Here is a 230,686-nt window from a genome sequence, read left to right on the forward strand (position 1 = left end):
TATAGATCAGTGTTTTGTTGGTATCGCCAAGAATAATGAAGGTTATTTAGAACTGAACAATTTTCTTTCGGAACACTTGCATGAAGTAAAAGAACTACCTCTTATTGCTCCGAAATTCAAACGTGCGTATGTCGTTTACCCTTTCGAGAAAGTGCTGCAGAACGATCAGTATGAATTTGCCGAATATGAATTTATCGGAATTTCTATTGCCGATTTACGAAAGTTGCCTTTTTCAAGATTGTCAAAGTTAAAAGACAAACTGGTTGTACAGCAACCGGTTACCTTTCGAAATAAAGCCGACTTCAATGCACATCGGTTGTTACGCGCCATCGATAATAACATCTTGTTGAGCATGTTGGAGAAGACCGAGGAAGCTAACGAGAACGAAAAAATGTTTCCCGTAGAAAACTTAGCAGCGGCTTTTTCCGAATATCCATTTATCTTGGAAAATACCGAACGTTTGCTGAACTCTTGTTCCATTCATTTTGATTTTTCAAAAAAGCGAGAGCCACAGAATTTAAGAACCTATACAGGTAGTCAAGAAGAGGATGAGAAAATGATCGAGAGACTTTGCCAGGAAGGATTGCCTTATCGTTATGAGGATCCTCAAAAAGAGATTTACGATCGATTGGAAAAAGAGCTGCAACTAATTAAGAAGAAGGGCTTTGTCTCTTACTTCTTGATCAATTGGGACATTGTTACCGAGGCCAGTAGAAGAGGGTTTTTTTATGTAGGTCGGGGTAGCGGAGCCAACAGCATTGTGGCATACTTACTTCGAATTACAGATGTGGACCCTATAGATTTGGATCTTTATTTTGAACGATTCATCAATCTGTACCGTGCCAATCCGCCTGATTTTGATATCGATTTTTCGCATCGTGATAGGCCCGAAATGACCCAATATATTTTTGAACGCTTTGAGCATGTAGCGCTTTTGGGCACTTATGTAATTTTTAAAGATAGAGGGGTCATTCGCGAATTGGGCAAGGTATTCGGACTCCCAAAAAGTGAGATCGATTTTCTATCGGAAGGCAGATTTGATATTTCAAAACTTGATGAGGTCTCGCTTCTAGTCTTAAAATATGGGCAATTGATCAAAGGTATGCCGAATTATTTGAGCATTCATGCCGGAGGTATTTTGATCAGCGAAAAACCGTTACATTGGTTTTCAGCTACGAATCTGCCTCCAAAGGGTTTCCCCACTACACAATATGATATGGTCATCGCTGAAGATGTAGGGCTTTATAAGTTCGATATTCTTGGTCAACGGGGATTGGCAAAAATCAAGGAGTCTTTAGAAATCATTGCATACAATCAATCTGATGAATCAAGTAGCTTCGATATTCATGATGTCAAGAAATTTTTTAAAGACCCAGTAATCAATGACCTTGTTAAAACGGCACAATGCATGGGTTGTTTCTATGTGGAGTCGCCCGCCATGCGCATGTTGCTTAAAAAATTGGAGGTCGATAACTATCTCGGACTGGTGGCAGCAAGTTCCATTATTCGGCCAGGAGTGGCGAAAAGCGGAATGATGCGTGAATATATTTTACGGCATCGAAATCCTGGAAGGGATAAAGAAAGAGCCCACCCTGTAATGCTGGAGATTATGCCAGATACTTACGGAGTAATGGTTTATCAAGAAGATGTAATCAAGGTAGCCCATCACTTTGCCGACCTTGATCTCGGCGAGGCAGATGTCTTGCGCAGGGGTATGAGCGGCAAGTTTCGGTCGCGGGAAGAGTTTGAAAAAGTCAGGCAAAAGTTCATCGATAATTGCCGAAAAAAAGGAGAGGACGACAAAATTATTTTTGAGGTTTGGGAACAGATCGCCAGCTTCGCCGGCTATGCCTTTGCCAAGGGGCACTCCGCTTCATATGCCGTAGAGAGCTATCAAACACTTTTCTTGCGAGCTTATTATCCGTTGGAATATATGGTAGCCGTGCTGAATAACGGGGGCGGATTTTACCGCTCTGAATTCTATGTACATGAAGCGCGTATGATGGGCGCTACGATTCATCCGCCTTGCATAAACCAAAGTCAAAATAATAATATTATCTATGGGAAGGATATTTTTTTAGGATTTGGATATCTGAAAGAATTGGAAAACCGAGTATCCGAACGCATCCTAAAAGAAAGACTGCTTAATGGAAATTTTACTTCTCTGGAAGATTTTTTAGACCGTGTTTTTATAACGGTCGATCAAGTAAGCATTCTGATTCGGATCGATGCCTTCCGGTTTACGAGCGTGAATAAACATCAATTGCTATGGAAGGCCCATCTCTTCCTAAATAAAAATGTAAAGATCGACCACCCGAAATTGTTTCCGCCTAAACATCAGGATTTCAAGATCCCCCAATTACATACCACCGACCTCGAAATGGCCTTTACCCAACTTGAACTTTTAGGTTTCTGTTTGTGCAGCCCCTTCGAACTATTGGTAGAACCTCCAAAAAATAATCGGTGTGCCAAAGACTTGGAAAAGTACTTGAACCATCACATCGATATCTACGGTTATTTGGTTACTGTAAAGAACACCAGTACCCATAATGGAAGGCAAATGCACTTTGCCACCATGATCGATCAGCAAGGCAAAGTTTTCGATACGGTACTTTTTCCGCCTGTGGCGGCGCAATACTATTTTAGGGGCAAAGGTATTTATCGTTTTTATGGTAAGGTGGTCAGCGAATTCGGATTTCTAAGTATTGAGGTCATTAAAATGGAAAAACAAAGCTATGTTCCCGACCCGAGATATGCAGATATGAAAACAAGTGTGAAAGTTTTTCAGCAAAAGAAGAAAGATAACGTTGTGGCCAAAGTTGAGGGTATAACGCAAAAAAAGTCCATTGGTACATAAATTCAATCCAATCGTACACAAAGACTTTTTTCTAGATAGAAAGAACCTTATTTTTAAAGAATTATCCTACATCTTTGTAGACACTTAACAAAACCCATTTGTCATGGCAACCCTTTATATCAACAAAAAAACAGCAAAACTTTATACCGATAGCACAGCAGGTGGCTACGAACAAATACTGATATATAGCGAGGAAGTAAAGACCAGTGGCCAAGCCCAAAACGGAAGAATCAAGGCCCTATACAGAAGCAAGTATGAAGGGTTTGTCAAAACCGATGAACTGATGACAAAGGGTGAACTTGAAATCTATTTCATCGATGTGGGTCAGGGCGATGCAGCCCTGGTGGTCACTCCGAACCGAAAGAAAATATTGATAGACGGCGGCGCCAATGGTCAGGCCAAAGGATTTTTACAATGGAAATATCAATTGGCCGACTTGACTTCACCCAATTTGGTAATCGATCTTTTGGTATTGAGTCATGCCGACGGAGATCACCTAAAAGGATTGATCGATATTCTAGAACATCCAAAAATCGAAGTCCGTCAAATCATACATAACGGCATTGGGCTTTTTACGGGAATGGATCAAAAGTCGGGAAACTTGAGTGCCGATGGAAAATACTTGGAAACCTACCATTCACAAGTAACAGATCTTCAAAACCTGAATTTGCGCAATACCTTTGATGACTGGATCGCCTTGATCGACCAAAAGAGTATTCAATATAGCGCCGTGAGCCATGAAACCGGTTTTTTTGATACGGGAGACCCAAAGGTCAAAATGGAAATTCTGGGGCCTGTTTTTGAAAGAAGCCCCACTGGGGATCCACGATTCAAATGGTTCAAGAACCATCCACATACCATTAATGGACATTCAGTAGTTTTCAGCATACAATATGAAGATGTACGAATATTGTTTTCGGGGGATGTAAATATAGAAGGTAGTAAATACCTTTTGGAACATCCAGGTACCGCTCAAAAGTTAAGGGCCCATGTTTTGAAAACTCCCCACCATGGAAGCCATGAATATCATGCTCCCTTTCTAGAGGCCGTTCGCCCACAGATTTCAGTGGTGTCCTCTGGAGATTCGCCCGACCATGGGCATCCCAGGGCCAATTTTATCGGAGCTATTGGTTTGGCCTCCCGATCTAGATCACCATTGGTTTTTTCTACGGAGATCGCCAGTACGTTTACTGATGTCAATGAAATCGATTTAAGGGAAGTCGTCCCCGACGGATCATTAAGTGTGAATGATATTATCGGTGCCCGACTGTTTAAAAAACGCTTGAACGGTATGATCAATGTGCGTACCGATGGTCAAGACCTTTATGCCATGAGGCGGGTTACGGCCTGGTATTGGTGGGAGTCATATGGCCCAATTGCAGCGGAAGATTATCCGACTATTTTTTAACTTGAAAAATTTACAACTTCTTCAGCATAATATTCCGATACTCCACTTTCATGGGTGGGCCTACATGCACTTGCATGCCCAATTTACCAGATGCTTTTCGATTGATTGAATCGTTATCGATGACCTCGCTCATTAAAATTCCATTAACGTAATGTTGCATTCGGTTGCCTTTGACGATTAAATGGATTTTGTTCCAGTCACTGGAATTAATTTTGGTTTTTAAGGAATCCATATGGCCAAGAGATTCCAAAACCTCACGATTTTTCCAAGCATTACGCTCTACATTGGCTTCCAAAGAACCGGGTACATCAGGGTTTTCCGGCGAAGCGATTTCGGCCTTTTCTCCGCGATAGGCCAAAGTGGTACGTTTTCGTTCTTCATAATTTTGCCCGGTATAGCGATGGTTACCATCAATATCGGCCTGATAGCCGCGCAGCGCGAACGGAATGGTATCCAACTGTTCGCTACGATAGTTGATGCCGCTATTGCCATCTTTAGAAATTCGGAACTCGGCCTTCAATTCAAAATCCGCAGGTTCATCACTTTCATAAATAATAAAAGTATTGTTTTCTAAAAGGGTTTCTGGAGTGATTTCCCCTACCAAAACATCATTTTCGGCTCGCCAATAGGTGGTATCGCCATTCCAATTTTCAAGGGAGTTTCCATCAAATATGGAAGCAAAACCATCGTTCGACTGAATCTCTTCTTCAATTGTTTCCGAAGTTTTTTCGTCAATTTTTTCACGGCAAGATGCTATGACACAAATTAGACAACCTAATACTAAAATCTTCCATGGTTTATTTTTCATAGTGCTCTTCTATTTGGCATGACCTCGATTAAAATAAATATACAATCCGTCTTTCCCTGCGACCACAATATCCGATAGGCCCGAGGCGTTCAAGTCCGTAACAACAAAATGGATCCCGGTTCCTTTTCCTGAACCAAAAACCCCATAGTCGATAATTTGCTTGACAAAATTCTCTCCATTGAATTTATAGTAGTAGAGGCCATAAGGGTCGTTACTCCCTGGGTCGTTTCCGCTGTGGGCACGGTATCTTTTTCCCGTGATTAATTCGTTATTGCCGTCACCATCGAGATCTGCCCATTGCATGGTATGAAATTGTGAATTATAAGGGTCGATGTCATGCTTTGCCCAACTCAAAATGCCCTTTTTGTCCTGTTTTTGCTCGTACCAGTGCAATCCATAGTCGTGTGCCTGCCCTACGATGATATCGTTACGTCCATCTTTGTTTACGTCCACTACGATTATGGGTATACTTGCCTTGTCAAAGTCAAAATCGGAATGAAAAAGCCACTTGCCTTCAAAAGGTTTTTCAGGGGCTTCCAACCACCCTTTGCTTGTTATCAAGTCGCCTCTTCCATCACCGTTGACATCTCCAAAACCAAGTCCGTGGTCATGTTTTCCGGTAATCGGAAAAGCTTCGAACTCGCCTATGTTTTTTCCTTGCGCATCCTTTTTTAGTCGATACACAATCAAAGAATCGTTAGGTGTATTCGGAACGATCTCAGATATTCCATCACCATCGATATCCCATATTCTAGTGGCTTCAATATTTCCGGCATCTGCGATCAGATGTTCTGTCCAAGCGTTGTTATCTCCGGGGTTTTCCATCCATACCAATCGTTTTGCGAACCAACCTCCGGTAATATAATCCATCAGACCATCACCGTTCACATCGAGCGGCAAGGTTGAAAAATCATCGTAGTACTGATCGTAACGCTTGAAATCGGTGATGAAATGTCTTTCTAGATAATCGGGTCCTTCGTACCAGTATGATCCCGAAATCAGATCGGGTATTTTGTCTCCGTTTACATCAAGCACTCCTACCGATTCGAAACTTTCGGAAGCAATTTTCTTCTTTTCAAATTGTAAGGGAGGATTGATTTTCGAATCAACAGAAACCTCTTGCGATCGGGCGGAAAGACCAAGCATAAAAAATATGGAAAAAGAAAAAGTAACGACTTTCATTTGTGAATAGAATGATTCTAGTAAATATATCAATGATTTTTAAGACAGGTGATTATTCATTGGCGATTTTATGCGACAACGTAAAATAATAGCATGGGAAATCTATTTTTAATCTGCCCTTCAAAAGATAGGATTTTAAAATAAGTCCTAACTTTAGGCATGGCCGAAAATTTCAAAAGAAAGGTGTCGATTACAGGCACTCAAGAATTCACAGGAATTGAACTCAAAGAACCTATGCGTATTGCCGCGGGGGTACTTGGGGTAAAAGAAGCACTTCGCCATGGGTTCAAGGAAATGGGTATTCTTCGTTCGATGCAAGGGCTATTGAAGATGAACCAAAAAGACGGTTTCGATTGCCCGAGCTGTGCATGGCCAGACCCCGAAAAACCTTCTAAAATAGCTGAGTACTGTGAAAACGGAGCCAAAGCATTGGCCGATGAAGCGACTACATCGAAAATTAATGCAGATTTTTTTGCCAAGCATTCGGTGGAAGAACTATCCCTACTTTCCGATTATGAGTTGAACCATTTTGGCAGGCTGGTAGAACCTTTGGTTTTGAAACCGGGAAAAGTACATTACGAGCGTATCGCATGGCAAGAAGCCTTTGATTTGATATCCGAAGAACTGCATCAATTGGATTCTCCTGACGAAGCCATTTTTTATACATCAGGAAGGTCGAGTAACGAGGCCGCTTTTTTATACGGTATGTTCGCCCGTGCCTATGGAACCAACAATATGCCCGACTGCTCGAATATGTGCCACGAATCGAGTGGGGTGGCCTTAGGGGAAACCTTAGGTATCGGGAAGGGGTCCGTGAAGTTAGAAGATTTTTACAACGCTGAAGTGATTATTGTCGCAGGGCAGAACCCGGGCACGAATCATCCGCGAATGCTTTCTGCCCTTGAGAAATGTAAAAAAAATGGTGGAAAGATCATCAGTATCAATCCACTTGAAGAAACCGGACTCGTAAATTTCAAAAACCCCCAAAGTGTTTCAGGAATGTTGGGTGGTGGTGAGAACCTTGCCGATCTACATCTTGCGATAAACATCAACCAAGATATTCCGTTGGTCAAATTGTTGCTGAAAAAGTTGGCCGAGTTAGATGCCATCGACAAATCGGTATTCGACCACGATTTTATCGAAACCCATACCGATGGCTATAAAAAACTCATTGCCGACCTTGATAAATATGATGTGGACGAACTGTTTCACTTGACTGGTGTCAATCTGGAAAGAATTGAGGAAGCGGTATCAATTCTAGCCAAGAAATCAAAAATAATCATTTGTTGGGCGATGGGTCTGACTCAGCATAAGAACGGAGTCGAGAACATTCGCGAATATGTAAATCTTTTATTGCTAAAAGGAGCTATCGGAAAACCGAATGCCGGGACCTGTCCGGTACGTGGACACAGCAACGTGCAGGGCGATCGAAGTGTGGGTATCATGCACTTTGTGGATGAAAAACTGAACAAAAGAATCGAAAAACACCTAGGTTTCAAACCTCCTGCCGAAGAAGGGGTAGATACTGTTGGGGCAATGCAGGCTATGCATGAAGGAAAAGCTAAAGTCTTTATGTGTCTAGGGGGTAATTTTTTGATGGCTGCCTCGGATACGAAATACACGGCAGAAGCTTTGCAAAGATGCCACCTGACCGTTCAGGTAAGTACCAAGTTGAACCGAACCCATTTGGTTACCGGTAAGATGGCACTAATCTTGCCAACTATAGGTCGCTCAGAAAAGGATGTAAAAAACGGTCAACAAAGATATTTCACTTTCGAGAACAGTATGGGTCGGGTTACACAATCAAAAGGAATACTAAAACCTGCCTCTGAAAATATTATGAGCGAACCCGAACTTATCGCCCAACTGGCACATACGTATTTCAAAGGAAATCATGTAGTGGATTGGAAAGCTCTCGGCGAGGACTATGAGTTGATCCGAGAATATATCGATAAGGTTGCCAAAGGATTTGAGAAAACCACTGAACGTTCAAAAGGCTCCGGATATTATTTGCCCAACAATGTTCGTGAGCTTGATTTCAGCAATCTTCCCAACGGAAAGGCCCAGATTACGATTAACAAGCTGCCCGATCATGATTTGAAGCAAAATGAATTCATGCTGATGACCATTCGGTCGCACGATCAATTCAATACGACTATTTATGGATTGAACGATCGCTACCGAGGGGTCTACAACGAACGCAGGGTACTATTCATGAATGCCGAGGACCTACGATCGTTGCATCTAAAAAAGTTGGATGTGGTGAACATCCATAGCAATTATAATAGCCAGATTCGCACGGCGAAAAAGTTTTTGATTATTCCTTATCCTATCCCAAAAGGTAATCTTGCCGCCTATTTTCCCGAGACCAATGTTTTGGTGCCCTACAATCATTTTGCGGAAAGAAGTAAGACCCCGATCAGTAAATCGATAAAGGTGACTTTGGAGAAAGTATCGATTAAGAGTTGAAAAGTCTCACACGGAAAGGGAATGACAATTACATTTTCAAACAAAAAGATTCCGCCCTTCGGTGGAATTCGTTCAACCAAATATTTTGATTCAATGCTTTGCATCTTCCAAAACGGGGTTTCACGAACTAAAAAGAGCCCGATCAACTTAGACCGGACTCTTTTACGAGAACACTATATGAAAATGAAAAAATTTACTTCTGAAACAATTACATGGTAAACTTACTGCACAGGGTCGATGATGGCAATTAAATGATGTGAACCCCTCCATTTTTGTGGTGAGATAAGGCAAAACTGTTCTGTGTCCGATAAAAAACAGGGCAAGTAGTATACTGAAGTAGTAGATTTTAACGTTGTTTCTAGTAAGAACCTATCTTAAGGGACGACCAATCATACAATGAAAAGAATAACCACCATACTATTGCTAGCGCTATTCTTGGCTTCTTGTACCAAGGACCATGATGATGTTATCAATGTTGAGCTTGAAGGAAAATGGGTGCTTACCGATGTTTCCTGTTTTTGTGGCTTTGGCGAGGGATATGATTTTAGTGGTCACAAAATAATTTTTAAAGCAAGTGATCTTAGCATAGAAAATTCTGGTGAATACGAATTTCTGAACAATGCATCGGGATCTTATACCGTGGATGGAAACCTCATTACTCTGAATAACGGTAAACAATATACCTATGTAATTGAAGGTACTACCCTTAAATTGACCTATGTTGATGATCCTGGCATCGCCGACGATGAGGTTTTGATGGTCTATGTTCGTTCGTAGTTAAGGCTCACTGAAAAGCTGGAATCCCTGTAATATCTGCTCCTGTAATCAACAAGTGAATATCATGTGTTCCTTCATAGGTAATAACACTTTCGAGGTTCATCATGTGGCGCATGATGCTGTATTCTCCGGTAATACCCATGCCACCTAAAATCTGTCTTGCTTCACGGGCGATCTTTATCGCCATATCGACATTATTTCGTTTTGCCATAGAGATTTGCGCAGTAGTCGCTTTACCATCGTTTTTCAGCTGCCCTAATCGAAAGGCCAATAATTGTGCCTTGGTGATTTCGGTTATCATCTCTGCTAATTTCTTTTGCTGTAACTGAAAACCTGCGATGGGTTTTCCGAATTGAATGCGTTCTTTAGCATATCGTAACGCCGTGTCGTAACAATCCATGGCGGCACCGATGGCACCCCAAGCAATTCCATATCGGGCCGAATCCAAACAACCCAATGGTGCTCCCAGCCCATTTTTACCAGGCAGTAAATTTTCTTTGGGAACTTTTACATTGTCAAAAATCAATTCTCCTGTGGCCGAAGCGCGTAATGACCATTTGTTATGCGTTTCGGGAGTAGAAAACCCCTCCAGGCCACGCTCTACTATGAGCCCATGAATTCTTCCTTCTTCGTTCTTGGCCCATACAACAGCTATATCTGCAAAGGGCGAATTGGAAATCCAAAGTTTGGCACCGTTCAATAGATAGTGGTCGCCCATATCCTTGAACTTGGTTTCCATTCCTCCGGGATTCGATCCATGATTGGGTTCGGTCAACCCGAAGCAGCCCATCCATTCTCCAGTGGCCAGTTTGGGTAGGTATTTTTTACGTTGTTCTTCATTTCCGTACGTGTAAATGGGGTACATGACCAAAGAAGATTGTACTGATGCGGTAGACCTCACACCGCTGTCGCCCCGCTCGATTTCTTGCATAATTAGGCCGTAACTAATTTGATCCAATCCTGCGCCACCATATTCTTCGGGAATATAAGGTCCGAACGCACCGATTTCTGCCAAACCTCCAATGATTTGTTTAGGGAATTCCGCTTTCTGGGCATACTCCTCAATAATGGGCGAAATGTCGCGCTTCACCCATTGGCGGGCCGCATCGCGCACCAGTTTATGTTCTTCGGAAAGGAGGTCGTCAAGATTATAATAATCGGGTGCTTCGAACAAATCAGGTCTCATACGTGAAAATTTTATCAAAGGTATAAATGAAATATAACATGTTGTTCTACTCTTGTTATATTTTTAAGAAGAACGTCTGAAAATCTATGATGTTATTCGCGATTAAGGAAAGTAGCCAAAAGTCTATGAAAATGATGTACGCCTTTTTCACGAGTGGGTGAAAATCTTCCGGCTTTGTAGAACTGCGAACGTACTCCTTTTTGTACGCCCTCAACTACGGCTTCATCTTCCATTTCTACCTTGTCTAAAACGGATCCTGCACCTTCATCCAGTTTAGACTTGTCCCAAACATAACTCATGAAAGAGACTTTGGTCTGGTCAATACTTAAAGGCTGTACTATATTTATGGAAAGGCCCCAAGGATAAAAATTGAACATCATATTCGGGAATACCCAATAGTAATAGGCCGCGATATTCTTTCCAAAATCGATGTGTCCTTCCGGAAGATTAAAAGTGTGTTCCGAGCCTTCTGCATATCCGATTTGCAAATTCATATGTTGGTGGAGAATGGTTTCGTAATTACCATAGTCCAATACGGCATCAAGGTCTTCATGCACGAACGGAATATGGAATCCCTCCAAATAATTGTCGCAGTACAGTGCCCAATGGGCGTTGATGAAATAGTCTTTACCGCGAGTTTCATCCACCTTGAAATCTTCCAACGGAAGAAAACCGACCCGTTCGTTCATGCCATCGATTACGATCTGAAAATCAAAAGAAGGATTAAGTCCGGCAAAAGAAAGGGTCCCCATTTTCGTAACGGAAATCGGTGTAAATCGTCACAAGGTCTCGGAAATTCAATGGCTTCCTTAAATTCGGGCATGTGTTCGAAGCTACCATCCAAACCAAATCGCCTCCCATGATATCCGCAGATCAGTTTTTTGTTCCTTCCCGATTTGTCCACAACTAAATTTCCACGATGCGTACATACATTGGTCAAGCAATGTATTTTTTCTGAAGTTTCCTTTGTCAGAAGCATAGGCTCGGTCAAGAATCCATCCAACAATATAAAAGGGTGGGTTCTCTGCGCAGATGCTACCGAATTTTCATGACCTATCCATTGCCAAGTTTTATAAAAAACATCTTGTTTTAATGCTTCAAAGATTTCAGGATCTCGATAAAAGGAAGCTGGTAACGTCTCCGCTTTGGTGATATCCACATCAATTTTAAAGTTATAATCCATCAGCATTTTAATTTGTACTTTGGCATGTAGCTTCTCAAAAGTAAGTAATAAACCAAGAAATTTTCAAAGTCCAATAGAGAATGAATACCGATAACAAAAAAAAGATGGGACTTTGGATGAGCACTTCGCTCGTTATCGGAAACATGATAGGCGCTGGTATTTTTTTAATGCCTTCGGCACTTGCCGCTTATGGGGGCATAAGTATAATCGGATGGATTTTTTCAGCGGCCGGAGCCATACTTTTGGCAAAAATTTTCAGCAACCTTAGTGTTTTGGTGCCCAATAAAAGCGGTGGGCCTTACATATATTCAAAAATCGGTTTTGGCGATTTTGCGGCCTTTCTGGTGGCATGGGGCTACTGGATTTCGATATGGGTGGCAAACGCGGCAATAGCTATTGCTTTTGTCGGTGCCCTAAGTGTTTTTCTTCCAATTTTGGAGGAAAATAAAGTATGGGCCGTTGTGGTCGGGTTGGGTGCCATTTGGTTTTTGACATGGATCAATTCAAGGGGTGTGCGAGCGTCGGGCAAGATGCAACTTATAACAACAACTTTAAAATTGGTGCCTTTGGTCTTGATAATCATTGGCGGGTTCTTCTTTTTTAACTGGGATCATTTTTCACCGTTCAACCTAAGTGGGGCGAGTACATTTTCAGCAATTTCAATAACCGCTGCAATGACATTGTATGCGTATATGGGGGTTGAAAGTGCTACGATTCCGGCGGTAAGTATAGAAAATCCCGAAAAAAATATTCCGAAGGCGACCATGATCGGCACCATCATTACGGCGATGGTCTATATTCTGAGTACGGTGATGATTATGGGAATGATACCTCCCGATGCGCTTTCGAAATCTCCTGCTCCATTTGCCGATGCCATGGAAATAATAAGTGGGGAATGGGGAAAAGATATGGTGGCCTTCGGGGCGGCCATTGCAGCTTTTGGAGCCCTAAATGGATGGATTTTGGTACAAGGCCAAATCGCAATGTCTATAGCCAAGGACAACCTTTTTCCCACCTTATTTAAAAAAGAAAATAAAAATGGGGTGCCGATAATGGGTTTAGTGGTAGGCAGTATTTTGACCTCTATCGTTATGTTGATGAACTATACCGATGGCCTGGTCGACCAGTTCAAATTCCTTATTTTATTGACGGCACTTTGTGTTTTGATTCCGTATCTATTTTCCAGTGCGGCCTATGTGCTTATTAAAATGCAACGAAAAAACGGGGCTACAAAATGGATACCTATTATCGCTTTGGGCGGACTCGCTTTTGCCTATTCGCTCTGGGCAGTCTATGGGGCGGGTGAGAAGGCAGTGTTCTGGGGATTTTTACTGCTTTTGGCCGGAATACCCTTGTACGTTTGGATGAAAAGAAGATAGTTACATCTTCAGATAAAAATCTTGGGTCAGTTTGATATATTCATCGGTGTATTCATGCCTTCCCTTTTCGATAATCAGTTCATCGTATTTAGTTTTCATTTGACTAAAACTTAATTCAATAAGACTTCGCTTTATTTCTGAGGATGGATTTCCTCTTACATGTGTGATCCGAATAGGATAAAGACCTACATGCGATGCGAGGGCCAATAACTCCACCTTTTCCTTAAAAGGAATTATTGTAGAGAAAGTGCCCCTTTGGGAAAGCAAAATTGAAACCGAAGATAAAAGTTCATCAAAAGGAAGCGATTGGTTTTGTCTGGCAATATCCCTAGAACTATTTCCACTAGAAACATCTTCGGAATAAAAAGGCGGATTGGACACGATCAAATCGTATTTTTCATCTACCTCTTCCAAGAATTCATCCAACCCGGCATGATAACAAAAGAGCCTATCGGCCCAAGTTGAAGACTCAAAATTCTCCACGCATTGTTCGTAGGCATCTTCATCGATTTCAATGGCATCGATGATTTCGGCAATAGTTCTTTGGGCCAGCATTAGGGCAATAATTCCTGTTCCCGCCCCGATATCCAAAATGGAATCTGGTTCATTTTTCAGGGAAGACCATGCACCCAATAAAACCCCATCGGTACCTATTTTCATGGCGCAACGGTCTTGGTGGATGGTAAATTGTTTGAATTTGAAAGGCTTCTTCATTCTATCATTCCCGCTTCACGGGTTTCGGCACCCTCTAAACCCAATAAAGAGTCTCCCAGTCTATGGCGCATATCGTTCGCCAATACTTTTATTTTTGCCACTACGTCTGGATTTTCTTCTGCTACATTTTTGGTTTCGCTTTCATCATTTTCCAGGTTATAAAGTTCGATGTCCTCCAAATCGACCATTCGATACTCACCGGGTAGCCCATCTTTCCCGAGTTCTTGTCCGTTCATGGTTCGGTACGTATGCGGAAAGTACAATTTCCATTTGCCATAGCGAACCGCAAAAAGTTCATTGACACGATAATAGAAAAAATAGGCTCTTTGAGGACTTTCCACAGATTCGCCGGTTAGAACTTTCCAAGCACTTTTACCGTCGATTGTTTTGATGGGAAGTTGTGAATCGGTAATCTCGGCAATTGTTGGAAGCATATCGATAGCCATGATAGGCACATCTATCACTTTACCGGCTTCTAATTTTGCTGGATATTTAACGATAAAAGGCTCACGTTGGCCACCCTCCCAGGCGGTGCCTTTTCCTTCTCGAAAGGGTATAGCGCTACCGGCATGATTTCCGTAAGCGAGCCATGGGCCATTATCCGAGGTAAAAATGACCATGGTGTTTCCTTCTAGTCCATTCTTTTTTAATGACTCTAAAATCTGTCCTACCGACCAATCGATTTCCATTATGACATCCCCATACAAACCACGATTCGATTTTCCCTTGAACTTAGCTGAAACGAAAAGCGGTACATGCGGCTGCGGATGCGGTACGTATAAAAAGAAAGGCTTTTCTTTATTCCTATTAATAAAATCAACACTTCTTTCGGTAATCTGAGTTGTAAGATTCGTCTGATCGGTCAGCGTATCGATTACGGTTTCATTTTCAAACAAGGGAAGCGGACCGAAATCGAATATGGGTCCTTGTTGCGGATGCAACGGCCACATGTCATTGGAATAGGGAATTCCGAAATACTCATCGAAACCATGTTTGGTCGGTAAGAAATCAGGGTGGTCACCTAAGTGCCATTTTCCAAAGATGCCAGTTTTGTATCCGTTATTCTTTAGCATTTCGGCAAGTGTGGTTTCCGAAGGATGAAGCCCTTTTTTGCTATTCGGCATCATGGCGTTGTGAATACCGATACGATTGGGATAGCATCCTGTCAAAATTCCTGCCCTTGATGCCGAACAGACCGCCTGGGCTGCATAATAATTGGTCAATCGAATGCCGTCGGCCGCCATTTGGTCCAAATTCGGGGTCGCAATATCATCGGCACCGAAGACCCCCACATCGCGATACCCCTGATCATCCGTAAAAATGAGAACGATATTGGGCCGAGCGGCGTTTTCTTTTACCTCTTTTATTGGTTTATCCTTGCAGCCCACCAACAGGATTGAAATTATCAGAAGTGAACTAATAGTCTGAATTATTTTGCTGGCCATAGAAAGTGCTTGTAAATTGGGATGAATATACTTAATTTTCAACCATCCGGTTTCAAAAAATCATGCATGTTGTATCTTGAATATCTTACCAAAAAAATGAACGGGTTCGTTCGTTTTATGAAATTGGTTCTTATAAGTTTGATCGTTTTCCTAACTAGTTGCTCGTCAAAGGAAAAAGAACCACATCCGGTTGACAAGGTAATAGGCTCAATGTCGGATACCTTGCCCAGACTTTCACTTCCGGAGGGTGCTGATCCCGAACATGAAGATTGGAAGGGGGTCGATCTGGAACCAAAGGAACCTGTACTTCCCCTTTATCCTGAAGAAGAAGCGAAGAAATTCATTTTGCCCGAAGGGTATCACATAGAACCGATACTTACCGAGCCACAAATAGAACAACCGGGGGCGATCGCTTTCGATGGCAACGGACGCATGTTCGTTCTGGAGCTTCGTACCTATATGTTGAACGTCGATTCAGAGGGCACCCTAGAGCCAGAGAGCAGAATTTCGCGCTGGTCCGATAACGATAATGACGGAATCTATGAAACAGGAACCGTATTTGTAGATAGCTTGATCTTTCCCAGATTTGTATTGCCCTATGGAAAAGATGCGGTATTGACCATGAACTCCGATGAGGACAATGTGTATAAGTTCACCGATACCGATGGAGACGGGAAGGCCGATAAAAAAGAATTTTTCACCAATAAATATGGCCGCTCGGGCAATGTAGAACATCAACAAGCCTTTATGTATTATAATATGGATAATTGGCTTTACAGTACCTACAACGCCTTTCGAATAAGGGAAACCCCGAGGGGAATCATTCGGGAAGATACCGGGTACAACCGTGCACAGTGGGGCGTAACCCACGATGATGATGGTAAGCTTTGGTTTTTAGGCGGGGCAAGTGGCCTACCCTCTCAGTTTCAATTTCCGGTGCATTATGGCAATTTTAAATATGAGAACAACTATGCCGAAGGTTTCGAAGAGCCTTGGGGTGCTGCGATACTGGTCGGGGATCTTCAAGAAGGTATGGATCGGGTACGTGAGAACCATGGAGGGCCAAGGCGCGTGACCGGTGCCGCAGGTAACGATATCTACCGGGGGATCGTTTGCCAAAAGAGCTATACGGCCAATTGTTCTACGGAGAACCTGTTGCGCGGATCGTGCGTCAGGTCGATCCTATCGTTACCGAGGGTTTGACCACGTTACACAACCCATATCAAGATCAAAATTCGGAATTTTTGAAATCGACAGATCCTCTATTTCGGCCAGTGGATATGGCAACCGCGCCCGATGGCACGTTATATATTGCAGATATGTACCATGGTATCATACAGGAGGGCAATTGGGCACAAGAAGGGACATATTTGCGAGCTAAAATTAAACAGTATCAATTGGACAAGGTCGTCCAGTTGGGTCGAATTTGGCGAATTACGCATGATAGTAAGGAGCGGGACAAGACCAAGCCAAACATGTTCGATGAATCACCTTCAGAGCTTATCAAGCATTTGGAACACCCCAACGGATGGTGGCGCGACCAAGCGCAGCAGTTGATTGTATTGGCGCAAGATAAAAGCGTCGTCCCCCAATTGGAAACCATGGTCAAGGGTAATAAAAATCTTTTGACCCGTTTTCATGCCCTTTGGTGTTTAGAGGGGTTGGGAAAACTTACACCCGAATTGACGCAACAGTTGTTCAATGACCCGAGCCCGAGAATGCGTATTCAAGCGCTACGGGCCAGTGAGAGTTTATATAAGGCTGGGAATAAATCGTTATCCGATGAATATTTTCGATTATTGAAGGATGAAGATACTAATGTCGCGATACAGGCTATACTCACCGCCAATGTCTTAAAGGTTCCAGGGCTAGAACTCCATTTGAAAAATCTACTCAAAACAAACAAGACAAAGGGAGTACAGACCATAGGTAGCCAAGTATTGAATCCGCCTGAAGTAAGAAATTGGTGGGAAATACCCGGTTCTAAGATTTCAGAGGCCCAAAAATCGACCTTGGAGCAAGGCAAGGTAATTTTCAACGAACTTTGTGTACAATGCCATGGCAATGATGGTAACGGAACTCCCGTAGGGGAAGGGTCGGTCATGGCCCCGCCACTGACCGGTTCAGCTAGGGTGCAGTCGAATCCAGAATATATTATCAAAACGGTCATGCATGGTATGGAAGGTCCCTTGGACGGCAAAACGTATCCTGCGGGAATCATGGTGGGTAATAAAGAACAAACAGATGAATGGATTGCCGCGATTACCTCCTACATTCGAACGAATCTCTCGAATGATGCGACCATGATAACCGCTGAAGATGTTGCTCAACTACGGTCAAAGACCAAAGATCAAGAAGGACCCTATAAATATGAGGAACTTATGAAATCCGTTCCCCAAATTCTTTTGCCTGCGGACGATTGGAAGATTACGGCAAGCCATTCCGTTCCAACCCGGATCGGTGGTAGGGCTTCGCCTGCCAGTGCGTTTAATTTTGAAGGTTGGAGCACGGGAGGGAACCAGAAAAAAGGCATGTGGTTTCAAATCGAATTTCCAGAACAAATGAATATTTCCGAGCTCCATTTTAATGCCACTCCGATATCGAGGGGATGGCGCCCCGATGCGCCACCACCCCTGCAAACATTTCCCCGTGGTTATGTATTGGAAGCCTCTATGGATGGCAATACATGGAAGGAAATTGATAAAAATAAAGGGAATCATGCCGATATTTCCATAGTATTCGATTCCGTTAACGCAAAATTTTTGCGGATTACCTTACTGGAAGATTTTGGTCCGCAGGAAGATTTTGAAATCCCATGGTCAATACGGCAAATGAAGATTTATGGTGCGAATAATGAAAAAAATCTCTAGAAAAACACGAATCAAAACAATCATATTATGAAATCGGATAAAAAATCAAACAGTAGAAGGAAGTTCATGCGTAATACAGCTACAATGGCTGTAGGTTCAGCCCTTGTTGGCCCATCACTTTTCGGTGCACCCTCGATGTTGAAAAACTATAACAAACCCAATTCGTTAATCAATGGTGTTCAAATAGGGGTCATTACCTATTCCTTTCGCAGTATGCCTGATCAAAGTGCAGAGGCTACTTTAAAATATGTGCTTGATTGTGGTATAAATGCCATTGAACTGATGGGCGACCCGGTCGAAACTTTTGCAGGTCGACCCGAGAGTCCTTTTGAAAGAGGTGCGCTATGGGGCCTAATGAGAGCTAAAAGGGAGGGGACTATTTCAGAGGCCGAGGAAAAAAAGTTGGCCGAGATGCGAAAAACTATGGAAGCATACAACAAAGAGGTTGCCGAATGGCGCTCAAGGGTTTCCATGGATAAATTCGTTGAACTTAAAAAAATGTACAATGATGCCGGGGTACGAATTTATGCCTTCAAGCCAAATGCTTTTGGAAAAAATAATACCAATGCTGAAATCAATTGGGGCATGAAAGCGGCAAAAGCTTTAGGAGCATCGCATATTACCTTAGAACACCCTAGTGATGATGCCCATACCCTAAAACTGGGCGCCATGGGGGCAAAGCATGGTATATATGTGGGATATCATGGTCACGAGCAACAAACACCGACCTTTTGGGATACGGCTTTGGAACAATCCGAACATAATGCATTGAATTTAGATTTGGGCCATTACGTTGCGGCGGGTAACGCCGAGCCCTTGGAAATAATAAAAACCAAGCATGCAAATATCATGAGCATGCATACAAAAGATCGGACAACTCCTGAGAATGGCAAAGGAAACGTGGTTTGGGGAACTGGAGATACCCCAATTGCCGAGGCTTTACAATTGATTCGTGACAACGGCTACAAATTTCCGGCCACCATTGAATTGGAATATGAGATACCCGAAGGTTCCGATGCCGTACAGGAGGTAAAAAAGTGTTTGGAATTCTGTAGAACTGCCTTAGGCTAGTCCCAAAATGAATCTCGGCTTATTCAAGATAAAGCTCTACTAACCCGTCCGGAGTTACGACTTCGATGACTTTGTTCGTTCTATCGACTTTGGTGATAATTTCATCGTTGATGGGAATCAATAGTTGTTTGTCTGCTTTTTGGACCTCGAAGAGTGCTTGGGCGGTCGTGGCATTGACACTTACTACTTTGCCGATATCTCCATGAACAGAATCTAGAAGCGTAAAACCGATAACCTCATGAAAGTAGAACTTGTTACCTTCCAATTTTGGTAAGAATGTCAAAGGAAGATATAATTCAGAACCCATAATACGGTCGGCATCGGCTTCTTCGTTAACTTCCTCAAAATCGATTCGTAGGAGATTTGATTTATGTAGCCGACATCGTGCAATAAAAAATGGAACCAGATTGTCACCTGAAAGGCGGACAAAGACTGATTCCAAATCATCGTATAATTCTGGTTCGTCGGTATCGATTTTTACGAGTACCTCGCCCTTATAACTATATTTTGAAACGATTTTGCCGAGATAGAAACACTCTTCTTTGCGCATCGTTTATAATGCTTATTCTTCCTCAGCGGATGGAGCAGGCTTTACTTCCTCATCGCTTTCGGCGATAACCTCTTCAACGCTAGGTGCTTTCTCCATATCGTCATTGGCCTCAACTACCTTTTCCTCAACCACTGGGGCAACAGGAGTATGGTCGGCATTATCGGCATCGGGCTGGGGGACTTCCGGGGTTTCTACCACTTCTTCAACAGCAGGAGCTTCAGCTGTTTCCGAAGCTGTCTCGACTGCGGCTTCCGCCTCAGGCGATTCCGCTACTGCCTCGACCTCTGCTTCGGCACTTTCTCCTTCGGGGGTTTCGGGCAACTCGGCTTCAACGGCTGCCAATGCACGTTTTTCACTCACTTCTTTCTCGGCCGCCAATGCTTTTTTCCTGGCTTCGGCTTTCACTTTGTCCAATCCTTCGATTTTGGCACCGACCGATTTTTCTTTTTCCTCCAACCAAGCGTTGAATTTTTCTTCCAATTGTTCTTCGGTCAACGCGCCTTTACGAACACCGCCCCAAAGATGATGTTTTAGCATAGCGCCTTTATAAGAAAGTATGGCCCTGGCAGTGTCGGTAGGCTGTGCTCCGTTCTGTAACCATTGTACCGAATTATCAATGTTGAGTTCGATGGTAGCAGGGTTGGTATTTGGGTTGTAGATTCCCAATTTCTCCAAAAATTTACCATCTCTTTTCGCACGACTATCGGCTGCTACAATCCAATAGAAAGGTTTTCCTTTTTTACCGTGTCTCTGTAATCTGATTTTTACTGGCATTTCACATTAATTTGTAGGGTTCCCGACCCTGATTATTAATTCAATCTAAATTTATTTTTCATTCCCGCGAAGGCGGGAATCTTTTAACCGCTTTTATTTAAGCGGATGCAAATATAGGATTTCTATTTTAGGTAATCATCAAATTATTTCGAGAAAAATACACGGTTTTGTTAAAAGCCCTTAACACAACGGTACCTATTCCGTTAAATCTATGCTAAACCCCCGTAAATACTTGACTTTGGGGATGTTTTCCTTTATATTATATATGGAGTTATTGAGAGGCAATAACCATTAGGAACTTTTAAATGATAAGAGATAAAATGAAATATACAGAAAAAATTTCAAACAAGCTAAACGATTTATTGGAGAAAACATACGATGCCGAGAAAGGCTACAAATTGGCCCAAGAAAAGATCGACAATCCATCGGTCAAAAGATTTTTGGGCGACAAGGTGCAACAGCGCTATAATTTTGGGCACGAACTGAAATCCGAGATTATGAAATTCGGTCAGTTACCTGAAAAGGGTGGAAGCTTTAAAGGTGATTTACACAGAACATGGATGAAGTTAACTTCGACTTTGTCAAGTGACGACACAGAACGTATCTTGGAAGAAGTTGAACGAGGGGAAAAAGCAAGTCTTAAGGAATATGACGAAATTTTGACAGATTCCGATATGGCACTGCCGCCATCGACTAAGACTTTGCTCATCAAACAAAGAAATGCTATCGAATCGGCATTGAATACATCAAATGCGTATGAGGAAATGGTATCCTTATCGTTTTAAGTTCCAAATCAATAGAAAATCCGGGCGTGGGGACGCCCGGATTTTTTTATGCAAATCTATTCCCTATCTACGAGCATATCCTTGCCTTTTACAAGTTTAGATTCATGTTCCTCGACCAACAACTTTATCTTATCGATTATTTCGGTATGGTCATTAGCGACGTCGAATTTTTCCCCAGGGTCGTGGCTCAAATTGTAAAGCAACGGAGGGTCATGCTCTTGTCTTTCTCCGAATTCACCATAGGCTCCTTGGGTTATAAAATGGGCCTTGTAGTCGCCAAGCCGCACCGCATACAGTTCGGTGCCTCGGTAATAGAACATATCTTCACGCGGACTCACTTTTCCTTCAAACAAGGTGGCGCTCAAATCGACACCATCGATGATGCGGTCGTCGGGCAATTTTGCTCCGGCAATTTTGCTGAACGTAGTAAAAAGGTCCATGGTGGAGCCGATGTCATCTATGACTCCTTGACTAATATGAACTGGCCCCCAAAAGATGGTCGGTTCGCGCATGCCTCCCTCCCAGGTTGTTCCTTTTCCGGCCCTCAAAAGTCCGGCACTGCCACCGTTGAGTTTAAAGGGTAGCCAAGGGCCGTTATCCGAGGTAAAAACAACAATGGTGTTCTCGGCCAGACCTTCTTCTTTTAATGTCGCCAAAATTTTTCCGACTCCGTTATCTATTTCCTCAAGCACGTCTCCATATAATCCTCTTTTGCTCTTGCCCTTAAATTTGTCGGACACGAAAAGTGGAATGTGGGGCAGATTGTGCGCCAAATACACAAAAAAGGGCTTGTTTTTATTCTGTTTTATATAGGAAATGGCCTCATCTGAATATCGGGTGGAAATTGTATGTTGATTTGCAGGCCTTTCGATAATTTCAGTGTTGCGCAGCAATGGCACATTAAAGTGTTCGGTTTTTATGCTGTCGTTTGGTCGTTTCCAGTAGTCGTCATACTTCACGCCCTGAAGTCTATCCATATCATTGGAATAGGGGATTCCGAAATAATAATCGAATCCGTTGTTGGTGGGAAGGAATTGTTCTTGGTGCCCCAAATGCCATTTGCCGATTGCTGCAGTTTTATAGCCGACCGTTTTTAACTGCTCGGCCAACGTAATTTCAGAGGCGGGTAGTCCATTTTTGGAGTCGGGAAACAGCACGCGATGTTTATTGCTGGCCATACCGCTTCAAACCGGCAATCTGCCTGTCAGCAAAGCTGCTCTGCTGGGAGTACAAACGCTTGCGCCAGCATAGAAGTTCGTCCATTTTTGGCCTTCTGCCGCCATACGGTCGAGATGGGGCGTTTTAATGGTAGGGTGGCCGAACACTCCTAAATCGCCATAGCCGAGATCATCGGCGAAGATGATGATAAAGTTTGGGGGTCTTTCTTCATTTTTCTGGCTCCATCCAAAAAGAGAGATGAGTAAAGCTATGGCCAATGCCGATAAACTATTTTTCATTTTAAAGTATTTTCTGAGTCTTCAATATAGTCATTACAGTATAGATGGAAAAGAAGAAAACAATTTCATGACGTTGATAACTCATAACAACTCACTTTTAGTAAAGCAATACTTTTTAGTATTTTTAGCGGTACTTTTTTGTTCAAATAAATACCCTGCATGTACCTGATTTTTGACACCGAAACCACCGGCCTCCCTAAAAAATGGAATGCCCCTATTACCGACACCGACAATTGGCCACGCTGTATTCAAATTGCATGGCAGTTGCACGATGCGATGGGCAACTTAGTGGATCAGCAAGACTATTTGGTAAGGCCCGAAGGTTTCAATATTCCTTATGATGCGGAAAAGATTCATGGTATTTCTACCGCTTTGGCCGAAAAAAATGGGGTTCCCTTATCCGAAGTTTTGGAGAAGTTCAACGAAGCCATGGCGAAGACAAAATTTATCGTCGGGCAGAACGTGGGCTTTGACTTGAACATTATGGGGGCGGAATTCCACCGAATGGGCGTTGAAAATCCGTTGCAGGAACTTCCCGTTTTGGACACCTGCACCGAAGAAACGGCATTGCTTTGTCAAATTCCCGGTGGTCGGGGTGGCAAGTTCAAGCTTCCCACCTTAACGGAATTGCATGAATACCTCTTCAACGAACCTTTTTCCGAAGCGCACAATGCCACCGCCGATGTCGAGGCGACGACCCGATGTTTTTTGGAGCTTATCCGAAGAAAGCATTATCCCACTGAAAAACTCGATGTACAGCCCGATTATTTTGAGAATTTCTCGGAGGCGAACCCACAGGAGATCCGGCTCATCGGCTTAAAACATATCAACCTAAAAAAAACTTCCAAAAAAATAGCGGATGCCCTTTGGGAAAAAGATACGGGCGGAGTTTCCCAAGAAGAAATCAAAGAAAATATTAAAACCCTTGAAGATGCACAATTTGTTCATCTTCACAATCACTCGCAATTTTCAGTCTTACAGTCAACAATCAATATCAAGGATTTAATCCGTTCCACGGCTGAAAATAAAATGCCTGCGGTAGCCCTGACCGATCATGCGAATATGATGGGGGCCTTTCATTTTGTCAAAGAAGTAAAGGCCCATAACAAAAGTATTGAAGAGAAAAATGCAATTGCGGTAGCGCATGGCGAGGAACCTACGGGACAAGAAATCAAGCCAATTATCGGTTGCGAATTCTTTGTCTGCGAAAACCATGCGAACAAGAATGTCAAGGACTATGGTTATCAGATCGTGCTGTTGGCCAAGAACAAAAAAGGCTATCAAAACTTGTGCAAAATGTCTTCCATTGCCTATACCGATGGATTTTACTACGTGCCGAGAATTGACAAGGAGGTCATTAAGAAGTACAAGGAGGATATTATCGTCTTGACCGGAAACCTCTACGGTGAAGTGCCCGGAAAAATATTGAACGTTGGCGAAAACCAAGCCGAGGAGGCCTTGCTTTGGTGGAAACAAGAATTTGGTGATGACCTCTATATCGAGATGATGCGCCACGGACAAGAAGATGAAGACCGGGTAAACCAAGTGCTTTTGGAATTTGCCAAAAAACACGACGTAAAATTGGTCGCTTCGAACAATACCTATTATTGCGCCAAGGCTGATGCCGATGCCCATGATATTCTTTTATGTGTGAAGGATGGAGAAAAACAGGCCACTCCAATAGGCCGAGGCCGAGGCTATCGTTACGGACTGCCCAATCAGGAGTACTATTTTAAGTCCGCCGACGAGATGAAAGAACTGTTCAAGGATGTGCCCGAGGCCATTTTGAACGTTCAAGAAATCGTGGACAAGATTGAAGCCTTTGATCTGGCGCGCGATGTGCTCTTGCCCAAGTTCGATATTCCTGAAGAATTCAAAGTTGCCGAAGATGAGGTAGATGCTGGAAAACGTGGCGAGAATGCCTATTTGCATCATATTACCTATGAGGGTGCCAAGCAGCGGTATGCCGAAATCACTCCAGAAATCGAGGAACGCATCGATTTTGAACTGCAGACCATCGAGAATTCTGGATATCCAGGATACTTTTTGATCGTCGAGGATTTTATCCGTGAAGCGAGAAATATGGATGTTTCCGTCGGCCCGGGTCGAGGTTCGGCCGCGGGATCCGTGGTGGCCTACTGTTTAAAGATTACCAATATCGACCCGCTAAAATACGATCTGCTTTTTGAGCGTTTTTTGAATCCGGACCGTATATCGATGCCCGATATTGATATCGATTTTGATGATGAGGGCCGAGGTCGTGTGATGGATTATGTCATTAAAAAATATGGGGCCAATCAGGTGGCGCAGATTATAACCTATGGTACCATGGCCGCAAAATCCTCGATTCGCGATACGGCTCGGGTTTTGGACCTTCCTTTAGGTGATGCCGACCGTATCGCCAAATTGGTTCCCACCATGTCGAAACTTGCCAAGATTTTCGGAGTGGAGGAATCCGAACTTAAAAAGAGGTTCCGTTCTGAGGAATTGGAAAAGGTCAACCAACTTTTGAACATTGCAGAGGGCGATGACCTAGAGGCGCAGACCTTGAAAATGGCCCGGGTACTTGAGGGGTCGCTCAGAAATACTGGTATTCATGCCTGTGGAGTTATCATTACTCCCAGTGATATAACCAATTTCGTTCCCGTGGCCACGGCCAAGGATTCCGATTTGTATGTTACCCAGTTCGACAACTCCGTCGTAGAAAGTGCGGGACTTTTAAAAATGGATTTCTTGGGATTAAAGACCCTGACACTTATTAAGGACACGGTCAAAATCGTAAGGGCCAAACATGGTATCGAATTGGTTCCGGATGATTTTCCACTGGATGATGAGAAGACATACGAGCTTTTTCAAAGAGGGGATACGGTAGGGATTTTCCAGTACGAATCCCCTGGAATGCAGAAGCACATGAAAAATCTTAGACCGACGGTCTTCGATGATTTGATTGCTATGAACGCTTTGTACCGACCGGGGCCGATGGAATATATTCCCGATTTCATTACGCGTAAAAACGGAATGGCGGAGATTACCTATGACCTTCCGGATATGGAAGAGTTTCTTAAGGAAACCTATGGTATTACGGTCTATCAAGAGCAGGTCATGCTACTTTCCCAAAAACTGGCAGGTTTTTCGAAAGGCGAGGCCGATGTTTTAAGGAAGGCAATGGGGAAAAAGATTTTCTCCGTCCTGCAAAAGATGAAACCTAAGTTTCTGGAAGGGGGTGCGGCCAATGGACATCCTGAGGGCGTCCTTGAAAAAATATGGAAAGACTGGGAAGCCTTTGCATCCTATGCCTTCAATAAAAGCCACTCCACTTGTTATGCCTACATCGCGTACCAGACGGCCTACTTAAAAGCGCATTACCCGGCCGAATATATGGCGGCGGTGTTGAGCAACAACATGAACGACATCAAACAAGTTACGTTCTTTATGGAAGAATGTAAGCGTATGGGCCTCGACGTGCTCGGCCCCGATGTCAACGAATCGTATTATAAATTTGCCGTTAACAAAGATGGCGCCGTACGTTTCGGTATGGGTGCCGTTAAAGGTGTTGGTCGTTCGGCGGTGGAAACTATCGTCGAGAACCGAAAGAAAGATGGCCCGTACAAATCGGTCTTCGATATGGCCAAACGTATTGATTTGCGTGCGTCTAATAAAAAGGCCTTTGAAAATTTGGCCGTTGCTGGCGGATTCGATTCCTTCGGAACCACGCATCGCGCCCAATATTTTCATGATGACGGTGACGGAATTACCTTTTTGGAGAAGGTCATTAAGTATGGTGCAAAATTTCAGGAAAACGAAAACTCGTCACAGGTAAGTCTGTTTGGTGATGCGAGTGAAGTACAAATTCCCGAGCCGACCGTTCCCCCTTGTGAAGAATGGGGCACAATGGAAAAGCTCCGACGAGAAAAAGAAGTGGTGGGCATTTATATTTCAGGACATCCGTTGGATGATTTTAAGACCGAGATCAATGCCTTTTGCAATGCCAGTGTTTCCTGTGCCAGTGAATTGGAGAATTATGTAAACCGGGAGTTGTCTTTCGCCGGAGTGATTACCGATGTGCAACATCGTATCTCGAAAAACGGAAAAGGTTGGGCGCTGTTTACTGTTGAGGACTACACCGATACTTTCGAGTTCCGAATTTTTGGGGAAGAGTACCTTAAATACCGACATTTTTTGATGATCAATTCCTTCGTGTACGTCAAAGTATTCGTCCGTGAGGGATGGATGAATCGAGATACTGGCAAAAAGGAGACCCTCGATTGCAATTCAATAGCTTCATGTTATTGCAAGAGGTCATGGAAACTTATGCAAAAAAATTGACGATCAAATTGAACATCGATGAACTAAAGGAGAAAGGTATTTCGGAGTTAAAGGACACACTTATTTCCCATAAAGGAGACCATGCCTTGAACTTCGTCGTTTACGAGATGGAAGAACAGATCAAGGTCAATTTATTGAGCAGAAAGCAAAAAGTGCAGATTTCAAGTGAACTCTTGACCGAATTAACAGAAAAAGAAGTGCATTATAAGTTGAATTAATCCGTCTTCGTGAGTGGAGTTCGCCAAAGACAATACAGGACAATCTGTTTATTTTAAACGCGGGTGCTGATCTTTCCGAATTGTTTTATGTGTTCGATGGATTACCTCGGCGCTTCCCACTTCGTGCTCGTGGCTCGCAATGACGGGCTAACCCATAAATTCCGTAAATATCGTTATAGTCAAAACGAATATCTTTCGAGTAAGAAAACACAAGAATATTTGACTAAATTTGTGCAATCCAATAAAATAGATAACATGGCATTAGAAATAACAGACGCTACTTTTGACGAAGTAGTATTAAAAAGTGATAAACCCGTAGTAGTAGACTTTTGGGCAGCTTGGTGTGGACCTTGTAGAATGGTCGGCCCGATCATCGATGAAGTGAGTCAAGAATACGAAGGAAAAGCAGTAGTCGGTAAAGTCGATGTGGATGCGAACCAAGAATTCGCTGCGAAATACGGCGTACGAAATATACCTACCGTTTTGGTTTTTAAAGATGGCGAAATCGTAAATAGACAAGTAGGGGTTTCCCCGAAGAAAGTCTATACTGATGCTATCGACGCGGTGTTATAAAAAAGAAATCCAATAATCTTTTAAAAAGGCCTAACGAAAGTTGGGTCTTTTTTTGTTCTATCTTAGTAGCATGAACCTCCAATCCGAATTAAATAAGGCGACACTATTCCAAAATTTGGAACTTCTTGCCAATCAAGTCGTCGAAGGATTTATTAGCGGAATACATAAAAGTCCGTTTCATGGTTTTTCCGCGGAATTCGCAGAGCATAAGATTTATAATACCGGTGAGAGCACAAAGCACATTGATTGGAAACTTTTTGGCAAAACCGATAAGCTTTATACCAAGCAGTACGAGGAAGAGACCAATCTGAGGTGCCACATGATCTTGGACAATTCCGCCTCGATGTACTACCCTGAAGTGAAAGATTTGAATATAGGCAATCTGAACAAAATAGGCTTTGGAGTCTTGGCGATTGCGGCTTTGATGAACATTCTTAAAAAACAGCGGGATGCCGTCGGGTTGAGTGTTTACTCCGATAGTTATCAGTTTTATTATCCCGAAAAAGGTAGTGAACGGCATCATCAGATGTTGTTGGCAAAATTATCCGAAATAAGTCTCGATACGAAACCGGCAAAGCAGACGGAGACGTATACCTATTTGCATTTGATTGCCGAAAAATTAAAGCGAAGAAGCCTGGTCTTTCTCTTTACCGATATGTTTCAGACCGCGACCGAAGATGAAAAACTATTCGATGCGTTACGGCATTTAAAATACAACAAACATGAGGTCGTGTTATTCCATTTGTTGGATACCTCGACCGAACTGCATTTTGATTTCGAAAATACGCCCAAACGTTTTTTTGATGTAGAGACCGGTGAACATATCGATTTGTATTCAGATACTGTAAAAGAGGGGTATGAAAAGTATATGAACACCTATTTTGAAGAACTAAAACTAAAATGTGCCCAGTATAAAATTAAATATGTCGGTGTCGATGTCAAATCTAATTTTTCGAAGGTTCTGAATACATTGATGGTGGAACGACAAAAATTTCTTTAGGCCATTTATTTTTAAGTGAAATTGTTTGTGCAATTGAAATAGCGATGTATATTTGCACACGCTAAACGCCACGGTTCGGTAGTTCAGTTGGTTAGAATACCTGCCTGTCACGCAGGGGGTCGCGGGTTCGAGTCCCGTCCGGACCGCTAAAAGCCTTTGAGAAATCAAAGGCTTTTTCATTTTAATCTATCTTGATTTCATTAATTGTTTTCTTTAACCTGTTTATCAATTCATGAATTTCTTCTTCGTCATAGGCTGCGAAACCAATTCTTATATAATTGTGTTTTAATTTAGCAGTATCATAACGCTGCCAATCTCCAATTTCTAGTTTATGCTTTCTAGCTACTTCAGAAATAGTTGCCCACGAATAATTTGCATTCAACTTGGTCCAGACCGCCATTCCTCCTTTAGGAGTTTCAAACTGAAAAAAACCGCCTAATTCATCTTTTAAAAGTTTACAGAACAAATCACGTCGCTGTTTGTAAATTTTCATCACTTTACGAATATGTCTATCTAAATCGCCCGATTTTATAAAATCAGCAAATGTTAATTCTAATAAGGCATCTCCTTGCCGATCTACAATGCCCCTTAATTTAGCTACTTCATCTACAAATTCTTTCGAAGCAATTAAATAACCAATTCTAAAAACCGGAGCAACCGTTTTACAAACAGAACCGATATAGATTACGTTTCCGTTAGTATCGTGACTGGCCAAAGGCAAAATTGGAGCGTGATTGTAATTGAAATCGTAATCGTAATCATCTTCAATAATCGCAAAATTATATTGTCTGGCAAGGTTTAAAAGATGAATTCTTCTTTGAGCGCAAAGTGTTACCGTTGTTGGATGATGATGATGCGATGTTAGGTATACAGCTTTAATTTGTTGTTGTTTACATAGATTTTCAATTTCGTCGGTTACAATTCCGTGCTTGTCTACCAAAACGCGTATAAGCCTTGCTTGTTGATTTAAAAAAGTGGCATCAGCTGAATCGTAATTAGTATTTCCAACGACAACAACATCATTTTTTTTAAGCAATAACTGCGACGACAACCAAATGCCCATTTGACTGCCACGTGTAATCAATACATTTTCTTTGGCGATATGCAAGCCTCTAGTTGCATTCAGATAATCAACTAAAACTTCTCGTAGCGCAGTATTGCCATAGGTAGAACCGTAAGACAAATGTTCGAACACCTTTTTTTGGCGCAAACCCTTCTATATGTTCTTGCGATTTCATCTATAGGTGTTAATCTTGCGTCTGAAATTCCATCATTCAAATACATCAAACCTTCTTTCTTTTCCGCAAGATTTTCAGGTAAAATACTGTTCTTGTAAAAAGAAAAACTTGTACTTTTTTTAAAATCCAAAACTACAGGATCACCCAATTTTTGATGATGTAAAACAGGTAGATTACGAAGCACAAAAGTTCCCTTTTTAGGAACACTCTCTACCCAACCTTGTAACAATAGCTCTTCATAACAAGCAACGATTGTTTTTCTATGAACTTTTAACTGTTCTGCTAAAGTTCTGCTGCCGGGAAGTTTTGTGTTGGGCGCTAAAGTTTGGTTTTTAATAAACTGAATAATTTGATTTGATAGTTGAAGATATAAAGATTGGTTGCTTTTTCTATCAAATTGAATACTGGTTTTATATGGAAACATCTGGACTACTTATTATAATTATTCTGGACGATTATAGGGGTCCATAAATATAATAGTTTTGAACTGTAAAAGCAGAAAAAAATGATGGGATTCAAACCACACAGTATTGATTTTGCCAAAGAATTTGCTGAAATGAAGAATGTTCCTGAAATCCTTGATAACGGGTATGATAAAACACCAAACCCATACACCGAAAAAGATGCTATTGAATTTATAAAGAAAGAAATTGAAAAAAAACCAGCAGAGCGATTTCTTATTTATTGGAATAATGAGGTAGCGGGAGAAATAGGCATTACGGTAAAAGATGATGTTTTTCGCCTAAATGCTGAAATCGGGTATTTTATTTCTAAAAAGTTCTGGGGTAAGGGCTTGGCTACTCAAGCAGTAAAAAAAATGACAGCCTATACATTTGAACATTTTGATGTCATAAGAATAGTTGCTGGAGTTTTTGAATTTAATAAATCTTCAATGAAAGTATTGGAGAAGAACGGATATTACTTAGAAAGTGTTCGAAAAAAAGCTGTCTTAAAAAATGGAAAAATAATCGACGATTACATATGGGTAAAATTAAACCCGAATTATGCATTAAAACTTCGTAATGAGGTTTAAAGATGCAATAAAAACAAGTATAACAATATTTATATGCTAGAAATAAGACCCAATTGCGAGCATTGTAATAAAGATTTGCCGAACACATCAACCGATGCAATGATCTGTTCTTTTGAATGTACCTATTGCAGAGCATGTGCTCTTGAAATCTTTGAAAATGTATGCCCAAGTTGTACTGGAGATTTTGTGGAACGCCCCATTCGCCCACAAAAAGAGATTGAGAAATACCCAGCTTCTTCCAAACCTGTTTTTAAGCCAAAAGATTTAGAAAAAGCTAAAATAAATTCAGATAAATTCAAAAGTATTCCTCCTGAAAACAGATAAAATATGAATGCTCTTTTAATTGATAGTATTGGTTATGTTGCTTTAGCAATCAACTTATATTCAATGTCTACAAAAGGGGAATATAAGCTAAGGTTGATTTCGCTGATCGCCAATGTAGGTTACATTTTTTATGGCGCATTAATAAGTGCTACTCCAGTAGTCATAGGCTGTGCCATTGCTGTATTTCTTCATGGGTACCACATCAGAAGATTACGAATAAATAATGATTAAAATAAAAACAGCTAAGGAAGCAGACACAGAAGTTTTAGCGCTATTAGGACGACTAACATACGCTGAATCCCATGGAGATTTTATTGACAATAAAAACGATTTATCAAAATATATCAACGCTGCTTTTTCAGTTTCTAAAACGAAAGAAGACATAAACAATCCGAAGAACCTTTTCTATATTATGTATGCAGATGATTTACCAGTGGGTTATGCAAAATTAGTCTTAAACGCAATACACGAAAGTGTTGCCTCACAAAACAATTGCCGATTAGAAAAGATCTACATCTTGAATGATTTCATACCCTTGAAAATAGGACAACAACTTCTAACTTTTGTTGAAGAGAAAGCCAAAGCGCTACAATTGGATACGATGTGGCTTTCCGTTTACATAAAAAACAATAGAGCCATAAGATTCTATAAAAGAAATGAATTTAAAAACGTTGGGGAACTAAACTTTATAGTGAACGGAAAAGGATATGAAAATATAGTGTTCTCTAAAAAAATAAAAGCATGGGGGAGTATTCAAAATCGAAATTAAACAGGGTAAATCGCGGGAAAATAAGAGCTACTTATGATGTTGAAAAAATCAATGCCATTTTAGATGCTGGTTTTATCGGGTATGTAAGTTATGTCTATGAAGGAAGAGCGATTTCATTGCCGATGGCTTATGGAAGAAAAGACAACAAAGTTTATTTACATGGTTCACAAGCTAACAGAATGTTGCTTGCTCTAATAGCTGCTAAAAAAGTGAGCATGACGGTTATGCATTTAGATGCGTTGGTTTTAGCGCGCTCTGGCTTGCATCACTCTGTAAATTATCGCTCTGCTACGGTATTTGGGTCGGTTAAAAATATTGAAGATCCTAAAGAAAAAGACGCAGCTCTTTTTTGTTTTATGGAACATATGATGAAAGGACGTTGGCACGGCATTAGACCAATGCATACTGAAGAGTTGGACAGAACAATGGTGGTGGAAATGACTATTGAAACCGCTTCTGCTAAAATAAGGGATGTTGGTGTTGCTGACGAACCAGAAGATTACAAATTAGATGTTTGGGCTGGTTTAGTCCCTTTAAAACAAGTCGCAGAATACCCAATTCCTGATAAGGATTTACCACACAAAATGGAAATTCCGAAGCATGTTTTAGATTATTATCAATCAAACAAAAAATAAATGAAATTTCCCATAAATGATATAGTTACACTTTTAGATGAACGATTAGAATTTAATCTCGCTGAAAGCACAAACAAGGATTTAATTCTTAATGAAATTTGGGATGATGAGTTTTCAAAGGAATTAAAAAATCTAAAACTCGAATACGGAACTTCAAAAGGAAATAAAAAGTTGCGGGAAAAAATAGGGGAAAAACTAAATGTAGATAAAAATCAAATAGTAATCACAAATGGTGCTGTCTTTGGTATTTTCTTATCTATGCTTTGTTTGTGTGAGAATGGTGATGAAGTAATTACAGTACAGCCTAACTTTCCACCTTCTATGGATCTAATTGAGGGATTAGGGTTTAAAAGAGTATTAATCAAGCTCTCATTCGAAGAGGAATATCAAATAGACATAAATAAGTTATTCAGCTTGATAACAAATAAAACAAGATTGATTATTTTGGTTTCTCCTTTAAATCCAACGGGAACAATTCATAGCAAAGAGGAAATATTAGAAATTTCAGAGCGATTAAATAATCAATATCCAAATTGTAAATTAATCATTGATGAAACATATCGTGAAGCCACATATGGAGATAATGATGTAATTAAAACCTACGCTGGTTTAAGAGAGAATATTATCACCATTTCGTCTTTGTCCAAATCTTATGGAACGCCAGGATTAAGAATTGGCTGGCTTCAATCGAGTGATCAGAAATTTGTTGAACAAGTTGGGGTCGCTAAAACAAATACAGTAATTTCAAATTCTGTTTTGGATGAATTTGTAGCATTGAAAGTGCTTAACAAAGAATTTGAAATTTTAGAAAATCGAAGAATCCATTCGATAACAGGATTAGAATTAACCAAAAATTGGGTTGAACAAAATAATGAATTAGTCAATTGGACGGAGCCTAAAGCTGGCGCACTGTGCTGCATAAAGTTAAATGAGAAACGATTTGCCAAAGATAATATTGAAGAATTTTATTCTTTATCCAAAGCAATAGGAATTCAAATCGCAAATGGAGAATGGTTTGGCGAGCCTAAAAGGTATTTTCGACTAGGTTTTGGTTATTTAGATACAGAAAAGTTAGATTTCACTTTAAATAAACTGAGTGAAATTTTAATAAAGGCGACTACCAACAAAGTTAACAGTTTTGAACTATAGCCATTTAAGTACGTAACATTATAAAACAATCCATGAAATACATTTTAATACTTTTTCTGTTTTCAAATTCTTTTACTTCCTGTGCACAGAAATCTGAAACGGAATTGACCCTTAATAAGATAATCGAACATGCAGAGAATAATTCGCTGTACAGAAAAACTGTTGATTGGAGTTCGCTAAAAAAAGAGATGTACTCACTTGCAAAAGATGCAGATTCCGTATCGCAATTAAAACCAGCGCTCGATTTAATGCTGAAAGAATTGAATGATACGCATGGTCGTGTTTTTCACAACAATCAATATCTATCATACTATACCGGGGAGAAGAAAGAGCACCGAAAAAATATGAGTTCAGAAATTTATAATGAAATCCAGTCTATACAAGTTTATGAATTCAAGGCGCTCAATCTAGAAGATGATATAGGATATGTTAGAATTGTTGGGCTACCCGTGGGAGACAATCAAAAAATGTCAGCCGATATTCAAAATGCAGTTTGCCAAGTAATCGAAAAGGGCGCAAAAAAATGGATTATTGATTTACGCTATAATGGTGGCGGAAATATGTTTCCTATGGTTGAGGGAATAACAAATATTATAGGAGATGGTATTGTTGGTGGAACAAAAGGAGTTACGGAAGAAGAAAGCTCTGTTTGGCAAATTAAAAATGGAGACTTCTTCTATGATGAACAGAATGTGGCAATAGAAAACAAATGCCCAATCTCCGAAGTTCAAAAAATTGCAGTCTTGACAAGCTTTTATACTGCAAGTTCAGGAGAAGCGTTGGCCGTGATTTTAAAAAAACGACCGAAAACAAAATTTTTCGGAAACAAAACGATGGGTCTGGTTACCGCGACCGATTATAAACAAATTGATAGTTTAACAGCGATGTCTATTTCCGTTAGTTATTATAAAGACCGAGAATCAAAGGTATACGACAATTTTGTAGATGTTGATGAAATGATTGAGTTTGAGCCAAAAATAGAACTAGACAAAGACAAAGCAATAAATAGAGCAATTGAATGGCTAAATGAAAAGAAATAACCGTAGATAACACATGATGCTATCCGATAGTTATTTGCAAGCTAAAAAAATGAAATTAACGACAGAAATTAAGGAATATATAAACAGAAGTGTTCTCTGTTGGCTTGCGTCAGTATCGACCGAAAATGTACCGAATGTTTCGCCAAAAGAAATTTTCAACTATTATGGAACGGACAAAATAATTATAGCGAATATCGCTTCGCCGCAAACAATTCGAAACATCAGGCAAAACGAAAATGTTTGTTTGAGTTTTATTGACATTCTAGTGCAGAAAGGGTTTCAATTGAAAGGGAAAGCAAGAATCATTGGAAAAACGGATTCTGAATTCTTGGAAATGGAAAAAATACTGACTGAAATGACAGGTGGAAATTTTCCTTTTGCAACGATAACAGAAATCACCTTGGTACAAGTTAAGCCAATTATCGCACCAAAATATATGTTCTATCCAGAAACAACGGAAGCAGAACAGATTGAAAGTGCGAAAAAGCGTATGGAGTTTAAAACGAATAAAGCCTAGGCCGAACAACATTAAAGCTGAAAATATAATCTCAAACAAATGATTGCAAGAATTTGGAAAGGAAAAACAAAAATTGAGCATTTAGATGAATATACTGATTTTATGAAAGTCAAAGCAATTCCCGACTATTCTCAAGTTGATGGATTTATAAGATTGACTTTTTTAAAACGAACCGATACTGATTATGCCTATTTCGATTTAATCACTTTTTGGGAAAATATGGAGGTAATCAAGGGGTTTGCAGGGAATGATTTTGAAAAAGCCAAATATTACCCAGAAGACAAAAACTATTTGATTGATTTCCCTGAAAAAGTTACTCACTTTGAGATATTCGCCGAATACACCGCTTTTACATAGATGCCGAGTCAAAACCAACGCTCAAACTTAGGATAAGATTAACGCTATGATATAAGGTTTTAAAAAACTATCATAACATACACATATAAACCAGTTGGAAGTAATGTATGAGCCGAAATGACAGGAATAATTTTCGACATAGATGGAACATTAACAAACACAACAAAAGTTGACGATAAATGTTTTATTAATGCTTTTAAGATTGTTTTTGGAATTGATATTTCTTATCAAAATTGGTCTGAATTGACCAATGTAACTGATTGGGGAATTACGGAAGAAATTATTATAAAAAACTGGAATAGAATTCCGACTGAAATTGAGTATGAAAAAATGATTTCGGAATTTGTCGCACAATTACATTCTGAATCAAAAGTAAACGAAAAGCAGTTCCAAGAAATAGAAGGTGCTTTAAATTTCATTACTTTTTTAAGTAAAAAGTCAAATATATCAATTGGAATTGCAACTGGTGGTTGGGAACAATCAGCAAATCTCAAACTGAAATCTATTGGAATTGACGCTGCTGAATTTGCTGTCGGAAATAGTAATCATTTTAAAACAAGAGAAGGTATATTATCAAAAGTAATACAAGAATTAAGCGATAATCGGAAAAATAAAATTGATAGAATAATTTACTTTGGAGATGGAACTTGGGATTTTTTAACGTGTAAAAAACTAAACATAGAATTTATCGGAATTGATAACTCTAAAAACAATAAACTAAAAAAATTGGGGCAAAAACTGTATTTAGCGACTTTAAACAATACGAATTGATTTATAAAAACCTGGGAATAAAAGAAAACACTACTGGCAACACCTTGTATAATTAATTGGCTAGTACTCGTCTACTTAAGAAGCCCGAAGCGTCGAGGCTCGCGGATTTTCTATTCGAGATTTATTTGCTAAGTTTTAGTGTTTAAACCACGCCACTAATCATAATCAAAACCGTTGCCATTACTACCGAAATGAAGAAATCAAAAGAAAATAGTGAATATTACAATTGGGGAAATAAGTGTAGTGGATGGCATCTTGTGAAATCAGAAAATTTAAGCGTAATAGAAGAATTAATGCCTGCCAATACATCTGAGCAAAAACATTATCATAATTTTTCCGAACAATATTTTTACATATTGAATGGTGTTGCAACTTTTGAATTGAAAAATGAAATTTTAGAAGTAAATAAAGGCGAGGGAATTCATATTTATCCACAAGTTGTTCACCAAATTAAAAATGAAAAATCTACTGATTTAGAATTTATAGTCATCTCCCAACCTACAACAAGAGGAGACAGAATTAACGAACCTTTTGAAAAGAAGGAATTGAATTTAAACGGCAAAAATTTTAAATCAATTTCCAGTTCAAACAATGGGGAGGTAAGTTCAAGCACTTTGTTTGAATATCGACAAAAAGGAAATGTGATTTGGGCAACCTATCATGGTGGAGAAATTTTATTTGGAACGCTTTCTGGTCGTATAGCGAATGAGAATCTTTTTTTTACATATCAACATCAAAATAAAAATGGAGATTTTAAAACTGGAAAGTGCGAATCATTTATTGAATTGAATGGTGAAAAATTAATTTTAAACGAGAAATGGGAATGGACTTGTGATGATTATTCTAAAGGGGAATCGACACTTGAGGAAATAAAGTACTAATGGCGGCAATCAAAAAAAGAGAAAATGAAATTCCCGGTTAACGACATAATTAATCTATTGGATGACCGGCTTGAACTAAATTTAGCGGAAAGCACCAATAAAGATTTAATATTAGAAGAGATTTGGGATGAAGCATTTAGTCAAGGCTTAAAAAAACTAAAATTAGAATATGGTACATCTCAGGGAAACGAGGAATTACGAGAATTAGTTAGTCAGAAATTAGAAGTAGATAAAAAGAATATAGTAATAACAAATGGCTCAGCATTTGGAAACTTTTTATCTATGCTATGTTTATGTGATACAGGAGATGAAGTCATAACTGTTCAACCAAATTTCCCGCCAATGATGGATTTAATAGAAGGTTTGGGGTTCAAAAAGAAATTACTAAAACTGTCTTTTGAAGAAAAATACCAATTGAATGAAGAAGAATTATTTAAAACTATTACTGAAAAAACTAAGTTAATAATCTTAGTCTCACCCTTAAACCCAACAGGAACAACACTTAGCAGAGCAGAAGTTGAAAAAATATCCATTCGTTTAAATGATGAGTATCCAAACTGTAGATTATTGATTGATGAAACATATCGAGAAGCTACTTATGGAAATAATGAAGTAATACCAACATTTGCTGGGTTAAAGAATAACATAATAACAGTTTCATCCTTATCAAAATGTCATGGCACACCAGGATTAAGAATTGGATGGTTATATTCAAGTGATGCCAATTTTATAAAAGAAGTAAGTATTGCAAAAGTGAATACAGTAATAACAAATTCTGTTCTAGATGAATACGTTGCGACTCAAGTTCTAAAAAAGGAAACTGAAATATTTCAAGCAAGAAGAATACAATCAGCAAAAGGATTAGAACTAACAAAAAAATGGGTTGAACTGAATGAACAATTCATAAAGTGGAATGAACCAAGCGCAGGAGCTCTTTGCTGTATAAAATTGAAAGAAACGATATTCGGTCAAGAACAAATAGAACAATTTTATTCTTTGTCAAAACACGCTGGAATTCAAATAGCAAGTGGAGAATGGTTTGGAGAAACAAATAGGTGTTTTAGATTAGGATTTGGTTATATGGAAATTAAACAGTTAATAAAAACCCTAGAAAAACTAACTGAAATAATAAAAGTGACAGTTACCAACAAAGAACTCCTATGAAAAGCCTAAGTTAGGTTATCTAAAGTTCAAATAAAGGATAGAATTTATTAAAACCTATGTCAATTTAAGGTTTTGCTCTGACTAGAAGTTGAACTTAGGTTAAAAGGCGAGCATCGCGGTAATCCTAAAAAACCCCTTGACAGGTCTTTGATATAGGGCATTTATGAGAAAAGTTCGAGTCCCGTCCGGACCGCAAAAAGCTCTCAATGAAAGTTGGGGGCTTTTTCGTTTTACCTAATAGGGGTTACATATTTTTATTCTATACCCAGCACTGCGTCTGCCTCCAAAAGGTTTGAAAATGCCTTTTTCCACCAAGCCTTGTAAATCTCTTGTAGTTTTTGCTTTTGATGTTGTTGTTAGCGATACATATTTTCGTTCCCCTTGAAAGTATATTCAATTGTAGTAGTACTGCTATGATTTTTTGGTTATCCAAACCACCCAATCCTTATCTCTTTCTTTTGGAGGATTTCCCAAGGACTGCTTGCCCGGGCCATTTAGACTTTTAATTTTGCCTTGTAGGAGTTCCCCGCCCTTTCTAGGGTTGTACCAATGGATATTATATTCGTTATCGGAATCCCCAAAATCCAAAATGGATGACCCTCCATTTTTGAGATAGACGACATAGCTTTCTCCAGTTTTTGCCAAGACGTAATCACCTTCGGAAGAAATGAGGGAATCATAGGATTCCATGTCCCAAACCGGAATTTTGTTATTCTTGAAAAACTCCAAACAGATTCTACCCTGATCCCAAAACAAATCCCGCGAGCGATAGTCTTGACAGCTCAAATCGGAATGAGGATGCTCATAGCCAAAATACCATTCCGTACCCCAGGCACCGGCCATCATTGCACCCCAAAGTCCATTTTTACGGGCATTGTCATGTTCGGGATCTTCTGCATCAGGAATTAGGGAATGCCGATGATCACCAGGTTCATCACAGGCAACGGCCCATACTTTTCCGGCAGCTTTCGCCTCTTGTAAAACTTTCAATGTCCACGGATGCACATTGCTGAAATCTTCTTGATTGGTCTGTAGGGAAGCACCGGAGAATTTAGTGTTAGGCCCATAAATTTCATCGTACCAAGCCCCATTGTGGATGACCAAATGATGATTGTAAGGGTCGACAGAAGATATATATTCAGCTAAACGAATTCGCTCCACGGCATCCAAAGGAAAAGTCGGTGGCGTTTCTGTCCAATCACCGGTTTCTTCTGCCAGATTCCAGTTGAGTGCCAGATGATGTCCGAACCGTGCGATTAATTCTCTGTAATATAACTTAGTATAAAGTCCCGTTCCACCGTTGTCGAGCAAACCTTGATTTTCGAATTCCAACGTTTTGAAATGCAAGAACATTCCGAGTTCATCCGCATGTTCAAAAATAATTTCCCATTGGTCTAGTTTAGAAACATCAAAGCGGTCGTAAGTATCATAATCCACATAGGGGAAAACATTTTGGTCATCTCCGGCAATATTCATGGTCAAAAATGAAAAAGCATTCATTCCCTTGGATGCCAAATAGTTGATCGCCCCGATGATTTCTTTTCCTTTTCCGTTCTGCCATGTGGGGTCGCCTTCCTTCCAATCCTTTAAATGTGGCTCCCAAGTCTTTACCAAATCGTCTTTATGGCCATCATTTTGGAATGTACCATCGAATTTATCATAGGCCAGAAAGTTTTCTGGAGCATCCGAACCACATTTTAGAAAATATTCTCCAGTTTCCGCAAATTTCAGGTACCGTTCTCCCACATATTGCAATCGGCCTTTGCCCCTAAAATCTCGACCAGTTTTATCCGATTCGGCGATAGCGAATTTTCCGGTAAGACTATCACCCTCAACGCTCTTTAATTCTTCTGATGTTCTAACGGCTGCCCATTTTCCTTTTTTGAAATTGACCTTGTAATTCCAATTTCCTGTTTCATCGGGAGCAAAGTGCACTTTCCAAATTTTTCCTGAATCGGCACTGGTATTTCTTGCGTTACCGTCCGCTGCATAATACCCGGGCACGATATAGGATTTTCCACTAGCGGAGTGTTCAAAGGTTACGTTGAGCCGATAATTCAAAAAAGGATTATCATCAGCTTGTTCTGAAGTTTCAGGGCCTTCAAAATTTAAAGTAACCTTGTGCCATTTTTTGAGTTCTCCGTTTATTTCTTGCCCACAAAGAATAGTATTTCCAAAAAATAACAGAAGCACTCCAACTGCTAAACCTGATTTTTTCATTTCCCTTTTGGTTTTAAATTATTTAAAACAACTTTTGGTATATAATCCCAATGCCCTATTAAAACAAGTTCCGAGAACCATATTAAAACCTTTGACGAAACTTATCAAAGCGATAATCGACACAACTAACCGGGTCTGAAAAAGAATGAACCCATGTATTTTCGTAATTAAAATCTTTTATGAATTTTTCGGAAAAGGCATAAAGACCTAACATCAATCCCGCGAAAATGACTAATAATATTCCTGTAATCATCTTGGTTCAGTCTATAATTTTATCTCGAACGACTTTAATTTTCCCCAATCAAACGCTATCCCAACTCCTGAGGTATCTGGTGCAATCGCCCTATAATTTTCTACGACTAAAGGTCGCATTGTATATTCATCTATCGGAAAACTATGCACCTCAAGCCAACCAGAATTCGGCTGTGCGGAAACCAAACTTACATGTAGCTCTTGCATTCCATGGGAACAAGCGGGAACGTTATGTTTCGCAGCCAATCTTGCTGCTTTTAACCATCCTGTAATTCCCCCGCAATTGGAAGCATCGGGTTGTATGAATGACAATTTTGATTGTGCCATCGCGTATTCAAATTCATGGATGGTATGTAGGTTTTCGCCCATGGCTAGGGGAAATCCCGTAGCATCGACGATTTCTGCGTAGCCTAAATAGTTATCGGGAATGATAGGTTCTTCGAACCACGTAATGTCATATTTTCGAAATCCTTCAATGGCTTTTATCGCTTTTTTAACATCCATGGAATAATTGGCATCGACCATTAAGGTTACATCGGTACCTATAAATTTTCGTACTGCTTTGATTCGTTCCAAATCTTCCTTTAAATTTTCACGGCCTATTTTAATCTTTACTGCATTGAATCCCTTTGCCAAATAGCCTTTCATATTCTTTAACAACTTTTCTACAGGGAACTGCAAATCGATTCCGCCGCAATAGGCTTTGCAGGAGTTTCCAGCGCCTCCGGCCATTTTCCATAAGGGTTGCTCGGCTTTTTTGCACTTAATGTCCCAAAGGGCAATATCGATGGTGGAAATCGCGAAAGAAGCTATTCCGCCACGGCCTACGTAATGGATGTGCCACTCCATCATATCATAAAGACCGTCAATATCGGTACCGTCTTTATCAATTAGGGCAGGGACAAGGTCTTGCTCGACCATAGCCTTTATCGCATGACCGCCTTTACCTCCGGTATAGGTGTAACCTGTTCCTTCGCTTCCATCTTCTAATGTGATGGTCGTAGTGACCAGTTCGAAATGAGTATGGTCGCCATGCTTGGCATCGTTCATTATCTCGGGCAAAGGGACTTTAAAAAGTCGACACACCACTTTCTTGATCGTCGTATCCATCTATGCTTTGAATTTCACGTATTATTTTTTTTGTCAAGATGTTGGGATGTCGTCGGTTTTTTGTCTGGAGTTTTCAACTCAATCATCTCCCCATCCAACCCCCGTCGACCAACATCGTACCACCGTTCATATAAGCGGATGCTTCCGAACAAAGGAAAACTATAGGTCCCTTGAAATCTTCGGGTTGGCCCCATCTACCGGCAGGAATTCTCGCAATGATAGAATTCGACCGCTCTGGATCGTTTTGTAATGCTTCCGTATTATCGGTTCTGATGTAACCTGGCGCGATGGCGTTTACGTTCACACCGTTGCCCGCCCATTCATTGGCGAATGCCATGGTCATTTGTCCGATTGCACCTTTACTTGCGGCATAGCCGGGAACGGTAATTCCCCCTTGAAAAGTAAGTAGTGACGCCGTGAAAACTATTTTCCCCTCACCACTTTTGACCATTTCCTTTCCTATTTCTCGCGTCAAAATGAATTGTGCCGTTTGGTTGACTTCGATAACCTTGTCCCAATATTCATCGGAGTGCTCAACGGCGGGTGCCCTTAGAATAGTACCTGCATTATTGACCAGAATATCAATTTTAGGGAAATCATCTTTTACCAGTTTAATGAATTCGTACAGGGATTCCCGATTACTGAAATCGCAGGCATAGCCTTTGAATTTTCTTCCAAGCCCTTCGACTTCTTGTTCGATCATGCTACCATGCTTTTCCAAGGATGCACTGACGCCGATAATGTCGGCTCCCGCTTCGGCCAAACTTATGGCCATTGCCTTTCCGATGCCTCTTTTACATCCTGTAACCAAGGCAGTTTTTCCTTTTAGGCTGAATTTATTTAGTATGCTCATTTAAAATTAAATTTATTGTCATTCCCGCGAAGGCGGGAATCTATTTAAAATATTGTTTGGGGTTTGTTGATATTCTTTTTGGTGTTTAGTAGTATATGTTTTCGTTTCAAAGGTTGTTTCTTGATCGTATGGCTTGGGCTTTCAACCCCTCCGTCTTTCTCGCCGAAAAAGGGGCGAGAGTCCATCTCCTCACGTCTGAGGGCAGGAGCCTTCTATATTTCTTTTCAAGGTGCTTGAACATTATTGCTGACAATCCATCAAAATCTTCATCCCATCGGGATTATTATCGATATTATCAAAAACCTGTTGAATGTTACTCAACGGTTGTACATCGGTAATCATATCTTCAAAAGGAAGTTCATTAGCCGTAATCAATTCGATGGCGCGTTCATAATCTTCCTTTTCGTACACCCGTGCGCCAATCAGTTTCAATTCCTTCCAAAAAAACTTGAAGAGGTCAACTTCCCTTTTTTGTCCGTGAATGGCGACCATTAAAATTCTTCCTCGTATTCCGGCCACTTCGGTCATGATATCTAGGGCGGGTTGCACTCCTGCTACTTCGAAAACGACATCGGCACGGCGGCCTTCGGTATGTTCTTTTACACAGTCCACCAAATCGATTTTAGTGGGATTTACCGCGTTCAAACCTAACTGTTTTGCCTTGTCTATCCTATTTTCATTGACTTCTGACACGATTACCTCAGCTCCTGTTTCTTTTGCGACCAGGGCTACGAGCAGGCCGATCGGGCCACCGCCCAAAACGACTGCGGTTTCTCCTTTGACCAATCCGCTTAAACGTACATCATGAACTGCAACCGATAACGGCTCTATCAATGCGGCCAGTTTTAAATCGGTCTCTTCCTTTAATTTATGAAGCGTGAAGGCAGGCACGTTCCAATACTGCTGCATGGATCCGGGACTATCGATACCGATGAATTTCAAATCTTCACAGATATGGTTGAAACCTTTATCGGAAGGTTTTATGCCTCTATCATCCAAAGGGCGAACTACAACTTTATCCCCGATTTCATAACCATTTACATCTTCTCCAATGGCATCGATGGTTCCGGACATTTCATGACCAATGGTTACGGGAATACTGACCCGTTTGTCCATCATACCATGATAAATGTGTACATCGGTACCGCAAACGCCTGAATAGGCTACTTTAATCCGTACTTCACCCTCGACAGGCTGCTCCATATCTTTCTCAATGACCGAGAAGGTTTTGTTTCCTTGGTATAATGTTGCTTTCATTTCCAGCTTTTTAAAAACCATAAAGGTCTCCGATATGTTTACTTCGCTTTCTCTCCTTTTGCTGTGTGCGATGTTCTTCTTTTAGAAGTGAATCGCATAATACTATTGTAATCGCTACTGTTGTACACATGTGACAATCCCCAACGAAGGATTTCGGTAGGTTCTTTTTCAAGGTCGGCGCTTCGGTTGAGTCCGATAGCGTGTGGTGCGTCCTTTATGGAAGCGACGATATCAAAATTTATTCCGTCGGGAGACCATTGAATGGTATTTTTTTCAGGGCCATCCGTAGTGATCAGAGAAGCGATTCCACCGTTGTACGGCCAGACACAGATTTCATGTCCGCTGTTGCTGATGGGGTTATACGGTGACTTTTCATAAGGCCCTTCTGGTTTATCGGCGATGGCAACACCATGACGAATCTGTCGCCCACCAAAGGTAATTTCCTCGCCCATTTGCTCTCCTTTATAATACAAGTAAAACTTTCCTTTGTATGGAAGAATGCAGGGGTCGTGTACTTTATGGCTATCGAAATCGCCTTTTTTCTCGACCATAAAACGGTTTTGTTCCTCGCCTTTCCAAATGCCGTTATCTGCGGTTTTTAATATCGGCTCTTTGCTTTTCGTCCATGGGCCATCGGGAGAATCTGCCCATGCAAGACCGATGGTATTTTTTACCCGAACGGTGTAAGGCGATTTTACGGCTTGGTAGCAGAGGTAATATTTATCTTCATATTTCATGATTTCTGTGGTAAAAACGGAGCGGTCGTCGTACGAACCTTTTTCTCCCCGTGGTACGGCGATGCCCTCTTCTTTCCAAGTGATCCCATCTTCCGAAGTGGCATACCAAATATCGCAACGGTCCCACGGCCAGACCTTATCATTTTCAACATCACCACCAAAACCCTGTGACGGTCCCACGCTTCTGGAATACCATACATAGTATTTTCCGTTTTCCTTGATCATGGCACTCGGATCCCTCCGCACAACGCCTTCCTCATAGGCCAAGTCACCTTTCAAGGGCTCTAGTTTACTGAACTCGATGAACCACTCATTGCCCAAGTCGGCGGGCCATTGTAATGCCCGTTTTGTAGCTGCGCTGAGGTATTCTTTATTGGCAATACCCAATTTGTCGAGTTGCTCATCGGTTATCTCGACAACTTCTTTCTCAAGTGCTTTTTCTGAAGATGCTACATTTTCTTTGCAAGCTGCCAATAGTATTGTCGATAAGATGATTAGTAATGGTAAACTTTGATTTTTCATTGCAGTACAATTTTTCCGGTTGTTGGAAGAGAGGAATTTGATTTTTAAGCTTTTAATTACAAAAGGGATGAATACAATAATAAAAAGAAATCACCAATTAATAGGGTTAAAAATCCATAGTTAAGCCATGGATATGTTTTATTGAAATCATAAAATGATTTTTCTTTAGTAATCGATTACATATCGACTTCCCACAAGGAAATAACATGCTTGTCGTACTAAAATGTATCCCAGAAAAAATGCGAATTAAAATTGACGGAGTCTCTTTTGATATTATAGTAGAGTGTAACATTACATTTTCATCCCTACTGAAAACCTTATCTTAATCAATGAAAATATCTTTTACTTCTTCCTTTATGGCCAAGAAGTGACTTTTTAGACCCTCATAATCGGAACGTTTTATAAGATCATTATCTAGTAATGAACTGCCCATGCCAACCCCGAAAGCACCCGCTTCGAAAAACGATTTAATAGTATCCTTTGATACACCACCAGTTGGAATTAATTTGATTTCGTTCAACGGAGCCAGTACATCTTTTATATATTTCGGACCTAATTGTGTAGCCGGAAATACTTTGACGGCAGCCGCACCTAATGACCATGCGCGATATATCTCGCTGGGCGTGAATGCCCCTGGGAAAATAGGAATATTTAGAGCTACAGCCCTTTTGATAACGTTCTCGTCGATAATCGGGGTAACGATAAATTGAGATTCCGCATTGAGCGCGGCCTCTAGGTCTTTCATTGTACAAACGGTACCTGCCCCGATGTTCATTTCCGGAAATTCGTTCCGTAGTTTCGAAATTATGGTTTCCGCTCCGACGGTATTCATGGTAATCTCCATGGTATACAATCCCGCATCCAAATAGGTTTTGGTGATTTTTTGAACTGTATCTAGATTCAGTCCTCTGAGGATTCCTATAATGGGAGCCTTTTTGAATCGCTCCCATGAAAATGAGGTATTATGTTGCATGTTGTTCCAGTATTTTTCTTTGGCCGATGAGTAGGGCCCGTTCGAGAATATTCTCGTTCAGTACTATCAACTTCGAGGGGTCGATAAAAGTTTCAAGACCTGTTCGATATAGTTCGATCATTGTTTTGGGCGCAGTTAGAAAAACGTTTTCAGCGGTATTTTTCAAATAGGACAGTTCATCGCCTATCAATAGGCCGCTCAGCATAAAATGATTTTCTTTTTTACTCTTGTTTTCAACTACATGTCTAGCACGGATTCGCAGTAAATTGGGAGTCAACCCTGCTGTTAAACCGAGATGGAATCCTTCAAGAAATTCCTTTTTATGATTGGCATCCCACTCGCTTTTTTCAATGGAATTCGCTAGTATACTTTTGTTTCCCAAAACCTCGAAAAGTTCCCCGGTCATAAAATTTTTCAAGGCATAAAAGCTTCCTTGTCGATAGGAAATATGCTTGCAGTGCGTTCCGGGCAACAAAAGAACCCCTCTTTCGTATGGAATTAGATATTCTTCCAACCCCAAGGCCTGAACCTCTTCTCCTCGCATCATGCCCGTTTCACTTTTAATTCCTGAAATTAGCAATAGCTCCTGTTCTTCGCCCAATGAAATTTTTCGATGAACAAATGTCTCACCACTTTTGTCAAAAGGAAGCGCAGCATAGGGCAGCTCCAACAAGCCAATATTCGAGGTACTCATTCCCGAAGAAATTACCAAGTGATGTCGATACTTTGCCGGAAGCTCCTGAATCTGATTCCTAAGATAATTAAGGTAATACGTCTTTTGGTCGAATTCATTTTGCTCTGAAAATTTTTGATAAAGGGTTTTAACGCCTTGATCCGTTTTATGTTCAGAGATAACTTTTAACGAATCAGTTTCTACCAACCGCAACCTAAAATTGGTCGTGCCCCAATCGCAACTGATAAAATGGGAGGGTAGACTCATAAAATTCTCAAAGTTCTAGAATGTATTTTGATTTTAATAACCATGTATAGCAAAGGTAGAATAATCTACCTCGATTCAATAGTTCGTAAAACCAATCTCAGGGTTATTCCATAAACAGATTTGGAAGAAATAGCGAAATACTCGGAAAAAGCGTTACCAAAACCAGTACCACTATACTGACCAACAAAAATGGAAAACCTGCCCTACTCACTTTTCCGATGGAGACTTTTCCAATGCTTGAGGCGACAAAAAGACAGACGCCGACGGGAGGGGTGGTCAGCCCTATAATTAGATTCAATACGGCAATGACCGCAAAATGGATGGGGTCGACATCTACTGCCAAAGCAACTTTCAACAATATGGGAAAAAGGATTAGCAGGGCCGCAATGGTTTCCATGAAAGTACCGACCACGATCAACAAAAGATTGATGAGCAACAATACAACATATTTGTTGTCACTGAAACCTAAAATCTCGCTCGATATGGTTTGTGGAATTTGTTCGGTAATCAAAATCCAACCGAAGAGGTTGGCAAAACCTACCAAAATCATCAATGATGCTGAGGTCTTCATGGAATCGAGCACTACGATCTGAACATTTTTAAAATTCAATTTTCCATATACAAAACGACCTATGACCAGTGCATATATCACTGCGATTACCGATGCTTCCGTTGGGGTAAAGATTCCACCGATGATACCGAAAAGAATGATAAAGGTCATCAAGAGCGACCAAAAGGTATCTATAAAACCCCGGGCTATTTGACCGAAACTGCTTCTAGGGTGCTTCGGATAGTTTTTACGTTTTGCAATAATATAGGCGACCAGCATGAGCCCAACGCCCAACAAGAGTCCTGGAATAGCCCCTGCCAAAAATAGCTTGCCCACAGATAGGCCGCTCAAGGTGGCCGCAATTATCATCGGTACGCTAGGAGGAATGATCGGACCCACGGTAGAGGATGCTGCCGTGATGGCACACGAAAAATCAACATCATATCCCTCCTTTTTCATAGCGGGAATCATTACAGAGCCCAGACTTGCTGTATCGGAAATGGCCGTACCGGATATGCCCGCAAATAGCATAGATGCCCCTATATTGACCAATGAAAGTCCGCCTCTGATATGGCCCAATAGATGATTGCAGAATGTTATGATCTTTTCGGTAAGTCCGCCTTGGTTCATCAGGTTACCTGCCAAAATAAACCCCGGAATACTAAGCAGCACAAAAACATCGATACCGGAGTACATTTTTGCCGGTATTATAATTAGCGGTATTCCTTTAAGCAGCAAATAGGCGAGACACGAAATACCTAAGGCAAAAGCGATGGGATATCGCAATACCAGGCAGACTACGAATATGATGACAAGGGCCCAGATCATCGATTTCTATTTTTTAAAAGGGATGTTACTTTTTTATAGGAATAATAACAAATTGAAGTCACCATAATTAGGATACTAAAAAAAGCCACTGCCATGGGAAATTTCAAACTAGGCGATTTTTCATCCAGCCCTAATACAATTAACGGTATGGTGTAAACTGCGATGATTGCAAAAAGCAGGAATATGGATATGGGAATGCCCCAATTCAATATCCTTTTAAATCTATGATCGAAAATATTATAAAAAGTGTCGAGGGCAACATAGTAATTACTTTTTAATGCCAAACCCGCAGCAAAGGAAATGGCGTAAATAAAAAACAGACGGGAAGCTTCCTCCGTCCAAGAAGGCGCACTTTCAAGAAAGAAACGGGCAAAGATTTGGAGCAATACCGCAGCCAAAAAACCGAAAGTTCCCAAAAGGGTGCCTATTTTTAAAAACCTTCCTATTGCTTTTTGTGCCCTCATTGCAGTTCCGCTTTAATTTGATGGTAGACCTCCTGCATTTCCGGGGATAGACTATTATAAATGCCCTTTTCCGATTTTTCTATGAAGGCTTTTTTATCAACTTTTATAAACTGCATTCCCTGTGCTTTCAATTCTTCTTGTACTTTTTTTTCGTTTTCAAGAAAGAGGTTGTGCTCATATCGTATCATGTCATCTGCGGCTTCCAAAAAAATCTTCTGCAGGTCGGGTGGTAGTTTTTGAAACTGCTTTTCCCCGATGACGGGATATACCCAACTCACGACATGGCCCGTAAGGTTCAGATATTCTTGCACTTCGGCAAACCCCATGTTCTTTATCATTGCGAACGGATTTTCTTGTGCTTCTATCGTGCCTTGCTGCAGTGAGGTAAACACTTCCGATAGTGCCATTGGTGTGGGTTTGGCCCCCAGAACGCTCCATGCGGTCACGAAAGAGGGAACATTCGGCACCCGAATGATAAGTCCGTTTAAATCATCGGGCGTCTTTATTGGCCGGCTCGAAGTCAGGTGGCGGTCGCCCCTCAGAAAATACCCCAATGGTCGCAGTCCTGCTATTTGGATCATGTCTTCTTCGATACGTTTCCCCAGAAATCCGTGTATCACTTTTTTCATTTCGGTACTATCCTTGAACAAAAAGGGAGTTCGCAAAAGACCATAATCTCCGTCCAGTTGCTCAAGGTAGACCCTGTGGTGGTCATGTCGATGACCTCGGTCTTGATAAGGCGAATGGCTTCCATTTCCTTGGCCAGTTGTTCGGAGGGGTATACTTCGACTTTGATTCTTCCTTTCGAACGTTCTTCCAAAATTTCACCCAAGTGCACAAAGGCTTTGGTCCAAGTATGATCTTCGTTCGGAATCATGGCGGCACGGAACAGAAATTCAGGTTCTCTTGAATTCTTACATCCTATAATGCAAAAAAGGACTATAACCGATAAAAAGCTTGGCCTTAAAAAAAAAGAAAGAGTGGTTCTGGTTTCTGGCATTTGGTCGGTATCGCTCAGTATAACGGTAAATATCAACAGTTAGGGAAAGTTACATAAAAAATAAACGGCACACTTGAAAACTGTCTCCATACCTGAGTAGTATGAAATCAAGATACGTGCACGCTACCTTTGATCAGGTAATATAACCATGGATATGAACAAAATTGTTTAATTTAAACAAAAAGTTCAACTCTATATTTATGACTCGAACCTTTACATCAAAATGGACTCTATTGTTTTTGATTTTCACGGTACTTTCGTGCAAGGACACGAAAAAGAATACTACCGTTACCCTAAATGCTACACCGACCAAACCCAATGTCATTATCGTACTTACCGATGATCAAGGCTATGGTGATCTGGGCTATCACGGTAACCCGATTGTAAAAACTCCCAATTTAGATGCGTTTGCGGCCGAATCATTGGAGTTGACCAATTTTCATGTCGGCACTACTTGTGCCCCGACCAGAGCCGGATTGATGACGGGCAGAAATGCCAATCGTAACAATGCCTGGCATACGATAGCGGGTTGTTCCATATTATTGGAAGAAGAAGAAACGATAGCGCAGGTTTTCGAACGAAACGGGTATAGAACAGGTATGATCGGCAAATGGCATTTGGGCGATAATTATCCTTTTCGGCCACATGACCGAGGATTTCAAAACACCTTCTATCATGGAGGGGGCGGCGTACAACAAACTCCCGATTTTTGGAATAACGACTATTTTGACGATACGTATTTCAGAAATGGCGTTCCTGAAAAGACATCAGGGTATTGCACCGATGTATGGTTTGACAATGCCTCGCAATATATCGATGCTAAAAAGGAGGAGCCTTTCTTCCTGTATCTGGCCCTTAATGCCGCACACGGACCCTTTAATGTTCCTGAAAAATACGCGGAAATTTACAAAGATAGCCCCCTTACCGAGGTACAAAAAAGATTCTATGGTATGATTACCAATATCGATGATAACTTCGGAAAATTGGTCGAACATCTCAAGAAAACAGGGCAATTTGATAATACCATACTCATTTTTTCCGCTGATAATGGAACGGCCAGAGGAATTCATTACTTAAAAGAAGAGGAAAAAGAACTTGGGTATAACGCAGGGCTGCGAGGTATCAAGGGTAGTCATTACGATGGCGGGCACCGTGTGCCATTTTTCATAAGCTGGCCCAATGGAAATATTCTCCGAAAAACTTCGCTCAGTGAATTGACCGCCCATGTAGATATACTGCCGACCTTAGCTGAACTAACGGGAATCGATTATCAACCTAAGAAACCACTCGATGGCCAGAGCGTAGCAAAGATTCTGGCAGGCAAAGAAAAAACTATTGACCGAATGCTGATTACTGATACCCAGCGCAACCAATTACCAGTCAAAGGACGTAATAGTGCCGTAATGTCAAACGTCTGGAGGTTGGTTGACGGCAAAGAACTTTACAATTTCAAAGAAGATCCGGGGCAACAAAACGACGTAGCTGCCCAAAATCCTGAAGTGATTGCCAAAATGCAGAAATTCTATGACGATTGGTGGGCTGGCATAGAAACGGATATTCGGTATGCAGAAATTCCCGTTGGTCATGACAATGCAAATCCTGTATTGATAACCATACATGATATGCATACCGAAGATAACCTTCCATGGAATCAAGTGCAGATTCGCCAGGGTAAGACAAATCCTGATGGGTTTTACAGTATCAAAGTTGTCGACGATGGTAACTACCAATTTAAATTATACCGATACCCTCCCGAATCGAAATTGACAATGGATGCCTCGGCGGAGAAAAGAACAGGTACGGCCTTTGTCGATGAATTACCACAAGGAGTGCTAATAACTCCCTTAAAGGCCATTGTCGAAGTAGGAGACAATTCGATGGAAGCGACCAAAGTAGAAACTGCTAATTTTATCATGGTACAAGGCACCTTAAAAAAAGGAAGTTATCAATTGAAAAGTAATTTCATTACAAAAGATGGTGTGAAAATCCCATCCTACTACACCGAAGTGAAAAAACTATGACGGCAATGAACAAAATAATAGTCCTGTTAGCCTTTGTATGGATACTTGGCTGCGCATCCGAAGAAAAAGAAATACCAACAAAACCGAATATTGTTTTCATTTTCGCCGATGATATGACCTACACGGCCATACATGCCTTGGGCAATTCCGAAGTAGAGACTCCCAACCTCGATAATTTTGTAAGACAGGGAACGACCTTTACCCATGCCTATAACATGGGCGGATGGAACGGTGCGATCTGCGTGGCATCCAGGGCCATGATAATTTCCGGCAGAAGCATTTGGGATGCCAATGATTATAGACAAAATTGGATTGCGGGTAATGGAATGGAAAAAAGTTGGGGCAAGCTTATGGAAGGTGTCGGCTATGACACCTATATGACCGGAAAGTGGCATGTTGATGCACCTGCTAATTCCATTTTTGAGACTGTGACACACATTCGACCAGGTATGCCAAGTGACTCTTGGAATCATTCCGGTAGGATCGATATGATTAATACGTTGCTTAAAAAGGGTATCCCCGAATCGGAGATTAGACAAATCGGCTACAACCGCCCTTTGAATGAAAACGATACGGCTTGGTCCCCGACCGATAAAAAATTCGGTGGTTTTTGGGAAGGCGGTAAACATTGGAGTGAGGTTTTAAAAGATGATGCCCTTGGTTTTATCGAAAAAGCCAAAAATAGTGACAATCCTTTTTTCATGTATTTGGCTTTTAATGCCCCGCACGATCCCCGTCAGGCTCCTCAGGAATATTTGGATAAATATCCCTTGGCAAATATAAGTCTTCCCAAAAGTTGGTTGCCGATGTATCCTTTTAAGGATAGTATTGGAAATGGACCAGATCTTCGCGATGAGGCTTTGGCCCCTTTTCCTCGAACGGAGTATGCCACCAAGAAACATATTCAAGAGTATTATGCTCTCATTACCCACTTGGACGATCAAATCGGAGAAATTTTGAATGCATTAGAGGCTTCCGGTAAAATGGAAAATACTTATATCATCTTTACCGCCGATCACGGACTCGCCATGGGCAGGCATGGCTTACTTGGAAAGCAGAGCCTTTTCGACCACAGTGTCCGAGCTCCTTTTATGATTATGGGCCATGATGTTCCGAAAGGAAAAAAAGTAAACCACGATATCTATTTGCAGGATGCCATGGCAACAAGCCTGGACCTAGCTGAGATAGAAAAACCCGATTATGTATATTTCAATAGTGTTTTACCCTTGTTGGAAGGGAAACAAGAAGGGAGTTATGAATCCATCTATGGGAGTTATGTGGACTCGCAGCGCATGATTCGTAAAGATGGTTTCAAACTGATCGTATATCCAAAACTAAACAAAGTGTTGTTGTTCGATTTAGAAAATGACCCGGAAGAAATGAATGATATTTCGGCAAGCGGAAAACATCAAGAAAAAATCCAAGTGCTATTTAAAGAGCTTTTAGAACTGCAAAATAAATTGAACGATTCGCTGGATATATCGTTCATGAATCCCCATAAAACTTGAAGATTAGTCTATAGAAGATTGCATCGAACCTATAATCAAACGAAGTATGGAACAAAAGCAAAAGAAACCAAGAAGTTCTAATAAAAAGCTAAGTCGAAGAAAATTTATTTCGAATACGGTGCTTGCCGTTGGGGCATTCAGTATTATTCCAAGACATGTGCTAGGTCGAGGATTTGTTGCTCCAAGTGACCGCATAAATTTAGGCTTTATTGGTCTTGGGAAACAGACGACTGGGCTGACACGATCTTTTCTCGAACATACGAAAGATGCCCAAATTTTGATGGGGTCAGACGTTTGGACAACGAAAAACAAGTGGTTCAAGGGTTATGTAGAGCAAATGTATGCTGAAAAAAGGCAACAAATGGGATATAGTGGCGTAACGACCACTGGTAATTATAAGGAGATTCTCGATAGAAAAGACATCGATGCAGTGATTATTGCGACTCCTGATCATTGGCATACCATCCAGGCAATCGATGCTTTGAAAGCTGGAAAACATATCTATTGCGAAAAACCTTTGACGCATCGAATACAAGAAGGTATCGACCTTGTGAAGGCCGTGAAGAAAACCGGAAAAGTATTGCAGACAGGAAGCATGCAGCGATCTTGGGCGACTTTCAAAAAAGCGACCGAACTGGTTCAGAAGGGCTATTTAGGTGAAATAAATAAGGTGCTTGTCAACGTTGGAGATCCGGCAATTCCTTTTAATATGGCTAGCCAACCAACTCCCAAAGAGGTAGACTGGAATGCTTGGTGCGGACCAGCGCCTTTGTTGCCCTATAATGAACGGCTTTCACCTTCTACGAGCGAAGGGTTCTTTCCCGACTGGCGTTTATTAAATGAGACGGGTGGCGGTATTTTGACCGACTGGGGGGCGCATATGTTCGACATCGCCCAATGGGGTCTTGGTATGGACCGTTCAGGGCCCGTAAAATTTGTGCCTCCTTCGGATCCCAAGGCCCTAAGGGGTATGAAAATGTATTATGAAAATGGAGTCGAAATGGTGCATGAAGACTTTGGACGGAAGTGGGGTGTACGATTTATAGGCAGCGAAGGCAATCTCGACATCAGCAGAAATTATTTGGAAACGGATCCGCCGGCAATTTTGACCGCTGAAACCAACGAAAACGAAGATTTGGAATCACGGGGCAACCACTACCAAAATTGGCTAGATGCAATCAAGAACAAGCAAGAACTTATTTGCGATGTCGAAATAGGCCATCGATCTGCGAGCGTGGGGAATCTTTGTAACATTGCCTACCAATTGGGCCGAACCTTGCAATGGAACCCGGAAAAGGAAAAATTCGTTGGAGACAAAGAGGCGAATAAAATGAAGAAAAGGAAAAATAGAAAATATTGATATTGCAGCTTAAACGTTTGGTCTTTCTTTTTTGAAGTTTCCGGGTGTTTTCTCGGTCAATTTTTTAAAGATTCTTGAAAAGTAGGATAGATTGTCCGGTCCTATTTTATGTTCAATTTCACTCAGATAATTATTCGTGGTCAATAATGGTATTTGGGCACGTTCAAAGTGCTTGGTTTGAAGATCGTTTGTAAAGCGAATTTTAGCTTGCAAGGTGTATATTTGAGATACTTCAAAAATGGTAGGATATTTATGAAGCAGGTGAAAAACTCGTTTTTTATTTTCATACTAGGTATCACATTCTCATGTGACGGTCTCGACCTGCCAAAAGATGTTGAGTTGGCCTATGAAAAACTTCCGAAGGAAATTGATTTCAATCAGCATGTAAAACCCATACTATCCGACAAGTGTTTTATCTGCCATGGTCCGGATAAGGCAAAAGTAAAAGCAGGTCTACAATTGCACCTTCCACAGCTTGCCTATGCCGAATCGCCCAATGCCCCAGGAAAATTCTCAATTGACCCGGGAAACCCGGGAAATAGCGAAATGGTAAATCGCATACTTGCTGACGACCCTGAAATCATCATGCCCGAACCGTCTTCTCATTTGCAGCTGACAGCCTATGAAAAAGCGTTGTTGGTCAAATGGATCGAAGATGGTGCCGAGTATAAGGAGCATTGGGCTTTTCTCCCTCCCGGAAAAAAAGGACCTCCCACGGTCAAATTAAAGGATAGAGTGGCCAACCCTATCGACAATTTTATTCTGGCCAAGCTGGAAACCGAAAAATTGGAACCGAGCCCAGAAGCGGATAAAGAGCTACTGTTGCGCAGGTTAAGTTTTGACCTTACAGGGCTTCCGCCAACGCTAGAAGAAATCGAGGCTTTTGTAAATGATGATTCTCCCGATGCCTATGAAAAACAGGTAGACCGTCTTTTGACCTCTGCCCATTACGGCGAGCAAATGACTTTGGATTGGATGGATCTTTCAAGATATGCCGATACCCACGGGTATACGGTAGACCGCTATCGTGATGTTTCGGTTTGGAGGGATTGGGTCATCAAGGCCTTTAGCGAGAACATGCCCTATGACGAATTTATTCGGTGGCAGTTGGCCGGCGATATGATGCCGAATGCTTCCAAAGAACAAATCTTGGCGACCACGTTCAATCGACTTCATCCTCAAAACTTGGAAGGCGGAATCATCGATGAGGAATTCCGTTCCGAATACGTTTCCGACCGAACCAATGTGGTCAGCGAGGCGTTTATGGGGCTGACCATGGCTTGCGCTAAATGTCACGATCATAAATACGACCCCATCTCGCAGAAGAATTATTTTGAAATGTACAGTTTCTTCAATAATGTGAACGAGTCGGGACAGATTCCCTGGGATTGGTCGATGCCGGTACCGAATATGCTGCTTCCCACCGACGAACAGGAAAAATTCATGACCTATGTGGATGGTCTGGTCGACGAAAAAGAAAGTTACGTTTCTGAAATAGCTCAAAAAGAAATAAAGGAAGCCGAGCAATGGATTTCCTCAAAAGGGTATAGAGAAATAGAAAGCCGAAAAGCTCCAGGCAACATGGTCGCTAAAATCGATTTCGACAATGGCACGATCAACAATTCCCTTCCGCCTTATCACAAAGGGGAAATGAAACAGCAATTTGCAGCAAACCAAAAAGCCGATTTTGTAAAGGGTCATACTGGAAAAGGCCTTGCCTTCGATGGAGATACTTGGTTGGATATGGGCAAACTTGCGATTTTTAGAAGAAGCGAACCTTTCAGCATCGGCATTCAGATCTATATTCCAACGGAACTTGAGTCGGGCGTCATCTTCCACAAACAGAATTCCACGCAACTGCACAACTACCGTGGGTATCATCTCTCGCTCAAGGACAATAAAATCGAGGTGTTGTTGGCCCATGTTTGGCCCGATAACGCCATCGTGGAAAGATCGATGGACGATATTCCCAAAAATCAATGGGTACAATTGACCATGACTTACGATGGTTCAAGTAGTGCAGATGGTGTCAAAATCTACCAGAACGGCACTGAATTGAAAACGGAGGTCGTCAACGACAACCTCTACAAAGACATTATTTTCAATAGCTACGAGGATTATATCTATAAAAATCCCATAGAACCCGGTCTGCAGATCGGTGCTATTTGGAGGGGAAAGGTATCGGTGGCGGAAAGGCCGATGATATTTTAGTGTTCGATAAAGAGCTTACTCCAATAGAGGTTTTGGAAATTACGGCTCCCGAAAAATTCAAAAAAGTAGTATCAAAAACACCGGAAGAACTTGCAACCGATGAAAGGAAATGGTTGACCGGCTACTACTTGGCAAATCTGTCAAAGGAGTATAAAAGTTCATTGGCCGATTTGGAAAATATCCGTACCATGGCCGCCGATAGCAGCGAGCAGATCAGGGAAATCATGGTTATGAAAGAGATGGAGACCCCTCGTGAAACCTATGTGCTCGAACGCGGTCAATATGATGTGTACGGCGAAAGGGTGTATCCGAATACTCCGGAAAAAATATTCGCCTATCCCGATAGTTTGCCAAAGAATCGATTGGGTCTTGCCAATTGGGTAACCAGTGAAAAAAATCCCTTGACCGCAAGGGTGGCCGTCAACCGCTATTGGAAAAATATGTTCGGTACCGGAATCGTGAGGACTGTCGAGGATTTCGGAAATCAAGGTGAATTGCCCAGCCATCCGGCCTTGTTAGATTGGCTGGCGATTGAATTTATGAACTCGGGATGGGATGTCAAGGCCCTGCACAAACTCATGGTCATGTCGAATACCTATCGGCAATCTTCAAAGGCCAGCGCTGAACTTTTAGAAAGGGATGATAAAAACAGGCTTTTGGCCCGCGGACCTTCCAAGCGATTAACGGGGGAAATGTTGCGGAACAATGTTTTGGTCGCATCAGGATTAATGAACAATGAAATAGGAGGCCCCAGCGTAAAACCATACCAACCCGAAGGACTCTGGAAAATAAACGGAGCCGCCTATGAAGAGGACAAGGGAGATAAACTCTATCGAAAGAGCATGTACACGATTTGGAAACGCACTGTTCCACATCCTACCATTGCTACTTTTGATGCGCCCGAGCGTTCTTTTTGTTCGGTGCGAAGACAAGAGACGAATACGCCCTTGCAGGCATTGGTACTTCTGAACGACCCCACCTATGTCGAAGCTTCTCGTGTGCTGGGCAATAGTATGTTGGAATATTCCGATCCAGAAGAGGGTATCGCTACCGTCTTCCAAAAATTGACAGGAAGAAAAATAAAGTCCGAAGAGCTGCAAATCCTTTCAGAATTACAACAAGAGGAATATCAAAAATTCAAACAAAACAGTTCCAAGGCGGAAGGATGGTTGAACACAGGCGAATTTCGTATCGAAAATAAAGACAATGCCGCATTAGTGGCCGCGAATGCTGTTGTTGCGAGTACCATCATGAATTCGGATGCCATGATTATGAAACGGTAACCTCCCTAACCCCTCCCAGGGAGGGGGGCTAAAATGAGGTGGATACTTAATGACAAAGTGTATTTTTCAATAATTAAGATTCCCTCCCCTTGAGGGAGGGTTAGGGAGGGGTCCCTGCGAAAAGATATTTAATTGATAAAACCATGTGCCACAATCATAAAATACTAAGATCTACGAACAAAGATCTTCAGGAAGTCGAAAGACAGATGGACCGTCGGAATTTCTTGACCAAATCCTCTTTGGGTATCGGGGCGCTCGCCTTAAGTTCGCTCCTAAAGGCCGATGATGCTTGGGGTTCCGTAAAAGGCAGTAAGTTGGATGCTTCCAATGCCGACGCTTTGCTACAATCATACAACAAAAACCGACTGGGGCTGCCACATCATTTGCCCAAGTCAAAACGGATTGTTTATTTATTTCAAAGTGGTGGGCCATCGCAGTTGGACATGTGGGACTATAAGCCCAAGTTAAAGGAAATGTTCGGAAAAGACCTACCGCCCTCCGTTCGACAAGGGCAGCGCTTGACCGGCATGAGTGCCGAACAAACGGTTTTTCCCATAGCTCCTTCCATAATGGATTTTAAACAACATGGTGAAACGGGTACTTGGGCCAGCGAACTGTTGCCCCATACCTCAAAAGTGGTCGATGATCTCTGTATCATCAAATCGATGCAGACCGATGCTATTAACCATGATCCCGCTATTACCTTTTTACAGACAGGAAACCAGTTGCCGGGCCGGCCTTCGATTGGTTCTTGGTTAAGTTATGGTCTGGGCTCCGACAATGATAACCTGCCCACGTTCATCACTTTGATTTCCAAAAATATGGGCGGGCAGCCATTGTATTCCCGATTATGGGGCAACGGATTTTTGCCTACGGAGCATCAGGGCGTTCAGTTCCGTTCCGGAAAAGATCCAGTTTTGTATCTGTCCGACCCTGAGAATTATGATGGTACCGACCGTCGAAAAATGCTGGATTATTTAGGAAAGTTGAATGAGGTACAGTACGATGCCTACGGCGACCCAGAGATCAATGCGCGGATGGCACAATATGAAATGGCCTTTCGCATGCAGACCTCGGTACCCGAAGTGACCGATATGTCCGACGAACCGGACTATATTTTCGAGATGTACGGGGAAGATAGCAGGGATCCTGGAACCTATGCGGCGAATTGTTTGATGGCCAGAAAATTATTGGAAAAAGACGTCAAGTTCGTTCAGTTGTATCATCAAGGATGGGACCAACATATCGGGTGTCCCGGTGGCGTACGCAACCAAAATAGGTTGACCGATCAGGCCAATGCAGCTCTAATAAAAGATTTAAAGCAACGGGGCATGTTAGAGGATACACTTGTCATCTGGGGTGGCGAATTCGGCCGCACGGTCTATTCCCAAGGGCAATTGACCGCTGATAATTATGGGCGTGACCACCATCCAAAAGCATTCACAATGTGGATGACCGGTGCGGGTGTCAAATCCGGATTTACCTATGGCGAAACCGATGACTTTAGTTATAATGTCGTAAAGGATCCAGTGCATGTCCATGATTTTCATGCCACCCTGTTACATCTTTTCGGTATCGACCACGAACGACTTACTTTCAAACATCAAGGCCGACGCTATCGATTGACCGACGTACATGGGCATGTGGTCAGGGATTTATTGATATAAACCGAACAAATCCACCTTTGAACGGATATGTCTTCAATGAACGGCTAAAGGTACGCCACACTTAAGATGTGGAACGGGTTTGGGTATTCGAATCACCTGTGATGACCTTAAATACATCGCTACTCCGTTAAATTGTTTGCTTTTCCTATTTTTAGGAGATATAAAACATTGTAGTATGTCATTCCCAATCCATAAATCACTTCCTATTTTAGTTGTTGTGGCGCTTTTGTTTTCCTGTAAAAAAGAAAAGGAAATTGTTGTTCAGAAACCCAACATCATTTACATCATGACGGATGACCATACCACGCAAGGTTTTGGAATCTATGGAAGCCGTCTCGCTGGACTAAACCCGACACCCAATTTGGATAAATTGGCCAATGAAGGCATGATATTCGATAATGCGTTTGTCAACAATTCCATTTGTGTGCCCAGTCGTGCTGCTATTATAACCGGGCAACGTGCACAGACTAACGGCGTGTTAGATCTGGAAGGGAATATTCCTCCCGAGAAACAATACCTTCCCAAGGAAATGAAGAAATTGGGCTATCAAACGGCCATTGTGGGCAAGTGGCATTTGGAAAAAGAACCGGCCGCATTCGACTACTATCAGGTCTTGCCCTCTCAAGGAAAGTATTTCGACCCTGAATTTCGGGTCCAGGGCGAAAAACCGTGGCCTGAAAACATGATACAAACAAAAGGCCATTCCTCAGACATTATCACCGATGCCACTTTAGAATATTTGAAAAATAAGCGAGACCCGAACAAGCCATTTTTTTTAATGCACCACTACAAGGCTCCCCATGACGATTTTGAATACGCCACGCGCTATGAAGATTATCTGGCCGACACTTTCATTCCCGAACCTGAAAGTCTTTATAAAATGGGCAACCATGGCTCCGAGGCGGTGCGCGGCAAAAATGATTCTCTGACACGAATTATGGGTTCCTCCGTTTCACATCGTAATTTGATTCGCAATCAGGCGATGAATATTTATTGGAACGATAGCACTATTTACAAACAATATCGAAATGCGAGGGATATAAAACCTGAAGAATACGAAAAATGGAAAATGGATGAAACCGAGCGAAAATATACAAGCAAGGTCTATCAAGATTATTTAAAAAAATACCTACGATGTGTCAAAGGGGTCGATGACAATATCAAGCGCTTGATCGATTATTTAGACGAGGAGGGACTTCTGGAAAATACCATCATCGTTTATACCGGTGATCAAGGTTTTATGCTCGGTGAGCACGATTATATCGATAAACGTTGGATGTACGACGAATCGATGCGCATGCCATTTTTTGTCCGTTACCCGACCAAAATAAAAGCAGGAAGCCGTACCGATGCCATCATCAACAATACCGATTTTGCTCCCACGATGATCGAATTGGCGGGAGGAACCACCCCCGATTATATGCAGGGCAAAAGTTTCAAGACCATTTTAGAAACAGGTTTAGAACCTGCCGATTGGCAAAAAGCCACCTACCACCGCTATTGGATGCACTTGGCACACCGACATCAAAATCCCGCACATTTCGGCATCCGTACCAAAGACCACAAATTGATTTTTTATTATGGAAAATATTGGGTCAACACCGACGACCCGAACGCTGAATGGAACAAAGAGAGCTGGGGCAACGATTTTGCCAATCATACGCCGCCTGCATGGGAGTTTTACGACCTGAAAAAAGACCCCAAAGAAATGAACAATGTTTATCAAGACCCTGAATATCAAGAGGTAATCACCAATCTGAAAAAGCAGTTGGTCGAAATGCGGCAAGAATTAAATGAAACGGATAAGAACTATCCGCATATTCAAAAAGTTATCGATGAACATTGGGATGATTAATTCGAATTCAGGCCCCAAAGGCCTAAGCCTGTCCGCCGTAGGAAGAAGACCTTTGAGGTCTGCGCCCATAACATTCAATTATTGGGTATGGTATTTCTTGTACACGGTTCTTCCGTAGAGGGCGACCACAAACAGGCACAGAAAGGAAAGCACGAATGAAAACCGCATTTCAGAAGCGCCGAGAAACGTAATATCTTCGTATCCCACGCCACCGAAATCAAGCATATATCCTTGCAGGTAGGGGAGCAAGGCACCACCAACGATTGCCATGACAAGAAATGCCGCCCCGAATTTGGCATCTTCGCCCTGGCCTTCCAACGCGATACCGTAAATCGTCGGGAACATGATCGACATAAATAGGGAAGTAGCTATCAAGGAATAGATTCCCAACATTCCCGGGAGAAAAATGGCTCCTACTAGGGTAAGCATTCCTCCAAAACCGAAGAACATCAATAATTTGCCAGAATCGATTTTGCTCATAAGGGCCGTACCTATCATTCTTCCTATCAAGAAAACGATATAACCCGCCAATCCGTACCAAACAGCCGATTTTGCGTCGATACCTAAGGTTTCTGCATATTGGTACACATACGTCCAACACATAATCTGGGCACCTACATAAAATGCCTGAGCTACCACTCCGTAAACGAACTTGGGTTGTTTCCAAAGTCGTTTGACGGAATCGGAAAAATTTACTTTCGCCTCTTGATGTTTGTTCTGCGGCATTTTCATCACACTGATAAGAACAAAGAAAACAGCTACGACCAACCCCAGAATAACGTAGGGATTACGAATAATCTCCAGATCGGAAGTCCGAATCATGGCTTTTGCAGATTCTTCTAGGGTGTCATAGATGGGTGTGCCATCTGGTGTGGTATCATCTGATCGTAACGAGCCCAAAACAAAATTCTGCGCGATCAACAGCCCCAAAATAGAACCCATCGGATTGAACATCTGTGCAAAGTTCAATCGCTGTGTTGCGGTTTCTTCGGCACCCATAGATAAAATATACGGATTTGAAGTGGTCTCTAAAAAGGCCAACCCAAAGGTCAAAATATATAGTGCGGTCAAAAAGAAACCATAACTTTCCTTTGCCGCCGCCGGCCAAAAAAGTAGCGCTCCTGCCGCATATAGTGCCAAGCCTAACAATACCCCTTTTTTATAGGAGTACTTGTTGACGAACAAGGCTGCAGGAATCGCCATCGTAAAATAACCACCATAAAACGCCAATTGTACCAAAGACGCTTGCGTATTGGTCAATTCGAGCACTTTTTGAAAACCCCGAACCATAGGGTTGGTCATGTCGTTGGCCAGCCCCCAAAGGGCGAACAGCGAGGTAATCAAAATAAACGGAACGATTACCGCTTTCGATACTATAGAAATTTTTTTGTTTTCGGCCATGGTCGGTTAGTTCTGGTGTTGGTTTTATTCTTCAGTGAGCAAAGATCGATCTAAATGCACATAGCCACCATCGACAAAAATAAACTGGCCGGTCGTGTGCGATGATCTGTCAGAAATCGTAAATAAACAAACATCGGCAATTTCATCGGTGGTGGTCATACGGTTTTCCAGTGGAATTTTCTTGACAATGGATTTCAATTTCTTCTCACTATCAGGCAATGTCTTTATCCAAGTATCGTAAGATGGCGTCCAGCTTTCAGCAATGATGATGGCGTTCGAACGAATTCCGAATGGAACAAGGTCCACCGCCCATTCGCGGGTCAGTCCCAGAACGCCACCTTTTGAGGCAGCGTAGCCTGATGTTCTTCCTTGTCCGGTCAAGGCGACTTTGGATCCAATGTTCAAAATATTTCCTTTGGATTTTTTCAGGAAAGGCAAAGCGTGTTTTACGATCAAGAAATAACTGACCATATTAAGTTTAAGGGAATCCATAAATTCCTCATAGGTAGCATCGAGACCTACGCCATCGTTTACACCAACATTGTTTAACACAACATCGATTCGACCGTATTTTTTTGCGATGGTATCTACCGCTTTTTCAATTTGTTCTGGATCGGTGACATCCGTTTGACAGAAAATCGCGTCGATTCCCTCTTTCTGTATTTTTTGAACATACCCATAGCCTCTGGCATTTCGGTCGATGACCGCAGGTATGGCACCTTCTTCGGCCAAACGTCTCAGTATGGTCTCGCCGATACTGCCTTCCTTACCAGCGGCACCGCTGATGACGACTACTTTATCTTTTAAGTGTAAATCCATCCGCTTCTTGTTTTGAAATTTACAATTAATTTATACTAGGGTTAAAGTACTAATTTTAACGCTTTTCGAATCCCCTCCTTTTTTATATGCAGTAAATGCGTTGAAACCGACATTGCCAAACTTTCGATTTGAGTCAAATCTTCTCCCCAGACCATTTTGTTTTTCAAAACAAGTTCAACAAATTCAAAGGATGTCAATTCGTTGGAATCCAATTTTTTATAGGAGGAAGAAAAAAATCAAGTACATTCTTATCATCTTTAAAATCGATTTTTTCGCCATTGAATTCGCCTTTATAAAACTGGATTAATGCCGATAATCCGAAAACGATGCGTTTGGGTAGTTTTCCTTCTTTTTCCAAATAATCCTTTAAGGTAGGCAAAAGTCGCGCAACGAATTTCGAGGTACCGTTCAACGAAATACTGATGAGCCGGTGTTTTAAAAGTGGATTTCGGAAACGGTCCAGAACGTCGGCAACAAATTTTTGTTTAACCGAATCATGAAAATCCAAAGTCTTAGCTGCTTCTTCCAGCAAAAGCGATTCCACAAAATGACCTACTTCTGGATCGTCCATCGCCTCTTTCACGAAACGGATTCCCGCCAAATACCCTACAGGAACCATTGAAGTATGCGCTCCGTTCAGAATACGGACTTTCATTTCACGGTAGGGAACGAGGTCATTGACAAATTCAACGTTTAAGTCTGTTTTGGAAAAAGGAAGCTCATTTTGCACGATTTCATTTCCTTGGATGACCCAGCTGTGATAATATTCACCGGTGACCAAAAGTTCGTCTTCATATTCCAAATCTTTATGAATCGCTTCGGCCCGATCATAGGGATAGCCAGAAACCATACGATCTACCAAAGTGCTGCTAAAATGGTTTGAGGCGTTGATCCAATTTTTAAAAGCATCGTCCAACTTCCAATGATTGGCATATTTTAAAATACATGCTTTAAGTGCCGCCCCATTGTCCTCTATCAATTCACAGGGCAAGGCTATGCATCCCTTTAAGATATCGCCTTTGAAATGCCGAAACCGATGATACAACCAAACCGTCAATTTTGCAGGAAACTCTTTGGGCGGATTACCCCCGAACTTATCTTCCGAATTAAATTTAATGCCTGCTTCCGTAGTATTCGAAACGATGAATCGCATATCAGGATTCTCAGCCAAGGCTAAATATGCATCCCATTCCGAATACGGATTGACAATTTTTTGCACACAATCGACCAATTTTTGTTCGGCCATCAATTTGCCATTTTTGATTCCATCCAAGACCACGGTAAATAGTCCTTCTTGTGATTTCAAGGCATGGTAGTCGCCACGTTCGGTCGGTTTGATAATAACTACACCCGCATTGAAATCAGCTTCTTCATTAAGTACCTGAACCATCCAATCGACAAAGGCGCGTAGAAAATTGCCTCCCCCGAATTGCATTATTTTTAGGGGCAACTTTTTGGGTCTATTGGAAAGTTCTCTGTTTAATTGAGACATAAAATAAGCTAATTAAAAATTGACCGTTGCTTTTATAACTCCATTTGCAGGGTCGAGCCAGCTATCAAAATGCTCGATCATCTCGGTGCAATCCACATTATGTGTAACAAAGGAATCAATGGGAAAATCTCCATTTGACAACACCGAAATAACATGTTCAAAATCTTCTAATGTAGCATTTCTGCTACAAAGAATCGAAGTTTCCTTGGCATGTATCGCGGGATGGGTAAACGTCAATTCTCCTTTTGATAGTCCGACTAAAATATATCGGCCACCGTGGGACATATACTCTGGGCCTGATTCAAGGGCATCCTTATGTCCGGTCGCATCGAAAACCGCCGTACACATATCACCTTGGGTAATTTCCTTGATTTTTTCTACGGCGTCAGGTCCTCCTTTGATAACATAATCGACCCCAATATCATTTTTGGCATAATCCAAGCGTTGTTGGTTCATGTCAATGGCTATTACCTTTACCTCTATCAATTGAGCCAATTTCATGATACCTATACCAATTGGGCCACAGCCGATAACGACAATGGTTTCGCCAGCCTGAAGTTGTGCCCGTCTTATGGCATGGGCACCGATGGCCAAAGGTTCCACGACGGCCATTTCATTGTCGTTCAGATTTTGTGCGGGAATCAACAGATCGATTGGAACGATGATCTTTTCTTGCATGCCACCATCGATATGAATGCCCAAGACACGCATACTCATGCAACAATTGGTTTTGCCGTTTCTACAGGCGATACATTCGTTACAGTTTAAATAGGGCATGATGACAACGTTATCGCCGGCCTTTATCCCTTTGTCATTTTTATCGATTTCGACAATTTGGGTCGCAAGTTCGTGTCCCAAAATTCTCGGATAGGTAAAAAAGGCCTGATTGCCAGCATAGGCATGAAGGTCGGTGCCACAGATGCCGACTTTTTTGACCCTTAATAAAACTTCTCCGGACTTTCTTTTAGGTTCTTCTTTATCCTTGAGCACGAATTCTCCCGGTTTTTCACAAACGATATATTTCATTATAAGTGTGTTTTGATAATTGCGCGCCGTTGCTTTACATTTTTCAAAGTAAGGCAAACTAGCCCAAATCAACATATTTATTGGATTTTTATGCCCAAAGGTTAAGGTGAAAATAAGAAACATTGAAATTAGTTAACCGTATACCTTTAGCATTAACTTCAAATCAAAATGGTAAATTTATAGTTTAAAATAAAATGCTGAAGTTTTGAGAACGTGTCATGCTGCTATAGCTAATGGGAAAGGCGATTTTATAATCGATGTTATAAAGGTATCCGAACCAAGGTCTGATGAAGTCCTTGTGAAAATAAAAGCGGCCGGACTTTGCCATACCGATTACGATTCCCTGTGGTGGGGCAAACCCATCGTCATGGGCCATGAAGGTGCCGGGGTTGTCGAAGCGGTAGGAACGTCGGTTCATAACGTTGAGGTGGGCGATTCAGTAATTTTGAACTGGGCCACTCCCTGTAGAAATTGTTTTCAATGTAGTTTGGGCAATGAACATATCTGCGAGAAAAATTCCCCGGTGGTTGCTGGTGCGAACGGGTATACCGAAGGCCATGCCCATTTGGATGGCACGCTTTGGAACGGCAATCCGATAGAACGATCTTTTAATATCGGCACATTATCGGAATATGCCTTGGTCAAGGCTTCAGCGGTGGTTAAAAATCCGGCTGAACAAATGCCATTTGCATCTGCAAGTATCATTAGTTGTGGTGTGATGACTGGGTACGGTTCCGTTGTAAATTCGGCAATAGTAATTCCGGATAGTTCGGTGGTCGTTTTAGGAACAGGGGGCGTTGGCCTGAGCGTTATTCAAGGTGCCAAGATTTCAGGTGCCTCTAAAATTATTGCCGTCGACATTAATAAAGACCGATTGCAGTTGGCAAATAAATTTGGGGCGACCCATTTGATCCATGCCGATAAAGCGGATAGGGGATTATTGAATGCCGCACAACAGGTAAAAAAATTGACCGAAAATAGGGGAGCCGATTATGCCTTTGAATGTACTGCGGTTCCTGAACTTGGAGCGGCCCCTTTGGCCATGGTTCGAAATGCCGGAACTGCCGTTCAAGTAAGTGGGATTGAACAGGAAATTGTGGTTGACATGAATCTTTTCGAATGGGATAAAATATATATCAATCCCCTGTACGGTGGTTGCAATCCAGAAAGGGATTTTCCTAAAATTGTGGGCCATTATGAATCGGGAGCCCTGAAACTGGATGAGATGGTAACTAGAACCTATTCCTTGGAAAACTTACAAGAAGCTTTCGATGATATGGTATCTGGGAAAAATGCCAAAGGGGTTATCGTTTACGATTAATGCAAACTATGTTTAGAACTACCGAAATATCAGATCCGGAATTCGAAAGCGATAATCTCCGCTGTATTACGGTAAAGACGCCTAATTTAAATGGGCGAGGTGACATTTGTGTATTTGTGCCTCCTATTGAGGATTTAAAGGATATTCCACTAGTGGTTCTTTTGCATGGTGTTTATGGCAGTGCTTGGGTTTGGTCGCAAAAGGGCGGGGTACATCGTACCGCTTTGAATATGATTCAAGATGGAAGCATTCCGCCTATGGTCATCGCAATGCCTTCTGACGGACTGTGGGGCGATGGCTCGGGATACCTTCGGCATGATGAAAAGGATTTTGAAAAATGGATTGTTGAGGATGTGCCCAAAGCCATTTTCGAAAATATTCCCCAGACAAGTGAAAAAAGCGATGTATTTATATCAGGACTTTCCATGGGCGGTTTTGGAGCCTTGCGGTTGGGCATAAAATATTCGAATCGATTCAAGGCCGTTTCGGCACATTCGTCCATTACCGAGGTGCAGCAGATGGAACTTTTCGTCGAAGAACATTTGGAACACTATTTTCAAGGGGACGAAAGCGAAAACTCGGTTTTTGGGCTTCTAGGGAATCATTCGGGGAAGCTGCCAAGAATTCGATTCGATTGTGGTAAAGACGACGAACTTATCGAAGCCAATCGAAAACTGCACCGGCAATTTGAAGATGCGGGCGTAGTTCATCGGTACGAAGAATTTGCAGGAGGCCACGAATGGCCCTATTGGCAAGAACACATTAAAAAAACACTGTTGTTCTTTGGTGAAAAGGAATAACATAACATTCAAAATAGTATTTTTATTCAAAACTGAACAAGTATGTCAACAGTAAAAGATTTGGCTGACTACCATGAATTGGTGTCGGATCTCTTTCGACTTCCGAAGACTACCGAGGAGTGGCAACAGTATCGTTTAAGCGACGAACAAGTTGCGCACTTCCACGAATTCGGATATGTATCGGGGATTAAAATGTTGGATGAAGGCCAAGTAGAAACATTGCGAAACGAATTGGCGGAAATTGTTGACTCCGACCATCCGGGGCATCATTTGTTCTACGAATTCCATAGTAACGAATCAGAAGATCCGAACTCGGTTTTGTTCCATTCTTTGGGGCATTGGCGAATTACGCCCGGCTTTCATGATGTGATATACAATCCAGCTTTTGTGATGGCGGCGCATCAATTGTTGGAGAATAAACCGGTGCGTTTTTGGCATGATCAACTATTCTGCAAACCTGCAAAACATGGAGGAGTCGTCGCATGGCATCAAGACTATTCGTACTGGACCCGCACCATCGCCATGCAGCATTTGACCTGTTGGACCGGTCTTGATGATGCTTCCGTCAAAAACGGCTGCTTACACTATATTCCCAAAAGCCATAAGTGGGGTTTGTTGGATGCCCCTTCTTTGGCCGGCGATATGAACGGCCTGATGGATTACCTGAACGACGAACAGAAAGAACAATTTAAAAATCCGGTCGCCATTGAACTTAAAAAAGGATATGCAACATTTCACCATCCGTTAATGGTACACGGATCATACGAGAATAAATCGGAGATGAGCCGAAGGGCCTTTGTTTTAAATGTCTTTGCGGATGGCACCATTAGCAATACCGATGACGAACTTTTGGCGGGTGTGCCTAGTATCCCAAAAGGGCAAAAAATGGAGGGTAAATTTTTTCCGTTGATTTTTGACCATTGATTTTAATGGGCAATCGAATTTTGAGTATGAAGTAATATGGTGTTTTGGCGGAAGTTTCAAAAGAATTCGTTCAGACTTCCAGCACCGATCGGATGTATTTATTATTGTGCAAATAGCTTTCGAACATATCTGCGTTTTCAGGTACGGCACTTTCTATTTGTACCCAACCTTCGTAGCCTATGTCATCCATGGCCTTTCGCACTTCCTCAAAATCGATGCGTCCTTTTCCCAATAAAAAACCATTTTCCTTGGCGTGGAATTCACAGATATTATCGCCGCCCAATTGTCTTATTTCCTCATAAATATTATAACCCATTTTGTTCGAATTGGCCACATCGTAATATACTTTGACATTGGACGAATTGACCGAATCGATAATATGCATATGTTCCTCGGCATCGAGCCACGATTCGATACCCAGTACGATTCCATTATCTTCTGCTTTCGAAGCTACTTTTTTGAGCCTGCGAATGGTCTCTTTGGTGCCTTCGGGGTCGTTCTTTAAATCCCCATTATAAAAGAAGGCCAGTAAAACCACTTTGACCCCCATGGCGACTGCTACGTCGATACTATCGGAAACCCATTGTTCGGCCCTTGGGTCTGATTTATAGGGAATATTGTTCATCTCTCCAATAGCCATTCCGCCGATCGATATATCATATTTTTCGCAGGCAGCTTTATAAGTCTGCTGTATTTTTTCTTCCCTCAGATGCATATCGTTGTCCAAAGTGCCCAAACTGATCTGTATGCCATCAAGTCCGATTTTGTGACCTACTTCCATTGCCTCGACGTTCGCCAATTGATTGATTGACCAATCGCAGGCCCCGATTTTAAAAAGTTTCGATGTTTCGGATGCAAATACGTCATAGGCACTCAGACAACTCAGGCCCAGAAGTCCAATAGACGATTTTAGCACATCTCTTCTTGTTATGTTGTTATGATCCATACTATGTTTTTTATGATCGGAACGTATTAGACATCGGTCTTTTTCAAAGTCAAAAGGTAAGTTGTTAGGTCGGATAAATCTTTTTCGGTCAAGTCTAGAGCTTTTGCATCGGGCATAACACCTGTTTTCAATTTTGCCTTGCTCTCGATTTCATCAGGGGCGATTACAATTCGATTTCCGGTTACATCTTTTAAGACCGTGGTCTCGCCTTCCGATAAGAGAAAACCATAAAACGCTTGTCCCGCTTTGGTCTTTATCATTACGGGTTGGTATCCGAATACAATGGAGGTATTGGGGTTGACGATTGCATCCACCATGGCGGATGTATCAAATTTACCCCCTATATTGGATAAATTTGGACCGATATCGTTACCTCCCTTATCATTTTTATGACATGAAGCACATTTAGCAGTGAACAAACTTTCGCCTTTGGTTAGGTCTCCTGTCAAGGTCAAAATTTTACTTTGTGAAAGTGCTCTTTTATTGGATTTTGAAAAATATCCCGAAGCGAGGGTCCGCACTTCTTGAAATGGATTTTCGAAAAGTGCCCCTGAAACATTTTGAATTATCTCTTTGGAAAGATGGTCATTTACAGCCAGGGCAATCAGCAATCTTCCTCCGATTAGAGTACCTGCCATTTTTTTTCCGGCTTCAATTCTATCTTTCATTGATTTGGAAGCATCAAGAAGCGTTTCTTGTTGAGCGGTTATTTCTCCGGGAATTTCAAAAGTTATCCCTGCCTCGGAGTGCCAATCTCTCAGCGTATACCAATCATTTGTCTTTCTAAATCCTACCCACCAGTTCGCCAATTCTTGAACTATTGGGTTTCCTTCTCCTTCTTGAGTTCCATCATGGCCGCGACGGCCTCCTTGTCATTGACAAACGCAAGGGCATCGACAGCTCGTCTTTTTGAGTCATCGTCTGTACTTTTGGCCATGGCTCTTTCCTTTAAAGCAGTTACCGCCGATTTTGGATGCAAGCGCCAAACCAAGCTTGCAAATTTTTCAGACCATTCTACGGGATTTTCCGATTCGTTGGCAAGGAGTTCTTGATAGGCCATTTCTTCCTTTCCGTCTATTGCCATGCCCAAAGCTTCAAGGTACCAAGGATCGTTTCCGTCATAACCTTTATACAACGTTTTGATTACGGAGTTACTTTTCTCCCATGGAACATCTCTCAACGAGATGGCCACTTCGCGTCGTACCTCTTCGGCAGGGTCATTAGCTGCAATAGCTGCATACTTCAATACGGATTTTTCATCGTTTTTCAATGCCCGATAAGCGACTACCCTTAATCTAGGGTCCGGTTCTTTTTTGAGGATATTTTCTACAGCGGCGATTCCCTTGTTGCCTAATTTTGATAATAGCCAAACGGCTCTGGCCTTGTGATATGGGTTATCCGATTCCAGGATTTTTTGCACTTCATTGACCGCCGCTTCGCCTTGTTTCTCCAATTTATTAAAACCAATGCTCCGCACGTTGATGGCTGGATTCAGCAATGCTGCAATTTGACCATCGGTGGAAGTCAAATCAATTTCAGGACTTTTTAGTTCTTTTCCTTTTGGGGTAAGCCGATAGATCCGCCCATACCCGATGCTATCCATCATTTGGTGGCCCCCGACCACTGGATCGTACCAGTCAGAAATATATATGGCCCCATCGGTACCTACGGCTACGTCACTGGGGCGGAACCATTTGCGTGTATCGCCATCGATTTCATGCCAGATATAACCTTCGGTCGATTCCTGCATTGAAGTGACCAAGTCCCTTCTTTTTAGGTCAAAACCGGCCCCTTTTTTGGCAGGTTGATAGGCAAAAATTACGTTTCGTCCCGCGTCGGCACTGAGCAGCATTCCCTGATATTCTGGGCCAAAGGCATCGCCTTCATACACTACCACGCCTGTGGGAGAACCTGCGCCGGTATTATCCCCTGCGGGCATAACTCCGGGTTCGTCTTGATGCCAATGGGCCGAAAAAATTTCTTGATCAGGTTTTTTATCTGCTTGCCAAGTGCGTTTGCCATTGGCGCTGAAATAACCCGCGTTGCCGCCTTCCATAATCCATGTTACACGGCAGGTAACGACCTGATCGTCATTGTCATTTTGCCACATATTGCCGTACGAGTCCAAAGCCACTTCATAGGAATTTCTAAAATTATGGCCCAACACTTCGAGACCGGTACCATCTTTTTTCATGCGTAAGGCTAGTCCGCCCACCCAAATACGGCCGTCATCGCTGACCTGTGCCGGTTCGTTTTTGTCGTTGTATGGGGTTCCACCTGTGTAGACACTGCCGGAGCGTAAATTCCAGCCTGCCTTGTCAGTCACTTGGTGAGGGCCTGCATTTCCTGTATTGAAGTAATATCTGCCATCGGGTCCAACAATAAGTGAATGTAAACTATGGTCATGGTCAAAACCCCCGAAACCAGTAAGGAACACTTCCTTTTTATCGGGAGTGTCATCCCCATCTTCATCAGTGTACACAATCAAATTGGGTGCACAGGAAACGAATATTTTATTGCCGACCACCGCAATACCCATTGGGGCGACTAGATCTTTATCTTGCACGAACACTTTGGACGAATCGCTAATGCCATCACCATCAGTATCCTCCAAAATCATGACGCGATCGCCATCTTCGAAATTCAACCGTTTTTCAGGGTCATTGTTGAAATCGCGATAATTCACGGCCTCAGTTACCCAAATTCTTCCTTTGGCATCCACATCCATATTCGTGGGGTTGTAGAGTGAAGGAGATTCTGCCCATAAAGAAACTTCCCATCCTTCGGGGATGCTGAAATCATTTTCTACCGTCGTCTCGAAATCTAGTTTAGGAGTTACATATTCGGTATTTCTCGAATCCTTACATCCAGAAACGATTCCGAATAAAATAAATAACGCTAATGTCACGCTATTATTCATGTTCGGTTTTTTTATTGTCATAGTTCTATTATTTACTGTGACCAAAATATTCCCCTCCTTTAAGTACGTTATAACCTTGTGCCTTTTTTTCGGCCTCATCGATAAAATCGTTCACATCTGCCGTATTAAAGGTAAACATATCATAATGACAAGGAATCACATAATTCGCATTAATGGCCTTGCCTAATTCAACAGCTTCCCTACAGTTGAGATTGCCGGCTACCTTTCTTTCAGGCTTGTTTCCGTTTATGGGAAGTAAAGCAACATCAACATTGAAGGGTTTCAATAAATCGACCATGCCGTCATACCATAGTGTATCACCGCTATGATAAATGGAATATTCCCCGAATCTGATGACAAAGCCCATGAATTTACAGTTGCCATTTTCATCTCGGGCCAGTTCATTGTGTTTGGACGGGATTCCGACGAAAGTGAATCCGTTATTAGTAAAGGTCAACCCATCGTTCATTCCTATGGGGAAATCGAGGTCACAACCTACCCGGTTTGCCACAAATTCACGATTGGCTTCGGGGATAATAAATTTTATATCAGGATTATTTTTTAAAATAGGAATTAGCGTCTCCGCATCCAAATGATCCGTATGATTGTGACTTGATGTCACTAAGGAAATATTCTTAAGTAGTTCAGGTCGCACTACCAATTCGCTCATACGAACATGTGGCTTTTCGGTTTCCGAATATTTTTTGGTAAGGGAATCGGAAAGATAGGGGTCGATTAAAACGCGCTTACCATTCCATTGCAAGAGATACCCGCTCTGCCCCAGCCACCACAACCGAAAACCCTCTTTTTCATTCAGAAACGAATCCATTTCTTCAATAAGCGTATCATCTTTTTTGAAAGCAGGAATCAGAGTGTTCATAACGATTCTCTCACTTTTTTGGCCCCGGCCACCATATTGATCAATTTTTGGCGTGAGGCCCAGCGTGCTGTCTGGCTCAATCCGCAATCGGGTGCGACGGATAATTTTTCTGCAGGCACATACTTTAGGCAGCGGTTAATCCGCTCAACAACATCTTCTGGAGATTCGATATAGTAATTCTTGACGTCGATAATCCCAACGGCTACGTTCATCTTTTCGGCGAAGGGAGCCAACAATTCGATTTCGGCAAACTCACGGTTCGCCATTTCAATATGTATTTCATCCACATCCATATTCAAAAAGTCGGGAAGCATAGGTTTGATACTTCGATACCCAACTGGTCGTCCTTTGAAATTACCAAAGCATAAATGGGTGCTGAGGTTGCATTTTCCTTTGATGGTTTTTACGGTGCGGTTGAAAATATCTACAAATCGTTTTGTATCGGCTTTGTAGGCATAGCAACTCATAGAGGGTTCATCGACGGTAATTTCGGTACATCCTGCGGCAACCAAGGCCTCGAGTTCGCGACTGATAATCGGTAATAGCGCTTCGGTTATTTCGTAACGGTCTTTGTATGTATCGTTCGGTAGCAAACGTCCTGATAAAGTATAAGGTCCGGGAATACTTGCCTTTAAGGTCGGGCCATTTGGCGCCAACTTTTTGAGCCGTTCAAATTCTTTGACCGCACCGAGTCCGTTCGGCGCTTCCAATTTGCCAACGATATTGTTTTTGCCCCTTTGGTCATGTGCTGGTGGTCCATATAATCGAGTGCTTGAGGTATTATTTTCGATACCGTTTATAAATCCATAGAAGGAAAGATTGAAATCCAACCGTGTCTGCTCCCCATCGGTTATGACATCGAGACCAGCCGTTGTCTGATCATGGATTGCAGCGATAACGGCATCTTCGATAGCTTCCTCGATATCGGCAGCTCCTAATTTATCCAGATTTTGAGAAACGAATTCTAGCCATCCTGGAAAAGGGTAACTCCCTACGACCGTTGTTCTGATTGGAGTTTTATTCATTATTGATGATTTTTTCATACCCATGCAGATGGGAATATGTTTTCAATAACTCTCGTATTTGAGTCAAGCTAAAGTAACCAAAACAACTTGTATGTACAAGTAATAATCCCTACATTTCACAAACCTCTATCGCGAAGAATTTTCATTTGAATTGTCATGAAATCCGAAAAAACCACAACAAAAAAATACCTGACCATTCAGGATTATATCAAGAAGAGAATCCAAACTGGAAAATTTCCGGTAGGGAGTTATTTGCCTTCCGAAAATGAAATCTGTAATCGGTTTAAAACAACGAGGACCACAGTACGCAGAGCTTTGGACGAATTGTTGAAAGAAGGTTTCATCGAAAAGGAACACGGCAGGGGAAGCAAAGTCATCGAACGGGGAAATTCACTGGGACTATTAACGGTAAAAGGTTTTTCTGGCTCGATAGATTATGAGGTTCAGACGATAGTTACTACACACCCAAAGATTATAAAGTGGGATCCGGTAATCGCTTTTCCATTGACAAATGATGAAAAAAAATCGCAATGTGTCTATTTTCAACGCGTCAGGAACATCAATAATCTACCAGTAGTATTAGAGAATAATTGGTATTCGCTCGATGCTTTGCAATTCATAAAGGCAGACGAATTTGTCGAAGGTTCTTTTTTTAAGACTTTGAGTCAAAAACACCTGATCGAGATTATGGGCGCCGACCAAGAATTAAGGTCAATACCGGCATCGAAAGAAGTTGCTAAAAAACTGCAAATCAAAATCGGAAATCCGATTCTTCATATTTCGGTCAGGTTTCGAACGAGCAAACCCGGTCTCAATCTGTACGGCGATTTGTATTGTAATACGACTGAATATCCGATTCGGAACAGTTTTTTTCTTTAGAGCGTCGGGTATTTATTTTTTGCCAATGGGGGAATCATCACATTTTAGATCCCCGACCACATATTGCAATCCATCCAAAAAGAATTGAAGTAGTTCGGGATTGTTCATACTTTGGGCATTGTGTGACGGAGACGAATAGAAAACCCTGCCTTTACCATGTCTTTTAATCCATGAAACATAGATGACTTTTTCTGGCACTTCTTGCTTTAAACCTTCCAATTTATCAACTTCCATATATAGCAAAGGCCTAAAATTGTAATCGAAATAAGCATTCTTAAAAAAATAAGGTTCGTCAACATGGGTAAGTCCCTTTCCTTGAAAAGCCTTTACCAAAGGGTGCTTTGGATCCACTTCCTTTATATGAATTTCCTGTTGTTTGGGGTGGTAATCAAAACTACCGCCGGTCATTTTGCTAAAAGGTATCGAATTGTTCTGAACCGTAATGGCACCGTGCATTATCATCAAACCGCCACCTTGCTCGACAAAGGTCATCATATTTGCTTCGTATTGGGGAGCAAGCCTCTTAATTTTGGCATCCGATAGCGATGTATTCTGTCGAAGCAAATCGGAAAAAAGATCTCTTTCAGGTCCACTGGGGTTGCAATTGTTGAAAACGACGGCATCATATTTTTCAAGGTTTTCTTTTTCAAAATTTTCGATATCATATCCAATATGCATTTCAAAAACGCCCGATTTTTTGCCCAAGATTTTTAGCATTTCCACATTATGTGGAATGGTCCAATGGTCATAACCAGTAGCTTTCGAGAAAACTAGAACTTTCTTTTTTGAGACATTTTTGACAGTGGGTTCCGAAGGGGAGAGGCTCTCGATTTTTGCAAGCCATTCATCGGTAATTTCAATAGGTGACATGTCTTGTGCCAGTACAATGTGCGATATAATTAAGAGGAAAAGAAGAAGAATATTTTTCATGACAAAGCATTAATGACCCACTGATTTTTGTTTTGATTCAACCGCAAGTTTAAGAGAACCCCGATTATATCAAAAGGATTTGTAAATTAACACATATATTTTGTATCCTCTAACAATTAATAGTACTAAACAAATCAAGACCAAACTTTACATAATTCTAACTTTTTGTCTTTTTCTTTTTACGTGTTGTAATAAAGAAACATACCGTTTTGAAATTCAGGAGGACGGCGGATTTTTGCAATCCGGCCCAGTGTCAATAGAAATCAAGGATTTGGAAGATAAAAATCTTGAAAAACTCACCTTGATACAAAATGGAAAGTCCGTGCGATTCCAAATAAAAGATGATAAAGTCTGGTTCGTTCACAATCCGGAAAACGGAAATTTGTACAGTATCGAGGAAGCTTCCAACAAAACAGTGGATGCCAAAGCCTTAGATACACAAAAAAAAGACGGTAGCCTTCAACTCATAGCCGATAAAAAACCTCTATTAAGTTATCGATACGAGATGACCTATCCGCCCGTAGGAGTGGATTCCATTTTCAAAAAGTCCGGGTATATTCATCCTATTTTGACTCCAAAAGGAGATACATTGACACGAATTCAACCCCACGACCACTATCATCATTACGGACTTTGGGGTCCTTGGACCCATACACGAATCGACACCATGAGAGTAGATTTTTGGAACCTAGGCGAAGGCATGGGTACCGTACTTTTCAAAGAATTTAAGAATACTGTTTCGGGCAATGTGTTCTCATCATTCACGGCCGAACAAGAACATATTGATTTCAAGACAAAAGGAAGTCCGCAAGTGGCACTCAACGAAGATTTGACGATCAATCTGTGGGATTTGGGCCTAACCGATAGGTATATGTTCGATTACACGACAAGTTTTAGTTCCCCTTTGGAAAATGGTATTCTCTTCGAAGCCTATCGCTATGGCGGTGGAATCGGCTTACGTTTCAATGAACGCTGGAAAGCGGATAATTGTACCGTTCTGACTTCCGAAGGAAACGACCGATTGACCGCAGATGGTACAAATGCGCGATGGTGCATCGTAAGTGGCGTATCATCGGACGGCCAAGGCACGAATGGTATACTATTCATGAGCCATCCCGAAAATAGAATGCATCCCGAACCAATGCGTATATGGCCCATCGATGCCAATGAGGGCAGGGGGGACATGTTTTTTGAATTCTGTCCTATCCGACACGAACAATGGAAGATAGAACCCAATAGGGAATATGAACTCAATTACAGAATGGTGGTCTTTGATGGCGAGTTAAGCGCAGAAGAAGCCGAGGCCTATTGGCAGGCCTTTGCAAAATTTCCGGAAGCAAAAAGAATAGAGAATTAAATAGAAAACGAAGATATGCAACGAAGAAAATTTATTAATAGAACGGCATTGGGCACTGCGGCGATGGTCGGTTTTCCAAGTATTGTGCCAGCACATGTACTATGTAAAGATGCCCCGAGCAACAAAATCAATATCGGTCAGATCGGTTGCGGCAGAATCGCATTAGTTCATGACCTTCCTGATACTTTGCGATTTGATGATGCCCGAATCATGGCGGTCTGCGATTTGGATTCGATACGGGTCGATAAAGCAAAAGCGTTCGTGGACAAAGCTTATCAAGAAAAAACGGGCAAGACGAAGTATATGGATACCAAGACCTATGGCGACTATCGCGAAATGCTCTTGAACAAAGATATTGATGCGGTTATGATTAGTACTCGATCATTGGCATTCACAACCCGCCATGGAGGCCGCCTTGGCCGGAAAGGATATCTACCTTCAAAAACCGACTTCATTAACGGTTAAGGAGGGCCAACAATTACGCGATGCTGTGCAGAAGAGCAATGTTATCCTACAAGTAGGTACCCAACAAAGGGCCATGCCGCAATTTCGGGTGGCTGCTGAATTGGTAAGGAACGGACGAATCGGTAAAGTACATACCGTTAAAATCGGTCTTCCTGGTGACCCTGGTGGGCCGGAAGTCATGGAAATGCCGGTCCCGAGTAATTTGAATTTCGAAATGTGGTTGGGCTCAACTCCTGAATTGCCATACAATGAAATAGGAGTGCATCCACAGAATGACTATAGCCGACCAGGCTGGCTCAGGCATCGTAATTACGGCGCGGGCATGATAACCGGTTGGGGGCAGCATCATTATGACTCGGCCGCTTGGGGCATGAATACGGAACTAACGGGTCCTATTTCCGTAGAGGCCTTGGCAGAATTTCCAAAATCTGGTTTTTGGAACGTACATGGTGACTTTTTTGTAAAACATGAATATGAAAACGGAATTACGGTTTACACCAGCGGAGGCTATCCGAATGGCGTAAAATACATCGGCGAAGATGGTTGGATTTTTGTTTCTCGTGGTGATTACCAAGCTTCGGCCTCGGATCCTGTCGATAAAGAAAAAAGCGCTGAGGCCTTGAACGCTTCGGACCCAAAAATTTTGGAGTCCGTTATCGGAGAAAATGAAATCCATCTTGAAAAAATAGACGACCAACATGGAAACTGGTTGGAGTGTATCAAAACACGAAAGCAACCGATATCACCCATTGAAAAAGGCCACAAAGCATGCGCTATCTGCCTGATCAGTGATATCGCCATGCAATTTGACAGAAAACTGGAGTGGGATCCCGAAAATGAAGTTTTCATCAATGATGAAGAGGCGAACGCCATGTTGCACCGAGAACAACGAAAACCGTACGGGACGGATTATGTGAAGGTTTAGGGAAATCGCAAAGCTTAAATCATAGTCGAAAAATGTTCCGTAAAAATCAAATATAATATTATAAATGTCGATAAATTACAGATTAATTCTGCCAATTTTTTTATTCTGTGTTTCCTGCGGTGAACAAAAGAAACCTGAAACTAAAATGAATGAAAATGAGACTTCAATAGTTAAACTCATGACGTTGGACCCCGGTCATTTTCATGCCGCTCTCGTGCAGAAGTCCATGTATGACCAAGTTGATTCAACGATTTATGTGTTTGCTCCTGAAGGGCCTGAAGTAAAAGATTTTTTAAATAAAATAGAGTCCTACAACTCCCGGGAAGAATCTCCAACAAAATGGAAGGTGGAACAATATTTCGGTGGTGACTATTTAAAAAAAATGATTGGCGATAAACCTGGCAACGTGATGGTGGTCGCAGGTAAGAATTCGAAAAAAATAGATTACATCCTCGCGGCCGTAAAAGCAGGTCTGAACGTGTATGCCGATAAACCCTTGGTCATTAATCCAGAAGGTTTTGAAAAGTTGAAGGTAGCTTTTATAATTGCCAAGGAGAATGACGTGTTGATCTACGATATCATGACCGAGCGTTTTGAATCGACCACGATGATGCAAAAAATGTTCTCGACAATTCCTGATATTTTTGGCGAGTTGGTCGATGGTAGTCCAGATGCCCCGGCAATTAGCAAAGAAAGTGTACATCATTTTTTTAAGTATGTTTCGGGCCAGCCTTTGGTGCGCCCGCCATGGTTCTTTGACGTGAACGAAGAGGGCGAAGGAATCGTTGATGTAACCACGCATTTGGTTGATTTGGTACAATGGGAAGCTTTTCCAGGAGAAATTATTGATTCCACGGATATCGAAATGATCAGTGCCAAAAGATGGCCGACCGTAATGGCCAAAGAAAAATTCAAAAAGGTAACCGGATTGGAAGACTATCCGAAGTACCTGCAAAAAGATGTGAAAGATGGAAAATTGTACGTCTATTGTAACGGCGAAATGATATATACCATCAGGGGAAAACATGCCAAGGTTTCCGTCATTTGGAATTACCAAGCCCCGGAAGGCACCGGCGACACCCATTACAGCATCATGCGCGGCACAAAAAGCAATCTGGTAATTAAGCAAGGTGCTGAAGAAAATTTCAAACCTACTTTGTATATTGAGACGAAAGATAGCGAAGGCTTTGAGGAAAAACTGAAATTGGTGCTCGAAGGTGTTATCGCAGAAAAATTCCCCGGAACAACGGCCGCAAAAACAGCCAATGGTTTATGGCGTATCAATATTCCAGAGGAATTCAAGATAGGTCATGAAGCACATTTCGCCCAAGTGACCGAGAATTATTTACAATATTTGGAGGATGGAAAACTTCCCGAATGGGAAGTGCCGAATATAATAACGAAGTACTATACGACCATTGAGGCTTACAAAATGGCAAAAGGAAAATGATATGGAAAACAACCAATTTTCACTAGCGAACAAATGCTATGCCTTATCGGGTGCTACGGGTGCTTTAGGAGGTTCCATCGCAACCTATTTAGTGCAAAATGGCGCGAAAGTGGTATTGCTAGGAAGATCCCCTGAAAAATTGGATAAAAAAGTTGAGGAATTGGATACCATTGCGTCCGGGAAAACGTCGGCCTACGTTGTCGATTTATTGAATGAAGAAGAGCTAAGAGATACTAAGTATAAAATCGCCTCTGAAATCGGTATGATAGATGGCTTGGTTAATTTGGCCGGTGGCAATATTCCCGGGGCGACCTTAAAACCAGATCAAACGATACACGATATCGAAATCGACGATACCCGTAAAGTGGTCGATATAAACCTTTTCGGTACCGTACTCCCCACTATTATTTTAAGCGAGTTGATGGTAAAGCAGAAGCAGGGTTCCATCGTAAACATATCTTCGATGGCCGCGAAACAAACCATATCAAGGGTCTTGGGGTATTCCATGGCCAAAGCGGGTATTGACATCTTTACCAAATGGATGGCCAACGAACTTGCCTCAAAACATGGCGATAAAATTCGCGTAAATGCAATCGCCCCTGGCTTTTTTATTGGTAACCAGAACAGAAGGCTATTGACCAACGAAGACGGGTCTTATACGGAAAGAGGAAACGATATTATAAAAAATACTCCGATGGGCCGTTTTGGCGATGCCTCCGAATTGAATGGCATGGTGCATTATTTGCTTTGCGATGCTTCCAGTTTTGTAACCGGTGGTATTTTTGATGTCGATGGGGGATTCAGTTCTTTTTCAGGCGTTTAGACTTCCTATTACGTAATTATCATATCTATTTAGCATCAAATGAATATATTTAGAGCTTATGCAGAAAGATTCCATGATATATAAGAGCGCCAAGAGATTTTTTTTGAGTGTTTTCTCCCTATTGATTTTTAGTATCCTGATGGTTTCCTGCAAAACCGACGGTGATACAAAAACACTTTTCTTTGCCCACTCCCTTCCCATCACACACCCCGTTCATTTGGGCATTCTTGAAATGCAAAAATCCCTAAATGAAAAATCTGGAGGCAAACTTCAAATTAAAATCTTTCCTGATGGCCAACTGGGCACCGAACGTGAAGTATTGGAATTGCTTCAAATAGGTAGTATTGCCTTGACCAAGGTAAGCGCGGCCTCAATGTCGAATTTTGCTCCTGAATATGGCGTTTTGGGAGTGCCCTATCTTTTTAGGGACAGCGAGCATCTTTTTGAGGTATTGGAAGGTGATATCGGTAAAGGAATTTTAGCAGGAGGAACTGAATTTCTGCTACGTGGACTCTGTTTTTATGATGCAGGAAGCCGTAGTTTTTATACCGCTGCCAAACCAGTGGAAACCCCGGAAGATCTGAAAGGATTAAAGATTCGTGTCATGAACGATCAAATGTCGGTCAATATGGTCAATGCCCTTGGTGCTTCGGCAACGCCAATGGCTTACGGCGAATTGTATACGGCCTTGCAACAGCGTGTGGTAGATGGCGCGGAAAATAATATCCCCTCGTTCGTTACCTCGAACCACTATGAAATCTGTAAGTACTATTCAATCGATGAACATACATTAACGCCCGATGTCGTGGTCATTGGCACAAAATATTGGGATAACCTGAACGACCAAGAAAAGGAATGGCTGCAAGCGGCGGCCAAAGAAAGTGTTGAAAAACAAAAGCGGTTTTGGAAAGAGACGATTGCCGAGAACATGAAGGTGTTGGAAGCGGCCAACGTGCAGTTTTTCGAACCCGATAAGACCCTGTTTTCCGAAAAGGCCAAGGTCATCATGACAGACTTGATGAAAGACCCTAAAATGGGAAGTCTGATAGAAAAAATAAAAAAACAGTAAATGGAAAAAATGTACGTCGCCCTGAACAAGGCTATCGAGGCATTTTTGGTCATCATTTTTAGCTTATTGGTTCTCGATGTGGTCTGGCAGGTCGTGTCGCGTTACGTGGTAGGGCAATCCAGTTCGTTTACAGAGGAGTTTGCTCGCTTTGCTCTGATTTGGTTGACCGTTTTGGGTGCGGCCTATATCAACGGGCAAAAAGAAGGACACCTCTCGATGGATTTCCTTCTTTCAAAACTACCCCAGGACAAAAGATTTAAAAGGCAGCGTATCATTCAAATTGTGATGGCACTTTTTGCCTTAGTGGTAATGATTATTGGAGGTGGAAATCTTGTTTACACAACCTTGACATTAGGCCAGATTTCCCCGGCCCTGAATGTTCCCTTGGGTTTTGTCTATGCCATTGTCCCTATAAGTGGATTGATTATCATTTTCTTTTCCATCTATCATTACCGAAAAACCTTTAACACGACCACGAATGAGTATTGAGACCATCAGCATCCTAGTTTTGTTCCTGAGTTTTTTCGCGTTATTGGCCTATGGCGTGCCAGTTGCTTATGCTATCGGAATTTCATCTACGCTGACATTGGTTCTCAATATGATTTTCATGCCCTCGGTGACGACGATCAGTCAGCGCATGACCACAGGTATCGATAATTTTGCACTGTTGGCCATTCCATTTTTTATACTGGCAGGTGAAATTATGAATAGAGGAGGTATTGCGGATCGTCTGATCGCCTTTGCAAAATCATTGATCGGGAGTTTTCCCGGAGGGCTTGCATTTGTGAATATTATTTCTGCTATGCTGTTCGGCGCGATTTCAGGTTCTGCCATTGCCGCGGCATCGGCAATAGGAAGCACCTTGACCGACAAGATGGTCGATGAAGGCTATCCTAGGGAATACTGTGCGGCGGTCAACATAACTTCGTCCACTACTGGATTATTGATACCACCTAGTAACGTGCTTATTATTTTTGCATTGGCCAGTGGGGGCACGGCCTCTGTTGCAGCCTTATTTATTGCGGGATACATCCCCGGAATATTGGTTGGCCTCGCCATAATGATCATGGTATATATGTACGCTATTCGTAAAGGTTTACCGAGAGCGCCCCGGGTCGGTTTTAAGCAATTATTTCGTGATTTCGGTAGGGCTTTTTTGAGCTTGACCTTGCTTGTAGTTGTGGTAGGAGGTATCGTAGGTGGTATTTTTACCGCGACCGAGGCGGCCGCGATTGCTGTGGTCTATGCCGTCTTGTTGGGCTTCTACAACAAGCAATTGAAGTTTTCCGATTTTCGCCCGATTTTGCTAAAAAGTGCAAAAACTACCGCAATCGTAATGTTCTTGATTTCAACTTCGATGGCGATGTCTTGGTTGTTCTCTTTTGAATCCATTCCACAAAACCTGACCGGATTTTTATTGGAGTCGGTAAAGAATCCGTTGTTGGTTTTGCTCTTTATCAACATTACCCTTTTGATTGTCGGTACGTTTATGGATATGACCCCTGCCGTACTTATCTTTACTCCGATTTTTTTACCGGTGGTCATGGCCTTGGGAATGCATCCCGTTCAATTCGGTATGATTATCGTTTTGAACCTGTGTATCGGAGTTTGTACCCCACCCGTGGGAACCTTGCTTTTTGTAGGTAGTGGCGTGGCCAATGTTCCCGTGACCAAAGTCATAAAACCCTTGTTGCCTTTGTTGGGCGTTATGGTGCTGGTGTTGATGCTGTTGACCTATATCCCCGAACTTTCCCTTTGGATGCCAAGATTTTTTGGCCTGATCGATTAATGTATTGAAGAAAATGAGAATTCCCCTATATATTTTAATTACGCTTGTATTGCTTTCCTGTAAAGAATCCTTTGAGGAACCAGTAATAGCTTTGGACGGATATCAAATCGAAGAGGGCTTTACGCTCGAAGTGCTTGCCTCCGAACCTTTGCTAAAAGCTCCTTTGGCTATGGATTTTGATAACCAGGGAAGAATGTGGGTTGCCGAGATGCCCGGTTACATGCACAATATGGAAGGCAAGGGCGAAAACGACCCGACCGGTTCGATTAAAATATTGGAAGATAGAGATGGCGATGGACGGATGGACCATGCCAAAATATTCTTGAACAGCCTTGTATTACCAAGGGCACTTGCTTTGGTCTATGACGGTTTGTTATATGCCGAGCCCCCGAATTTGTGGTTTGTCGGTATTAAGGACGACACTTCTGGGAAACGTGTGCTGGTAGATTCATTGTACGCTGCCGATGGCAACCCCGAACACCAGCCCAATGGGTTATTGATGAACATTGATAATTGGATCTACAATGCGAAATCAAACTATCGCTACCAAAGAAAAAAGGGTACATGGATCAAAGAGCCTACTACCTTTCGTGGACAATGGGGCATTAGCCATGACAATTTCGGAAGGTTATATTTTAATGATAATTCCCGACAACTTTTGGGCGACCATGTTCTGCCGAACCGTTTGGTGCGAAACAGATATTTTACGCCTGAGAAAGGGGTGGCACAACTTTTAACCGAAGATCAAAGGGTTTATCCGCTGCAACCCGTACTCGTAAATAGAGGATATGCCCCGGGAGTGCTCGATGCAGATAGCCTATTGGTTAATGTGACAGCGGCTTGTAGTCCTTTGGTTTATCGTGGAGGAATGTTTCCTGAAGAATATGATGAAAATGTATTTGTCTGCGTACCCGAGGCCAATGTGATAAAACGGAATATACTTTCCTTCGAGGGAAACCGAACAGTCGCAAATCAGGCTTGGGAAGAAAAGGAGTTCCTGGCATCCTTGGATGAGGGATTTCGCCCGGTCAGCCTGTACAACGGCCCTGATGGTTCGATTTATGTGGTCGATATGCACCTTGGGGTTTTGGGGCACCATGCGTATCTCAGTCCGTATCTTAAAAAAATCGCCAAGGAACGACAAATGGATACCATCATTGACATGGGCAGGATTTTAAAAATCGGTGTTGAAGGAAAGGTTCCCGCTACGATTCCGAATTTAAATAAATTATCGAGTACTGAATTGGTCGAACTGCTCTATAGCGAAAATGGATGGCTCCGTGATCGCGCCCAACAATTGTTGATTCTAAAGGGGGAAGACGGATATGTTTCCCGATTGCATGAAATTTCATTGGATACCGAACATCCCATCTCCCAAATCCATGCTTTATACACACTTAAGGGTACGGAAAATACTTCCTTTGAACATCTTGCAAAAGTAGCTTCGGGAAGCAGTGATAAAGTGGTTTCCCATACACTGGTTTTATTGGAGGAATTTGTTTCCGAAAAAAATGAACAACATGCCTTAGAATTATTTCAAGATTTGTTATCAAAAAAGGAATCTTTGATTGACCTCTATCTGGCCTCTACGCTGGGTAAATGGACCACGGTTTCGGAAAAGAAATTTCTGCCATTGGTGTTGGCATTGTCGAAAAGGTATACTGATGACCTTATTCTTAAGGAAGCGCTCGTTAGTGGGTTGGCCAAAAATATGGAAGCGGCCGTAACTGCCCTCGAAAACGATTTGGAAACCAAGAAGGATACCTTGGTTACGCTACTGAATCAAACCCTTGCTTTACAAAAAGCAGATACTCCCAACCCGATTTATTCCGATAAACTTTTGGCTGAAGATAATCGTACACGTGGCGCCAAGATCTTCAGACAGATATGTGCGGCTTGTCATAGTATCAATGGCAAAGGCTCTGAAGGACTTGCGCCACCGCTGTTAAAATCGGAATATATGAACGCTCCGTTAGAAAGACTTGGCCTTATCGTTTTACATGGGTTAAGTGGCCCTGTTCATGTCAATGGTAAAAAATATGAGTTCAATCAAGCGATGCCCGGACTCATTGCCAATGAAAGCCTTACGGATGAAGATATTGCCGATGTCATTGCCTATGCGACAAGTGCATTTTCGGATGTTCCGAGATCTTTGAAACCTGAAACGATTAAAAATTTGAGGGAAGTAAGATCGGAATCGGGCATGGAGTTTACAGAGAAAGAACTGAACGAGTTTGTGGAAAAAAATAAGGGAAAGTCGGCTTTACAACCACTTTTTTAGAATTATTAATTATGGAAAATAGAACCTCTTTTATCGATGAGAATTTCTTGTTGCAAAGCGAATTTGCTAAGGTATTATATTATGATTACGCGAAGGATTTGCCAATCATCGATTACCATAATCACTTGCCTCCGTCAGAGATGGCCAAGGATCATGTTTTTTCCACTATCAGTGAGGCATGGTTGGCTGGAGACCACTACAAATGGCGGGCCATGAGAACGTTGGGTATCGACGAAAAATATGTTACGGGAAATGCGTCCGATAGGGAGAGGTTTCAGAAATGGGCCGAGGCAGTGCCGTATACGGTTAGAAACCCTTTGTATCATTGGACGCATTTGGAGCTATCACGGTATTTTGGTATTGACGAATTGTTGAATGCAAAAAATGCTGCTGAAGTCTATGAAAAGACATCCGCCAGACTACAAGAAAACACCCATAGTGCCATCGGACTTTTACAACAGCAAAATGTGGAATCCCTCTGTACGACGGATGAGCCACATGACAACTTGGAGCATCATAAAAGTATTGCCGAACAGGGGATTTCACCAAAGGTATTTCCTGCCTTTCGCCCCGATAAAGCCTTTGCCATCGATATGGGCACTTCCTATATTTCCTATTTGGAACTTTTAGGAGACTCGGAGAATATGATGATTGAAACCTACGCCGACCTTCTGGATGTCTTAGGGCGCAGAATGGATTGTTTTCACCAACACGGGTGTCGGCTATCGGATCACGGTTTGGAGCAATTGTATCATTTTGAGGAAGGCGCTTATGACAGCGAAACTATTTTCATTAGAGCTAAAAATGGAAACGTAATTTCAACGGAAGAAGTACACTATTTTAAATCTCGCATCTTGGTTTTTCTCTGTAAAAACTATCATCAAAGAGGGTGGGGGCAGCAATTCCATTTGGGCGCGCTTCGTGATAATAATAAACGACTTTTAACAAGTTTAGGGCCGAATACCGGCTTTGACTCCATAGGCGATTTTTCTCAGGCTAGGGCTTTAAGTGGATTTCTGAATGAACTGGACAGTACCGATCAGTTGGCGAAAACCATAGTGTACAATTTGAACCCGTCCGATAACGAGGTGTGTGCTACGATGATGGGAAATTTCAATGACGGTACCATCAGGGGCAAAATGCAGTTTGGGTCGGGCTGGTGGTATTTAGATCAAAAAGACGGTATGGAACGTCAAATGAATACGCTGTCGAACATGGGTATTCTTAGCACTTTTGTTGGTATGCTCACCGATTCAAGAAGTTTTTTATCCTTCACCCGGCACGAATATTTCAGAAGAATTTTGTGTAATCTCATAGGTAAGGATGTTAGGAACGGTGAATTGCCGAGGGATGAAAAACTGTTGGGCAAAATCGTTGCGGATATCTGCTATCACAATGCCAAAAATTATTTTGATTTTAACCGATAGTATTAGAAAAGGCGTACAACCGCTTCGGATTGTCAAAAAATAGCTTTTGGAAGTATTCCTCCATGCCTTTTGATTTTAGAAAATCGGGAATAGTTTTGATTAAATAATTCATTCCTGGACTACCGCCGTAACTTTTCCAGTAAACATTTTTTGCCATATCCATGCCCATAACGATTTGATCAGGATATTCGGGAAGCAGTTTTTCCAACAACTGTAAGGTATGATTGGGTTCCTCTTTTTTCCAACGAAAGGCACTATCATACTCCACGCGAACACCCACATCCATAACGGCCTTGTTATAGTCTATTTCCTTAGCACGATCCACATGCGATAGCACCACATGCTCCAACCTTGCTCCAAGTTTCTCAAATAGTTTGGCTTGCTCCAAAGCCTGTCTGCCAAAATTGGTATGGGTCAAAATTGGTGCTCCGGTTTCCAAATGTGCGTTGACCACGGCCCTGAAAATCATTTCTTGGTGTTTTGTGAAGGGTTCGTCACCAGTAGCTAATTTGATGAGTCCGGCCTTATGGGCAATCCTTTTGACTGTTGAAGCGGTATAATCGAATTCGTCGATTCCCTCATTGATATCAGCAATAAAAAGACGGGTCAATTCATCTTCTGAAATCGTATACCGCCAATGGTTATCCGGGTAATAAATTTCTAAATGAATTCCGGTAGGAACAATGATATTGACTCCACTTCTCCTACTAACTTCAACGGATTTCAAAATGTTACGGCCACTGTTCGCAGGCATGGTATCGACAACTGTTCGTCCACCTGCATTGTAGAAATTGATAAGTTCCTCTGAAATCTTATCTACATCGTTCAATAAAAACTCAGAATGTTTGACGGTTACGTAACTATTCTCGATTACAATATGCTCATGGGAGTAGGTAAGGCCCATTTCATCCGTGGATTTGTCGCCTAAAACTGTTCTAAAAAATTTGTCTTCCATTTCACTCAATTATTGACCCATCCATTTCTGGAAGTGTCCGCAACCTTATCTGGCATTTGAAGAATCGCGCCGAGACGAATAAGTGAATCCTGTAACTTTTCTATATCAATATTTATGGCGTCTTGATCGGCATCTAAAGAAAGTACTGCTGCCAAACCTGCTGCTTGTCCCATACTCATGGTTTGTGCCATTGAGCGACATGAGGCATGGGCATCATGAGTCGCGGAAAAACATCTGCCGGCCACCCAAGTATTCATGCTATTTTTTGGAACCAAGGTGCGATATGGAACACCATAAGAATCACCATCAGGGACATATTGCCAAAGGGTCTCCGAGCCTCCGTGATCTGATTTTCTATGGTCTTCAATAGGAGCACCGCATAGAAAAACCTTATCTTTAAACTGTTTGGCGGACATACAATCTTCTTTGGTCAAACGATATTCACCATATACCCTTCGGGTTTCCCGAACCCCAATTTGATGGGAAAGTCCAATAATTTTTACATTTTGATAACCTGTTACTTCGGCCCGAAAAAAATTCTCAAAAACAAAGGCCTGTCGCCTTCCTTCTTTTTCGGCCTGGGTCATTTGCTCCAAGTCCAAAGGGTCTAAATCGACTACTTTTACGGCAATGGTAGAAATGCATCCGGGTTGGCACATTTCGTGGGCCGAACCTTCTTTTCGAGGCAATGGATGACTGCCCGATTCGTAGGCTTCCGTCATTCTTTCCTGTAACATCTTTTTTCCTCCGGCCTTTTCGTATGCCTCCAAATCCACGTTCGCCATCCGAAAGGAAGTGGTCATACTTTGAGCAGGTTCCATATCGCCGGCCTTTTCATATGGAATTCCCGCCCAATGGCAAAAATCGGCATCGCCGGAAGCATCGATTACACGTTTTGCCGTAATGGAGAAAAAACCGATACCCTTATGGAAAAAAATACAGACCGAGGTTTCCCCTATTTTTTCTACTGCTACCAAGGTGGTATGATAATAAACTTCAAGATTTTTATGCGTCAAGAGTTGGTCCCAAATCTGCTTCAGTTTTTCGGGATTGTAATTTACGCCCGTGCCGGCTCCGTAGGTATTTGGTCTTAAGAAAATATCCCCGGTTTTGTTCAGCTCGTTCACGACCTTATCGGGAAGACCACCTACAATTTTCTTTGGGGTATCTGAAGGCGTGAAAAACCCGTAAAAAGTATCCAACATTTGGGTCGAAGTGCCCCCTGGAAATCCATATCGCTCGACGAGCGTTACCTTATATTTTCCTTGGGCTGCCGCCATGGCAGCGATAGAACCTGCACTTCCGCTACCGATTATTAAGATATCGGTTTTATATTTTTTTAAAATTGTTGAAGTAAAGTTCATTAAGTACTTGTTTTTTTTGGCTCCCCTCTTTAGAAAAAGAGGGGAATGAATCCGCTTGCGGAGAAAGGGGAGTTTGACCCGAAAACTTGATTACATACCACTTTGTCTAGGTGTCGTTTGCCTGTGGTTTGCGCTTTCAACCCCTCCGTCTTCGCCTTTCGGCGAATCCACCTCCCCACGTCTGAGGGGAGGAGCTACCAATCAATTATTTATTTCTTGTCTCCCACATTTTCATATAGCTTGGCCATCAAATGGGCATGTTCGTCATAGGCCGATTCAAATAGATCTACCGCCCTTTCATTCCCCACGATTTTACCACTGCTCAGCACCTTTGGCGATTTTCCGTTTTTATGTAGAATATTCGCTACTTCCGCTTTGATTGAATTAATAAGCAAAACTCCGCCCAAAGTAGAACCCGGGGCCACAGGAGAATCCAATCCATCTAAATAAATCATGGCATCGCCGAGAGGGGCTCCCGTATCCAAAATATAATCCGCGAAATCGGTCAATTTTTTTCCGTCGGCTTTTTTGGAAGTACTTCCCTCTAAATGCAAACTACTGACCAAGGCGACGACTTTTACTTTCCGTTTTTGGAATTCCTCGGCCATTTCGATGGGCACCACATTGCAGCCGCTAGAAGAAATAATCAAAGCAGTGTCTTGCGGACTGGTATCGAAATTCCGAAGAATGCGTGAGGCCAATCCGGAAACATTTTCCAAAAACATCGCTTGCCGTTGACCGTTCGCCCCAACAACCAGATTATGAAATGACAGCGAAAGTTCGACGATAGGGTTAAACCCGGGAAAAGACCCATAACGCGGCCACATTTCTTCGACCATCATACGGCTATGGCCCGAACCGAAAAGATGCACCATTCGGCCATCCAAAATGGATTTAGCAAACAAATGCGCCACCTCTTGAATTACGGATTCCTGTTTCTCGATAACGGAAATAATTTCTTTGCCTTTTTCTAAATATTCTTTTGTCAAGCTCATTGATTATAAGGTGTTTTTTGCGAAGTAAGCTGCGCCGATAGCGCCGGCATACCCTCCTAATTTTGCTTTTACTATTTTGATTTGATGCCCCCCGGGTCGCCATTCGTAATCGGCCATAGATTTTTTTAAAGGTTCTAATAAGGAATCTCCTGCTCCAGCCGTGATTCCACCTCCAAGAACAATTAATTCGGGCGAAAGTATATTAGTGAGGGACGCCAGACCTGCGGCCAATCTTTTTATGGATTTAAGCCACCAGACTTTGGCATCGGTATTTCCGTTTTCAAAGGCATCGACCAGTTCACGTACACTTTTGTATTTTCCTTGGGTCCTTTCGGAGACCGAAAAGTTTCCCATGGCATGTTCCAAACTTCCGGGCATATTGGTCATGGTCTGGGTGCCGTTGATGTCAATGGTCATATGCCCCACGTGGCCGGCACGTTGGTGGTTTCCCTGATACAGCTTGCCGTTTATGATGATTCCACCACCGATCCCTGTGCCCAAAGTGAGCATCAACATGTGTTTGATTCCTTCAAAGCGATAATAAGATTCGTATTCTGCCAGACATGCCGAATGGCCATCATTAATGACTTTGATAGCGTTGCCGAGCTCCACCGACCAATTAAAATTCTCGATACCCAGCAAGCGTTCGGGCATATGTAGGGTCATTTTGTTTTCAGAGTCTACAAGACCTGGAGCGGAAATACCACATTTTAACATATCAGGATTTCCACCGGCATATTTTTGGGATTTTTCGGAAATGACGGCAATGATTTTTTTCTTCCAGAGTTCGGCTTCGCCACTGCCGTCTTCGGTCGGGATTTCATTTTGTTCAAGAATCTTTCCGCTATCGTCCATGACAACAGTCTTGATTTTGGTGCCTCCGATGTCGATACCGAGGTAGATCATTTTAATTTTTTTTATCATTGCGAGCGCAGCGTGGCAATCTGTTTAAGCTTATTGCAAGTTCAATATATTGTCTGACTGCCGGCGAGACAGGCTTCATCGAATAATTATTGTGATGCCGAATACCCTTCCAGCCGCTCCTCGCAAAGACGTTTTCTTTGAACATTTTAACATTAATCATATTGCCCTTCGCTAATCGTCCACCCACCATCAACCGCCAAAACTTGTCCGGTTATGAATTTGGAATCAGGGTGCAAGAACATCAACACCGCATTATTGATATCTTCGGATGCTCCTGGACGCCCTCCGTCCAAAGGTTGTTTTGTTTTTAGAAAGGATAGAATTTCGGCATCCTCGGCCGCCCGTTTGGCCATGGGCGTAATAAAGAGGCTGGGTGCAATAACATTAATGCGGATGTTATATTCGGCATAGTAGGCCGCAATAGATTTCGAAAAACCGATAATCGCCGATTTGGCTGCCGCGTAGGCATGTGTTGTAAAATATTTCGGAGAAGGGGAGTAGCCCAGGACCGAGCCCATATTCAAAATAACGCCTTCCTTTTTGTGTTCGAGAAAATAATTGACCATTGCTTGATTGGAGAGCATCATTGAGGTCAGATTGAGTTCCATTGTTTTGTTCCAACCTTCCAAAGTAATTTTATCCAACGGGCCGTCGCCCCATTTTCGACCGCTTCCTCCAGCGACATGGAAAAGTCCTGTTATATTCCCAAATTTTTCATGTGCCAAATGAATGGCTTTAGTCATAGTTTCGGGGTCTGTGGCATCGCCACTGAGGGAAACACTTGCATCGCCCAATACCTCCTCGGCTTTTTTGCAGCTTTCGGGATTTCTTCCTATGACCAACACATTAGCTCCATTTTCCTTTAGTGCCATTGCCGAGGCGAGTCCCATTCCTGTGGTGCCGCCCATGATGATATACGTGGTGCTCTTAAAGTCCATTGATTTTATAGTGCCCAAACTCCGTCGGATTTATTATAAGGTATACAGGCCTCGAATTTTCCGGGAACGGGAAGATAATTTCTTGCCTGGGTCATTCCGATTTCCGAAGAGAAATATCCTGAAACAGTTAGACCTTTTAATATGTCGAAATAGTGTGGAAGCGGTTTTTGCGTACCTTCCATTTCCAAATTGTAGGCAATTGCTTCTGCCTGCATTGCCTCTAACAATTGCGATTTGTTGGCTGCCTCAGCTTCTAAAAAAGAACTGGAAAAAGTTTCAGAAGAGCGAGTGTCCAATTCGTTGAGTCCGTTTACAAAAATGGTTTGTTCTTCCTCGGGCATACAATCATAGTACATAAGCAGCATATATTCGCCGATGTTGGTGGCCTTGGCACCTGATGTCGCATCCGTTGTCGGGATAATCGTATCCCCGATTTCATTCAATAAGGGAATATCGGCATCTGTGAGGGAAGTCCTTATTCGAGGTTTGTATTCACAACTTTGCAACAGACCAATAGAAGGGAGTAGGAGTACGCCCCCGCTTCCCAGAGTCATTCGTTCGATGAATATTTTTCGTTTCATACTTTAAAACTTATTTGAAATTGGGCATGGCCTTTTCGATGGTCAAACGTGTGGTGTCGTAACTCTTTTTCAAAAGGGTTTCTGCATCCATGCTTTCCCAATAGCCCTTATTAAAAAGTTCAACGGAAAGTCCGCCCCGAAAACCCGCCTTGTATAATTTTGGTAAAACTTCATCGAAGGGACAAACACCTTCGCCCGGCAAAATCCGATCGGCATCCGTCAACAAAGATGCCTGGGGACTCCCGGGATAATCGTTCATATGGATGACGGGTAATCGCCCAGCATTCAAAGTGTCTATGGTGGCCCAAGAATTTCCTCCACGGTGTACGTGATAAAAATCAAGTAACATAGCGGCCTTTGGATGTTTACTGCCAATAACGATTTGGGCACAATCGGATACTTTATGCAGCGCGCCCATACCCCAAAGTTCAATAAGGGGAATTACACCGACTTCATCGCCAACCTCCAATACGGCCCGATAGCGTTGAGCGTATTCTTCAAGTTTAGTAGGGTCGATTTTCTCGATTCCTTGAACCGGAGCAGCAAAATAGTGGCCCCCTAATTCGGCAATCATAGACATTTCGGATCGCATCAAGTCGAGTGCTTCCTTTCTTTCCGAGGCCTCATCACTACACCATTTAGAAAAGGCAATGATATTTTCAAGTACGAGATTATACGACTTTAGTTTTTCTTTTAAGGATGCTAAGCTACCTCCAGCATCTACATAGGCCTTGATGTCACGCATCCAAAGTTCGATACCATCAAATCCTGCCTTTCCGACCAAATCAATTTGTTTGTCAACAGGCAATTTGTAGGCCGTGAGGGTGGAAGTATTAAGACTTACTCGAAAAGGTAGCTTTTCTTTTCCAGGCTTTTTCATTGAACCTGGTATGTTGTTTTTCTCTCCTATAAAACCAAAACCGAGTAAACTGGCAGCGGTAATTTTCAGCCCCGTACCTAATGCACTTCTTCTTGAAATTTTATTGCTCATTGCAAAAATTATAAGTTCATTTTCTTTAGTTCGTTCACAGCAAAATCCGCTGCCCTCGCGGTCAACGCCATATAGGTCAAAGACGGATTCTGACAGGCGCTCGAGGTCATACTTGCCCCATCGGTCACGAATACATTCTCCGCTCCCCAAACTTGATTGTTTTTATTCAGAACAGAAGTCTTTGGATTTCGCCCCATGCGAGCCGTTCCCATTTCATGAATGTTCAGGCCAATATTGCGCATTTCCTTTTTATCCTTGATATTCTTGAATTTCATTTTGTCCAACATTTCCATCGCCGTGTTGATCATGTCTTTCGTCATGGCAGTTTCATTTTCCTTGTATTCGGCATCGATTTCCAAAAGTGGAATGCCCCATTCATCGGTCTTGTTTTTGCTAAGAGATACTTGATTTTCATGATATGGGAGACATTCCCCCATACCGCTAAATCCGAATTTCCAAGGGCCTAATTGGGTCAAATCTGTTTTCAAGGCTTCCCCGATGGCAGTTTCGCTTACCTCACTGAACGGAGCTCGTGATCCTCCACAGGCATAGGCGTAACCCCGTTTGAAATCTTTTTGTTTGTCTTTGCCGAAATTCCGGAACCGGGCCAAATAAGTTCCGGTAGGACGTCTTCCTAAATAATATTTATCCTCAAAACCTTCGTACTCGCCTTCCACTTTGCAGTTGTAATTGTGATCCATGAGATTGTGACCGAGTTCTCCAGAGTTGTTACCCAACCCATTTGGAAAACGGTCGGATTTGGAGTTCATTAAAAGCAAGGTCGAATTCAGGGTCGCCGCATTGACAAAAATAATCTTGGCGAAATAATCATGGGATTCCTTGGTGTTCGCGTCGATTACCCGTACTCCCGTTGCCTTTCCGGCCTTATCATCATAAATAATGGAATGCGCGACCGAAAATGGCCGGATTGTCAGATTGCCTGTTTTTTCCGCGGCAGGAAGTGTGGATGAATTGCTGCTGAAATAACCCCCGAACGGACAACCACGACTACAGAGACTTCGATATTGGCAAGGCCCTCGGCCGTTGTGCCGTGTTGTCAAATTGGCCGTACGTGAAATGACCAAATGCCTGTCATCGTAATGTTTCGCGAGGGTTTCTTTGACATGCTTTTCCAAACAGTTCATTTCCATGGGAGGGAGAAATTCCCCATCTGGAATCTGTGAAAGTCCGTCTTTATTGCCACTAATTCCGGCAAATTTTTCCACATAACTATACCATGGGGCAAGATCTTTATAGCGAATTGGCCAATCGACTGCGATACCTTCTTTGGCATTGGCCTCAAAATCGAGGTCGCTCCAACGTTGCGTCCACCTGGCCCAGAGCAACGATTTGCCACCGACCTGATAGCCACGGATCCAGTCAAAAGGCTTTTTCTGTTCGTAGGGATGCTCTTTGTCCTTTACGAAAAAATGTTCGGTCGCTTCGTTGAAAGCATAACAACGGCTTATCACTGGATTTTCATCCTTTATTTTTTGGGGAATGGAACCGCGATGCTTGAACTCCCATGGATGCATGGTCGCAGTTGTATAATCTTTAATATGTTCGACCATTCTGCCGCGCTCCAAAACCAAGGTTTTTAACCCTTTCTCACAGAGTTCCTTGGCGGCCCAGCCTCCGCTAATGCCAGAACCGATGACAATGGCGTCATAGGTGTTTTCGGCAGTTCCTTTTCCGTTGATGTACATTATTACTTATTAGACGTTCGATTTGAGGTATGAGATTTTGGATGTGCAATTTTTTTACCATTGTTGCCAACTAAAGAAACTAGACCGATACGCTCCTAGAGCCTAGAAACAGGACCTTTTTTCTAAATTCGTCGGTAAATTCTTTCAAGGTATTCTCTTTTTCATAAGCTTAGAATTTGGAATTTGGTGCTTGGAATTTTATCCATCGGCCATACTTACTTTTTGGGAAACCTCCCCGGTTTCCTTATGTTTGAGAATCAACTTTTTATCCCCGTTTGGTAAAATTTCCTCCTTTATCAAATAATGGTCATCATCATATGATTCCCATTTTTTCTGGCTGTCTTCGGGTTCGTCGCCGCGCCAATCTTCGAGTACCACAGGTTCCCATTTCTTGCTTTCAGCGGATTTAAAGGCGGCATCCAAAATAGCATTGACCACATAGCCGTCATAAAAAGTTTCCAATGGTTCCCGGTTTTCTTCGATAGCCGTGAACATATCGGTAAACATGTGCGGGTAGCCCAATTCATGGGCTTCATCCCCAACAGGGAATAACCAACCCGTGCTTGATTCCGCTTTTTCGGCCACATAACCATCGCCTCCTTTTCCTGTGGTAAACATTTCGAAACCAGTACGTAAAAAACTGTTGACCCAAATGGTGCCCTCGGTGCCCATTACTTCGTCGCGCAGATCCATTCCACCACGAAACGTCCAGCTCACTTCAAATTGGCCGATGGATCCATTGGCATATTTGACCAATCCGATGGCATGGTCCTCGGCATCAATGGGATGCACTTGGGTATCCGCCCAACACATGACTTCGATGGGTTTTATATTTTTTCCAATAAAATTTCGACTGATTTCTACACAATGACATCCTAAATCAATAATAGCCCCGCCACCCGATTTTTCCTTATCCCAAAACCAATCACTATGAGGTCCCGGATGTGTTTCTCTGGATTTAGCCCAAAGCACTTTGCCGATATCGCCGCGTTTTACGCTTTCCATTGATTTGAGAAATTTGGGCGTGTAACAAAGATCTTCGAGATAGCCCCCAAAGATTCCGGCCTCTTCAATGGCATCCAACATCCGTTTTGCCTCTTCGGCATTCCGTCCCAAGGGTTTGGTGCAGATAACATGTTTCTTTGCCTTGGCGCATGCCAAAACCGCTGGCTCGTGCAAATGATTGGGCAACGAAATCAAGACTACATCGACCTCTGGATGTTCTATGGCCTCTTCCATGGAGGTGCTATAATGTGGTAATCCGTAGTCCTTGGCAAAGCGTTTGGCATTTTCCTCATTTCGCGAATAGACCATGGTAACACGATCTACCCTTCTTTGTGCATGTAGCGATTCGGCATAAAACCTGGCGATAAAGCCCGAGCCCAACATAGCGATGTTCATAGGATGTTATTTTTAAAAAAGGTTCTTGTATAAATTACCAACCGAAAGTCTTTTGAACAAACTCTCGGCTCATTTTCCAATCTTCTTTCAATTCGTTTTTTGGTTCAAAATCATTGGGAAAAGCCAATTCAATGGCTGCTTGTCCATTGAAATTTTGTGCTTTTAAGACCTCAGCTATGGGTTCGAAATCGGTGTCGCCTTGACCAAGATATTCCGACCAGGTGCCATCTTGATATTGATCGCGAATATGTAAATACACGATTTGTTTTCCGTAGGTGGTGATAAATTCAACGGGGTCGATTCCACCACGAATCAGCCAATTCAAGTCAGGGCCTAATTTAAAATCAGGAATACGTTTCAGCGTACCTTTTAGGTCATGCATGTCATTTTCCACTTCGTAGGTATGGTTGTGCAAGTTGGCCTCGAAACCATTTTCATTACAAATCGTCCTAATTTTTTTAAGGATATCGGCCTGGGCATCAAGCTCAGCTTCCGTCTTGAGTCCTTTTTTTCCTCCCACGGAAATACCGAAGGTTTTTCCGCCCACTTGGGCCAATCTTGGGACGACTATTTTAATGTCATCCATAATTTTTTGATGTTGGGAAGCGTCCCACATATTAAATCCAACACCATACGAAGATCCTGAAACGGGAAGGTTGTATTTTTTGATAAGTCCGTTTAAACGCTCCACGGAATCATCATGACGCAGTTGACCTTCCATGATTTCAACGCCTTTGATACCCGCGTAGCTAAGGTCTGAAAATACGGTATTCAGCACAGGAGTACAATCCCAGTTCGGTGGAAATTTACTGGCATATACCCAAAGGTGCGCATTTACAGGTATGTCGTTTGCGAGTTTACCGCAGGTAGATGATGACATCACCAAGCTAGGCGCAAGTAAAATACTACCAACGCCAAGACTTGATTTTTTTACAAAACTTCGGCGATTCAAAGAGATAGATGATTTCATAGAAGACGAAGGTATGTGTAGTTTCAATTACTTTTTGTGTACGCCATATGAAAGTACAAAAAAGTAAATATATAGAAACTAACTTGTACGTACAAGTTAAAGTATTTAAGTTTAGACTTGTAATCTTGCACCATTACGTTCACTACGTTGACAAACCATAAAATTTGGGATAAAGTCGGATAATTTTTAGGGTAGTTTTGATTATTTCTTTTTACATTTCGAAACGGACTCGAATTTAGAAATCCATTTTAAAACTTTTTAATCCATTTACATGAAGTTTAACTTGACAGGAAAAAGTGCCATTGTAACGGGTGGAGGCAGCGGTATCGGAAAAGCGATAGCACTGGCCCTGGCAGGACAGGGTGCCACTGTACATATTTTGGAATTGAAGAAAGAATCGGCAGACGAAACTACTTCCGAAATATTACAGCATGGAGGCAAGGCTACCTCATACAATTGTAATGTGGCCAATCAACAACAAGTAAAGGAAACAATTGCCGAGGTAGTCAAGAACAATACCTTGGATATACTCGTGAACAATGCGGGTATAGCGCATATCGGCAACGTCGAGAACACCCAGGAGACTGATTTTGACAACGTCTTCAATGTAAATGTAAAAGGAATCTACAATTGCATTCATGCTGCTATTCCCTTTATGAAGGCAAGCGGGGGAGTTATTATCAATATGGCCTCTGTTGGAGCTTCCGTAGGTCTTATAGACCGTTTCGCCTATTCGGCGTCAAAGGGCGCGGTCCTGACCATGACGTACTCGGTCGCCAAAGACTATATTGATTATGGTATTCGGTGCAATAGCATTTCCCCGGGAAGGGTACATACCCCTTTTGTAGATGGTTTTATCAAAAAAAATTATCCGGGCAAAGAAAAAGAGATGTTCGAAAAATTATCGAAAACCCAGCCTATCGGAAGAATGGGTACCCCTGAAGAAATCGGAAATTTGGCCCTATATTTATGTTCTGACGAAGCTTCGTTCATCACCGGCACGGATTTCCCCATCGACGGTGGATTTATTAAATTAAATACCTAAGAAAAAATATTAGATTCCCGCCGAAGCTTGTTCAGAGCGCAGTCGAAGTACGGGAATAAAGAATAAATCAATTATTTATGAAGTTAATACGATTTGGGAGTGCAGGAAATGAAAAACCCGGTCTTCAGCTGGAAGATGGTTCGAGAATCGATGTCTCTGGTTTTGGAGAAGATTATAGTGAAAGTTTTTTCGGAACCGATGGTATAGGTAGGTTAAGACATTGGCTCGAAACGAACCAAGGTAATTGTCCAAAAGTTACTGCCGCGGTACGTCTTGGTCCGCCGATGGCACGCCCTTCAAAACTTGTATGTGTCGGTCTGAATTATGCGCAGCACGCCAAAGAAGCAGGAATGAATATACCCAAAGAACCGGTTTTGTTCTTTAAGGCGACTTCGGCCATTGTTGGCCCCAATGATGATTTGATTATTCCAAAAGGAAGTGAAAAAACAGATTGGGAAGTGGAGCTGGCCATCGTGATAGGCAAAAAGGCCTCCTATGTTTCCGAGGCCAATGCTTTTGACCATGTCGCAGGCTATGTCTTGCATAACGATTATAGTGAACGGGCTTTTCAAATTGAAAAAGAGGGGCAATGGTGTAAGGGCAAAGGTTGCGATACGTTTGCTCCTATTGGCCCTTTCATAGCGACTACCGATGAAATTCCGGATCCGAATAGTCTCAATTTATGGCTGAAATTGAACGGAGAGACCGTACAGAATAGTTCGACCGATGATTTTATTTTTAACGTACAGGAAGTGGTCAGCTACATTAGCCAGTTTATGACCTTGCTGCCAGGGGATGTAATTTCAACAGGTACTCCTTTCGGGGTCGGGTTAGGTTTCGATCCCCCAAAATATTTAAAACCAGGCGATGTTGTGGAATTGGGTATCGAAGGACTGGGAAGTTCAAAACAGACCGCAAAGGCCTATCAATAAAGTTATGTCTCCAAAAAGTATCCACACTTTATTTTCTGAAACTTACTACTGACGTAAAGTTCGGAATTTGTGATTTGGTGTTTGGAATTTAAATTTCTATGGGAAGAATTACCAATATTCAGTTTGATTCAAAGTATCCGGCGATTGAGGATTTGCGAAGCAGGGCGCAACAAAAAATTCCTAAGTTCGCATTCGAATATTTGGACGGAGGCTGTAACGAAGATGTCAACCTTTATAAAAATACCTCTGAAATCCGGGAGGTGGAATTGTTACCGGAATATTTAAACGAACATACAGGTTCGAATATGCAGACCGAACTGTTCGGCCATACGTATGATGCGCCTTTCGGAATTGCCCCTGTCGGATTGCAAGGGTTGATGTGGCCCAATTCCCCAGAAATACTGGCGAAGGCCGCTTTTGAGCATAATATTCCTTTTGTATTGAGTACGGTTTCCACAAGCAGTATCGAACGGATTTCAGAATTGACCGAGGGCCTAGCTTGGTTCCAATTGTACCATCCTACTGAAAACAGGCTGCGAGATGACATTATCAAAAGGGCCGCTGCAGCTTCTTGTCCCGTTTTGGTCATTCTCTGTGATGTGCCCACTTTCGGTTTTCGCCCTAGGGATATTAGAAACGGGTTAGCGATGCCACCTAAGATGTCGATAAAAAATATTTTACAGATTTTAGGAAAACCGGAATGGGCCATGAAGACCCTCATTCATGGTCAGCCCAATTTCGAAACCTTGAAACCCTATATGCCCAAAAACCTCGATTTGAAACAATTGGGCAAGTTCATGGACCAGACTTTCTCGGGAAGGTTGAACGAAGAAAAAATAAAACCCATTCGAGATATGTGGAAGGGCAAACTAGTACTGAAAGGAGTCGCCAACGAAGTAGATGCAGAAAAAGCTATTCGCCTAGGCCTTGATGGAATCATAGTTTCAAACCATGGTGGCCGACAATTGGATGCAGGAGAATCGACCATAAAACCACTGACCCGAATTGCCAAAAAATACGGAGATCAAATAACGGTCATGATGGATAGCGGTATGCGCTCCGGTCCTGATATCGCCCGTACTCTGGCCAGCGGCGCAAAGTTTACCTTTATGGGCCGTTCGTTCATGTACGGAGTTTCGGCCTTAGGAAAAGAAGGAGGGAATCATACCATCTCATTGTTGAAGACACAATTGAAACAGGTCATGGACCAGATATGTTGTGAACAGATTGTAGATTTTCCGAAGCATTTGGTTTCGAAATGAATGTTGTTTGGCTATGACTTTGCATTGGCACGATTTTGGCTAAATTTCAAAAAGGACTTTTCTTTAAATTTGTGGCATTGAACAAAACCCTTTTCTATTTTCTTCTCGTTCTTTTAGTCGCTTCTTGTACAAGCGTAAAAAAGTATAATGCCCAAATTTCTTCGTTACATTCGGCTGAAGAACTTCATCACGATGTAGACAAGGTGCACGAACAACTGCAAAGATGGCATCCGAGGTTATATCAGTATGTTCCTAAGAAGGAGCTTGACAAAAAGTTCAATGCACTGAAGACAAGTATAAATGGCCCGATGGGTAGCAAGGAATTCCACGAAAGGCTAGTTTCGGTAATTAACGAAGTACGACAAGGTCATCTGAATATAAGACCCCCGACTTACAGGTTTACAAAAAAGCAACAAAAAGAACTACTAAAACGTCCGTTTGAATTTTATGATATCGATTTCGAACTGTTGGAAGACAAATTGTGGGTCAAGGACAACCAAGGCAATGACAGTCTTATCGTAGGGCACGAGGTCTTGGCTTTCGATAAAGATTTGGCAGCGAAGTTACTGGACAAGTATAAAAGATTATTTTCTTCCGACGGGTTCAACACCACCTATCAAAATCGTTTTGTAGCCCAGAACTTTTCCAATTTTTATTATGTTGATAAAGGGTTCAAAGATAGTCTTACCCTTCTCTTAAAAAAGAACGACTCCATCTATTTCAGAACATTACGAAGAATCGCGAAAGGCCAACCAGAGGTAAAAGACACCATGACCTTGCAGAAACCTGCTGTATTATCAAAAACAGAGAAAATTGCCATAAAACAAAAGGAAAAACATCTCAGAAAAACACGAAAGCGGGCCGGAAGAAAAAGGGGTTATGTACCACCTCGCAACTATTACCTACGAAATTTAGATTTTATAGGCAACGATAGTTCCGTGGCCTACCTCAAGATTCGAGGTTTCGGTCATGGCAACTACAATAAATTCTATAAAGAAGCCTTTGCTAAAATCGATTCCGCAGGTATTGAAAACTTGATTTTGGATTTACGTGACAATGGTGGCGGTAGTTTGGATGAAATCGAAAAACTCTATGGTTATCTTTCTACAACACCTTTTCGTTTTATGAACGATGCCGAGACCAAAACTAGGATTCCGATGACAAAAGCCATATTCTCGCAAAAAAGAATCGGTATTTTCAACGAAGCGCTACGTATTCTAGGAGGTCCGGGGATGATGGTCTACGATATGCTGAATATTCGTAAGAAAGATGGAAAATTATATCGCAAATTTTCAGGTTCGAAAATAAAATCACCAAGAAAGAACAATTTCAAAGGTAAAATCTATGTGTTGATCAATGGCTATTCTTTTTCTGCAGCTTCGATGTTGGCCACTAATTTACAGGCAAATAAAAGAGCTTTTTTTGTAGGGGAGGAAACAGGTGGAAGCTACAATGGCACCGTCGCTGGCCAGACCAAATATATAGAATTACCAAATTCAAGGGTACTCCTCTATTTCGGTCTGCTTCAGATTGAAACACCACATAAAACAGAACCCGATGGATATGGTGTAAAACCTGATGTAGAAATAATCCCGACACAGAAAGACCGGCTTCAGAAAAGAGATCCTGAATTAGAATGGGTGTTAGGAGATATTTATAAAAAGTAGCGGCAAGAAATCGATGTTGTTACATCCTATGTTTTAATTTTTCTAGAACCATTTTTTCCATATACACCTTTTCGTTCAACGCCTTTTTTGTGAAATCGAAAAGACTCAAACAACGGTCAAGATTTTGGTTTTCGTAAGCAACTTTGTAATAAATGTTGTCATTCAGGTAATCGGTCAAAGCACGCAAGCCATGAATAAAGGGCATAAAGCTTGCGCCGAGGGGCAAAGTTTCGATTTCCTGTTTTGAAAGAAAGGGCCCTACTGAACCCAAGCCATTCACAAAAGCTTCGAATAGTGACTTGTCAAAGGTGATTTTTTCGTGGTCTTTTGCATCTTCGGGCGCTGTATTGACGATTGTGCGAACGGCATCTCCGAAATCATAATAAAAATGACCTTTCATCAAGGTATCCAAATCGATGAGACAAAGCGCTTTGTTCTCTTTTCTTGAAAAAAGAATGTTGTTCAATTTGGTATCGTTATGGCAAACGCGAACCGGAAGCTCTTTTTTACTCAATTCAGAAAGGGTTACCAATACCTTTTGGGCAAACAGTATTGCCTTTTCGGCAATTTCTTTTTTTCCGCGTTAGCGGACTCAAGTGCCATTTCAAATTGTTCTTTTCGTACTGCAAGGTCATGAAACAGAGGTATGGTGTCCACAAAATCATCTACCTTGGCGTCTTGTAGAAGTATGTGGAATCTTGCGATTATCCTTCCGGCTTCAAAAGCGGTGTGTGGGTCTATCGTAGTATTGTAAGCCACACTATGGTCAATATAGGTCATCAACCTCCAATACCCTTTTTCATTTTCAAAAAAGGTCTTTGCTCCGGTTGTTTTGACCAATGTTATTTGGGTATAGCTAGGGTCTTTTAATTTTTCCAGGGCCGTATCGATATTCGACATGAGACCTTCCATATTTTTAAAAACGGTATGGTTGACACGTTGCAGAATATAGAGGGGCTTATCATCATCGAGGACCATAAAGGTGTCGTTGATGTATCCGTCGGTTAGCGGTTTGAAATGATAGTCTTTTGCCGAAATCGTAAAATTTCTTAGAATGGAGTTTAATATGGTGTTTGAATAACCTTCCATTTTTAACCCCATAGCGGCGAAACGTAGTCGTTTTCCCCAGTCTTTTGTTGAAGAAAATCAACAGCTTTTTCTCGGTCGCTGGCGTAAGTGACCCCGAACCATTCCCCATCAGAGGGTACTACTTTTACGGAAATATCTCCGGCCTGTAACATATCTTGGACAATTTTCGGAATGTATAGCTCTCCGCTCTTCGCTAGCTCGTCGTCCGCTAGGAATCTTCTAAAATCTTTTTCTATCTTATCGAAGATAGAGGGTTTACAGACCCAAAAGTTCATGCTGACCTGTTCGTTGCCCGAATATTGATTACCAGAATCACGGTCGATTACTTGACTGCCATCCTGCTCCAGTTTCAACCGCTCCTCCACCGATATCAACTGGTCGCCTTTTACTTCACACACCCCACGTGATACCGAACCATGTTCCGATAAAGTATCTTTTAAAGTATAGCCTACCAGAGCATACACGTTATCATCTCGGTGCTCATGCATGAAATTCGCCGCATTCTTGTAGGCGGATTTTCCATAAAAATCATCCGCATTGATAACTGCAAAGGGTCCGTTGATGACATGTCGTGCTGTCCAAACCGCATGGGCAGTACCCCAAGGTTTAGGTCGTTCGCCTGTATAGGTGACCCCGTCCGGCAAATCGGTAATTTCTTGTGCAAGCACATCGATTCTTACGTTTTCAGGAAGTTTTCCGGCCATTTGGTCTTCCACATGATGAATATATTCCTTTTTCGTAATGACCACGATATGGTCGAATCCGTTTTCCAGGGCATCGTACATGGCGAATTCCATCAAAAATTCACCGGCAGGGCCTAAATCATCGAATTGTTTTAGTTTTCCGTATCGACTACCGCTTCCGGCAGCCATTAAAAGTAAGGTCATGTGATATTAATTTTTGATGCAAAAATAGGTTTTTGGAGATGAAATCCTTTTTTAATACCGAGAACCTTTGACTTAAATTCGTCAAGATGACTATTTTTCTTGAAGTTTTTATATTTTCAGGGAATGATTCAGCGAGGCTTACGTATAATGACAGACAAAAAAATTCCAATACTTTTTAGTATCCTCATTTGTTTTGGGTTACATGCTCAAGCGGATAATTTGTGCATGGGTAATTATTGGACACCTGATGAGGCAAACCTTAAAATGAAAGAATTCGCCGAACAGTGGGATGACCTTGACTCATGGGCAAAGAGGAGGGATAAAATAAGAACGCTCCTCCAAAAGGGAATGCAATGGGACAAGATGCCAAAGATTTCTGGAAATTTCAATTCAATTATTCATAGTAAAAGGGAAATGGATGGGTATAGTGTGTCGAATATCGCAATAGAAGGCTTCCCTGGCTTCTATATTACGGGCAATCTGTACCGGCCTTTGAAAACTGACGGCAAACTTGCCGCTGTTTTAAGCCCACACGGCCATTTAGAAGACAAGCGCCTACTTGAGGATGTACAGACGCGGTCCGCGGTTTTGGCCAGAATGGGTGCGGTGGTCTTCGCTTATGATATGGTGGGGCGAGGTGAAAGTTCGCAGGTCGATCATGAAATACCGATTGCGTTGCTCTTGCAGACTTTTAGTAGTCAAAGAGTGTTGGAATATTTATTGTCACTGCCCGATGTCGACTCTGATAGGATTGGCATGACCGGTGGGTCCGGCGGGGCGACACAGACGTTTATGCTGGCAGCTATTGACCCAAGGATTAAAGTAATTGCCCCGGTTGTACAAATCTCGGCCCATTTTTTCGGGGGCTGTGTATGCGAGAGTGGTATGCCCGTGCATAAGGCCGAAGATTTTCAAACCAATAATGTTGAGATTGCCGCGAGTGCGGCCCCTAGACCCATATTGCTCATCTCTAACGGTGGGGACTGGACACGAAATACCCCGAACATTGAATATCCATATATAAAAAAGGTATATGCGCTGTACAATGCGGAGCATAAGGTCGAGAACGTACATCTGCCTTCGGAAAAACATGACTACAGATATTCTAAAAGGGCACCTATGTATAACTTTTTCGCCTATCATTTGGCGTTGGACCTTTCGGCAATTCCGTATGAAGACGGTTTTAAGGAAGACTTTGTGACCGTTCTGCCCAAAGAAGATTTAAAAGTTTTCAATGCGACCCATGCTTTGCCCGAAAACGCATTGAAAGGCGACGCGGCAGTTCTTGAATATTTAGATTTTTGATTGGAAAACTATTCCGAATCACAATGCGCTATCAATAAATACCTTTGAAATTATGAATTACAAGACTACTTTATTTTGGCTTTTTGTACTGATTAGTGGGTTTTCATTTACGCAAGAGCGACCCAATATCCTGGTCATCATGTTCGATGACGCGGGATTGGACATGAGTGCCTACGGAAGCACTTATGTCAAAACCCCTGCTTTTGATGCTATTGCCAAAGAAGGGATTCTTTTTAACAGGGCCTACACACCGAACGCAAAATGCGCACCTTCACGAGCTTCGATCATTACGGGAAGAAACTCGTGGCAGCTCGATGCCGCTGCCAATCATGTAATTTATTTTCCCGCCAAATTCAAGACGTATCAAGAAGTACTGCTTGAGAACGGATATACTACGGGCCATACCGGAAAAGGCTGGGCTCCGGGCATAACAGTAAGGGAAGACGGTAGCCAACGCCAAGTCATGGGCCCTGCCTACAACGAAAAAACTTTAAAACCGGCTACCTCTTTTATTGGTCCGAACGATTACAGTGCAAATTTTACCGATTTTTTGGATAAAGCTCCTGCTAACAAACCTTGGAGTTTTTGGGTGGGCACCATTGAACCCCACCGAGGGTATGAATACGGTTCGGGAAAAAACTGGCCGGTAAATCTGAGGAGATGATCACCGATTTCCCCCCGTATTGGCCGGATAACGAAACGACCCGAAACGATCTGCTTGACTATGCCTTTGAAATTGAAGATACCGATAAACATATTGGTAAAATTCTAGAGACCTTAAAAGAAAAGAATCTAATGGAAAATACCCTGATCGTTGTCACTTCCGATCATGGAATGCCCTTCCCCAGGGTCAAGGGAGACCAATATGAAAATGCCAACCATATTCCAATGGCAATACTTTGGAAGGGAAAAATGATGGTGCAAGGAAGAAAAGTTGACGATTATATAAGCTTTGTTGATATTGCCCCTACTTTTTTGGAAGCGGCAGGAGTTGATTGGCAGTCTTCTGGAATGCATCCAGCTGCCGGAAAAAGTTTACTGAACATTATAACTTCCGAGAAATCGGGCCAAATCGAAGCGGATCGAAATTTTGTTCTTGTGGGCAAAGAACGACACGATACGGGACGACCGGGTGATGTGGGCTATCCCATCCGAGGCATCCATAAAAATAATATGTTTTATATCAAGAATTATGAAATCGACCGTTGGCCATCGGGCAACCCTGAAACGGGCTATTTGAATACCGATGAGAGTCCGACCAAGACCGAGATTTTAAATCTTAGAAGAAATGGTGACAAGGAATTTTGGAAACTCAATTTTGGAAAAAGGGTAGAAGAAGAATTATACGATATCGAAAATGACCCTTTCTGTATGAAGAACTTGGCCGATGATATTGCTTATGCGATTATAAAGACAGAATTGAAAAAAGAAATGGAGGCAAGACTTTTAAAACAAGGTGATTTGCGAATGATCGGCTATGGGCATTTGTACGAGCAGGCCCCATTTCTTGCGGGCCGGGGTCGTAATCTCTATGAAGATTTTATGAATGGAAAAAATCCGAAAGCAGGCTGGGTCAAAGACACTGATTTCGAACCTTTCTTTTTGGATGGAAATGGAAATGAGCTGGGCAAGGTGCAGATGGGTGCAAAAGACTGATGTCAAAGGCAATACCATAGACCTGACATTTATCATGTTTTTTGCTAGACATAGCAAGTAAGTTTGTATGATACAAATTACATACTATGTGCAGCCTAGTGCAAAAATACAATATCCCCGGTCCACGTTACACGAGTTATCCTACTGTTCCGTATTGGAATATGGAGACCTTCTCAGGCAAAAAATGGAACCAAACATTAATTAGAAGTTTTGGCGAGAGCAACGCTGCCGAAGGCATAAGTTTATACATACATCTTCCTTTTTGTGAAAGTATGTGCACATTTTGCGGTTGTCATAAGCGCATTACCAAGAGGCACGATGTGGAATCTCCTTATATCGATACCGTTTTAAGGGAGTGGCACTTGTACAGAAATCTTTTTTCTGAAAAACCCATTATAAAAGAATTGCACCTTGGCGGCGGAACACCGACCTTTTTTTCTCCTGAAAACCTCAAAAGGCTCATCAATGATATTTTTAGACATGCCGATCGTGCAGAAGAATATGAGTTCAGCTTTGAGGGCCATCCCAATAACACCAGTCGCGAACATCTACAAGCCTTGTACGATGTTGGTTTTAGAAGGGTGAGTTACGGTGTGCAAGACTACAATGAGGGCGTGCAAAAAGCCATTCACAGGGTTCAGTCATTTGAGAGCGTACAGCATGTGACGGAGTGGGCCCGTGAAATCGGGTATACTTCCGTTGGACATGATATCATATTTGGATTACCACACCAAACCTTGGAGCATGTTAAAGAGACCATTCTGAAGACCAAGCAACTCATGCCCGATCGCTTGGCCTTTTATAGCTATGCACATGTGCCATGGCTAAAGGGAAACGGTCAACGAGGATATAAGGACACCGATTTGCCTACCGGGGAAGAAAAAGAAGTCAGTACGAAAATGGAAGGCAATTATTGGCGGAAGTAGGCTATCATGAAATCGGAATGGATCATTTTGCATTGTCGTCCGATAGTCTTTACAAATCAATGGAAAGCGGCGATTTGCACCGTAATTTTATGGGATATACCGCTTCAAAAACTCAACTGATGATCGGGCTGGGCGCTTCGAGTATCAGTGATAGCTGGTATAGTTTTGCCCAAAACGTTAAAAATATCGAAGAATACCAACATTTGGTTCATAACGGAATCATTCCCATATATAGGGGACATATTTTAACAGATGAAGACCAAATCATCAGAAAGCATATTTTAAATGTAATGTGCCGATTGGAGACCTCATGGCATGAGGAAGACATGGTTTTTTCATCCTTGGATACGGTGCTTGAAAAGCTGAATGAAATGGAGTTTGACGGATTGGTCGAAGTAGGACCGAACCGATTAAGGGTAACCGAAAAAGGAAGACCTTTCGTGCGCAATGTTTGTATGGCATTCGACGTTCTATTACATAGAAAAGCACCGGAAACACGTTTGTTTTCGATGACGGTTTAATAAAAGCTCTTGTATACTAAACAGATTCCTTTAAAGAAGGGGATGGAAATAAATCAGTAACTATGAAAAAAATAATTGTACCCTTAGATTTTTCCGAACAATCAGAATATGCTTTAAAAGTTGCTGTTTCGTTGGCAAAAAAACATGGTTCTGAAATTTTGGCGCTACACATGTTGGAATTGAATCAGGCCATGATTACCTCCTCAGAAGGTTTTCACCCCGAACAGACCGTTTTCCTAATAAAATTGGCTGAAAAACGATTTAGGGAGTTTTTGGACAAACCTTATGTTAAGGATGTCAAAGTAATCCCTATCATTAAACACTATAAGGTCTTTAGTGAGGTCAACGAAGTGGCCAAAGAACATAACGCCGAACTTATTGTAATGGGGTCGCACGGAAGCGATGGATTAAAAGAAATCTTTGTGGGCTCGAATGCAGAGAAAGTAGTTAGAAATGCTGACATCCCCGTTTTGGTTATCAAGAACGAAATCGAGAATTTTAAGATAGATCGCTTTGTCTTTGCCTCTGATTTCAAACAAGAGAATCTATTGGCTTTTCAAAAAGCCAAGGCCTTTGCAGCGTTACTTTCCGCTGAAATGGACTTAGTCTATGTCAATACGCCAGGGGACAGTTTCTTAAGTTCTCAAGATACTTATAAAAGAATAAATGAGTTTCTTGCCAATGCCAATGTAGGCCTAGAAGTGGCTATTTATAATGACTATAGTGTTGAAAGAGGTATTTTGAACTACAGTGAAAGTAGCAGTGCCGATCTTATCGCAATACCTACCCACGGCCGCAAAGGGCTATCCCATTTCTTTATGGGCAGTATTGGAGAAGATGTGGCCAATCATTCGAAAATACCAGTGGTTACTTTTAAGATTTAATAATACAATATTTAAATAATTAGTGATAGGTAATATTAAAGATGAAGGGGAAGCAAAATGCTTCCCCTTAATATTATAGCCATTGAATCTATTTTGAGTTGTTCTTTTTTCAATGGATTATTTTTCAAGCATAGGAAACAATTTTTTGATTTCATCATCGGTAGGCTGCTTACCATACTCGCAAATTTCGAATCCTTCTGCATGTTTAACTTCGGTCTCCTTGTCGCCGTACCATTTTTTTAAACTTACGAGAGTAACCTCGTTAGGGCCCGAAGAACGCCAATTTGCCAAAAACTCCAATCGTTCCTTTTCTGTTTTAGGTACTTTGTCAAGATTTCCGGAAGTCCATGGCAACCATTCGAAAAATTGTGATTCGTGTGCGGCCATGGCATAGATTTTTTGGTCAAAAACTTCATCAATATTTACCGCGATGTCAGGTTCGAACTGATTCGGTTTTTGAAACCCATCTTCAGAATACAGAAAAACGGGGTTCTTCTTAAGCGGTGGTACTTCGGGTGCGACATTGGGTACGATGACCATATACGCCGCATCTTGTACCAAAACACCCGTATACCGATGGTCGGGATGGTAATCGTTAGGCCTGGGAGCGATTACGATATCGGCATTCCATTTTCTGATTTCTCGAATGACTTTGAGACGATTTTCAAGTGTTGGCATGAGTTCGCCGTCGTGATTGTCCAAAACAGTATATTCGACCCCGAATCTTTTTCCGGCCTCTTTGGCCTCGGCAATCCTGATTTTCGCCAATTCTCCACCACCTTTTTCATGATGCCCTGCATCGCCATTGGTCAACGAAACGAATTTTACGTTGTGGCCTAATTTGGAGAACAAAATTGCGGTACCACCCGCATCATTGTCACAATCGTCAGGATGGGCCCCGAAAACGATGACATTGATTTTTTCCTCTTGAGAGTAAACGGAATTCAAGAAACAAACTAGTACTAGTAATGTGAAATACTTACTCATAATCTTATGATGGTTACACTAATTTCATGGCTTGGGGATCCCAATTGATGGCTTTCTTTTGAAAATAACTTTCGTTGGCTAGAATTGCCGCACCTGCAGCACGAAGCCCGAAAGAGGGGTCTTGTATGACTTGATACTTCCCTCGAATGGCCTGTATAAAATTATGGGTATGGTCATAATGTGAACCTTGGTATCCCTCGGGTGCTTCAAAAATCGTTTCGCCCAATTTCAAAAGAGCTTTCCTGTTTTCTGTTTCTTCTTTCTCATATTCTTCCCGAATTTTTGCTTGGGTAGCTTCAGGAAAGGAAATCATGGAATATCCTCCAAAGCCAGAACCGATTTTTGATCGGGTCAACTTTACATAACCTTCGCCCACTTCCATGGCACCTTCCGTTCCTACGAGCCGAAACAAATGTCCTCCGCCCGCTCCATCGATAAAATTAACTCGTAAGGAAGCATTGAAGGCCGGGTGAGTCTGTGTTTTGGGGTAGTCATATAATCCGATGGCGATATCGGGTACGTCCCTGCCGTCCTTCCAATAACGTAGTCCGCCAGAGGCCATTGCTCTTGTCGGCCCGACCGAATCGATGATATAGTGCAATGTCGAAAAGGCATGTACGAACATATCGCCCGGTACGCCGGTGCCATAATCTTGATAATTACGCCACCTGAAGAAACGGGTAGGGTCATAGGGTACTTTCGGGGCAGTTCCCAAAAAAGTGTCAAAATCGACGGTATCGGGACTTGCATCCGGCGGAATGGGGTATTGCCAAGCTCCTTCGGAAGAATAGCGATCGCTGTGAAAGTCGAAAAGTATAAGGTCGCCTATAGCTCCATCCTTATATAGCATTTTAGCCTTTTCGTTGCCTAGTGAAGACATACCGTTACTACCTATTTGGCAGATTTCCCCGGTTGATTTCTGCGTATTTATTATCTCTTGCCCCTCTTCGAATTTTTGTACCATAGGTTTTTCGCAGTATACATGCTTACCTGCTTTCATAGCGGCAACCGTAATTGTTTTGTGCCAGTGGTCCGGGGTGGCGACGATAACGGCATCGACGTCCTTTCTTTCCAATAATTCGCGGTAGTCCCTAGTAACGAATACATCATTGCCCCAGAGTTCTTTGGCGCGATCTAAGCGACCCGTGTAGAGATCGCAGGCAGCGACCAACTTTACCCCATTTGTCTTTAGGGCCGCTTTGGTATCGAATATGCCCTGGATTCCTGTTCCGATAAGACCAAGATTGATTTGGTCGTTTGCCGTATAACGATGCTGTGCATATCGCCTTTCCATCAGAATTTTTTCGCCTTTTGAGGCAGAAAGAATAAAAGGGGCAGAAGTTAGGGCGGCGGAACCCAGAGCAGCTTTTTTAAGAAACAGTCGGCGTGAAGTATCTTTTTTCATTTGGATGGATTTCGAGTTGTGTTCAATCAACTTAACAATTTACGTTTTTCTTTTCAAATTTTGAATTGTAATTAGGCAGAATTGTAAAAGACGGGTTCTTTAAATGAACCTTTTTGCTTTACATCTAGGTCCAATATTTCGGACCTCCCTTCAAAGTGGCAAAAAAGACTTCCCTGCTTCAATATCGCTTACCAAATCCTCAACGGCAGTTTCTTCTAGGTTTTTAACGAAACGAGTTTTAGTATCGCCGACGAGATGGTGCATAGGGCAGGGGTGTTCGGCATTACATTCATGTATACTTAACATGCAAGAGGTAAGGCGATTATCGCCATCGATAATCTGTACTATTTTCATCAGACGAACACTTCTATTTTCTTCTGAAAGATAAAATCCTCCCTTTGGGCCACGCACCGAAGACACGATGTTGTGTCGAGACAATGCTTGCAAAATTTTAGATAGATAAGGTTTGGGAATATTAGTAGGTTCGCTAATATCCTTAACTAGTATTTTATGCTTTGCGGAAGAGTTTACCGCTAAATAGAGTACTGCTTTTAGGGCATATTTGGAAGAATTCGACAACATATCTCCAGAGTTTTTCACAAATATAAAGATTAAAGGACTTTTTTGTCCTTTATATGATATATATCATATTTCCCTTTTGATAAGCCTATTACATTTGACCTATTAATTGTTAACAACCATAAAAATGAAAATAGTATTTAGAAGTTTTGCCATTTTTTTTCCATACTGCTGATGAGCTGCGGTGGAAAGGAAGAAAAGAAGAAAGAAGGGTTCAGCGTAGAACGAGAAAAGACCACTACCGAAAAACCGGCCGAAAATGTACCTACCGCTAACGCAACGCCTGCATCTGAAAGAATCGATCTATCGAACAAGGGAGTGGGCCCTATCACATCTATAAGTTTGGGTTCAGAAATCGACCAGGCCATGGCCAAAAAAGGTGAAGAGGTCTATAACCAAATGTGTATGGCATGCCATAGGGTTGGGAAAAAATTCATTGGTCCCGCTCCGAACAATATTTTGGAAAGACGCAGCCCAGAATGGGTTATGAATATGATTTTGAACCCAGAGGCGATGGTCAAAGAAGATCCGCTGGCAATAGATCTTTTGGCGGAGTTCAATAGTGCGCCTATGGCGAACCAAGGTTTGACTGAAGAACAAGCCAGAAGTGTATTGGAATTTTTTAGAACCTTAAAATAAAACATATGAAAACAACCACCTATCTCAAAGTATTGATTGGTTCATTTTTCATGCTGCTATTGATAAGTAGCTGTAAAAATGAGACCAAGACTGAAACTTCAACTTCCACTACAAAAACAACGGAAACAGGTGAAGTAAATAAACAGGGGCAAGCCTTTATTGAAGATGATGTATCAAAATCCAATGTTCTACAGATTGCCATCGGTTCCCCAGATCACACGACGCTTGTTGCCGCGGTTCAGGCGGCGGAGCTTGAGAATGTTTTGGTCAATGCAGGACCACTAATGGTTTTTGCACCCACTAATGCAGCTTTTGATGCACTGCCAGAAGGCACCGTAGAGAATTTGTTGAAGCCCGAAAACAAAGATGCCTTAGCGAATATTCTTAAACATCACGTGACCGCTGGCAATTACAGCAAGGATTTTTTAAAGAAGTTCAAAAAACTGGGTCAGGCCAATGATCAGAACACAACGGTAGAAACAAAGGGTGATGATGTGTACGTAGGAGGAGCAAAAATTTTAGCAAGTATCCCTGCGGGAAATGGAATCGTACATGTTGTCGATAAGGTGATATTGCCCCCATCTGAATAATAACAACCGATAAATAAACATAAGAAATGAAAAAATTAAGCTATTTAATACTAAGTGTTTTGGGAGTTGCAGCCATAATTAGCAGCTGCCAACCCAAGAGTAAAACGACCAACGGCAACGGTGCGCTGTCCTCGAATGCGGCAGAACGGGTATATGTAGCCCCGGGAGAACACGATGAATTCTATGCCTTTATTTCAGGCGGATTTAGCGGACAGCTGTCCGTTTACGGATTACCTTCAGGTAGGCTATTTAAGGTGATTCCGGTTTTCTCACAGGATGCTGAAAAAGCCTGGGGCTATAATGAAGAGACCAAACCGATGTTAAATACCTCTTTCGGATTTGTGCCATGGGACGATTCACACCACCCTGATATTTCACAGACTGCTGGAGAATTGGATGGTCGCTATGTATTCATCAACGGCAATAACACGCCACGAATCGCGAAGATAGACCTGAGCGTATTTGAAACCACCGAGATTATTGAAATCCCGAATAGTGCCGGTAACCATAGTTCATCTTTCGTTACCGAGAATACCGAGTATGTCGTGGCAGGAACGCGTTTTTCGGTACCTGTTCCTCAAAGGGATATGCCCATCAATGAATATAAAGGCAATTTTAAGGGAGCGCTTTCCTTTATCAGTGTTGATCCCGAAGATGGTGGCATGGATATCAAATTCCAACTACTGATGCCTGGTTTCGATTATGACCTGTCACATCCTGGAAGGGGAGCATCACATGGATGGTTCTTCTTTACCACTTACAATACCGAAGAGGCCAATTCACTGTTGGAAGTAAACGCTTCGCAAAATGATAAGGATTTTATCGCTGCCGTAAACTGGAAGAAAATCGAGGAATATGTAAACAACGGTGGAGGAAAAAAATGCCTGCGAACTATGCACATAACGTATATGACGATGCCACCCACACAGCTACTTCTACAATGAAGAAAGAAGTGTTGGTAGTTGATCCCACAGAGGTTCCCGGTGCCGTTTTCTTTCTACCCACCCCTAAATCACCGCATGGCTGCGATGTAGATCCAACTGGAGAATATATCGTCGGCAACGGTAAACTATCAGCTGATTTGACCGTACACTCGTTCACTAAAATGCTAGCCGCTATCGAAGGCGAAAAGTTCGATGGTGAGGCTTACGGCATTCCGATATTAAAATTCGAAGATGTATTGGCCGGAACAGTCAAAAGTGGCGGTCTAGGCCCGTTACATACCGAATTCGATGGAAAGGGTAATGCCTATACGACCTTCTTCATCTCTTCTGAAGTCGTAAAATGGAATGTGGGCACATGGGAAGTTATCGATAGACAACCTTGTTACTATTCCGTTGGTCATTTAATGATTCCCGGTGGAAATTCAAGAAAACCATTCGGTAAATATGTTGTGGCCATGAACAAAATAACCAAAGATAGGTACTTGCCAACAGGGCCGGAGGTTACCCAGTCCGCACAACTCTATGACATTTCCGGAGAAAAAATGGAGCTTTTACTGGATTTTCCAACTATTGGTGAACCACATTACGCCGCGGGTATTCCTGCCGATATTATTAAGGCGCGTTCCAAAAAAATCTTCGAGCTTAAAGACAATAAACATAAATATGCTACTACCAATGACGCCGACGTGAAAGTCGAGCGCAATGGAAAAGAAGTGCACGTGTATATGTCGATGATCCGTAGCCATTTTAATCCTGATAACATTGAGGGAATCAAAGTCGGCGACAAAGTGTACTTCCATGTAACCAATTTGGAACAAGATTATGACGTACCGCACGGCGTTAGTATTATAGGGGCCAACACCTCTGAGTTGTTGATTATGCCTGGTCAAACAGAAACCTTTGTTTGGGAACCCAAACAAGTAGGAGTATGGCCGTTCTATTGCACCGACTTCTGTTCGGCACTGCACCAAGAAATGCAGGGGTATGTAAGGGTTTCTCCTGCAAATTCGAACATCGACCTTAAATGGTCTTTGGGAGAAGATTGATTTTACCCTAGAGAGTACTTTTTTCAAGCAGAAAAGCGGGTTGTGTTCCAAGACCTTCCCGCTTTTTATTCCAATCGGATTTAATAATTGATACCATGAAGAAATCACGAATAATTATGCTTTTGGGAGCATTGTTACCTTTGTTGCTTTTCGTATTCCCACTTTGGAATATTACTCTCGAAGCTCCTCAATACCCTACTCCCTTGGGAATGAATATTTATATCAATGATTTTGCAGATGCCAATCCGCATGACATCAAGAATATCAATCTGATGAACCATTATGTGGGAATGAAGTACATTCCGGATGCCATTCCCGAATTCAAAATTTTTCCTATCGGTATTATCATAACCACTGTTATCGGATTGATAATCGGATTCAAGGCCAATTATAAATGGTTTCTGTATTGGTTCATTATGATGATCCTGGTAAGTGCCGCCGGAATGTATGATTTTTATTTGTGGGAACATGATTATGGACATGATTTGGATCCGAAGGCGATTATGAAATTTACCAATCCCGATGGTTCGGTCATGGGTTTTCAGCCGCCTCTTTTCGGCACCAAGGATATTTTGAACTTTAGGGCGCATTCGTATCCACAAGCTGGGGCCTATTGTCTCGGTTTAGGCATCGCACTTGGTCTGGTGGCATATTTTGTTGGAAAAAAAGAAAAGAAAAAGCAAACCATCAAAGTAAATTGATGAATTCTCGATTCAATTTTTTAGTATTTGCAATACTCGCGATGAGTACAATCGGATGCACGGTGAAACCTCAGCCAATTGTATACGGTTCGGATGTTTGCCATTTTTGCAGTATGACTATTGTGGATCAACAGCATGCGGCCCAGTTCGTGACGGATAAGGGAAAGGCCTTTAAATTTGATGCTTCCGAATGCATGATGAACCATTTGAAAGAAGTTGATAATTTCAAAGGCGCACTTTTTTTAGTCAATGATTATGAGGCTCCTGGCGAATTGATCGATGCTACGAAGGCTACCTTTTTGATAAGCAAAGGCATTCCCAGTCCCATGGGAGAATTTCTCACAGCTTTTGGCACAAAAGAGGGAGCCGAAATGGCCCAATCAGGAAATGGAGGGGATTTATTCACTTGGGAAGAACTAAAGTCTAGATTCAGTAATTAGCCAAATACCAACTCGGCAATATCCATAAAAACAATGTACAAGATTAGTAATATTATAAATTCACAATCCTTTGACAAACTCAAGGTAGAGAAACTTGTAAAGACCGATGTATTTGAAATTCTTAGCATTAGTTTGGAGAAGGAATCAATTTTTCCCGAACATACTTCCCCCACCGATGCACAATTGATCGTCCTGGAGGGTGAAATAGATTTTCATATCGACGGAAAAACTTTCCGTTTAAACGAACACCAACATTTTAATTTTCCAAAAGAAATGGTACATTGGGTCGAGGCGAAAGAAAATTCCAAATTTCTGATCGTTAGATAAAAAAGGTAATATGCCAAAAAAAGTCTACCTCGCAATTACTGCAATGATTTTTGGTGCCTCGTTGTATGGTGAAACGATCACGATATGTCCGTCATGTGAAATAACATCCATAAAGAAAGGGGTAGAATTGGCATCCGAAAATGACACCCTCTTGATTAAAAAGGGCACCTATAAAGAATTCAATATCGTTATTGACAAACCTTTGACCCTTTTAGGCGAAGATTTCCCTATAATCGATGGGGAAGATCAGGGCGAGATCATTACGATTATTTCAGATGGAGTTACCGTAGACGGCCTTTTCATCATCAATGTCGGAACAAGCTATACTTCCGATTATGCGGCGATCCGTGTGGTAAAGAGCGAGAATTTCTTGATTCAAAACGTGGTGCTCGAAAAACTGTTTTTTGGTATCTATTTGGAAAAATCGAACAACGGTAAGATCTATCATAATAAAATTATCGGTGATGCCGTTGACGAATACAATTCCGGAAACGGCATCCAGCTTTGGTACTCCAAGAATATTGTCGTTGAAAATAATATTGTACAACACGTGCGTGACGGGATCTATCTAGAGTTTTCCGACAACATTACCATTCACAACAATACTAGTTCTAACAATCTTAGGTACGGACTTCACTTTATGTTCTCCAACGATGACATTTATACCGACAATACGTTCGAGAACAATGGGGCCGGTGTGGCGGTCATGTTTTCAAAGAAGATAAAGATGCAGGGCAACACCTTCAAAAAAAATTGGGGCACGGCTTCGTTCGGAGTGCTGCTCAAGGAAATCAATGATGCCGAGATCAGCAACAATACCTTTGAAGAGAATACCATCGGCATCAATATTGAAGGTTCGAATCGAATTGTGTATAAGAATAATGACTTTATCAATAATGGCTGGGCCATCAAAGTGAGAGGAGCATGTTATACCAATTCGTTTGTCAACAATAACTTTTTGTATAATTCCTTCGATATTTCATACAATAGTAAACTGAACGATAATGTTTTTGAAAATAATTATTGGAGCAGTTATACGGGTTATGATCTTGATAAAGATGGAATAGGAGATGTTCCTTATCGCCCCGTAAAGCTTTTCTCCTATATTGTAAATAGAACTCCGGAAACCATTGTGCTATTGCGGAGTTTGTTTATGGATATCATTGACTTTTCAGAAAAAGTTTCCCCGGTTTTTACGCCGGATAATCTGGTAGATGCGAGTCCGATGATGAAAAAAGTTGGCAGTTAGCGGTCGCAGTAGGCAGTAAAGGACTTGAGAAAAAAGACGTAAGGAAAGTAGATATGCGAAGTACGATGTACGAAGTAAAAGATGGAAAATGTTAGAGGTTAAAGGAAAAAGGAATAATTGAACGGCTCCTCCCCTCAGATGGGGGGAGGTGGATTCGATCCCGCCTATAGCGGGGGAAGAAGACGGAGGAGTTGAAAGCCCAAGCCATGGAGCATAAGAACTAACGTTAAACAGATTCCCGCCTACGCGGGAATGACAATAAATGATAAACATACAAAACCTACATAAAAAATTCGGAAAGAACCAAGTGCTTTCAGGTGTTGATTTGTCAATAGAAGACGGTGGAATTTTCGCCGTTCTCGGTCCCAACGGATCTGGCAAAACCACATTGATTAAAAGTATTTTGGGGATGGTCATTCCGAACAAAGGGAACATCTCGGTTCTCGATGCCAATATTCGAAACAGTTGGAGGTACCGTCAAGAAATAGATTACCTGCCCCAAATAGCAAATTTCCCTGGAAATCTGAAGGTGAAAGAGTTAATTCGCATGATAAAGGATCTAAGACAAAAACCCAGCGACGAAGAAAAATTGATAGAAGTGTTCACCTTGGAGCCATTTCTGGATAAAAAATTGAGTACCCTCTCGGGAGGAACCAAGCAAAAGGTAAATATTGTTCTGACCTTTATGTTCGATAGTCCGTTAATGATCTTGGATGAGCCAACGACCGGACTAGACCCTCTTTCCTTGATCCGTTTGAAGGAATTGATAAAGGAAGAAAAACAAAAAGGAAAGACGATTTTAATCACTTCCCACATTATGCAGTTTGTAGAGGAAATGGCGGATGAAATCGTTTACCTCTTGGAAGGTAAAATATATTTTAGGGGCAGTATGAAGGATTTAAAAACAAAGACCGGCCAAGCCGATTTTGAACATGCCATTGCCGCAATCTCAACACAAACGGCCGATGCTTAAAATATTAAAATATAGTTTTTACGACTTGATACGAAGCCGCTGGAGCTATGTGTATTTTTTGTTCTATCTGGCATTGGGGTTCGTGCTGTTGTTTTTGAACAATGATCTTTCAAAAGCGGTGATAACCTTAATGAACGTTATCATTGTTTTGGTACCATTAATCGGAACCATTTTTGGAGTGATGTATTTTTACAATTCCAAGGAATTCACTGAACTACTATTGGCACAACCCTTAAAGAGGTCTTCCATCTTTTTAGGGCAGTATTTTGGTGTAGCTGGCTCGCTGACCTTAAGTTTGGTTTTGGGTCTGGGTATTCCTTTTGTGCTATATGGATTGTTCAGAAGTGAAGCGATTTGGGATTTTACCCTACTATTGGTAACAGGGGCTTTTTTGACCTTTATTTTTACGGCGCTAGCATTTAACATTGCTCTCTCCAACGAAAATAAAATAAAAGGTTTTGGCTATGCGGTTTTACTGTGGTTGTTTTTGGCCGTCATTTATGACGGACTCTTTTTATTGTCTCTCATCGTTTTTGAGGAATACCCTTTGGATTCGTTTTCCTTGGCTGCCACCATGTTCAACCCCATTGATTTGTCACGAACCCTAATCCTTCTAAAATTGGATATTTCTGCACTTCTAGGATATACAGGAGCCATTTTTAAGCAATTCTTCGGTACAAATTTAGGGTTGATGGTTTCAGTAGGGGTTTTACTTTTATGGACGCTTTTACCGATCTGGCGATTGTCCTTCAAATCGAAAAGAAAAGATTTTTAGGTTTTATTCCTATGTTGATAGATCTGCATAAACAGCATGGTGCTCATCTTTTGCGCCCTATTTTTGGCGATCCAGGCCGTTTCACCCTCGAACAGTTCATCGATGGTTGCGAACCAAAGGTTGAGCCAAAGCCCGAAATGCTCAGGTGTTATGGTGTGGTTCATTTTGTCATCGACTTCTTGATGTACGGTAACGGGATTTCCGTGGTATTTGCGTTTTAAGAAAAGTTGGGTTTCCCAGAAATCGGTCAGCAGCGTTAAATGGCTGTCCCAATCTGAAATGATTCCATTAAAAATAGGCCCCAAGATTTCGTGCTGCCTTATTTTCCCATAGAATGTTTCGACCAATAGTCTAACGTCTGTTCTTTCTTTTAGCTCTTGCTTGTCCACATTGTTAAAATACTGATTTTATTATTGATGCAGCTTAAGCCGTTGAACCTATTTTCGTTTAAAGTTGTACTTAAGGCCGTAGAGATTAATAGGATGGTTTCAAGAAAACATAAACATTGTCATATTTATCGTGCTTTCGCTTTTAAGAAAATAAAAAAGGGGAAGTCGAAATCGAGTTCCCCTTTTAAACTAGTGTTGTTGGTTAATTTACTTTTTGTCCGAGATGTTTTTGATAGAACCTCCAGGTTTCACTCGCGACATCGCGCCCTAATTGTAGTCCCGCAACGTTGTCGGCCTGAATATGGTAGCCGCCCATTACACGGGAAATTCCGGCCATATTCGCAGTTTCTGTAAAAGTGGGAAATTTCAAGATTACAGGTTTGCCGTAATACATTGAGTCGATTTCGGTAAGCACCCCTGGAACCAGCTCGACTTCTTCGCCAAACTCATCACTCCCCGTAAATAAACGCAGTGCTTCTGCACAGGCCCCGCTAATGGTACTGTGACCCGAAACATAACTTGGGAAAGGCGGACATAAAAATTCTTCAGGTGAGTAGGGTCGCCACTGCTGACCTTTCATTTCAATCGTACCGGCACTTGGCCCGCCCCAGGCTTTAATGACCTGATCCTGGTAATAGTCATGTACCAGTGCATAAGGCCGGGCATAGTCGTAGAACATTTTAGAATCCCATGAAGCGATAAAGGCATCCATGGCCGTTACCTCGGTTAAAAAGTACATTTTAACATCCTCGTCCAAGGTATGGTTATCGCGTCGGGAAACGTCTTGGGCAAATTTGAGCCAGTGGCCAGCTTGTTGAACCGATTGTGGTCCGTCACGCATAAATTCTACTAAGGCCTTGTCTTCATCGGTGAGGTTGGCCTGAAGGTCGATGACCTCTTTTACCTCTTTCTCCAATTGTTCGGAACCTACCATAGGCGGGGGTCCGGGACGGAACTGGTTGGCAGATTTCAATGCTATGGGATTTACTTTTTGCCAATAAGGAGTCAGGCAACCGGGCGCATACTGTCCACCTTTTCCATCGGAAAAATATTTGGGCTGCCAGCGGTTAATATCAGTATTCTCTTCAACGGAATTCACGGGGTTATAGTTCGTGTAATCAAAATAAGGTTCGCCGTTCGAACCTTCCGCTTCACCATATTGGTTGCTGCCATCATTCTTTCGGGCAGCGATCACGGCTTTGGCCGCAAGGTTTCCGACACCTTCCGGCGTGCTCGGATCCAAGGATGTATTGTCTGGGTCGTATCCCAAATCGACCATAAATTTTCGGAACATCTCCGTATCGGAATAATAGTACTCCTTCATCGCTCCGAAGGCGGCGTAGCTGATGGCAATTTCCTTATTTTTCAAAGTGTGCTCAGATGACGGTCTTCTTTCCATTCCGGTCAAATAAACCGGAATCGCATTTTCATCATAGCGCGACCAGGCATCGAAGATAGAAACAAAAATCAGGCCTAAATACCGTGAAGTTATGGTGGGTCTAGGCTTGAATCTTTCGGTATCGTTGGCTGTTGCATCCAATGCCATTTTACCCCATTGGTAGGCCAAGTTTTCAGTTCCACGAGGTTCTTTTTCACTTGTTTTGTCTTGGCCTAGAATATTCGCACAAAAAAATAGGAAAAAGGCAAAGGCCAAAATCAACGGACGTCTCATTTTCAATTATATTTCAGTTTTTAAAAAGAGATTAAATCTAATGAATAGTATATTATTTATCAAATCAATTATGACATTCCATTTCGGCTGAAACTACTTCGGCTACAGGTGCAGGTGAGATATATGGAATACCTAGTCCCATTCCACGGAGAATAAACAGTGCCCCTATTATTACTACAAAAACAGGAATTGCCTTTTGCACTTTACGCCGGAGGCCATCTTTAAGTATTCCACTAAAATAAATAGCCGAGGTCATTAGAGGAATCGTTCCCAGTCCGAAAAGAATCATATATAAAGAACCTTGCCAAGCATTGCCCATGGCAATGGCACCGAAGAGTGCCATGTAGACCAATCCACAGGGTAGAAATCCATTTAAAAAACCGATGGTCAAGAACGTATCGGGGGATTTCTTTTTCAGTTCTTGGCCCAATCTGTTTTTAACTTTTGAGATGATTTTATAGATAGGTTTTGACAAGTTGTATTTACCGAACGTCTTATATGGAATCAAGACAATTAGAATCATTAATATCCCAATGGCAATAGAAAGGTTTTGTTGTATGCCGAAAACATATAATCCTTTGCCTAAGAGTCCGAATATCAATCCAATGATTCCATAGGCCATAAGTCTACCAAAGTGATAGATGAATATTTGACCGAATTTTTTGGTGTTGTTCGTTCTATCTACAGGAAGCATAAAGGCAATGGGGCCGCACATACCGATGCAGTGAAGGCTTCCCATTAATCCTAATATGATGGCTGATGTTAACATTTTAATTTGTCATTGCGAGGCACGAAGCAATCTGTTGGATAATTGCACTAAGTTTCAACAGTTTGCCGCGTCACACTCGACATTTAATTTGGTCTAAACTTTTTAGATGCTCCTCGCAAAGACATCAATAGGTAATACTCTCTTTATGCAAATAATCCTCCCCTTTATATTCCCATGAAACTTTAATGTCCCAGCGACCATCCAACAAACGTTTGTCAGGTATGAGCAAATGTGCATTGGATATGCTTACGGGTAAGTCAAAATCCAAGTGTTTATTGGATGGCCTGTATAGGGACACCGTTCCTTTTATTTTTTGGAAATCAGTTTGTTCCGGAAATTTCAAAAGCAAACCTTCCGGTGTTTTTTTCATTGTGATTTTCGCATTTTCGTTTGCGTTCGTCTCGGCATCAATTTCTTTTTGGTACCCAAGTTCGGCTTTGTAATATTCTTCGGTAACGAGATCATGGTTGGCACGGCCATCCGTGCTCATACGCACGACAAAGAATAATATAAAGCTGATAAAGGCTATAAATGCGATTACGATTGCAGTTCCCCAGTTTATTTTCATAGCTATTATTTTTATTTTTTATTCCCTTTAAGAAGTGAATCTTTTCAATTTTTTTGTCATTGCGAGGCACGAAGCAATCTGTTTAATATTGGTACTTGCTTCAACAGATTGCTTTGTCGCCTTTGCCATTTTTCCTCTATTTTAATTTTATTCTATGTTCCTCGCAAAGACGTCTTGCTTCAAACCTCGTATCTCGTATATCCAACCTCGAACTTTTTTTACTTATAACTCCTAGGAGCCAGAAATGCCGTCGTCGTTGTTTCGATAAGATCATCACCGCTATACACCCCAATCTTCACTTTTTCCTTATCGCTTTTGACGGCGGCATTGTTGATTTCTATGAATAAAGTACCTTCTGCCAAATCTTGTGCTGGTACTTTAAAATCTTCATGGCGCACGAGTTCTACCGTTCCCTTGTGGGATAGGAGTTTGAAATTCACATCTTCAACATCTTTTGTAGTCTTATTGACCAATTTGTAGGTGTACACGTTGCTGATTATGTTACCTTCTTTATGCTCGTACAATTGACCAGGAAGTCTTAATATATTGGCTTCAAGATCGTTTCTCAAAAAGAGCATTCCTATAAGTACGCCCGTTAAGATCGTCAATACCGCAGTGTAGCCTTTTAACCGTGGGGTGAACTTGAATTTTTCTCCTTTGGTAATTTCATCCTCACTGGCATAGCGGATGAGGCCTTTAGGAAGGTTGACTTTTTCCATAATGGTATCGCACTCGTCGATACAAGCGGTACAGTTGACACATTCCAATTGCGTTCCATTACGGATGTCGATTCCCGTTGGGCAAACATTGACGCACTGAAAGCAATCGATGCAATCACCATGCCCCATGGCCTCGCGATCTTCATTTTTCCGCCATTTTTTCCGCCCATTCTCCGCTTCGCCTCGTTTGTGGTCATAGGCAACGACGATGGATTTATTATCCAACAAAACCCCTTGCATCCTTCCATATGGGCAGGCAATGATACAGACCTGCTCTCGAAACCAAACGAATACCCAATAGAATACGGCGGTAAAGACCAAAAGGGAAACCAATGTACTGACATGCTGTAAAGGCCCGTCGATTATGTATTCTAGCAATCTATCGCTCCCAATTAAATAGGCCAAAAAGACATTCGCGATCAAAAATGATATAATAAAGAATATGGTCCATTTAGTAACCCGTTTCCTGATTTTTTCAGCATTCCATTCTTGTCGATCTAATTTAATTTGGGCACCTCGATCTCCATCGATCCAATATTCGATCCTTCGGAAGACCATTTCCAAGAATATGGTCTGTGGACACATCCATCCGCAGAAAATACGACCGAAAGCTACAGTGAACAGGGCAATGAATATGACCCCGATGATCATCGAAATCACGAACAAATGAAAATCCTGCGGCCAGAACGGGAAGCTAAAAATATTAAAGCGACGCTCAAGCACATTGAACATCAAAAACTGGTTGCCGTTTATCTTTACAAAAGGGGCGGCGATTAAAAATGCCAGTAAAAAATAACTTACATATTTGCGGTATTGGTACCATTTACCACTTGGCTTTTTAGGAAAAATCCATGCCCGTTTTCCCTCCTCGTTGATCGTGCCAATACTATCCCTAAAATTTTCTTGGTCTTGTGCCATTTTAATTTTGAAATTTTTTTGTCGGGATGGTTGGTCGCCTGGGTTTTACCTTCCCTCCTTAAAAAAGGAGGGAAGGAACTATTGATTGATTTATTTCAACGCGACAGTGGTCGAATCTGTTACTATTGAAGTTGAATCTTTCTCTTGCTCTGGGGTAGCTTCTTCTGTCTTTGGGGCATTCTCATCAACCCAAATTTCACCTTCGGCAGCTTTTGGGTTGGCGGGAGTCGTACCTTGAAATTCAAGTAGGTAACTTGCGACTTGGGCCATCTCCAACGGTTTTAATGATTGTTTCCATGCCACCATGCCTTTTCCGTCACGGCCTCCCTCCGAAATGGTATTGAAAACTTCTTTGATGCCACCACCCAAGATCCAATATTCATCGGTCAGGTTAGGGCCGATTCCGCCACCGCCGTCGGCCATGTGACAGGCTACGCAGCTGGTTTCGAAAATAGCCTTACCTGCACTGATGTCCGATGCATCGGTCAAAAGTTCGACTGTATTCACGTCGACCAAACCTTTGGCGTTTTTCTTGTATTCGGCAATCTCGGCCTCTGCGATACTAACTTCGGTCAAATATTCCGTGTCTTGGTCATAGTCTCCAAATACATGAAAACGAACAAGATAGACTACTCCGAAAACAATAGTGGCATAGAACATCCATACCCACCATGGTGGTAGTTTATTGTCCAGCTCCCGAATGCCATCGTAATTATGGTCCAAGATGATTTCACCTTCGGCCTCAATTGGTTTGTTGCCGGTCATTTTCTTCCACATCTTTTGGCCCCATTCCCACTTAAAGCCTTCGGCTTTCGAAGCTAGATAGCGCTCCTTTGCTTCAGGTGACAGCGTTTGCAGCATAACATTTTCGACAGATTGCAATATCAGTTCGATACCGATCAATATCAACAATACCATCAGCATAAAGAACTGGGTTATGGGATATTCGATAATAGCAGGCTTTTCGCCGGAGTCAATAAAGTATTCCATCAATCCGAAAATCAGGAAGAATAGTACAGGGATTCGGATCCACCAGGGTGCCATGTTTTTCATAATTCAATGTTTTGTTGGTTGTCTTTTTCTAAGGGTAATTCGCTCACTTCTTTGATATGTGCTTTCGAGGCGGTAAAGACCCACCAAAAAAGCACCACAAAAAAAGCAAAGAAGATGATCAATGATATCATGGGATAGGTGGCGACGCCATCTATACTTTCCATATAACCTTTTACAAATTTTAGCATGATATTTTCAGATTGCAGAGTTAAGAATCAAGAGACAAGACGAAATGCAATACTTTTTAGTCTTGACTCTTGGCTCTAGACTCTTGGTTCTTTTTATTCTTTATTTTCAGATAACAGTTCGTTCGTTTCCTTTACTTTGATATCAGTACCCAAACGTTGTAGGTAGGCGATCATGGCGACTATTTCGCGATCTTTCATTTCTATGAATTCCTCACCGTTTTCAGCGGCATTCTTTTTGTCAGCCTCATAGCCTTTGGCAAAATCAGGGTCCGTATAGAGGTTTTTCTCTATTTGCGAAGCTTGTTCTGCCATATGTGTCTGGGCATTGGTGACATCTTCTTCGGAATAGGGTACCCCAAGGGAAATCATAGCCTCCATTTTATCTTCGACCTCGCTTCGATCATGCTTGTTACGTACCAGCCATTGGTAGGCCGGCATGATGGATCCTGAAGATGTACTCTGAGGATCGTACATATGGTTCAGATGCCAATTGTCTGAATACTTTCCGCCTACACGGAGCAAATCTGGTCCGGTGCGTTTACTTCCCCAAAGAAAAGGGTGGTCGTACACGAACTCCCCTGCTTTGGCGTACTCGCCATAGCGCTCCACCTCACTGCGGAACGGACGCACCATTTGCGAGTGGCAGCCTACACAGCCCTCACGTATATAAAGGTCACGACCTTCCAGTTCTAAAGGAGTATAGGGTTTTACACTTGTTATGGTCGGGATGTTCGATTTGACCAAAATCGTAGGAACAATCTGAACGATGCCTCCGATCAAAATTGCGACAGTAGCGAAGATGGTCAATTGTATTGGTTTGCGTTCCAACCAAGTGTGATAGGTCTCGCCTGCCGTTCTCTTTTTCGATACCCGTGTCAAGGCTGCTGCTTCGGCCAATTCGTCCTCTACTTTGCTACCGGACCTAATGGTAACGATAACGTTATAGACCATAACGCAGGCACCTATAATGTATAGGGTACCTCCTATGGCACGCATCCAATACATAGGCATGATCTCGTTTACCGTCTCCAAGAAGTTACCGTAGACCAAGGTGCCATCCGGATTGAAGTCTTTCCACATTAGAGCTTGTGTAAATCCGGCGACGTACATAGGCAAAGCATAAAGGATGATTCCCAATGTGCCGATCCAGAAATGGAAGTTCGCCAGCCCGACGCTTGCCAAACGGGTCTTGAACATTTTCGGTACCAACCAATAGATCATCCCGAAGGTCAAGAAACCGTTCCAAGCCAAGGCACCAACGTGTACGTGGGCAATGATCCAGTCGCTAAAGTGGGCAATAGCGTTTACGTTTTTAAGCGAAAGCATCGGGCCTTCAAAAGTGGCCATACCGTAACCGGTAATGGCAACGACCATAAATTTTAGGGTCGGATCGGTTCTAACTTTGTCCCAAGCGCCACGAAGAGTAAGAAGTCCGTTTATCATACCGCCCCATGACGGAGCGATTAGCATAACAGAGAACGCAACCCCTAGATTTTGGGCCCAATCGGGCAGAGCGGAATACAATAAGTGGTGTGGCCCGGCCCAGATATAAATAAAGATCAATGACCAAAAATGAACTATCGATAGTCGATAAGAATAAATAGGGCGGTTCGCCGCCTTGGGCACAAAATAATACATTAACCCAAGAAAAGGAGTAGTCAAGAAAAACGCCACCGCATTGTGGCCGTACCACCACTGAACTAGGGCATCCTGTACACCAGCGTAAACAGAATAACTTTTCAAAGCACTTACCGGAAGCTCTAAACTATTGAAAATATGAAGTACGGCCACGGTAACGAAGGTGGCCACGTAGAACCAAATGGCCACGTATAAATGGCGCTGTCTACGTTTTATCATCGTACCGATGAGGTTGACCCCGAAAGCGACCCAAACCAGGGCGATGGCAATGTCGATGGGCCATTCAAGCTCGGCATATTCTTTTGAAGTGGAATACCCTAGTGGAAGTGTTATCGCAGCAGCTAGAATAATCAATTGCCAGCCCCAAAAGTTGAATTGGCTCAGAAAATTGCTGAACATTCGCGCTTTGAGCAGGCGTTGTGTGGAGTAGTAAACTCCCGCAAAAATTGCGTTACCCACAAAGGCAAAGATTACGGCATTGGTATGCAACGGTCGTAGACGACCAAAACTCAACCACGATATGCCATCTGTCAAGTTCGGAAACATGAACATAAAGGCCAACAACAGGCCAACGGACATTCCCACAATTCCCCAGAGCATCGTTGCGTAGAGGAAATTTTTTACGATCTTATTGTCGTAATAAAACTGCTGTACTTCCATAATTATTGATTTAAACTTTTATTTAGTTGGATTTGTTTTTTCTTTGTCATTGCGAGCGTAGCGTGGCAATCTGTTTGTTTTTGTCTTGATGACATAATTTGCCCTTTACCTTTTGAACGTGACTTTTTTCTTTTTCCTTCGGTAGGCTTAGTTTTTACCAATTCATCCTCGAACAGCATACGTACAGACGGGGTATACGAATCATCATACTGACCACTTCGAACCGAAACGATAAATGCAGTGAAAAAGATGACCGCAACAACAATGCTGATGGTCAGTAACACATATATAACACTCATACCTACCTGAATTCTGGCGTAAAACTACATTGTCGCTTATCGAATAAACATGACATATATCAGGTTTACACTTTTTCTTAAAATTTATTTTTCATTTGAGTTTCCTGCCCAAAAAATTCGTCATCACGGTTCCAAAAGCCACCACACTTATCGAGCTCAACGGCATCAGAATCGCTGCGATTACGGGTTGTAATTGTCCCGTTACGGCGAAATAGAGTCCGACGACATTATATAATAAGGATAGGACAAAACTCAATTTGATAATTCTCATCGCTCGTTTGGAAGCCAAAATATATTGGTATAGATGCTTGAATTTCGAGGCATCCAAAATACCGTCACAGGCGGGGGAAAAGACGTTCACGTTTTCGGAAATGGTGATGCCAGCATTTGCTTGTGCGAGCGCACCGGCATCGTTCAGGCCATCACCGACCATGAGCACTTTTTTGCCTTGGTCTTGGAGGGACTTTATGAATTCTAGTTTGTTTTCGGGTTTTTGGTTGAAATAAAGTGGCGTCAGTTTCGGCAGCAGTTTTTCCAAACGTTCCTTTTCACCAGCGTTGTCGCCGGAAAGTATGGCGAGCTGCAAGGTTTCCGACATGGCTTGAAAGACTTCGGAAACGCCTTCTCTGTATTCGTTATGGAAAACAAAGCAACCTTTGTAATTGTCGTTAGCGCTAATATGTACGGAGGTGTTTTCGGCACTTTGCAAACCTTTGTTCCCCACAAAATCGGCAGAACCTATTTTGATGTGGCTATCTTCGATTGTACCTTCGATACCTTTCCCTAAATGTTCTTCATATTCATCTAATGTGATGATGTTTTGCTCGGCGAGCATATCGTACAGACTTCGGCTCAATGGATGGTTCGAGGCGCGGAGCGTGTTTTTTAAGAGGGATTCTTCCTCCAAGGTCAATTGCAACCCTTCGTAAACAGCGGTGCTTTTTTTGGAAGTGGTAATCGTACCTGTTTTGTCGAAAATGGCCGTGTCGATTTGTGCGAGTTGTTCTATGGTCTGGGTGTCCTTTAAATAGAATTTCTTGCGACCGAAAATGCGGAGCATATTCCCTAAGGTGAAGGGCGATGCCAAGGCAATGGCGCAGGGACAGGCGATGATAAGCACCGCCGTAAAAACGTTCAACGCCTTACTCGAATCGTAGTATAGCCAAAATGCGGTCGCCACGAAAGCGATGGTCAATACGGCGATGGTAAAACGTTTACCGATGCTATCGGTCAGAGTCTGGAATTTGCTGGATTTATCTGTCTGAAAAACGGAGTTGCTCCACAGTTGCGTCAAATAACTTTGGGAGACGGATTTCAAAGCCTCCATTTCGATAGCGCCATTGAGTTGTTTGCCGCCTGCAAAAACTTTATCTCCGGATTCCTTATAAACAGGCTCTGATTCACCGGTTACAAAGCCGTAGTCGATACGGGCGTTTCCGTTGATGAGAATCCCGTCTACGGGAATTAATTCTTCGTTGCGTATCAATAATCTGTCGCCTCTTTTGATGTCGTAAACTTGGGTGGTTTCTTCTTTTCCGGAGGATAAAATCCGTGTAACGGCAATGGGGAAGTACGATTTGTAATCCCGCTCAAAAGAAAGGAAAGAATAGGTTTTCTGTTGGAAGAATTTCCCCAGTAACAAAAAGAAAACCAATCCCGTTAGGGAATCAAAAAATCCCGCTCCCCAATCGAAAATGATTTCTAAGGTACTGCGGATGAAAAGCACCGAAATTCCTAAAGCAATCGGCACATCGATATTTAGGATTTTACTCCGTAATCCTTTAAAAGCGGAAATAAAATAATCCCGTCCCGCGTAAAAAACCACAGGCAAGGAGAAGGCAAACATCAACCATCTAAAGACATCCTGATATTGGTTCAGCCAAAACTCCCCACCACTTGACTCACTCGATGCCAGATCAAAATAATCGGGAAAGGAGAGGAACATCACATTGCCAAAAGCAAAGCCGGCAACGCCCAATTTGTAAATAAGACTGCGATCGGCACCTTTCTTTTTGTTGTCAAAATCATCCAAAGAAATGTAGGGTTCGTAGCCGATTCTTGCCAAAAGTATGACCAACTCCTTCAAAGAAATATCGGAAGTGCGATAGGTAACACGCACCGTTTTTTTAGGAAAATCGACCTGCGAATTATTGACCGAAGGGTTGATTTTATTCAGGTTTTCCAACACCCAAATACAAGAGCTGCAATGAATATGCGGAATGTAAAGGTTGACGATCTGTAGGTCGTCATCGTTGAACTCCGTCAGTCTTTCAACAATAGCAGCAGTATCGAGAAAATCATACTTTCCCTCAACCGTTTTTGGAGTGGCCCCAGCAGCCGATTGTAATTCATAATAATAGGATAAGTCATTGCTAGAAAAAATCTCATAAACGGTCTTGCATCCATTACAACAGAAGTCTTTTTCATCGAATTCAATAATCGCGTTGCCACAATCATCGCCGCAATGGTAACATTGGTTACTCTCCATTTCACATTTACTTATACCTTTGACAAAATTGAGATATACGCAAGTTTTAAAACATGACTTTTGTCATGTTCGGACTTTTTGATAACTTGTAATTTTGGTGGTCAGGTAAATTCAAGCAGATGAAAGATGGTATAGAAACACGATGTGAAAGTTGTATTGTTCGACAGTTCAATTCATTACGGGCGATGAGCAAGGAGGAACTGAAAAAGGTCTCCGATTCAAAGATTACGAAAACCGTTAAAAAGGGAGAATCCATTTTCGAGGAAGGTGATAAACTCTCAGGTGTTTATTGTGTTCGCGGTGGAGTCTCCAAACTCTCTAAATTGAGCGCCAACGGTAAGGACCAAATTGTAAAACTCGCCACTAAGGGCGAGGTTATTGGTCAACGCTCGGTCATTGCAGAAGAACATGCGAATCTCAGTGCTACTGCCGTTAACGACATGGAGGTTTGTTTTATCCCGAAAGAAAGCATTGTTAATACGCTGAATACGAATCCCAACTTTGCGGTAGAAGTTTTACGTCACATGGCCCACGACCTTAAAGAAGCCGACGACGTTATCGTAAATATGAGCCAAAAAACGGTAAAGCAGCGGGTTGCCGAGGCTTTTCTTTACTTAAAAAATAATTTTGGAGAAGATAAGGATGGTTTTCTAGCCCTTATCCTTTCCCGTGAAGATATTGCCAATGTGGTAGGTACGGCAACGGAATCTTGTATCCGAATTATATCCGAATTCAAAAAGAAAAAGTACATAAAGACCTCAGGGAAGAAAATCGGTATTGCCGATGAGCGTGGGCTTCAAGATTTGGCAGAAGGGTTTTAAGCCCCAATCCCCAGCTCCAAAGTGTGATAAATATTGGATTGAAAAAAATAAAATGCTTTCTATATAGAAAGCATTTTATTATTACTAGAGTAAGAGTCCACCCTTTCTGGCCGAGGAGGCCTGCGATGTTTGAACTCATACTGATTACTATGGAGCATCTTCCTGTAGAGTTCTTCATTAACGTTAACGGGAATCTGTAAATTAGGGAACTTGATTTTGTAGAAATTATTTTCTCCTTTTCCAATAAGTGAAACTTTGACAGATTCTTTCTCCATAATCTAAGATTTTATATGTTAAACCATTAAAGCCTGTTCAGGGTTTTGTGATTAGAATTTTGAACAGGCTCTCGAAAATAACCGTTCAACAATAATTCAAAGGTCGCACCAAAATCTTTCCGAAAAGCTGATATATGTCATAGTTTCAGTTGATATGTCAGTCTACTTTTACACCGTAGTTTCAAGATAAATATTATGAGGAACATATTGATACCGACTGACTTTTCAGAAAATGCGTGGAACGCTACCAAGTACGCCATTGCATTGTTCGAACATGAAGAATGTGTTTTTCATTTGCTTAATACATATACCCCAAGCATAGCCCATAGCCGTTTTATGGCTTCGGCGGTCAATGGGGGTATGGAAGATGCCACCCATGGCAATTCCCAAAAAGGCCTTGAAAACGTAGTGGAACGTATTCAGAAGACCTACGATAACCCCAACCATAGTTTCAATACGATTTCTTCGTTTAGTCTTTTGGTGGATGAGGTCAAAGAATTGGTGGAGGAAAAAAGTATAGACTTGGTAGTAACGGGTACTAAAGGTTCTTCGGGACTTGAGGAAGTATTCATGGGAAGCAATACCGTTCGTATCATCAAATCCGTCAAGGACTGTCCGGTTTTGGCAATCCCACAACATTTTGAGTTCGAAACACCTTCCGAAATTGCCTTTGCTACCGATTTCAATCGGTTCTATACCGTTTCGGAACTACAACCATTGATCGATATGGCGCGTACCTTTAATGCGGCGGTACGTATTGTTCACGCACAATATGAAATAAAAGCGTTGACCGAGTTACAGCAATTCAACCTAAGCATGCTCCGTAAGTATTTGAGCGAAGTAGAGCATTATGTTCACACCGTATCCGAACTGAATTCCGTTTCAAAAACATTGGAAGTCTTTACCGATGAGTTGGACATACATTTACTCGCCATGCTCAATTATCAACATAGTTATATGGAACGTATGACGCGTGAACCTGTGGTAAAACGCATTGCGTTTCATACACAGATTCCGTTATTGGTCATTCCAGAATTGGGTATGAGCACAAATTCCAAGATAAAAAGGGAAGTGTCGTTCTCCAATTAGCGCATTCGGTTTCCTATAGGATGATCTTCATAGAAATCTTCAAACGTTTTATCGGTGGTATAGTCTTCCGTCAGAACCCTATAGACCATGTATAGGATCATTAGTTGCCCTAAAACGGTTACGTAGAATACCCAATTGAACGGAAAGTTCATCGAAGACATAATGGTGACGGTAATCAAGGCTATGGTCGTTGCGGCGACCCAGAACATTGCGGAGGTTTTCATAACTTTTAGTTTTTGATTTAAAGTTATTTAAAATTCGTTGATCAATAAGTTAAGATAGTTGTAAAATGAGTCAACGCTCAGTTCTATCATCCGTGGTTATTCCAAAAACCTTTATTATCTTTGTGGTGTTGTGTTGTGATCCAAAACCTGAATATTAGGTTAGGACCAATGAAAGGCTTTCCATATATGGGAGGCTTTTTTTGTTTAGGTCGGGCCGATAGTTTTATGCTATTGAGCCATGGATGAAAGAGGTTTCCGCTTTGTCTTATTTCCCTTCTGAATGTTTTATCTCCTTACAAATTATTGTAATTTTAGGATGGATAAAAAACAAGAATATGCCGCTCTATCATACCTTAGGAAAAATTCCCCAAAAACGTCATACACAATTTAGAAAAGAAGATGGAAGTCTTCATTACGAGCAATTGTTCGGCACCATTGGTTTTGATGGAATGTCATCTTTGATGTACCACCTGCATAGACCGACACAAGTTAAAGAGGTAGATAAGACTTTGGATGTTTCGCTCCGGGCGGCAGTTGAACATAATATAAAATCCAGATTATTAAAAGGATTTGAAATCAGACCCGAAGACGATTATTTGAATAGCAGAAAAACAGTGCTTTTCAATTCGGATGTACATGTAGGCCTAGCTGCTCCAAAAAAATCAATGACCGACTATTTTTATAAAAATACGGATGCAGATGAACTGCTGTTCGTGCACAAAGGAACGGGTACGTTAAAAACGATGTTGGGCGAAATTTCGTTTGAATATGGAGATTACCTACTGATTCCCCGTGGAATGATCTATCAAATTGAATTCGATACCCAAGACAATCGATTGTTGGTAACTGAATCATATCATCCGATTTACACTCCCAAAAGATATCGCAACTGGTTCGGGCAGCATTTAGAGCATTCCCCTTTTTGTGAACGTGATTTTAAATTGCCGCAAAACCTTCAGACCCATGATGAAAAAGGTGAGTTTTTGATTAAGGTCAAGAAACAAAGTCAATTGCACCATATGATTTATGCCACGCATCCTTTCGATATTGTTGGTTGGGACGGATACAATTTCCCCTACGGATTCTCCATCAATAATTTTGAGCCTATAACGGGGCGTGTGCATCAACCGCCACCGGTACACCAGACGTTTGAAACCAGCGCTTTTGTGGTCTGTTCATTTGTCCCTCGATTATACGACTATCATCCCGAGGCCATACCCGCACCGTACAATCATTCCAACATCGATTCTGATGAAGTGTTGTACTATGTAGATGGGGATTTTATGAGTCGTAAGAATATTGATAAGGGATACATTTCGTTGCACCCTGCGGGAATTCCCCATGGGCCGCATCCTGGAACGTATGAAGCGAGTATCGGAAAGACCAAAACCGAAGAACTGGCCGTGATGATCGATACGTTCAAACCATTAAAATTGACCCAGGTCGCTATTGATATTGATGATGGTAAGTACTATCGGAGTTGGTTGGAGTAAGTAGTTAAACTCTGTGGGCGACAAAATGCACCAACGAAGCCGCCAATTTGGCCGTTTGTGTATCGCTATCATATTTCGGATTCATCTCGGCAATATCCAAGGAAACCATTTTCCCTGAGTTGATTATTAGCTCCAATGATTCTACCACGACAGTAGGCGAAAAACCCATTGGCGATGGAGCACTTACACCTGAAGCGTAGGCTGATGAAAATCCGTCGAGGTCGATGGTCACATATAGGTGGTCTACTTGCCCGATAAAATCCAAAAGTTTATGTACAATGGTCTGGGCGTTCGCCATATGGAAGTTTTTCGCCTCAATATAATCTACACCCAAAACCTCTGCGGTTTCAAAGAGTCCGCAGTCGTTCGCATCCTGTCGGATACCCAGACAGAGGTAGTTAAAAGGTAGGCCTTCTTGTTTACAATCTTGTGAAATTTGATAAAAGGGTGTTCCGGAATTGTTTCCCTTTAGATTGTCTCGCAGATCAAAATGCGCATCGAAATTGATGATACCAATGGATTTCTTAGGCCCCAGATGTTTTTTGATTCCGTTAAAATGTCCGTAGGCGATATCATGTCCTCCACCCAAAAGTATCGGAAAGGCGTTAGTAGCCAAAAGTTCACCTACTTTATTGGACAGGTAGTCTTGGCTGGCTTCCATATTTCCGTCCGTACACTGAACGGAGCCTAGATCAAAGAGTTGTGTGCCATCATCTAGATGGTTGGCCATTTTTCCCAACTGTTCACGAATGGCATCGGGTCCATGGATCGCACCGATTCGCCCTTGGTTTCTTCTGACCCCTTCATCGCATGCATACCCAAGTATGGCAAAAATTTTGTTCGATGAATTATGAACCAAACCATCAAAACCAATACATTCCACTTTTTCGTGAAGGTACCTTTTCTGGCCGGAAATTCTTCCGGCATAACGGTCAGGATTTGTTGTTTTATAGATCGGCATTATTGGTCGAATAGATTTTCAAGCAGTTCATCCTCCACTAAATTAGGTAAAGTAACTTTTAATTCAGGAGTTCGTTCCATTTCTCTTTTGATGGCGAACAGGGCTTCTTCGTTTCGTGCCCAACTTCTTCTAGAGATACCGTTGTTCACATCGTAGAATAACATGCTTTTTAGTCTTTTGGAAGCTTCTTCCGAGCCATCGAGTACCATTCCGAATCCGCCATTGATGACCTCGCCCCAACCGACTCCGCCACCATTATGAATGGAGACCCAAGTCGCCCCCCGGAAGCTATCGCCGATGACATTGTGAATGGCCATATCGGCAGTAAATTTACTGCCATCGTAAATGTTACTAGTTTCCCGGAAGGGAGAATCGGTTCCACTTACATCATGATGATCACGACCTAAAACCACAGGAGCTGAAATCTCACCAGATTTAATGGCCTGATTAAAAGCTTCGGCAATTTTGGACCGTCCTTCGGCATCGGCATACAAAATACGGGCTTGTGATCCCACAACTAATTTGTTTTGTTCCGCTTCTGAAATCCATTTGATGTTGTCTTGCATTTGCTGCTGGATTTCTTCCGGAGCCTCTTCTTTGATTTGTTTCATGACCCTCAAAGCAATCGTATCCGTTTTCTGTAAATCTTTAGGATTACCTGAAGTACATACCCATCGGAAAGGACCGAATCCGTAATCAAAACACATGGGTCCCAAAATATCCTGTACATAGGATGGGTATCTGAAATCAATCTGGTTTTCCGCCATCACTTCGGCTCCGGCGCGGGAGGCTTCCAAGAGAAATGCATTTCCGTAGTCAAAGAAATAAGTGCCCTTGGCGGTATGTTTGTTGATGGAAGCCGCATGTCTTCGCAATGATTCCTGAACTTTTGCCTTGAATTTTTCAGGATTCTCGCTCATCATTTTATTCGATTCCTCAAAAGCCAGTCCAACAGGGTAATATCCACCTGCCCAAGGATTGTGCAAGGAGGTCTGATCAGATCCTAAGTGAATGAATATATTTTCCGTATCGAAGCGCTCCCAAACATCAACCACGTTGCCAATAAATGCGAGGGAAACAACTTCTTTTTTTTCTTTTGCTTTTTTTGTTCGGGCGACCAAATCGTTCATATCATCAATAAGCTCGTCAACCCAGCCTTGTACATATCTTTTTTTCGCTGCTGCCGGATTCACTTCCACACAAATCGTAATGCATCCGGCAATGTTTCCGGCCTTCGGCTGTGCGCCGCTCATACCGCCCAAGCCTGCGGTAAGGAATATTTTTCCCGCTGGGGATTCCTCCTTTTTCAAAACTTTCCTAAAAGCGTTCATAACAGTTATCGCAGTGCCGTGAACGATTCCCTGTGGGCCGATATACATATAGGAACCCGCGGTCATTTGTCCATATTGGGTCACGCCCAAAGCATTGTACTTTTCCCAATGGTCAGGCTGGGAATAATTGGGGATCATCATGCCATTGGTAACGACAACCCTGGGAGCTTCCTTGGAAGAGGGAAACAAGCCCATCGGATGTCCCGAATAGATATGTAGCGTCTGTTCTTCGGTCATCGTGGCGAGATACTGCATGGTCAAAAGGTATTGCGCCCAGTTTTGAAAAACCGCACCATTACCACCATACGTAATCAACTCCTCAGGATGCTGTGCAACTGCTGGATCCAAATTGTTCTGGATCATCAACATGATGGCCGCTGTCTGCGATGTCTTTGCCGGATATTCCGAAATGGGCCGCGCATACATTTTATAGTCCGGCTTAAAGCGGTACATGTAGATACGTCCGTATTTTTTTAGTTCCTCGGCGAATTCTTTGGAAAGCGCTAAATGCCATTCTTTTGGAAAATAGCGCAGTGCATTGCGGATCGCCAATTTCTTTTCTTCCAAGGAAAGAATTTCCTTTCGTTTTGGGGCATGGTTCGCATTGGGATTATATTCCCTTTTTGGAGGAATTTCTGTATGAATGCCTTGGCGTATTTGTTCTTTGAAGGTCATATTGCCAACTAATGTTTATTATACACCAATTCCCCATTTTTAAAAACCATACAAGGTTTCAGGTTGCCTTGGTTGTATAAAATTTCGTTGTAATTGCTGGTATGGAAAATGCTGAGGTCGGCAAGCATACCTTTCGTTAATTTGCCGCGGTCTTCCAATCGAAGTGCTGCCGCAGCGCGGAAAGTGATTCCTGCTAAAACCTCGCTGTTCGACAATTTTTCAAAGGCACCTAAAATCGCGGCCTGTGTCAAAAGGTCGCCCATAGGCGCTGAACCAGGATTGTGGTCACTGGCAATCGATAATACTCCGCCGGCATCGAGAATTTTTCGAGCAGGAGTAAAATTGCATCCCAATCCCAATGAAGCACCGGGCAGGGCGGTGGCGATGGTGTTGCTCTTGGCCAACAGCTCGATTTCGGTTTGGGTACTGGCCTCTAAATGGTCCGCACTTACCGCCTCGAATTCGACTGCCACTTTACTTCCCCCAGTGGAAAACTGATCCGCATGTACGGTAATATCAAATCCCATTGTTTTTGCTTCTTGAAAATAGGGGGCTATTTGTTCCGCGGAAAAAGCACTTTCTTCAATAAAGGCGTCGACACGAGTGGTCAGTCCTTCTTCTTTTAAAATTGGAAAAAGGTTTGTGCCGATTTCTTCCAAATATTCGGATGCACTTCCCACAAAATCCTTGGGAAGCATGTGCGCTGCCAAACAGGTTGAAATCAAATCAGCCGAGGAAGCTGTATCCGCTTTTTTAATGGCGCGAAGCATTTTCAATTCTTCGTCTACCGAAAGTCCATAGCCACTTTTGACCTCGATAGTGGTCGTTCCATTTTTCAAATGTCGGTTGGCGAGTTTGACCGTATGCTTTGTCAAAGTTTCTTGGGACGCTTTTCGGGTCTGGGTTACGGTATCCCAAATACCACCGCCTGCTTTGGCAATTTCCAGATAGGTTTTACCTGCGTTTCGCATCGCGTAGTCGTTGGCGCGCGAACCGCCGAAACAGATATGGGTATGTGAATCGATAAACCCTGGAAGACAAGTGTGATTACCTTCCAATGTATGAATTTCGGCTTCCGGGTGACTATACTTTAGTTCATCAAACCCTCCAACGGAAATGATTTTTCCTTCGGAAATTAAAAGTCCGGCATCCTCCAAAACGGTCAATTCGTCGTCTGAAATTGCTCCCTTTAGCGATAACCCCGTCATGGGGAGCAATTGTTTGAATGGGCCTATTAATAACATATTTTATTTTTCATTCCCGTGAGGACGGGAATATGTTTAATGTTTGTTTACTTTTTTTATGGCTTACGCTAAACGCCCCTAAAGTCGTGTAATCTTCGTCTTATCTCCTTGTCGGTTGCAAGAAGAGGACAATTTTGGCTTCCTAATACGTATCGAACTCTTTTGTATAGGGTACCTGAAATTTCAATTTTTTATTCTTTTTGACCCGTTCGATGACCTTGATAATCGTTTGATTCCGAACCATTTCGATTCCCTTCTCGATATCATCTGCAAAAACGCGGTCTTTTTTAGCGAAGGCAACTTTTTTACGGACTTCTTTATGGATTTCATCCAAAAATATTCCCGATTTCAGGGGCCTCCTGAACTCGAAAGCTTGCGCGGCGGTCAATAGTTCGATGGCGAGGATTTTCTCAACATTACCGATGACCTGCAATGCTTTTCTTCCACCAATAGAACCCATGCTCACATGATCTTCCTGTCCGAGGGAAGTGGGAATACTATCCGCACTCGACGGAAAACATAGCCCTTTATTCTCGCTTGCCAAAGCGGCCGTGGTGTATTGTAGTATCATATATCCGGAATTGATGCCCGTATCCTCCATCAATAGTTTTGGTACACCTGGACTGTTACCTTCCAAGGCCAAATAAATTCTGCGATCCGAAATATTTCCGACCTCTGAGGCAGCGATACAGGCATAGTCCAAGGCCATGGCCAAGGGTTGCCCGTGGAAATTGCCACCACTGATTGTCAGTTCTTCATCGATAATTACGGGATTGTCGGTAACCGAATTCAATTCGATTTCCAAAAGTTCCTTTAAATGGAGCCAAGCCGTACGACTCGCTCCATGAACTTGTGGAATACACCGCAGCGAATAGGATCTTGCACCCTTTCGCAATTGATATGGTCTTCGAGAATTTCAGAACCTTTAAGCAATCTTTTGATTCGCTTGGCCACGTGCATATTTCCTTTGAAAGGACGGAGTGCGTGCAATTCATTATAAAATGGTTTGACCGAACCCTGTAATCCCTCGATCATCATCGAACCGATAATATCGGCCTGTGCCAAACAACTTTGTAATTTTTCGACGACTTTAACCGCATGAGCGGCGATAAATTGGGTGCCGTTGATCAAGGCGAGCCCTTCCTTTGGGCCCAATTCCAAAGATTGCATTTTTGTCTTTTTAAAGAGGGTCGCTGTCGCAATAATTTTTCCTTGATAAAGTACTTTGCCCAATCCGATAAGGGGCAGAAACAAATGTGACAGCGGTGCTAGATCTCCGGATGCCCCTACCGAACCTTGGGATGGAACGACGGGAATCGCATCATTTTCAATATGCCAAATAATCCTTTCAAGCGTGGCTTCCGCAATCCCCGAATAGCCTTTTGCCAGCGCATGTACTTTCAGGATCATCATCAATTTGGCGATTTCAGAATCTATGGCCTCCCCGACCCCGACGCTGTGGCTTTGGAGAATATTGGTTTGGAGTATTTTAGTCTCCTCCTTTGATATTTTCGTGGTGCAGAGTGGTCCGAATCCCGTATTGATACCGTAAACGGGATGGCCTTTTTCCACAATATTTTGAACGATCTTCCAGCTCGACTTAATCCTTTTTCGAGTCGCGGCCGTCAACTTGGTCTTAGTCCGGCCGTCGGCAATGGCAATGGCAATACCGGCTGTCAATTTATCTTCTCCGAACGAAAAAATCTTGGGAATCGGGTTCATTATAGTCTTCAAATTTAGATAGTTTAAAAGTATTGATTCCAGTTGAGAATAGCGAAAGGATTGTTTTTAACTTTGTCATTCAAGACTTAGAACTATGATTTTTGATTTGATAAAGAAAAGACGTTCCGTTTTTCCGGCGCAGTATATAGACAAGCCGATTGCAAAATCTGATATCGAAAAGATATTGGAAGCGGCCAATTGGGCACCGACCCATAAGAAGACTGAACCATGGCGTTTTAAGGTTTTACAAGGCGAATCTCAAGATAAGTTAGGGTTGTTCCTCTCCTTAAAGTATATGGAGACCGAAGCGAAACCCAAGGAGTTCAAGGTAAAGAAGCTAATGGATAACCCAAAAGGGCAGGGGCCATCATTGCGATTTGCATGCAACGCGACCCTTTGGAAAGCCTGCCCGAATGGGAAGAAATTGCCGCTACCGCTATGGCCGTTCAGAATATGTGGCTCTGTTGTACAGAAATGGGTATCGGGTGTTATTGGAGTTCTCCGGGATTGATAAAACACATGGACGAATTCTTTGAAATGGCGCCCGGCGAAAAATGCTTGGGCTTTTTCTATATGGGTTATTATGAAGGGGATATCCCTGAAATGACCCGAGGACCGATTGAAGATAAGGTGGTTTGGGGGTAGGCTTCGGTTTTTTGTTATTCCACCCATATTTGTCATTCCGAGTGCAGCGAGGAATTCCCTTTATCCGAATATCTAGGTTCTAATCCATTTGTATTGCTTTGGTGAGCTTCTCCACAAATTCCTTTTTGTTATCCATATACAACATCAGTACATGACATTGCTCTGTAAATCCGTATATCTTTTCTATCGTTTGTGGGGTCTTGAAATATAATGCAATATTATGGTTGGTACTTTCTTTTGAGAGGCCGAGATTTCCAATTTTTATTTTTTCGGTATGTATCTCTTGATTGCACAGTTTTACTTCGTCTATTTTATCCAATGGAATGGAAATATCGGCGATAAGGCCATTTTTTAAGATCAATTCAGTATTGGTAATTATGGAAGGTCTCTGCATTAGGGCCTTACTATGTGCAACGATGAACAACGCCGTATAAAGGCTAGCAGCCGAAAAAATCCACGCGGCCAGTTCGCTCCATTTTATCAGAAGGATATGAAACGCATAGGTCTCCATAAAAACGACCATAAGTAAAGCCGCTACCAAAGCTATACTGGCATTATCCCTGTAGTTGGTGAATTCATTTTGGCTATGGTTTCTCGTTTTCCATGAGAAAAGCGCATAGTATATCACGGTAATTTCCGTGGAAAAAAAGGCACCGAATTTAGATGTTCCGAAGAGTTCCTTGGCACTTAACTTACTAAGCTTATAAAAGTCGGTAGCTTTGCCTGAATTGGACTTAAAAACTTTTATGGCCTTGCGGACATTGAAAATAAAAAAGATAAGTGCTATTAATTCAACCAATGGTAAGACATACGATTTAATGTAGCCCAAATGTACCTGTGCGTCTTCTGGAAGTAAATAAGAGGCGATAAGTATTCCACCGATAAAAAAGGGAATTGCCTTTACTTTTGAAACTTTGCTTTTTCTGCTTAACAATAGAAAAAGCAGTGGGGCAGTAAATGTTAGATCATAGGTTATTGCCATAGCCAGTTCTGGATATTGTCGTAACAAAGGACTTATGGCAATGGCGATGGATGACAAGATTACCAATAAAGGCAATCCATAAGTAAACCATTGAATTTTTGTTACATTGGTCATGCCATCTATGTTTAATCAAAAAAGGAAACAAGGCATTTCGATATTCCCAAGCTGTTGTAATAAAAATGCCTAAGAAAATAAGGGAAACGATCAACTTCATAAAAGTACCGGTTAGAAACCCCAAGAACGATCCAAATGCCGCTTTTAAAGCCGTTTTTTGGTCGGCCTTGTTCATTAATTCGCCTACAAAGGCGCCAACGAAAGGGCCGATAATAATGCCACCGGGAATAGGAGCGATAATACCAATGATCAACCCGAGCGTCGCTCCGATCATACCCGCTCTAGTACCCCCGAATTTTTTAGTGCCCATTGCCGGAATGGCGTAATCGAGTCCGAAAACCACTAGGGCCACGGCCGCCGTAATTCCTAAAACCCACCAGTCATCGGGAACGGCCTTTGTTAAATAAAGCAAGAGAAGCCCCAGCCAGCTTACTGGGGGGCCTGGCAGTACGGGAAGAAAACTACCCAAAATGCCCACGAGCATGAGTATAAATCCGATAACCAAAAGTGCAATATCCATTCAAATAGTTTTCTGTTTGACGAAGATAATAAGGATTTGTTACAAATTATTCAACTAATAAATTAGTTTAAACTAATTTATTAGTTATATTTGGGCTGTGGTTCAACTAATATCTTAGTTCAAATAATGAAATATAGTTTAGGTTTAGCCTTTTTCTTGATTTTGGTTTCCTGTGGGGACAAGAAGAACACGCGGGAAATTGAAAAAATAGATTTTGAAACCGAATACTTGTTCAATGCTGCCATAGAAAACAAAATTGAGTTGGACACTACAACGGACAGTCATTTTACGGGATTCAAGTATCAGGTCGGCGCATCGGATTATGCTACAAAAGGGGACTATGAAAATGCCTTGGCAACTTGGGATCTGGCCATGAAAACTTCGGTTGAAGACTACACTCCTTCAGAAATAGATTCCATAAATGATAATTTCAAAAAAATAAAGGCTCTTGACTACATTGTAGAAAAGTCAAAACTGAATCAGGTAGTTATTATTAATGAAGCCCATCATAACTCGTTTCATCGGGTTTTTACCAAATCACTTTTGCAAAAGTTGTACGACAACGGTTATAAGAATTTGGGACTCGAAGCGCTTGGCAATGGTCAATATGAAGATTCGCTGCTCAATCGTCGCAAATATCCAGTTCAAAATACGGGGTTTTACATCAAAGATCCACAGTTTGGAAATCTAGTAAGGACAGCATTGGAAATCGGCTACCATGTTTTTCCGTATGAGGCAATTTCAGGTGCAGATGCATCGGAACGGGAAATCGAACAAGCAAAAAACATTCAAAAAGTAATAGAATCAAAACCAAATGAAAAATTTTTGATCCATTGCGGGTTCGGTCATGTTTTGGAAGGCAATTACGAAGCTTGGGGAAAGACCATGGCGGGGAGACTTACAGAATTTATATCGATTGACCCGCTGACGATTAACCAAGTCCAATTTTCTGAAAAAAGCAAGCCGGAATATAATCATCCGCTTCTAAAGGCATTAAAAATTGAGGAACCTACCGTTCTGCTAGATGGACAGAATAATCCTTATAGATACGAGCGTGGCGAAAGTTGGGCAGATATTGCAGTTTTCCATCCAACGACCGATTTTTCGGAAGGTCGCCCTGATTGGCTTTTTGAAGATCCTAACCTAAGGGTTCCGATGATTTTGGAAGATTTGGATATTTCATTTCCTGTTATGGTTCTCGCATTCAAAAAAGGAGAAGAAATAAAGGAAGCCATACCGATTGATATTGTAGAAGTTCAAAATAAAACCGATGAGTTTAAGCTTGCCTTAAAAAAGAGTTCTTACAATATTGTTTCCGTCAACGAAAAGGGAGAAGCAAGAAAATTTGAATTGATGGTGGAATTATAAGGCTCTCGAAAGAGGGTGATAAAACAGATTCCGGCCGAAGTTTATTCTGAGCCTTTCGGCTTCGCTCAAGACAGGCTAGGGCGAAGGATTGAAATTGTGAAAATTAGCTAAAAGTAAACAGATTCCGGCCTTCGCCGGAATGAAAAATAAATGGTTTAATCTATGAAACAACTCACAAAAGCAGAAGAAGAGGTAATGCAGATTCTATGGCAGTTACAAAAATGCAATGTGGCCGCCGTCATAGATCAACTGCCCGAACCGAAACCGGCTTATAATACGGTTTCCACAATTGTGCGCATATTGGAAAGCAAGGGTTTTGTAGACCATGAACAAGAGGGGAAAGGCTATCTCTATTTTCCCTTGGTCAAGAAATCGGATTATAGCAACCAATCGATCAACAAGTTGGTCGACGGGTATTTTCAAGGCTCCTTCAAAAGTATGGTCTCCTTCTTTATGAAGAAGAACGATATGAGTTTATCTGAATTGGAATCCGTTTTAAACGAAATTAAAAAGGAAGAGAATAGAGAATAGAAACAAGAAACAAGAGCCAAGACAAATGCGTTCGTCACGTTTTCGGTCATTAGTCTTGATTCTTGTTTCTAGTAGTCCGCCTCTGGCGGACGGTCTAACGTCTAATACATAAATTATGATACAATACATCTTAGAATCAATTGCCTTTCAGTTGGTGTTCCTGGTCATCTATGATTTTTTTCTAAAAAGGGAAACCTTTTTTCAATGGAACCGGGTCTACCTCATAGGCACCTATATCTTGTCTTTGGTACTACCATGGATAAAAATCGAAGCGTTCAAAACTACGGTGTCGGAACAGTATGTTATGTATCCGCAGTTCTTACTAAACATAGATGCCGTTTCACCAACGGTCGAGAAATCGTCACAGTTTACCATTTCAATGGAAAGTGCCATCTTTTTTGGTGGAATGATTTTGGCGGCCCTTTATTTTGGCTACAAATTGTTCCAAATTTATCGACTACGTATAAGTGGCGAGGTGCATTTCTTTCCCAAGTTCACTAGAGTTGTGGTCAGTAATAGCGAATTGGCGTTTTCCTTTTTCACGTCCATATTCCTTGGTGATAAAGTGCTAGAAAAAGAACACAAAAGCATCATTCAGCACGAACTGGTACATATCGAACAAAAGCATTCGTGGGACCTGTTGTTTTTTGAATTGATGCGGATCGTGGGTTGGTTTAACCCATTAGTATATGTCTATCAGAATCGGGTTTCTGAACTACACGAGTTCATTGCCGATGCCCATGTCGCCAAGACCCATAAAAAAGAACAGTATGAAACCCTGTTGTCGCAAATATTTCAAACACAGCATATTTCATTTATCAATCAATTTTTTAAAACGTCGTTGATCAAAAAACGGATCGTTATGCTACAGAAAGCGAAATCTAAAAGCGTTTGGCAGTTGAAGTATCTGGTCTTGGTGCCATTGGTTTTGGGAATGTTGGTCTATTCCTCTTGTGAGTCTGACACAAAAGAATTGACTAATGATGAATATGGTATTGACGACCAAAAAAGTATCGAGCAGATTACAAAAGACCTTCAGAATGAAGATAGCGAAGAAATCGAGCGGCAGTTAGGGGTATTTATGGACAGAATGATCATAGACAAAGAAATTCTTTCAAAAGAAGAATACTTCAAATTCAAAATTTTGTCCTATAAAGCATTTGCAAAACCTAAAGTCAAAATCGATCAGGGTGATACGCTGTATTATTTAGGTAGCGATACTTCGTTCAGAAATCCGACTGATCAAGAGTATCAGACGTATGTCAATAGAACGAAGGCGTTTCAAATATTGGATTTTGATTTGTGGGTTTCAATCGATCCCAACGAACTGGATATTCGAAAAATTGAAAAAGAAGATAAAAATTTAGGTCCTGGCGATTTCATTTCGGTAAACAACGTACGTGATTTGACCGGCGATGAAATCCGGAACATAAATCGAAAGATAGCATCTATTGATTTTAATGGTAGGTTTTTATATATCTCCGATAATCAGAATGCATTTTTGATAACCAAGTTTAAGATAGAAAATCGCATTGGTGGAGAAGCTAAAAAAACGAATTCGGAAGATGCAGAATTGCCTTTTGTCTACGTTGAAGAAGCCCCAATTTTTCCAGGTTGTGAAAATGCGGAGGATAAAAGGGCTTGTTTCAAATCGAAAATGCAAGAACATGTCGTTGAACATTTCCGTTATCCCGAAGAAGCGCAAGAAGCTGATATTCAAGGTAAGGTTTATGTGAATTTTGTGATTGACGAGGAAGGGGTGATTACCGAAATAAGAAAACGAGGCCCTGATGTGTCTTTGGAAAATGAAACAGAACGTATTATTGGTTTATTGCCAAAAATGACCCCGGAAAACATAAAGGTACGGAGGTAAGGGTACCGTTTTCAATGCCGATTACTTTTAAATTGCATGATGGGGTGGATGATACTACTATTGGATCAACAATTTCGAAATATAATGATCTGGTGGCCGAAAGAAATAGAATGTTAAACCATGCTGATGAGAGCAATCCAATAATAGTTAATCTAGATGATCAGATACGGGTTTTAAAAAACAAACTGAATAACAGTTCCAAAAGTACTGGCTCGAATACAGCAGAAATGCATTTGACCGCTACTGCCCATCAAGAAAGTGGCAAGCTACTTTTTTCTGGAATTGTGACCGATGGTGAAAATGGCTTGCCTGGAGTGAACATACAAGTAGAAGATGACAACCATACGGTTTCGGATTTTGACGGAAAATTTACTATTGAAGTAAACGAAGGTGATTTGGTTAGTTTGCAATATGTAGGATTTTCCGGAGTAGCACTCCCAATTACCAACAAAGAAAAATACAACCTAATATTCAAAAAATAACCCTTGTTTTCTAATATATTTTTTTGTTCGTTGAGAATAGCGACTATTCTAATATTCATCATGTTTTTCAAAGCTGAAGCCCAAACCCCGCCCGTCGGCAAGCAAGGTTCGGCTTCCAACATTGCAGATAGTTTATACACCCTCGGTAATTATACCCAAGCCATAAATGAATATGCCAAGGAAAATAATATAAACTCCAAACTCCAGATTGCAAGGGCCTACAACGCCATCGGCAATTTTGAAAAGGCAATAGCGCAGTACGAGAATATCATCAATTCGAACGAAAACCTTCAAATCGCCCGTTTTGAGCTTGGAAAACTCTTCTTTAAACTTGATGATTTCCGAGCGGCAAATACTATTTTCTATAATCTTACCTTAGAAGAAAACGAGAATCCTGTATATTTTTATTATTTGGGCGAAACCTATCGCGGGTCGGGTGAAGAGGCAAGCAGCCTCGTTGCATACAAAAAAGCCGTTGCGCTAGATAGTACACATTTGCGAAGCCTGTTTCAGTTGGGTAAGTACTTTGTGGTAAAAAAAAAAAGAACCAAGCTCTGGACTATATCGAGAAAGGACTGAGGTTTTACGAAAATGACGTCGCATTGATCAATCTAAAGGCCTTGGCATTGTTCAATGATTACGATTATGAGGGTGCAAGACCTATTTTTGAAAAACTGCTCAATTTAGGCGAAGAAAAGCCGCACGTTTACCAAAAATTGGCATATTGTTACTATCAAATTTGGGATTTCGAAAAGGCAAGGGACGCGTATCGGTCACTTTTGCAATTTCCGGATACCGAAGCGGAGGTATACAACGGTCTGGCCCAAACTTTTCATAAGGAAAAGCAATCGGACAGTGCCGCTGTGTACTACCAAAAAGCAATTGATGCGAAAAAACCTTTTTAGGTCGCGAATATTCTGCATTGGCACAATTGGCAAGAGAGCGAAACGATCTAAGGATCGCCTTGAAATACTATAATCTCGCCTTTGAAGAGGAGCCTGAAAATGATTTTGCAAATTACCAGATTTGTGCTGTATCGGAACAATTGCACGATGATCCAAAGAAAAAGTTGGAGTGCTACGAAGCGTTTCTGAAAAGATATATCGATAAGAAATCTTTTTACAAGGATTTTGTAACGAAAAGGGTTTCCGAACTCAAGGAAGAAATCCACTTTGCCAAGGAGTGAATCCTCAAAAAATCGTAATTTCAGCATATTATTGATGATTGATGCGAAAGTTTTGGTCCATAACATTCATGCTGGTTTTTGTTGCCTGCGATTTTTCAGCTTCAAAGGATAAACAAGCACGTGAACTGGTCAACCAAGAAATGCGAAATATTGACTGGAACGATGTTGACGCCTATCCGCTTTTCGAGAATTGTGACGAGACCCTGACCAAAGACGGGCAGCGTGAGTGTTTTGTAAACGAAGTAATTTCCCATTTTTCAGCCACCTTGAAAGAATTTGAATTTATATTACAAGAAAATGTGGCCTCGACGGTGTATGTGGATTTTATAGTAGATCGAGAAGGCAAAATATCGGTACAGAAAATCGAAAAAGATAGATTTATCGACATGCAAATGCCTGAATTCGATGGAATCATTACGCAAAGCCTGAAAGGACTTCCACCCCTCGCTCCCGCTTTGAAACGAGGTATTCCTGTTAAGACCAAATTCAGAATCCCCATTCAATTGAATACTAAATAAAGCTCAAGTTCAAGAGCAAGTTCAAATTCAAAAATGTAGTTTTGAAACTTGAAGTTTGTCACACTGAGTGCAGTCGAAGTGCAAGAACCAAAATGTCTAATGGTTAAAAACTAATCTTGTCAAAAGAAAAAATCATCCTAGGTATTGATCCCGGCACCACCATTATGGGTTTTGGGATTATCAAAGTGTTGGATAAAAAGATGGAGTTCGTTCAAATGAACGAGCTTCTTTTGAGCAAATACAAAGACCCCTATACCAAACTCAAATTGATTTTCGAGCGTACCTTGGAATTGATAGACACCTATCACCCGGATGAAATCGCCATCGAGGCCCCATTTTATGGAAAGAATGTGCAATCCATGCTGAAATTGGGCCGCGCCCAGGGCGTAGCCATGGCAGCCGGACTTTCTCGACAAATCCCAATTACAGAATACCTTCCTAAAAAAATAAAGATGTCCATAACGGGTAACGGTAATGCCAGTAAAGAACAAGTCGCTAAAATGTTGCAGAGTACGTTAGGGCTGAAATCCCTCCCAAAAAACTTGGATAGTACTGACGGACTTGCAGCCGCCGTTTGTCATTTTTACAATGAAGGTCGTGTTGAGGTTGGTAAAAGTTATACCGGTTGGGATGCTTTTGTGAAACAGAATGAAAAGCGGGTTAAGAAGTAAAAAGTAATAAGTGGAAAGTAATTAGTAAAAAGGTTTCATTTTTATGAAGTTTCAGGATTTACTCGCTTATAAGAAGTCATTTGAACTGGCGATGGAGATTTTTGAGGTATCCAAAAAATTTCCGCGGGAAGAAAAATACTCGTTGACAGATCAAATTAGAAGATCCTCAAGAAGTGTATCCGCAAATATTGCTGAGTCTTACGCCAAACGCAGATATCCGAAACACTTTGTATCGAAACTGACCGATAGCGATGGTGAAAATTTAGAAACTCAGACATGGTTAGAGTTTTCAAGGGAATGCAAATATATTGAGTCGGATGAGTTTGAAAAACTCTTTGAGCAAACCGTGCAAATAGCAAAACTGATTCATTATATGATTAACAATCTGGGCAAGTTCGGCTCTAAATAAATCAAGTGGTTAGTATCATCTACATATTACTTCTCACTTATTACTTTTTACTAAAACAATGAGCGGAATTTACATCCACATCCCTTTTTGTAAGCAGGCCTGTCATTATTGTGATTTTCATTTTTCGACCTCGCTGAGCAAAAAAGAGGCCATGATCTCTGCGTTGCGCAAAGAGCTGAAACTTCGAAAAGATGAGTTCAAGAGTGAAGTTGTGGAGACGATTTATTTTGGAGGTGGGACACCATCGGTTTTACATTCTGAGGAAATCAATGCACTTATTGCTGAGGTATATTCCAACTATACGGTTGCTGAAAGCCCTGAAATCACGCTGGAAGCCAATCCGGATGACCTCTCCAAAAATCATATAATCCAACTATCTAAAAGTCCGATAAATCGCCTCAGCATCGGCATCCAATCTTTTTTTGAAGAGGATTTGAAACTGATGAACCGTGCCCATAATGCGAGTGAAGCTGCAGCTTGTATTCGGGAAGCGATAAAGTGCTTTGACAATATTTCGATTGACTTGATTTATGGTATTCCAGGAATGAGCAATGAGAGATGGCAACAAAATATTGACATGACCTTATCATTTAATGTTCCGCATATTTCAAGTTATGCGCTGACCGTAGAGCCCAAAACGGCCTTGGCACATATGATAAAAAAAGGACAAGTCGACAATGTGAACGATGAGGTGGCCGAGCAACATTTTCAAATTTTGGTCGAAACCTTAGAAAAAGAAGGGTTTGTCAATTATGAAATTTCCAATTTCGGAAAAGAAGGATATTTTTCAAAAAACAATAGCGCGTATTGGCAAGGTAAAAAGTATTTGGGAATCGGTCCATCCGCACATTCATTTAACGGAAATCAGCGTGGGTGGAATGTCAGAAACAATGCGAAGTACCTCAAGGCAATCGGAGTCGGTAAACTTCCGATGGACATCGAGACCTTGTCAATAGACGACAAGTACAATGAATATGTAATGACCGGCCTTCGTACAATTTGGGGTGTCTCGTTATCGAAAATCGAATCGGAATTCGGAGAAAAATATTCGGAATGCATACAAAAAGAGTCCGAAAAAAAAATAAAAGAAGGACTTCTTATATTAGATAAAGATTCACTTAAAGCTACGAAAAAGGGAAAGTTTTTGGTCGATGGAATTGCGGCGGATTTATTTATGATTAAATTGGAAGAATAAAATTCAGAAAGAATTGCTGGCCGTTATTACCTATAAAAATAAGAAGTTCAATATCGACTTATCAAAGCCTTTGGATATTTCGATTCCGATGCGAGGAGACGCCTTGAATGTTAATGCTTGGTATTTAGAACATCCCAAAATTTCACCACATACTGAAGTAGAGTTCGTAGGTAAGGTTACTCAGGGCGCATCCACCAATTTCAATGATATTTGGTTTAATCCGCATGCGCATGGCACACATACCGAATGTGTGGGCCATATTACCGAAGCGTTTCAATCCGTCAATCGAAATCTTAACCGGTTTTTCTTTTTAGCTGAGCTTGTTACTATTGCTCCCGAAAAGTATCAAGATGATTTCGTCATTTCAAGAAAACAGTTGCAATATGCTTTGGGCGATAGAAAACGAGAGGCGGTGGTAATTAGAACACTTCCTAACTTAAACGATAAATTGACGAAACAGTATTCGAATACCAATCCGCCCTATCTTCTGAAGCAAACCGCCGAACTTTTGGTAGATAAGGACGTAGAACATTTGTTGATAGATTTGCCATCGGTAGATAAAGAAAAAGATGGCGGTGCCCTTTTGGCGCACCGCGCATTTTGGAATACCGAAGGAGAAATTCGGAAAAAGGCCACCATCACCGAGTTTATATATGTGCCTAATTCGATAAAAGACGGAACTTATATTTTGAATTTACAAATGGCTCCTTTTGAAAATGACGCGAGTCCGAGTCGTCCGGTTTTATATGAAATCTTAGAAGAATGAAGACAATATTGAAGATCGAAGAATTTTTTATGCTTTTATTGGGATTTTTCCTTTTTATGAGGCTTGATATCTCAATCTGGTGGTTTTTCGGATTGTTATTAGTGCCGGATATAGGAATGTTAGGCTATCTAATAAATAGCAAAGTAGGTGCCATTACTTATAATTTGTTTCATCATAAAGGACTTGCTATTCTATTGTATTTCGTAGGAAGTAGTTTTTTAGATTTACCTTTATTACGTTTGATAGGAATCATTTTGTTCGCCCATGCCTCTATGGACCGTATTTTTGGCTACGGATTGAAATATAACAAAGGTTTCAAATTCACCCATTTAGGAGAAATAGGAAATAAAAATGGATAGTTTTCCCTTGCTCATAATCGGATTCATTCTTGGTGCCATTGTCATGTATTGGCTTTTTTCGCGCTTTCGAAATAAACAAAGAAAAGAACGTACTAAAGAGCAGTCGGTTATACTGTTGGAAAAGATTCGCAGCGTTTGCAAGTTGATTTCTGTTGAGGGTGATTTTGCTGAAATCTATTCCTATGAAAACACGAAAGATGTGTTCATGAACCTGTTCGCGGGTAAGAAGAAAGCGTTGATCATTATAAATGCCAAAACACATATTGGTTATGATTTTAAGAAAGTCGCGATGAGGGCCGAGGTCGATAAAAAAAGAATCGTACTCACTCATTTTCCACAGCCCGAAGTACTTTCCATAGAACCACACTTAAAGTTTTACGATATAAAGAATAGCATGTTCAATTCTTTTTCATCAGAAGATTTGACCAATTTGAACAAAGAGGCCCGGCAACATATTTTGGATAAAATACCAGAAAGTGGACTTATGGAAACTGCTAAAAAAGAAGCCATGGAAGCAGTACTTTTAATTGAAAAAATCGCAGAGACCATTGGCTGGAAACTTGATTATTCGGGTTTGGAGATAAATGAAAAACGAAAAGAAATTTTAGAGAAATGAGAAATACAATATGCACTTTGCTATTTTTAACCTTTGCCGTTATAAGCTACGGCCAAACCAAAGACGAAATGAGAGAATTCGACCCTAATTTTGCCCACACCGTTTATTTCTGGTTAAAGAGTCCCGATAGTCAAGAAGACCGAAAAGCATTTGAAACTTCATTGCAAAAGTTCTTGGACAATTCGGCCTATGCCAAGACCAAGTTTATCGGTGTACCGCCCAAGGCGAGTCGTGATGTCGTTGACGGTTCTTTTACCTATTCGCTGATCGTAACCTTTGAATCGGCCGAGGCCCAACAGAATTATCAAGACGAGGCCCCGCACCAACTCTTTATAGAAGAATCGAGCGATTTATGGTCTAAAGTGATCGTCTATGATTCTAAAAGTATTTAAGTATAGTTGAATGATTTCGTATAGGAATGCCATTTCGGAAGACATTGAGGGCATCGCTGTTTTACATACAAAAAGCTGGCAGGAGAATTACAGAGGTGCTTTGAGTGATGATTTCCTGGACAATAAGGCACTTTCAGATAGAATGAAAGTCTGGCTTGAAAGGTTACAAAATGCCGATTCGGCGAAAAAAATTATCGTGGCAGAATTGGAGGGTATCATCGAAGGCTTTGTATGTGTTTTTTTTGAACACAGTAAATCGTATGGTACTTTACTCGATAACTTGCACGTTTCCTCAAAATTGAAGGGCCAGGGAATCGGCACAAAATTGATGTTACTGGCTGCGGAAGCTATTAACTCGAGGAATGCAGGTTCGGACATGTATCTTTGGGTATTGAACCAAAATTTGGGCGCCATAAGGTTTTATGAAATGCTGGGAGGTGAAAAAAGAAACCGTGGAGGAGATTGACATTGGATACCGACCTGTAGTTAAATCAAGATATTATTGGAAGTCCGTTCGGCCCTTAATTGAAAATTTTTACGAAAATATGGAATAGCCATGAACATCGAAGAATTCAGAGCGTACTGTCTTTCCAAAAAAGGAGTCACTGAAGATTTTCCTTTTGACGAGCAAACCTTGGTGTTCAAGGTCATGGGCAGAATGTTCGCTCTTTCTGGTTTGGAAAGAATACCTGCCCAAATCAATTTGAAATGTGACCCAGAACGTTCCGCGACGCTGCGTGAAGAATATGATGGTGATATCATTCCCGGATACCATATGAGCAAACTGCATTGGAATACATTGATGCTCGAAAACCTTCCCCCTAAACTGATTTTGGAACTTACGGACCATTCCTACGATTTGGTGGTTTCAAAGTTCACCAAAAAGCTAAAGACGGAATTTGATTCCCTAGATTAGAAAAAATGCAAAACCCACAACTTGAGACCATCGTTCATAATTTAAAAGAATGTTTTGATGGTAAGCCATGGTACGGTATTTCGGTGATGGAGAAATTGGACGCTGTACCTTTGGAGACTGTAAATGACAAACGATACGGTTTGAAGTCCATTGCCGTATTGGTAAAACATATCATCAATTGGCGGATTTTTCTAATCAAAAAGCTGGAAGGTGATACGGAATATGACCTAAAAATCGATGGTCCGACGGATTGGACGGCCGTCCATATAGAAAGCGAACAAGAATGGATTTCGCTCAAAGACGAACTTATAAAAACGCAACAAGATTTACTGAATCTCTTGTCAAATGCTACGGATGAATTGTTACAAGAAAAGGTTCCCGGAAAAAACTACAAGTTCGGCCCCGTCTTGACCAGCATTGCACAGCACGATATCTACCATTTGGGCCAGATTGCGATGCTCAATTCCATGTCGGGAGGCTAATAGAGAATACATATCTTTGTCCTCCATTAAAAATTTCCGAATGCAGGGTATTGACCTCACTTCTTATTATCAAGATCAAATTCAAAAACATGAAGTTGCTTTGGCCAAAGTCAAGCAAGATCTTTCTGGATCAAGTCTACTACGCTTGTTACTTTTTGTGCTTACCGCGTTCGGTATTTATTTGAGCTTTGGAAACACAAGACTGATTTTGGCCATTTTGATCCTCGGCCTAGCTCTTTTTCTTTATTTGGTTTCACGTCACACCGACTTGCAATATACCCGCGATAAACTACAGGCCTTGGTGAAGTTGAACCAGACTGAAATTATGGTTTTGCGACGAGAATTTCATCAATTGCCCGAGGGAAACGAATACAAAGATCCATTACACTATTTTAGTCAAGACATAGACCTGTTCGGACGAGGGTCATTCTACCAATATCTAAACCGGACCGCTTTACAACAAGGTAGTGAAACCTTGGCCCATCTCTTGGCAGAAAATTCGATTGATGATATTTTAGAAAAGCAAAAGGCGATTGAAGAACTTTCGAAAATGCCCGAATGGCGCAAAGAATTCACCGCAATCGCATCTTTAGTAAAAACCGAAACCAAGTATTCGACCATTATTAAGTGGATGGAACATCATAAGCCATTTATACCATCTATCATGAAGGTTTTGCCCCTCTTGGTCTCCATCATCTCGGGACTTTTGTTTTTGGGATTTTTTATGGATTTTGTTTCTGGATGGATAGTGACAGGATGGTTTTTCGTAGGCCTCGGTATCACCGGGCGATACTTAAAACCGATCAACAAGCTTTCTTCCGATACCGGAAAAATTCAAAGTACTTTTCTTCAGTATCAAAAATTGATAGTGGAGTTGGAGGTACTAGAATTCAAATCTAGCCTGCTCCAAAAAAAGAGGGAATCGATTATTCACGAAACGGAAAGAACATCGAAGACCTTAAAAAAGTTTGCAAAACTTTTAAATGCGCTAGATCAACGTAACAATGTTATTATCAGCATCTTCGCCAACGCCTTCTTACTGCGTGATCTGCAATTGAGCCATGCCATAGAACAATGGATTCGCAATCATGGGTCGAAAAATAAAGAATGGTTTGAGACCATTGCTTTTTTCGATGCGTACAATAGTCTTGGTAATTTTACTTTCAATCATCCTACCTATGTTTTTCCGAGATTGAGCGATGAGGATATTGTTCTAAGATCAAAGGAAGCCGGTCACCCGCTATTGCCACTAGAGAAATGCGTGACGAACGATTTTCAAATAAACAAGGAGCAATTTTTTATCATTACAGGGGCCAATATGGCCGGGAAAAGTACCTTCTTGCGCACGGTCTCATTACACATAGTGATGGCGAATGTCGGACTCCCTGTTTGCAGTAAAGCCTTTAAATATTCGCCTATAAAATTGATTACGAGCATGCGCACGACCGATTCGTTGACAGATGACGAGTCGTATTTCTTTTCCGAGCTGAAACGGTTAAAATTTATAGTAGATGAAATACAAAATGACAACTATTTTATCGTTCTCGATGAAATTCTAAAAGGGACTAATAGTACGGACAAGGCCAAGGGGTCCCGAAAATTTGTGGAACGTTTGGTCGGTTCAAAATCTACGGGAATTATTGCTACCCATGATCTAAGCCTATGTAAGGTGGCTCAGGAATTTCCAGAAATCGAGAATCATTATTTTGATGCGGAGATTATCGATAATGAACTGCATTTTGATTATAAATTCAAGGAAGGTATTTGCCAAAATATGAATGCATCGTTCTTATTGAAGAAAATGGGGATTGTCGATTAAAAGTTCAAGCCCAGAGATTTAGTTGTTCATTTTCCCAAATCCCAAATCCCAAATCCCAAATCCCAACTCCCAAATCCCAACTCCTAATTATTCCTTTTGTTCCAAAGCGCAAATAAAATGGCCAATCCGAGAAGGGCGGCTGTCGATGTTGCACCTATGATTATAGGGTCTAGATTGCATTGAAGCCATGAATAGGATTCAGGTAGATCCCTCAAAAAAGTCCCCCAAACGATGACAAGAATACTAAATGCCACCGAAAGTATTCCTTGAAGCTTGGTGATTTTCACATTGTAGATGGCCAATAAAAAAAGGCCAAGAATCCCCTCCCCAAAAATACCGGAAATCTGCCACCACACGTCCAAGGCACTTTTGGCCTTGATCATCAATAGGGCAAAGGCGACCCCTAGAATACCCCATATTACCGTCGAAAAACGAAGAAACCGAAGACTATCTTTTTCAGAGGCCCGGGGCTTAAAATACTTTTTGTAGAAATCGATGAATAGCACGGTGGCCGAGCTGTTCAAAGCGGAATCTACCGTACTCATCGAGGCGGCCATAATGGCGGCAATCATCAAACCCTTAATGCCGACAGGAAGTTCTGTCGCAATAAAATACGGAAAAACTTCGTCTCCTCTGGTGATGGCATCGATAAGTATATGGCTTTCCCCTCCATAAAAAGAAAAAAGGGCGGTGCCTATGTATAGAAAGATGGCGGTCAAGGGCAAATAAATGAGCATGGCGATCCAGACCGATTTTTTAGCCTCTTTCTCCGTCGCAACTGATGTATATTTTTGGGTATAGTTTTGGTCGGCCATAAGGTTGCGCACATTTTCTGTGATTCCATAGATGATCATGACCCAAATAGTGCGGTCGCTAAAAGAAAAATTCGAATTGCCCAGACTAAATTTGTCGTTGTCAAAGGCTTTTTGTATCAAGTTTTCTGGCTGGGCAAAAACTTCTGAAGTAAGCACATAGCCCACAAAAAGAATTCCGCCGATCATGATAATGGATTGCATCACATCCGTCCATATGACGGCTTCCATTCCTCCCATCAGCGTATAGATAATCGTAACGATTCCGACTAAAACGATGACCGTGCCAATATCGGTATTAACGAAGGAAGTCAATAGCAATGATGATAGATAGAGGATTACCGCAACCCTTCCCACCATAAATAACAAAAACGAAAAAGCGGCATAGATCCTACCCCAGCCGCCGATTTTTCCCTCCAGGTAACTATAAACCGAAACGATTTTGTGCTTGCGATAATGTGGAATTACATACTTGGTAACGAACCAAGCTACCGGAATCGCAGTTAGCGCAAAAATCAGTGGGTGCCAATTGTCATCAAAGGCTTTTCCGGGTACGGCGATATACGAAATACTGCTCGTATAGGTGCTCATCACCGCAATACCTGCGGCCCATGCGGGAATACTCTTGCCCGCTATCATGAACTGCTCCGAGGACTTACTTTTTTTAAAGAAATAAAAGCCCATGCCCAGCAAAACCAAGCCATAGGCAATGATTATGACAAGATCAATCGTGCCGAGCCCATAATTCATTTGATGGCAGCGAATTCTATATTAGACAAGAACCCATTCATGTACCTCTGGATTTTGCTCCTTTCCATTTCATTAAACCGTTTGACGGGAGGGGCGGTGAAATCGTTACAAATACCCAATACGGCGAGTGCACTTTTGATTCCCTTGATATATTTCGATATGTTTTCGCCTACGGAATAAATGGTATTATCGATTTGTACGATGGTTTCACGAAGTAAAGCAATTTTGGCCAAATCACCATCAATCGAAGCTTCATATAAGTCAACGAAAAGTCTTGGGAAGAAATTTGCGCCTCCGGCTACCGCTCCATGACCGCCGTTTAAAATAGTCTCATGTAGAAAGAGTTCAGATCCCGTGATGATCGAAAACTTTGAGTCACCTCCAAAGGCATTAATAAGTCGATTCATGTACTCCATGTCGCCGGAGCTATCCTTTATTCCGAGGGCCCCCAGCGTTTTGGCCTTTGAAATTGTCTCTAAGGAAAGGCTCATTTTCGTACAACTGGGCATATTGTATAGTAAAAAGGGCAAGGGTAATGATGGCAAGAGAACTTCTAGATAATCTTGCATTTCACTTTGTGAAATAGGCAGATAATACGGTGCCGCCACAACTAATATGTCGGCACCGGCTTTTGCGGAATGATGCGCTAATTCTAAAGATTCCTCAAAAGAAGTATCTGTGATGCACACCAATACCGGAACCCTTTTTTTTACTATGTTACACGTCTCAACGACCAATTGTTTTCTAAGGTCATGCGATAAACTTGTGCCTTCACCGGTAGTGCCCAATAAGAAAAGTCCGTGCACGCCACCGGCCAAGATGTACTCGGCCAATTTGTGGAGTCCGGCGAGATCTAACGCCCCGTTTTCCAAAAGCGGAGTGACCATGGGCGGTATGATTCCTTTAAGGGGTAAGTCCATTTTAAAACGTTCGTAATCAAATAACGGGAAAAATTGTTCGCAAAACCACCATAATTTTATATCAAATACATTATATCTTAACCCGATCTATAGGTTTAATTTGTATATTCAATGATTCTAGTCAAAATATGTGCTAATGGAATTTGTCTTTGAAAAAATACATGTACCGAACAAGCACTCTTTTATTACCAGAAAGCTGCCCCTGAAGTCGGTCGATAACATTCATTCCCACAGAAATTTTGAACTGAATTTCATTACTTTCGGAACTGGCCGAAGAATAGTCGGCGATAATATCTCGGGGTTTGAAAAAGGGGACTTGGTCTTATTGGGCCCCAATCTCCCACACTGTTGGGAACTGGCACCCGCTGAAGAAAAAAACACCTCGTTTTGTATCGTTACCCATTTTTCTGAGGATATCATGAACTCTGATTTTTTCAAAATGCCGGAACTTGAAAAAGTCGTCGATCTTTTGAGGCAATCTGAGCGTGGACTGCGATTTAAAATTGGAAATCATGATAAAGTTCAGGCTACCCTTGAAAAAATGACCCAGCTAGAAGGGCTGGAATATTATATAGAAATGCTGAAGGTTTTTAACTTGTTGTTGCAAATCGAAGATCGTGAGTTATTGTCGAATCCGATATATTCCGATGTGGTTTTCTCGAAGAACTTGGAGAAAATCAACAAAGTGTACGAGTATGTTTTCCAGAATATTCAAGAAGGGATACAATTGGAAAAAGCCGCTGCCCAGCTCCACATGGCACCTGGGTCCTTTTGTCGTTTTTTCAAAAAAAAGACCGAACTGACTTTTATGGAGTATGTGAAACGGGTACGAGTGGGCATGGCCGCGAAGTTACTTGCCGAATCTGACAAGCAGATTACGCAAATCTGTTTCGAGAGCGGATATAATAACTTGGCCAATTTTAATTATTATTTCAAAAACGTAATGGGAAAAACTCCTTCGGAATATCGAAAGAGTTTTGCTTAAATTTCGAACAGATAAATTTTCAATAGCAATCTAATGAAACGACTATTATTCTTAATACCAATAGTACTGCTTGCATTCTTTGCATCCGCTCAGGAAGTAGATTTGCCCAAAGCAGTGGCCTTGGAACATCCGGCGATTGTCACCCAAGAATTTATTTATGACTTGGAAGATGCACCTACACCCGAATGCCATGCCTCGACGGTTGAGGTGAGCAATGGTATTGTCATAGCCTCATGGTTCGGAGGTACGAAGGAAAAAAATAAGGATGTCGGCATCTGGGTCTCACGCAAATCAACTGGGGCATGGTCTACCCCGAAGAAGTTGTAAACGGGGTACAAGATGACGGTACGCGATATGCCTGTTGGAATCCGGTGCTTTTTAAACCAAGGAAAGGCCCCTTGTATTTATATTATAAAGTGGGGCCAAGTCCGCAAGAATGGTGGGGCATGTATATGACTTCCAAGGATGACGGAAAAACGTGGTCCGAACCCGTGAAACTTCCCGAAGGTATTTTGGGCCCCATAAAGAATCAGCCCATTCATTTGGAAAACGGTACCATCTTATCTCCCTCAAGCAACGAAACTAAATCAGGAATTTGGACCATGCATTTAGAACGAAGTGAAGACTCGGGAAAAAATTGGTCGAAGACAGAATCCCTTAACGACCCTAAGGAATTTGGGGCCATTCAACCTGTCATTTTTAATTATGGAAATGGAAAACTACAAATGCTAAGCCGGACCAAGAATGAGGTTATCGCCCAAAATTGGTCTGATGACCATGGTAAAACTTGGAGTAAAATGACAGCTACTGTGCTTCCGAATCCGAATTCGGGTATTGATGGGGTCACTTTGAAAGATGGCCGGCAGCTCTTGGTTTATAATCCAACGAATAAGAATTGGGGAGATAGGGTTCCCTTAAGTATTGCAATTTCTGAGGATGGAAAAGATTGGAAACGTATATTGGATCTTGAACCGATTCGCAAAAACACGGATAAGGAGGGCGAGGAATATTCCTATCCGACCGTAATTCAAGCCAAAAACGGCTTAGTACATTTAGTCTATACCTGGAACCGAAAAACGGTTAAATATGTTACTTTAAATCCTAATAAACTTCATTAAATAAAGCGTAAACGCAAAAAAGCGCCAAGGATTTCTATTGTAAGAATCAAACAATTAGTAATACTAGATTTGAACTTAAATTTATAGGCCATTGAACTTGATATTTGCGCTTGAACTTGAACTTTTCTTATGGATTCACTTACCCAAATTGTTTTAGGAGCCGCTGTCGGCGAAGTCGTTCTTGGCAAAAAGGTCGGCAATAAGGCCATGCTTTGGGGAGCGGTGGCTGGTACTATACCAGATCTAGATGTGTTGTCCCAATATTTTGTCGATACGGTTACTGCGATCGAATGGCATCGCGGGTTTAGTCATTCGATTTTTTTTTCGGTGCTGTGCGCCCCGATTTTCGGTTGGTTGATTTGGAAGCTCGATAGAAAAAAAGAAGCCACCTTTAAGGATTGGTCTTGGTTGATGTTTGCGGGTCTTTTGACCCACCCGATTCTTGATGCTTTTACCACGTGGGGCACGCAGCTTTTTTGGCCGTTCGACATACGATTGGCCTTTCAGAACATTTTTGTTATTGACCCCATGTACACCATTCCGTTTTTGGTATGCCTGATTTTGGCCATGCGCCAAAAGAGGACATCGCTCAAACGTCGAAAGTATAATCGTATGGGATTGATCGTGAGTAGCAGTTACTTGATTTTGACCCTATTTTTAAAGGGACTTGCCTACAAACAGTTTACGGCAAGCCTCGATGGGCAGGGTATTGTCTACGTGCAAATCGATACGCGCCCTACCCCCTTCAATTCTATTTTATGGACGGCCAATATCGACGCTGGTGACGCCTATTTAATCGGGAATTATTCTTTTTTCGATTCTGGGGAAATTGAGTTTATTTCTTACCCTAAAAATCACGGGCGGTTAGCGGGTCTTGAAACAAATGGGAATGTAAATCGTCTCATCGATATCGCTGAGGGATGGTTTACTATCACAAAAAAAGAGGACGGTTTGTTTTTTAACGATCTGCGATTTGGACTCATCAGTTTGGATCCGAACGAAGAACAATTTGCGTTTACCTATAAATTGATTCCGGATATAAATGGAACCCGTGTGGAAGAAGTGCCTAAATATAATACGGACGCAGCAAAACTTTTCTCGGCACTTTGGAACCGTATCTGGGGAAATTAAAACATAGCGTATGAGGTATATCACCGTTTGGTCGGGCATCTTGGGAGCCATAGTATTTGCCTTGGCAAGCATTATAGGTGGATTGGATACTGAAGGATATGATTTTATAAGTCAATATATCAGCGAAAGCTACGCGACGGGCATACCAAATGCGCATTATTTTCAAAAGGCATATATGGTCAGTGGGATACTATTGGCCCTGTTCGGTTTTTCAGCACCCGGTATTTTCCCGAGATCTAAGGCCATCAAAATCGGCTTTGTTTTATTCGGTATATGCTATGGTCTAGGTACGTTGACTACAGGAATTTTTCCTGCGATATTGGTTGTAAGCCTGATCCTGAAAATCCGTCGTTATCCCAATTTATTCATAATGCTTCCGGTACGTTGGCTTATTCAGTCGTGCCATTTTGTATCATTGGTTTAGGAATTGCTTTTAAAAGATGGCAGGAAACCAAGAAGTTGGTGTCAGTTTCCCTCGTTTTCGGAACAATTTCTTTTGTTTTTGTGGTACTTCTTTTTGGCGATCCTACCGGCCCGTACCGGGGGTTGTTTCAACGTATTATAGAGAGCGGCATCCTTTTTTGGATAATCGGTATTTCCATTTTTATACTTCGTTATAGAACAAATAGAAAAATTCTTTAATTATAGTACAATTCTTACCTTTGTAGAAAGTTATTACTTTAGAATAATTGTTTTTCGCTGTTTTCGAAAACAATGCGTCGCATTAATAGTTCAATGTTGGGTATGGATGATACTGCAAATTATATCGAAGAAACTCCGAATTTATCGTATGTCGTAGAGCTTGTTGGGACTTCCGATTTTGATTTTGAACAAAAGTTCGTTGCGATTCTAAAACAAGAATTTACTTCGGATTTGGGAAAATACCTATTTCATATCAAAAATGAAGAACCTCGGGCCGCAGCGGAAATCGTACACAAGCTAAAGCATAAATTGAGCGTGCTGGGCATGAAGGAGTCTTTCATTCTGGCCGAACGCCATCAAATGGAATTACAAACGGGTAATACAGAACTGGATTCAGAATTCAAAAAGATTCTAAAAGTGGTCGATACTTTTCTAGAAACAGCGTAGTTACCAAAAGACATCTTATAACTTCGGTTGTTCCATAAGCCTATCTCAAGCCAACTTACCTACAAAGTTTTTATCTGCAAATCATGAAAGGCATCCGTCTGAAGTTTTAATAGTTCTTCGGCCTTCTGTTTTTTATAGGCGTACACCGCTTCTTCTTTAGTAATTTCACCGTAGATTTTTTCATTCAGTTCCGTATCGGTGCTCAAGATTTTTTCACGTTGTAGCACTTTTTGGGTCACCCAAGTCCTTACTGCGCTTTCTTCATCTTCAAGTTTTAGGTCATATTCTCCCTTTGGGGACAAAAGCTTTGCTATAATAGGGGAGGTCTCGATGGCCAAGAACAGTAAAAAGATATAGAACGAAGGCAACCAGGGAAGCTCGTTCAGAGCATTGATGCGCGCCATAAGTCCGTCGAAACCATCTATAATCGGTTGAGAATTTTTGACCGTTTCTGCATATTCGGTATTCAAGGCCGCAATTTGAGTTTCAACACCAGCGATTTTTTGGACGTTGGTTTCTTTTAACGTTTGCAATTCGGCCAAAGCCATATCATGTTTTTGTCGTTTTTCTGCGTACACGGGACCTTTGCCCAATAATAGCGTGCCGGCCCTTCCTTCGGCTTCGGAGATATAGGTGTCATAAAGCGCATTGGTTTCTGCCTCTTTAACGGCGATTTCCGATTTCAGGGAGGCAATGTCTTGATTTAGTTTTTCGACCGTTGGTGTATATTGCAATGCCAATTGTTCTTTGTTCGCCAAGGTCATTTCGTTCTTTTGTTCCCATAAAACCTGATTGATTTCCTTTTCGAAAATCTTCATTTCCAAAGGTTTTGAAATCACTATGGCAATAATTACAGCAAGGATGATTCGTGGCGTGGCTTGAATAAGCTCACTACCGAGGCTGTTTCTTTTTTTTATCGTGGAGACGATGAACCGATCTAGATTAAAAATGAGTAGCCCCCAAATGAATCCAAAGCAAATAGCTGCAAACAGATTATCGAAAACGGTGTAAAGGGCGTAGCTACTTGCAATAAAAGCCATGACCGCCGTAAAGAAAACCGTAGCACCAATACCGGCATATTTATTCTGTTCGCCTTCCGAACAGGTTTTTAGAATGGCCGCATCGGCCCCCGAGCAGAGAATAAAAAAGTTTTGTAACATAGTGTTCTGATTTGATTTTGACTGATGAATATTTTAGAAATGTCCGTCAGTTCGAGCGCAGTCGAGAACGTTCTTAACCGGTTCTCGACTGCGCTCGAACTGACAGTAGTCTATAAGTGTAACTAGCTTTTGCCAGTTGTTAGTATATAGGTATGGGCTATTTGTTACAAAAAAGCCCCGAAGAACGAGGCTTTTAGTTTAAAATTATGATTTTGTTTAGTTTTCGATAACAATGGGCTCCGTTGATAACTTCACCATAGGTTTTTTGCTTTTTGACCCTCTTGAATCGATATTTATTTTGTCGTTCTCCTTGAGAATTTGAATGGCTTTATCAGAACTTATTTCATTTCCTTGATAGTAAAAGACCGCATCTTTTTTCGCCATTTCAATAATATGGTCTAAAGGAGATTGGGGCGCTGGCGGCGGCGGAATGTCGCTTATCTCTCCTTTCAACACTCTTGGAGAAGGTGCGGCTGCTGGTGGTGGAGGTGGTGGAATATCACTGACCTCTCCTTTCAATATTTTAGACGGATCGGGTTGAGCCAGGGATAATTGATTTCCTCCAACAACGTCGTAAGGATCTTGTTCCTCGATTATTTGCTTTATTTTGTTCGAGGCTTCTTCTCTTTCATTGGGCGCTTTGGGTGATTTAGGCGCATCTGGTGCCGGCGGCGGTTCAGGAAAATCTGGAAAAGGCTCGGCATCCGCCCTTTGTTTATCCGACATTGCATCATAAATGTATTTAAGCCGTTCCACATCTTTTTTTAGTATTTTCATGTGGTTGCTATCCATCTCGTTATATTTTTTTGCCAATTTGTTGTATTCGGCCATTTGTTTTCGAGAGGCGCCTTCTTGGGTTGACGCCTCAGACTTTGACCCCTAATATCTATTTGGGCTACCCCATATGCAGCTACAATCTGCTCCACTTGATCTACTATGGGCTTCGGAGCATTTTCATCGACTTTGATTATCGCGCGGACTGATTTTTCTCGTTCTTCTTTCGAAAGTTCTGGGTTATATTTTTTCAATAAACCTGGAAGGGATTGGATTGTCACCAAATTTCCCGCGTATCGAATAGCGCCTTTTTTGTCTATTTCAATTTGAATGATTTCGGTCTTCAACTCATATTTAGGAAAAGGGTGTGCCGAAGCCCTCTGCATATCGGTCATTTTACGATAAAGGACTTCCAAAGTTTTTAGGTCATCCGAAGGAATTATTCTCTTTTCTAGTGGAATGGCGTTGTATTTTTTTGCCAAGACATCGAATTCCCTAATTTGTTCTGAAGTTGCTTTTTCTTGAACATTGAAATTTCTAAAAGTCTCCTTTTCAATAGGTAATATGCTAACATCTCCAAATCCGGTGAGGATTTTATATACTTCATCAATAATTGAGGATGGTGATTCAAACTGTATGTAAATTACAGATTTAAAACTTTCCTTTTCTTCTTCAGAAGTTTGGTCCCTAAGTTTGGATACATAATTTTTTAATTTAATTATATCCATTAGGTCATGGTTAACTAAAAGCTGACCTTGTCCGTTAATATCTACCAAAATATTTGGCCGATTTCCTTCTAAAGTCAATCTTTCAGTTTTCAATTTTACCGTATTGGGAGTAATTTTAACCCCATTTTCCACAAATTCATCCCGTGGTATGATGTATTCTTCAGTCACCACTTCAACTTTTTTCGCTCCAGCTTTTCTAGATTCAATGTTAAGTTGTGCTACAAATTCTGATCGTAGAATTCCGGTTGAATAGAAATTTATCTGCAATTCGATCGTCCCGTTCTTAGAATCGAAGTTTTGTGTAATAACTTCTGCCAGGTCTTCTATTGCAATGTGTTTGTTGTCAAACCAAATTTCATCCTCATTTTTAATATCAAACCAAAGGGCTGTTTTAGTAGAAAGTGATTCTCTTTTTATTCCTCTAGCTTCTTCTAGGGTTTTACCATTATATTTGCTCGGTTCAATTTTACCTTCATTTACGGCTGCAGCGGTTTGTTGGCTAACATGTTGTATGTTTCTTATCCCTGCACGTTTTAAATGATACTCCACTTCAGAAATAAGATCTATTTGATTTTCATCATAAAAAATATAGGCGGTTACAAAAGTATTTTTTTCACCCCTCGTCATTCCAGAATAGGCGTGTTTTCCTTTTAAAGAAATATCCTTTAAAGTAATAGGGTTATCTTCATAAAAAAGTGTACCTCCTTCATTAATCTTTACAATGAAATCTTTTACTATTAAATTCTTGGTATTATCTGAAGTTGTGTAGTCGATATTTCTTTGGCTAAACCCATATAACATAATGGCAAGTAGCGGAAGTAGTAACAGACTTCTTAGCAAAATTGCTTTTTTCGATGTTCTTTTTTTCATGACCGTAAATCGTTTTTTGATTGATGAATAATTTATGGCGTTCGCCAATGTGTTTTTATAACTTGGGGTCATAAAGGACAACAGTGTGTTTTGATAGGTTGATGAGTCCGTACCTTTTTCCAGAACCGCACTATCGGCCAAGAATTCATGATTGAGCTTTATTGATTTTCTAGCGAAATACACCAAGGGGTTAAACCACATCACGACTTGCAACAGCTCGATAAAAAGTACGTCAAGACTGTGTTTTTGTTTGGCGTGGGTCTCTTCGTGCAAGAGCACCGCTTCTGGAATTTCCTTGGATTCCAATTTGACCTTGTTCAGAAAAATATAATTGAAAAAAGTATGAGGCGGAAAGTTTTCGCGCAACAGCACCCTAACAAACGGAACTTTCCGTTCTTTGGGGTTGGTCTTGATACGTCGGTAAACTTGGATCAGATTTTTTATAAAATTCAATCCGAAGAAAATCAATCCCAGAAAATAGAGGCCCCAGAGTAGCGGCGCAACATCCAATAGATCGGTTTCCAAGGCAGGGGGTATCTCGATGACATCCGTTGATGGGGTCATCGGCTGAACGACCGTCTCGGTTGTAGGTTCCACGACGACGTATTCGGTAAATACCAATTGTGGAACAATCAATGAAAAAACAAGTGCGCCCAAAAGATAGAAACGTTTGAAAACATGCATTTTTTCACGCTCTAGAAAGAACGTATAGAAGAGCAACAGTATACCTAGACAGGCCGAGAATTTTAAGATATAGAGCAGCATATCACTTCTTTTTAATTTCGTTGTCGATCAGTTTCTTTAATTCTTCCAATTCCGTTTTGCTAAGATCAGTTTCTTGGGTAAAGAATGATGCAAATTGCGAGGCGCTATCGTTGAAGAAGTTTTTGATGAGTCCGTTTACGTGTTTCGAGAAATAGTCTTTCTTCTTGACCAGTGGATAATACTCGCGGGATCTCCCCAAGCTTTTATAGGCTACAAAACCTTTGTCCTGCATCCGCTTCAATAATGTGGCGATTGTGGTGGTGGCCGGTCTGGGTTCAGGGTAGGCATCCAGCAAATCTTTCATGAAAGCTTTTTTTGCTTCCATAGGATATTCATCAGTTCTACCTCCGATTTTGACAACTGCATGTTCTACGTTTTTAGAATTAACTCTACAAACATAGAACAAATATTTTAATTCTACAAGTGTAGAGTTAAAAATTGTTCAAATTATAAAGACCTAGCTGTTAGCTTGCTACATTTTTCGGACTAGCTACAATGGAAATCAATGCAGAGAAAAGACCAATGACCAATAAAACGTTGGCGTTTATTATACCGAACTCCCAGTGTAGCATTTTAAATAATGATGCTATCACAATATAGACCGTAGCAAGATCGGCAAGTATATGCGACAGGTTCTCCCTGCCTAAATTGGTGAGTAAAAGACTATTGTTCTGAGTGATATCCTGAAAAGATACCATGATTTTTTTAATGTAAAGTATCAGAAAAGCGATGAGTGCCAACTTCGTAATTAAAATAAGTATATGCACATAGGGTAAACTGAAAAGGTTGAATACATAATTGCAAGAAAAGGAAACAATAAGTAACTGTCTAGCATAATCAAGGGCCGATCTGTGTTGGTTTTGAAAAAATTGAATGGTGTGAAAGATTACCATTCCCGTGACTCCTAGCATAATTAAGGGCCAAGAAACGAATTTAAAAAGTGCTCCGAAAACGGTAGCGGAAATACTTAACCTGAAAAACAAAGCGATTTTTTGCTTAGAAATTGCCATTGGGAATATGTTTGCATAGTAGGTCAGTCAATAACGCTGAAAATTAAGTTATAGTGCCATTAAACGAAATTTGATGTGTGGTAGGGGATGCCAATTACATATAAAGCCATAAGTTTATACCTATCAAAAAAATGGTAAATGAGTCTACAAGAACAATTAAAAGAGAGAAGCGGGTCACAGTGCGAGCTATGTTCAGCCACAAGCAACTTAAGCGTGTATGAGGTGCCACCCGTATCAACCGGTGGAATAGACGGCAGCGTTCTTGCTTGCGCAACCTGTATTTCTCAAATCGAAAATCCTGATACAGCGAATAGCAATCATTGGCGTTGTCTGAACGATAGCATGTGGAGCGAACATGACGTGGTTAAAGTTGTCGCATGGCGAATGCTTCAACAACTTAAGGGCGAGGGTTGGCCCAAAGACCTTTTAGATAAGATGTATTTGGATGATGAAACCCTAGCATGGGCAAAAGCAACGGGAGAAGGATTATCCGATAGTGATAAAATAATCCATAGAGATGTGAACGGGGTCATTCTTGAGAATGGCGATAGTGTTGTTCTGGTAAAAGACCTCAAAGTAAAAGGTTCGAGTATGGTCGCCAAACAGGGTACGCCGGTACGTAGAATTTCTCTGGATCGTGAAAATGCGGAGTATATAGAAGGTAAGGTGGGCGCGCAGCAGATTGTGATTATTACGAAGTATGTGAAAAAGATTTGAATTCGTCTTCGCGAGGAGGTGCTAATAAATTTATCTTCGACTACCTAAGCTGAACCGACGAAGCAATCTGGCAACTCGTAACACGAATTTAACAGATTGCTTCGTCGGCTTAAAATATGTGCTCAAGAGTAACTTTTGTTCGCCTCCTCGCAATGACGGCATAACTAGGAATTCATCTCCGTAAAATACTGATAAAAATAAGGTATCGTTTCAATCCCCTTCAAGTAATTCCAAACCCCAAAATGTTCGTTGGGGGAGTGAATGGCGTCACTGTCCAATCCAAAGCCCATTAATATGGTCTTACTTTCCAATTCCTTTTCAAATAATGCAACAATGGGAATACTTCCACCGCTGCGTTGCGGAATCGGTTTCTTTCCAAATGTCGTTTCATAAGCTTTTGAGGCTGCCTGATAACCAATGGTATCGATTGGAGTGACGTAGCCCTGTCCGCCATGATGCGGCGTTACTTTTACCTTGACTCCCTTAGGAGCAATGTTTTCAAAATGTTTTTTGAAGAGCTCCGTAATTTCTTTCCAATCTTGATGGGGTACCAGACGCATGGAAATTTTTGCATAGGCCTTGCTCGCGATAACTGTTTTAGCACCTTCACCTATATAGCCGCCCCAGATGCCATTCACATCTAAAGTGGGTCTGATTGAATTGCGTTCGTTGGTGGTATAACCTTTTTCTCCATAAACTGATTCGATATCCAAAGCTTTTCGATACTCCTCAAGTACAAAGGGAGCTTTTGCCATTTCGGCGCGTTCTTTTTGCGAAAGTTTTTCCACCTTGTCATAAAACCCGGGAATGGTAATATGATTGTTGTCGTCATGTAGACTGGCAATCATCTTGGTCAATATGTTGATCGGATTCGCTACTGCGCCTCCATAAAGTCCGGAGTGTAAATCTCGATTCGGTCCGGTAACTTCAACTTCAACATAACTAAGTCCACGCAATCCTGTTGTTATAGAAGGTACATCATTGGCTATCATTCCCGTATCTGAAATCAAGATAATATCATTCGCAAGCTTTTCCTTATTGTTGGCCACGTAAACAGCTAGATTATTACTGCCGACTTCTTCTTCCCCCTCGATCATGAATTTTACGTTGCAAGGTAGTTGATCGGTCTTGACCATATATTCAACTGCTTTGACGTGCATGAACATCTGCCCTTTATCGTCACAAGATCCCCGGGCGAAAATAGCGCCTTCGGGATGTATCTCGGTGTTTTTGATTACAGGTTCGTAAGGTGGGGAATCCCATAACTCCAAAGGATCTGCGGGCTGCACATCATAATGGCCATATACCAGCACAGTGGGTAAGTTGGTATCTATAATCTTTTCGCCGTAAACGATCGGATAACCATCGGTCTCGTGAATCTCCGCTACTTGGCAACCCGCTTCGGTCAATGATTTTTGCACTGCCTCTGCGGTGTTGAGAACATCCTGCGAAAAAGCAGGATCGGCACTGACCGAAGGTATTGTTAACAGCTCGATAAGTTCATTGATAAAGCGGTCTTTATTTTGGGTGATATATTCTTTAGGGTCTTGCATTCCGATTTTTTATTTGATAGTTATTAAAATTACAAAAAGAACTTTTGCGTATCTATTATTTAAAGAATTGAATTTTTAATTTATATTTGCAGCCCGTTTTAAATGGGAAAATGTAGGCGTGGTGGTCCTGATAGCTATCGGGAGGTAGACACGCTAGACTTAAGACCTAGTTTTGAGTTAAAAGATATTGAAATGCAGGCGTGGTGGAATTGGTAGACACGCTAGACTTAGGATCTAGTGCCGCAAGGTGTGAGAGTTCGAGTCTCTCCGCCTGTACTTAGTTAGAAAGCTTCTCAGAAATGAGAGGTTTTTTTTATAAAATTTTAATAAGTTGGATGGTAACGCTGTTCAATCCAAAACCTCAATAACTAAAGTCGTTTTTAGTTCAGAGGTTGCATCCCCACGAAGCGTACCCGAGACGGGCATGGTGTTCACGTAGTGACTACTTGAAGCAACGGCAATATGCGTATGGCTGGTTGTGATACCGTTACTGGGGTCGAATCCAATCCAGCCAGCGCCAGGTAGAAAAACTTCCGTCCAGGCATGTAGTTCGTATTGGGGGTCTTCAACATCCACATAATAATACCCGCTGACAAATCGTGAGGCGATACCTAAGTTGCGAAGTAGATGAATTTGCATCCATACCAAGTCGCGACAGGAGCCTTTTTTTAATTGAAAGGTCATGTGCGGTTCAAAGGGAATTCCTTCCTCCCTCGATTCCACTATGAAATCAGCATGGATGGATATGGTTAATTCGGTTAGAAAAGGTAGCGTCGCATTATTTTTTGAAGCTAGGATTGTTTTTCCGTACTGTAGCAATTGCTCATTTATCGTTTCAGCGGTTAGGTATCTTTGAAGCAGAACAACCAAATTATCCGAATAGGAAAACGGAACGGTATTGAAATACAGCGGATAAATCAAAAAGTTGAAGGGGTTGTATTCATTACTGTTTACAATGGCTTCCGAAATAATATTGATTTTATCGTGCATTCCATCGAACCAACAGAAATGGACAAAATTTTCTTCGGCATCCAACTGTTCCGATATTCCGGCAGGTGTTATCGATAGTTTTAGCAAGTGCGATTCCAACTCTAAATGTGGTGCGTTCTTTGGTTTGAACATGAGGTAATGCGGCTCCAAAAAAACGGACTTGCTAAACTCATATTCCGTTTCGTGAATGATTTTGAATCTCATTGGATATGTTTTGGAAAATTGCTTTTGTGTGTATTTTGGTATTTATTGTTGCATCTGTACTTGTGCCTGAGCGGCAAAAAAGGAGTCATAAAGACCTATGGATACCGCATTTAGTTTTTGCTGGAATCCGTCAAGGTATTCATGAAGTCCGATTTCAAAAATATCTTTGATACTAATGAATTCTAGTTCTGATTTTAGTTTTCCCAATTGTTTTTCTGCCTCACAACTAAAGCCAGCTGTATTGCCGGTTATCTCTTGTAACGACTTTTCGGCATGAATCAAACAACAAAGTATGGATCGAGGAAACTGCTTGTCCAAAATCAAAAACTCCGATATATTCAAGGCAGTCAGTTTGCCATACTTTTTTCGGTACATGTCATAGGCGCTTACCGACTTTAATAGGGCGGCCCATTGCATCAAATCTAAAGGGCCTCCCACTTGTTGATGGGTAGTCAGTAAAATGTGGTATTTCACATCCATCACACGCGATGTTTTATCCGCACGTTCAATGAGTTGTCCTATTTTACCGAAATGCCAACCGTCACTTCTGGTAATCGTCGCATCGAACATACCGTAGAGCAATTGACAATCTTCTTTTATTTTTTTAAAAAATGCCCTTGGGTCGTTGCTTGTCCATTGTTTTTTTTCATTTCCTTCTTTTACAAAAAAGTAAAGTGAATTGATTTGTTCCCAAACCTCTTTGGTAATCTCTTGCCGTATTGACCTCGCGTTTTCCCTTGCCTGAGTGATGCAGCTGTAGATGGAATTTGGGTTTTTGGGGTCAAATCCCAAGAAGTATATGACCCTCTCCTTATCCACGGTTTTGTATCGTGATTCGTAAATAGGCCAATCTCCTGTGATGACCACCAAAGGTTTCCATTGTTCCTCGGCATCGGGTGGAGATTCCAAAGAAAGATTGAAATTCACGTCCATAAATCGGGCATAGTTTTCTGTCCGTTCAATATATCGGTTCATCCAATACATAGTATTCGCAACTCTACTCAGCATATTTTATTTTTTTATTTCCTAATCGAGCACCCACGTATCCTTACTTCCCCCGCCTTGAGAGGAATTTACCACCAATGACCCTTTGGTCAACGCCACCCTTGTCAGCGCGCCAGGTACTATTTTGATGTCTTTTCCGTAGAGGCAATACGGTCTTAAATCAACGTGTCTGCCTTCTATGGTATCATCGGTCAAAGTTGGAACCCTTGAAAGATTAATCATGGGTTGCGCGATATAATTTCTTGGATTGTTCTTTATTTTAGCGACAAATTCATCACACTCTTTTTGGGTCGATTTCGGACCTATCAGCATTCCATATCCGCCAGAACCATCGGTCTGTTTTACGACTAAGGTTTCAATATTTTCCAAGACATATTTACAATCGTCTTCCTCGGCACAGATATAAGTTTTGATGTTGGGTAGCAATACTTCTTCACCCAAATAATATTTGATTAAGCGGGGAATGTAGGCATAGATGGCCTTGTCATCGGCGACACCCGCTCCAGGAGCGTTCACCAAAACAACATTGCCCTTTCGATACGCTTCAAAAATACCTGGAGTGCCCAACATTGAATCTTTGTTGAAAATCAAAGGGTCCATAAACTCGTCGTCGACCCTGCGGTAGATGACATGTACTCTCTGCAATCCCTTGGTCGTACTCATGTAAACAAAATCATTTTTTACGACCAAATCCCTTCCTTCGACCAATTCGGCGCCCATTTGTTGTGCCAGATAGGCATGTTCGAAGTAGGCAGAATTATATATTCCTGGCGTAAGCACCGCGATGGTTGCAGGAGATTCCTGAGTAAGTGATTCCAACATATCCCGTAAATGGTGGGTATAATCATGTACAGGTCTCACATGCAATTTTTCAAATACTTCCGGAAAAGTACGTTTCAATATCTCTCTGTTTTCCAACATATAGGATACGCCTGAAGGACATCTAAGATTATCCTCCAACACATAAAAATCACCGTCGTCACCTCTGATGAGGTCGGTACCAGAGATATGACTCCAAACATTTTCGGGAGGTCGTAAACCCAAGCACTCCTTAAGGTATCCGGCACTTGACAATACTAAATCCCTTGGGATGATATTATCCTTCAATGCTTTCTGTTCGTTATAAATGTCGTCGATGAAGAGGTTCAAGGCAACGATGCGTTGTTCAAGACCTTTTGCGAGCCTGTCCCAATCGCTACCGCTAATAATACGTGGAATGATATCTAAGTGTAAAATACGTTCCACACCTTGATTATCGCTGTAGACATTGAAGGTCATTCCCAGCGATAGTTGCGCCCTGTCGGTAGCATGTTGTAAATATTTGAGCTTGTTATTATTCAGCTTTTCCAACCGTTGTTTGAATTGCGCATAGGTTGGTCGTACCGAATTCGTCGCGCTGAACATCTCATCGTAAAACCCAACGGTTTCGTAATCGGTAAAATCTACTTTGGCCATAAAATGGGTTTTTGGTAATCGTTTTTTGAATGTAGGTAGTTGAGGTTTTGAATCAATAAAAAGATAGAACCTATAAAATTGGACACCTCATAATATACTACAAAATTTTCATCCATCCGGTCGGTAACCGTATGAATGCGAGAAAATTATTGGATATTGAATTTTCGACGATTAATTTGTTTCAATTCACAATTTGCAACTAAATTTCAACAAAGTATGCTACCTGGGTAGCTGTCTGCCGAATTCTATACCAGTAATTTTCTTTACTATATTTATGGATATACTAAAAGTCAAATTAATTAAGTGACCTTTACGCCGAATTTACTTTACAAACTGCATCCTATTGAACTATAAAGCAATTATTGAAAAGGTATTTGTTGAGACGAAAAGAGTCCCGAACAATGGAAAAATCGCAACCTATATTCCAGAGTTGGCCAATGTTGACCCGACGATGTTCGGTGTTCACATGACCGATTTAAAGGGCGAAGGCTTTGGGATGGGCGATAATCTTGAAAAATTCTCCATACAGAGTATTGCCAAAGTGCTCTCCTTGACCTTGGCCTATAAAATCGTAGGCGAAAAGATTTGGAAACGGGTCGATGTAGAACCGTCGGGCACCAAATTCGATTCACTGCTGTTGCTTGAAGTGCATAAGGGAATTCCCCGCAACCCTTTCGTAAATTCGGGAGCCATTGTGATTTGTGATATCTTGATTTCCCATCTGAAAGATGCCAAAGTAGAATTTCTAGAATTCGTTAGGGATGTAAGCAATTTACCTGACCTTGTGTATTCTGATAAAATTGCCGATTCTGAAAAAGCACACGGGTATCGAAATGTGGCCTTATGCAACTTCATCAAGTCACTCGGCAATATAGAGAACGACCCGACAGAGGTATTGGATTTTTATTTTGATATGTGTTCGTTGGAAATGAACTGCCAGCAGCTATCACATACGATGACGTATTTGGCCAATGGAGGACGTAAAATTACCGATGGTTCCAAAATCATTACAAAGCCCCAGTCAAAACGAATGAATGCTTTAATGCTTACTTGCGGATTTTACGATGAATCTGGGGAGTTTGCCTTTAAAGTTGGGCTACCCGGAAAAAGTGGCGTAGGCGGAGGTATCGTTGCCGTGTATCCGCAGCACTATGCCATTGCGGTTTGGAGTCCGAAACTTAACCCGAACGGAAATTCTTTTCTAGGCATGAAATTTTTAGAGGAGTTCACTACACATTCTGACTTTACTATTTTTTAGAAGAAAGAACTTAGCATTTTTTTCAGGCTACAATTTTCGTTTTGGTAATAAGAGTTGATGAATAAACTTCATTTTGTTGACCACAGCAGGAGTAATCACGAACGGGTACACATCAGGAATACCCATGGCCCGGTTGATACTATTGACCGCATAGGAAAGAGGAACACAGGTTCTGATGATAGTTTCAAAATCTTTTACTGTATAAGGGTCGAATGATGAGGCTATCTTCATAGTATCTGAAATTTCTTTCGAATTTACCTCCAAGCCAAAAAAGTGTGCTGTTTCTACCATGTCCATAATATGTAGATAGTGCGCCCAAGTCTCGGCCCAATCCTCCCACGGATGTGAAGTTGCATATTTACTGATATACGAATCACGCCAATTATCAGGAGCACCATTTTTGTAATAAGCTTGTAGGGCATCACCATAGTTAGTTTCCTCGTTGCCGAAAATGTTCCTGAATTGAGAAAGTATATCTTCATTTTTGGATATCAATTGCTCCCAAAAGTAATGGCCTACTTCATGTCTTAGATGTCCGATAAGTGTGCGGTACCGCTCTTGCATCTCTTTTCTTGCCTGTTCCCGCAGGGTTGAATCCGCTTCCCTAAGCAATATGGTAATTATACCGTTGGCATGACCGGTCATGATATTTTGGTCATTATTTTTTGTGATGAAATCGAAACATAATCCTTCTGCATCGGTCATTTTTGTCCTAAGGTCAAGCCCTATTTTTTGAAGTTGATAGACCAAACGGTGCTTCGCAACTTCCAAATTCTGCCAATTTTGTAAATTCTCTTTGAAGGATAGGTTGGGTATGGTTCGGTTCAGTTGGCAAGCGCTGCAAAAGTCTTGTGGAGAATCTTTAGGTACGAGCCAATTACAGACTTCATATTGCTGATTTTTACAATATTTATATTCAATTTTTTCGCGATCTGAGGTTAAGGAAGTGCCTGCTGGGTCAAAAGTGAGCATCTGACGGTCAACGTCTCTGTAACCTGATAAATGACCACAATTCTCACATTCGTTATTTTCGAAAAAAAGTGGATAACTACAATGACCGCATTGAAATACTTTCATGAGATAAAAAAAGCTAAAATTAAATAGCTAAAGTAATCATAAATGAGGTGGAAGAGGTCATTATTTAAGCGGTCTGCGATATAGTTTTTTTAAGGTAAAAGAGCTGATTGAATATCAAGAATTTGGATAATCGAATCTTTCTTGAAGTTGTGAAGTTTGTTTCTACTTGGGAGAGACGGGCCTTTGCTTTGCGATAACTTGAGCTCGCTAGAAAGGAGCCTCTCTGTCTTATAAGCACAAAAAACTTCTTGATTACGAAGGGCTTTTTCTTTTATCTATAAAAAAAATAGACTTTTTAGCCGCATTTCAATTTTGCCTTATTATATTGTGCGTATTAAAGTTTTCACAAATATAGAAAGCTGATTATTTAATAGGAATTAACAATCGATTCTTTAAGCCTTTATGTATTGGTTTAAAGTATCTTAGCACAAAAATAAGTATGAATTTTACTGAACTGGCCCTAGAATTTGAGAGTAGAAAAATGAGCAACATGTCCACCAGTGACAGGGTAACGGCTTCAAGGGAAGCTAAAGAACTAATATTGAAAATCAACGAAGTTTATAAAGAGACCAAAGACGAGAAACTTATGGATCTTATGAAAAGAATTACTGTGAAGAAAAAGAAAATCGATAAACGATTAAAAGGACGACTTACGGCAGATTAGTAGCTATATTGTCTGAATATGATAAATAAAAACCCCTGACGGCGAAGTCAGGGGTTTTTTGGTATTTGTCAAAATCAAAATAGTAAACAATAAAGAGGGGCACAAAGATTTTGGGGAAATTAAAGTGGTTCGGATTAAAAGAAACCAAAGGCCCAAAGTATAAGGCTAAAGACAACGGCCAGTAAAATACCCACCAGAACTACAACCATTACACTTAAGAAACCGTTCAATACTCTTACACCGAAAGTAATTTCCTGTTCCATGATTTACATTATTTACTTTAAATATAATAAATTGGAGTGAAAAAATGCGCTTTTTTGATCATTATTTCGACTAACTACTTCACGGTTAGTATGTTTGAACGATGTACCGCCAGTTTCTTCGTTGAACGACTTTAGATCTTTTCGCCTAAGATTTATTTGCGTTCGCTAAGTTTTTGGCTTAACTCCTCGAGAGATACACCTTTAGTCTCTGGCATCATGAACCGCACGAAAAGCAGTTGTAGTACCATCATAAATGCAAAAAAGGCAAATACGGGGCCAGGCCCTATGCTGGTAAAGAGCACCGGTACCAAAGAAGGTATAATGGCCGCCAAGACCCAATGTGTTGAACTGCCAAAAGCTTGTCCTGAACCTCGTAGATGATTTGGAAATATTTCCGATATAAATACCCAGATAACCGCACCTTGCCCAATGGCATGTGATGCTATAAAAAGAAATAGGAAAATGGGTACGGCCATACCTTCCCATTTTAAAATAAACGCTGCTGCGACCAAAGATAGAGAAACGATGTAGCCTATTGAACCGATGTACATCAATTGCTTTCGGCCCAGTCTATCGATAAGAAAAATGCCGACAAGGGTAAAAACGAGATTGGTGATGCCGATACCGATACTACTTAGCAAGGCGGTATTTTCACCCAGACCTGCTGCCTCAAAAATTCTAGGTGCATAATATAGAAAAGCGTTGATACCGGAAAATTGATTGAAAAATGCGATTAAAAAGGCTAACATTAATGGAAACCTGTACTTCTTGAGAAAAATATTTTCAGATGCACTGTGTTCATCGAGTCCGCTTTCCATATCGGCCTGAAGGTCTTCGACCGTCAGTTCTGGATTTGTGGTAGCGAGTATTTCCCGAGCTTCCGTAGTACGGTTTTTTGTCAACAACCACCTCGGACTTTTAGGTACGGTAAAGACGAACATGGTATAGATAATCGCCGGAAACGCTTCGACACCGACCATCCATCGCCAATCGTTTTCGCCCATATCGCTCAGTGCATAATTCGAAACGAATGCCATTAAAATACCGAAGACCAACATAAATTGATAGAAGCCGACCAATCGACCCCGATGTTTGGCAGGGGCGATTTCTGAAATGTAAGCAGGTGCCGCTACGGTAGATGCTCCAATACCTAAACCGCCTATAAATCGTGCAACGGCAAAGGTATATGGGTCGTTTGCAAAAGCGGAACCGATCGCGGATACCGAAAAGAGTATCCCGATCCATATGAGTGTATTTTTGCGTCCTATCTTATTGGTAGGAATACCCCCAAGAATAGCTCCGATTACAGTACCCCATAACGCCATCCCGATAACGATGGTGCCGTGAAAAGTATCCGAGGAGTCCCATAACAATTGTAATTTTTTTTCAGCGCCCGAAATAACGACGGTATCGAAGCCGAACAAGAATCCCGCTAAAGCGGCAATCATTGAAATACGTAAGATTTTGGCGTTCATGGTGAAGGTTTGATGGTTTGGGTAAAGCTAACAAAATTTAGGAAACCTTCTAGAACTAATTTAAGGTATGGCGCGAAGTGGTTTTAAAGTATCTTGAGCCTTTGGTTTTCTTTTTTCAATCGGTTTTTTGACTTCGGGTTCCTGAATTTTTGGTTGTTCAAGACGCTGATTTTCCTTTTCAATCAGTTTCTTTTTTGATGGTGAAGTCAGTTGTTCCTTTTGTGGATTTTGGTGTTGCTCTCCCAAAGTCTCCCTACAGGAGAGCGTGAAGAGAAATACTACCAAAAGGACATAGTGTTGGAAGAATTTCATGCGGGGCTGCAATAATAGGTTCAGAGTAATGTACGGATGTACTCCATGATTTGGATGCTTGCGCCCTTGTTTTTAGCAATGTATGAAGCATTTATAGCTCCTGTTTTTGAGCGAAAATCTTGATTTTCGAGTAATTTCTTCATCAGTTCGCCAAATTGCCAAGCATCATGGATCGGAAGTACGCCTTTTTGTGCCACTAACTCTTCAGCTTCCTTGAAACCCTTATAATTCGGACCTATGATTACAGGTATGCCATAGACAGCGGGTTCCAAGGTATTATGAAGGCCAGTGACAAACCCCCCGCCAACATAGGCAATATCGGCATAACTATAAATTTTGGTGAGTAGGCCGATGTTGTCAACAATCAACACTTCGCTATCGTCAACATTGCCTTCCCCAATTTTCGAATACAATACCTTCTTTTTGGAAATGGCGCCTGCAAGTCCCAATATTTTGTCGTTTTTGATGGTATGGGGCGCCAATACGAACTTCAAGTTTTTTGGAGCATTATTGATATAATCGATTAAAATGGATTCATCTTCTGGCCATGTGCTTCCTGCCACAAAACAGAGGCGGTCTTTTTTAAAAGTGTCCATAAACAAGAGGTGATTGTTTCGGTCTAAGATTTCAGAAACCCTGTCCAATCGGGTATCTCCGTTGACCGACGAGTTATTGACACCAATACTTTCCAAAAGTTTTTGGGATGTCTCATCCTGCAAAAAAATATGGGTAAACCTTTTAAGTGCCTTTCTCATAAACCCGCCATAGCCCTTAAAGAATACTTGCTTCTTTTTGAATATTGCGGACACCAAGAGCGTGTGAATCTTTTTCTCGTGAAGTACCTTAAGAAAATTGGGCCAAATTTCATACTTCACAAAAATGGCCAAATCAGGATGGGCAGCTTCCATAAAATGCTTTGCATTTTTTAAGGTATCCACAGGAAGGTACACCACAACATCCGCGGCAGTGGTATTTTTCTTTATTTCATAGCCGGAAGGCGAGAAGAAGGTGACCAATATTTTATGCTGCGGATAATCATTTCTCAATTTTTCCATAAGCGGAAGCCCTTGTTCGAATTCTCCCAAAGAGGCCACATGTATCCAAATTACCTTGTCCGATTTCGATATATTCTTTGCCAAGGTCTCGAAAATGAGTTTTCGACCGTTTACGAAAAGTTTGATTTTTGGATGGAAAAGCGCAATGAATTTAAGATGTAACCAACTAAGTCGCACTAAGGTATCGTAGAGAAAGTACACCGTCTGATTGTTTGCGGCTAAATTACACTTCTTTCAAGAATATCATTGTTTGCGGTTTCGTATTTTTGTAGGGCGCATTAGAAATTTTGATATGAGAAAAATCCAGATGGTCGATTTAGGAGGCCAATATGAAGGAATAAAAGATCAGGTGAACTCGTCAATAGCGACCATAATGGAAACTTCAGCTTTTATCAACGGGCCTGAAGTGTACGCCTTTCAAAAAGAACTCGAAGACTATTTGGGGGTTAAGCATGTCATACCTTGTGCCAACGGCACCGATGCCCTACAAATTGCCATGATGGGTCTTGGACTAGAGCCAGGCGACGAGGTAATTACCGCAGATTTCACTTTTGCTGCGACTGTTGAGGTCATTGCGCTGTTACAGTTGACACCGGTTTTGGTCGATGTGTATCCTGATACCTTTAACATTGATATAGCTGCTATAGAGAAAGCGATAACACCAAGGACCAAGGCCATCGTTCCCGTGCATCTTTTTGGTCAATGTGCCAATATGGATGCAATACTGGCCTTGGCTGAAAAGCATAATTTGTATGTCATCGAAGACAATGCTCAGGCTATTGGGGCGAACCATACCTTCAACGATGGCCGAAAACAAAAGGCCGGTACTATGGGCCATGTGGGCTCTACTTCGTTTTTCCCTTCAAAAAATTTGGGGTGCTACGGTGACGGTGGCGCGATTTTTACCAATGATGATGACTTGGCGCATACCCTGCGCGGTATAGTTAACCATGGTATGTACGAACGCTATCATCATGATGTAGTGGGAGTAAACTCGCGGTTGGATTCGATTCAGGCGGCAGTACTCCGCGCCAAACTCCCGAAATTGGATGAATATTGCAATAAGAGGAGGGAAGCGGCCCGAAAATATTCTTCTGCTTTCAATGGTCAAGAGCATATCATCGTACCAAAAACGGTAAATGGTTGCGAGGGTATTTGCGAGACCTGTGATTGCCATGTTTTTCATCAGTATACCTTACGGATAACTAATGGGACGCGTGACGATCTGGTAAAACATTTGGGAGAAAATGGTATTCCCTGTGGGGTGTATTATCCGATACCTTTACATCGACAAAAAGCCTATGCAGATTCACGTTTTAATGAATCAGACTTTGCGGTTACCAATCAATTGGTCAACGAAGTTATCTCTTTGCCCATGCATACCGAACTTGATGATGAGCAAATCGCCCTAATTACTGCAACGGTCATCGGTTTTGTTAACAGTTGATGAACGATAATCCTAATTTTGCCGTTCAAACAAAGTAATAGGTTGGAGATTCCCGTCTTCACGGGAATGAAAAAATAAATATATTTATGAAGATACTCGTAACAGGAGGCTTAGGATTTATAGGCTCACATACCGTTGTCGAATTGCAGAACGAAGGTTTTGAAGTCGTCATTATTGATGACTGCTCCAATTCAACGGAAAATGTGCTGAACGGCATTACGGCCATTACTGGAAAAACCCCAATTTTCGAAAAACTAGATTTAAAGGAAAAGGCGAAAGTTGAGGATTTTTCCAAAGACATCACGATGTCGAGGGCGTTATTCATTTTGCCGCGTCAAAAGCGGTCGGTGAGAGCGTCGAAAAACCATTGTTATATTACGAGAATAATATTGGTACGCTGGTTTACATATTGAAGGAGCTTTGCAAAAAGAATAAGGCTAGTTTTATCTTTAGCTCTTCGTGCACGGTATATGGTCAGGCCGATACGATGCCGATTACAGAAGACGCACCCGTAAAACCGGCCGAATCGCCGTATGGAAACACAAAACAAATGGGCGAGGAAATTATTGCCGATACCTGTAAAGTAACTCCGGGTCTAAATGCGATTGCCTTACGATATTTTAATCCGATGGGGGCACATCCTAGCATCGAGATTGGGGAACTTCCTGTTGGCGTTCCGCAAAATTTGGTTCCGTTTATCACGCAAACGGGAATCGGACTGCGTGAAGAACTATCCGTTTTCGGGGATGACTATCCTACAGAAGATGGTACTTGTATACGGGATTATATTTACGTAGTAGATTTGGCCAAGGCTCATGTCATTGCATTGAAGCGTCTTTTGGAAGGAAAGAATCAAGAAAACTACGAGGTGTTCAACGTAGGCACGGGTACGGGCAGTTCGGTCTTGGAGGCCATTGAGAGCTTTGAAAAGGTATCGGGCAAAAAATTGAACTACAAAATAGTAGACCGTCGGCCTGGCGATATTACCACGGCATACGCCGATACAACGAAGGCCAATACGGTTTTAGGTTGGAAGGCCGAATATACCTTAGATGAGGCTATGAAGTCCGCATGGGAGTGGGAGCAAAAAATAAGAGGTTGAAGTATATTTCTAATTTAATTTAGGAAGTTCCTATTAATGAGTCTTTTCCATGAGGAGAAATATATGTATATTTCTCCTCATTTTGTTGATGACCATCCCTATGAAAAACCATTTATTCTTCATTGCCCTGTTTTTTACGGCTTGCCTTTGCGCCCAGGATACATATCTACAATGCGGAAAAATCGTTGATACCCAATCCGGAAAAATGCTTTCGGAAAAGACTATTGTAGTATCGGCAAATAAAATCAAGAGCATTCAAGACGGATATGTAAACGGAACCCAGGAAGACACCGTTATCGATTTAAAGAATAAGGTTGTGCTGCCGGGATTTATTGATTTACATGTGCATATCGAAGGAGAATCAAGTCCGACACGTTATATAGAGCGATTTACCAAAAATGAGGCCGATGTGGCATTTCAGTCCACGGTTTATGCAGAAAGAACGTTGATGGCAGGTTTTACTACAGTTCGTGATTTAGGCGGTTCAGGGGTCAATATCGCCCTGCGCAAAGCTATTGAAAAAGGCATTGTAAAAGGACCCCGAATATTTACAGCGGGTAAGGCCATTGGTACCACTGGCGGACATGCCGACCCTACGAACGGAATGAGGAATGAATTAATGGGAGACCCAGGCCCGAAAGAGGGGGTGGTCAATTCTCCGGAAGATGCGAAGAAAGCCGTGCGACAACGTTATAAAGATGGGGCCGATGTAATCAAGATTACGGCTACCGGCGGGGTGATGAGCGTGGCAAAAAATGGACAGAATCCGCAGTTTACGGTCGAAGAAATTAAGGCAATCGTCGAAACCGCCAAAGACTACGGAATGTTGACCGCGGCCCATGCCCATGGCGATGAGGGAATGCAGCGTGCCGTCGTGGGTGGTATAAAAACTATCGAACATGGTACTCTGATGAGCGAAGAAACTATGGACCTAATGGTAAAACACAACACGTTTTTGGTACCGACGATTTCTGCGGGAAAAGCTGCCGCAAAAATGGCCGACATACCCGGATTTCTTCCGCCTGTGGTGGCGAAAAAAGCTCGTGAAATCGGCCCCGTTAGTCAAGCCACTTTCGGTAAAGCCTATAAAAAAGGGGTGCCCATTGCTTTTGGTACCGACGCGGGTGTCTCGCCCCACGGAGAAAACGGCAAGGAATTCGGTTTTATGAACGAAGTAGGAATGCCTGTTATGGAAGCCATTCAGTCCGCAACGGTCACCAATGCCAGTTTGTTGGGCATGTCGAACGAGTTGGGCCAATTAAAAGAAGGCTTTTTTGCAGATATCGTGGCGGTGAACGAAGACCCTGTTAAGAATGTTTCTACGCTCGAGAATGTTATATTTGTAATGAAAAACGGTATTGTTTATAAGCAATAGCACTTTAGAATAATTTAGATCGTAAAATTAGTAACGAATGATTTTGCAATTTTTGCCCCCAGGTATCTTGCTAATCGAAAAGACCATCAATATCTATGAGTGAAGATCACGTGAACAGCATACGTATTCTTCATAAGGCACAAGAAGAAAAGCGCTATACAAAATTGGTTTTGCAATTGTTGAAAGACTTTCAGCTTGCCAATGTTTCCCTAGGAATTACCCTGCTCGTTACGCCTGAAGAGGTTAAAAGCGCCGTGCATGAAAAAGTCTATTATTTGCACATGGAGAAGTTCGATGATTACCTCAATTTGATGTATGTCGTAGATGTTCCCGAGAACGCGTTTAAAAATGGAAGTTATTCAGATGTGGTCGATTTTACGGAAAGGGCCACGTATCACATCTTACGTCGGGAACTAGAAAAAGTGCGTCTAAAGGAAGAATACGATTAGTTTTTGCGATTATCCCTAGAGTTTTTCCTTGTGAAACCCCATTGTTCCCATTAAATAGTTGACGGGTGGCCAATCAAAAATATACGCGTACGAAAGGCATCCAAGCATTCGCGTAAATACTTTTTTCATTGTCATAGAGTACATCGTACCGAATGCCTACTGTAAAATTTCGATCGGTATATCCAAGTCCTAAAAATAAGGCCGGCGACCAATAATTATCTTTTATGGCGTTGGGTATGGCCGCAATGGTTCTGCTCACTCTAAGTTCTTCGAATTCGGCCGAAAGCTGAATGAACTGTATCGGGTTGAACAGTGTTAGAACGCTTCCTCCATAGGCCAATAATTTGTTGTCATTGAATTTTGCATAATTGAAACTAAGGCTCGTGCCGACCGCAAAATTATCGGTGGCCTGGTAGATCGCACTGGGTGCTATCGAGCCATTGAACCCTCCATTGGTAAATCCTAGACCGAGTCCGCCGCCAAAACGTACATGGTTCCAGAAATCACTTTTTGCTTTGGTTTGCTGGGCCGAACATAAGGCTCCTGACATAAGAAAAACAAGGCCTAACAAAATCTTGGTGAAATTCATAAGTTATATTTAAATGATTAGCATATTTTTTTCAATATTGCTTACTAAGATACAGCCAGAAAATGTAAATGTTGTATTTTTGAGTTTATTTTGTTGGTAGGATAGAGAAACCTTTTTATGGATAAATTTTCCTTTTTGAACACTGCGCATACCTCCTTTTTTGCAGCGCTCTACGATAAATATTTACAACATCCCGATAGCGTTGAACCAAGTTGGAGGGCTTTTTTCCAAGGTTTTGATTTTGGCGTTAAGAGTTCGTTGGACGAATTGGATGTACAGACCCTTACCACGGCATCGGCGATCAACAACGGCCAACCTTTGGATATGCCCCAGTCGTTGCAGAAAGAATTTCAGGTCATTCGATTGATCGATGGCTATCGCAGTAGAGGGCATTTGTTCACTAAAACGAATCCGGTCCGGGAAAGACGTAAATACACCCCAACACTGGACCTTGAGAATTTTGGTCTTTCAGAAAGCGACCTTGACACTTCGTTCAACGCAGGCGAGATTTTGGGTATCGGTAGCGCTACGCTTCGCGAAATTGTTGACCATTTGCAAAGAATTTATTGCGATGCCATAGGCGTCGAATATATGTACATCCGAAGTCCAGAGCGTATCGAGTGGATACAGAATTGGTTGAATGTTAATGACAACCATCCTCAGTATGACGAAAAGCGTAAGAAACATATTCTAAGAAAATTGAACGAGGCCGTTTCCTTTGAAGGTTTTTTACATACCAAATATGTCGGTCAAAAACGTTTTTCGTTGGAAGGTAATGAATCATTGATTCCGGCATTGGATGCGGTGGTAGAGCGAGCTGCGGGTCTAGGTGTTGAACAATTTGTAATGGGTATGGCCCACCGAGGCCGTTTGAACGTGCTGACCAATATTTTCGGAAAGGCTGCCAAAGATATTTTCAGCGAATTTGATGGAAAGGACTATGAAGAAGAAATTTTTGACGGTGATGTAAAATACCATTTGGGCTGGACATCGGAGAGAAAGGCCGAAAACGGAAACAAGATTAAAATGAATATTGCGCCCAACCCTTCGCACTTGGAGACCGTTGGAGCGGTGGTCGAAGGAATCACTAGAGCAAAACAAGATGCCCATTTTGCTGATGATTTCTCTAAAGTCTTACCGATTGTAGTGCATGGTGATGCCGCAATAGCAGGTCAGGGCTTGGTCTATGAGGTCGTACAGATGGCAAATCTTGATGGGTATAAAACTGGTGGAACGATTCATATCGTGGTAAACAATCAAATTGGTTTTACTACAAACTATCTCGATGCCAGAACATCTACCTATTGTACGGATGTGGGCAAAGTGACCCTAAGTCCGGTTTTGCATGTCAATGCTGATGATGCCGAGGCCGTAGTTCATGCTTCGTTGTTCGCATTGGAGTATCGAATGAAATTTAAAAGGGATGTTTTCATAGACCTCTTGGGATATCGAAAATATGGTCATAACGAAGGTGATGAACCGCGTTTTACCCAACCTAAATTATATAAGGCAATCGCTAAGCATAAAAATCCAAGGGATATTTATGCGGAACGATTAATCCGTGAAGGGGTTATCGCAGAGGGCTATGTCAAGCAACTGGAAGAAGAATACAAAGCGTCTTTGGAAACCGAACTCCAAGATTCCCGAAAGGAGGACAAGACCATCATTACGCCTTTCATGGCCGATGAATGGAAAGGTTTTGTAAACGTACGCGAATGGGAGATGATGGATGCGGTAGATACCACATTTGACAAAAAGAAACTCACCGAGATCGCCAAGGTAATAACGGAACTTCCTACGGATAAAAAGTTCTTGAGAAAGGTTGAGAAGCTGGTCAATGATCGCAAGAATATGTTCTTCGAGAGCGATCATCTCGATTGGGCCATGGGCGAATTATTGGCATACGGTACCCTGCTACAAGAAGGATTCGATGTTCGAATGTCTGGTCAGGATGTAGAACGCGGTACATTTTCACATCGCCATGCCGTAATGAAAGTGGAGGAGAGTGAAGAGGAAATCATGTTGTTGAACAACCTTTCCGAAAAACAGGGTCAATTTCAAATCTATAATTCTTTATTATCGGAATATGGTGTTGTCGGTTTTGACTATGGCTACGCCATGGCGAGTCCCAACACCTTGACGATTTGGGAGGCCCAGTTCGGTGATTTCAGCAACGGTGCCCAAATCATGATCGATCAATATATCTCTGCGGCCGAAGATAAATGGAAACTTCAAAACGGCTTGGTCATGTTGCTGCCCCATGGTTACGAAGGTCAGGGCGCAGAGCATTCCTCCGCACGAATGGAAAGATATCTACAGCTCTGTGCCAGAGACAATATGTATGTCGCAGACGTTACTTCACCGGCACAGATGTTCCATATATTGCGTCGGCAGATGAAGGTTAATTTCAGAAAGCCGCTTATTATTTTTACGCCCAAAAGTTTATTGCGCCATCCAAAGGCCGTTTCTTCGGTCGATGAATTGGCAAATGGTGGTTTTCAGGAAGTAATCGACGATTCGACCGCCGATGTGAAAAAAGTAAAGACGTTGGTCTTCTGTACGGGTAAGTTCTATTATGACCTTCTGGCGGCGAAAGAAGAACATAACCGTGAAGATGTCGCTTTAGTGCGTGTCGAACAATTGTTTCCGTTGCCGAGTGAACAAATGAAAAGAATCATCGCCAAGTACAAGGATGCGGCTGATTTGGTCTGGGCCCAAGAAGAGCCAAGAAACATGGGGGCATGGAGCCATTTAATGATGCACTTTAGCGATGCCCATACCTTCAGGGTGGCTTCACGAAGATTCTATGCTTCTCCGGCGGCAGGAAGTGCGGTGCGCTCCAAAATGAGGCATCAACAGGTCATCGATTATGTTTTCGATGCATCGAAGGATAATATGACACGGCCCAAGCCAAAGCAAGTGGATAAGAAATGAGAACGATTTTAATACTTTTTATACTATTCACGAATTATCTCTCTTTTTCTCAAGAGGAACAGGGAAATTATGCCGAAGCGGCCTCCACATTTATGCAACGTTATAATATGGGCGACTACGGGGCAATATTCGATTCATTTAATGTCGATATGCAAAAAGCACTTCCAAGAGAACAGACCTTGGCCTTCTTTGCCCAGAATGTGAACAGTCTCATGGGAAACATTGAAGAAATGCAATTTGCAAGAATAGACAACGGCACACACATCTATCGGGCTGATTTTGAAAGGGCAGTGGCCGAAGTGGTCATCTCCCTGACTCCGCAGCAGACCATAAACGGATTTGCCATAAAACCTGTTAACGCATCCGATATACCCGTTCTAAAACGTAATGTTACGCCGATGATTTTGCCATTCAATGAAGAATGGTTTGTTTTTTGGGGAGGCACGACCGTTGAACAAAACTATCATGTCGACTACCCCGATCAGCAATATGCCTATGATATTTTGATGGTGGCCGATGGAGCCTCTTACGTAGGGGACCCCAAAAAGAATGAAAATTATCTGGTCTTTGGAAAGGAAGTAATTGCTCCCTGTAACGCCAAAGTAGCGCATGTTATCACCGGAGTGCATGACAATATTCCGGGCGAATTGAATCCTGAACAACTAACAGGAAATACCGTAGTTTTAGAGACAGAAAACGGAGAGTACATCTTATTGGCACATTTAAAGGAGGGAAGTATTGTTGTCGAAGAAGGACAAGAAGTGCTACAAGGTGAGGTCTTGGCGCAGTGCGGTAATTCAGGAAACTCCACAGAACCTCATTTACACTTAAGCTTGCAAAACCATGTAGATATGTTGCAATCGACGGGTGCCAAATTATATTTTGACCGGATTATGGTCAATGGAGAAATTAAATCGGATTACCTTCCTGTTAAGGAAGACCTGATAACGAATATAAATTGAAATAAAACACAGTAAAAATCATATAGTATGATTCTAGAAATGAAAGTTCCCTCTCCGGGAGAGTCTATAACCGAAGTAGAGATTGCGGAATGGTTAGTGGAAGATGGTGATTATGTTGAAAAGGACCAGGCCATCGCCGAAGTCGATTCGGATAAGGCGACTTTGGAACTTCCTGCAGAAGAGAGCGGAACCATCACCCTAAAAGCGGAGGTTGGTGATGCGGTAGCTGTAGGCGCGGTGGTATGTTTAATAGATACCAGTGCCTCAAAACCTGATGGTGCAAGTAAAGGTTCCGATTCAACTATGGGCAAGGGCGATGAAGGTTCAGGAGGCAATGCAGAAGAAGATTTGGCCAAAGATGAGGCCAGCAGAACTAAAAAGGCCGATAGCGAAAAAGCACCACAACCTGCACAGGCCAAAGAAACATATGCCTCAGGCGTAGCCTCACCCGCAGCAAAAAAGATATTGGATGAAAAAGGGATCGACGCCAAGACTGTAAAAGGTTCAGGTAGGGACGGTAGAATCACAAAAGACGATGCGGTCAATGCAGTACCTTCTATGGGAACTCCTACGGGAGGAAATAGGGGAGAAACCCGTTCGAAGCTATCGATGCTCCGTCGAAAAGTTGCTGAAAGGCTGGTAGCCGCCAAAAACGAAACGGCCATGTTGACGACCTTCAACGAGGTCGATATGTCTCCCATTTTTGAGCTGCGAAGCAAGTACAAAGAAAACTTCAAGGAAAAACATGGGGTAAGCCTTGGCTTTATGTCGTTTTTCACAAAAGCGGTCGTTAGGGCATTGCAAATGTATCCGTCAGTGAATTCCATGATAGACGGCAAAGAGATGCTTTCCTATGATTTTTGTGATATTAGCATTGCGGTATCCGGACCAAAGGGGCTTATGGTTCCTGTTATCAGGAATGCTGAAAATCTTACTTTTAGGGGTATTGAAGCTGAGGTGAAACGTTTGGCGATCCGTGCAAGGGAAGGCGAGATTACCGTCGACGAAATGACGGGTGGTACCTTCACGATTACAAACGGTGGGGTATTCGGCTCTATGTTGTCCACGCCGATTATTAATCCTCCTCAAAGTGCTATCCTGGGGATGCATAATATTGTAGAGCGACCGATTGCCAAAGACGGCGCGATTGCCATTGCGCCCATTATGTATGTAGCCCTTTCTTATGATCACCGAATTATCGATGGTAAGGAATCCGTTGGTTTCTTGGTGGCCGTAAAAGAGGCATTGGAAAGTCCGGAAGAATTGTTGATGGAGGGTGATGTGAAAAAGGCCTTGGAGATGTAAATATTTGTCCGTTCGAGATGTCATCCTGAGCGTGTCATACTGAACGCAGTCGAAGGAACAGTCGAGAATTATATCAAGTTTGACTTTTGAATTGACCTCCAAGGTTTCAGAAACTTTGGAGGTCGTTTGTTGAGAATTATTTTCGCTTTTTAAGATAAAGGCAATTCTTCCCATAATCAATTACAGCTTTTGCTTTTTTTAGGACATCCGCACCGATAATACCATCTACCGGAAGGGCATTATGAGAAGTAAGCGCTTCATTGACATGAACAAGGTCGAACAATACGATTTTCAATTTTTTCTGTGACCAGGTTCCTATCTTGATTTTGTTTTTTGAAGCGATTAGGGTTTCCATATTGGTGGCTCCAGCGCCGGCGGCCTTGATTTCCGATTCTTCCGAGGTTAGTTTGAAAAGTTCTATTTTATCGAACCCGATGCAGGTATTCGAGGCGCCTGTATCCAAAATAAATCGACCTATTATTCCATTAATGGTTGCGATCACCTCGAAATGGTTAGTTGGGGTCAGTACCAATGGCACTTTACTGTAGTTTTTTTTAAGAAGGAATTTTTTCAGTCCGGCCATTTAATTTTTTTGACAAAGATAGTTCTATTTTTGCGCTATGATTTTGACCGATACGCATACGCACCTATATAGTGAAGCCTTTGAAGAAGACCGGGATAAGGTAATTCAATCTGCAATCGAAAAGGGAATAGAACGTTTTTTCATACCAGCCATTGACTCCACGTATACGCAGGCGATGTTCGATTTGAAGGAAGCTTATCCTGAGTATATATTTCTAATGATGGGCCTTCACCCGACCCATGTCAAGGAAAATTTCAAGGATGAATTGGATCATGTTTCCGACATGCTAGAATCGCATAAGTTCTATGCCGTAGGTGAAATAGGAATAGATTTATACTGGGATAAAAAAATTCTTGAAGCAACAGCAAGAGGTGTTCAAATTTCAAATTCAATTGGCAAAGAAATACGAACTTCCTATTGTAATCCATTGTCGGGAAGCCTTTGATGAGATTTTTGAGGTTTTGGAGACTGAAAAATCAGAAGACTTGTTTGGAATTTTTCATTGTTTTACAGGAACGTTTGAACAAGCGCAAAAAGCGATATCCTATAATATGAAGTTGGGTATTGGGGGGGTGGTGACCTTTAAGAATGGAAAGATAGATACCTATCTAGACCGTATTGACCCGGAACATATCGTCTTAGAGACCGATGCTCCCTATTTGGCACCGGTACCCTATCGCGGAAAACGTAATGAGAGCGCCTATTTAGTAAATATAGCTGAAAAGCTATCCAATATATATGGAATACCGATTGCAGATTTGGCGGCCATAACCACCGAGAATTCTAAAAAGGTCTTTGGTATTTAACACAAGGTATTCATGAGAAATCAAACAAACATACTTTTAATCTATACCGGTGGTACCATAGGTATGGTCAAAGATTATGATTCAGGAACGTTGAAGCCTTTTAATTTTAAGAAGCTCCTAAAGAATATTCCTGAACTGGCCCAGTTGGACTGTAGTATTGAAAGCGTCTCTTTTAAGAAACCCATAGATTCCTCCAACATGAACCCGAAGTATTGGGTAGAGTTGGCCACCATAATCGAAAAACATTATGAGAGCTACGACGGGTTTGTCGTTTTACATGGTAGCGATACGATGAGCTATACCGCTTCGGCAATGAGCTTTATGCTTGAAAACTTATCGAAACCGGTCATTTTTACGGGTAGCCAATTACCCATAGGAGACTTGCGCACCGATGCCAAAGAGAATCTGATTACCTCGATACAGATAGCGGCACTAAGGGAGAATAATAAACCGGTGATTCAAGAAGTCGGATTGTATTTTGAGTATAAATTATATCGTGCAAACCGTACGACCAAAATCAATGCCGAACATTTTGAGGCGTTTGCTTCTTTAAACTATCCTGCTTTGGCAGAATCGGGAGTACATCTTAAGGTGAACGAAGCCTATTTGAACCGTTCAAAAAGAACCAAAAAGTTTTGTGTTCACAAAAAACTGGATAACAATGTTGCCGTATTGAAGATTTTTCCGGGACTTAACAAATCACTTTTGTCAAGTATATTGGATACCGAAGGCCTAAAAGCAGTTGTTCTAGAAACTTATGGAGCAGGAAATGCACCAACGGACGAATGGTTCTTACAAGCACTCGATAGAGCGATAAAAAATGGATTGCATATTGTGAACGTAACCCAGTGTTCGGGAGGCGGTGTTTCGATGGGCCAATATGAAACTAGTGAACGTCTTGAAAAAATGCAAATCATTAATGGTAAGGATATTACGACCGAGGCGGCAATTACCAAGCTGATGTACCTTCTGGGTAGTGGAGTATCCTCTAAGTTGTTGAAAACCATATTTGAAACTTCCCTACGAGGAGAAATGTCATAAAAATAGTAGCTTTAATTTCTTCAACTAATTTTTTTTGTTATTTGGGCAACCCTTAAAAGGCTAACTTAGAGAGGTGGCCGAGTGGTCGAAGGCGCACGCCTGGAAAGTGTGTATACACCAAAAGTGTATCGAGGGTTCGAATCCCTTCCTCTCTGCGACGAAGTTTTACTTTGTTTATTGCGATTTTTTTTTATCTTTAACCTTATTAACTAACTAATTTAAGTTTGAAAAAAATGAAAAAATTATTCTCTATCCTGGCAACTGCTGGGTTGTTTGTAGCAGGTACAAATACGGTAAGTGCAAAAGTGACTTCAGCGATGATGGTGATGCAGGATGCAGCCCCAGAAGCTGAGAAAGGTTTTACACAAGTTTTAAAGGAAATGTTCATTCAGGGTGGTGCCAGTTTCATGGGTATCGTTCTTTTATGTTTGATTCTTGGATTGGCAGTGGCTATTGAAAGGATCATCTATTTGAACATGGCCAGTACCAACACCACAAAATTGAAGCAGCAAGTCGAAGATGCTTTAGCATCGGGTGGAATCGAAGCTGCCAAAGAAGTATGCCGAAACACAAAAGGCCCAGTTGCCTCTATCTACTATCAAGGATTGGATAGAGCAGGAGAGAGCGTTGAGTCTGCCGAAAAAGCGGTAGTAGCCTATGGTGGTGTGCAAATGGGACAATTGGAGAAGAACGTCTCGTGGCTTTCATTGTTTATCGCTATTGCCCCGATGCTTGGTTTCATGGGTACGGTAATCGGTATGATACAGGCCTTCCAAAAGATTAGTGCCGTAGGTAACTTGAGTGCCTCCCTTATTGCAGGTGATATCCAAGTGGCGTTATTGACCACGGTATTCGGTCTGATCACAGCAATTATCCTACAGATTTTTTACAACTACATTATTGCCAAAATAGATAGTATCGTCAACGATATGGAAGATTCTTCGATTACCTTGATCGATATGTTGGTAGACCATAAAAAATAATTCGGACCTAATACTTAAAATATTATGCATAAAATAGTTAAAATAGGATTAGTAGTGCTAGGTCTGATCGGAGCTGTGCTGTGGTTCATGTTGCCCGATAGCGATATGCCCGCCAACGAAGCAGCAGCCAGTGGTGCAATGAACGCCATGTTCTGGATTACGTATCTTCTTTTGGGGATTGCGGTAGTCGCCAGTTTGATATTCGCCCTGAAAGGAATATTTTCGAATCCCGCAGGCCTAAAAAGAACGCTTTTCGGCGTGGGAGGCTTGGCTGTTGTAGTGATCATATCGTATGTCTTGTCCAATGGAACCGATGTGAGCGATGAGTATATGGCCATGTCTAATGAATCCACCGTCAAACGAATCGGAATGGGCCTCAATGTATTTTTCATCTTAACAATCATTGCCGTTGGTGCGATGTTGTGGGGTGGATTTAGAAAAATGACCAGTAAATAAAAATTAATTATGGCTAGAAGAGCAGGAGCACCAGAAGTAAATGCCGGTTCTATGGCAGACATCGCATTCCTATTGCTTATCTTTTTCTTGGTAACGACTACCATCGAAACGGATGCAGGTCTGGATCGTATGTTGCCACCGATCGAGCCGCCGGAAACAGATGTTATTATCAAACAGAAGAACATCTTTCAAGTATTGATTAACAGGAATGGGCAATTATTGGCTGACGATAATATTATCGAAATCAAAGATCTTAGGGCTAAGGCGATGGATTTCTTGGATAACAACGGTGATGGTACGTGCACCTATTGTAGGGGCAGAAAAATTGCCGAATCATCGGACAATCCTACAAAGGCGATTATTTCATTAAAGAACGATAGAGAAACTAAATACAGTACCTATATCACGGTTCAAAATGAAATTGTCGGTGCATACAACGATTTGCGTAACCGGGAAACACAGCGTTTATATGGCCAAGACTTTACCACTATGGAGGCAACGTACTTAAACCCCGAGACACCATCCAGTGTAAAGGATGAGTTGAAGGAGAAAGTAAAGAAGATCCAAGATTTGTTTCCCCAAAAGTTTTCGGAAGCGGAAACGTCCACGTCTAACTAAAGACTTTTATAAAGAGATACTATTATGTCAAAATTTGCCAAGAAAAAAAGTGGGGACCTGCCAGCCGTAAACACTGCATCTTTACCGGATATCGTTTTTATGTTGTTGTTTTTTTTCATGACCGTAACGGTCATGAAAGACAGTACGGTAAAGGTACAGAATACCCTGCCTAATGCTAGTGAAATCAAAAAGTTGGAGAAAAAGGATAGGGTTATCACCATTTATGTTGGGGCACCTACCCGCGAATACCAAAGTACTTTTGGTACCGAGCCGAAGATTCAACTTAATGATAAGTTTGCGAGCCCTTCCGAGGTTGGTGATTTCATTTTGATGGAAAGAGCAAAAAAAGCTCAAGAACTCCAGAACGTTTTGACCACCTCCCTGAAAGTGGACAAAGATGCTAATATGGGCTTGATATCCGATATTAAACAAGAGTTAAGAAAGGTAAACGCCTTGAAGGTGAATTATACTACCTATGAGGGCGATGCCTTCAACAATCTTAAATAAAGTTAGTTACTTTAAACATAAAGTACGCCCCAAGTGTTTCATTTGGGGCGTTTTTTATGGTATGAATTCTTAACTTTGATGTCATGAGGATTGTCTTCTTTTTGTTTTTCATAAGTTTCTTTTTCTTAAGTATCGCTCAAGATTCTTCGCAGCCCGATGATATATATTTAGAGGATCAGTTCTATTTGGGCATTACCTACAATTTCATACTGAACAAACCCAGTGACGTTACACAGCGTAGTCTCTCCTATGGCCTTCAAGGTGGTTTTATTAAAGATTTGCCCATTAATTCAACAAGAACCAGGGCAATAGGTATTGGCCTAGGTTATGCTATAAATTCATATTACTCAAATATCAGGGCTACTGAATCTCAAGGTGATATTTTATATTCTCGCGTAGGTAACGATTCCGATTTCAAAAGGAGCAAGATTGAGAACCATTTGATTGAACTTCCCATAGAGTACCGATGGAGGAATTCTACTCCTGAAGAATACAAGTTTTGGCGAATTTACACGGGCGTTAGATTGGGGTATGTTTTCTCGGGAAGGTCGAAGTTCATTTCCGAGGGCGAAAAAACTTCCTTTTCAAACAATGATCTTCGAAAGCTTCAATATGGGTTGACGTTCAATGTGGGATGGAACACGTTCAACATCCATATATATTACGCCTTGAGTAGTCTTTTTAATGATAGTGTCGCTCTGGACAATGAGATGATCGAGGTAAAGCCACTTCGTGTAGGTTTCATTTTCTACATTCTATGACCTTTCTTATTTTTTGAATTTCTACACGGTTAATTGGCATGAAAATTGTTGTTTTTTTAATGGATATGCCAACCTTATAATCCGTAAACAACTTCACTTTCCTAGAGCAATTTCTATTGCCCCGAACCTTCATGTTTCTACTTTCTGCTTATGTGGGCAAAAATCTATTGTTCAATAATCAAAACCACTTTAACATGAAGAACAGGAAAGGAGCACCAGGGGTAAATGCAGGTTCAATGGCCGATATCGCATTTCTACTATTAATTTTCTTTTTGGTCACGACCAGCATAGAAACCGAACAGGGCATTGAAAGAATGCTCCCAAGAACTGATACATCGCCACCACCATTGACTTATCACGATAGAAATATATTACTCGTTAATGTCAACCAAAATAATGAGATTATGGTCGATGAAAAGAAAATTGATTTAAAAGAGTTACGTGAACTCACCATAGCATTTCTTGATAATGGAGGGGCTTTGTCTGATACGGAGAGTTATTGCGATTATTGTCAAGGAGAACGAAGCAGTACATCTTCCGATAATCCTGTAAAGGCGATTGTTTCATTGAGTACCGATAGAGAAACTAGTTATGCCTCCTATATTACGGTTCAGAACGAATTGGTCGGGGCTTACAATGCGCTGAGAAATCGAGAAGCGTTACGGCTGTACGGAATGAAGTATACCCAGATGGAATCACAATATTTAGATTCTCGATCCACGATGGCAGATAGGGCCACATTAAAAGTAAAGATCAAGAGCATTCAAGAACTATTTCCCAAAAAATATCCGAAGCTGAAATCAATTAAACATAGTACTATGATAAAATTTAAAATTAAATCAAACGGAGGGATCCCACCCGTATCAACCGCTTCGTTGCCTGATATCGTCTTTATGCTCCTGTTCTTTTTTATGTCGGTTACTGTTATGAAAGATACCACATTGAAAGTCGAGAACACTTTGCCGAATGCCAGTGAAATAAAAAAAATGGAAAAGAAGGACCGTATAATTTATATCCATGTTGGAAAACCGATTGGAAAATATGAAAAGCTATTCGGTAAGGAGCCTAAAATTCAATTGAACGACAAATATGCCAATGTTGAAGATGTTGGGCCCTATGTGTTGGCGGAAATCGCGAAACGGCCCGAAACATCTGCACAAGTTCATGACCATATCCCTTAAAGTGGATAAAAATGCCAATATGGGCCTTATATCTGATATTAAAGAAGAACTGCGAAGGGTGAACGCCTTAAAGATAAACTATACGACCTACGATGGCGACGCTTTTACGAATGTACAATAGATCTTGAAAGGTGAGCTGATGCTTGGCCCAAGGCCTTAGAGCCAAAATTTAACGGTCAGCAGTTGAGTAAGTATTCCTAAACAAAAACCTACAAAGAGCTCGGCTTTGGAATGGGCTTTTAAGTATAGCCGAGAACTTGCGACCAAGCCTGTAAAAAGTGTCAAGATGCTCAGGGCGATGGTAATGTTAATTTCAAAATGAATACTAAGACTTATCATGAACATTAGAAGACTGCCCATGCCCATAAGGTGCATGCTGCTTTTAAGATTTAGAAATAATAGTAAAAGGGCTGCCGTAGAGGCCCCTATAAGCCCGACGAAAAAGTAATAGAGCTCAATGGTGTAATTGTTGGGGATGACCTTATAGAGAATCAAGAACAATAATATGATATTAATGTACAAAGGGTATTTGCGTTCTTCGATTTTTGGCATATAGATAGACGTTACCAAACCAAGATTTCTTAAAATTAAATAGGAGATTATAGGTATGATAACGGTCAGAATGAATATGGGTAATATGTTGCCGCTCTGAAGTTCCAAAGGGCTGTATTTTGGAGTGATTATGAAATAAGCCAAGGTACCCGCAATAGGAGCAAATAAAGGGTGGAAAACCAGAGAAACTGCTTTTAAAAATCCCTTCATTAGATTTGCTTTCTCAACCTTGCCACAGGAATATCCAATTGTTCTCGATATTTGGCAACGGTCCGTCTAGCAATAGGGTAGCCCTTTTCTTTTAAGATTGCCGCCAATTTATCGTCGGTAAGCGGTTTTTTCTTATTCTCTTCGCCAATGACGGTTTCCAATATTTTTTTGATTTCCTTGGTGGACACGTCCTCTCCTTGGTCATTTTTCATCGACTCCGAAAAGTATTCCTTGATCAATTTGGTGCCATAAGGGGTATCAACGTATTTGCTATTAGCGACTCGCGAGACGGTAGAAACGTCCATGTCGATTTCGTCTGCAATGTCCTTCAGTATCATGGGGCGAAGGTTTCTTTCGTCACCGGTCAGAAAATATTCCTTTTGATATTGCATAATGGCATTCATCGTAATGAACAAGGTCTGCTGTCTTTGGCGAATAGCATCGATGAACCACTTGGCCGCATCAAGCTTTTGCTTTATAAACTGAACCGTATCTTTTTGCGACTTGGATTTCTTTTTGGCATCTTTATATCCCTTTAGCATATTGCTATACTCACGCGAAACGTGCAGTTCTGGGGCATTACGACCGTTAAGGCTTAGTTCGAGTTCCCCGTCGACGATACGTATCGAAAAATCGGGTACTACATGCTCTACAATTCGATTGTTTCCCGCATACGAACCTCCTGGTTTGGGGTTCAGTTTTTCAATTTCGGAAATTGCCTCCTTTAACTGTTCCTCACCAATATTATACTTTTGGATGAGTTTTTTATAATGTTTTTTAGTAAACTGCTCAAATGATTTTTCTAGAATTGTACTAGCTAATTCAACACTTGGTGTAGGCTCTTTTCGCTTTAGTTGAATGATGAGGCATTCTTCTAGAGAACGGGCACCAACACCTGGTGGATCCAATTCTTGAACGATTCTAAGAATTTTACCGATGGTCTTTTCGTCGGTGTAGATATTTTGTGTGAACGCGAGATCATCGAGAATGTCGGTCAAAGGCCTTCGAATATATCCGCTTTCATCAATACTTCCGACCAAAAATTCTGCGATACTCCATTCCTCATCGGTCAGATATTCGGTGTTAAGTTGGCTCAGCAAATACTGGTTGAAAGAAATACCGGCCGCATAGGGCACACTTTTTTCCTCGTCATCAGCGCTATAGTTATTGGCCTTTGTACGGTAATCGGGTATTTCGTCGTCACTTAGGTATTCGTCAATATTAATGTCATCGGCGGTAATGCTCTCATTATCGTTCTCTCCTACATATACATCGTCGTATTCATCCGTAAGGGTATCTGCTTCTTCTTTACCGCTTTCGAGCGCAGGATTTTCTTCCAGTTCTTGCTTCAAGCGTTGTTCAAAAGCCTGTGTGGGCAATTGGATCAGCTTCATGAGCTGAATCTGCTGGGGCGACAGCTTTTGCGATAACTTGAACTGTAAGTATTGTTTTAACATTCAGGGTCTATTGTGTCTTTTATAAAGTTAATGTTTTTCACTTAAAACTCCGCATTTTGAGGTGTTCTAGGGAAGGGTATCACATCCCTGATATTGCCCATGCCGGTAGCGAAAAGAACGAGTCGTTCAAAACCTAGGCCGAAACCACTATGAACTGCCGTACCGAATTTTCGCAAGTCGAGATACCACCATAATTCTTCCTCAGGAATGTTCAAGGCGGCCATTTTTTCTTTAAGCACATCAAGACGCTCTTCACGTTGAGATCCACCTACAATTTCTCCGATACCGGGAAACAGAATATCCATGGCTCTCACCGTCTTGCCGTCTTCGTTCAAACGCATATAAAAGGCTTTTATTTTCGCGGGATAATCAAAAAGAATAACGGGGCACTTAAAATGTTTTTCGACCAAATAGCGTTCATGCTCACTTTGTAGATCTGCACCCCAATCATCAATTACATATTGAAACTTTTTCTTTTTGTTTGGCTTACAGTTTCGTAGAATTTCTATCGCTTCGGTATACGTTAAACGCTTAAAATTATTTTCTACAATAAATTTTAATTTTTCAATTAAGGGCATTTCGCTCCGCTCAATTTGGGGTTTTGTCTTTTCTTCGTCCAATAAACGTTTTTCAAGAAAAGCCAAATCTTCTTGACAATTGTCAAGAACATACCGGATTACATTTTTGATAAAATCTTCTGCCAAATCCATATTGGCATCCAAGTCGTAGAAGGCCATTTCCGGTTCGATCATCCAAAATTCGGCCAAGTGTCTTGAGGTATTTGAATTCTCGGCTCGAAACGTTGGGCCGAAAGTATAAACCTTGCCTAGAGCCATGGCGTATGCCTCGGCCTCCAATTGGCCGGAGACGGTCAAATTGGTTTCCTTTCCGAAGAAATCTTCTTTATAGTCAATACTTCCGTCTTCGTTTAGCGGTGGGTTTTTTCCATCCAAGGTGGTAACCTTGAACATTTCACCTGCACCTTCGGCATCCGAACCTGTAATAATGGGTGCATGAAAATAGTAGAATCCGTTCTGGGTAAAATATTGGTGAATGGCAAAGGCCAAAGCCGAACGCACGCGCATAACTGCGGCAAAGGTGTTGGTGCGCACCCTTAAATGTGCTTTTTCCCTCAAAAATTCAAGTGAGTGTTTTTTGGGCTGTATCGGATATGTTTCGGGATCCGCGGCACCGTGAACAAAAATATCGCTGACCTGAATCTCGACATTTTGTCCTTTGCCCAGACTTTCGACCAAAGTGCCGGTTAGTTTTAGCGCAGCCCCTGTGTTGATCTGTTTGAGCAGTGCATCGTCAAATGATTCAAAATCGACTACGCACTGAATGTTCTGTATGGTAGACCCGTCGTTTAAGGCGATGAACCGATTACTTCTGAACGTTTTGACCCAACCGTTAACGACCACATCTTGGCCTACCGGATTCAAGGCCAATATTTCTTTTATGCTCAATGAATTCATCTTTGAAAATTAGACCTCAAAGATAGCTTTTTGGACAAAAAGAATAGAATAGCCTTGTGTTTAAATTGGTTTAAAATCAGAATCAGTCTTCGATTTTTCCGGACTTTATTTCGTCTTTGGGCAAGATATCGATTTGGGGTTTTTTCAAAACCTCTTTATTGGCGATACTTCGTTCCAGGGAAAGTAGGAGCGAAGGCAATAATACTAGATTGGCCAGCATGGCAAAAAGCAAGGTTGCCGATACCAGTGCCCCTAGTGCCACAGTGCCGCCAAAGTTCGAAATCGTGAATACGGAGAAACCAAAAAATAGGACGATTGAGGTGTAGAACATGCTCACTCCGGTTTCTCGTAAAGCAGCATAGACCGATTTTTGTATTCGCCATTTGTTCGCGATGAGCTCTTGTCGGTATTTGGCCAAAAAATGTATCGTATCGTCCACTGAGATGCCGAAAGCGATGCTGAATACCAAAATGGTGGAAGGTTTAATGGGTACCCCTGCGAAACCCATAACCCCGGCAGTGATAACCAAAGGCAATAAATTCGGAATCAACGAAATAATGATCATTCGAAATGACCGGAAAAGATAGGCCATAAAGAGGGCGATTAAAAAAATGGCGAATGCAAGTGATAAGACCAGGTTTTTGACCAAATACTTTGTGCCCTTTAAGAACAATAAAGCACTGCCCGTCATATAGACTTCGTAACGATCTATTGGAAAGAACTTGTTTATGTTTTCCTGTAATCTTCCCTCGATAGCCTCCATACGTTCGGTGCCCACATCTTGCATAAAGGTCGTTATTCGAGCCGTCTGCCCTGAACTATCCACAAAACTCTTTAACAGGTTGCTATTGCCCGAAGACTTACTGGCGACTTCCATGATAAAACTGTTCTCTTGCGAGGTAGGAAGCTGATAGTATTTCGGAATACCATTATAAAATGCTTGTTTGGAATATTTAACCAGATTTACGGCGGAAACCGGTGTAGAGAGTTCGGGAATTTCTTCGATTACTTCACTCAATTGGTCCATCCGTTTCAAAGTGGCCGGCTTTAGTACGCCCTTCGGTCTTTTTGTATCTACCACGATTTCAACGGGCATGATACCATCGAATTCCTCCTCAAAAAATCGAATATCCTTAAAGAACTGGGCATTTTTGGGCATATCCTCGATGGGACTACCTGAGATTTTGATTTGATAGATCCCAATAATGCTGATTACCAAAAGTGCAATGGAGACAATATAGACGGCAATTCTTCTTTCACGTACGATACGTTCCATCCAATTGACGAAGGCATCGATCCATCTTTTGTTCAGGTGTTTCAAATGCTTTGTTTTCGGTAATGGCATGAAGCTATACACAATCGGGATGATCAATAACGATAAGATAAAAATACCAATGATGTTGATGGAGGCCACGATACCGAATTCCTTGAGCAGTTTGCTATCGGTAATGATAAAAGTTGCAAAACCGGATGCCGTGGTCACATTGGTCATCAAGGTGGCATTCCCGATTTTAGAAATGACCCTTTGCAACGAGAGGGCCTGATTGCCGTGTTTTTTTACCTCCTGTTGATATTTGTTGATCAGAAAAATACAGTTAGGAATACCGATGACGATAATAAGTGGGGGAATCAAAGCGGTCAACACCGTAATCTCGTATTGCAATAACCCCAGTATTCCAAAGGCCCACATGACTCCCACGATTACGACGAACATTGAAATGAACGTAGCGCGAAAGCTTCTAAAGAAGAAAAAGAAAATAAGCGAGGTCACCCCTAAGGCCGCCAAAATGAACTTTCCGATTTCATCGATAATGTTCTGTGAATTCATGGTTCGTATGTAGGGCATGCCCGAAATGCGAACATCAAGCCCTGTTTCTTCCTCAAAATCCTCGACCAGATTGGTGAGATCCGTGAGAACAAAGTCTTTTCGTACGGAGGTATTGACAATATCCTTATCCAGATACATCACTGTACGTATCGTGCGACTTTCTTTATTGTACAATAAATTGTCGTAAAAAGGTAGGTCATTGAACAGATGATGGGTGAGGCTGTCAATATCTTTTTGAGTATCTGGAGGCGTTTTTATCAAGGGTTCGAGAACGAACTGTTGCTTATCGTTATCTTTTACCAATTCTTGAAGATTGTCTGTCGATAAAACGAAATCTACCTCCGGAAAAGCACCTAATTGCTTACTCAGTTTGTTCCAGCGGTTGAAATTTTTAGGGAAAACAAGGCACTATCCCGTATGGCAAAAACTACGGCATTGCCTTCTTCTCCGAACTGTTCCAGGAAAGTCTGATATTGTATATTAACAGGATGGTCATCGGGCAACAAATTGGCCTGTGAACTGCTGAACCGCATTTTTTCCCATTGTAGCCCCAAAAAAATGGTAAATGCAGCAACGAGCAGTAATATCAAAATACGGTTTCGGAGTATGATCCGTGCCGTTTTTGCCCAAAAACCCTGTGTAAGTTTTGCTACCATGGTGTTTTCAACGAGCGCAAAGGTAGAAAATGAAAAGGTGCGTTCCTAGAATGGTAGATTTAATTGTGCGTACAACAAGGTCAAAGGAATAAAAAAAGCTACCTGAAGGCAGCTTAAAAATTTACTTTAACCATTTGAAATTAAACCTTCATAATCTCAGCCTCCTTAGCCCCAAGGAAACTATCGATTTTGCTGATATAGTTGTCCGTTAGCTCTTGTACATCCGCCGTTGAGTTTTTTTCGAGATCTTCGGAGATATCAAGGTCACGGATCTCTTTGTTCGCATCTTGCCGGGCACTTCGAACTCCGACCTTGGCGTCTTCGGCCTCGGCTTTTGCCTGTTTGGTCAATTGAATTCTTCGCTCTTCGGTCAATGGCGGCACATTGATAATAATCAAATCTCCATTGTTCATGGGGTTAAATCCTAGGTTGGCATTCATGATGGCCTTTTCTATTTCTTGCAACATTGATTTTTCCCAAGGCTGCACCGAAATGGTTCGCGCATCGGGGGTATTAATATTGGCCACTTGCGACAAAGGGGTCTGTGAGCCGTAATAATCAACTTTCACGTTTGACAACATGGCCGGACTCGCTTTCCCCGCGCGGATTTTTACAAACTCTTTTTCCAAATGGGCGATTGCTGCATCCATGCTTTCCTTGGCGGCATCCAAAATAAATGTAACTTCTTCGTTCATAGGTTTAAACTTTAAAAATTCAATAAGCACAAACTATACCACATTTAAAGATTCACTTTGGTCCCAATTTTCTGGCCATCAACGATTTTTAACAGATTGCCTTTTTTATTCATATCGAAGACGATAATAGGCAATTCGTTCTCTTGACTCAAGGTAAATGCGGTGGTGTCCATGACCTTCAATCCTTTAAGCAAGACGTCAGCAAAAGAAATGGAATCGAACTTCGTGGCATTTTTATCTTTTTCAGGGTCAGAGGTATAGATTCCATCAACTCTGGTTCCTTTCAAAATAACGTCGGCTTCTATTTCTATCGCCCGTAAAACCGCCGCGGAATCTGTAGTAAAATATGGATTTCCGGTACCGCCGCCAAAAATAACCACGCGACCTTTTTCCAAATGACGCATGGCGCGACGCCGAATAAAAGGCTCTGCGACCTCGTTAATTTTTATGGCCGATTGTAATCTTGTCTGCACTCCTGTATTTTCCAACGCACTTTGAAGAGCAAGACCATTGATTACCGTTGCCAACATACCCATGTGATCTGCCTGTACGCGATCCATACCGCTACTGGCACCGGCAAGTCCACGAAAAATATTTCCGCCACCGATAACGATAGCGACTTCAATACCTCTTTCAACTACTTCCTTTATTTCCTCGGCATACTCGGCAAGTCTTTTTCCATCGATTCCATATTGCTTTTCGCCCATCAGGGCCTCACCGCTAAGTTTTAAAAGTATTCGCTTGTATTGCATGTTTGGTTTTTATGTCCCGACAAAAATAATCAAAAAAAGTTATGATCTACTTTTTAGTAAGGGGCATAAAACGAACCTTAATTATTTCCTAATAATACCCCTTAGGTGCGCTAAATTTTATATTCTTGCACCACTTTTGTAAAAACAATATTCAAAAATATTCAGATGAAGAAAATATTCTTAGCAGCCCTATTAACGGGTATACTATATAGCTGCGGTTCTACGAAAGCTTTGATGACAGCGGATAAAATACCTATAATTGCCACCTTGGACCTCAATAACGTCACTGATGATAAGGTGAAGGTCGAGATTGATCCCGGGGCCTTTTCGCAAGAGGCGGTCAGCTTTTATATTCCTAAGACCGTACCGGGAACGTATAGTACTGATAATTACGGAAAATACATTGAAGATTTTAAGGCACTTGATTACGATGGGGCCGAATTGCCCGTATCCAAATCGGACGATAATATCTGGAACATCTCAAACGGTACAAAATTGGATAAGATTACGTACTGGGTCAATGACACGTACGACTCCGAAAGTGAACAAGAGGAAGCCGTTTTCTCACCCTCAGGAACCAATATTCTGGCCGGGGAAAATTTCATGCTGAACCTGCACGGTTTTGTGGGTTATTTTGATGGGCTAAAGGAAGTACCCTATGAATTGACTTTCAAGAAGCCTGCAGACCTTGAATCGACCACCTCCTTGACCAAGAGTATAGAAGGTGCCGATGCCAATACCGAAACTTTTCTGGCAAGTCGTTACTTTGATGTAATCGACAATCCTATACTTTATGCAAAACCCAATACCGAATCATTTAAAATCAATGATATCACGGTTACCTTGAGCGTTTATTCCCCGAACGGCACCTATACTGCGGCAAGTCTTAAAGATCGCATGGAGAAAATGATGGGAGCGCAAAAAGGATTTTTGGGAGATATCGATGGTACCAAAGAATATAATATTCTGTTATACCTATCCCAGATGGGCGAAACCGATGCCAACGGGTTTGGCGCCTTGGAGCATCATACTTCGACCGTTGTGGTCTTGCCCGAGGTGATGGAAAAGGAAGCCTTGGAACAAGCAATGGTCGATGTGGTCTCACATGAATTCTTTCATATTGTCACTCCGTTGAACGTACACTCTGAAGAGGTACAGTATTTTGATTTCAACAACCCCAAAATGTCGCAGCACCTATGGATGTATGAAGGTACCACAGAATATTTTGCCAACCTCTTTCAGATTCAACAAGGTTTGATCGATGAGACCGAATTCTATGAGCGTATCATGGAGAAGATCAATAATGCAAAATCGTTCGATGATACGATATCGTTTACCAATATGAGCAGCAATATTTTGGTAGAACCTTATAAAGAGAACTACGCCAATGTATATGAAAAAGGCGCATTGATCAATATGGCTTTGGATATTCTTTTGCGAGAAAAGAGCAATGGAGAAAAGGGCGTACTGTGGTTGATGAAAGAGCTTTCAAAAAAATATGGGAACAATACTCCGTTTCAAGATGAGAAGCTAATCGATGAAATCGTGGCGATGACCTACCCGGAAGTCCGGACATTTTTCGATACCCATGTAATTGGTGACACGCCGATAGATTACAGCAACTATTTGGCAAAAGTAGGGTTGACGATGACCACGGGAGAAAAACAGACCGGATATTTCTTAGATGGCGAGGTGCCCTTTATTGATGTGGATCAGTCTAATGACAACGCAGTTTTCATCCGTAAGGGAATTGAACTCAGCACATTTTATAAGGATTTAGGGCTGCAGGGTGGCGACACCATTATAAGTATCAATGATATTGCTATTAATTTGGAAGCGATTCGACCTATCATTGGTCAAAGTTTTGGATGGATGCCGGAAACGGAAATAAAAATGGTCGTTGATAGAGATGGTGAGGAAGTTGCCGTAGAAGGAAAGGTCGGGACCCCCATGTTAAAATATGAGACCATTGTTCCTGTTGAAGGGGTGACCGATGCGCACGCAAAGTTGCGCCAAGCTTGGTTGAAAGGTTAGTAACATGTATTTTTTATAGTCCAACGCCACCGAATCCGGTGGCGTTTTTTTATATAAAAGAATTACCTTAAAAGAAATTTCAACTTTTTTGTAACCTTTTCCAAAAGTAGAAGTTTACCCTGTTGAAGACCTAAAAACAAGAATGCACGCACTGACCGACAATGCATTAATGCTAAAAGTGAAATCCGGTGATTTGGATAAACTCGGCCTGCTGTATGAGCGCCATAAAAAGAGGTTGTTCGGGTTCTTTTACAATATGAATCGTAGTGCTTCGGTTAGTGAAGATCTTGTGCAGAATGTGTTTGTGAGGATGTTGAAATACAGACATACTTTTACGGGTGAAGGTTCTTTTTTGGCTTGGATGTTCCGGACCGCTCGAAATGTCAATCATGATTACTATCGCAAGCATAAGAATGAGAATAACCAAAGTGAGTTGTCATCCATCGAATATAAGTTGGAAGATTCAGAAAATTTCAATAGTGATATGGACAAGGATGACGACATAGCAATATTGAATAGGGCCATGCAAAAATTACCACATGAAAAGCGCGAAATATTGATGCTCAGTAAGTATAAAGAAATCAAGTTCAGCGAAATCGGTGAAATATTGGGGTGTAGTGAAGGTGCCGCGAAGGTCAAGGCGCATAGGGCCTTGAAGGATTTAAGGGAGATTTATCTACAAATGGAAATACGATAAGACTATGGAGAAAGAAACATTTGAAAGTAAGGTCATAGACTTTTTGTCCGATAGGATGAACGAAGCCGAAATAAAAGAATTTGAAAAATTTCTCAACGACCACTCTGAATATCAAGTGCAGTTCGATGCACTGAGCCGAACTTGGAGAGGTGTTGATGGTATTGAAGTTCCTGAGCCCACCGAAAACATGGATGTGCGATTTTTTGAAATGCTTCAATCTGAAATTGAAAAAGAGAAGAATGCGAAAGATGATTCCGAAAGCTGGTTCTCAAAAATTTTGGAAGGACTTTGGAAACCCCAAGTGGCATATAGCATTTTACTGCTCACCATAGGATTGACGGCCGGATATTTAATGAACGCTGACACTTCATCCGTGCCAATGAAAACGACCATAGTAGGTAATTCGGAAACCGAAGAAGTCCGCGAGCAATTGGTACTCACTCTATTAGACCAACCTTCAGCAAATAAGCGTTTACAGGGTATTAGCGAAGCCAATAAAATTTCAAAAGTGGATGAAACAGTTATTAAGGCCTTGCTCAAGACATTGAACAATGACCCAAACGTGAATGTGCGGTTGGCGGCCATAGCATCGTTGACCAATTATTTGGACAATCCAATAGTTCGAGAAGGTTTGGTGCAGTCCATCATAAAGCAAGATTCTCCTATTGTTCAGGTTACCTTGGCCAATCTTATGGTAGCCTTGCAAGAAAAGAAATCTGTAGAACCTTTTAGAACGCTGATGCGAACAAAAGAACTGAACGAGTCCGTAAAGGAAAAATTGGAAACATCCATTAAATCCATAATTTAATATCTATCAGCATTTAGAAAAAGAGTTTATTCATCAATCCGTCCGCCAGCTGGTGGACCTAAAATCAATCAAATGAAAAGAATTATCGTATGTACCCTGTTGACAGTATGTTTCGCGGTATACAGTGCAAAAGCGCAGAAAAAAGAGTTTAAGGAAGTCATTAAAAAAGAACTATCCTATCAAAGTGGGGATACCGACCATATGCTCGAAGTCCAAAATCTGAACGGTTCGATAACCGTGGAAGGATACGATGGATCGGTAGTACTCGTTGAGGTTGAAAAAGATCATCTCGGCACGCAGTACGCAAGACCTTGAATTGGGCAAAAAAGAAATCGGCATCAAAGTACTTCAAGAAGGAAGCAAGCTCATCGTCTATCCCGATGTGCCCAACATGCACTATAAAAATGGCCGTTTTACGAATATCGATTGCAACCGATGGGAAGAACGCCCCTATGACCATACATTGAATTTTAAAGTACGGATGCCTAAAAACAGCAAACTCAAGGTAGGCGCTATCAACAACGGCGAAGTTATGGTCAAGAACACCCGAGGTAGTTTTTTGGAAGCGCATAATATCAATGGTGGTATCGAACTTCAAAATATTACCGGGAAGACCAAAGTGCATTGTATCAATGGTGAAGTGAATATCTCGTATGTTGAGAACCCTTCCGAAGCCTCTACATATTATTCTCTGAACGGCGATATTAATATTACGTATCAAAAAGGCCTATCGGCAGATATCGCTTTCAAGAGTATGAACGGAGAATTATTTACGGAGTTTGATGTCGAGAAACAATATACCAGAACCACTAGGGATGAATCTGGAAAAAAGGATACGAAATATCGATACGAGTCAAAACCGGTGGTTCAAATTGGCAAGGGAGGTCTTGATTTTGATTTCGAAACCTTGAACGGTAATGTAATTATTAAAAAAATATAACAATCCATAACACAATTCAATAGATTCCCTTTTTCAGGAGAATCAAAATAAAACTAGTAATCATGAAAAAACTAAAAATAGTACTCCTGGCAATAGTCTTGTTGCCTTTGCTTAGCAATGCACAAGAAGAAAGTGTTGAATTGTTCTCAGTACCATTGAGCAATCCTGGCAATTCGGGTAAATTGATTGTCCAGCAATTGTCGGGTTCAATAGATGTAATTGCTTATGAGGGCAACGAAGTGATTGTCAAAGCTTCCTTTGGAAATAAAAAAGAACACTATAAAGACAAAAGCGAAAAACCTGGACTCAAGAAGATTGAAAATAGTTCACTAAAAATAAGTGCCGAAGAAAAGAACAATGTGGTGCAGATTATCAATGAGCAATGGAACAAAGCAACCAATCTTGAAATTAAGGTGCCTGGCAATTTTTCCCTGAAATTGGGTACGGTCAATAAAGGAAATATTACCGTTAAAGGTGTTAAGGGGGAGTTGGAAATCAGTAATGTCAATGGAGAAATTACATTGACCGATGTAAGTGGTTCGGCCTCCGCCGATACTGTCAATGGCGATATCAAGGTAAATTTTCTATCGGTTACCGACGGGGCCAGTATGGCATTCAGCAGTATGAACGGCGATTTGGAAGTAACCTTTCCGAAGTCGGTAAAGGGCAACCTAAAGTTAAAATCGGAGCAAGGTGATATCTTCACCGATTTTGAAATGGCCGTAGACAAACAAAAACCTGTGGTTGATAAAAATTCTTCCGGCGGAAGCTATAAGGTAAAAATTGAACAGTGGGTCAATGGAAAGATCAATGGTGGTGGTCCTGAGATGCTTTTTAAGACTTTTAATGGGGATATTATCATTCGTTCGAAATAGATAGGTTTACTGCGAAAAGTTACCGTTTTCTAAAATTAAAAAACCGCTACAAGTCATTTGTAGCGGTTTTTATTTTGAGTTAGTTTGGTATTACATTATCCTAAAGCAACACGTTCAAAGCTGGTCACTTCTAAATTGGAATCTACAGATTTCACGTATTGGGCAACACTTTGTTTGCTGTCTTTGATGAAATCTTGATTCACCAAGGTATTGTCTTTAAAGAAACGTTTCAATTTTCCTTTGGCGATATTGTCCAACATGGCCTCAGGTTTGCCCTCTTGACGTAACTGATCTTTGGCAATTTCGATTTCCTTATCGATAACCGATTGATCGACACCTTCTTCGTTCAGGGCAACAGGGTTCATCGCGGCGGCCTGCATGGCCACATCCTTGGCGGCAACAGCTGCACCATCTACAGCGGCAGAAAGACCTACCAAAGTAGCAATCTTGTTACCTGCATGTATATATGAACCTACAAATGGGGCACTCAATTTTGCGAACCCTCCAATTTCGATTTTCTCTCCGATAACTCCTGTTTGCTCGGTCAATTTATCTTGAACCGTCATACCTTGAAAATCAGCGGCAAGAAAAGCATCCTTGCTATCGAAACCTATTGCCAAATCGGCCAATTGATTGGCCAAGCTTACAAAACTATCGTTCTTGGCAACAAAATCGGTCTCACAATTCAATGAGATGATAACACCATCAGTGTTTTCTGAGTTTACCTTGGCGATAGCGGCACCTTCCGAAGAATCGCGATCTGCTCTTTTGGCGGCTACTTTCTGTCCTTTTTTTCTTAGGATTTCGATGGCTTTTTCAAAATCTCCATCGGCCTCTACCAATGCATTTTTGCAGTCCATCATTCCTGCACCTGTTGTCTGTCTTAATTTATTTACTTCTGCGGCTGTAATCTTTGCCATAATAATATATTATTTGTTGTCATTTCCGCGAAGGCGGAAATCTATATTCTATTTGTTGTAATTACTGTGAGGACAGGAATCTATTTATTGTTTTTAAAATGTTTTTTCCTCACCTTGGGAGAGGCCCTCTATTCAACGCCTCCCTTTACACTATCCTGCCATTCCTTCAACTCGTCCCATTTCTCATCGGCGGCCATTTTGGCTTGTTTCGGCCAAGTGGTCGGGTCTAAATGTGCCATTCTAGAGCTAGCTTCCGTCAAGACTTCCTTGATTTTCTCTGGATCCGCCTTGGCCAATTTTGCAAAAGTTTCAAGTCCGGCGTTTACCATAGCTTCGGCGGCTTTTGGTCCCACACCTTCTACTTTGGTCAAATCATCACCTTTAGCAGCTTTCGCTTTGGTCTCTTTCTTCGGCGCCTTTTTTTCGATCGCTTCTGTACTAACCTCGGCCTCGATTTCATTTGCGGTTGTTTTCGCAACTACAGGCGGAGCTTCGGTCTCTACGGTTTCCGGAGTTGGTTCGGCTTTTTCTTTATTCTTGGCTGCCGGAGCGGTTTCAACTTCAGTATCTTCAACCACGGCCTCTTTTTTGGCCTTTTTCACTTTAGGCGCTTCATCTCCACCTTCATTATCCGCCTGCTTTTCTGACTTTCGTTCGGTTAGGCCTTCCGCTACTGCGTCACAGACTTGGGTCATAATGATGTCAATGGATTTTGAAGCATCATCGTTAGAAGGAATCAAGAAATCAACATCCCTTGGGTCACAATTGGTATCAACCATGGCAAAAATCGGAATGTTCAACTTTTGAGCTTCTTTTACCGCAATGTGCTCGCGCATCGTATCCACAACAAATAATGCTCCTGGAAGTCGTGTCATTTCGGAAATGGAACCTAAGTTCTTTTCCAATTTGGCACGAAGACGATCTACCTGCAAACGCTCTTTCTTGGAAAGTGTCAAGAAAGTTCCATCTTTCTTCATTCTGTCGATAGAGGCCATTTTCTTAACTGCCTTTCTGATAGTGACAAAGTTGGTCAACATTCCGCCAGGCCATCTCTCTGTGATGTAAGGCATGTTTACGTTCGCCACTTTTTCAGCAACAATATCTTTTGCCTGCTTCTTTGTAGCGACAAAAAGTATTTTTCGACCTGATGCTGCAATTTTTTTTAGGGCCTCATTGGCCTCTTCCATTTTTGCAACGGTTTTATAAAGGTTGATAACGTGAATTCCGTTTCGCTCCATGTAGATGTAAGGCGCCATGTTCGGATTCCACTTTCGTGTTAGGTGGCCAAAATGCACACCTGCTTCCAATAAATCTTTTACTTCGACTTTTTTAGCCATTTTTAATTTAGTTTACGTTCTTTTGAATTAGCAATGTTGAAGTGGTATCCTCCGTCAGCTGACTGAGGAAGCCTTTAACATTTAGATGCTAAACTAACTTACCTGAATCATTCAAGAATGAATGTATTCAGGATTTTTAATTGTTTCCTTAAAGAAAACTTTCAATGAACTTGTTAGAAAAATATTAAGAGGCACCTGCCAATCGACGGATGCCATGAAATACAATATTAACGCTTGGAGAACTGGAATTTTTTACGTGCTTTCTTCTGTCCGAATTTCTTACGTTCTACCATTCTTGGGTCACGGGTCAATAATCCTTCGGGCTTAAGAACCGTTCTATTTTCGGCATCGATCTCGCACATAACCCTAGAAAGGGCCAAACGAATTGCTTCCGCCTGTCCGGTAATACCACCGCCATAAACATTCACTTTGACATCATAGTCATTCTCGGTGCTTGTCAATGCAAAAGGTTGCTTTACCTTGTATTGCAATGTGGCCGTCGGAAAATAATCGTTAATATCTCTCTGGTTTACGGTAATATTACCTTTTCCCTTAGAAACATATACGCGTGCGACCGCTGTTTTTCTTCTTCCTATTTTGTGGATCGTTTCCATTACTTGAACTCTTTTAGATTGACTACGGTCGGTTTTTGTGCTTCTTGCTCGTGGTTCGGACCAACATATACCTTCAGGTTTCTGAAAAGGTCGGCACCTAACCGGTTCTTTGGTAACATGCCCTTGACCGCTTTTTCTACGATACGCTCGGGGTGCTTTTTCAACAGTTCACTTACTGAAGTGGAACGTTGCCCACCGGGATAACCAGTGTAGCGTAAATAAACTTTAGTATCCCACTTATTTCCAGAGAGTGTTATTTTTTCCGCATTGATAATAACTACATTATCTCCACAGTCAACATGCGGTGTAAAATTAGTTTTGTGTTTTCCTCGTAACATTTTGGCGACCTTTGAAGCAAGTCTTCCCAATGTTTCGCCTTCTGCATCTACCAATAACCATTGCTTGTCAACGGTCTTCCTATTGGCCGAAACTGTTTTATAACTTAATGTATCCACACTACTGTTTTTATGAATTAGACACTTCCATCCCGTTAAACGGGCTGCAAATGTACACTAAATTACTTGAAATACAAATGGTTGTTTCTGAATATTTTTTGATTTTTTCCTGTCTTTAAAAATAGAATCTTTTGGTAAAAAGCATGGTAATGCTGATGGGATGCACTTATGTTAAAAAAACTTAAAACGAAGTGTTTTGTGTAACTAGTGGTGGTTTGCGAAGTCTTTAAGTCACATCAATCAGAAAACCAACCATGAGAATCATCTTCTTGTTTATTTGTGCCTTTGTATTGGCGCCCGCACCCCTATTGGCACAAGATTCATTGACCGTTGTTCCTAAACGCATCTATGAAACCAAACCTTCGGGTGATTTAGGTGCTCCGACAATTGACGGGCTATTGAACGACCCGGTTTGGGATAGGGTAGCGTGGGGCAATGATTTTATTGAACAACGGCCCGATGAAAATACACCCCCGGGGCAGCAGACCCGTTTCAAGATAACCTATGACCAAAAGTTTCTTTATATAGGATTGCAGTGTTTTGACGAAGAGCCCAATAAAATTGTCAAGCGCCTCTCACGAAGGGATACTTTTGATGGGGATTGGATCGGGGTCTTTATCGATAGCTATCATGACAAGCGTACCGCTTTTGGCTTCATTGTTTCCGCTGCGGGTGTGAAGTCAGATGTCTTCGAATCGAACAATGGTCAGAACGAAGACGAGAGTTGGAACCCGATTTGGTATACCAAGGCTAATATCGATGACGAAGGATGGACTGCGGAGATGAAAATTCCGCTTAGTCAATTAAAATTCGGTAAGTCGGTCGAGCAAGTCTGGGGCCTCGAAGTCATGAGAAGATATTTCAGGGAGGAAGAACGTCATGTTTGGCAGCGGCTTCCGGTGGATACTCCGGGTTTTGTCAGTGAATTTGGCGAACTCCACGGATTATTGAACATAGAACCCCAAAAACAACTTGAAATTCAACCCTATACCGTGGCAAGTCTAAAAACGTATGAGGCCGAGGAGGGAAATCCGTTTCGTGACGGAAGTGACGGTAAACTAACGGGAGGCCTTGATGCAAAAATTGGAATCACCAATGACCTAACCTTGGATTTGACCATAAATCCCGATTTTGGCCAAGTAGAGGCCGACCCGTCCGCAATCGCCCTCGACGGATTTCAGATATTCTTTCAAGAACAGCGACCTTTTTTTGTCGAAAACAAGAATATATTCGATTATCGGATTTCGAATTCCGAGGCAGGAAATACATTTGGTTCTGACAATCTGTTTTATTCAAGAAGAATTGGGCGGAGTCCACAAGGGTATCCGAACACCGTTGATGGGGAGTTTGTTAATCAACCTGAGAATACCAATATATTGGGTGCCGCAAAGTTTAGCGGAAAAACAAAGAACGGTTGGGCCATCGGGGTTTTGGAAAGCGTTACTGCAAAAAAATATGCCACCGTTGACAATGCCGGGATACGGCGCGAAGAACTTGTCGAGCCATTGACTAATTATTTCGTAGGCCGAGTGCAAAAAGATTTCAACGACCGTAATACGTTTGTGGGTGGAATCTTTACAGCGACGAATCGTGATGATCTTACGGAGAATATCAATTTTCTTCACAAATCGGCCTATTCTGGTGGTCTTGATTTTAAGCATCAATGGAATGAGCGCGACTGGTATGTTGGGGGCAATATCTTAATGAGTCATATTACCGGAAGTGCGGATGCCATTCGAGGTACCCAAGAATCGATAGCACATTTGTTCCAAAGGGTCGGTGAAGATCATGTGGAAGTAGATTCGACCCGTACTTCAATGACCGGTACTGGAGGAAATATCCAAATCGGAAAAATCGGCAATGGCCACTGGAAGTTTGAATCAGGGGCAACTTGGCGGTCCCCTGAACTCGAATTGAACGATGTGGGCTTCCAGCGGCAGGCCGATGATATTCGCCATTACACTTGGATCGGCTATCAAACCTTGCGACCCGATAGTATTTTTAGAAAAGTAGGTATCAATTATAACCATTGGAGCGCATGGGATTTCGGTGGAAACCATAATAGCCTAGAGTTCAATACCAACAGCTGGCAGAATTGGAAAAATAACTGGTTCACAAACCTCGGGTTTAACTATCAGCCCATTCAATACTCCAATTTCGCGCTTCGTGGCGGCCCTAGATTGCGGCAATCCCCCAATATCAGTTTTTGGAACGGAATAAATACCGATAGCAGAAAAAAACTAAGGTACAGTATGTTTCATCGTGGCGGCAAAGCTCACGACAACTCATATTCCAACTATTATATTGAAGCCGGTTTTTCGTACCAACCTTTCAATGCCTTACGTATTTCTGCCTTTCCTGAATACGGCATCAACAATGACAAATTGCAGTTTATTGATAATATAGACGTCAATGGCGATACGAGATACCTAAATGGCAAGGTCGAACAACGAACATTGAGTATGTCGCTTCGTTTGAACTATACCATCAATCCGAATTTGACGATACAATATTGGGGGCAACCCTTTATTTCGAGAGGTAGGTATTCGGAGTTCAAACACGTGACCGACCCAATGGCACAAGCCTTTGATGACCGAATCACACTCTATACCGGCAATCAAATTACTTTTGCGGACGATACCTATTCCGTAGATGAAAATTTAGATGGCAATGTTGATTTTACCTTTGGAAATCCAGATTTTTCATTCATTCAATTTCGTTCAAATCTAGTGGTGCGATGGGAATATATTCCCGGTTCCGAGATTTTCTTGGTCTGGTCTCAGGATCAATCGCAATCCGGTAATCCTCAGAATCAGCTCTTAAATAGTCTAAGCGATAATATTTTCGGCACTAGCAAACCCCAAAATATTTTCTTGTTGAAAGCTACATATCGTTTTGTACTTTAAAATTTATCCATTGAAAAGAACAGGTATTATCGAGTTTCTCACTATTGTATTGTGTCCCCCTCCTCGGGAGGGGCTAGGGGAGGTCTTTTCTGTTAAATAAACTCTAAATAACCTTCGAACTGTAACGGTGGTTTTATTTTTGAATCTTTAAGCAAACCATTTCAAAAATACCGACCAACATGAGAATAGGCATTCTCTTTGTTTCCATATTCCTTTTTCACATTTTAAAAGGTGAGGCACAAGACTCGATAAGTACCCAGGTTCCAAAAAGAAGTTATTCCGCAATGGCGATTGTTGAGGAAAAATCCCCCGTTATTGATGGTGTTTTGGATGAATCCTCATGGGACTCCGCAGCATGGACTGGAGATTTTATCGAATTTCAACCCGATGAGAATACTTCACCGACCTATCAGACCAAATTCAAGATCATCTACGACGCAAAATATCTATATGTGGGTATTCGTTGCTATGATCCCGAACCGGAAAAGATAGAGAAACGCCTGTCGCGACGTGATGATTTTGCGGGGGATTTCATTGAAATCAATATCGATAGTTATAATGATAAGCGCACGGGCTTTTCGTTCAATGTTTCGGCGGCGGGGGTAAAAGGAGATGAGTTTATTTCCCAGAACGGTGATTTTTGGGACGAAAGTTGGAACCCCATTTGGTACACAGCTGCAAATATCGACAAGGAAGGATGGACCGCAGAAATGAAAATTCCGTTTAGCCAACTAAAATTCGGAAATGCGAAAGAGCAGGTTTGGGGTATGCAGCTATTGAGAAGAATTTTTATAAAGGAAGAACGTTCCGTATGGCAGCGCATTCCACAAGACAAACCGGGCTGGGTCAGTGAGTTCGGAGTGTTGCGGGGCTTGTTCGATATACAGCCCCAAAAACAACTGGAAATACAGCCTTTTGTGGTAAATCAGTTGGATACCTACCCGAAAGAAAACGGTAATCCGTTCCGTGATGGCAGCGACTACATTTTCAATGGCGGCTTGGATGCCAAAATCGGAATCACGAACGACTTGACCTTGGATTTAACTGTAAACCCTGATTTCGGACAGGTAGATGCCGATCCGGGTGCTATCGCTTTGGACGGATTTCAGATTTTCTTTGAGGAACGTCGTCCGTTCTTTGTCGAGAACAAGAACATTTTCGACTATGAGTTTGCCGACCGTAACGATAATGTTTTTTACAGCCGTAGAATAGGGCGCGGCCCACAAGGTTCCACGAATCTTGGCACGGGTGAATTTGCCAACGAACCTAATAATACGACCATATTGGGTGCGGCAAAGTTTTCAGGAAAAACGAAGAACGGCTGGTCGTTGGGGCTTCTCGAAAGCGTGACGGGCAATATGTACGCAGAAATCGACGGTGGCGGACAACGTCGCGAAGAGCTGGTAGAGCCCCTGACGAATTATCTCGTAGGTAGGGTACAAAAGGATTTCAATGAACGGAATTCATATATCGGAGGAATATTCACGGCTACCAATCGAAGGTTGGAACCCAATCTCGACTTCCTCAGGAAATCGGCCTATACCACCGGACTCGACTTTAGACACAACTGGAAAGATAGAAACTATTATGTTCAAGGTAATTTTGTAACCAGTCATGTAACGGGAAGTAAGGAGGCCATTACGAATACCCAGAACAGTATCACCCATCTTTTTCAACGTGTCGATGCCGACCATGTAGAAGTGGATCCAAATCGAACGTCGTTGACCGGTACAGGAGGAAGACTGGAAATAGGAAAGGCGGGCGGTGGCAACTGGCGATACAATGGTGGGGTCAATTGGAAATCCCCTGAATTGGAACTAAACGATGTCGGATTTTTGAGACAGGCCGACGATATTCGACAATTTGCAGTGCTACAAAGGCTATTTCTAAAACCGACCAACCTGTATCGAAGGGCGCAACTGGGTTTTGAATTGACCTCCGCCTATGATTTTGAAGGTAATTATAACCGCATTCAGTATGAACTGGGCGGTTTCATCAATTTTAAGAACAATTGGTTCGCTGAGGCCGGTGGGGCACACAAGCCCCGTATTTTTTCGAATACAGTGCTTCGGGGAGGGCCTCGCTGGCGTTGGTCCGAAGAGAATTTTGCATTTCTGTTTATAGGTACTGACCAAAGAAAGAAATTAAGTGCCACGGTGGGCTATGTCAATAGCCAGATGAAACAAGACAATTTTTCGCTGGTGCGTTATGTATTACGATTACAGTATCAACCCTTCGATGCCTTTAATTTATCCACCGAGATCGAGTACGAAGAGAATCCGAATAAAACACAATATGTTACCGAAACCGATTTTAATGGCACACCAAGATATATTACAGGTAATATTGACCAGAAGACGTTCAGCACATCCATACGATTGAATTATAGTCTTAATCCAAACCTGTCGATTCAGTTCTATGGACAGCCTTTTGTTTCAAGAGGTATTTATAACAACTTCAATTTTGTAAACGACCCTATTGCAAAAGACTTGAACGAAAGGGTTTCCCTATTCGATACGAACCAAATTGCAAGACCTGATGTTTCGGGCCCATATTTGGTTGACGAAAATAGTGATGGTACGGTAGATTATGAGATTAATGACCCTGATTTTGCCTTTGTTCAGTTTCGTTCTAATCTAGTTTTGCGATGGGAGTATATTCCAGGTTCCGAGATTTTCTTGGTGTGGTCGCAAGGTGTTGACGGACTTGGCAATCCTATGGAATCGTTGGGGAGAAGTCTTGATGGCCAGATTTTTGATCAAAAAATGAACAAGACGTTTTTGATCAAAGCGACCTATCGTTTTATACTTTAAAATATATATCCCTTTTCTGCGTTTTATCGTTGTAAAAACTAAAACAAAGTTATGAAAAGAACCATATTCACTTTGATGCTTATCTCGGGACTTATTTTTTCCTGTTCCTCCGATTCGGATAACAATGATCCGGTCGATGAGAAGAATGCCATTGTCGGTAGTTGGCAGGCCACGGAACTTCAGGCTGCGGATCCCAATAGTTCAGAAGTTGACCTTGGGGCTGAAGTATTGGCCAAGTTAACGGCGGAACAGTGTGAAATACTTGTATTCACTTTTCAGGAAGATTTAGTACTTATTGCGGAAAGTGCCGTAAATAATCTTGAAATCAACGCCACGGCAACCGGATTGGATGTGCCTTGTCCTACGCAAAAGGAAATCGAAACGACCACCTATACCTATGATGGTTCTATTTTGACCTATGTTGATACGGATATGGAAACCAAATCGGTAAAAGCCACTGTTGAAGGTAATACCCTAAGTATTGATGCTACCGATCTGGATATACCTAATTTAAATGGTGCCGGTCAATTGATTTTCACCAGAAAATAAACTGTAGCGCTAGACATTTTTAAAAAAGCCCTCGATCCAATTGGATCGAGGGCTTTTTTTTGATCTAAATTAGTGTTGAAAAAGTTTGAATCAGCCCATCTTTAAAAACCAAATTCATACCTTTCGTTGTAGATTTCAATTACTTTTAAAAGTGTTGAAATGTCCGATTTTTAAATGTAAGTATATTGTGTAATAAAACTTTACTTCTTCTTTTTACGGCACTAATTCTAATTTCGTGTAGCGACCCGGTTACACTTGAATTTGAACTTAAAGAGGGCTTGGTTTTCATTGAAGGGATCGCCTCAACTTCTGAAGGGGCATCTTTTGTCATTATTAACACCTCGGTAAACGAATTTGAGTTCAATACAATTCAATTTGAAAAAGGTGCTACGGTTTCGTTCGTAAATACGGATACCGGAGAAAATATAACACTGACCGAACAAGAAGAAGCCTATGTACCTCCTCCTGACTTTAAAGCGGCTGTGGGTGAACACTGGGAGCTAGCCATTACTTTTGCCGATGGTACACAATATAAATCTTCGCCCGAAACCATACTTGAACCTGTGCCTATTTCAAATGTCATCGCAACCTATGACCCTCAGCTTCGATTCAATGAGGGTACAGACAAATTTGAACCGGGTCACGCCATATCTATTACGTATGACGACCCTCCGAATGAAGAAAACTACTATTATTGGACGTTTCGTTCATTTGAGAACATCTTCGTTTGCGAAATCTGTTTAGATGGTATTTTACGAAATGGGGCGTGTACATTGACTACGGTGCCTAGACCTCCAAAACCCGACTACTTTACCTATAACTGTGAAACCGAATGTTGGCAAATACGTTTTCCGGACACCATTACTATCTTTGATGATGAATTCTCAGATGGTAAGACTACAACGGATTTGAAGATTGCGGATATACCGCTATACACAAAAAGGAGATTTTGGTTGAAATCCAGCAATTTTCATTGACTCCGGCTGCGTATGAGTATTATAAAGTTTTAAAGGATATTGTTGACAATAGTGCCGGTTTTAATGCACCACCACCTGCCGCACTGGTCGGAAATATGGTCAACGTTAATAATGCGGATGAATTTGTTTTCGGCCGCTTCACGGCCGCGTCGACCACTACGGCCACCATATTTATAAATCGTGATGGTATACTCGAAAATGCCCTGGAGGCTAGGATTGTTGAAATACCAGAGCCTGATCCTGGTCCCTATCCTCCTCCCGTAACGCTTAGGGCACCGTGCGAAGAAACACGTTATAGAACGGCGATACGGCCTGAGGGGTGGATTGACTAAATCATGTTCGGTCGGTCTTTCACCACCGATAACTCCTTATATTTAGAAAAAATTAACTGTGACCCGACATAAAAAGTACTTCTGCAATCGAGGTTTTTGGCTTTTTTCTTTTCTGGTTTTTATACTAAGCCGCACTGATCCTGTTACCCCTGAATTCGAATATCAAGATGGTCTTGTATTCATTGAAAGCTTTGCATCTACGACACCGGGTGCTTCTTTTGCTATCATTAATCAATCAGAAACTGAATTTGGCTTCTATGGCGTTAACTTTTTAGAAGGAGCCGTGGTAAGTTTTGAAAACGTCGATACAGGTCGGAAAGTTCCTTTGACCGAAGCTGGAGAATCGTATATACCACCACGTGAATTTGCGGTAACGACCGGTGAAGAATGGAAATTGAACGTACTCCTTGCAGACGGAAGAAGGTATGAGTCGGAACCTGAACGGGTCTTGGAAACCGTTCCAATAAAAAACATTGAATTAGAATATGATCCTGAACTGGTATTTCGAGAAATAGGTGGGGGAAAATTTGTTCCGGGGCATGCAATTAGCGTAAGCTTCGATGACCCTGCAGACCAGGAAAATCACTATTACTGGAGCTTTCGATCCTTCGAGAGCCTAATGTTCTGCGAAAAGTGTTTTGACGGTGTCTTGCGAGACGGAAATTGTATACCCTTTGATGTAGGTTTTTTAGACCCTTATTTTGATTACATATGTGAAGTAGACTGTTGGCGTATTCGATTTCCGGAAAGTGTCGCTATTTTCGATGATGCGTTTTCAAATGGCAAAACAATCACAAATTTTAAGGTTGGCGATGCTTTGTTGTATACCAAAGAAAATATGGTCGTCGAGGTACAGCAGTTTTCAATTTCGGCTGCTGCTCACGAATATTATAGCATATTAAAGGATCTTGTCGATAATAATGGTGGCTTAAATGCACCGCCCCCTGCCGCACTCATCGGAAATTTGATGAACCCTGATAATCCTGCTGAATTCGTTTTCGGGAGGTTTACCGCTGCGGCAACCTCCACAGCTTCATCGTTTTTAGATAGAAGCGGTATTATGGAAAACCAAATCGAACTTAGAGATCCGATTATAGTTGAACCTACTTTGAATTCGCCGTATCCACCACCGGCTACCCTAATCGCTCCCTGCGAGGAATCAAAGTTCAGAACTGCAATACGGCCTCCAGGCTGGATTGAATGACTCAATAGTATGTGAATGATTACAAAAATCATCCTCAAATTGCGATAAGACGTAAAACTGCTCTTGGAATAATTTTTGATGGCCTATCGGTATATTTAGAAAGATATTCAATTCTTATGCAGCACTTTTTCAGTAACCATTTATCCAATACCAAAAGGCTTCTTTCAGCTTGTGTTATTGCCATTTCTTATCTTGGGTGTACCGACCCTGTAACCCCTGATTTTGAGTTTAGGGAAGGCCTGATTTTCGTCGAAGGATTCGCCTCCACCACCCCGGGCGACTCTTTTGTAATCATCAATGAATCGGCGGTCGAGTTTGGTGTCTATGTTGTGAATTCCGTCGATGGCGCAACCTTAAGTTTTGAGAATCCGGATACTGGACAGGTCATCCCTTTAGCCCAACAAGGTGATGCTTATATTCCTCCGCTGGATTTTGCCGCAGCACCCGGTGAGCGATGGAAGTTGAACGCACAGCTATCAAACGGTAAACGATATGAGTCCTCTCCCGAATTGGTGTTACAGCCTGTGTCCATTACTAACCTTGAGGCCATCTATGACCCTGAAATTGAATTTCGTGAAATCTTCGGTGGCAAATTCGTTCCTGGACATGAACTTTTGGTCTCGTTTGATGACCCTTCCGACACGGAGAATTATTACTACTGGACCTATAGATCCTATGAAAATCTTGATATATGCGAAAAGTGTTTTGCAGGATACTTCCGAGATGGTGAATGTATTGATTTTCCCGCTTCGGTGTCTGGGATACCTTATTTTGACTATACCTGTGAAAGTGAGTGTTGGCGTATTCGTTTCCCTGAGAGCATAGCCATTTATGATGATCGGTTTTCCAATGGAAAACAGATAACCAATCTTTCCATTGGTAATGCGCTCTTATATACCAAAGAGAATATGGTAGTGGTAGCCCAACAGTGGAACTTGACCCCGGAAGCCCATGAATATTATAAAGTGCTAAAGGATATTCTGGACAATAATAGCGGACTGAACGCCCCTCCTCCCGCAGCGTTGATAGGAAACTTGTTCAATCCCAAAGATTCCGAAGATTTTATATTCGGAAGGTTTACAGCGGCTGCGACGACCACGGCGTCTATTTTCATCGATAGAACGGGCATAGAAGAAGATGTACTCGAACGTAGGGATCCGCTGAACTTTGAAGGTTTTGGTTCTCCTGTACCTCCTCCACAGACCATAACGGCACCTTGTGACGAAAACAGATTTAGAACGGCAATACGACCACCGGGTTGGATCGATTAAAATTGACGACTTATTCTTTATGAGTGTTAAAGTAAATATGTTAAAGTGTTTTATCAAAGGATGTACCTATATTTAATAAAGAAGATAATATAACCAAGATTTGCATTGAAAAGATTTCTCTCTCATTTTACTTTCCTTTTCGTTGGTTCATCGCTTTTACCATCCTGTACGGATCCGGTGGTTCCCGAATTTGAATTTCGGCCAGGTCTTGTCTTTGTGGAGGGTTTTGTCGCTACGGATCCAGGCGTTTCCTTTGTGACCTTAAACGAATCTGCCCTTGAATTTGGTTTTTATGCGGTGAATACTATTACAGGTGCGGACGTTTCTTTTGAAAATTTGGGAACCGGTGAGATTGTACCTTTGACCGAGAAGGAGGATATTTATCTCCCTCCCTCCGAGTTCGAGGTCGAGCCCGGAGAATCATGGAAGTTACTTGTGAATATTCCAGATGGAAGAAGTTTTGAGTCTTCTCCAGAATTGGTATTGCACCCGGTTGAGATTAAAAATCTAGAAGTTGAATACGACCCTGAACTTGAATTCAGGGAATTGTTCGGGGGCATATTCGTTCCGGGACATGAGGCTTTCGTTTCGTTTGATGATCCGGTCGAAGAGGAAAATTTTTATTATTGGACCTATCGTACCTACGAAAACCTTGATTTCTGTGCGAAGTGCGATGAGACCATTTATAGGGATGGCGAATGTGTCTCGGCTGGAGCCGCGATTTCGGGTTGGCCGTTTTTCTTCTACCCTTGTGAAACTGAATGTTGGCGAATTCGTTTTCCCGAGAGTATTTCGATTTTCGATGACCGCTTTTCCGACGGAAAAAGTATATCCAAACTGTCCGTAGGCAATATATTGCTATACACTGATGAAAATATGGTACTCGAGGTACAACAACTTTCGATAACGCCTGCGGCCCATCAGTATTATAAAGTTTTAAAAGATATTGTGGACAATAGCAGCGGCCTAAACGCACCACCACCAGCGGCTTTGGTAGGTAATCTGTTTAACCCGAACGATTCGGAAGATTTTATTTTTGGAAGGTTCACGGCTGCGGGAACCTCTACTGCATCCGTTTTTATCGATAGATCGAAAATATTGGAAAGTCCGATCGAGGAAGATTTCCGCCAACCTTTGTTCGAGCCTGCTTTTATGTCTCCGTTTCCACCACCGGTTACCATAAGTATTCCTTGTGTTGAAGGCAGATATAGAACAACAATAAAACCACCGGGTTGGATTGACTAATAACCACTAAACCATGAAAATGAAAAGAATAGTATTTGGCTTTTTTGCAGTATTACTTTTCGGTGTTTTTCAATCCAAAATCCTGGCGCAAGATTTCGCCCTGTCATTTGAGGTCGTGGTAGAAGCGACCGGACTCCCGTTGGAGGATGTTCAGATTTCCATAACACCCTGTGCATGTGGCGGGGTCACCAATCGCTCAGGTCGATTTTCCATTGGTCTTCCTCCTGCGCAATATACCGCTACCCTTTCTTTTATCGGTTTTGAAGATGAGGTTCGAACCATTACACTTGACCAAGCAACCATTCTAAAAATCGAAATGAAAGAGCAGCAAGAACAACTTTCTGAGGTAGTGGTACGGGCCAAAAGAAGGTTGACACAGGTGGAAACGCCACAAATGGGCGCTTTGCAATTAGATGCCCAGGATCTTAAAAAGATTCCTGCTGCGGTGGGCGAGTTTGATGTACTTCGCGGTATGACCTTGGTGGCCGGCGTCAACAACGCTGGCGAGATTAGTAATGGTATTTCGGTACGCGGTGGTTCATTAGATCAAAATTTATTGCTTTACGATTACGCACCGGTGTTCAATCCGACACATTTATTCGGACTTTTTTCGGTGTTTACCCCAGATATGATTTCAACCGTAGACCTTTATCGGGCGAATATTCCGGCAAGGTATGGGGGTAGGATCACTTCGGTGCTGGATGTGAAGGTCAAGAACCCTTATGTACAAAAAACAAAGATTGCAGGTGGCGTCGGGCTTGTTTCAAGTCGCATTACCATCGAAACTCCGCTCATTAAAGATAAATTACTACTGAATATTGGTGGAAGGGCAGGTTTTACAGGATTTTTGTTGCCGATTGTTTCAGAACGGTTGAAAGACACCAAGGCCAATTTTTATGACGGCACGGTTAAGTTATTGTACCTGCCGACCGAGAACGATCAAATTTCCCTTACCGGATTTTATAGCAAAGACTTCTATCAGCTTGATTTGATTACGCAAATCCAGAACATTAATGCGAAGAATAACCAATACGATTTTCAGACTCTCAACGGAACGCTGAATTGGACGCATACTTTCGGTGATGAATCGAATCTTAGAAACATTTTTGTGACCAGTAACTACTCGCCCAAAACGATATTTCCTGAACGCGATAGCGATAATGAGATTGAGTATGATGCAAAAATCGGGTATCTCAGTTTCATTTCAGAGTATTCAAAAAAAGTAAGTGATACTTGGGATTATTATGGCGGAGTTCAAGCAAACCAATATAAAATTCAACCTGGTTCCTTAGATCCGGGATCGGGCAATAGTATTGTGCCGGTGACCTTGGAGACCGAGACCAGCTACGAGATTTCGCCTTACATCAATATGAACTGGAATCCTACCGAAAGACTATCCCTTTCCGGTGGGCTACGTTTTAGTCATTTTGTCTTCGTAGGACCGTATACGGAGGCAACTTTTGATGAAAATTCAGGAACCCTGCTCGGGTCGACCGTATTCGGAAAAGGAGATGCCGTAAAGACGTACAACGGACTAGAACCTCGATTGGGCGCCAACTTTAAATTGGGTGAAACCATGTCGATCAAGGCGAGTTATGCCCGTACGAACCAATACCTTCAAAATATTTATAATACGACTACCCCTTTGCCGACCTCTCGTTGGAAAACCTCGGATCCCAAT

At 41.7% G+C, this 230,686-nt stretch carries 202 protein-coding genes, 3 tRNA genes and 18 pseudogenes (2 of these 223 cut by a window edge); 128 read left to right on the forward strand and 95 right to left on the reverse strand.

The genetic code is table 11. From position 1 onward, the window contains the following. On the forward strand, positions 1–2,857 hold the 3' portion of the coding sequence (locus N8A86_RS11050; RefSeq protein WP_273569061.1) for a DNA polymerase III subunit alpha. 200 nt of this gene lie to the left of the window's left edge; 2,857 of the gene's 3,057 nt are visible here — the last part of the coding sequence; its start codon lies beyond the left edge, outside the window; its stop codon occupies positions 2,855–2,857. Between the two features lie 103 nt (positions 2,858–2,960). Then, on the forward strand, positions 2,961–4,265 hold the full coding sequence (locus tag N8A86_RS11055) for a ComEC/Rec2 family competence protein (protein WP_273565434.1): 1,305 nt from the start codon (positions 2,961–2,963) through the stop codon (positions 4,263–4,265). 10 nt (positions 4,266–4,275) lie between these two features. Here the strand turns inward: N8A86_RS11055 and N8A86_RS11060 are convergent, their stop codons facing one another. After that, a complete protein-coding gene (locus tag N8A86_RS11060; RefSeq protein ID WP_273565435.1) occupies positions 4,276–5,073 on the reverse strand; it encodes a 3-keto-disaccharide hydrolase in 798 nt (265 codons plus the stop codon). A gap of 9 nt (positions 5,074–5,082) precedes the next feature. After that, entirely contained in the window at positions 5,083–6,255 is a 1,173-nt protein-coding gene (locus N8A86_RS11065) for an FG-GAP repeat domain-containing protein (RefSeq protein ID WP_273565436.1), read from the reverse strand. Between the two features lie 159 nt (positions 6,256–6,414). Between N8A86_RS11065 and N8A86_RS11070 the strand changes: the two genes are divergently transcribed. Together N8A86_RS11070 and N8A86_RS11075 are read left to right on the forward strand one after the other, a co-directional pair. Further along, on the forward strand, positions 6,415–8,724 hold the full coding sequence (locus N8A86_RS11070) for an FdhF/YdeP family oxidoreductase (protein WP_273565437.1): 2,310 nt from the start codon (positions 6,415–6,417) through the stop codon (positions 8,722–8,724). 396 nt (positions 8,725–9,120) lie between these two features. After that, complete coding sequence (locus N8A86_RS11075) at positions 9,121–9,501, forward strand: lipocalin family protein (RefSeq protein ID WP_273565438.1); 381 nt, start codon at positions 9,121–9,123, stop codon at positions 9,499–9,501. A gap of 7 nt (positions 9,502–9,508) precedes the next feature. Here the strand turns inward: N8A86_RS11075 and N8A86_RS11080 are convergent, their stop codons facing one another. The 3 genes from N8A86_RS11080 to N8A86_RS11090 form a co-directional block, all read right to left on the reverse strand. After that, positions 9,509–10,687: an acyl-CoA dehydrogenase family protein gene (locus N8A86_RS11080; protein ID WP_273565439.1), complete on the reverse strand. Its 1,179-nt coding sequence runs from the start codon at positions 10,685–10,687 to the stop codon at positions 9,509–9,511. A 92-nt stretch (positions 10,688–10,779) separates the two neighbouring features. Continuing rightward, on the reverse strand, positions 10,780–11,439 hold the full coding sequence (locus N8A86_RS11085) for an SRPBCC family protein (protein ID WP_273565440.1): 660 nt from the start codon (positions 11,437–11,439) through the stop codon (positions 10,780–10,782). Continuing rightward, positions 11,385–11,870 (reverse strand): aromatic ring-hydroxylating oxygenase subunit alpha, encoded by a 486-nt coding sequence (locus N8A86_RS11090; protein ID WP_273565441.1) that lies wholly within the window; start codon positions 11,868–11,870, stop codon positions 11,385–11,387. Before N8A86_RS11090 ends, N8A86_RS11085 begins: the two co-directional genes overlap by 55 nt. A gap of 80 nt (positions 11,871–11,950) precedes the next feature. Between N8A86_RS11090 and N8A86_RS11095 the strand changes: the two genes are divergently transcribed. Next, positions 11,951–13,249, forward strand: coding sequence for an amino acid permease (locus N8A86_RS11095; RefSeq protein WP_273565442.1), 1,299 nt, complete (start codon positions 11,951–11,953; stop codon positions 13,247–13,249). Here the strand turns inward: N8A86_RS11095 and N8A86_RS11100 are convergent, their stop codons facing one another. Further along, positions 13,250–13,963 (reverse strand): tRNA1(Val) (adenine(37)-N6)-methyltransferase, encoded by a 714-nt coding sequence (locus tag N8A86_RS11100; RefSeq protein WP_273565443.1) that lies wholly within the window; start codon positions 13,961–13,963, stop codon positions 13,250–13,252. Then, the gene (locus N8A86_RS11105) at positions 13,960–15,408 is read right to left on the reverse strand and encodes a sulfatase family protein (RefSeq protein ID WP_273565444.1); all 1,449 of its coding nucleotides are present in this window, start codon (positions 15,406–15,408) and stop codon (positions 13,960–13,962) included. The genes N8A86_RS11100 and N8A86_RS11105 overlap by 4 nt, the downstream gene beginning before the upstream one ends. Before the next feature lie 210 nt (positions 15,409–15,618). On the opposite strand from N8A86_RS11105, the pseudogene N8A86_RS22025 reads away from it, so the two are divergent. The 3 genes and pseudogenes from N8A86_RS22025 to N8A86_RS11120 all read left to right on the forward strand — a co-directional run. Beyond that, positions 15,619–17,630: pseudogene (locus N8A86_RS22025) on the forward strand (DUF7133 domain-containing protein); the annotation flags it as partial. Beyond that, positions 17,628–18,278, forward strand: a complete 651-nt coding sequence (locus N8A86_RS22030) for a discoidin domain-containing protein (RefSeq protein ID WP_430682201.1) — start codon at positions 17,628–17,630, stop codon at positions 18,276–18,278. The pseudogene N8A86_RS22025 and the gene N8A86_RS22030, both read left to right, overlap by 3 nt. A 27-nt stretch (positions 18,279–18,305) precedes the next feature. Then, positions 18,306–19,349, forward strand: coding sequence for a sugar phosphate isomerase/epimerase family protein (locus N8A86_RS11120; RefSeq protein ID WP_273565447.1), 1,044 nt, complete (start codon positions 18,306–18,308; stop codon positions 19,347–19,349). A 19-nt stretch (positions 19,350–19,368) separates the two neighbouring features. Here N8A86_RS11120 and rimM read toward each other — a convergent pair whose 3' ends face one another. Then, on the reverse strand, positions 19,369–19,899 hold the full coding sequence (gene rimM / locus N8A86_RS11125) for a ribosome maturation factor RimM (protein WP_273565448.1): 531 nt from the start codon (positions 19,897–19,899) through the stop codon (positions 19,369–19,371). Between the two features lie 180 nt (positions 19,900–20,079). Further along, positions 20,080–20,673, reverse strand: a pseudogene (locus N8A86_RS11130) (30S ribosomal protein S16); the annotation flags it as partial. Between the two features lie 320 nt (positions 20,674–20,993). On the opposite strand from N8A86_RS11130, the gene N8A86_RS11135 reads away from it, so the two are divergent. After that, positions 20,994–21,458, forward strand: coding sequence for a ferritin-like domain-containing protein (locus tag N8A86_RS11135; RefSeq protein ID WP_273565449.1), 465 nt, complete (start codon positions 20,994–20,996; stop codon positions 21,456–21,458). Positions 21,459–21,514: 56 nt separating this feature from the next. Here the strand turns inward: N8A86_RS11135 and N8A86_RS11140 are convergent, their stop codons facing one another. Beyond that, on the reverse strand, positions 21,515–21,898 hold the full coding sequence (locus N8A86_RS11140) for a hypothetical protein (protein ID WP_273569062.1): 384 nt from the start codon (positions 21,896–21,898) through the stop codon (positions 21,515–21,517). Then, positions 21,875–22,915 (reverse strand): annotated as a pseudogene (locus N8A86_RS11145) (sulfatase family protein); the annotation flags it as partial. The pseudogene N8A86_RS11145 and the gene N8A86_RS11140, both read right to left, overlap by 24 nt. Positions 22,916–23,074: 159 nt before the next feature. Between N8A86_RS11145 and dnaE the strand changes: the two are divergent. From dnaE to N8A86_RS11165, 4 genes and pseudogenes are all read left to right on the forward strand, one after another. Further along, positions 23,075–27,459, forward strand: a pseudogene (dnaE, locus tag N8A86_RS11150) (DNA polymerase III subunit alpha). 255 nt (positions 27,460–27,714) lie between these two features. After that, positions 27,715–28,032: a thioredoxin gene (trxA, locus tag N8A86_RS11155; RefSeq protein ID WP_273565450.1), complete on the forward strand. Its 318-nt coding sequence runs from the start codon at positions 27,715–27,717 to the stop codon at positions 28,030–28,032. A gap of 70 nt (positions 28,033–28,102) precedes the next feature. Then, the gene (locus N8A86_RS11160; protein ID WP_273565451.1) at positions 28,103–29,032 is read left to right on the forward strand and encodes a DUF58 domain-containing protein; all 930 of its coding nucleotides are present in this window, start codon (positions 28,103–28,105) and stop codon (positions 29,030–29,032) included. A gap of 72 nt (positions 29,033–29,104) precedes the next feature. Further along, positions 29,105–29,178 (forward strand) — tRNA-Asp (locus N8A86_RS11165). 35 nt (positions 29,179–29,213) lie between these two features. Here the strand turns inward: N8A86_RS11165 and N8A86_RS11170 are convergent. Together N8A86_RS11170 and N8A86_RS11175 are read right to left on the reverse strand one after the other, a co-directional pair. Next, on the reverse strand, positions 29,214–30,227 hold the full coding sequence (locus N8A86_RS11170) for an aminotransferase-like domain-containing protein (RefSeq protein WP_273565452.1): 1,014 nt from the start codon (positions 30,225–30,227) through the stop codon (positions 29,214–29,216). Beyond that, positions 30,167–30,694, reverse strand: a complete 528-nt coding sequence (locus N8A86_RS11175) for a GntR family transcriptional regulator (protein WP_273565453.1) — start codon at positions 30,692–30,694, stop codon at positions 30,167–30,169. Before N8A86_RS11175 ends, N8A86_RS11170 begins: the two co-directional genes overlap by 61 nt. A gap of 81 nt (positions 30,695–30,775) precedes the next feature. Between N8A86_RS11175 and N8A86_RS11180 the strand changes: the two genes are divergently transcribed. The 11 genes from N8A86_RS11180 to N8A86_RS11230 all read left to right on the forward strand — a co-directional run bounded on the left by N8A86_RS11180 (position 30,776) and on the right by N8A86_RS11230 (position 38,910). Then, the gene (locus N8A86_RS11180) at positions 30,776–31,303 is read left to right on the forward strand and encodes a GNAT family N-acetyltransferase (protein ID WP_273565454.1); all 528 of its coding nucleotides are present in this window, start codon (positions 30,776–30,778) and stop codon (positions 31,301–31,303) included. 33 nt (positions 31,304–31,336) lie between these two features. After that, positions 31,337–31,627 carry a DUF1272 domain-containing protein gene (locus N8A86_RS11185; RefSeq protein ID WP_273565455.1) on the forward strand — a complete coding sequence of 97 codons (291 nt, stop codon included), beginning with the start codon at positions 31,337–31,339 and terminating at the stop codon, positions 31,625–31,627. 223 nt (positions 31,628–31,850) lie between these two features. Next, complete coding sequence (locus N8A86_RS11190) at positions 31,851–32,396, forward strand: GNAT family N-acetyltransferase (RefSeq protein WP_273565456.1); 546 nt, start codon at positions 31,851–31,853, stop codon at positions 32,394–32,396. Continuing rightward, positions 32,369–33,031: a pyridoxamine 5'-phosphate oxidase family protein gene (locus N8A86_RS11195; RefSeq protein ID WP_273565457.1), complete on the forward strand. Its 663-nt coding sequence runs from the start codon at positions 32,369–32,371 to the stop codon at positions 33,029–33,031. The genes N8A86_RS11190 and N8A86_RS11195 overlap by 28 nt, the downstream gene beginning before the upstream one ends. Next, positions 33,032–34,180 carry a pyridoxal phosphate-dependent aminotransferase gene (locus N8A86_RS11200; RefSeq protein WP_273565458.1) on the forward strand — a complete coding sequence of 383 codons (1,149 nt, stop codon included), beginning with the start codon at positions 33,032–33,034 and terminating at the stop codon, positions 34,178–34,180. A gap of 32 nt (positions 34,181–34,212) precedes the next feature. Continuing rightward, positions 34,213–35,220 carry a S41 family peptidase gene (locus N8A86_RS11205; protein WP_273565459.1) on the forward strand — a complete coding sequence of 336 codons (1,008 nt, stop codon included), beginning with the start codon at positions 34,213–34,215 and terminating at the stop codon, positions 35,218–35,220. A gap of 34 nt (positions 35,221–35,254) precedes the next feature. Then, positions 35,255–35,737 (forward strand): pyridoxamine 5'-phosphate oxidase family protein, encoded by a 483-nt coding sequence (locus N8A86_RS11210; protein ID WP_273565460.1) that lies wholly within the window; start codon positions 35,255–35,257, stop codon positions 35,735–35,737. A gap of 39 nt (positions 35,738–35,776) precedes the next feature. Then, complete coding sequence (locus N8A86_RS11215; RefSeq protein ID WP_273565461.1) at positions 35,777–36,094, forward strand: antibiotic biosynthesis monooxygenase; 318 nt, start codon at positions 35,777–35,779, stop codon at positions 36,092–36,094. A 117-nt stretch (positions 36,095–36,211) separates the two neighbouring features. Then, positions 36,212–36,865: an HAD family hydrolase gene (locus tag N8A86_RS11220; RefSeq protein ID WP_273565462.1), complete on the forward strand. Its 654-nt coding sequence runs from the start codon at positions 36,212–36,214 to the stop codon at positions 36,863–36,865. 191 nt (positions 36,866–37,056) lie between these two features. After that, the gene (locus N8A86_RS11225; protein ID WP_273565463.1) at positions 37,057–37,746 is read left to right on the forward strand and encodes a cupin domain-containing protein; all 690 of its coding nucleotides are present in this window, start codon (positions 37,057–37,059) and stop codon (positions 37,744–37,746) included. A 24-nt stretch (positions 37,747–37,770) separates the two neighbouring features. After that, the gene (locus N8A86_RS11230) at positions 37,771–38,910 is read left to right on the forward strand and encodes a pyridoxal phosphate-dependent aminotransferase (protein ID WP_273565464.1); all 1,140 of its coding nucleotides are present in this window, start codon (positions 37,771–37,773) and stop codon (positions 38,908–38,910) included. A 411-nt stretch (positions 38,911–39,321) separates the two neighbouring features. On the opposite strand, the gene N8A86_RS11235 is transcribed toward N8A86_RS11230, so the two are convergent. From N8A86_RS11235 to N8A86_RS11280, 10 genes and pseudogenes are all read right to left on the reverse strand, one after another. Beyond that, the gene (locus N8A86_RS11235) at positions 39,322–41,130 is read right to left on the reverse strand and encodes a DUF5060 domain-containing protein (protein WP_273565465.1); all 1,809 of its coding nucleotides are present in this window, start codon (positions 41,128–41,130) and stop codon (positions 39,322–39,324) included. A 264-nt stretch (positions 41,131–41,394) separates the two neighbouring features. Beyond that, positions 41,395–42,492, reverse strand: a complete 1,098-nt coding sequence (locus N8A86_RS11240) for a mandelate racemase/muconate lactonizing enzyme family protein (protein ID WP_273565466.1) — start codon at positions 42,490–42,492, stop codon at positions 41,395–41,397. Between the two features lie 82 nt (positions 42,493–42,574). After that, positions 42,575–43,339 (reverse strand): SDR family oxidoreductase, encoded by a 765-nt coding sequence (locus tag N8A86_RS11245; protein ID WP_273569063.1) that lies wholly within the window; start codon positions 43,337–43,339, stop codon positions 42,575–42,577. Between the two features lie 246 nt (positions 43,340–43,585). Further along, entirely contained in the window at positions 43,586–44,602 is a 1,017-nt protein-coding gene (locus N8A86_RS11250; RefSeq protein ID WP_273565467.1) for a zinc-dependent alcohol dehydrogenase, read from the reverse strand. 38 nt (positions 44,603–44,640) lie between these two features. Next, a complete protein-coding gene (locus N8A86_RS11255; RefSeq protein ID WP_273565468.1) occupies positions 44,641–45,861 on the reverse strand; it encodes a glycoside hydrolase family 117 protein in 1,221 nt (406 codons plus the stop codon). A 322-nt stretch (positions 45,862–46,183) separates the two neighbouring features. Beyond that, positions 46,184–46,834, reverse strand: coding sequence for a bifunctional 4-hydroxy-2-oxoglutarate aldolase/2-dehydro-3-deoxy-phosphogluconate aldolase (locus N8A86_RS11260; protein WP_273565469.1), 651 nt, complete (start codon positions 46,832–46,834; stop codon positions 46,184–46,186). Next, positions 46,824–47,774, reverse strand: coding sequence for a 2-dehydro-3-deoxygalactonokinase (locus N8A86_RS11265; RefSeq protein ID WP_273565470.1), 951 nt, complete (start codon positions 47,772–47,774; stop codon positions 46,824–46,826). The genes N8A86_RS11260 and N8A86_RS11265 overlap by 11 nt, the downstream gene beginning before the upstream one ends. Before the next feature lie 103 nt (positions 47,775–47,877). Beyond that, positions 47,878–49,152: a TRAP transporter large permease gene (locus tag N8A86_RS11270; protein WP_273565471.1), complete on the reverse strand. Its 1,275-nt coding sequence runs from the start codon at positions 49,150–49,152 to the stop codon at positions 47,878–47,880. Beyond that, positions 49,149–49,616 carry a TRAP transporter small permease gene (locus N8A86_RS11275; RefSeq protein ID WP_273565472.1) on the reverse strand — a complete coding sequence of 156 codons (468 nt, stop codon included), beginning with the start codon at positions 49,614–49,616 and terminating at the stop codon, positions 49,149–49,151. Before N8A86_RS11275 ends, N8A86_RS11270 begins: the two co-directional genes overlap by 4 nt. After that, positions 49,613–50,616 (reverse strand): annotated as a pseudogene (locus tag N8A86_RS11280) (TRAP transporter substrate-binding protein). The gene N8A86_RS11275 and the pseudogene N8A86_RS11280 overlap by 4 nt, the downstream one beginning before the upstream one ends. 200 nt (positions 50,617–50,816) lie before the next feature. Here N8A86_RS11280 and N8A86_RS11290 point away from each other — a divergent pair. From N8A86_RS11290 to N8A86_RS11300, 3 genes are read left to right on the forward strand one after another with little or no spacing between them, the layout of a single operon-like run. Beyond that, complete coding sequence (locus tag N8A86_RS11290) at positions 50,817–52,637, forward strand: arylsulfatase (protein ID WP_273565475.1); 1,821 nt, start codon at positions 50,817–50,819, stop codon at positions 52,635–52,637. Positions 52,638–52,642: 5 nt separating this feature from the next. After that, positions 52,643–54,145: a sulfatase family protein gene (locus tag N8A86_RS11295; RefSeq protein WP_337251591.1), complete on the forward strand. Its 1,503-nt coding sequence runs from the start codon at positions 52,643–52,645 to the stop codon at positions 54,143–54,145. A 46-nt stretch (positions 54,146–54,191) separates the two neighbouring features. Then, positions 54,192–55,505 carry a Gfo/Idh/MocA family protein gene (locus tag N8A86_RS11300; protein ID WP_273565477.1) on the forward strand — a complete coding sequence of 438 codons (1,314 nt, stop codon included), beginning with the start codon at positions 54,192–54,194 and terminating at the stop codon, positions 55,503–55,505. A 9-nt stretch (positions 55,506–55,514) separates the two neighbouring features. Here the strand turns inward: N8A86_RS11300 and N8A86_RS11305 are convergent, their stop codons facing one another. Beyond that, positions 55,515–55,718 (reverse strand): helix-turn-helix domain-containing protein, encoded by a 204-nt coding sequence (locus tag N8A86_RS11305; protein WP_273565478.1) that lies wholly within the window; start codon positions 55,716–55,718, stop codon positions 55,515–55,517. A gap of 39 nt (positions 55,719–55,757) precedes the next feature. Between N8A86_RS11305 and N8A86_RS11310 the strand changes: the two genes are divergently transcribed. From N8A86_RS11310 to N8A86_RS11325, 4 genes are all read left to right on the forward strand, one after another. After that, positions 55,758–57,716, forward strand: a complete 1,959-nt coding sequence (locus N8A86_RS11310) for a DUF1549 domain-containing protein (RefSeq protein ID WP_273565479.1) — start codon at positions 55,758–55,760, stop codon at positions 57,714–57,716. Then, complete coding sequence (locus N8A86_RS11315; RefSeq protein WP_273565480.1) at positions 57,671–58,999, forward strand: DUF1553 domain-containing protein; 1,329 nt, start codon at positions 57,671–57,673, stop codon at positions 58,997–58,999. Before N8A86_RS11310 ends, N8A86_RS11315 begins: the two co-directional genes overlap by 46 nt. A 143-nt stretch (positions 59,000–59,142) precedes the next feature. Next, complete coding sequence (locus tag N8A86_RS11320) at positions 59,143–60,666, forward strand: DUF1501 domain-containing protein (RefSeq protein ID WP_273565481.1); 1,524 nt, start codon at positions 59,143–59,145, stop codon at positions 60,664–60,666. A gap of 175 nt (positions 60,667–60,841) precedes the next feature. Continuing rightward, positions 60,842–62,521: a sulfatase family protein gene (locus tag N8A86_RS11325; RefSeq protein WP_273565482.1), complete on the forward strand. Its 1,680-nt coding sequence runs from the start codon at positions 60,842–60,844 to the stop codon at positions 62,519–62,521. A 78-nt stretch (positions 62,522–62,599) separates the two neighbouring features. On the opposite strand, the gene fucP is transcribed toward N8A86_RS11325, so the two are convergent. From fucP to N8A86_RS11345, 4 genes are all read right to left on the reverse strand, one after another. Continuing rightward, positions 62,600–63,922 carry an L-fucose:H+ symporter permease gene (gene fucP, locus N8A86_RS11330; protein ID WP_273565483.1) on the reverse strand — a complete coding sequence of 441 codons (1,323 nt, stop codon included), beginning with the start codon at positions 63,920–63,922 and terminating at the stop codon, positions 62,600–62,602. Between the two features lie 24 nt (positions 63,923–63,946). Continuing rightward, on the reverse strand, positions 63,947–64,741 hold the full coding sequence (locus tag N8A86_RS11335) for an SDR family oxidoreductase (RefSeq protein WP_273565484.1): 795 nt from the start codon (positions 64,739–64,741) through the stop codon (positions 63,947–63,949). A gap of 193 nt (positions 64,742–64,934) precedes the next feature. Beyond that, a complete protein-coding gene (locus tag N8A86_RS11340) occupies positions 64,935–66,233 on the reverse strand; it encodes a tagaturonate reductase (RefSeq protein ID WP_273565485.1) in 1,299 nt (432 codons plus the stop codon). 12 nt (positions 66,234–66,245) lie between these two features. Next, positions 66,246–67,259 (reverse strand): zinc-binding alcohol dehydrogenase family protein, encoded by a 1,014-nt coding sequence (locus N8A86_RS11345; RefSeq protein WP_273565486.1) that lies wholly within the window; start codon positions 67,257–67,259, stop codon positions 66,246–66,248. A gap of 205 nt (positions 67,260–67,464) precedes the next feature. Between N8A86_RS11345 and N8A86_RS11350 the strand changes: the two genes are divergently transcribed. Genes N8A86_RS11350 through N8A86_RS11360 form a run of 3 tightly spaced genes read left to right on the forward strand, consistent with a single transcriptional unit; the run spans position 67,465 to position 70,304 of the window. Next, positions 67,465–68,580, forward strand: coding sequence for an alcohol dehydrogenase catalytic domain-containing protein (locus N8A86_RS11350; RefSeq protein ID WP_273565487.1), 1,116 nt, complete (start codon positions 67,465–67,467; stop codon positions 68,578–68,580). A gap of 8 nt (positions 68,581–68,588) precedes the next feature. Continuing rightward, a complete protein-coding gene (locus N8A86_RS11355) occupies positions 68,589–69,380 on the forward strand; it encodes an alpha/beta hydrolase (RefSeq protein WP_273565488.1) in 792 nt (263 codons plus the stop codon). A gap of 42 nt (positions 69,381–69,422) precedes the next feature. Further along, positions 69,423–70,304, forward strand: a complete 882-nt coding sequence (locus tag N8A86_RS11360) for a phytanoyl-CoA dioxygenase family protein (protein WP_273565489.1) — start codon at positions 69,423–69,425, stop codon at positions 70,302–70,304. A gap of 70 nt (positions 70,305–70,374) precedes the next feature. On the opposite strand, the gene N8A86_RS11365 is transcribed toward N8A86_RS11360, so the two are convergent. The 5 genes from N8A86_RS11365 to N8A86_RS11385 are packed head-to-tail and all read right to left on the reverse strand — an operon-like array spanning position 70,375 to position 76,075. Further along, entirely contained in the window at positions 70,375–71,250 is an 876-nt protein-coding gene (locus N8A86_RS11365) for a sugar phosphate isomerase/epimerase family protein (RefSeq protein WP_273565490.1), read from the reverse strand. A gap of 26 nt (positions 71,251–71,276) precedes the next feature. Continuing rightward, a complete protein-coding gene (locus N8A86_RS11370; protein ID WP_273565491.1) occupies positions 71,277–72,059 on the reverse strand; it encodes a c-type cytochrome in 783 nt (260 codons plus the stop codon). 8 nt (positions 72,060–72,067) lie between these two features. Next, positions 72,068–74,191 carry a PVC-type heme-binding CxxCH protein gene (locus N8A86_RS11375; protein ID WP_273565492.1) on the reverse strand — a complete coding sequence of 708 codons (2,124 nt, stop codon included), beginning with the start codon at positions 74,189–74,191 and terminating at the stop codon, positions 72,068–72,070. Positions 74,192–74,198: 7 nt separating this feature from the next. Next, positions 74,199–75,050, reverse strand: a complete 852-nt coding sequence (locus tag N8A86_RS11380; RefSeq protein ID WP_273565493.1) for an MBL fold metallo-hydrolase — start codon at positions 75,048–75,050, stop codon at positions 74,199–74,201. Then, positions 75,047–76,075, reverse strand: coding sequence for a cobalamin-independent methionine synthase II family protein (locus tag N8A86_RS11385; RefSeq protein ID WP_273565494.1), 1,029 nt, complete (start codon positions 76,073–76,075; stop codon positions 75,047–75,049). Before N8A86_RS11385 ends, N8A86_RS11380 begins: the two co-directional genes overlap by 4 nt. Before the next feature lie 156 nt (positions 76,076–76,231). On the opposite strand from N8A86_RS11385, the gene N8A86_RS11390 reads away from it, so the two are divergent. Then, positions 76,232–76,954: a GntR family transcriptional regulator gene (locus N8A86_RS11390; RefSeq protein ID WP_273565495.1), complete on the forward strand. Its 723-nt coding sequence runs from the start codon at positions 76,232–76,234 to the stop codon at positions 76,952–76,954. A 12-nt stretch (positions 76,955–76,966) separates the two neighbouring features. Here the strand turns inward: N8A86_RS11390 and N8A86_RS11395 are convergent, their stop codons facing one another. Continuing rightward, positions 76,967–77,884: a ThuA domain-containing protein gene (locus N8A86_RS11395; protein WP_273565496.1), complete on the reverse strand. Its 918-nt coding sequence runs from the start codon at positions 77,882–77,884 to the stop codon at positions 76,967–76,969. Between the two features lie 250 nt (positions 77,885–78,134). Here N8A86_RS11395 and N8A86_RS11400 point away from each other — a divergent pair, with 250 nt between their 5' ends. The 10 genes from N8A86_RS11400 (at position 78,135) to uxaC (ending at position 89,470) form a co-directional block, all read left to right on the forward strand. Further along, positions 78,135–79,241 carry a DUF6807 domain-containing protein gene (locus N8A86_RS11400; protein ID WP_273565497.1) on the forward strand — a complete coding sequence of 369 codons (1,107 nt, stop codon included), beginning with the start codon at positions 78,135–78,137 and terminating at the stop codon, positions 79,239–79,241. 15 nt (positions 79,242–79,256) lie between these two features. After that, positions 79,257–79,706 carry a Gfo/Idh/MocA family oxidoreductase gene (locus N8A86_RS11405; RefSeq protein WP_273565498.1) on the forward strand — a complete coding sequence of 150 codons (450 nt, stop codon included), beginning with the start codon at positions 79,257–79,259 and terminating at the stop codon, positions 79,704–79,706. Beyond that, the gene (locus N8A86_RS11410; RefSeq protein ID WP_273565499.1) at positions 79,645–80,631 is read left to right on the forward strand and encodes a Gfo/Idh/MocA family protein; all 987 of its coding nucleotides are present in this window, start codon (positions 79,645–79,647) and stop codon (positions 80,629–80,631) included. Before N8A86_RS11405 ends, N8A86_RS11410 begins: the two co-directional genes overlap by 62 nt. A gap of 178 nt (positions 80,632–80,809) precedes the next feature. Continuing rightward, the gene (locus N8A86_RS11415; protein ID WP_273565500.1) at positions 80,810–82,081 is read left to right on the forward strand and encodes a putative oxidoreductase C-terminal domain-containing protein; all 1,272 of its coding nucleotides are present in this window, start codon (positions 80,810–80,812) and stop codon (positions 82,079–82,081) included. Position 82,082: 1 nt separating this feature from the next. Continuing rightward, a complete protein-coding gene (locus N8A86_RS11420; protein WP_273565501.1) occupies positions 82,083–82,904 on the forward strand; it encodes an SDR family oxidoreductase in 822 nt (273 codons plus the stop codon). A 58-nt stretch (positions 82,905–82,962) separates the two neighbouring features. Then, the gene (locus tag N8A86_RS11425) at positions 82,963–83,973 is read left to right on the forward strand and encodes a TRAP transporter substrate-binding protein (RefSeq protein ID WP_273565502.1); all 1,011 of its coding nucleotides are present in this window, start codon (positions 82,963–82,965) and stop codon (positions 83,971–83,973) included. Beyond that, a complete protein-coding gene (locus N8A86_RS11430) occupies positions 83,974–84,462 on the forward strand; it encodes a TRAP transporter small permease (protein ID WP_273565503.1) in 489 nt (162 codons plus the stop codon). Further along, a complete protein-coding gene (locus tag N8A86_RS11435; protein ID WP_273565504.1) occupies positions 84,452–85,762 on the forward strand; it encodes a TRAP transporter large permease in 1,311 nt (436 codons plus the stop codon). Before N8A86_RS11430 ends, N8A86_RS11435 begins: the two co-directional genes overlap by 11 nt. A gap of 13 nt (positions 85,763–85,775) precedes the next feature. Further along, the gene (locus tag N8A86_RS11440) at positions 85,776–88,043 is read left to right on the forward strand and encodes a DUF7133 domain-containing protein (protein WP_273565505.1); all 2,268 of its coding nucleotides are present in this window, start codon (positions 85,776–85,778) and stop codon (positions 88,041–88,043) included. An 11-nt stretch (positions 88,044–88,054) separates the two neighbouring features. Continuing rightward, on the forward strand, positions 88,055–89,470 hold the full coding sequence (uxaC, locus tag N8A86_RS11445) for a glucuronate isomerase (RefSeq protein WP_273565506.1): 1,416 nt from the start codon (positions 88,055–88,057) through the stop codon (positions 89,468–89,470). Here the strand turns inward: uxaC and N8A86_RS11450 are convergent. From N8A86_RS11450 to N8A86_RS11495, 10 genes are all read right to left on the reverse strand, one after another. Continuing rightward, positions 89,460–90,425, reverse strand: coding sequence for a phosphotriesterase family protein (locus N8A86_RS11450; protein ID WP_273565507.1), 966 nt, complete (start codon positions 90,423–90,425; stop codon positions 89,460–89,462). The genes uxaC and N8A86_RS11450 overlap by 11 nt on opposite strands. A gap of 5 nt (positions 90,426–90,430) precedes the next feature. Continuing rightward, positions 90,431–91,789 (reverse strand): FAD-dependent oxidoreductase, encoded by a 1,359-nt coding sequence (locus tag N8A86_RS11455; RefSeq protein WP_273565508.1) that lies wholly within the window; start codon positions 91,787–91,789, stop codon positions 90,431–90,433. 209 nt (positions 91,790–91,998) lie between these two features. Then, entirely contained in the window at positions 91,999–92,784 is a 786-nt protein-coding gene (locus tag N8A86_RS11460; RefSeq protein WP_273565509.1) for an SIS domain-containing protein, read from the reverse strand. Between the two features lie 3 nt (positions 92,785–92,787). Next, complete coding sequence (locus N8A86_RS11465) at positions 92,788–93,690, reverse strand: ROK family protein (RefSeq protein WP_273565510.1); 903 nt, start codon at positions 93,688–93,690, stop codon at positions 92,788–92,790. Positions 93,691–93,860: 170 nt separating this feature from the next. After that, positions 93,861–94,646 (reverse strand): SDR family NAD(P)-dependent oxidoreductase, encoded by a 786-nt coding sequence (locus N8A86_RS11470; RefSeq protein ID WP_273565511.1) that lies wholly within the window; start codon positions 94,644–94,646, stop codon positions 93,861–93,863. Between the two features lie 5 nt (positions 94,647–94,651). Further along, complete coding sequence (locus N8A86_RS11475; protein ID WP_273565512.1) at positions 94,652–95,227, reverse strand: gluconate 2-dehydrogenase subunit 3 family protein; 576 nt, start codon at positions 95,225–95,227, stop codon at positions 94,652–94,654. 10 nt (positions 95,228–95,237) lie between these two features. Then, entirely contained in the window at positions 95,238–96,218 is a 981-nt protein-coding gene (locus N8A86_RS11480; RefSeq protein ID WP_273565513.1) for a sugar phosphate isomerase/epimerase family protein, read from the reverse strand. Positions 96,219–96,226: 8 nt separating this feature from the next. Further along, positions 96,227–97,924: a GMC oxidoreductase gene (locus N8A86_RS11485; protein ID WP_273565514.1), complete on the reverse strand. Its 1,698-nt coding sequence runs from the start codon at positions 97,922–97,924 to the stop codon at positions 96,227–96,229. Between the two features lie 198 nt (positions 97,925–98,122). Beyond that, on the reverse strand, positions 98,123–99,325 hold the full coding sequence (locus N8A86_RS11490; protein ID WP_273565515.1) for a Gfo/Idh/MocA family protein: 1,203 nt from the start codon (positions 99,323–99,325) through the stop codon (positions 98,123–98,125). A 34-nt stretch (positions 99,326–99,359) separates the two neighbouring features. Continuing rightward, positions 99,360–100,295 (reverse strand): sugar phosphate isomerase/epimerase family protein, encoded by a 936-nt coding sequence (locus N8A86_RS11495; protein ID WP_273565516.1) that lies wholly within the window; start codon positions 100,293–100,295, stop codon positions 99,360–99,362. Positions 100,296–100,566: 271 nt separating this feature from the next. Between N8A86_RS11495 and N8A86_RS11500 the strand changes: the two genes are divergently transcribed. The 4 genes from N8A86_RS11500 to N8A86_RS11515 all read left to right on the forward strand — a co-directional run bounded on the left by N8A86_RS11500 (position 100,567) and on the right by N8A86_RS11515 (position 105,201). Further along, entirely contained in the window at positions 100,567–101,340 is a 774-nt protein-coding gene (locus tag N8A86_RS11500; RefSeq protein WP_273565517.1) for an SDR family NAD(P)-dependent oxidoreductase, read from the forward strand. Between the two features lie 77 nt (positions 101,341–101,417). After that, positions 101,418–102,272 carry a fumarylacetoacetate hydrolase family protein gene (locus tag N8A86_RS11505; protein ID WP_273565518.1) on the forward strand — a complete coding sequence of 285 codons (855 nt, stop codon included), beginning with the start codon at positions 101,418–101,420 and terminating at the stop codon, positions 102,270–102,272. Between the two features lie 98 nt (positions 102,273–102,370). Next, positions 102,371–103,534 carry an alpha-hydroxy acid oxidase gene (locus N8A86_RS11510; RefSeq protein ID WP_273565519.1) on the forward strand — a complete coding sequence of 388 codons (1,164 nt, stop codon included), beginning with the start codon at positions 102,371–102,373 and terminating at the stop codon, positions 103,532–103,534. A gap of 77 nt (positions 103,535–103,611) precedes the next feature. After that, positions 103,612–105,201 carry a S41 family peptidase gene (locus tag N8A86_RS11515; protein WP_273565520.1) on the forward strand — a complete coding sequence of 530 codons (1,590 nt, stop codon included), beginning with the start codon at positions 103,612–103,614 and terminating at the stop codon, positions 105,199–105,201. 19 nt (positions 105,202–105,220) lie between these two features. On the opposite strand, the gene N8A86_RS11520 is transcribed toward N8A86_RS11515, so the two are convergent. The 3 genes from N8A86_RS11520 to N8A86_RS11530 are packed head-to-tail and all read right to left on the reverse strand — an operon-like array spanning position 105,221 to position 107,177. Then, positions 105,221–105,715, reverse strand: a complete 495-nt coding sequence (locus tag N8A86_RS11520; protein ID WP_273565521.1) for a phosphotransferase — start codon at positions 105,713–105,715, stop codon at positions 105,221–105,223. A gap of 11 nt (positions 105,716–105,726) precedes the next feature. Beyond that, positions 105,727–106,290 carry an aminoglycoside phosphotransferase/kinase family protein gene (locus tag N8A86_RS11525; RefSeq protein WP_273565522.1) on the reverse strand — a complete coding sequence of 188 codons (564 nt, stop codon included), beginning with the start codon at positions 106,288–106,290 and terminating at the stop codon, positions 105,727–105,729. 2 nt (positions 106,291–106,292) lie between these two features. Further along, positions 106,293–107,177, reverse strand: a complete 885-nt coding sequence (locus N8A86_RS11530) for a nucleotidyltransferase family protein (protein WP_273565523.1) — start codon at positions 107,175–107,177, stop codon at positions 106,293–106,295. Between the two features lie 225 nt (positions 107,178–107,402). On the opposite strand from N8A86_RS11530, the gene N8A86_RS11535 reads away from it, so the two are divergent. The 5 genes and pseudogenes from N8A86_RS11535 to N8A86_RS11555 all read left to right on the forward strand — a co-directional run bounded on the left by N8A86_RS11535 (position 107,403) and on the right by N8A86_RS11555 (position 112,469). Beyond that, entirely contained in the window at positions 107,403–108,482 is a 1,080-nt protein-coding gene (locus N8A86_RS11535) for an alpha/beta hydrolase family protein (RefSeq protein ID WP_273565524.1), read from the forward strand. A gap of 52 nt (positions 108,483–108,534) precedes the next feature. After that, the gene (locus N8A86_RS11540) at positions 108,535–109,146 is read left to right on the forward strand and encodes a sulfatase-like hydrolase/transferase (protein WP_273565525.1); all 612 of its coding nucleotides are present in this window, start codon (positions 108,535–108,537) and stop codon (positions 109,144–109,146) included. Next, a complete protein-coding gene (locus N8A86_RS11545; RefSeq protein WP_273565526.1) occupies positions 109,143–110,138 on the forward strand; it encodes a sulfatase-like hydrolase/transferase in 996 nt (331 codons plus the stop codon). The genes N8A86_RS11540 and N8A86_RS11545 overlap by 4 nt, the downstream gene beginning before the upstream one ends. A gap of 86 nt (positions 110,139–110,224) precedes the next feature. Beyond that, positions 110,225–111,585 (forward strand): annotated as a pseudogene (gene hemN / locus N8A86_RS11550) (oxygen-independent coproporphyrinogen III oxidase). 62 nt (positions 111,586–111,647) lie between these two features. Beyond that, positions 111,648–112,469, forward strand: coding sequence for a universal stress protein (locus tag N8A86_RS11555; RefSeq protein WP_273565527.1), 822 nt, complete (start codon positions 111,648–111,650; stop codon positions 112,467–112,469). Positions 112,470–112,586: 117 nt separating this feature from the next. On the opposite strand, the gene N8A86_RS11560 is transcribed toward N8A86_RS11555, so the two are convergent. The 3 genes from N8A86_RS11560 to N8A86_RS11570 all read right to left on the reverse strand — a co-directional run bounded on the left by N8A86_RS11560 (position 112,587) and on the right by N8A86_RS11570 (position 115,461). Continuing rightward, positions 112,587–113,456 carry a PIG-L deacetylase family protein gene (locus N8A86_RS11560; protein ID WP_273565528.1) on the reverse strand — a complete coding sequence of 290 codons (870 nt, stop codon included), beginning with the start codon at positions 113,454–113,456 and terminating at the stop codon, positions 112,587–112,589. Between the two features lie 13 nt (positions 113,457–113,469). Beyond that, entirely contained in the window at positions 113,470–114,861 is a 1,392-nt protein-coding gene (locus N8A86_RS11565; protein WP_273565529.1) for a Gfo/Idh/MocA family oxidoreductase, read from the reverse strand. Between the two features lie 150 nt (positions 114,862–115,011). After that, positions 115,012–115,461 (reverse strand): RrF2 family transcriptional regulator, encoded by a 450-nt coding sequence (locus N8A86_RS11570; RefSeq protein WP_273565530.1) that lies wholly within the window; start codon positions 115,459–115,461, stop codon positions 115,012–115,014. A 153-nt stretch (positions 115,462–115,614) separates the two neighbouring features. Here N8A86_RS11570 and N8A86_RS11575 point away from each other — a divergent pair, with 153 nt between their 5' ends. The 9 genes and pseudogenes from N8A86_RS11575 to N8A86_RS11615 all read left to right on the forward strand — a co-directional run bounded on the left by N8A86_RS11575 (position 115,615) and on the right by N8A86_RS11615 (position 123,124). Next, positions 115,615–116,079 (forward strand): c-type cytochrome, encoded by a 465-nt coding sequence (locus tag N8A86_RS11575; protein ID WP_273565531.1) that lies wholly within the window; start codon positions 115,615–115,617, stop codon positions 116,077–116,079. A 5-nt stretch (positions 116,080–116,084) separates the two neighbouring features. After that, a complete protein-coding gene (locus tag N8A86_RS11580; protein WP_273565532.1) occupies positions 116,085–116,669 on the forward strand; it encodes a fasciclin domain-containing protein in 585 nt (194 codons plus the stop codon). Between the two features lie 26 nt (positions 116,670–116,695). Continuing rightward, a pseudogene (gene nosZ, locus N8A86_RS11585) lies at positions 116,696–118,659 on the forward strand (Sec-dependent nitrous-oxide reductase). A 95-nt stretch (positions 118,660–118,754) separates the two neighbouring features. Then, positions 118,755–119,360 carry a hypothetical protein gene (locus N8A86_RS11590; protein ID WP_273565533.1) on the forward strand — a complete coding sequence of 202 codons (606 nt, stop codon included), beginning with the start codon at positions 118,755–118,757 and terminating at the stop codon, positions 119,358–119,360. Positions 119,361–119,401: 41 nt separating this feature from the next. Beyond that, positions 119,402–119,800 (forward strand): nitrous oxide reductase accessory protein NosL, encoded by a 399-nt coding sequence (locus N8A86_RS11595; protein ID WP_273565534.1) that lies wholly within the window; start codon positions 119,402–119,404, stop codon positions 119,798–119,800. A 33-nt stretch (positions 119,801–119,833) separates the two neighbouring features. Next, positions 119,834–120,127: a cupin domain-containing protein gene (locus tag N8A86_RS11600; RefSeq protein ID WP_273565535.1), complete on the forward strand. Its 294-nt coding sequence runs from the start codon at positions 119,834–119,836 to the stop codon at positions 120,125–120,127. A 10-nt stretch (positions 120,128–120,137) separates the two neighbouring features. Next, positions 120,138–121,376, forward strand: a complete 1,239-nt coding sequence (locus N8A86_RS11605; protein ID WP_273565536.1) for a nitrous oxide reductase family maturation protein NosD — start codon at positions 120,138–120,140, stop codon at positions 121,374–121,376. A 262-nt stretch (positions 121,377–121,638) separates the two neighbouring features. Beyond that, a complete protein-coding gene (locus tag N8A86_RS11610) occupies positions 121,639–122,349 on the forward strand; it encodes an ABC transporter ATP-binding protein (RefSeq protein WP_273565537.1) in 711 nt (236 codons plus the stop codon). After that, positions 122,342–123,124, forward strand: a complete 783-nt coding sequence (locus tag N8A86_RS11615) for an ABC transporter permease (protein WP_273565538.1) — start codon at positions 122,342–122,344, stop codon at positions 123,122–123,124. The genes N8A86_RS11610 and N8A86_RS11615 overlap by 8 nt, the downstream gene beginning before the upstream one ends. Here N8A86_RS11615 and N8A86_RS11620 read toward each other — a convergent pair. The 10 genes and pseudogenes from N8A86_RS11620 to N8A86_RS11665 form a co-directional block, all read right to left on the reverse strand. Then, positions 123,121–123,513, reverse strand: a complete 393-nt coding sequence (locus N8A86_RS11620) for a group III truncated hemoglobin (protein ID WP_273565539.1) — start codon at positions 123,511–123,513, stop codon at positions 123,121–123,123. The two genes, N8A86_RS11615 and N8A86_RS11620, sit on opposite strands and share 4 nt — an antisense overlap. 202 nt (positions 123,514–123,715) lie before the next feature. Beyond that, positions 123,716–125,185, reverse strand: coding sequence for a vanadium-dependent haloperoxidase (locus tag N8A86_RS11625; RefSeq protein ID WP_273565540.1), 1,470 nt, complete (start codon positions 125,183–125,185; stop codon positions 123,716–123,718). 64 nt (positions 125,186–125,249) lie between these two features. After that, complete coding sequence (locus N8A86_RS11630; RefSeq protein ID WP_273565541.1) at positions 125,250–125,954, reverse strand: sulfite exporter TauE/SafE family protein; 705 nt, start codon at positions 125,952–125,954, stop codon at positions 125,250–125,252. Positions 125,955–126,078: 124 nt separating this feature from the next. Further along, positions 126,079–126,522, reverse strand: coding sequence for a FixH family protein (locus tag N8A86_RS11635; RefSeq protein ID WP_273565542.1), 444 nt, complete (start codon positions 126,520–126,522; stop codon positions 126,079–126,081). 218 nt (positions 126,523–126,740) lie between these two features. Further along, positions 126,741–128,159 (reverse strand): cytochrome c oxidase accessory protein CcoG, encoded by a 1,419-nt coding sequence (gene ccoG, locus N8A86_RS11640; protein WP_273565543.1) that lies wholly within the window; start codon positions 128,157–128,159, stop codon positions 126,741–126,743. 90 nt (positions 128,160–128,249) lie between these two features. After that, on the reverse strand, positions 128,250–129,212 hold the full coding sequence (locus N8A86_RS11645; protein ID WP_273565544.1) for a cbb3-type cytochrome c oxidase N-terminal domain-containing protein: 963 nt from the start codon (positions 129,210–129,212) through the stop codon (positions 128,250–128,252). Then, positions 129,209–129,400: a CcoQ/FixQ family Cbb3-type cytochrome c oxidase assembly chaperone gene (locus N8A86_RS11650; protein ID WP_273565545.1), complete on the reverse strand. Its 192-nt coding sequence runs from the start codon at positions 129,398–129,400 to the stop codon at positions 129,209–129,211. The genes N8A86_RS11645 and N8A86_RS11650 overlap by 4 nt, the downstream gene beginning before the upstream one ends. Before the next feature lie 93 nt (positions 129,401–129,493). After that, the gene (gene ccoN, locus N8A86_RS11655) at positions 129,494–131,698 is read right to left on the reverse strand and encodes a cytochrome-c oxidase, cbb3-type subunit I (protein ID WP_273565546.1); all 2,205 of its coding nucleotides are present in this window, start codon (positions 131,696–131,698) and stop codon (positions 129,494–129,496) included. 137 nt (positions 131,699–131,835) lie between these two features. Next, positions 131,836–131,997 (reverse strand): annotated as a pseudogene (gene ccoS, locus N8A86_RS11660) (cbb3-type cytochrome oxidase assembly protein CcoS); the annotation flags it as partial. 91 nt (positions 131,998–132,088) lie between these two features. Continuing rightward, positions 132,089–134,485, reverse strand: coding sequence for a heavy metal translocating P-type ATPase (locus tag N8A86_RS11665; protein WP_273565547.1), 2,397 nt, complete (start codon positions 134,483–134,485; stop codon positions 132,089–132,091). 119 nt (positions 134,486–134,604) lie between these two features. On the opposite strand from N8A86_RS11665, the gene N8A86_RS11670 reads away from it, so the two are divergent. Together N8A86_RS11670 and N8A86_RS11675 are read left to right on the forward strand one after the other, a co-directional pair. Next, entirely contained in the window at positions 134,605–135,306 is a 702-nt protein-coding gene (locus tag N8A86_RS11670) for a Crp/Fnr family transcriptional regulator (RefSeq protein ID WP_273565548.1), read from the forward strand. A gap of 470 nt (positions 135,307–135,776) precedes the next feature. Next, positions 135,777–136,670 carry a universal stress protein gene (locus tag N8A86_RS11675; RefSeq protein WP_273565549.1) on the forward strand — a complete coding sequence of 298 codons (894 nt, stop codon included), beginning with the start codon at positions 135,777–135,779 and terminating at the stop codon, positions 136,668–136,670. Here the strand turns inward: N8A86_RS11675 and N8A86_RS11680 are convergent. Then, entirely contained in the window at positions 136,667–136,894 is a 228-nt protein-coding gene (locus tag N8A86_RS11680; protein ID WP_273565550.1) for a hypothetical protein, read from the reverse strand. The two genes, N8A86_RS11675 and N8A86_RS11680, sit on opposite strands and share 4 nt — an antisense overlap. A 335-nt stretch (positions 136,895–137,229) precedes the next feature. Here N8A86_RS11680 and N8A86_RS11685 point away from each other — a divergent pair, with 335 nt between their 5' ends. Further along, positions 137,230–138,387, forward strand: coding sequence for a homogentisate 1,2-dioxygenase (locus N8A86_RS11685; protein ID WP_273565551.1), 1,158 nt, complete (start codon positions 137,230–137,232; stop codon positions 138,385–138,387). A 4-nt stretch (positions 138,388–138,391) separates the two neighbouring features. Here the strand turns inward: N8A86_RS11685 and hutG are convergent, their stop codons facing one another. The 4 genes and pseudogenes from hutG to hutH form a co-directional block, all read right to left on the reverse strand. Then, positions 138,392–139,348 (reverse strand): formimidoylglutamase, encoded by a 957-nt coding sequence (gene hutG, locus N8A86_RS11690; protein ID WP_273565552.1) that lies wholly within the window; start codon positions 139,346–139,348, stop codon positions 138,392–138,394. Further along, the gene (gene hutU, locus N8A86_RS11695) at positions 139,348–141,354 is read right to left on the reverse strand and encodes a urocanate hydratase (protein WP_273565553.1); all 2,007 of its coding nucleotides are present in this window, start codon (positions 141,352–141,354) and stop codon (positions 139,348–139,350) included. The genes hutG and hutU overlap by 1 nt, the downstream gene beginning before the upstream one ends. An 8-nt stretch (positions 141,355–141,362) precedes the next feature. After that, entirely contained in the window at positions 141,363–142,562 is a 1,200-nt protein-coding gene (gene hutI / locus N8A86_RS11700) for an imidazolonepropionase (RefSeq protein ID WP_337251594.1), read from the reverse strand. A 178-nt stretch (positions 142,563–142,740) separates the two neighbouring features. Beyond that, positions 142,741–144,320: pseudogene (gene hutH / locus N8A86_RS11705) on the reverse strand (histidine ammonia-lyase). Between the two features lie 94 nt (positions 144,321–144,414). Between hutH and N8A86_RS11710 the strand changes: the two are divergent. Then, a pseudogene (locus tag N8A86_RS11710) lies at positions 144,415–144,965 on the forward strand (nitroreductase family protein). Positions 144,966–145,044: 79 nt separating this feature from the next. On the opposite strand, the gene N8A86_RS11715 reads toward N8A86_RS11710, so the two are convergent. Beyond that, complete coding sequence (locus N8A86_RS11715; RefSeq protein WP_273565555.1) at positions 145,045–146,061, reverse strand: hypothetical protein; 1,017 nt, start codon at positions 146,059–146,061, stop codon at positions 145,045–145,047. A 19-nt stretch (positions 146,062–146,080) separates the two neighbouring features. Continuing rightward, positions 146,081–146,581 (reverse strand): annotated as a pseudogene (locus tag N8A86_RS11720) (DUF456 domain-containing protein); the annotation flags it as partial. Positions 146,582–146,707: 126 nt separating this feature from the next. On the opposite strand from N8A86_RS11720, the gene N8A86_RS11725 reads away from it, so the two are divergent. From N8A86_RS11725 to N8A86_RS11815, 19 genes are all read left to right on the forward strand, one after another. After that, positions 146,708–147,949 (forward strand): hypothetical protein, encoded by a 1,242-nt coding sequence (locus N8A86_RS11725; protein WP_273565556.1) that lies wholly within the window; start codon positions 146,708–146,710, stop codon positions 147,947–147,949. A gap of 162 nt (positions 147,950–148,111) precedes the next feature. Further along, on the forward strand, positions 148,112–148,480 hold the full coding sequence (locus N8A86_RS11730) for a BlaI/MecI/CopY family transcriptional regulator (protein WP_273565557.1): 369 nt from the start codon (positions 148,112–148,114) through the stop codon (positions 148,478–148,480). 115 nt (positions 148,481–148,595) lie between these two features. Continuing rightward, positions 148,596–150,353, forward strand: a complete 1,758-nt coding sequence (locus tag N8A86_RS11735; protein ID WP_273565558.1) for a M56 family metallopeptidase — start codon at positions 148,596–148,598, stop codon at positions 150,351–150,353. A gap of 110 nt (positions 150,354–150,463) precedes the next feature. Then, on the forward strand, positions 150,464–150,835 hold the full coding sequence (locus N8A86_RS11740) for a carboxypeptidase-like regulatory domain-containing protein (protein ID WP_273565559.1): 372 nt from the start codon (positions 150,464–150,466) through the stop codon (positions 150,833–150,835). Positions 150,836–150,895: 60 nt separating this feature from the next. Beyond that, a complete protein-coding gene (locus N8A86_RS11745) occupies positions 150,896–151,414 on the forward strand; it encodes a tetratricopeptide repeat protein (RefSeq protein WP_273565560.1) in 519 nt (172 codons plus the stop codon). Positions 151,415–151,437: 23 nt separating this feature from the next. Next, positions 151,438–151,740 carry a tetratricopeptide repeat protein gene (locus tag N8A86_RS11750; RefSeq protein WP_273565561.1) on the forward strand — a complete coding sequence of 101 codons (303 nt, stop codon included), beginning with the start codon at positions 151,438–151,440 and terminating at the stop codon, positions 151,738–151,740. Between the two features lie 17 nt (positions 151,741–151,757). Continuing rightward, positions 151,758–152,021: a hypothetical protein gene (locus N8A86_RS11755; protein ID WP_273565562.1), complete on the forward strand. Its 264-nt coding sequence runs from the start codon at positions 151,758–151,760 to the stop codon at positions 152,019–152,021. Positions 152,022–152,062: 41 nt separating this feature from the next. Next, a complete protein-coding gene (locus N8A86_RS11760) occupies positions 152,063–152,539 on the forward strand; it encodes a hypothetical protein (RefSeq protein ID WP_273565563.1) in 477 nt (158 codons plus the stop codon). Between the two features lie 116 nt (positions 152,540–152,655). Continuing rightward, entirely contained in the window at positions 152,656–153,210 is a 555-nt protein-coding gene (gene ruvC, locus N8A86_RS11765) for a crossover junction endodeoxyribonuclease RuvC (protein ID WP_273565564.1), read from the forward strand. Positions 153,211–153,253: 43 nt separating this feature from the next. Next, the gene (locus N8A86_RS11770) at positions 153,254–153,619 is read left to right on the forward strand and encodes a four helix bundle protein (RefSeq protein ID WP_273565565.1); all 366 of its coding nucleotides are present in this window, start codon (positions 153,254–153,256) and stop codon (positions 153,617–153,619) included. 58 nt (positions 153,620–153,677) lie between these two features. Continuing rightward, positions 153,678–154,814 carry a radical SAM family heme chaperone HemW gene (gene hemW, locus N8A86_RS11775; protein WP_273565566.1) on the forward strand — a complete coding sequence of 379 codons (1,137 nt, stop codon included), beginning with the start codon at positions 153,678–153,680 and terminating at the stop codon, positions 154,812–154,814. 13 nt (positions 154,815–154,827) lie between these two features. Beyond that, positions 154,828–155,580: a cyclase family protein gene (locus N8A86_RS11780; protein ID WP_273565567.1), complete on the forward strand. Its 753-nt coding sequence runs from the start codon at positions 154,828–154,830 to the stop codon at positions 155,578–155,580. Further along, complete coding sequence (locus N8A86_RS11785) at positions 155,577–155,939, forward strand: DUF4260 domain-containing protein (RefSeq protein ID WP_273565568.1); 363 nt, start codon at positions 155,577–155,579, stop codon at positions 155,937–155,939. Before N8A86_RS11780 ends, N8A86_RS11785 begins: the two co-directional genes overlap by 4 nt. Continuing rightward, positions 155,932–156,555, forward strand: a complete 624-nt coding sequence (locus N8A86_RS11790; protein ID WP_273565569.1) for a DUF4230 domain-containing protein — start codon at positions 155,932–155,934, stop codon at positions 156,553–156,555. Before N8A86_RS11785 ends, N8A86_RS11790 begins: the two co-directional genes overlap by 8 nt. Further along, positions 156,552–156,947: a Dabb family protein gene (locus N8A86_RS11795; protein ID WP_273565570.1), complete on the forward strand. Its 396-nt coding sequence runs from the start codon at positions 156,552–156,554 to the stop codon at positions 156,945–156,947. Before N8A86_RS11790 ends, N8A86_RS11795 begins: the two co-directional genes overlap by 4 nt. Before the next feature lie 10 nt (positions 156,948–156,957). Then, on the forward strand, positions 156,958–157,413 hold the full coding sequence (locus tag N8A86_RS11800; protein ID WP_273565571.1) for a GNAT family N-acetyltransferase: 456 nt from the start codon (positions 156,958–156,960) through the stop codon (positions 157,411–157,413). 90 nt (positions 157,414–157,503) lie between these two features. Further along, on the forward strand, positions 157,504–157,863 hold the full coding sequence (locus N8A86_RS11805; protein WP_273565572.1) for an MmcQ/YjbR family DNA-binding protein: 360 nt from the start codon (positions 157,504–157,506) through the stop codon (positions 157,861–157,863). Positions 157,864–157,868: 5 nt separating this feature from the next. Further along, on the forward strand, positions 157,869–158,345 hold the full coding sequence (locus tag N8A86_RS11810) for a DinB family protein (RefSeq protein WP_273565573.1): 477 nt from the start codon (positions 157,869–157,871) through the stop codon (positions 158,343–158,345). A 40-nt stretch (positions 158,346–158,385) separates the two neighbouring features. Beyond that, complete coding sequence (locus tag N8A86_RS11815) at positions 158,386–160,164, forward strand: MutS-related protein (RefSeq protein WP_273565574.1); 1,779 nt, start codon at positions 158,386–158,388, stop codon at positions 160,162–160,164. A gap of 83 nt (positions 160,165–160,247) precedes the next feature. On the opposite strand, the gene N8A86_RS11820 is transcribed toward N8A86_RS11815, so the two are convergent. Together N8A86_RS11820 and N8A86_RS11825 are read right to left on the reverse strand one after the other, a co-directional pair. Further along, positions 160,248–161,726 (reverse strand): sodium:solute symporter family transporter, encoded by a 1,479-nt coding sequence (locus N8A86_RS11820; protein ID WP_273565575.1) that lies wholly within the window; start codon positions 161,724–161,726, stop codon positions 160,248–160,250. Beyond that, a complete protein-coding gene (locus N8A86_RS11825; RefSeq protein WP_273565576.1) occupies positions 161,723–162,646 on the reverse strand; it encodes a dihydrodipicolinate synthase family protein in 924 nt (307 codons plus the stop codon). Before N8A86_RS11825 ends, N8A86_RS11820 begins: the two co-directional genes overlap by 4 nt. Before the next feature lie 136 nt (positions 162,647–162,782). Between N8A86_RS11825 and N8A86_RS11830 the strand changes: the two genes are divergently transcribed. The 6 genes and pseudogenes from N8A86_RS11830 (at position 162,783) to N8A86_RS11855 (ending at position 166,969) form a co-directional block, all read left to right on the forward strand. Then, positions 162,783–163,631, forward strand: a complete 849-nt coding sequence (locus N8A86_RS11830; RefSeq protein WP_273565577.1) for an AraC family transcriptional regulator — start codon at positions 162,783–162,785, stop codon at positions 163,629–163,631. Positions 163,632–163,664: 33 nt separating this feature from the next. Next, positions 163,665–163,958, forward strand: a complete 294-nt coding sequence (locus tag N8A86_RS11835; protein WP_273565578.1) for a sialidase family protein — start codon at positions 163,665–163,667, stop codon at positions 163,956–163,958. After that, on the forward strand, positions 163,934–164,749 hold the full coding sequence (locus N8A86_RS11840; RefSeq protein ID WP_273565579.1) for a sialidase family protein: 816 nt from the start codon (positions 163,934–163,936) through the stop codon (positions 164,747–164,749). Before N8A86_RS11835 ends, N8A86_RS11840 begins: the two co-directional genes overlap by 25 nt. Before the next feature lie 129 nt (positions 164,750–164,878). Next, positions 164,879–165,880: a metal-dependent hydrolase gene (locus N8A86_RS11845; protein WP_273565580.1), complete on the forward strand. Its 1,002-nt coding sequence runs from the start codon at positions 164,879–164,881 to the stop codon at positions 165,878–165,880. A gap of 10 nt (positions 165,881–165,890) precedes the next feature. After that, a pseudogene (locus tag N8A86_RS11850) lies at positions 165,891–166,522 on the forward strand (DUF998 domain-containing protein). Positions 166,523–166,594: 72 nt separating this feature from the next. Next, positions 166,595–166,969, forward strand: a complete 375-nt coding sequence (locus tag N8A86_RS11855; RefSeq protein ID WP_273565582.1) for an Hpt domain-containing protein — start codon at positions 166,595–166,597, stop codon at positions 166,967–166,969. Positions 166,970–167,028: 59 nt separating this feature from the next. Here the strand turns inward: N8A86_RS11855 and N8A86_RS11860 are convergent, their stop codons facing one another. From N8A86_RS11860 to N8A86_RS11880, 5 genes and pseudogenes are all read right to left on the reverse strand, one after another. After that, complete coding sequence (locus N8A86_RS11860; protein ID WP_273565583.1) at positions 167,029–168,129, reverse strand: DUF4407 domain-containing protein; 1,101 nt, start codon at positions 168,127–168,129, stop codon at positions 167,029–167,031. A 216-nt stretch (positions 168,130–168,345) separates the two neighbouring features. Further along, positions 168,346–168,921: a hypothetical protein gene (locus N8A86_RS11865; protein ID WP_273565584.1), complete on the reverse strand. Its 576-nt coding sequence runs from the start codon at positions 168,919–168,921 to the stop codon at positions 168,346–168,348. After that, positions 168,903–171,266: a M56 family metallopeptidase gene (locus tag N8A86_RS11870; RefSeq protein ID WP_273565585.1), complete on the reverse strand. Its 2,364-nt coding sequence runs from the start codon at positions 171,264–171,266 to the stop codon at positions 168,903–168,905. Before N8A86_RS11870 ends, N8A86_RS11865 begins: the two co-directional genes overlap by 19 nt. A 1-nt stretch (position 171,267) precedes the next feature. Continuing rightward, positions 171,268–171,632 (reverse strand): annotated as a pseudogene (locus tag N8A86_RS11875) (BlaI/MecI/CopY family transcriptional regulator). Between the two features lie 98 nt (positions 171,633–171,730). Next, entirely contained in the window at positions 171,731–172,276 is a 546-nt protein-coding gene (locus tag N8A86_RS11880) for a hypothetical protein (protein WP_273565586.1), read from the reverse strand. A 138-nt stretch (positions 172,277–172,414) separates the two neighbouring features. On the opposite strand from N8A86_RS11880, the gene N8A86_RS11885 reads away from it, so the two are divergent. Further along, positions 172,415–172,993: a PhnA domain-containing protein gene (locus tag N8A86_RS11885; RefSeq protein WP_273565587.1), complete on the forward strand. Its 579-nt coding sequence runs from the start codon at positions 172,415–172,417 to the stop codon at positions 172,991–172,993. A 164-nt stretch (positions 172,994–173,157) separates the two neighbouring features. Here the strand turns inward: N8A86_RS11885 and N8A86_RS11890 are convergent, their stop codons facing one another. Continuing rightward, entirely contained in the window at positions 173,158–174,546 is a 1,389-nt protein-coding gene (locus N8A86_RS11890) for a dipeptidase (RefSeq protein ID WP_273565588.1), read from the reverse strand. A 194-nt stretch (positions 174,547–174,740) separates the two neighbouring features. Between N8A86_RS11890 and N8A86_RS11895 the strand changes: the two genes are divergently transcribed. Then, positions 174,741–174,822 (forward strand) — tRNA-Leu (locus tag N8A86_RS11895). 72 nt (positions 174,823–174,894) lie between these two features. Here the strand turns inward: N8A86_RS11895 and N8A86_RS11900 are convergent. Genes N8A86_RS11900 through N8A86_RS11910 form a run of 3 tightly spaced genes read right to left on the reverse strand, consistent with a single transcriptional unit; the run spans position 174,895 to position 178,200 of the window. After that, complete coding sequence (locus N8A86_RS11900; RefSeq protein WP_273565589.1) at positions 174,895–175,740, reverse strand: transglutaminase family protein; 846 nt, start codon at positions 175,738–175,740, stop codon at positions 174,895–174,897. 42 nt (positions 175,741–175,782) lie between these two features. Further along, on the reverse strand, positions 175,783–176,748 hold the full coding sequence (locus N8A86_RS11905; RefSeq protein ID WP_273565590.1) for an alpha-E domain-containing protein: 966 nt from the start codon (positions 176,746–176,748) through the stop codon (positions 175,783–175,785). An 18-nt stretch (positions 176,749–176,766) separates the two neighbouring features. After that, complete coding sequence (locus tag N8A86_RS11910) at positions 176,767–178,200, reverse strand: circularly permuted type 2 ATP-grasp protein (protein ID WP_273565591.1); 1,434 nt, start codon at positions 178,198–178,200, stop codon at positions 176,767–176,769. Between the two features lie 343 nt (positions 178,201–178,543). Between N8A86_RS11910 and N8A86_RS11915 the strand changes: the two genes are divergently transcribed. Further along, complete coding sequence (locus N8A86_RS11915; protein WP_273565592.1) at positions 178,544–179,458, forward strand: glutaminase; 915 nt, start codon at positions 178,544–178,546, stop codon at positions 179,456–179,458. Between the two features lie 27 nt (positions 179,459–179,485). Here N8A86_RS11915 and N8A86_RS11920 read toward each other — a convergent pair whose 3' ends face one another. After that, on the reverse strand, positions 179,486–180,535 hold the full coding sequence (locus tag N8A86_RS11920) for a zinc-binding metallopeptidase family protein (RefSeq protein ID WP_273565593.1): 1,050 nt from the start codon (positions 180,533–180,535) through the stop codon (positions 179,486–179,488). 439 nt (positions 180,536–180,974) lie between these two features. On the opposite strand from N8A86_RS11920, the gene N8A86_RS11925 reads away from it, so the two are divergent. Continuing rightward, the gene (locus tag N8A86_RS11925) at positions 180,975–181,199 is read left to right on the forward strand and encodes a hypothetical protein (protein ID WP_273565594.1); all 225 of its coding nucleotides are present in this window, start codon (positions 180,975–180,977) and stop codon (positions 181,197–181,199) included. Between the two features lie 134 nt (positions 181,200–181,333). Here N8A86_RS11925 and N8A86_RS11930 read toward each other — a convergent pair whose 3' ends face one another. The 4 genes from N8A86_RS11930 to N8A86_RS11945 form a co-directional block, all read right to left on the reverse strand. Then, a complete protein-coding gene (locus N8A86_RS11930) occupies positions 181,334–181,462 on the reverse strand; it encodes a hypothetical protein (protein WP_273565595.1) in 129 nt (42 codons plus the stop codon). 152 nt (positions 181,463–181,614) lie between these two features. After that, entirely contained in the window at positions 181,615–182,937 is a 1,323-nt protein-coding gene (locus tag N8A86_RS11935) for a sugar porter family MFS transporter (protein WP_273565596.1), read from the reverse strand. Positions 182,938–182,997: 60 nt separating this feature from the next. Next, complete coding sequence (locus tag N8A86_RS11940; protein WP_273565597.1) at positions 182,998–183,249, reverse strand: hypothetical protein; 252 nt, start codon at positions 183,247–183,249, stop codon at positions 182,998–183,000. Positions 183,250–183,269: 20 nt separating this feature from the next. Beyond that, positions 183,270–184,505 (reverse strand): 3-deoxy-D-manno-octulosonic acid transferase, encoded by a 1,236-nt coding sequence (locus tag N8A86_RS11945; RefSeq protein ID WP_273565598.1) that lies wholly within the window; start codon positions 184,503–184,505, stop codon positions 183,270–183,272. Positions 184,506–184,596: 91 nt separating this feature from the next. Here N8A86_RS11945 and N8A86_RS11950 point away from each other — a divergent pair, with 91 nt between their 5' ends. The 4 genes and pseudogenes from N8A86_RS11950 (at position 184,597) to N8A86_RS11965 (ending at position 188,677) form a co-directional block, all read left to right on the forward strand. Beyond that, a complete protein-coding gene (locus N8A86_RS11950) occupies positions 184,597–185,751 on the forward strand; it encodes a DegT/DnrJ/EryC1/StrS family aminotransferase (protein WP_273565599.1) in 1,155 nt (384 codons plus the stop codon). 86 nt (positions 185,752–185,837) lie between these two features. Next, positions 185,838–186,853 (forward strand): annotated as a pseudogene (galE, locus tag N8A86_RS11955) (UDP-glucose 4-epimerase GalE). A gap of 100 nt (positions 186,854–186,953) precedes the next feature. Then, positions 186,954–188,228, forward strand: coding sequence for a metal-dependent hydrolase family protein (locus N8A86_RS11960; protein ID WP_273565600.1), 1,275 nt, complete (start codon positions 186,954–186,956; stop codon positions 188,226–188,228). Between the two features lie 95 nt (positions 188,229–188,323). Continuing rightward, positions 188,324–188,677 (forward strand): hypothetical protein, encoded by a 354-nt coding sequence (locus N8A86_RS11965; protein WP_273565601.1) that lies wholly within the window; start codon positions 188,324–188,326, stop codon positions 188,675–188,677. Between the two features lie 73 nt (positions 188,678–188,750). Here the strand turns inward: N8A86_RS11965 and N8A86_RS11970 are convergent, their stop codons facing one another. Continuing rightward, positions 188,751–189,266, reverse strand: coding sequence for an alpha-ketoglutarate decarboxylase (locus N8A86_RS11970; protein ID WP_273565602.1), 516 nt, complete (start codon positions 189,264–189,266; stop codon positions 188,751–188,753). A gap of 117 nt (positions 189,267–189,383) precedes the next feature. Here N8A86_RS11970 and N8A86_RS11975 point away from each other — a divergent pair, with 117 nt between their 5' ends. Genes N8A86_RS11975 through odhB form a run of 3 tightly spaced genes read left to right on the forward strand, consistent with a single transcriptional unit; the run spans position 189,384 to position 194,467 of the window. Beyond that, complete coding sequence (locus N8A86_RS11975) at positions 189,384–192,200, forward strand: 2-oxoglutarate dehydrogenase E1 component (protein WP_273565603.1); 2,817 nt, start codon at positions 189,384–189,386, stop codon at positions 192,198–192,200. Beyond that, positions 192,197–193,162, forward strand: coding sequence for a peptidoglycan DD-metalloendopeptidase family protein (locus tag N8A86_RS11980; RefSeq protein WP_273565604.1), 966 nt, complete (start codon positions 192,197–192,199; stop codon positions 193,160–193,162). The genes N8A86_RS11975 and N8A86_RS11980 overlap by 4 nt, the downstream gene beginning before the upstream one ends. A gap of 27 nt (positions 193,163–193,189) precedes the next feature. After that, positions 193,190–194,467, forward strand: a complete 1,278-nt coding sequence (odhB, locus tag N8A86_RS11985) for a 2-oxoglutarate dehydrogenase complex dihydrolipoyllysine-residue succinyltransferase (protein ID WP_273565605.1) — start codon at positions 193,190–193,192, stop codon at positions 194,465–194,467. 136 nt (positions 194,468–194,603) lie between these two features. Here odhB and N8A86_RS11990 read toward each other — a convergent pair whose 3' ends face one another. Beyond that, positions 194,604–195,050, reverse strand: coding sequence for a retropepsin-like aspartic protease family protein (locus N8A86_RS11990; RefSeq protein ID WP_273565606.1), 447 nt, complete (start codon positions 195,048–195,050; stop codon positions 194,604–194,606). A gap of 37 nt (positions 195,051–195,087) precedes the next feature. Here N8A86_RS11990 and N8A86_RS11995 point away from each other — a divergent pair. The 10 genes and pseudogenes from N8A86_RS11995 to N8A86_RS12040 all read left to right on the forward strand — a co-directional run bounded on the left by N8A86_RS11995 (position 195,088) and on the right by N8A86_RS12040 (position 201,524). Beyond that, positions 195,088–195,856, forward strand: a pseudogene (locus tag N8A86_RS11995) (TatD family hydrolase). A gap of 12 nt (positions 195,857–195,868) precedes the next feature. Continuing rightward, positions 195,869–196,897, forward strand: coding sequence for an asparaginase (locus tag N8A86_RS12000; RefSeq protein WP_273565607.1), 1,029 nt, complete (start codon positions 195,869–195,871; stop codon positions 196,895–196,897). A 67-nt stretch (positions 196,898–196,964) separates the two neighbouring features. Next, positions 196,965–197,052 (forward strand) — tRNA-Ser (locus N8A86_RS12005). Positions 197,053–197,130: 78 nt separating this feature from the next. Continuing rightward, entirely contained in the window at positions 197,131–197,880 is a 750-nt protein-coding gene (locus N8A86_RS12010) for a MotA/TolQ/ExbB proton channel family protein (RefSeq protein ID WP_273565608.1), read from the forward strand. A gap of 24 nt (positions 197,881–197,904) precedes the next feature. Next, positions 197,905–198,336 carry a hypothetical protein gene (locus tag N8A86_RS12015; RefSeq protein ID WP_273565609.1) on the forward strand — a complete coding sequence of 144 codons (432 nt, stop codon included), beginning with the start codon at positions 197,905–197,907 and terminating at the stop codon, positions 198,334–198,336. Positions 198,337–198,345: 9 nt separating this feature from the next. Then, a complete protein-coding gene (locus N8A86_RS12020; RefSeq protein WP_273565610.1) occupies positions 198,346–198,954 on the forward strand; it encodes an ExbD/TolR family protein in 609 nt (202 codons plus the stop codon). Between the two features lie 24 nt (positions 198,955–198,978). Then, positions 198,979–199,461: an ExbD/TolR family protein gene (locus N8A86_RS12025; RefSeq protein WP_273565611.1), complete on the forward strand. Its 483-nt coding sequence runs from the start codon at positions 198,979–198,981 to the stop codon at positions 199,459–199,461. An 83-nt stretch (positions 199,462–199,544) separates the two neighbouring features. Beyond that, the gene (locus N8A86_RS12030; RefSeq protein WP_273565612.1) at positions 199,545–200,222 is read left to right on the forward strand and encodes a porin family protein; all 678 of its coding nucleotides are present in this window, start codon (positions 199,545–199,547) and stop codon (positions 200,220–200,222) included. A gap of 194 nt (positions 200,223–200,416) precedes the next feature. Beyond that, positions 200,417–200,842: pseudogene (locus tag N8A86_RS12035) on the forward strand (ExbD/TolR family protein); the annotation flags it as partial. 198 nt (positions 200,843–201,040) lie between these two features. Then, a pseudogene (locus tag N8A86_RS12040) lies at positions 201,041–201,524 on the forward strand (ExbD/TolR family protein). A gap of 35 nt (positions 201,525–201,559) precedes the next feature. Here the strand turns inward: N8A86_RS12040 and N8A86_RS12045 are convergent. The 6 genes and pseudogenes from N8A86_RS12045 to pyrH form a co-directional block, all read right to left on the reverse strand. Beyond that, positions 201,560–202,165, reverse strand: coding sequence for a hypothetical protein (locus tag N8A86_RS12045; protein WP_273565613.1), 606 nt, complete (start codon positions 202,163–202,165; stop codon positions 201,560–201,562). Further along, positions 202,165–203,622: an RNA polymerase factor sigma-54 gene (gene rpoN, locus N8A86_RS12050; protein WP_273565614.1), complete on the reverse strand. Its 1,458-nt coding sequence runs from the start codon at positions 203,620–203,622 to the stop codon at positions 202,165–202,167. Before rpoN ends, N8A86_RS12045 begins: the two co-directional genes overlap by 1 nt. 41 nt (positions 203,623–203,663) lie before the next feature. Beyond that, positions 203,664–205,097: an asparagine--tRNA ligase gene (gene asnS, locus N8A86_RS12055; protein ID WP_273565615.1), complete on the reverse strand. Its 1,434-nt coding sequence runs from the start codon at positions 205,095–205,097 to the stop codon at positions 203,664–203,666. Positions 205,098–205,179: 82 nt separating this feature from the next. Next, positions 205,180–207,581: pseudogene (locus N8A86_RS12060) on the reverse strand (efflux RND transporter permease subunit). 140 nt (positions 207,582–207,721) lie between these two features. Beyond that, entirely contained in the window at positions 207,722–208,276 is a 555-nt protein-coding gene (frr, locus tag N8A86_RS12065) for a ribosome recycling factor (protein WP_273565616.1), read from the reverse strand. 44 nt (positions 208,277–208,320) lie between these two features. Then, a complete protein-coding gene (gene pyrH, locus N8A86_RS12070) occupies positions 208,321–209,028 on the reverse strand; it encodes a UMP kinase (protein WP_273565617.1) in 708 nt (235 codons plus the stop codon). A 165-nt stretch (positions 209,029–209,193) separates the two neighbouring features. On the opposite strand from pyrH, the gene N8A86_RS12075 reads away from it, so the two are divergent. From N8A86_RS12075 to N8A86_RS12100, 6 genes are all read left to right on the forward strand, one after another. Then, the gene (locus N8A86_RS12075; RefSeq protein WP_273565618.1) at positions 209,194–211,062 is read left to right on the forward strand and encodes a M61 family metallopeptidase; all 1,869 of its coding nucleotides are present in this window, start codon (positions 209,194–209,196) and stop codon (positions 211,060–211,062) included. Positions 211,063–211,204: 142 nt separating this feature from the next. Next, on the forward strand, positions 211,205–211,759 hold the full coding sequence (locus N8A86_RS12080; RefSeq protein WP_273565619.1) for an RNA polymerase sigma factor: 555 nt from the start codon (positions 211,205–211,207) through the stop codon (positions 211,757–211,759). 4 nt (positions 211,760–211,763) lie between these two features. Further along, on the forward strand, positions 211,764–212,567 hold the full coding sequence (locus N8A86_RS12085; protein WP_273565620.1) for a HEAT repeat domain-containing protein: 804 nt from the start codon (positions 211,764–211,766) through the stop codon (positions 212,565–212,567). 72 nt (positions 212,568–212,639) lie between these two features. Beyond that, positions 212,640–212,882: a hypothetical protein gene (locus tag N8A86_RS12090; RefSeq protein WP_273565621.1), complete on the forward strand. Its 243-nt coding sequence runs from the start codon at positions 212,640–212,642 to the stop codon at positions 212,880–212,882. Beyond that, a complete protein-coding gene (locus N8A86_RS12095) occupies positions 212,842–213,507 on the forward strand; it encodes a DUF4097 family beta strand repeat-containing protein (RefSeq protein WP_273565622.1) in 666 nt (221 codons plus the stop codon). Before N8A86_RS12090 ends, N8A86_RS12095 begins: the two co-directional genes overlap by 41 nt. Positions 213,508–213,569: 62 nt before the next feature. Beyond that, the gene (locus N8A86_RS12100; RefSeq protein ID WP_273565623.1) at positions 213,570–214,382 is read left to right on the forward strand and encodes a DUF4097 family beta strand repeat-containing protein; all 813 of its coding nucleotides are present in this window, start codon (positions 213,570–213,572) and stop codon (positions 214,380–214,382) included. Positions 214,383–214,477: 95 nt separating this feature from the next. Here N8A86_RS12100 and tsf read toward each other — a convergent pair whose 3' ends face one another. From tsf to rplM, 4 genes are all read right to left on the reverse strand, one after another. After that, a complete protein-coding gene (gene tsf / locus N8A86_RS12105) occupies positions 214,478–215,302 on the reverse strand; it encodes a translation elongation factor Ts (RefSeq protein ID WP_273565624.1) in 825 nt (274 codons plus the stop codon). A 128-nt stretch (positions 215,303–215,430) separates the two neighbouring features. Further along, positions 215,431–216,639, reverse strand: coding sequence for a 30S ribosomal protein S2 (rpsB, locus tag N8A86_RS12110; RefSeq protein WP_273565625.1), 1,209 nt, complete (start codon positions 216,637–216,639; stop codon positions 215,431–215,433). A gap of 227 nt (positions 216,640–216,866) precedes the next feature. Further along, positions 216,867–217,253, reverse strand: a complete 387-nt coding sequence (rpsI, locus tag N8A86_RS12115) for a 30S ribosomal protein S9 (RefSeq protein WP_273565626.1) — start codon at positions 217,251–217,253, stop codon at positions 216,867–216,869. Then, positions 217,253–217,708, reverse strand: coding sequence for a 50S ribosomal protein L13 (gene rplM, locus N8A86_RS12120; protein WP_273565627.1), 456 nt, complete (start codon positions 217,706–217,708; stop codon positions 217,253–217,255). Before rplM ends, rpsI begins: the two co-directional genes overlap by 1 nt. A gap of 254 nt (positions 217,709–217,962) precedes the next feature. On the opposite strand from rplM, the gene N8A86_RS12125 reads away from it, so the two are divergent. From N8A86_RS12125 to N8A86_RS12165, 9 genes are all read left to right on the forward strand, one after another. After that, entirely contained in the window at positions 217,963–220,614 is a 2,652-nt protein-coding gene (locus N8A86_RS12125) for a DUF5916 domain-containing protein (RefSeq protein ID WP_273565628.1), read from the forward strand. 179 nt (positions 220,615–220,793) lie between these two features. Next, entirely contained in the window at positions 220,794–223,427 is a 2,634-nt protein-coding gene (locus N8A86_RS12130; protein ID WP_273565629.1) for a DUF5916 domain-containing protein, read from the forward strand. A gap of 51 nt (positions 223,428–223,478) precedes the next feature. Then, positions 223,479–223,976: a hypothetical protein gene (locus N8A86_RS12135; RefSeq protein WP_273565630.1), complete on the forward strand. Its 498-nt coding sequence runs from the start codon at positions 223,479–223,481 to the stop codon at positions 223,974–223,976. Positions 223,977–224,161: 185 nt separating this feature from the next. Further along, positions 224,162–224,953: a DUF4249 family protein gene (locus N8A86_RS12140; protein ID WP_273565631.1), complete on the forward strand. Its 792-nt coding sequence runs from the start codon at positions 224,162–224,164 to the stop codon at positions 224,951–224,953. Further along, on the forward strand, positions 224,926–225,285 hold the full coding sequence (locus tag N8A86_RS12145) for a DUF4249 family protein (RefSeq protein ID WP_273565632.1): 360 nt from the start codon (positions 224,926–224,928) through the stop codon (positions 225,283–225,285). Before N8A86_RS12140 ends, N8A86_RS12145 begins: the two co-directional genes overlap by 28 nt. A gap of 58 nt (positions 225,286–225,343) precedes the next feature. Continuing rightward, positions 225,344–226,489, forward strand: coding sequence for a DUF4249 domain-containing protein (locus tag N8A86_RS12150; protein WP_273565633.1), 1,146 nt, complete (start codon positions 225,344–225,346; stop codon positions 226,487–226,489). Positions 226,490–226,605: 116 nt separating this feature from the next. After that, positions 226,606–227,760, forward strand: coding sequence for a DUF4249 domain-containing protein (locus tag N8A86_RS12155; RefSeq protein WP_273565634.1), 1,155 nt, complete (start codon positions 226,606–226,608; stop codon positions 227,758–227,760). A gap of 105 nt (positions 227,761–227,865) precedes the next feature. Beyond that, positions 227,866–229,005: a DUF4249 domain-containing protein gene (locus N8A86_RS12160; RefSeq protein ID WP_273565635.1), complete on the forward strand. Its 1,140-nt coding sequence runs from the start codon at positions 227,866–227,868 to the stop codon at positions 229,003–229,005. A gap of 19 nt (positions 229,006–229,024) precedes the next feature. Further along, positions 229,025–230,686, forward strand: partial view of a TonB-dependent receptor gene (locus N8A86_RS12165; protein ID WP_273565636.1) — the 5' portion only. Its footprint extends 753 nt past the window's final position; only the first 1,662 of its 2,415 coding nucleotides appear in the window; the start codon lies at positions 229,025–229,027; its stop codon lies beyond the right edge, outside the window.

The organism is Maribacter halichondriae (assembly GCF_027474825.1).
GTDB classification, from domain to species: domain Bacteria; phylum Bacteroidota; class Bacteroidia; order Flavobacteriales; family Flavobacteriaceae; genus Meishania; species Meishania halichondriae.

Excerpts from the sequence above, each read along its gene's own strand:
- N8A86_RS11055 (WP_273565434.1), top strand. The coding sequence starts at position 2,961 with ATGGCAACCCTTTATATCAACAAAAAAACAGCAAAACTTTATACCGAT.
- N8A86_RS11060 (WP_273565435.1), bottom strand. The coding sequence starts at position 5,073 with ATGAAAAATAAACCATGGAAGATTTTAGTATTAGGTTGTCTAATTTGT.
- N8A86_RS11065 (WP_273565436.1), bottom strand. The coding sequence starts at position 6,255 with ATGAAAGTCGTTACTTTTTCTTTTTCCATATTTTTTATGCTTGGTCTT.
- N8A86_RS11070 (WP_273565437.1), top strand. The coding sequence starts at position 6,415 with ATGGCCGAAAATTTCAAAAGAAAGGTGTCGATTACAGGCACTCAAGAA.
- N8A86_RS11075 (WP_273565438.1), top strand. The coding sequence starts at position 9,121 with ATGAAAAGAATAACCACCATACTATTGCTAGCGCTATTCTTGGCTTCT.
- N8A86_RS11080 (WP_273565439.1), bottom strand. The coding sequence starts at position 10,687 with ATGAGACCTGATTTGTTCGAAGCACCCGATTATTATAATCTTGACGAC.
- N8A86_RS11085 (WP_273565440.1), bottom strand. The coding sequence starts at position 11,439 with ATGGGGACCCTTTCTTTTGCCGGACTTAATCCTTCTTTTGATTTTCAG.
- N8A86_RS11090 (WP_273565441.1), bottom strand. The coding sequence starts at position 11,870 with ATGGATTATAACTTTAAAATTGATGTGGATATCACCAAAGCGGAGACG.
- N8A86_RS11095 (WP_273565442.1), top strand. The coding sequence starts at position 11,951 with ATGAATACCGATAACAAAAAAAAGATGGGACTTTGGATGAGCACTTCG.
- N8A86_RS11100 (WP_273565443.1), bottom strand. The coding sequence starts at position 13,963 with ATGAAGAAGCCTTTCAAATTCAAACAATTTACCATCCACCAAGACCGT.
- N8A86_RS11105 (WP_273565444.1), bottom strand. The coding sequence starts at position 15,408 with ATGGCCAGCAAAATAATTCAGACTATTAGTTCACTTCTGATAATTTCA.
- N8A86_RS22030 (WP_430682201.1), top strand. The coding sequence starts at position 17,628 with ATGGTGGGTAATAAAGAACAAACAGATGAATGGATTGCCGCGATTACC.
- N8A86_RS11120 (WP_273565447.1), top strand. The coding sequence starts at position 18,306 with ATGAAATCGGATAAAAAATCAAACAGTAGAAGGAAGTTCATGCGTAAT.
- rimM (WP_273565448.1), bottom strand. The coding sequence starts at position 19,899 with ATGCGCAAAGAAGAGTGTTTCTATCTCGGCAAAATCGTTTCAAAATAT.
- N8A86_RS11135 (WP_273565449.1), top strand. The coding sequence starts at position 20,994 with ATGAAATATACAGAAAAAATTTCAAACAAGCTAAACGATTTATTGGAG.
- N8A86_RS11140 (WP_273569062.1), bottom strand. The coding sequence starts at position 21,898 with ATGGACCTTTTTACTACGTTCAGCAAAATTGCCGGAGCAAAATTGCCC.
- trxA (WP_273565450.1), top strand. The coding sequence starts at position 27,715 with ATGGCATTAGAAATAACAGACGCTACTTTTGACGAAGTAGTATTAAAA.
- N8A86_RS11160 (WP_273565451.1), top strand. The coding sequence starts at position 28,103 with ATGAACCTCCAATCCGAATTAAATAAGGCGACACTATTCCAAAATTTG.
- N8A86_RS11175 (WP_273565453.1), bottom strand. The coding sequence starts at position 30,694 with ATGTTTCCATATAAAACCAGTATTCAATTTGATAGAAAAAGCAACCAA.
- N8A86_RS11180 (WP_273565454.1), top strand. The coding sequence starts at position 30,776 with ATGATGGGATTCAAACCACACAGTATTGATTTTGCCAAAGAATTTGCT.
- N8A86_RS11185 (WP_273565455.1), top strand. The coding sequence starts at position 31,337 with ATGCTAGAAATAAGACCCAATTGCGAGCATTGTAATAAAGATTTGCCG.
- N8A86_RS11190 (WP_273565456.1), top strand. The coding sequence starts at position 31,851 with ATGATTAAAATAAAAACAGCTAAGGAAGCAGACACAGAAGTTTTAGCG.
- N8A86_RS11195 (WP_273565457.1), top strand. The coding sequence starts at position 32,369 with ATGGGGGAGTATTCAAAATCGAAATTAAACAGGGTAAATCGCGGGAAA.
- N8A86_RS11200 (WP_273565458.1), top strand. The coding sequence starts at position 33,032 with ATGAAATTTCCCATAAATGATATAGTTACACTTTTAGATGAACGATTA.
- N8A86_RS11205 (WP_273565459.1), top strand. The coding sequence starts at position 34,213 with ATGAAATACATTTTAATACTTTTTCTGTTTTCAAATTCTTTTACTTCC.
- N8A86_RS11215 (WP_273565461.1), top strand. The coding sequence starts at position 35,777 with ATGATTGCAAGAATTTGGAAAGGAAAAACAAAAATTGAGCATTTAGAT.
- N8A86_RS11220 (WP_273565462.1), top strand. The coding sequence starts at position 36,212 with ATGACAGGAATAATTTTCGACATAGATGGAACATTAACAAACACAACA.
- N8A86_RS11225 (WP_273565463.1), top strand. The coding sequence starts at position 37,057 with ATGAAGAAATCAAAAGAAAATAGTGAATATTACAATTGGGGAAATAAG.
- N8A86_RS11230 (WP_273565464.1), top strand. The coding sequence starts at position 37,771 with ATGAAATTCCCGGTTAACGACATAATTAATCTATTGGATGACCGGCTT.
- N8A86_RS11235 (WP_273565465.1), bottom strand. The coding sequence starts at position 41,130 with ATGAAAAAATCAGGTTTAGCAGTTGGAGTGCTTCTGTTATTTTTTGGA.
- N8A86_RS11240 (WP_273565466.1), bottom strand. The coding sequence starts at position 42,492 with ATGGATACGACGATCAAGAAAGTGGTGTGTCGACTTTTTAAAGTCCCT.
- N8A86_RS11250 (WP_273565467.1), bottom strand. The coding sequence starts at position 44,602 with ATGAAAGCAACATTATACCAAGGAAACAAAACCTTCTCGGTCATTGAG.
- N8A86_RS11255 (WP_273565468.1), bottom strand. The coding sequence starts at position 45,861 with ATGAAAAATCAAAGTTTACCATTACTAATCATCTTATCGACAATACTA.
- N8A86_RS11260 (WP_273565469.1), bottom strand. The coding sequence starts at position 46,834 with ATGCAACATAATACCTCATTTTCATGGGAGCGATTCAAAAAGGCTCCC.
- N8A86_RS11265 (WP_273565470.1), bottom strand. The coding sequence starts at position 47,774 with ATGAGTCTACCCTCCCATTTTATCAGTTGCGATTGGGGCACGACCAAT.
- N8A86_RS11270 (WP_273565471.1), bottom strand. The coding sequence starts at position 49,152 with ATGATCTGGGCCCTTGTCATCATATTCGTAGTCTGCCTGGTATTGCGA.
- N8A86_RS11275 (WP_273565472.1), bottom strand. The coding sequence starts at position 49,616 with ATGAGGGCACAAAAAGCAATAGGAAGGTTTTTAAAAATAGGCACCCTT.
- N8A86_RS11290 (WP_273565475.1), top strand. The coding sequence starts at position 50,817 with ATGACTCGAACCTTTACATCAAAATGGACTCTATTGTTTTTGATTTTC.
- N8A86_RS11295 (WP_337251591.1), top strand. The coding sequence starts at position 52,643 with ATGAACAAAATAATAGTCCTGTTAGCCTTTGTATGGATACTTGGCTGC.
- N8A86_RS11300 (WP_273565477.1), top strand. The coding sequence starts at position 54,192 with ATGGAACAAAAGCAAAAGAAACCAAGAAGTTCTAATAAAAAGCTAAGT.
- N8A86_RS11310 (WP_273565479.1), top strand. The coding sequence starts at position 55,758 with ATGAAGCAGGTGAAAAACTCGTTTTTTATTTTCATACTAGGTATCACA.
- N8A86_RS11320 (WP_273565481.1), top strand. The coding sequence starts at position 59,143 with ATGTGCCACAATCATAAAATACTAAGATCTACGAACAAAGATCTTCAG.
- N8A86_RS11325 (WP_273565482.1), top strand. The coding sequence starts at position 60,842 with ATGTCATTCCCAATCCATAAATCACTTCCTATTTTAGTTGTTGTGGCG.
- fucP (WP_273565483.1), bottom strand. The coding sequence starts at position 63,922 with ATGGCCGAAAACAAAAAAATTTCTATAGTATCGAAAGCGGTAATCGTT.
- N8A86_RS11335 (WP_273565484.1), bottom strand. The coding sequence starts at position 64,741 with ATGGATTTACACTTAAAAGATAAAGTAGTCGTCATCAGCGGTGCCGCT.
- N8A86_RS11340 (WP_273565485.1), bottom strand. The coding sequence starts at position 66,233 with ATGTCTCAATTAAACAGAGAACTTTCCAATAGACCCAAAAAGTTGCCC.
- N8A86_RS11345 (WP_273565486.1), bottom strand. The coding sequence starts at position 67,259 with ATGAAATATATCGTTTGTGAAAAACCGGGAGAATTCGTGCTCAAGGAT.
- N8A86_RS11355 (WP_273565488.1), top strand. The coding sequence starts at position 68,589 with ATGTTTAGAACTACCGAAATATCAGATCCGGAATTCGAAAGCGATAAT.
- N8A86_RS11360 (WP_273565489.1), top strand. The coding sequence starts at position 69,423 with ATGTCAACAGTAAAAGATTTGGCTGACTACCATGAATTGGTGTCGGAT.
- N8A86_RS11365 (WP_273565490.1), bottom strand. The coding sequence starts at position 71,250 with ATGGATCATAACAACATAACAAGAAGAGATGTGCTAAAATCGTCTATT.
- N8A86_RS11375 (WP_273565492.1), bottom strand. The coding sequence starts at position 74,191 with ATGACAATAAAAAAACCGAACATGAATAATAGCGTGACATTAGCGTTA.
- N8A86_RS11380 (WP_273565493.1), bottom strand. The coding sequence starts at position 75,050 with ATGAACACTCTGATTCCTGCTTTCAAAAAAGATGATACGCTTATTGAA.
- N8A86_RS11385 (WP_273565494.1), bottom strand. The coding sequence starts at position 76,075 with ATGAATAAAACTCCAATCAGAACAACGGTCGTAGGGAGTTACCCTTTT.
- N8A86_RS11390 (WP_273565495.1), top strand. The coding sequence starts at position 76,232 with ATGAAATCCGAAAAAACCACAACAAAAAAATACCTGACCATTCAGGAT.
- N8A86_RS11395 (WP_273565496.1), bottom strand. The coding sequence starts at position 77,884 with ATGAAAAATATTCTTCTTCTTTTCCTCTTAATTATATCGCACATTGTA.
- N8A86_RS11405 (WP_273565498.1), top strand. The coding sequence starts at position 79,257 with ATGCAACGAAGAAAATTTATTAATAGAACGGCATTGGGCACTGCGGCG.
- N8A86_RS11410 (WP_273565499.1), top strand. The coding sequence starts at position 79,645 with ATGGAGGCCGCCTTGGCCGGAAAGGATATCTACCTTCAAAAACCGACT.
- N8A86_RS11415 (WP_273565500.1), top strand. The coding sequence starts at position 80,810 with ATGACGTTGGACCCCGGTCATTTTCATGCCGCTCTCGTGCAGAAGTCC.
- N8A86_RS11420 (WP_273565501.1), top strand. The coding sequence starts at position 82,083 with ATGGAAAACAACCAATTTTCACTAGCGAACAAATGCTATGCCTTATCG.
- N8A86_RS11425 (WP_273565502.1), top strand. The coding sequence starts at position 82,963 with ATGCAGAAAGATTCCATGATATATAAGAGCGCCAAGAGATTTTTTTTG.
- N8A86_RS11430 (WP_273565503.1), top strand. The coding sequence starts at position 83,974 with ATGGAAAAAATGTACGTCGCCCTGAACAAGGCTATCGAGGCATTTTTG.
- N8A86_RS11435 (WP_273565504.1), top strand. The coding sequence starts at position 84,452 with ATGAGTATTGAGACCATCAGCATCCTAGTTTTGTTCCTGAGTTTTTTC.
- N8A86_RS11440 (WP_273565505.1), top strand. The coding sequence starts at position 85,776 with ATGAGAATTCCCCTATATATTTTAATTACGCTTGTATTGCTTTCCTGT.
- uxaC (WP_273565506.1), top strand. The coding sequence starts at position 88,055 with ATGGAAAATAGAACCTCTTTTATCGATGAGAATTTCTTGTTGCAAAGC.
- N8A86_RS11450 (WP_273565507.1), bottom strand. The coding sequence starts at position 90,425 with ATGGAAGACAAATTTTTTAGAACAGTTTTAGGCGACAAATCCACGGAT.
- N8A86_RS11455 (WP_273565508.1), bottom strand. The coding sequence starts at position 91,789 with ATGAACTTTACTTCAACAATTTTAAAAAAATATAAAACCGATATCTTA.
- N8A86_RS11460 (WP_273565509.1), bottom strand. The coding sequence starts at position 92,784 with ATGAGCTTGACAAAAGAATATTTAGAAAAAGGCAAAGAAATTATTTCC.
- N8A86_RS11465 (WP_273565510.1), bottom strand. The coding sequence starts at position 93,690 with ATGATCTACCTCGGTATCGACATCGGAGGCACCAAAATCAAGACTGTT.
- N8A86_RS11470 (WP_273565511.1), bottom strand. The coding sequence starts at position 94,646 with ATGGACTTTAAGAGCACCACGTATATCATCATGGGCGGCACCACAGGA.
- N8A86_RS11475 (WP_273565512.1), bottom strand. The coding sequence starts at position 95,227 with ATGAAACGAAAAATATTCATCGAACGAATGACTCTGGGAAGCGGGGGC.
- N8A86_RS11480 (WP_273565513.1), bottom strand. The coding sequence starts at position 96,218 with ATGAGCAATAAAATTTCAAGAAGAAGTGCATTAGGTACGGGGCTGAAA.
- N8A86_RS11485 (WP_273565514.1), bottom strand. The coding sequence starts at position 97,924 with ATGTACATCAACGGAAAAGGAACTGCCGAAAACACCTATGACGCCATT.
- N8A86_RS11490 (WP_273565515.1), bottom strand. The coding sequence starts at position 99,325 with ATGAACATCGCTATGTTGGGCTCGGGCTTTATCGCCAGGTTTTATGCC.
- N8A86_RS11495 (WP_273565516.1), bottom strand. The coding sequence starts at position 100,295 with ATGAAATCATCTATCTCTTTGAATCGCCGAAGTTTTGTAAAAAAATCA.
- N8A86_RS11500 (WP_273565517.1), top strand. The coding sequence starts at position 100,567 with ATGAAGTTTAACTTGACAGGAAAAAGTGCCATTGTAACGGGTGGAGGC.
- N8A86_RS11505 (WP_273565518.1), top strand. The coding sequence starts at position 101,418 with ATGAAGTTAATACGATTTGGGAGTGCAGGAAATGAAAAACCCGGTCTT.
- N8A86_RS11510 (WP_273565519.1), top strand. The coding sequence starts at position 102,371 with ATGGGAAGAATTACCAATATTCAGTTTGATTCAAAGTATCCGGCGATT.
- N8A86_RS11525 (WP_273565522.1), bottom strand. The coding sequence starts at position 106,290 with ATGGAAGGTTATTCAAACACCATATTAAACTCCATTCTAAGAAATTTT.
- N8A86_RS11530 (WP_273565523.1), bottom strand. The coding sequence starts at position 107,177 with ATGACCTTACTTTTAATGGCTGCCGGAAGCGGTAGTCGATACGGAAAA.
- N8A86_RS11535 (WP_273565524.1), top strand. The coding sequence starts at position 107,403 with ATGGGTAATTATTGGACACCTGATGAGGCAAACCTTAAAATGAAAGAA.
- N8A86_RS11540 (WP_273565525.1), top strand. The coding sequence starts at position 108,535 with ATGAATTACAAGACTACTTTATTTTGGCTTTTTGTACTGATTAGTGGG.
- N8A86_RS11545 (WP_273565526.1), top strand. The coding sequence starts at position 109,143 with ATGATCACCGATTTCCCCCCGTATTGGCCGGATAACGAAACGACCCGA.
- N8A86_RS11555 (WP_273565527.1), top strand. The coding sequence starts at position 111,648 with ATGAAAAAAATAATTGTACCCTTAGATTTTTCCGAACAATCAGAATAT.
- N8A86_RS11560 (WP_273565528.1), bottom strand. The coding sequence starts at position 113,456 with ATGAGTAAGTATTTCACATTACTAGTACTAGTTTGTTTCTTGAATTCC.
- N8A86_RS11565 (WP_273565529.1), bottom strand. The coding sequence starts at position 114,861 with ATGAAAAAAGATACTTCACGCCGACTGTTTCTTAAAAAAGCTGCTCTG.
- N8A86_RS11575 (WP_273565531.1), top strand. The coding sequence starts at position 115,615 with ATGAGCTGCGGTGGAAAGGAAGAAAAGAAGAAAGAAGGGTTCAGCGTA.
- N8A86_RS11580 (WP_273565532.1), top strand. The coding sequence starts at position 116,085 with ATGAAAACAACCACCTATCTCAAAGTATTGATTGGTTCATTTTTCATG.
- N8A86_RS11590 (WP_273565533.1), top strand. The coding sequence starts at position 118,755 with ATGAAGAAATCACGAATAATTATGCTTTTGGGAGCATTGTTACCTTTG.
- N8A86_RS11595 (WP_273565534.1), top strand. The coding sequence starts at position 119,402 with ATGAGTACAATCGGATGCACGGTGAAACCTCAGCCAATTGTATACGGT.
- N8A86_RS11600 (WP_273565535.1), top strand. The coding sequence starts at position 119,834 with ATGTACAAGATTAGTAATATTATAAATTCACAATCCTTTGACAAACTC.
- N8A86_RS11605 (WP_273565536.1), top strand. The coding sequence starts at position 120,138 with ATGCCAAAAAAAGTCTACCTCGCAATTACTGCAATGATTTTTGGTGCC.
- N8A86_RS11610 (WP_273565537.1), top strand. The coding sequence starts at position 121,639 with ATGATAAACATACAAAACCTACATAAAAAATTCGGAAAGAACCAAGTG.
- N8A86_RS11615 (WP_273565538.1), top strand. The coding sequence starts at position 122,342 with ATGCTTAAAATATTAAAATATAGTTTTTACGACTTGATACGAAGCCGC.
- N8A86_RS11625 (WP_273565540.1), bottom strand. The coding sequence starts at position 125,185 with ATGAGACGTCCGTTGATTTTGGCCTTTGCCTTTTTCCTATTTTTTTGT.
- N8A86_RS11630 (WP_273565541.1), bottom strand. The coding sequence starts at position 125,954 with ATGTTAACATCAGCCATCATATTAGGATTAATGGGAAGCCTTCACTGC.
- N8A86_RS11635 (WP_273565542.1), bottom strand. The coding sequence starts at position 126,522 with ATGAAAATAAACTGGGGAACTGCAATCGTAATCGCATTTATAGCCTTT.
- ccoG (WP_273565543.1), bottom strand. The coding sequence starts at position 128,159 with ATGGCACAAGACCAAGAAAATTTTAGGGATAGTATTGGCACGATCAAC.
- N8A86_RS11645 (WP_273565544.1), bottom strand. The coding sequence starts at position 129,212 with ATGAAAAACATGGCACCCTGGTGGATCCGAATCCCTGTACTATTCTTC.
- N8A86_RS11650 (WP_273565545.1), bottom strand. The coding sequence starts at position 129,400 with ATGCTAAAATTTGTAAAAGGTTATATGGAAAGTATAGATGGCGTCGCC.
- ccoN (WP_273565546.1), bottom strand. The coding sequence starts at position 131,698 with ATGGAAGTACAGCAGTTTTATTACGACAATAAGATCGTAAAAAATTTC.
- N8A86_RS11665 (WP_273565547.1), bottom strand. The coding sequence starts at position 134,485 with ATGGAGAGTAACCAATGTTACCATTGCGGCGATGATTGTGGCAACGCG.
- N8A86_RS11670 (WP_273565548.1), top strand. The coding sequence starts at position 134,605 with ATGAAAGATGGTATAGAAACACGATGTGAAAGTTGTATTGTTCGACAG.
- N8A86_RS11675 (WP_273565549.1), top strand. The coding sequence starts at position 135,777 with ATGAGGAACATATTGATACCGACTGACTTTTCAGAAAATGCGTGGAAC.
- N8A86_RS11680 (WP_273565550.1), bottom strand. The coding sequence starts at position 136,894 with ATGAAAACCTCCGCAATGTTCTGGGTCGCCGCAACGACCATAGCCTTG.
- N8A86_RS11685 (WP_273565551.1), top strand. The coding sequence starts at position 137,230 with ATGCCGCTCTATCATACCTTAGGAAAAATTCCCCAAAAACGTCATACA.
- hutG (WP_273565552.1), bottom strand. The coding sequence starts at position 139,348 with ATGCCGATCTATAAAACAACAAATCCTGACCGTTATGCCGGAAGAATT.
- hutU (WP_273565553.1), bottom strand. The coding sequence starts at position 141,354 with ATGACCTTCAAAGAACAAATACGCCAAGGCATTCATACAGAAATTCCT.
- hutI (WP_337251594.1), bottom strand. The coding sequence starts at position 142,562 with ATGACGGGGTTATCGCTAAAGGGAGCAATTTCAGACGACGAATTGACC.
- N8A86_RS11715 (WP_273565555.1), bottom strand. The coding sequence starts at position 146,061 with ATGACCAATGTAACAAAAATTCAATGGTTTACTTATGGATTGCCTTTA.
- N8A86_RS11725 (WP_273565556.1), top strand. The coding sequence starts at position 146,708 with ATGAAATATAGTTTAGGTTTAGCCTTTTTCTTGATTTTGGTTTCCTGT.
- N8A86_RS11730 (WP_273565557.1), top strand. The coding sequence starts at position 148,112 with ATGAAACAACTCACAAAAGCAGAAGAAGAGGTAATGCAGATTCTATGG.
- N8A86_RS11735 (WP_273565558.1), top strand. The coding sequence starts at position 148,596 with ATGATACAATACATCTTAGAATCAATTGCCTTTCAGTTGGTGTTCCTG.
- N8A86_RS11740 (WP_273565559.1), top strand. The coding sequence starts at position 150,464 with ATGTTAAACCATGCTGATGAGAGCAATCCAATAATAGTTAATCTAGAT.
- N8A86_RS11745 (WP_273565560.1), top strand. The coding sequence starts at position 150,896 with ATGTTTTTCAAAGCTGAAGCCCAAACCCCGCCCGTCGGCAAGCAAGGT.
- N8A86_RS11760 (WP_273565563.1), top strand. The coding sequence starts at position 152,063 with ATGCGAAAGTTTTGGTCCATAACATTCATGCTGGTTTTTGTTGCCTGC.
- N8A86_RS11770 (WP_273565565.1), top strand. The coding sequence starts at position 153,254 with ATGAAGTTTCAGGATTTACTCGCTTATAAGAAGTCATTTGAACTGGCG.
- hemW (WP_273565566.1), top strand. The coding sequence starts at position 153,678 with ATGAGCGGAATTTACATCCACATCCCTTTTTGTAAGCAGGCCTGTCAT.
- N8A86_RS11785 (WP_273565568.1), top strand. The coding sequence starts at position 155,577 with ATGAAGACAATATTGAAGATCGAAGAATTTTTTATGCTTTTATTGGGA.
- N8A86_RS11790 (WP_273565569.1), top strand. The coding sequence starts at position 155,932 with ATGGATAGTTTTCCCTTGCTCATAATCGGATTCATTCTTGGTGCCATT.
- N8A86_RS11795 (WP_273565570.1), top strand. The coding sequence starts at position 156,552 with ATGAGAAATACAATATGCACTTTGCTATTTTTAACCTTTGCCGTTATA.
- N8A86_RS11800 (WP_273565571.1), top strand. The coding sequence starts at position 156,958 with ATGATTTCGTATAGGAATGCCATTTCGGAAGACATTGAGGGCATCGCT.
- N8A86_RS11805 (WP_273565572.1), top strand. The coding sequence starts at position 157,504 with ATGAACATCGAAGAATTCAGAGCGTACTGTCTTTCCAAAAAAGGAGTC.
- N8A86_RS11810 (WP_273565573.1), top strand. The coding sequence starts at position 157,869 with ATGCAAAACCCACAACTTGAGACCATCGTTCATAATTTAAAAGAATGT.
- N8A86_RS11815 (WP_273565574.1), top strand. The coding sequence starts at position 158,386 with ATGCAGGGTATTGACCTCACTTCTTATTATCAAGATCAAATTCAAAAA.
- N8A86_RS11820 (WP_273565575.1), bottom strand. The coding sequence starts at position 161,726 with ATGAATTATGGGCTCGGCACGATTGATCTTGTCATAATCATTGCCTAT.
- N8A86_RS11825 (WP_273565576.1), bottom strand. The coding sequence starts at position 162,646 with ATGGACTTACCCCTTAAAGGAATCATACCGCCCATGGTCACTCCGCTT.
- N8A86_RS11830 (WP_273565577.1), top strand. The coding sequence starts at position 162,783 with ATGGAATTTGTCTTTGAAAAAATACATGTACCGAACAAGCACTCTTTT.
- N8A86_RS11835 (WP_273565578.1), top strand. The coding sequence starts at position 163,665 with ATGAAACGACTATTATTCTTAATACCAATAGTACTGCTTGCATTCTTT.
- N8A86_RS11840 (WP_273565579.1), top strand. The coding sequence starts at position 163,934 with ATGGTCTACCCCGAAGAAGTTGTAAACGGGGTACAAGATGACGGTACG.
- N8A86_RS11845 (WP_273565580.1), top strand. The coding sequence starts at position 164,879 with ATGGATTCACTTACCCAAATTGTTTTAGGAGCCGCTGTCGGCGAAGTC.
- N8A86_RS11855 (WP_273565582.1), top strand. The coding sequence starts at position 166,595 with ATGCGTCGCATTAATAGTTCAATGTTGGGTATGGATGATACTGCAAAT.
- N8A86_RS11860 (WP_273565583.1), bottom strand. The coding sequence starts at position 168,129 with ATGTTACAAAACTTTTTTATTCTCTGCTCGGGGGCCGATGCGGCCATT.
- N8A86_RS11865 (WP_273565584.1), bottom strand. The coding sequence starts at position 168,921 with ATGGATAGCAACCACATGAAAATACTAAAAAAAGATGTGGAACGGCTT.
- N8A86_RS11870 (WP_273565585.1), bottom strand. The coding sequence starts at position 171,266 with ATGCTGCTCTATATCTTAAAATTCTCGGCCTGTCTAGGTATACTGTTG.
- N8A86_RS11880 (WP_273565586.1), bottom strand. The coding sequence starts at position 172,276 with ATGGCAATTTCTAAGCAAAAAATCGCTTTGTTTTTCAGGTTAAGTATT.
- N8A86_RS11885 (WP_273565587.1), top strand. The coding sequence starts at position 172,415 with ATGAGTCTACAAGAACAATTAAAAGAGAGAAGCGGGTCACAGTGCGAG.
- N8A86_RS11890 (WP_273565588.1), bottom strand. The coding sequence starts at position 174,546 with ATGCAAGACCCTAAAGAATATATCACCCAAAATAAAGACCGCTTTATC.
- N8A86_RS11900 (WP_273565589.1), bottom strand. The coding sequence starts at position 175,740 with ATGAGATTCAAAATCATTCACGAAACGGAATATGAGTTTAGCAAGTCC.
- N8A86_RS11905 (WP_273565590.1), bottom strand. The coding sequence starts at position 176,748 with ATGCTGAGTAGAGTTGCGAATACTATGTATTGGATGAACCGATATATT.
- N8A86_RS11910 (WP_273565591.1), bottom strand. The coding sequence starts at position 178,200 with ATGGCCAAAGTAGATTTTACCGATTACGAAACCGTTGGGTTTTACGAT.
- N8A86_RS11920 (WP_273565593.1), bottom strand. The coding sequence starts at position 180,535 with ATGAAAGTATTTCAATGCGGTCATTGTAGTTATCCACTTTTTTTCGAA.
- N8A86_RS11925 (WP_273565594.1), top strand. The coding sequence starts at position 180,975 with ATGAATTTTACTGAACTGGCCCTAGAATTTGAGAGTAGAAAAATGAGC.
- N8A86_RS11930 (WP_273565595.1), bottom strand. The coding sequence starts at position 181,462 with ATGGAACAGGAAATTACTTTCGGTGTAAGAGTATTGAACGGTTTCTTA.
- N8A86_RS11935 (WP_273565596.1), bottom strand. The coding sequence starts at position 182,937 with ATGAACGCCAAAATCTTACGTATTTCAATGATTGCCGCTTTAGCGGGA.
- N8A86_RS11940 (WP_273565597.1), bottom strand. The coding sequence starts at position 183,249 with ATGAAATTCTTCCAACACTATGTCCTTTTGGTAGTATTTCTCTTCACG.
- N8A86_RS11950 (WP_273565599.1), top strand. The coding sequence starts at position 184,597 with ATGAGAAAAATCCAGATGGTCGATTTAGGAGGCCAATATGAAGGAATA.
- N8A86_RS11960 (WP_273565600.1), top strand. The coding sequence starts at position 186,954 with ATGAAAAACCATTTATTCTTCATTGCCCTGTTTTTTACGGCTTGCCTT.
- N8A86_RS11965 (WP_273565601.1), top strand. The coding sequence starts at position 188,324 with ATGAGTGAAGATCACGTGAACAGCATACGTATTCTTCATAAGGCACAA.
- N8A86_RS11970 (WP_273565602.1), bottom strand. The coding sequence starts at position 189,266 with ATGAATTTCACCAAGATTTTGTTAGGCCTTGTTTTTCTTATGTCAGGA.
- N8A86_RS11975 (WP_273565603.1), top strand. The coding sequence starts at position 189,384 with ATGGATAAATTTTCCTTTTTGAACACTGCGCATACCTCCTTTTTTGCA.
- N8A86_RS11980 (WP_273565604.1), top strand. The coding sequence starts at position 192,197 with ATGAGAACGATTTTAATACTTTTTATACTATTCACGAATTATCTCTCT.
- odhB (WP_273565605.1), top strand. The coding sequence starts at position 193,190 with ATGATTCTAGAAATGAAAGTTCCCTCTCCGGGAGAGTCTATAACCGAA.
- N8A86_RS11990 (WP_273565606.1), bottom strand. The coding sequence starts at position 195,050 with ATGGCCGGACTGAAAAAATTCCTTCTTAAAAAAAACTACAGTAAAGTG.
- N8A86_RS12000 (WP_273565607.1), top strand. The coding sequence starts at position 195,869 with ATGAGAAATCAAACAAACATACTTTTAATCTATACCGGTGGTACCATA.
- N8A86_RS12010 (WP_273565608.1), top strand. The coding sequence starts at position 197,131 with ATGAAAAAATTATTCTCTATCCTGGCAACTGCTGGGTTGTTTGTAGCA.
- N8A86_RS12015 (WP_273565609.1), top strand. The coding sequence starts at position 197,905 with ATGCATAAAATAGTTAAAATAGGATTAGTAGTGCTAGGTCTGATCGGA.
- N8A86_RS12020 (WP_273565610.1), top strand. The coding sequence starts at position 198,346 with ATGGCTAGAAGAGCAGGAGCACCAGAAGTAAATGCCGGTTCTATGGCA.
- N8A86_RS12025 (WP_273565611.1), top strand. The coding sequence starts at position 198,979 with ATGTCAAAATTTGCCAAGAAAAAAAGTGGGGACCTGCCAGCCGTAAAC.
- N8A86_RS12030 (WP_273565612.1), top strand. The coding sequence starts at position 199,545 with ATGAGGATTGTCTTCTTTTTGTTTTTCATAAGTTTCTTTTTCTTAAGT.
- N8A86_RS12045 (WP_273565613.1), bottom strand. The coding sequence starts at position 202,165 with ATGAAGGGATTTTTAAAAGCAGTTTCTCTGGTTTTCCACCCTTTATTT.
- rpoN (WP_273565614.1), bottom strand. The coding sequence starts at position 203,622 with ATGTTAAAACAATACTTACAGTTCAAGTTATCGCAAAAGCTGTCGCCC.
- asnS (WP_273565615.1), bottom strand. The coding sequence starts at position 205,097 with ATGAATTCATTGAGCATAAAAGAAATATTGGCCTTGAATCCGGTAGGC.
- frr (WP_273565616.1), bottom strand. The coding sequence starts at position 208,276 with ATGAACGAAGAAGTTACATTTATTTTGGATGCCGCCAAGGAAAGCATG.
- pyrH (WP_273565617.1), bottom strand. The coding sequence starts at position 209,028 with ATGCAATACAAGCGAATACTTTTAAAACTTAGCGGTGAGGCCCTGATG.
- N8A86_RS12075 (WP_273565618.1), top strand. The coding sequence starts at position 209,194 with ATGAAGAAAATATTCTTAGCAGCCCTATTAACGGGTATACTATATAGC.
- N8A86_RS12080 (WP_273565619.1), top strand. The coding sequence starts at position 211,205 with ATGCACGCACTGACCGACAATGCATTAATGCTAAAAGTGAAATCCGGT.
- N8A86_RS12085 (WP_273565620.1), top strand. The coding sequence starts at position 211,764 with ATGGAGAAAGAAACATTTGAAAGTAAGGTCATAGACTTTTTGTCCGAT.
- N8A86_RS12090 (WP_273565621.1), top strand. The coding sequence starts at position 212,640 with ATGAAAAGAATTATCGTATGTACCCTGTTGACAGTATGTTTCGCGGTA.
- N8A86_RS12100 (WP_273565623.1), top strand. The coding sequence starts at position 213,570 with ATGAAAAAACTAAAAATAGTACTCCTGGCAATAGTCTTGTTGCCTTTG.
- tsf (WP_273565624.1), bottom strand. The coding sequence starts at position 215,302 with ATGGCAAAGATTACAGCCGCAGAAGTAAATAAATTAAGACAGACAACA.
- rpsB (WP_273565625.1), bottom strand. The coding sequence starts at position 216,639 with ATGGCTAAAAAAGTCGAAGTAAAAGATTTATTGGAAGCAGGTGTGCAT.
- rpsI (WP_273565626.1), bottom strand. The coding sequence starts at position 217,253 with ATGGAAACGATCCACAAAATAGGAAGAAGAAAAACAGCGGTCGCACGC.
- N8A86_RS12125 (WP_273565628.1), top strand. The coding sequence starts at position 217,963 with ATGAGAATCATCTTCTTGTTTATTTGTGCCTTTGTATTGGCGCCCGCA.
- N8A86_RS12130 (WP_273565629.1), top strand. The coding sequence starts at position 220,794 with ATGAGAATAGGCATTCTCTTTGTTTCCATATTCCTTTTTCACATTTTA.
- N8A86_RS12135 (WP_273565630.1), top strand. The coding sequence starts at position 223,479 with ATGAAAAGAACCATATTCACTTTGATGCTTATCTCGGGACTTATTTTT.
- N8A86_RS12155 (WP_273565634.1), top strand. The coding sequence starts at position 226,606 with ATGCAGCACTTTTTCAGTAACCATTTATCCAATACCAAAAGGCTTCTT.